The sequence below is a fragment of the Lacinutrix jangbogonensis genome (assembly GCF_000797445.1).
Taxonomy (GTDB): domain Bacteria; phylum Bacteroidota; class Bacteroidia; order Flavobacteriales; family Flavobacteriaceae; genus Lacinutrix; species Lacinutrix jangbogonensis.
On sequence record NZ_JSWF01000032.1, the window covers coordinates 1 to 212583 of the forward strand.

Below are 212583 nucleotides of genomic sequence, written 5' to 3' on the forward strand. Positions count from 1 at the left end.
ACTTTAGAAGCTGAGTATTTATTATGTATCAATACTAATGGTACAGAAATTATAAATTCGCCAGTAATAGACACAGGCTTAGATGCTACATTATATACTTTTGTATGGTCATTAGAAGGCATAGTATTACCCGGCGAAACAGGTTCAAGTATAGCGCCAACAAGCGGCGGTACTTATAGTGTTATAGCTACAGATAATGCTACAGGATGTGCAAGTATACCAGTAGACACTTTTGTAACAGTAAGCGAGCCACCAGTAATAGACGCAGAAGTAACAAGCTTAGCCTTTGCAGATCAACATGATATTGCGGTAACAGCAAGTGCAAGCGATGCTACAAACAACTCCATAGCAATATACGAGTTTAGTCTAGATGGTGGTAGTTGGGAAACCAACGAGCCAAACGATAGTATGTACACCTTTACAGATGTTGCAGCAGGACAGCACACCATAACAGTAAGAGATAGGATAGGTTGTGGAGAAAGTACAATAACTATTATGGTTATGGATTATCCACATTACTTTACGCCAAATGGTGATGGTTATAATGACACTTGGAATATATCTGCTATTGGTAACCAACCAGATGCTGTGATTTACATCTTCGATCGTTATGGAAAGCTACTAAAACAATTAAGTCCAACAGGTGCAGGATGGAATGGTACTTACAATGGCAATCCAGTACCAACAAGCGACTACTGGTTTACTTTAGAATACAGAGAACCAAGTACAGATGAAAAGAAATCAATACGTGCTCACTTTACATTAAAGAGATAGAGAAAGAAAGACAAGTAATATTATAACTAAAAACGCCTGAACTAATGTTCGGGCGTTTTTGGTTTATGATTTGTTAGTAATTTTAAATTTAATTCAAAACTGATTTTTAAGCTTACTCGAAAATGATATCTTTAGTTATCTAAAAGATAATAATCTGATGAAATGGTTTGTTAAAGATTAACCGTTGATTGCCTCAACTGTATTTACTTTACCTTTTAGCATTTCTTTTAGCATATTTTCTATACCGTTTTTTAAAGTAAATGTTGATGAAGGACAACCACTACAAGCACCTTGCAAGATAACTTTAACCGTTTTAGTCTTTTCATCATAAGAATCAAATTGAATATTTCCACCATCACTAGCAACAGCAGGCTTTATATATTCTTCAAGGATATTAATGATTTCTTTAGAGATGTCGTCTAAGGTTTCAAAATGTGCTTCAACTTTTTCTATAGATTTTTCTATTACTTCAGGTGCATTTGAAGTAATGATTTCTTTACCATTTTCAATATAAGATCTAATAAATTCACGTAGTTCATTTGTAATATCATTCCATTCGGCAACATCATACTTTGTTACAGAAACATAATTTTCATCTATAAAAACACCTTTTACAAAAGGGAAATGAAATAATTCTGTAGCTAAAGGAGACGATTTTGCTGTATCTATAGAAGTGAACTCGAAAGCGGTAGTAGCAATTTTTTTATTAACCACAAATTTAATAACTCCAGGATTTGGTGTGCTCTCGGCGTAAACGGTAACTGGAATTTTTTTAGGAGCTATATCTTGATTTATAACGATGTTACCGTCATTTAAGTAGTTTTCAATTTGTTCGGAAACTTCATTTTGCACATCTGGCCATTCTACAATACCAAAACGTTCAATAGCAATAAAATTACTTGTTATATAAACTTTTTTCACAAAAGGTAAATAGAATAATTGTTGAGCTAAAGGAGAGGCTTTAGCCTCATCGATATTATTAAATTCGAAACTTTGGTGTTGCGTTATAAATTGATTGACTTCAAATTTTAATATTGTAGGATTTGAAGTTTCTTGTGTTGTAATTTTAAAAGTATTCATTTTTCAATGTTTTTTTGCAAAAATACTAAAAGTAAGAAGAGATATCGATATATTTGATGCAGAAATTGGGCTTTAATAAGTGGGAAAATTTAGCTTTTTTGTTAAATCCTTTTTATCTTCGGAGCTTTAACTTTTTAGACTATAAATAATACAAAGTAAATTTATATATTTGGCATCTATATAATTTATTCAACAGTTGAGAGTTATAATAGCATTCGCTATACGTTTTGAACCAAAATTTACCTTGAAAAAAAAAATTATGAGATTACAAAGGTTATTAATATTGGCAATTATAGTGTTTTTTAGCACCCAAATTTCAAGTGCACAAGAAGGACTTCCAGTATATTCAGATTATTTAACAGACAACTATTATTTAATTCATCCATCGATGGCTGGAGTAGCTAATTGTTCTAAGGTTAGAATTACAGGACGTCAACAATGGTTTGGAGACGATGATGCTCCTGCGTTATTGACCGCAAGTATAAATGGTAGAATTGGTGATACTCAATCTGGAATTGGAGGGATAGTATATTCTGACAAAAATGGTTACCATTCTCAAACAGGAGCATATTTAACGTATGCACACCACCTTATGTTTTCTAGAAGCACATCAGATTTAAACATGCTTTCTTTTGGTTTAAGTCTTGGCGTAATTCAATATAAATTAGACGAAACTAGTTTTTTACAAGACGGGTTTGACCCTATTATTGCTGGAATAGAGCAATCTGCTACTAATTTTAATGTAGATTTTGGATTCTCTTACCATTTATATGATTTTTATGCGCATGCCACTGTAAAAAACCTACTAGAAAATGAAGGTGTAAATTTTAATGAGCAAGGTTTAAGTTATAACAATTTAAGAACTTATATTATTTCTCTAGGGAATACTTTTAGTAGTTATAATAACGATTGGAGTTTTGAACCTTCAGTAATGTTTATGTATAGAGATGCAACAGAAGAAGCTTCTTTCGATGTTAACCTTAAAGCATATAAAACAATGGACTTTGGTAAAGTTTGGGGAGGAATCTCTTACCGAAGAAGTTTAGATGGTGCTGATTTTGTTGATGGTACTGGAGTAAGTAGCCAAAAATTACAATATATAACGCCACTTTTAGGTGTTAACATGGATGACTTTATGTTTGCTTATACCTATAGTTACCAAGCAAATTCTGTAGTGTTTAATAATGGTGGTTTTCACCAAATAACATTAGGGTATAACTTTGGTTGTTCTAAAGAGCGTTACAGTTGTAATTGTCCAGCAATTAACTAAACACAATATATTAAACAAAAGATCATGCAAAAGTCGAATGTCGATGCGCGTCTTTTTTTTTAATTATTAAAGTTTAGAATTATTTCCAAGTATAGTTTTTAGCTTTGGCTTGAGATTTTATTGCTTTTATCATGGCATTTTCCAATCCGTTGCTGTTGTCTTTATTTGCCTTTAGAATATAATCCTTTCGTTTACTGTTTAATTCTTGGATTTTTTGCTGAATTGTATCACGTGCTTTCTTTTTAGTGGCAACATACTTTTTTATTTCTGACGCACTTTTGTTTTTAAGTTCCTGAGGTAATTCATTTTCTTGTAAGGTTTCATATTTAAACGCTTTGTCTTTTGAAGCATCTACTAAATCCCAAGACGAATTCTTATATAAGTGAGAGCTTTTACTTACTGTTCTGCTCACTGCATTAGCACTGCTGTAACCTTGAGCATTGTTATCTTGTTCGGCTTGTAATTTCATTTTTTGCCTACCTTGATTACCATATGCTACATAAGTTTTATTAAGGTTGTTGTTTTGTTTTAGAATAGCATTATCATAAGGTGTTGCAACATGAACAGTTTCTTGGTTATGGTTTATTGCCATATAATCGCCATGAGCTAAATCTGCTCCATTTTTCCAGTAACCAGAAATACCTTGATTGTAATCACCACAAAAAATAGTATTTACAGTTACGTCTTTATTATGTGCACGTTTTGAGGCGTCTTTGTAGCTTATTTTTCCTTGAGTAAAAGGTTCGTTTCCAGCAATAAAAATAAATTTCAAATCGTCGGGATTGTCTTTCCATTTTAATTGATCTAATGCCGTGTTTATTACATATCCGCAATATTCGTTACCGCCTTTTGTAGTTAATGAAAAGAGTTGTTTAGAAATTTCATCTAAATCATCACTAAATGCTAATACTTGTCTAATGTAACCTTGTTCACTATTTAAATTGTCGTTTCCATATTCGTAAATTGCAATTTCTAGATTTGGCTTATCGTTTTTATATTTTGCATAGGATAATTCGTTTACAATTTCCCAAAGTTGTGCTTTTGCTTGATCTATTAATCCATCCATACTATTACTGGTGTCTAATAGTAATGCCACTTTAATGTATTGCTTGTCTGGTTTTGGAGTTGCTGGATCAATTGTTTCAATAGCTTGGTTTAGAGCCAAACGCTCTGTTTGCTTTTTATTGTTGGCATTACAAGCCAAAAAGAAAAAGGTTATTAATGCGATTAAGCTGAATTTAAGTGTTGTTTTCATGTGTTTTTATTTAGTATTTTTTATGGTCACAAGCGTTTTACTATTAATCATGCTCTTAGTTGCCGGCCTTTTTGGCATGCACACTTCTAGTTTTCTAATTTTAGTTCCTTCACTTTAATCTCTCCGTCTTTAGACAGTATAAAATATTTGTTTTTTATTACTTCTTTTACCTTTTCTGTAGGTTTTGGTGCTTCAGGTTTCTCTTTATACTGTAGTTTTATTTCCATACCTATTTGTGTTAGAGGTTCTACAATAGACGGATTTATTACAATATCATATTCCTTAAAAGACAATGGATCGTAATAATAAGAGGTTTGCTTTTTTGCTTTAACAACACCTCTCGGCTTTTTTAGTGCTTCAAAAGAAATACTATTAAAAGCTTGATAACTTTTATAGAATTCTCTGGGAAAATGGCAGTATTTTATGTCTGCTATAGTAGGTTTGTAATGTGTTAAATCGAAACCTAAATCTAAATAAAATTGTTTTTTTTCTTTGAGAATTTTAAGTATTTCGGCTCTCAATTTTGTGTAAACAGCTTCTATATTATCAATAAAGTAATCCACTTTTACTAAGTTGTAAATTTCATTTCTTGCACAAGCAGCAAGTATTTTTTCAAACTGATTAACTTTCGTAAATTTAATATGTAGGTTTTGTTGTAGCTCGAAACCTTTTGGGACTTCAGTGTACGTTTTGCTAAAGAGTTTTTTCTCAACTACAGTTTCGTAAACTGGAACAAAGGAAATAACATCTATAATAATATCCTTTCTAAATAGGCCTTGAGCTGCTAGTGTGTTTTTTACACTGTTAACACGTTCATTCATTAATTTGTTCGTTTCTTCTGCAGTTTCACCAATTTGAACCAGATTAAAAACAGCTGTATAAGAATCTGCTACAATATTATTAAGTGCTTTTACATCTATTGTAATTATCGGATTTGGCACTAGGTTGCGCTGTCTAAAAGTATTCATGTTATTTCGATAAGTATTGGCATTACCAAGTGATTTTGCTTGAATAACATTTTGTCTAGAAATAGTTGCATTACCTCTAATTTGTGAAGATGCAAAAGAGAAGCATAATAAGAAGACTAAGTAAATCGAGTATTTCATGTGTTTTTATTTTGATGTAAACTTATAAGCAACCTTTTTTAAATAAAAACCAGAATGAGTGAACGCTACTTTATAATGAGTAACCTTGGTTTGTAAATGAGTAAACAATGTCATTTTCTCTCTGTAATGCTCCAGTTTCGAGACCACTCATTTTATTATGCCAATTAAAGTATGTAAGTTTATCTTTTAGTAAATAAAATGAAAAACATTAAATTATATATCAGTTGTATTTTACTTGTTTTGTGCACCATTACTTCGTACGCACAACAAGGTAGCCCTGTTAGTATAAACCAAAACGATAACGATTTTCACGACATTCGTGGCTTAGTGAAGCAGGAAGACTCGCGCGAAGCAATTGAAGACGTTAACGTTCAAGTAAATGGTGGTGCTTATACATCTTCTAATGGAGCTGGAGAATTTAGAGTGCTTGCAAAAATTGGAGACGAGCTTATTATTAGTCATAAAGATTTTGAGACCATATATTATACTGTAAAAAGTGACGAGCGCATTATTGTAAACGTTTTAGCAAGAACATCGCATTCCGATGTTAATTTATTTAAACGTAAACAAAACAGTTCGTTTAATAGCTTAATAGATTCCGCATTAGTCTATAGGAAGAAGTCTGCCGAAAAAAGTATTCAGTTTGTAACAGAGAGTATTAAAATTAGCACATCTGTTAAACAGAATTCCGAAGCCTTCGAAGTATTAGCCGATGTTTATATGTATTGGAAACAATACGATTTAGCAGTCTCTAATTATAGAATAAGCCTAAATAGTTTTGAGGCTAACGCAGTAGAACTGAAGTTAGGCAAAGCCTATATGATGAATAATAATTATCAGGAAAGTATTTCGGTTTTAGAGGAATTAAATCAGAAAGAACTTTCTAATTATCAATTGGTTGAGTTAAATGAAGGGCTTGGTGATGTGTATTATAGAATGAAAGACTACACAAAGTCTGTTGCTTCATATAAAGAAGCATTAAGCATTGCTCAAAAACATTTAATTGCGCCTAAGGTAACCGACTTAAATTCTAAAATAGCACAAACATTTGATGCCAGTGGTAAAACGGACAAAGCAAAACAATATTTTAGTAACTCCCTTAATTTGGCATCAAAAGAAAACAAGAAAAGAGCAATTGAAGAGAAAGTTAAAGTTGCCGATTTTAATTATTCTAATCGAAATTTTGATGATGAAATTCGTTTGAGAGAAGAAGCTATTTTAGATATAAAAGATATTGAGAGAGATTCTATAATAGATATTGAAAGCGGTTATACCACGCAAAAGCAAAACTATAAGATTGGGAATGCTTTATTTATGCAAAAAAACTATGTTGAAGCGATCCCTTATTTTGAAAAAAGTATTTTGGAAGCAGGAGAGCGCGAAGATTTAGTAGTAAAAAAGGACGCTAATAGAAAGCTGTCTGAAGTATTTGAAGAGGTTGGCGATTTTGAAAATGCAAAAAAAGCGTATAACGAGTATATTAAGTCTGTAGAAGCCCTTTTTGTAAAAAAAGAACAACAAATTACAGAGGCTGCGCGTTTCAACAAAAAAATCACAGATAAACAAAACCGTATTACGTCTCTGGAAAGTGATCGTGAACTATCCGAAAGCAGATATAATTTAAACCAGGAGCAAAATAAGAACCAGAAAATAATAATTTATTCGCTTATTGGTGGATTACTATTATTACTTTTTGCAGGTTTTTTAATGTATAAATATATTAAGCAGCAACGTTTAGCAAATAATTTGTTAGCTTTAAAATCGTTGAGAAGCCAAATGAATCCGCACTTTATATTCAACGCTCTTAACTCTGTAAATAGTTTTATTGCCACTAACGATGAGCGTACAGCAAATAAATATTTAAGTGATTTTTCTAAGTTGATGCGAGCCGTTTTAGAAAATAGTGAGCAAGATTTTATTCCATTGGAAAAAGAAGTAGAATTACTACAATTATACACCAAATTAGAGCATTTTAGATTTCAAGATAAGTTCGACTATACAGTTACAGTAGACGAAGCGATTGCTATTGAAGAGTATCAAATTCCACCAATGTTACTCCAACCTTATATAGAAAATGCGGTTTGGCATGGATTACGCTATAAAGAAGAAAAAGGACAACTTGATATTTCTATTACTAAAAAGAGTAAAGATGAAATTACCATAACCATTACAGATAATGGTATTGGTCGCGAAAAATCTAAAACACTTAAAACCGAAAACCAACTAAAACAGAATTCCAAAGGCATGGGTAATATTAAAAAGCGTGTGGCTATTTTAAATGAAATGTATAAAGATAAAGTTGATGTTTCTATAGACGAATTATATAAAGGACAAACTGAAGTTGATATAGGAACAAAGGTGGTTGTGACTTTGAAAAAGGATTAGAAATGAGAGTTATAGTTTTTTATTTAGTAGTTTTTATTTTAATATTTAGTTGCAAAGCAGCTAAAGAAAGAAAACAATGTATTGAGTTTGTTAATGGGAAAATTGCTTTAGAGATTAATTCTTTTGAAGAGTTAAAAACACATATTACAGATGTTGAAAATTATGAAGATTTACTTTGGGTTAAAGATGGCTTAATCTCATCAAAACAAGAAGTTTTAATATTAATAGAAAACAAAAATGTCCTTACTATACAAAGTATTAAAGGTGCAAACGGAAAAGAAGGGAATAGCGTTATAATAATAACCACAAATCAATGTTTAGAGGAAATTGAACAATAGCAATATGAAAATTAGAGTTTTAATATTGTTGTCATTTTTTATAATTCTCTGTTGTAAATCAGCAGATAAAGCGACAGTTGTAAACTACAATGTCAAACTATCAGATTATATAAAAATGTATTCTGAAAAAGGTTTAATTACAAATAATCCTTTAATAATTGTGAATTCAAAACCATACAAGCTGTACTCAGAATTAGATAAAGGTGATATAGAATTGATGGAACAACCAGCAAGAAATTATAGTTATTTTAAACAGAAAAATAATTATTTCATTGATAAATTAGGAAAAAGAGCATATTATGGAATAGTACATATCAAGAGTCGAATTATTTTGTACTGTGGAATTCCTTGTAAAAGAGAATATATTGTAAATGGTAAATTTACTGAAGAAGAAGAATATTTGGATAAGTATTTTTTACAAAAATTTAAATACCATAACAGCATTTCTAGATTAAAATTAAAAGATAATAATTATGTTTCAATTACTATTGTTGAAACAAAATAACGAATTGCATATGAAACTAAACTCAATAATAGTAGAAGACGAAGAAATAAGTCGAGAGATCCTTAAAAACTATCTCAAAAAATACTGTCCAAATGTAAATGTTATTGGTGAAGCTGCGAACATTAATGAAGGCTTAGAATTAATAAGGAATAACGAATTAGATTTAGTATTTCTAGATGTAGAAATGCCTTATGGTAATGCCTTCGATTTGTTAGATAAAGTTGGCGACAGAGACTTTGAAACCGTTTTTGTAACTGCATACAACAATTACGCATTAGATGCCTTAAATGCGCACGCAAGCTATTATTTAATGAAACCTATTGCTATAGACGATTTAATAAAAGCAGTAGATTACGTAGTAGAGATAAAAACCAAAGAAAATGCACTTCAAGATCAAGTTTTGGTTCCAAAAACGAGTAATAATGTAGCTGGAAAAATAACGATTCCGCAGCAAAATGGTTTTGAAGTTATAAGTACAGCAGATATTTTGTTTTGCAAAGCCGATGATAATTACACCGAAATCTACCTAAATACCAACAAGAAGACAGTAGTTAGTAAAACACTTAAATATTTTGAGCAAGCATTACAGGATTCAAACTTTGCACGTGTGCATAAAAGTTACTTGGTTAACGTTAACGAAGTTGTAAAATATGTAAAAGGAAAAGGAGGAAGTGTAATTTTAAGCAACGGTAAGCAAGTAATGGTTTCACCATCTAGAAAATCTGAATTATTATCTTATTTTAAGTAAAATTCCTGCTAATTTTGTAATATTAGTAATGAAAACAACCTCAAACAAAGCGAGAAGAAATAATAAATATTAATAAGGAGTCTCATAACTCAAAGTCATGAGATTCCTTTTTTCAAAGGAATTAGACTATGCCAATAATAAAACCAGTAAACGGAAAATCACCACAATTACCAGAAGATTGCTACATAGCAGAAAATGCAACTATTGTTGGAGATGTACAAGTAGGAAAACAATGTAGCATTTGGTTTAATGCCGTTTTGCGAGGCGATGTAAATTATATAAAACTAGGTAATAAGGTAAATGTACAAGATGGAGCAGTCGTGCATTGTACCTATCAAAAATACCCAACGACTATTGGCAATAATGTATCTATTGGTCACAACGCCATTGTACATGGTTGTACTATTCATGATAATGTGCTTATAGGTATGGGAAGTATTGTAATGGATAATTGTGTAATTGAAAGCAATAGTATTGTTGCTGCAGGAGCAGTTATTACGCAAAACACTACTGTAGAATCTGGAAGTATTTACGCAGGAGTTCCAGCAAAAAAGGTGAAAGACATTAGTAAGGAATTAATAAATGGAGAAATAAACCGCATTGCAGAAAATTATGTAAAATATTCAAGTTGGTTTAAAGAAGAATAGTTTCTATCAGTATGAAAATTGATGCTGAATCGGTGTCAAAACCTGACTAATCTATTCGGTTTTTTATCTCGCTAATTAATGCTTCACTAGAAGGGATAGCCTTAATTTTTTTAGACGAAATTAATATAGAGAGATTATCTTCAGTTTTAGACAAAATTATTGGATACTCATATTTTGAATTTGGATACAGTTTTTCAAATTCATCACTATGGAGAAAATCCATATTTACTGGAGATGATTTTCTAAAATCTTTCCAATGGTTGTTTTCAGAAAGGGTATCAAAAGTAATAGCACATAAATTACAATTATAAGTTTTTGGACTAAATATCTTATGCGCAACATCTAAAATGGTATTTCCAATTCCAGAATCAGCATTGTAAACAAAGAGCAGTTTCTTCATATTAGAACTCTAAATAATCAACTTCAGACTTTTGTCCGAGAAGTGATTGCATCACTTCTGTCGTCTTTAAATTTATATAAAACGCGTTTCTAGGTTTTACTGTTTCAATATTTAATAATTGATGTTGTTCTAAAACAGATTGTGTTTGTTTTGCTACGGCCAAGCCAGAATCTATAATTTTAACATGCTTCGGAAGCAATTTAGTAAGCATTGGAATAAGATATGGATAATGTGTGCAACCTAACACTAAGTAGTCTATGTTAGCTTCAAGCATAGGTTTTAAATAGCTTTTAAGAAGGGTTTCCATCTCTGTCGAGCCCAACTTACCACTTTCAATTAATTGTACAATACCTTCTCCTATTTGCTCTATAATGGTTATCCCATTAGAATATAAATTAGATGTATTGTGAAACAAAGCGCTAGTTAGTGTGCCTTTAGTTGCCAGAATGCCTATAGCTTTTGTTTTTGTGTTTAATGCCGCTGGTTTTATCGCTGGTTCTATACCAATAAATGGGACACTGTATTTTTTTCTTAAAAGGGTAATAGCATTTGTAGAGGCAGTGTTGCAGGCAACAGCAATAAGTTTACAGTTTTTTTCTAAAAGGAACTCGGTATTTTTAATACTAAGCGCTATAATTTTGTCTTTACCTTTTGGTCCATAAGGCGCATTAATACTATCGGCTAAGTAAATAGAATTTTCGTAAGGTAATAATGCGTGAATCTCCTTCCAAATGGAAGTGCCACCAACACCAGAATCGAATATGCCAATAGGTTGTATACTCATATTAGTTTATAAAAATACAAAAGCCGACTTAATAAGTCGGCTTTTAGTACTATTTGTTTTAGGCTTTTCTTAGAACCCTAATTCTTTCTTTACATCTAAAAGTAAGTCTTTACCTTGAGCCATAATTACGCCTCCACCTTGAGCAGAATCTAACACGTAATCAAAACCTTGAGCTTTTGCTACTTTTAAAATTGCAGCTTTAGCCTTTTCGGTAATTGGTGTTAAAAGATCTATTTCCTTTTGTTGTAATTGTTTTTGTGCATTTTGAGCATATTGTTGAATAGATTGTTGATCTGTCTGTACTTCAACATAGCGCTTCTCGTTTTCTTCTTGAGTTTTTTTAGTTGCTTCTATTTCGTATTGATCAGTTTTAGCTTTTAAGTCTTTTTTCATAGCCTCGATATCAGATTGGTAAGTTTTACCAACACTTTCCATATCTGCTTGTGCCTTTATCGTCTCAGGCATAGACTGAATTAACTCAGAGGTATTAATATGAGCAACTTTTGATTGAGCATTTGTAAAGCTAGTAGCTCCAAAAAATAATGTTGCTGCAATTAGTAATGTTTTAATTTGTTTCATTTTTAAAATAGTATTTGTCTGTTATAAATTATTAATTTTAATCGTCTTGATTCTCTTCTATTGGAGCACTTTCTTTCTCTTTCTCTTTCTCTTTTTCTTCTTTTGCTTTCTTACGATCTTCTAAAGTTTTTTTCCTTTTATCGTCAAGTATTTTTTTTCTAGCTGCTCTATCTGCCAATTTTTTTTGTTTACGTGCTTCTAGAATTTCTTCTTTTGTTTTAGGCACATCTTCAGTTTCGGCTTTTTTATCTCCAGCTTTTCCTGCTGTACTTGTTTTCTCCGCGGTACTTTCTTCTTTATTTGTTTGCTCCTGGGTAGTCCCTTCGTCACTTACTTTTTCCTCAGTACCTTCTTTTAATTTATTTCTAGCCTCTAATTTCTCTTGTTTCAGTTTTTCTCTTGCAGCAATGGCAGCTGCTCTTTTATCTGCTACTACTTTTTTTCTCGCTTCTACTAAAGCAGCTCTATCAGCTTTTTTCTTATCTAAAGCTAGTTGTCTTGCATCTTTACTTCCGTCAATCTCTACAGTTACATCTTCTTCTTTAGCTTGTTTCTTCTCTTTTTTAGACTTTAACTGTTTTCTATTAGAAGAGCGCGTTATTGTTCTTAAAACCTGTTCACTTATATCAAAACGTTCTGCTGAATATAACATAACTACATCTGCAGATTTGTCGAAAATAAAATCGTATTTTTTAGCTTTTGCTATGTCCTGAACAGCCTGAAAAATTTGATCTTGAACGGGCTGCATAAGTTGTCGCTTTTGGATCATTAAATCTCCATTAGGTCCAAATCGCTTTTGCTGATAATCTAATATCTCCTTTTCTTCAAAAAAGATATCTTCTTCGCGTTCTTCAATTAATTCTTTAGTTAAAAGCGCTTTCTCGTTATTTAAATTGGTACGCTTTTGTGCTATACCTTTTAATTGTTTTTCAATATCTTTTTTCCATTTCTGAACTTTTGTTTCTAACTGTGAAGTCGCTTCAGAATATTCAGGAACGTTTTGTAAAATATATTCAGTATCTATATATCCTATTCTTACGCCACGTCCTTGCGCATAAGATTGAAAAGATAACATTGATACTAGGGTCAATAAAAAAAGAACTTTAAATTTCATCTGGTTATATTTTAATATTTAATAACATAAATTCAAAAAAACCGACAGTTTAAATTGTAATTCTGTCTTATTTCAAATACTATAGTTTTCAAAATAACGAATTTTAATTGTAAAAATTTTAATTCTTGAATCAAATCCTCAAATTAATCATTGAAAATATCGTGCCAAAAACATATAGTTAGTAAAATTAGATCATATGTAAATGTCTTTTTTGTAATAAAAGACCTTGAATTATGTGTTAAAATTGTTGTCCGATAATAAAGTGAGTTTCCCATCCATGCTTAACGGTGTTTCCCGGAAGTGGATCGAATCCATATCCAAAATCAATACCTAATAAACCAAATGCTGGCATAAATATTCTAACCCCTAAACCTGCAGAACGTTTTACATTAAATGGGTTATAGTCTTTAAAACTATCATATGATCCTCCTGCGTCTAAAAATCCTAAAGCGTAAATTTTGGCCGATTGTTTTAATGTGATTGGGTAACGTAGCTCTAATGAAAATTTGTTATAAACTGGAGCACCATCGTTATCTGAAAGCGATTGATTTGGATAACCTCTTAATGCAATAACCTCTCTTCCGTCTAATGCAAATGCGCCTAATCCATCTCCTCCAAGGAAGAAACGTTCAAAAGGAACAATACCTCGATCTTGATTGTATGCCCCCAAGAAACCAAATTCTATATTCGATTTAAAAACAAATTTACCTATTAGTTTTGTGTACCATTCAGCTTTAAACTTAATCTTATAGAATTCTAGCCAATTAAAACGTTCTTGATCAATTTGTGATATTCTATTTGAAGCAGCAGTTCTTTGCTCTATATCGTTAGTAGGATCTCCTATTATAACTTGATTAGCTTCTCTTTCTTCTCTTAAAGCCTCATAATCTGTATCATTAAATAAAGAATAAGGTATAGATAATTTTGCTGTAGCAGAAAAACTAGAACCTCCTGTTGGGAATATAGGATCGTTGAAGGTGTTGTTTCTACTTAAACCTAATGTGTAAGATAAGTTGTTTGAATACCCATCACCAAAAGTAAATAGTCCTGTATTATAATTCTTTAAATCGTAATGCTGAAAACTTAAACCTTGAGATAATGTAAAATAATCATCTGGGATCGACAAACGCTTTGCTAAACCAAAAGTAATACCTGTAATATTAAAACGTCTGTTTTTATCTGCTCTTCTGGTTTGTTGATCAAATAAAAATTGTTGTGTCTGCGATAAAGAGGTTGAGAATTGTACTGGTTTTTTGCCTCCCATCCAAGGTTCAGAAAATTGAAAACTATAGGTTCTAAAAAATTGACTGGCTTGTAAACGTAAAGCTAATTTTTGGCCATCTCCGGAAGGAATAGGCTTATAAGCTTCTTTTTTAAAGATGTCCTTTAGAGAGAAGTTGTTAAAGGATAAACCTAGTGTACCAATAAATCCTCCTCCTCCATAACCACCTTGTAGTTCAATTTGGCTCGCTCCAGCTTCCACAACACCATATTCTATGTCTATGGTACCATCTTCTGGACTTGCATTTTTAAACCTAGGATCTATTTGCTCTGCATCGAAGAAGCCTAACTGACTTAATTCACGTACTGTACGTACTACATTTGCTTTACTATATAATTCTCCAGGACGTGTTCTTATTTCTCTGTAGATAACATGGTCATTCGTTTTTTCGTTTCCTACAACTGTAATTTTATTAAAATAGGTTGGTTTACCTTCAATAATTCTAATTTCCATGTCAATTACATTACCATCTGCATTAACTTCTACTGGATTAATTTTAGAAAACAAATAGCCATTATCTTGATAAAGGTTAGTGATATCATCTCCGTCTGGTCTTGAATTATCTGCTATTCGTTCTTCTAATAAGATACCGTTGTAAGTCTCTCCTTTTTCAATACGTAGTTTACGTTTTAAATAGTCGTCGGTATAAACGGTGTTACCTATAAATGTTATATCTCCAAAAGTGTATTTTTCACCTTCTTCAATTTTAATGTTTAAGGTTACTGTTTTAGCATTATTAATAATTAAGGTGTCAGAAATAATACGCGCATCTCTGTATCCATTTTCCTTATACTTATCTATTACACTATTTAAATCTTCTTTAAATTCTGCAGCAATATATTTTGAGCGTTTTAAAATACGAAATGCTTTTTTTTGCTTCGTGTTTTTCATTGCCTTTTTAAGTTTTTTATCACTTAAAATAGAGTTGCCTTCAAAATTTATTTTGTCAATTTTAACCTTTTCACCTCTATCTACACTTAGCACCATGTTTACTCGTGCATTTTGTAGCGAGTCTTTAACAGTAATAGTATTGATATTAACTTTGGTGTTTAAAAAACCTGCTTTTCTGTTTTTACTCTGAATATAATTTTTGGTAGTCGTAATAAGGTTTTCTGTAACCTTTACACCTTCTTGAAGTTTATTTTCTTTAATTAAAGCTTCTTTTTTACTCTTTTTAACTCCAGTAATTTTTAACTCGTTTAAAGCTGGTAAATCTGCTAGCCTAATTTCTAGATAAGCGGCATTACCTTCAACTTTGGATAAGTAAACTTCAATATCACTGAATAGGTTTGTTTTCCATAACTTCTTGATTGCTGTACTTATCTCTTCGCCAGGAATTAATATTTCATCTCCTTTTTTAAGTTTAGAAAATGTAATAATTGTTTGCTCACTAAAACTAGTATTGCCAACAACTTTTATTTCTGCGATTACATATTTCTCACTATTTTCAAAAGATAATTCTTGTGATTGAGCAAATAAACTTGATAGCACAAAAAGGAGTGCTAATGTGTATTGTGAAAATGTTTTCAATTTGAATCTCTTAACTAATTTGTTCACTTGTTTTTCCAAAGCGTCTTTCTCTATTTTGATATTCTGTGATAGCATCACAAAGGTGTTGCTGTGTAAAGTCTGGCCATAATACTTTTGTAAAATACAATTCTGCATATGCTATTTGCCAGAGCAAAAAATTACTGATTCGCTGTTCTCCACTTGTTCTAATAAGTAGATCCACGTCTGGTAAATTTTGCGTGTAAAGATGCTCATTAATAATCGATTCGTCAATATTTTCACAAGAAATTATATTATTTTTAACTTTATCGCTTATTTCTTTAATAGCATTTAACAATTCTTCTCTAGAACCATAGCTTAATGCCAAGGTTAATGTCATTCTAGTATTGTTTTTTGTATTTTCTATAACCTCATTTAACTCTTTGTAAACCTTTTTAGGTAGGTTAGAGAGTTTGCCAATAGCGTTTAGTTTAATGTTATTATCTTGAAGTGTTTTTATTTCTTTCTTTAAAGAAGAGACCAATAATCGCATTAAAGTATCTACTTCTAATTTTGGTCTGTTCCAGTTTTCGGTTGAGAATGCATATAAAGTTAGGTTCTCTATTCCTAATTGTGCACCAGCTTCTACAGTTTGACGTACAGATTTTGTTCCATTTTCGTGACCAATAGCACGAATGAACCCCTTCTGTTTGGCCCAACGACCATTACCATCCATAATAATGGCAACGTGTTTGGGTATTTTACTTGTATTTATTTTACTTGTATCCAAATTATCCTCCTGGGCAAAAACATGGGTTCCTGCCAAATGTATAAGTTAATGTAATACCTGTGAAGGTGTACCAATCATTGTTATTAACATTTCCAAATGCTTTTCTTTCAAACAGTTCTTTAGAATCTGGAACGCTTCCATCTAATTCATCTGAAAACGTATAACGCGCTCCTATTTCGAATGCTAGAATAAAATCTGTAGTGACTGCTACTTTATAGCCCAAAACTATAGGTATGCCATAGGCGTAACTTGTAGATCCTTCATCTACTATTGTTCCATCGGAATTAAAAAAGAAGTTGTCGTGCTTTGCTACGCTAATACCAGAATAGATATAAGGAGTAGATGGAGATCCTCCATTATGAAGATCGAAATCGAAAAACGTAAATTCCATTCCGGCAGAAAGTTCAATAATATTAGTATTAAATTGGAAGCCTCTTTTTTCTCTGCTGGGATCATCCGAATTGTTGTCTATACCTTCTAATTCTGTGGAGATTAATGAAATTCTGTAAGAATGTCTCTTGCTTCTGTTCCATTTGTATATGGCTCCAAAAGCTAGCTGCTTGGGTGCAATATAATCTGTTGCACCTACATCTCCAATAAAGTTACTGCCGCCAACGAAAATACCGAATTCGTTAATTTGTGCACTACTTAATTGTATGCTTATAAATGCTAATAGTAAAAGCGTTAAATACTTCATTGGTCATCAAAGTTTGCAAATATAATAAATAAGATTAGCCTGTAATACCTATTTACCTAATAAAATGACGCTAAACAAATTGTTCTTTTTAAATTTAAAAAGAACTTTTGTTTTGAAAACACATCTTATTAGATAGTTGGTAACTAACTTTCACTAATTTGGTTAGTGTTTAAAACAGTATTTACGTGAAATTATTGTAAGAATTAATGATTTGTAAGTGATATTAATAAAAAGGAGTTTTTTAATTTCTCTTGTCTTCTCCCCAAAGCAGTTTTTTTCTTAAGGTTGTAAGAAAACTTTCAGAATTTAATTCAACCATATTAATGGTGAAAGGGGCTTTTTTTATAGTAATAATAGTATCGTTAGACAAGGTTGCAATTCTTGAGTCTAAAGACACTAAGTAATTATCTTCTCGACCACTTACTTTTAATTCTATCGTTGTGGAGTCTTCGATTACTAAAGGTCTTGCGCTTAGATTATGAGGAGCAATAGGTGTTAAAACAAAACTTGTAGTATCTGGAGTAATTACTGGTCCAGCACAACTTAAAGAATAACCTGTTGATCCTGTTGGTGTAGAAATTATTAAACCATCACTCCAATACGATGTTAAAAACTCGCCATTTAATTTGGTTTCAACAGTAATCATAGATGTTGTATTTTTTCTACTCACGGCAATTTCATTTAAAGCAAAATTTAAATCTTTTATATCACTGTTTTCTGGAGCGGTTTCGATAGATAATAAAGTGCGCTTACTCAATGTGTACTCTTTATTATAAATATCTTTTATTGCTTGTTTTATGTTTTCTGGCTGAATAGTTGCTAAAAACCCAAGCCTTCCCGTATTAATTCCAATTATAGGAATATTTAAATGGTGCACAAAAGTAATGGCTCTCAAAATAGTGCCATCTCCACCAATGCTTACAAGTAGATCGAAGCTTTTATCTAAAGTTTTAAAAGTTTTATAAACTGATGGATTAGAAAGTTCAGTTTTAATATCATTAAAAAATTCGCTTTCAAGATACAATGAAGCACCTAGCGCTATAAGCTCTTTTGAAAGTGTCTTTAAAGAGTCTTTAGACTGTTTTTTTGGATATTGACTGTAAATGGCAACCTTCATAATTATATATTTAGGTATTTGTTTAAATAATCTGAGCGCTCTTTAAGGCCTATTAAATAACTGTCGTCTTCATGTCCAGATAATACATTATAGCTATAGCGTCTAAAGGTTTGCATAATCTCATTAAGGTTTGCATTACCCATTTTTAATGTGATTTGTGCTACATCATTTTCGATTTTAGAAATAAAAGCACCTAATAACTTACCACCGTTAGACTCTACAATTTGGCTAATTTCGCTAAAAGAATAGTCTGCCATTCCTTTTTCAATAATTAAAACGGCGCCAGCTTCAGAAAAGAAAGGTGTTTCATTAAAAAGACTAATCACATCATTTAATTCATAATACCCTAAGTACACATTTTTATTACTTAAAACAGGCATGATATTAGCCGAGTTTTGAGCAAAAGCTTCAAGAACATCTAACCAGTTAGTATCTTCTCTTACAAAAAAACCTTCACCAGAATAACGATAGTCTTCAATGGGCTTTTCGCTTTCAAAACAATGTGCGTCGTTTTCAGAAATACAACCTAAATAAACACCTTCAGCATTTTTAATAGGAATGTGAGAATAGGTTAACTGATTAAACAGCAGCTGGATTTCTTTAACCTTATCCGTATTTAATAATGGTTTTATGTCGTTTATAAGGTAATCTAGAAGATTCATTGTGTGTCTTTCAATTTTATGCAAATTAATTAAAAATAAGAACAATCTCGTGCATCTACTTTGTATTTTTGTACTGAATTTCTCCTGACTAATTAATACCGATTGAAAATGACAAAATTAAGCGTAAACATAAATAAAATAGCAACTTTAAGAAACTCTAGAGGAGGAGACACGCCAAATGTGGTTCAGTTTGCAAAAGATGTTCAACGTTTTGGAGCCGAAGGTGTAACTATACATCCAAGACCAGATGAAAGACATATACGCTATCAAGATGCTTATGATTTAAAACCAATTGTTCATACAGAATATAATATTGAAGGGAACCCTATCTCGAAATTTGTAGATATGGTCTTAGAGATTAAACCAACACAGGTAACCTTAGTGCCAGATAGTATAGATACTTTGACAAGTAATGCAGGTTGGGATACAATTAAAAATAAGAAGTTTTTAACTGAAGTTATTTCAGAATTTAATAGAAATAATATTCGCACTTCTATTTTTGTAGATCCAGATCATAAGCAAATTGAAGGTGCCAAAGCTACAGGAGCAGATAGAATAGAATTATATACTGAAGGTTTCGCTCATCAATATACTTTAGGTAACAAAGACGCTATAAAACCGTATTCGGAATGCGCAGACATTGCAAATAAAATAGGGTTAGGCGTTAATGCAGGACACGATTTGTCTTTAGATAATATCAAGTTTTTTAAGCAGAATATCCCAGGGTTATTAGAAGTTTCAATTGGTCATGCTTTAATTTCTGAAAGCTTATACCTAGGTATTGAAAATGTCGTCAATATGTATTTGAATAAACTGAAATAGAACTTGATTTTGAAATTGAATTGAGAATCAATTCATGTTCTGAAAAATTGAGGAAATAATTAAAAATAGTAGTCACATTAAACTTTGTGATGATTAGTGCAATTCGTGGCTATAATTATCCGAGAAAATAAAAGATAAATTCTCAGTAAATCTCAGCGTACATTCTGTGAATTTCTGAGTAATAAAAAAGCAATGCAATTACATTCAAACATAATAGGAGAAGGGCAACCATTTCTCATTCTTCATGGTTTTTTAGGCATGAGCGATAACTGGAAAACCCTAGGTAAACAATTTGCTAAAGCAGGATTTCAGGTGCATTTAGTAGACCAGCGTAATCACGGAAGAAGCTTGCATAGCAAAGATTTTAATTACGATCTTTTATCTCTAGACTTAAAAGCATATTGTGATATATATAATTTAAAAGATATCGTTTTGCTCGGGCATTCTATGGGAGGAAAAACAGCTATGCTTTTTTCATCGCAATTTCCCGATTATGTAAAGCAATTAATAGTAGCAGATATTTCTCCTCGTTTTTATCCTATTCATCACGATGCCATTTTAGAAGGGTTAAATAGTTTAGACTTTGTAACGTTAAAAAGTAGAGGAGAAGCAGATACGCAACTATCTAATTATGTAAGCGATTATGGAACGCGATTGTTTTTATTAAAAAACTTGTATTGGGTAGAAAAAGGGGTTTTAGATTTAAGAATAAACCTTGAAGCTCTAGCAGAAAACGTAAGCGAAGTTGGCGAGGCATTGCCAGTACATTCAAAATTTGATGGTGAAACACTCTTTTTAAAGGGAGACAAAAGCGAATACATTGGTGTTCAAGATGGAGCCATCATTAAATCACACTTTACAAATGCTAAAATAGAAACCATTGCAAATGCAGGTCATTGGTTGCATGCCGAAAATCCTAAAGATTTTTATAATGCAGTTATTAATTTTGTAAATTGTAAAATATAATAAAACTATGAATTTAATAATCAGACTTCTATTAAACGCTATTGCAGTATTTGTATTGGCTAATGTTTTAAATGGTGTACATGTAGATGGTTATGTGTCCGCAATAATTGTAGCAGTTGTATTATCGGTTTTAAATGTTTTAGTAAAACCACTATTAGTTATTTTAACATTACCAATAACCATAGTAACTTTAGGCTTATTTCTATTAGTAGTTAATGCGCTAATTATTTTGTTAGCAGATAAATTAATTGACGGTTTCTCGGTAGATAATATCTGGTGGGCAATTTTATTTAGTGTGTTATTATCAATATTGCAATCGTTACTGCAGTCGTTTATGAAAAAGAATAAGAAATAGTAGACTACCTTACTAAGGCTGTAATCTGTTAGAGAACGTTTGTATACAGCAAGCTTTCCAACTTTGTGACTTCCCAAGAGCAATTTTACCTTAACAGAGATCCTGAAATTCAACAAATTAAAAACTTTGATGGAGTGTAAAAAATTAGTATTTTTGCACTCCATTTTTGGTTACATAAAATAGATTTTTCAAAATGAAAATTACAAGAGAAAATAAAGACGCATTAAATGCTGTAGTAACGGTGTTAATCGAGAAAGATGATTACGCAACTAAAGTTGAAAAAATCTTATTAGATTATAGAAAAACAGCAAACATTCCTGGATTTAGAAAAGGTCATGTGCCAATGGGAATGGTTAAAAAGCAATATGCTAAACCTGTATTAATCGAAGAGGTTAATAAACTTATTCAAGAAGGATTAAATAAATATTTAGCTGAAGAAAAGTTAGATGTTTTAGGGCAACCATTACCAAAACCTCAAGATGATATCGATTGGGATTCAGATAGTTTTTCTTTTGATTTTGAATTAGGTCTTTCTCCAAAATTCGAAGTTGATTTAAAAGGGAAAAAAGACATTATACAATATAATATCGTTGCAGACGATAAAATGATTAATGGTCAAGTTGAAAACATCCAAAAGCAATACGGTAAATTAGTAGCTTTAACAGAGGTTGCTAAAGACAGCGAAATTACAGGAGTTTACAAAAATGAAGCTGAAGAAATAGAAAACACTGTAACTTTAACTTTAGATAAGTTTAAAGGTAAATCAACAGCAAAGCAATTTGTGGGTGCTAAAGCTGGAGATGTTATTGCGTTAAATACAAAAGGACTTTACGAAGACGATCACGAATTAATCCAAGCATTAAAAGTGGAGCACGATAAAGCACATGGTTTAAATATAGAGGTTAACTTTGAAATTACCGAAATAAACAAACGCGAACCTGCAGATTTAGATCAAGAGTTGTTCGATAAATTATTTGGAAAAGATGGTGTGAAAACGGTTTCAGAATTAAAAGTAAAGATTAAAGAAGATGCTGAAAAGCAATTCGTTCAGCAATCAGATCAGAAGTTTTTAAACGACGTTACAGAGCATTTAGTAGAAAATACTAAATTCGATTTACCAGCAGAATTTTTAACAAAATGGATGCAGTCTGCAGGAGAAAATCCTATGGACGCTGCTACAGCAAAAGAAGAATATATAAAATCTGAAAAAAGTTTACGTTACCAGCTTATCGAAGCGAAGCTAATGGAAGCTAACGGAATTAAAGTGGATTTTGAAGATGTAAAAGAGAGCGCAAAAGCTATGATTAAAGTGCAAATGGCACAATTTGGTCAAATGAATCCTAGTGATAAAGAGCTTGACGATATTGCAGCTAGAGTATTATCTAACCAAGAAGAAGTAAAGCGTTTAAGCGAGCAAGTGGTGAGCCAAAAACTATTGGGCCTTTATAAAGAAAAAGCAAACGTAAAAACTAAAGAATTAACCTACGATAAGTTTGTTAAAGAAGTTTACGGAGATAAATAAACCTTCTAACGCCTTGCCTTTTTAAGGAGTCATGGTCTTTAGCTTTTTTTAGCTAAAGACAGAAAGGTTGTTTTGTGAATAATCATTATATTTAGGCATTGAATTAATTACAATTCAATGCCTATTTTATGAGCGTTAAATTCAACTTAAATAGTTTGAAAACCGCCGATTTAACTATACATTTAACGCTTTCTGAATAAATTCAGAAACTAAACTAAAATATCAAATTCAAAATATAAATATGGATTACGGAAAAGAATTCGAAAAATTTGCTATAAAAGATCAAGGAATAAGCAGTACCTACTACGATAAAATTATTAGTAGTGTAACACCTCAAAACATGACGCCTTACATTATAGAAGAACGTCAATTAAATATCTCTCAACTGGATGTGTTTTCAAGATTAATGATGGATCGTATCCTTTTTTTAGGAACAGGAATAAACGATAATGTTGCTAATATTGTACAAGCACAACTTCTGTTTTTAGAAAGTGTAGACGCTAATAAAGACATTCAAATGTATATAAACTCTCCAGGTGGAAGTGTATATGCAGGATTAGGTATTTACGATACTATGCAGTTTATTAAGCCAGATGTAGCAACTATTTGTACAGGAATGGCAGCTTCAATGGGAGCAGTATTGTTATGTGCAGGTGCAAAAGGAAAACGTAGTGGTTTAACACATTCACGTGTTATGATTCATCAACCTTTAGGTGGAGCACAAGGTCAAGCAAGTGATATAGAAATTACTGCTCGCGAAATTTTAATATTAAAAGAAGAGCTTTATAAAATTATAAGTAAGCATTCAGGTCAAGATTACGACAAGGTTTACGAAGATAGTGATCGTGATTACTGGATGAAATCTGATAAAGCGAAAGAATACGGAATGATAGACGAGATTTTAGCTCGTAATTAAAAATATTTAAGCATTAGTGAGTTAAAGGTATCTTGAAAGGTTTAAGTAAAAACTTTTCATTTTTAACTTTTAACTTTTAACTTAGAAAAGATGGCAAAGGAAGAATTAGAATGTTCGTTTTGTGGTAGGAAAAAGCCAGAAACAAGTTTATTAATAGCAGGTTTAGATGCGCACATATGTGATCGTTGTATAGAACAAGCACATGGTATTGTTATTGAAGAATCTAAACAAAGTGATAGTACAGATTTGTCTGCAGAGCTTATGTTGCGTAAGCCTCAACAAATAAAAGCGTTCTTAGACGACTATATTATTGGTCAAGAACATACCAAAAGAGTTATGTCTGTTGCAGTTTATAATCACTATAAACGTTTATTGCAACCACCAACAAATGATGATATCGAGATTCAAAAATCGAATATTATTATGGTTGGAGAAACAGGAACAGGTAAAACCTTAATGGCTAAAACTATAGCAAAAATGCTTAATGTACCTTTAGCTATTGTAGATGCCACAGTCTTAACCGAAGCTGGTTATGTAGGTGAAGATGTAGAAAGTATTTTAACACGTTTACTACAAGCAGCAGATTACAGTTTAGAGAAAGCCGAAAAAGGAATTGTATTTATAGATGAAATAGATAAAATTGCGCGTAAGAGTGATAATCCTTCAATTACTAGAGATGTTTCTGGAGAAGGTGTACAACAAGCATTACTTAAATTATTAGAAGGAACAGTTGTAAACGTGCCACCAAAAGGCGGTAGAAAACATCCAGACCAAAAATTTATTGAAGTAGATACTGAGAATATCTTATTCATTGCTGGAGGTGCTTTCGACGGTATAAATCGCGTGATTTCTAAGCGTTTGAATATGCAAGCAGTTGGTTACAGCGCTTCAATGAGTGATAATGTTGTTGATAATGACAATTTATTACAATATATTATTCCTAAGGATTTAAAAGATTTTGGATTAATTCCTGAAATTATAGGTCGTTTACCGGTATTAACACATATGGATCCATTAGATGGAGAGACATTGAGAGCAATTTTAACCGAACCTAAAAATGCCATTATTAAGCAATATAAAAAACTCTTTTCTATGGATGAAATAGAGTTTGATATTACGGATGGTGCTTTAGAATATATAGTTGGTAAAGCCATTGAATATAAACTAGGAGCAAGAGGTTTGCGTTCTCTATGTGAGGAAATCTTAACAGATGCAATGTTCGAAATGCCAGGAACCGATAGTAATAAATTGACTGTTACTAGAGATTATGCAGAACAAAAATTATCTAAAACTAAACTTAAGCAACTAAAGGCAGTTTCTTAAGTTTAAAGTAATAATATAAATTGAAGCCTACTTTTTTATGAAGTAGGCTTTTTTATTTAAATAAAATGAAACTATCAAACTTTAAAAACCCAGAAACAGAAAGAATTGTATTTACCAATTCTAATATGGAAGATGTAGATTTAGTTTTTGCATTACGATCAAGCCCGATTGTTAGAAAATACATTATGCAACCGTTGTTTACAAAACAAGAGGAAGCAATAGCTCATATTAATAAACTTACTCATTTTTTAGAGGATGACAAATCTATAAGCTGGACTTTAACTGATAAGGTTTTAAATGAAAAAATAGGCAGTATTTGTTTGTGGAATTTTTCGGAAGATAGAAAAACAGCTGAGGTTGGTTACGATTTGTTGCCTGAGTATTTTAGAAAAGGTTACATGTCTGAAGCAATACAGGCCGTCATTCAATTTGGTTTTAAAGCCCTTAACTTAAATACAATTGAAGCCTTTACTCATGTGGATAATGAAAGTTCTAAGGCTCTTTTGGTTTCAAATAGATTTGTGTTGCAACAGGAAAGAGAGGATCCAGGTTTCCCAAAGAACAGGATTTATACTATACATATTTAATACCCTTTACTGTCCTCGTCGAGGGCAGTCGAGACCTAATATTTTTAAGTATTCAGTTTTATTAACTCCTCAATATAATCTCGAGTATTCGATAAGCGCGGTACTTTATGTTGCCCTCCAAGCTTGTTGTTTTGTTTCAACCAATCATAAAAAAGTTTTGTTCTCGCGATATTAATTTTTGGCTTATTTAAAGTCATGTTATTATAACGTTTCGCTTCGTAATCCGAATTTAGAGATTTTAGTGCATTGTCAAATAATTCATTAAAATAGTCGATGTCCTTTGGTGGCGTTTTAAATTCTATTAGCCACTCGTGAGCGCCTTTTTCTTTGCCTTCCATAAAAATTGGGGCAGCTGTATAATCTACAATCTCACTCTTTGTTTTCTTACAGACTTTCTTTAAGGCATCTTCTGCATTTTCAATAATGAGCTCTTCTCCAAAGGCATTAATGTGGTGCTTTGTTCTTCCTGAAACTTTTATTCTATACGGTGAAACGGAAGTGAAACGTACAGTATCACCAATTTTATAACGCCATAAACCAGCATTTGTAGTAATAATTACTGCGTAATTTTTACCTTTTACGACTTCACTTAGTGGAATAACACGTTCGTTTGGAGTGGCATGTGTTTCCATTGGAATAAACTCATAGTAAATGCCATAATCTAACATTAATAGCAATTCGCTAGAACCGTTTCTATCCTGAATAGCGAAAAAGCCTTCCGAAGCATTATAGATTTCATAATATTTAAAATCTTTCTTTGGTAAAATGTTTTTGTATTGCTGTTGGTACGGATTAAAACTTACGCCTCCATGAAAGTAAACTTCCAGATTTGGCCAGACCTCAAACAACGAAGTCTTTTCGGTTTTGTCTAAAACAGTATTAAGTAGCACAAGTATCCAAGACGGTACACCTGCTAAACTGGTAACGTTTTCATTTATAGTCTCGTTTACAATAGCAGCCATTTTGGTTTCCCAATCGCTCATTAAAGATACTTTGTTGCTTGGCGTACTACTAAATTCAGCCCAAAACGGCATATTATCTATTAAAATAGCACTTAAATCTCCAAAAGCAGTTCCGTTTTCTTTGTATAATTCTTTACTGCCTCCTAGTCGTAAGCTCTTTCCTGTAAAGAGTTGTGAATTTTCATTATTATTTAAATACATACACAGTAAATCTTTACTTGCAGCATAATGACAATCCTCTAAAGAGTCTTGACTCACTGGTATAAATTTGCTTTTTGCACTAGTTGTTCCGCTAGATTTAGCAAACCATTTTATGGGTGAAGGCCAAAAAATATTGTTTTCTCCTAATCGAGAACGTTCAAATAAATCTTGATAACCTTCATAGTTTTTTACTGGCACTCTATTGGCATATTCAGCGTAGGTTTTTATAGAAGAAAAGTCGTATTGTTTTCCAAATTCAGTGTCTTTAGCCGTTTCTATTAAACTAAAAAGTAGTTCTTCTTGTACTTCGTTTGGGTACTTTAAAAACAAATCGATTTGGTGAAACCGTTTCTTTAAAAACCAAGAAGCGATAGAATTTACTAAAGGGATTGGCATATATTTTTGGTATATTTAGAGACTAAAAATAACACTTTTTTTTATGACTTACCAAGGCGTGCTAACAAAAATGGCAACAGAGTTTTCTAGCCCTATTCAATATTATTTAGTTTTCGAAAACGATTTTATTAATATGAATCAGTTGCTTAATAAAACTTTAAAATTTCAATTTGTTAGGCATCAATGTTTAAACTGTAGTTTAAACAAGCCTATTTTTAGACAAGGTTTTTGTAAAAGTTGTTTTTTCGATATTCCTCAGGCTGCAGATTGGATTATGCGCCCAGAGTTAAGTACAGCGCATTTAGATAAAGAAGATCGCGATTTGGAATACGAAAAGAAAGTGCAACTAAAACCGCATATTGTGTATCTAGCCAATTCTAGTAATGTAAAGGTTGGTGTAACTCGAAAAACCCAAGTACCAACACGTTGGATAGATCAAGGCGCTCACGAAGCTATAGAAGTTGTAGAAGTGCCTAATCGTTATCTTGCAGGGATTACAGAAGTTGCTTTAAAAGCTTATGTGGCAGATAAAACCAATTGGCGTACCATGCTTAAAAATGAAGTAGTGGATGAGAGTTTAGTGGAATGGAAAGACAAGTTGAAACAATACATTCCCGCTGAAGCTCAAGACTATTACATTGAAAACAATAGTGAAACACAAATAGAGTTTCCAGTATTGTCTTATCCTGTAAAACCAAAAAGTTTAAATATTGAAAAAGCAGGCTCTTTTACTGGTGTCTTAAAAGGTATAAAAGGACAGTATCTTATTTTTGAAGATGATACTGTTTGTAATGTTCGCGGAAATGAAGGGAAAGTGGTTAGTATTGAGATTGTTTGATTTTTTGGAATTCAACAGTGGGTAAGAAGTTTTTCGTTAGTCAATAATACAATGTTCTGATTAATACATTTGGCTTCTCTTGCTTAAAGAATAAAGAAACCAACTCCTAATCCAATTCCAATTACACTATTTTTAAATTCTATATTTTTATTTTACTGGAATTACAATCACATTCGTCCACATTAAAATTAGAAAGACGAAAGTCATAACTCCAAGAATAAAATTTAATATATTTTGTTTTGTCTCCGAAAAGAACCAATTTGATTTATTAACTAATTTTGGATTACGCTTTTCTAATCTACTTTTAAGACAGTTATTATTACATTTTGATATTATTTTGAGAAGGAAGAAACTCAAAACAAACATTAAAGTAAATCCAATTTTAATTTTTAACTCCATTTTTAAATGTGTATCAATACATTATAAACCAAGTGCATGCTCTAAATATAAAACGTCTAATAATTTTAAAACACCACAAACCAAAAAAACCTCGCATTCAAAGAATGCGAGGTCTGTATATAATGTGGTAGAAAAAGTCTTAAACGTTTTCTGCGTCTCTTAATCCTTGGATATAAGCTGCTTTTTGAATTTGACGACGGCGTGTTACAGAAGGCTTAGTGAAGTGTTGACCTTCTCTTAAATTCTGCATTACTTTAATGTTACGGTGTTTTCTTTTGTAACGTTTTAATGCTCTTTCTATATTTTCTCCGTCTTTAATCTCTATTCTTAACATATGTATATATTATGTGTATTCTTAAAATTCAGGTTGCAAATATAAGTTTAACTTTTAATTTAAACAATAGACTTCTGCTATTTTTATAATTTATTTTAATAATGTTCAATATTAATCAATATTATAAAGTCAAAGATTAATAATTCAAAGGTTTTAAGCGTTTTCACACAACACTAGTCTCCATTTTAAAATTAGTTTTACTGTTAGTCTATATCGATACAGTCAAATCTTGGTTCTTTGTATCTATTATATTTAGTCCTTTTTCTTCTTCTTTTTGCCAAATAATCCGCCTAAAACATCTTTTACAATAGTTCCGGTTTGCTTAGTAGAATCTTTTGTTGCGTTTGGGTCTTTAGTATTTCCGCTAGAAAAAACATCGTTTATTACATCTTTTACTTGAGGAGTAGTTTGAGTGTTAGTACTATCGTTTGCCGTTTGGTTGCCACTATTAATGCCTAATAAATCTTTAATTTTATCTTCTCCATCGTTAAGTAGTTTTTGCTTTTGTATTTCTATAAGCTGCGTTGTTAAATTCTGTACACCGCTCGATAAATCAGTTTTTACATTTGGGCTAGTAAATGTTCCTGTTAAATTTGCAGTTACAGGAATGGTAATATTGTTAACAGCGTTATCGTTTATTTTTCCAATAAGTCTATTTACTTCTCCTCCTAAATATTTTGCAGGCACATTAAAAACAACATTGTAATCCATGGATGTATCGAACCCGTGAGCACCGCCAACTGTAATCCCAATATCTTTATACTTTATATCTATTGGTGCAATATTTACACGGCCATTTTCAAATTTTATTGCTGTTTTTAAATCTTTTAAATCTAGTTTTTCGAAATCTATAAAATTTATTTTACTTGTTAATGCATCAAATACTGCAGCGTTTTTGGGTTCAATTTTAGTGGTTAGCAATTCGGCTAAGGCATCACCCGAAACAGAATTAATAATAGGTGTGAAATCATCTCCTAACGTTCCGTTAACAGAAATGACACTATTCAATTTGCCTTGTAATACGCTTGCAATGGGAGCCATGTTTTTGAGTAAGTCTAAATCTTTAAAAGATTGAGAAATATCGAAATTAGTCATACCCAAATTCATGCTAAACGTTGGTGTTTTACTTTTGGTATCGACTACGCCAGTCATCTTTAGGTTTCCGCCAAATAACTCTGAAGTTACGTTTTGTAAATTCGCTTTTTCATCAGCAATTAATAACTTTCCTTTAACGTTTGTAAGCGTTAAATTATCGTAAACCACGGTTTTTGCATCTGCAGTAATGGTGCAGTCTAAAAATGCAGGAATTTTAAGGGCGTCGTTTGTTTCTGTGCTTTGGTTTACAGGTTTTTCACTGCCGCCTTCTACCATAAAATCACTAACAAGAAAATTACTTGAAGCCACATTAAAGTTTCCTTTTAACGTCTTATCAATTAATAGAAAACCTAGTAAGTTCGTCATGGTTCCAGTGGCATTTAAATCTGTTTTCCCAGTAGTTGCTTTAAAGTTCTCTAAAGCTATAATGCCAGGTTTAAAATTTATATTGGCTTGTGAAATATTTAGCGGATTAACAATGTCTACAGACGAAAAAATAAAATCATTAACGCTAACATTTCCGTTATTTTTTATGCGGTCGTAAGCATTCGTTTCAATGGCATTCATATCGAAACTAGTGTTTAATTTTGCTTTAATTATACCACTTAATTCGTTTTCGAGAGCAATAGGGTATGCTTTTGTAATGTTAGCTAAATTTAAAACACCATCAATATTGGCATTTATAAGCATGTTTTTTGTTAAGTTCTTTATCACTGCAGACGATTTAAAGGCGTCTTCGTCAATTGTAAAATTGAGTGTTTTTAAATCTAAAAAGGTGTCATCTATATTACCGGTTGTATTTTTTATAGCAGCATTAATACTAATGTTTTCAACTCGTTTTGGTAGGTCTGGATATTTAAATGAAGCATTGTTAGATAAAATATGAATATCTAGAGTTGGAATAGTTGTTTCAGAAACCAATCCTTTTACCTTCCCGCTTACTTTAAAGTTTCCGGTAGTTTCAACACCACTTATGTTTTTAGAATAGGATTTAGGTACTATGGCTAATAGGTCTTTAAAATCGGAACCCGGGTTTTCAAAAGAAAGGTCGATATTCTGACCTTTTTCGACCATTTGCACATGGCCTGAAAATTCTAAGGGTAATTCATTTATAAGGCCTTTGTTTTCTTTAAAAGTGTATTTGTTATTTTCTAAATCAAGACCAATTGATGCTTCTAATTTTATACTGTTATTACTCAAGTATTCGGTACTGTCAATACTTAATGTCACATTAGCCTCGCTTTTTGTTTCTAGTTCTGAAACACTTTCAGAAAACGTTCCATTACCAGAATGTGCTAATTCCGTAAGACTAAACTTTGTGTTGTTGCCTTCGTCTAAATAAGTTATAGCGCTTTTAGTGATTGCATAATCTTCTATACTTAGCTTAAATCCTTCACTTTTTTGAGTGTTAGAAGTTGTTTTTTCTTGCGCTTTAGCAATATTGTAATTAGCGTCTCCAAATTTGTTAATTTTTAAATTAACTAAGGCTTCATTTATGTAAATTGAATTTATGACTATTGGACCTTCATCTGCTTTTTTGAAAAGCTCTTTTATAGACATGTCAAAGGATAGCGACTTTACACTAGCAAGAGTTTCGTCTTTAAAAGGCTCAAAATTAGTTATAGTTAATGCGTCTACGGTAACATTAGCCTGTGGAAAACTACTTAAAAAACTTAAGCTAACATCGGCAAACTCAACTTTAGCATTTACATTATCATTAATAAGGTTGCGTACCATATCTTTTATCTGATTTTGAAAAATAAATGGTGCAACTAATAAAAGTGTAACTATAATTAATACGGTTATACCGGTGATTTTTAATATTTTCTTCATTGAAAAGTTTTGTTTTCATTCCCAACTAAGGTGGGAGTCTTTTTTATTTCTTGTTCCATAATTTGGGAACAGAAACTTAAATTAGTTTTGTTAAGTATAGTATTTACGTGCAATCTAAGTATTTAGATGTGTTATAAAAGTTTTTAATAAAAATTTAGCATTTGTTAAAGGATATCGAGCTCTTCATTTACTTTTAAATTGTATGTTTTTCTAAAAATAGACACTCCTAAATATAGCAGTGGAGTATCAAATAATGCTACTAAAACTTTAAAAAGGAAACCACTTATAAGCAAGCCTTTAAAACTGCCCCAATCAATAATACCAAATGAACATAATAAGAATAACACAGAAAAAGTATCTATAAATTGAGAGAACCAAGTCGAAAAATTATTACGTAACCATAAATGTTTCCCTTTAGTTACGCGTTTCCAGAAATGGTAAATTTGAATGTCTATAAATTGAGCAAACAAATAGGCTGTCATGCTCGCGAAAACAGCAATAGATGAAGCTCCAAATACATTGTGAAATGTTTCATCTTTAATAGGAGAGTTGCTAATTGCAGGAGCAAAATCTGCAACTAAAATAATTAGTAATGAAAAAAAAGAAGCAAAAACTCCAGCAATAACCACATCGTTAGCTCTCTTTTTTCCATAGATTTCACTTATTAAATCGGTAATTAAAAAAGTGATTGGATATGGTAAAATCCCAACTGATATTTCAAACAAGCTAAAACCAAAGACTTTAAGATTAAAAGGATACCAGTAAAAAAACTTCTGAAAAATTAAATTAGAAACGACCAAGGACGTGATAAATAGAGCGCCTAAAAGAAGATAAATACGTTGGGCTTTGAGTTTGTTTTGAGAGGTCATTATAATGTTAAAGTGTCATACTGAGCGCAGTCGAAGAATCTTCGAAAGGCTTTCATTAAATTCGTTAATAAGTTCTTTAAGTAAATATAAAGGAAACCATTTACTTTTAGTTATTTTGCTTTCCCGTTTAAAATGGAATTACAAAAAGTTTACATATCTATAGGAAGCAATAAAGGCGACAAATTCAATAATTTGCAAGCGGCTGTAAATGCTGTGCACTTAAAAGTTGGGACCATTAAAATAATTTCTAAAGTTTTTAAAACACCGGCTTTGGGTTTTGAAGCAGATGATTTTTATAATGCATGCTTGTTAGTTGAAAGCTGTTTAGAACCTAGTGAAATTCTTAATGAATTATTAGCAATAGAAACTAACCTTGGAAGAGTTAGAACTAAAAAAGAAGGTTACGAGTCAAGAACTATAGATTTAGATATTTTATTTATAGATGACCTATTAATCGATACAGAAACTTTAAAAGTACCACATCCAGAATTACACAATCGTAAGTTTGTTTTAGAGCCTTTGCAGCATATTGCTTCTAAGTTGAAGCACCCAGTATTAGAAAAAGTAATTTCTATTTTATTGCAAGAGTGCGAAGATAAAAGCATTTTAGAATCTATTAATATCTGGTTAAAAAACCCAAGTAAGCAGTACGATTTTTCTAAATATAATTACATAGCTATTGAAGGGAATATTGGAGCAGGGAAAACTAGTTTGGCTACAAAAATTGCTCAAGATTATAATGCAAAACTAATTTTAGAGCGTTTTGCGGATAATCCATTTTTGCCTAAGTTTTATGAAGATGCGCAACGTTATGCCTTTACGTTGGAGATGTCTTTTCTTGCAGATCGTTACCAACAAATTAGCGATGATTTATCGCAGCTCGATTTGTTTAAAGATTTTATAGTGAGTGATTACGATATTTTTAAGTCGTTAATATTCTCTAAAATTACGCTACACCAAGACGAGTTTAAATTATATAGAAAGTTATTCTATTTAATGTATAAAGATATTGCAAAGCCAGAATTGTATGTTTATCTGTATCAGAATACAGAACGCCTTCAAGAAAATATTAAGAAACGTGGAAGGGATTATGAGCAAAATATAGACGATGAGTATCTCGAGAAAATAAACTCAGGCTATTTAAGTTTTCTTAAAAACCAGACCGACCTTAATGTTAAAATAATAGATATTTCAGATCGCGATTTTGTTAAAAACCGAGAAGATTATTTATTTATCTTAGATGCTATTTGTTCTTACGATCCAAAGGCTTCTGCCAAATAGCTTCACCTTTAGTGCTAGACATTGGTGGTAAACCTTTTCTACCTCGAATATGCCATAAAATATATTCTTTTTTAAATTCTATTATTCTACCAGCTTTATGTTCTGTATTTACTAAGGCTTCAACTTCAGTAAAATATGCTTTAGGTGTATATGTAAAAACGATGTAAGCTTTAGATTTTGGAGCACCTAATCTTCTATTATTTGGAAAACCATAATCGTTGGTGAGGTCTATTAGTAATTTGGTGTTCAGGCTATCGTTAACTTCTAAAACACTCCAAATGCTATCTACAGATTTTTGGTAAATAGGGTAGGTTAAAGCGTCTAAATACTGTCTTTTAAAACCCTCAGATTTAGAAAATGTGTTTTTATTAACTCCAAATTTTTTATCAATAGTATTAAAATGAAGCCTAACGTTTTGGTCTAACTGATAAATAGAATCTACAGTTTTATTTAAAAACACTTTATCTGCTTCGGTTAGATTGTATTTGTTTTTTGTACAACCCAAAATAGTGGTTAGTAAAACGACTACTAGTAGAAATTTTAATTTCATGTGTTTGTATTTATTGTTTTTTAATGGTCACAGGCAGTTCGCAATTCATCATTTCTTTGAGAGGTAAAGACTTTGAACATGTTCGTTTCATATAAATTTAAGATTTTAAAGTATTTAATTTCGAAAATAAATCCCAGACCACTACACCACAACTCACAGAAATATTAAGAGAATGTTTAGTGCCAAATTGAGGGATTTCAATAACAGCATCACTTTTCGAAACCACATCTTGAGCAACACCTTTTACTTCGTTTCCAAAAACCAAAGCATATTTTGTGTTGTTTTCAAGAGTAAAGTCGTTTAAGAGTGTTGCGCTTTCGGCTTGTTCTATTGATATGACTTTTACACTTTCAACTTTTAACTTTTCAACCACTTCAAGTGTGTTTTTAGCATATTCCCAATCAACAGTATCAGTGCTGCCTAATGCTGTTTTGTGTATGTCTTTATGTGGTGGTTTTGCGGTAATGCCACAGAGATAAATTTTTTCAATTAAAAAGGCATCACTAGTTCTAAACACAGAGCCAATATTGTTTAAACTTCTTATATTATCTAGAATAATAATAATAGGCGTTTTGTTGGCTTTTTTAAAACCATCAACATTTAATCTTTCGAGTTCACTATTTTTTAGTTTACGCATACAAAATACCTCGTCTTTGCAAGGAGTTTAAGGCGTGGCAATGTTTTAAATTGAACCGCTTATTGTTTTGTGAATAATTAAAAATAACTAAAGTGAAATTGACTTCAAAAAAATCAATATTTAGTTACATTGCAAACTTACTTAAAAACTAAATTCTTTGGCAGCAAAAACTAAAAAAGTAACACCATTAATGAAGCAATATAATGCTATAAAAGCAAAGTACCCTGATGCTTTGTTATTGTTTCGTGTTGGCGACTTTTATGAAACTTTTGGTAGCGATGCTATAAAAGCAGCAGGGATTTTGGGTATTACTTTAACAAAAAGAGGAGCAGGAAGCGCAAGTGAAATAGAACTTGCTGGTTTTCCACACCATTCTATAAACACGTATTTGCCTAAGTTAGTAAAAGCGGGAGAGCGTGTTGCAATTTGCGATCAATTAGAAGATCCAAAACAAACCAAGAACATCGTAAAACGAGGTGTAACAGAGTTGGTTACTCCTGGAGTTGCATTTAATGATGAAGTACTGCAGTCTAAAACCAATAATTTTTTATGTTCTGTGTATTTCGGAAAAATAACTATTGGAATTTCATTTTTAGATATTTCGACAGGTGAGTTTCTAACAAGTCAAGGGAATCAAGAATATATAGACAAGTTACTCCAAAACTTTAATCCAAGTGAAGTGCTTGTGTCTAAACAAAAACGCTTGCATTTTAACGATTGTTTTGGTAGTGATTTTCACACCTTTAATTTAGAAGATTGGGTATATCAAACAGATTATGCAAACGAAACCTTACTAAAGCATTTTAATACAAAATCGTTAAAAGGCTTTGGGGTAGAGGATTTAAACGAAGGTATTATTGCTTCGGGTTCTATTCTTCATTATTTAGCCGAAACACAACATAATAAATTACAGCATATTACTTCAGTCTCTAGAATAGCTGAAGATGAATATGTTTGGATGGACCGCTTCACTATTAGAAATTTGGAGCTTTACAATTCAACCAATAATAATGCAGTAACCTTGCTGAATGTTATAGATAAAACGAGTTCTGCAATGGGAGGACGTTTATTAAAACGTTGGTTAGCGTTACCATTAAAGAATGTTGAAAAAATAAAACAACGTCACGAAGTGGTGTCTTTTTTTAAGAACAATAAAAATGTGCATCATAAAATTCAAGATCACATAAAAAGTATTGGTGATATTGAACGATTAATTTCTAAAGTAGCAACTGGAAAGGTTAGTCCTAGAGAAGTTATTCAGCTTAAAAACTCTTTAGGGGCCATAGTTCCAATTAAGTCTTTGTCATCAAGTAGTGATAATGAATCTTTAAAAATTATTGGAGATACTTTGCAAAGTTGCGATGTCCTTCGAGATAAAATTAAGCATACATTAAGCGAAGAAGCTCCAGTAAATGTTTTAAAAGGAAATACTATTACTGAAGGTTTTTCGACAGAGTTAGATGAACTTAGAGGATTATCAACTTCAGGTAAGAATTACCTGGACCAAATGCTTAAAAGGGAAAGTGAGCGAACGGGTATTACCTCTCTCAAAATCGCATCAAATAACGTTTTTGGTTATTATATAGAAGTGCGAAATACGCATAAAGACAAAGTGCCAGAAGAATGGATTAGAAAACAAACTTTGGTTAATGCAGAGCGCTATATTACAGAGGAGTTAAAAGAATACGAAGGAAAAATTTTAGGAGCTGAAGAACGTATTCTTGCTATCGAACAGCAATTGTTTTCAGAACTAGTGACTTGGTTGCATCAATATATCAAGCCTGTGCAGCAAAATGCACATTTGATTGGTCAATTAGACTGTTTGTGTGGTTTTGCGCAATTGGCAAAAGATAATAAATATGTATATCCTACAATTGACGATTCTCACGATTTAGAAATTAAAGATGGTCGACATCCAGTAATAGAAAGGCAATTACCAATTGGTGAAGCATATATTGCCAACGATTTGTTCTTAGATAGAACAGCGCAACAAATAATAATGATTACTGGCCCAAATATGTCGGGTAAATCTGCAATATTGCGACAAACAGCGCTTATCGTTTTGTTAGCCCAAATAGGAAGTTTTGTGCCAGCAAAAAGTGCACGAATTGGTTTAGTGGATAAAATTTTTACTAGAGTAGGAGCAAGTGATAATATTTCCATGGGAGAATCTACTTTCATGGTAGAAATGAATGAAACCGCCTCTATTCTTAATAATATGTCTGAGAGAAGTTTAGTGCTCTTAGATGAAATTGGAAGAGGGACAAGCACATACGATGGTATTTCTATTGCTTGGGCAATTAGTGAATATTTACATGAGCATCCAGCAAAAGCCAAAACCTTATTTGCAACACATTATCATGAGCTTAATGAAATGACAGAAACATTTAGTCGTATAAAAAACTTTAATGTTTCAGTAAAAGAGTTAAAAGACAATGTTCTTTTCTTAAGAAAATTAGTCGAAGGTGGTAGCGAGCACAGTTTTGGAATTCATGTTGCAAAATTAGCAGGAATGCCACAACAAGTATTGCATCGTGCTAATAATATTTTAAAGAAATTAGAAAAATCACATTCAAGCGAAGAACTTACAGAAAAGGTGAAATCGATAAAAGACGATATGCAATTAAGTTTCTTTAATTTAGACGATCCAATACTAATTCAAATAAAAGAAGAGATATTATTAACTGATATTGATACACTTACACCAGTCGAAGCGCTAATGAAATTAAATGAAATTAAGCGCATGTTGGTGAAGACACAAAAGGCATGAAAAATTATTTAATTATTTTTATAAAAATACTTTGGTATTTGTAAAAAAGACTTAAATTTGCAACCGCAATAGTAATATTGCTCGTTCATATAAAAGACTGCGAAAGTAGCTCAGGGGTAGAGCATCACCTTGCCAAGGTGGGGGTCGCGGGTTCAAATCCCGTCTTTCGCTCTGAGACATTTTATTTAAAATAAATTCCAACTTTGTGCTGTTAAAAGCCTTAGTATGCTGAAGTGGTGGAATTGGTAGACACGTTGGACTTAAAATCCAATGTCCCTTGGGACGTACGGGTTCAAGTCCCGTCTTCAGTACAGATGAAAAGCCGAAACGTAAGTTTCGGCTTTTTTGTTTTTTAAAAATCAAGTAATACTTGCATTCAAAGAGCTGTTTTTAAAACCAAATGCTCCACCTTTTAATCAGTTTCAATTGAATATGTTGATATGTAACTCGAAGAAGTCAACTCCTTTACAGCTGCGTAACAAGTAACTTAAAAATATAACGCATAAAAAAATCGCCTAAATTAATTTAGACGATTTTAGTAAATTAAATATTTTTAGATAAAATTTATAATTTACCTGCTCCTTTTTTAAGTGTATTAGCTGCGTCTTTAACACCACCCTTAGTAGCGTCAACTCCTTTTTCAGTACCTTCTTTCACTTTGTTTACGGCATCTTTAGCTCCATCTTTTAGGGCATTAGCTCCGTCTTTAATAGCGTCTCCAGCAGCATCAACAGCATTCTCAACAGCATCACTTGTTGCTTCTACAGCGTCTCCAGTGGCATCAACTGCATTTCCAGCAGCATCAACAGCATTCTCAACAGCATCACTTGTTGCTTCTACAGCGTCTCCAACAGCTTCACTAGTGTTTTCAACTGCATCACCTGCAGTCTCAACGACATTGTCAACAGCATCAGTAGCATTCTCTAACGCATCTCCAGTTTTTTCGGCTTCTTCTCTACATGACGTAAACGTAACGCTTAGTGCTAATAATAAGACAGCGCTTAATAATAATTTTTTCATTTGTTTAGTGTTTAAATTAATTCAGATGGTAAAAATACTATTTTGTTAACTAATTTTAACACTTTAAAATAGAGTTTTTTAACATGTTATCGCTGATGTGCTAATACTTCAGTTTAAATACACAAGAATCGTAATATTTGGTCTACTGCACCTTTGTTTTTGTTTATAAAATTAAAATTACTTAAACCGTATTCTGTCCTAACAGTTTTGTTTGTAACGAATAAATTTAAATTTTTATTGAGTTGTTCTTGATTAGAAATAGAAAGTAAACCTTTATTTTTAATCATAGCTTTAGCTTCAGGAAATTTTTCGTGGTTTTTACCAATAATAATAGGAACACCAAAAACAGCAGCTTCTAATGTATTATGTAAACCTGTAGTTCCCATTGCTCCTCCAATATAAGCAATATCTGCATAGTTGTAAACTTTAGTTAATAAACCAATAGTGTCTAATATTAGAACTTGTTTAGCTTTAAGTGATTGCTTGTCCTTCTCGGAAAATAAAACGCAAGTTTTAGAAATACTACGTTTTAAATTTTCAATTTGAGTTGTTTTAATATTATGAGGAGCGATAATAAACTTGGTAGAATTATTAGCTTTTTCGTTAATATATTTTACAATTAGTTTTTCGTCTTCAGGCCAAGAACTTCCAATTACTATACACAAGCTATCTCCTTTAAATTCTGAAACAAAATCTAAAGTGTTGTCTTGTAGTAATTGGTTTGATACTCTGTCAAACCTAGTGTCACCGGAAACTGTAACATTATTATATTCTATTTCTTCTAGAAGTATTTTTGATGCTTCATTTTGAGTAAAAATATGTTCAAAAGCAAATAAAGCAGATTTTGTTTCTTTACCATACCATTTGAAAAAAGATTGGTTTTTCCTAAATACAGCTGAAATTAAAATGGCTTTCAACTGCCTTTTTTTTAATTCATTTAAAATATTAGGCCATATTTCATACTTTACGAAAACAGTTAGTTCAGGACGTACTAGATCTAAAAAACGTTTAGCATTTACTTTAGTGTCAAGAGGAAGGTATATTACTACATCTGCAAAAGGCGCATTTTTTCTTATCTGGTAACCAGAAGGAGAAAAAAAGGAAAGAATTATTTTATGTTTTGGATACTTTTTCCGTAGTGCTGTAAAAACCGGTAAACCTTGCTCGTATTCACCTAATGAAGCACAATGAAACCATAACGTTTTATCGTTTGCTGCTATACTTGTTTGTAGTGTCTTAAATGTTTCAGTACGCCCTTTAACTCCAAGTTTTATTTTAGCGTTAAAAAGCGCAACAATTTTTAGTATAAAACTGGCAATATAAATTCCAAATAAGTACAAAAAGTTCATTTTTAAAAATGCTTTGCGCTAAAATACATAATTCATTGTTTAGCATTTACGAATTTTGTAATTTCGTTATATGAAAAAAATACAAATGGTTGACTTAAAAGGTCAATATGCAGAAATAAAGGAAGTTGTAAATAATGCTATCCAAGAAGTGATAGATACTGCTAGCTTTATAAATGGGCCACAAGTAAAAGCATTTCAAAAAAACTTAGAAACCTATTTAGATGTAAAGCATGTAATACCTTGTGCAAACGGGACGGATGCTTTGCAAATAGCTATGATGGGTTTGGGTTTAAAACCTGGTGATGAGGTTATTACTGCCGATTTTACTTTCGCTGCAACTGTAGAAGTCATTGCGCTTCTAAACTTAACACCAGTTTTAGTAGATGTAAATCCAGACGATTTTAATATAAATATAGAAGCTGTAAAAAAAGCAATTACGCCAAAAACAAAAGCCATTGTTCCTGTACATTTATTTGGGCAATGTGCTAATATGGAGGCGTTAATGGCTTTAGCAAAAGAGCATGATTTATATGTGATAGAAGATAATGCGCAAGGAATTGGTGCGAAACATACAAATAGTAAGGGTGAAAAAGCCATGTCAGGAACTATAGGCCATGTAGCCTCAACTTCTTTTTTTCCATCTAAAAATTTAGGCTGTTATGGAGATGGAGGCGCAATTTTTACTAACGATGATGATTTAGCACATATAATAAGAGGTATTGTAAACCATGGCATGTATAAGCGTTATCATCATGATGTGGTTGGTGTAAACTCTCGTTTAGATTCTATTCAGGCAGCAGTTTTAAATGCAAAATTACCACATTTAGACACCTATAACATTGCGCGTAGAAATGCAGCAAGAGCTTATAATAAGGCGTTTGCAAACCATCCAAAGATTACGACGCCAAAAACGGTTAATGGATGCGAAAGTATTTGCGATACATGCGATTGCCACGTATTTCATCAATATACTTTAAAAATACAAAATGCGGATAGAGATGCATTGGTTCAACACTTAAACGATAATAATATTCCTTGTGGTGTATACTATCCAATTCCGTTGCATAATCAAAAAGCATATTTAGATTCGCGGTATAATGAAGCCGATTTCACAGTAACAAACCAACTAGTAAAAGAAGTTATTTCGTTACCAATGCACACGGAATTAGACAAAGAGCAAATTGATTTTATTACAAAAACCGTAATAGATTTTATAGATAATAATTAAATTTTTGGCGAGTCTTTTGGCTTTTAATGGCCAAAAGTTAGGCTGTTCACTATATCTTTTTTGCAGTAAAAGCAAAAAAGGATGCCGTTTCCACCCTTCTCGTAAGATTAGAAGCAATATTAAAATTAAAGTTTAAATTATAAAAATGTCAAAGATATTAGTAACTGGAGGATTAGGATATATTGGTTCGCATACAGTTGTAGCACTCCAAGAAGCCGGGTTTAAAGTAATAATTGTAGATAATTTATCTAACTCCTCTGTAAAAGTGTTAGAAGGTATAGTTGCTATTACTGGGGAAACACCAGCGTTCGAAAATTTCGATTTAAGAGATAAGCAAAACACTACTGCCTTTTTTAAAAGGCATAAAGATATTACGGGTGTTATTCATTTTGCAGCAAGTAAAGCAGTAGGCGAGAGTGTAGAGAACCCTTTATTGTATTACGAGAATAATATAAATACCTTAATTTATTTACTTCAAGAACTAAGTAAAAAAGAAAGTTCAAATATTATTTTCAGTTCGTCTTGTACTGTATACGGTCAAGCAGATGTAATGCCAATAACAGAAGAAGCTCCAATAAAACTAGCAGAATCTCCTTACGGAAACACTAAGCAAATAGGAGAGGCTATACTAAAAGATACTTGTAAAGCAAATCAAAATTTTAATGCTATTGCTTTGCGTTATTTTAATCCTATAGGTGCACATAGATCTGCAAAAATAGGAGAGTTGCCAATTGGAGTGCCTCAAAATTTAGTGCCTTACATTACGCAAACTGGAGCAGGAGAACGTGAACAATTATCTGTGTTTGGAGATAATTATCCAACAACAGATGGAACCTGTGTTCGCGACTATATTCATGTTGTAGATATAGCAAATGCGCATGTAATAGCGCTTCAGCGATTATTAAATAAAAAGCATAAAAGTAATTTTGAAGTCTTTAATTTGGGAACAGGAACAGGAAGTACTGTTTTAGAAGTTATTAAGTCTTTTGAGCGTGTTTCTAATCAAAATTTAAATTACAAAATTGTGGATAGACGAGAAGGAGACGTTATCTCTGCTTTTGCAGATACTAAAAAAGCAAATACAGTTTTAGGCTGGAAAGCAAAATCGTCTCTAGATGACGCCATGCAATCTGCATGGAAGTGGCAACAAACAATAAAATCTAAACTCTAAAAACAGTTTTTTAAGCTTTTTTCTTTTTAAAATTTCCTAAAATAAGTAATCCCATTCCTACCATTACAGACATATCTGCAATATTAAAAATACCTGTTCTAAACACACCGCCTAAATCTATGTGCCAGAAGTCTGTTACTTGCCCATAAAGTACGCGGTCATATAAATTAGCCATTCCACCACCAATAATACAGCAGAAACCAATAAGAGAGAATCTATCTAGAGTTTTGTCTCTAAAAACATGGAAGAGCACTAATGTTAATACAACTATTGGTAAAACGTTAAGCAGTATTATTTTAAGAATAGGATTAAAATCACTTCCTAAACCTAAAAAAGCACCTTCATTCTCTACGTTGTGTAAGGTGAAATAATCACCAAAAATTTCAGTTCTACTATATGCCGCAACATTTGCTCTAACCCAAAACTTAGAGATTTGGTCTATTGCAATATTAAAAATAATAAGTAAAACAATAAATAGTGTTCTGTTGTTTTTCATGTGTTTATTTTATTGCTTTTAGGATCACATGCAGTTCGCTATAAATAATCCCTATAGGTAATACTGTTTTTAACATGTACGTTTTATAATTATGAGGCACTTTCGATTATTGCAGAAGCAGTTTGCGCTTCTCTATTTATTTTCTTTACTAAACCTTGTAATACTTTTCCTGGGCCAACTTCTGTGAAAAGAGTAGCACCATCTGTTATCATTTGCTCTACAGATTGTGTCCAACGTACAGGAGCTGTTAATTGCGAAATTAAATTCGCTTTAATTTCTGCTTCATTTATAATAGCACTTGCAATTACGTTTTGATAGATAGGACAATTTGGTTTGCTAAAAGTAGTATTCTCTATTGCTGCAGCCAATTCTTCGCGAGCAGGCTCCATCATTGGAGAATGAAATGCGCCACCAACGGGCAATACTAAAGCGCGTCTTGCTCCAGCTTCTTTCATGTTCTCACAGGCTCTATTAATAGCTTCAATTTCTCCAGAAATAACTAATTGTCCAGGACAATTATAATTTGCAGCCACCACAATACCTTCGGTATCGTTACATATTTTTTCAACGATGCTATCTTCTAAACCTAAAACAGCAGCCATCGTACTTGGTTGTATTTCACAGGCTTTTTGCATAGCTAAAGCACGTTGTGATACTAGGCGTAATCCATCTTCAAAAGTTAAAGCACCATTAGCTACAAGTGCAGAGAATTCGCCAAGAGAATGTCCTGCAACCATATCTGGTTTAAAACTTTCTCCTAAAGTTTTGGCTAGAATAACAGAATGTAAAAAGATAGCTGGTTGTGTTACTTTAGTTTCTTTTAAAGCTTCAGCTGTACCTTCAAACATAATGTCTGTTATGTTGAATCCTAGGATGTCATTGGCATCTTCAAATAAGTGTTGTGCTTCTGGTGAGTTTTCGTATAAATCTAAGCCCATTCCTGAGAATTGAGCGCCTTGACCTGGAAATATGTATGCTTTCATTGGTTTAATTTTGAATGGCAAAAATAAGAATAAATTATTAATAAGATACAAGCTTCGTTCCGAAGCTTCGGAACTGTTAGATATAAGAATCTAGAGCTAATTTTGGTGGGATCTAATTTTCTTTTTAATACAAGAGCGTTTTTCTTGTTTCTATTAGCAAAGCGGTCTTTGCTCTATATTATAACCCAACCACAGCAGCTTCAGCACAGCGTTCGCCATCCATTGCTGCACTTATAATGCCACCAGCATAACCACCACCTTCTCCACAAGGAAATAAATTTGAAATTTCTGGATGTTCTAAAGTATCAGTTCTTGGAATATTAACAGGAGAAGAAGTTCTAGATTCTACACCAATAACATTCGCTTCTTCTGTATAATAACCGTTCATTTTTCTTCCAAAAGCTTCGAATCCTTTGCGTAATCTACTACCAATTAGTTTTGGTAATAAGGAATGCAAGGGCGCGCTATTTAAACCTGGTTGGTAAGAGGTGTCGTTTAAAGAACTTGATAATTTACCTTCCACAAAATCTGTTAAACGTTGTGCTGGAGCAGCTTGTGTTCTTCCTCCTGATGTAAAAGCAATACGTTCTAAATTTTTCTGGTATTCTAAGCCTTTTAAAGCCCCAAACTGCTCGTATTTTAGAATGTCTTTATCAACATTAATTTCTACTACAATTCCAGAATTGGCAAATTTATTATTTCGTCTTGATGGGGACATGCCATTAACAACAACTTCACCACTTGCTGTTGCTGCTGGAACAATAAATCCTCCAGGACACATACAAAAAGAATACACTCCGCGGTCTTTTACTTGTTGCACCAAACTGTATGATGCTGCTGGTAACAATTCGTTTCGGTCTCCAGAACAATGGTATTGAATTGAGTCTATAATATGTTGTGGATGTTCTACACGAACTCCCATGGCAAAAGATTTTGCTTTTAGAGCAATTTCCTTTTTATCTAATAAATAGAAAATATCTCTAGCGGAATGACCGGTAGCAAGAATAACACGTTCTGTTGGTATTTCATTGCCATTTTGAAGAACTACAGATTCTATTTTTTTATTTTTAATATTAAAGTCTGTAACACGTGTTTCAAAATGAACTTCTCCGCCGTATTCTATAATGTTCTCACGAATATTCTGAATGATTTTTGGTAATTTATTTGTGCCAATATGAGGATGTGCGTCTATAAGAATCTGATCTGTAGCACCATGAAACACTAAGTTTTCGAATATTTTTCTAACATCACCTCGTTTTAAACTTCTAGTATAGAGTTTTCCATCGCTGTAAGTTCCTGCGCCTCCTTCTCCATAACAATAGTTAGAATCTTCGTTTACTATATGATCTTGGTTGATTGCTTTTATGTCACGCCTGCGATCTTGAACATTTTTACCACGCTCCAAAACAATAGGCTTGTAACCCAATTCTATACAGCGTAAAGCCGCCCACATTCCTGCTGGACCAAAACCAATGATGTGAACAGGTTTGGCTTTTGATACGTTTTTATAATCGAATTGATAGTCGGATTTTTCTGGTAATGCTTCTTTTATATAAATTGCCAATTTATAATTAAGAATAATTTTTGGCTTTCTGGCATCAATAGATTTACGCAGTACTTTTATTCCTGTAATATCTGTTTTAGGAATACTTAAATACTGAGCCGATTTTATCAGCAATATATCACTACGTTCTTCATCTTTTAATGTTAATCGAAGTTGGATGTCTTTTACCATGTTGCGAAATTAGGGAAAAATGGTGGGATTATTTGAGAAGTGAGTTTTGAGTTAGATATATTAATCTGCACGGCGTTAGTTGAATCTTTTTAATTCATCTTTTACGGTTATTACTTTTATGTGATTGGCTTCAAATTTTCCAAGATAAATATCTAATGCTTTTAAATAATACTCTTTAGCAGTCTCAAACTGGTTTTCTTTTATATAAAGATTCCCATAAGCCATATAAGTATCTGCGAAAATATCATGTTTAGGATTAAAGAATTTTTTGTTGGTGTTGATCGATTTTGTTAACATTTTCTCTGCTTCTTTTAGTCTTTTTTGGTCTAGTTTTAGGTTCCCATAATTTAAATATACAATTGCTGTAAAAGGATGTTTTTCTGTAAATATTTCTTTGTGTAATTTTAATGTTTTAGTGAATAATGAATCTGCTTTTTTATATTCTTTTTTAGATGTCATTAATAACCCTAGTCCATTTAAAGCGATAGCAGAAGAAGCACTATTTTCTAAATTAAAGGTCTTATTAATATCTATAGTTTTTCTATAAAGAGAATCGGATCTTTTATATTTCCCAATGTAATAGTTAACATATGCCGCATTATTTAATAAGTTTGTTATTGATGGACTTTCAAGGTCTACAAATTGTTTTGAGATAGACAATGAAGCGTTAGAATGTGTTTTTGCTTGATTAAACTTTGCTAGAATTAGTTCAAGGTCAGCTAGGCTAGAAAGAATTGCTGACATTTTCCAATTGTCTTCTCCTATAGCGTTAGTATAGGATTCAAGTACTTGAAAATACTTTGTTTCAGATTCCTGATATTTACCTTGAATTTTATCTAATTGCGCATCAATTTTAAGATAATTAGCAAAGCGTTCACTATTTTTTCCATAGTTTTTTATTGTAATATCTATTCCCTTGTTTAAGCTAGTTCTTGCCTTATCGTATTGAGCTAGGGCTATTTTTGCTTGTGCTAATAATAGGTTGTTTTTTGCTATATTTTGATTTGTAGGTTCAAGAAATTTGTTATAACATTCTAGGCATTCAGTATAAACGTTATTGGCTTGAGTATATTTATTTATCTTATATAGATAAATTCCATAATATAGATTTATGTTACAAAAGTTAATTGTAGACTTATTTACTAGTTTATATGTTTTATCTATATAAAGCTTAGCTTGTTTTAAGCTGTCTGTTCGAAAATTATTTTTTATCAGAGCGCGATAATTTTTAATAATACCTTTCTTATTATTTCTATTTATAGTATCCCTTTCAAGTATTCTAATAGCACTTTTAAAAAGTAAGTTTGAATATTCAATTTCTCCTTGATTAGACATTGATTTACCATAATTACTATAAAAAACAGCTGCTTCACTATCAATAGTATCTTTAATAAATTCATATTGATTTATTGCTTCGGCAAAAAGTGAATCTGCAAACTCATAATTATTGAGCTCTCTATAGCAAAGTGCAAGTGAGTTCTTGGAGTATATTTGTTGAATTTTCCAATATTCAGATTTACGTTGGTATTTATTAAGTGAGCTCTCAGATTTTAAGTAGTAATTTAAAGCTAGTTCATATTCCTCCTTATTAAAATAATCGTCAGCTTTGCATTTATAGGCATTATACAATCGGCTATACGTTCCGCTTACTTTCCAAAGCTCATTATTATCATTTAAAGAATCCTCTATTGAAATACCAAGCCAAGCCTTTCCTTCTTCATTTGCTTTTAAGCCATTTTGGATTGCTCTATCGCATTCGCCTTTATCCAGGGCATCATCACATTCTTCCACATAATCGAACATTCGTAAATTATTTTGAATATAATCATGTCCGTTATTAAGTGCGTAAAGAATGCTTCTATAGGGTTTAAAGTTAATTGAAGTGTATGTGAAAAATGAGGTTATTATTAATATAACTAAAGAACGGACAACTAGTAATTTAATATTTTGAAGGTCAGTTTTAGCTTTTCTATATAGAAATAAATACCCTAATAAAAACACAAATAATAATCCATTTGCAACGGGTAAAAAATAGTCATAGTCTACTTTATTTATCCTAATTAGAAAAGGTAAATTGAACAATGAAGACGCTAGCGCAATACCTGATATTATAGAGATAGCTTTTTTGTTTTCTTTTGCTTTAAATAGCCAATAACCGCCAATAAGATAAGAGAGACATAATAGCCAAGTAGAAAGCGCAAACAATACTCTGTCACCAGGAATCACTAATAATTGAAGCAGGAAAGAAACCCCGAAAATGAATAATAAAATTTTCTCGTATTGTTTCATTTCATTTTATAGTGTGTTGGCATCTCAATTTTACACAAAGTTAGTTTAGCTAACTCCTTTCATAAGTTATAAACGAAAATGCATGATTATGGTGCTCATCTTTATCATTTACTTTACTTGCTGTTTCTTTCCATTCCTTCATGTTGATTTTTGGAAAAAAGGTGTCCGCGTCGAAAGTTGAGTGTACACGTGTCAATTCAATTTTAGAAGCAAAAGGCATGGCTTGTTTATAAATTTCTCCTCCACCAATAATAAACGGTTGACTATCGCTGCTTGCCGCATCTATTGCGTCTTCTAAAGAGTTTACAAGTAAAACGCCAGCAGGAATTTGGTAATTTTTTTGTCTTGAAATTACAACGTGAGTTCTATTTGGTAATGGTTTTGGAAAGCTTTCAAACGTTTTACGTCCCATAATAATATGGTGTCCAGAGGTAAGGGCTTTAAAGTGTTTAAGGTCGTCTCGTAAATGCCAGATCAGGTCGTTATCTTTTCCTATCTCGTTATTTTCTCCGGCAGCAACAATCATAGTTAAATTTTTATGAGGTTTAGTCGTAGTCGTAGTTTCTAATTCAGGCATAATGATGGTGCTTTTTAAAGCAGCAATTTTATCTTGTTGCTTGGCTACTAACTTTTCTATTTGTGCTTTTTCCCAATCTTTACCCATAAATTTATTAGTTATAAATACATTGAAGGCATGATATAAAAAGAAAAACAACCATACAGAAACAGCGATAACAAACCAGTCTAATCCAAAGATTTTGAAATCTTTTCCAATGCCTAAGATTGTATTTGCTAGAATTAAAAATATGGCGCCAATTAAGAAGATAACAAAGTGTGTGTATAATACTTTTTTTTGTTTTATCCGTCGTTGGGCATTTTCTATTAATGCAAATTGCTCTTGATCTATTTGAGGTTTTTGTTTCTTTTTTCCGAACATAATTTTTTATTTTTTATACGGCTACTTTACCTTTAATATGTGGATGCGGATTGTAATCTTCCAAAGTAAAATCTTCAAATTTGAAATCGAAAATATTTGTAATGTTTGGATTTAGTTTCATTTTAGGTAATGCTCTGCAATCGCGAGACAATTGTAATTCTAATTGCTCTTTATGGTTGTTGTAAATATGTGCATCTCCAAACGTATGGATGAATTCTCCTGCTTGGTAGCCACAAACTTGAGCCATCATCATAGTAAATAATGCATAAGAAGCAATGTTGAAAGGTACGCCTAAAAAGATGTCTGCGCTGCGTTGGTATAATTGACAAGATAATTTACCATCTGCTACATAAAACTGAAAGAATGCGTGACAAGGCGGTAAAGCCGCTTTTCCATTTGCAACGTTCTCACTAAATGATTTTGAAGTATCCGGTAATACTGAAGGGTTCCATGCAGAAACCATCATACGTCTACTGTTTGGGTTGTTTTTTAGGGTTTCAACTACTTCTTCAATCTGGTCTACTTCATCACTGTTCCAATTACGCCATTGGTGACCATAAACTGGGCCTAAATCTCCGTTTTCATCTGCCCAGGAGTTCCAAATTTTAACACCATTTTCTGTAAGGTAATTAATGTTTGTATCCCCTTTTAAAAACCAAAGTAATTCGTAAACAATAGATTTTAAGTGTAATTTTTTTGTGGTAACCATTGGGAAGCCTTGGCTTAAATCAAAACGCATTTGGTGCCCGAAAACACTTTTTGTTCCTGTTCCAGTTCTGTCTCCTTTTTCGTTTCCGTTCTCTAAAACGTGTTTTACTAATTCGTGGTATTGTTTCATAGTACACATTCCTGCGAAGGCAGGAATCTTATTTATTTTAAATTCTAAAGCGCGTTCAAAAATTATGCAAATATAGTGCTTCGACTGCGCTCATCATGATAAAATTTATCAGCGATTAAAAATAGAAAATATAGGATTCATTTTAAATGAATTTACAGCTCTAAATATTAAAAGTTATTAACGTTTAATATTTAGAGCTGTAAAATAAGAAACGCTCATAGCAATAGTTTGTTACGAGCGTTTTTAAATACTAATGTATTTCTATTTATTAGAAGATTTCTGTCTTCTCGGAATTTGTTATCCTATTATCATTCCAGCAATTGTTGCCGAAATTAGAGAAGCAATAGTTCCACCAATTAATGCTTTCATTCCAAATTTTGAAAGTTGTTTACGCTGTCCTGGAGCTAAAGAGCCAATACCACCAATTTGTATTCCAATAGAGGCGAAGTTTGCAAATCCACATAACATATACGTTGCCATGATAATTGATTTCTCATACGTTAAATGCGTTGCATTTGCTACATTTTTAAGTTCTGCTAATTGTATATAACCTATAAACTCACTTGCGGCTAATTTAATACCCAAAAGTTGCCCCATTAATGCCATGTCTTCTTTAGCAACACCAATTAACCACATTAGTGGAGCAAAAACGTATCCTAAAATAAATTCTAGGGATAAACTATCGTATGGCGTATTTGCCGCAATTACATCATTTAACGACGTAAAATGCCAATTTATGCTTAATGCTTCTATCGAAAAGCCGTTAAATCCGGCAACGCCACCTAATATCCCGTTTAGCATAGCTATAAAAGCTACAAAAACCAGTAACATTGCTCCAACATTTACTGCTAGTCTTAGGCCTTCTGTTGTTCCATTTGCAATAGCTTCAAGTATATTAGATCCAATCTTTTCTTGTGATACTTTAACATCTGTATTTATTTCTTCGGTTTGAGGAAATAGTATTTTTGAGATAACAATTGCACCTGGTGCTGCCATTACAGATGCTGCCAATAGGTGCTTTGCATAAAAGAGTTGTAAGGCTTCATCTTCTCCTCCTAGAAAACCAATATATGCTGCTAATACTGCTCCTGCAACAGTTGCCATACCGCCAATCATGACGAGGAGTATTTCGGACTTATTCATTTTTTCTAAATAGGCCTTTATTAAAAGAGGAGCTTCCGTTTGTCCTAAAAATATGTTTCCTGCTACACTTAAACTTTCAGCTCCAGAAATACCTAGTATTTTCGTTAGTAATAAACCCATTAGTTTTACTACTTTTTGAATAATACCCAAATAAAATAATACTGATGTTAGAGCAGAAAAGAAAATGATAGTAGGTAACACTTGAAAAGCAAAAATAAATCCAAAAGAATTCACATCTAACATACCGCCAAATAAGAATTCGCTTCCTGCTTGTGTGTAACTTAGGATTTCAATAAAGCCTTTACCAATAAACTCGAATATTGTTTTTACAAAACCAACTTTTAAAACGCCAACTGCTATTATTAACTGTAAAATTAAACCTAAACCTACAGTTTTCCAATTGATGCCTTTACGATTACTACTAAACAAAAAGGCAACAAATAATAGCGTAATCATTCCTAAAACACCTCTCCAAAGACTTCCTATTGAAAAACCTTGACTTGGGATTATTTTATCTGCATTGGAATTTGATGTTTCAGCTATTGCTGCAGTTGTAGAAGGAACTTTCCTTAATGCATTATATTTGTAAGTTGAAATGTTGTCTTTAAAGACTAAAGTAGAATCTGTAAGTTCAGCTATTTTATAGCGTTTAATAGAATTTAGAGAGTCGTTATAATAAAAAACTAATAAATTATTTTGGTACAAATAATCACCGCTTATTTCTTGATTAGATTTATTCGCAAATGTAAATTCACTATTATCGAATTTTAAGCTGCTATATTGAATTGTATCAGTTTGAGAGACCCATTTCTTTTCTAAATCTTGACTAAAAGATGTTGTTATTCCAAAAAACACAGCTGCAATAGCTAATAGTAAACTTTTAATCATAAGGTTATCGTTTAGAAATTTCGTCTCGAATTTTAGCTGCTGTTTCATAATCTTCGTTTGCTACAGCTTCTCCAAGTAGGTTGTTTAATTCTTCTAAAGAGTGTGAGTTATAATCTTCTGAATCAACAAGTTCTAGTTCTTCGTTTATAATATCTTCAATTAATATACTATCATCTTCCTCATTTTCATCCTTATTAGGATCTGCTTTTAAATAGATTCCTGCTTTATCTAAGATGTTTTTATAAGTAAAAATTGGAGCTTGAAAACGAAGCGCTAGAGCAATAGCATCACTAGTTCTAGCATCTATTATTTCTTCAATTTTATCGCGTTCGCAAATAAGACTCGAATAGAAAACACCATCTACCAATTTATGGATGATCACTTGCTTTACAACAATATCAAATCTATCAGCAAAATTTTTAAACAAATCGTGAGTAAGTGGCCGCGGTGGGCGAATTTCTTTTTCAAGAGCGATTGCAATAGATTGCGCTTCGAAAGCGCCAATTACTATTGGTAATTTGCGTTCGCCATCTACTTCATTTAATATTAAAGCATACGCGCCATTTTGGGTTTGGCTGTACGATATTCCTTTTATTTTTAGTCTAACTAAACTCATAAATATATTAATCAAAAAAAAGCGGTTAATGTAAATTGGAATATATACCAAATAGCATTAACCGCTTTTTTACGAGCACAATTTATAAAAAATTAAGCGTTTGCGGCTTTAAATGCTTTTAATTTTTCAATAAGTGCAGGTACAACTTCAAAAGCATCACCAACAACACCATAATCTGCTGCCTTAAAGAAAGGTGCTTCTGGATCTGTATTAATAACTACTTTTACTTTAGAGGCGTTAATTCCTGCTAAATGTTGGATTGCTCCAGAAATTCCAATGGCAATATATAAATTAGACGCTACGGGTTTACCTGTTTGTCCTACATGTTCTCCGTGAGGTCTCCAACCTAAGTCTGAAACTGGCTTTGAGCAAGCAGTTGCAGCTCCAAGAACTTCTGCTAATTCTTCTATCATTCCCCAATTTTCTGGTCCTTTCATTCCACGACCTGCTGAAACTACTATTTCTGCATCTGCAATAGTTACCTTATCTGTTGCTCTGTCTATTGATTGCACCGTTACTCCAGATTCTGGAAGTGCAGGAGCGAAGTCTTCAGCTGAAGCGCTTCCACTATTTTCAACCAATCCAAATGAGTTATTAGAAACTCCAACTACTTTTATAGCTGTATTAATGGTCGTTATGTTAAATGCTTTGTTTGTAAAAGCGGTACGTTTTACTGTAAAAGGAGAAGTGCTTGACGGTGCTTCCATGACGTTTGAAGCGTATCCTGCATTTAGACCTATTGCTAAAATAGGGGCTAAATATTTACTATCTGCGCTTTGGCTAACCACAACTACTTGTGCATCTTCTTTTTCTGCAGCTTGTTTTATAACTGCTGCATAAGATTTTGCATTGAATTTTTCTAAAGCTGAATTTGAAATATTCAATACTTTATCTACGCCATAATTTCCTAATTCGCTTGTATCTGTTGCATTAACTGTAACAGCTGTTACAGTAGTTCCTAATTGGTTTGCTACTGCTTTGGCATAAGAAGCAACCTCTAAGGCTGTTTTCTTAAATTTCCCGTTTTCTGATTCTGTATATACTAAAACTGACATAATTTTTTATTTTTTTTGTCATTCCTGCGAAGGCAGAAATCTATATTATTAGCTTGTGGATTTCTGCATACGCAGGAATGACAAACTATATTACTTTAGCCTCGTTGTGTAATAGGTTCACTAACTCGTCTAAATTACCTGCATCTACCAGAGTAACTGCTCCTTTAGGTTCTGGCTTTTCAAATTTAATAGAAGACGTTTCAGTTTCCGTGACACTAGCTTCAACAACATTTAAAGGTTTTTTACGAGCCATCATAATTCCTCTCATGTTTGGAATACGTAAATCGCTTTCTTCAACTAGACCTTTTTGTCCACCAATTACTAAAGGTAAACTTGTAGCAACGGTTTCTTTACCACCATCAATTTCTCTAACAGCTATTGCGCTTGTGCCATCAATTTCTAAGCTAATACAGTTGGTAACAAAATTTGCTCCTGTTAATTCAGAAAGCATTCCTGGAACCATTGCTCCATTGTAATCAATAGATTCACGACCAGCAATTACTAAATCGTATCCACCATCTTGAACTACTTTTGCTAATTCTTTAGCCACTTGAAAACCGTCTTTAGCTTCTGTATTTACTCTAATTGCTGCGTCTGCACCAATAGCTAAAGCTTTACGCAAAGTTGGTTCTGTTTCTGCGCCACCAACATTTACAACAGTTACACTTGCACCTTGCTTTTCTTTAAACCACATAGCACGCGTTAAACCAAACTCATCATTTGGATTTATTACAAATTGAACACCATTGGTGTCGAACTTAGAATCTCCATCTGTGAAATTAATTTTCGATGTAGTGTCTGGAACGTGACTTATACATACTAAAACTTTCATATTTTTTATAATTAAATTAAGACTATTTCTTTTGTGAAGCCTAGAACTATAACGATATCGTTAATTTTTAGTTTAATGCTTCTTTTTTCAGGGTACGAAGATAATTGTTTTATTCTAAAAAAGTGCTATGCATGCATAGTAAAATTTAAATAAAAACTGCTTTATTAGTTTAGAGTTATTCTTATTTTTGTGTTTCAATTTCAAAGTAATATGAAGACAATTCAATTTAGAGAAGCTATATGTGAAGCCATGAGTGAAGAAATGCGTCGTGATGAAAGCATTTACCTAATGGGAGAAGAAGTAGCAGAATATAATGGTGCATACAAGGCATCTAAAGGGATGTTAGACGAATTTGGAGCTAAGCGTGTTATAGATACGCCCATTGCTGAGCTTGGTTTTGCTGGTATCGCCATAGGTTCTACAATGACAGGTTGCAGGCCAATTGTAGAGTATATGACCTTTAATTTCTCCTTAGTTGGTATTGATCAAATTATTAATAATGCTGCAAAAATTAGACAAATGTCTGGTGGGCAACTTAAGTGCCCAATTGTTTTTAGAGGTCCAACAGGATCTGCTGGGCAATTAGGAGCAACGCACTCCCAAGCTTTCGAGAGTTGGTTTGCGAATACTCCAGGCTTAAAAGTAGTTGTGCCATCTAATCCTTACGATGCTAAAGGACTATTAAAGGCTGCAATTCGTGATGATGATCCTGTAATTTTTATGGAAAGTGAGCAAATGTATGGAGATAAAGGTGAAGTGCCAGAAGGAGAATACACAATCCCATTAGGTGTCGCAGAAATTAAAAGAGAAGGAACAGATGTCACAATCGTTTCTTTTGGTAAAATAATAAAAGAAGCTTACAAAGCTGCAGACGAATTAGCTAAGGAAGGTATCTCTTGCGAAATAATTGATTTACGTACTGTTAGACCTTTAGATAAAGAAGCCATATTAAAGTCTGTTAAGAAAACAAACCGTTTGGTTGTTTTAGAAGAAGCTTGGCCATTTGGAAACGTCTCTACAGATATAACATATATGGTACAAGCAGAAGCTTTCGATTACTTAGATGCTCCAGTTGTAAAAATAAATACAGCAGATACTCCTGCACCATATTCACCTGTATTATTAGCAGAATGGTTACCAGATTATACAGAGGTAATTAAAGCTGTTAAAAAGGTAATGTACAAGTAGAATAAAAAAAATAGTTTTGATATTAAGCTTCATTAGCACAATTGTTGATGAAGTTTTTTGTTTATATTCGATTCTTATGAAAAAGTACTTTTTATTATTAATATGCTTCGGAAGTCTTTCCGCGTTAGCGCAAACTAAAGTTAGTGGTCATGTGTATGATGACACTAATTCGCCAGTTCCTTATGTTAATATTTATTTTGAAGGCACAAGTATAGGCACAATTACAGACGAGAATGGTACTTATTACTTAGAGGATGATGAGACACATGAAACTATTGTGTATTCATTTATAGGTTTTCAAACCCAAAAAGTAACGTTAACAAAAAAGGTGAATTACAAGTTTGATATTGCTCTTCTTGAAGATGCAGCTACGCTTCAGGAAGTCGTGCTTGTCTCTGGGAAACAGCCAAAAAAGAATAATCCTGCAATAGATATATTGCGAAAAATTTGGGAGAATAAAAGAAGGAATGGTTTAAAACAATACAAGCAATATAAATACGATAAATACGAAAAAGTAGAGTTCGATTTAAACACTATTGATAGTGCAACTATTAAAAGTAAATTATTTCGCGGAATGGAATTTGTTTTCGAGCAAGTAGATACCTCGAAAGTAACTGGTAAAACGTATTTACCAATGTTTATTAATGAATCTTCTGCCGAGGTTTATGGAGACAATATTATAAACGAAAAGCGTGAAATTTTAAAAGGAAATAAAAATTCTGGTTTTAGTAATAATCAAGTAATAATTGATTTTGTTGACGATTTATATAGCGACTACGATATCTACAATAACTATTTAAAATTCTTCGATAAGAGTTTTACGAGTCCAATTTCTAGAACAGGAATTCAAACCTATAACTATGTGCTGGCAGATAGTTCTTTTATAGACAACAAATGGTGCTACAATATTATTTATTATCCACGTCGTAAAAACGAATTAACCTTTAAAGGTGATTTTTGGGTTGCAGATACCACGTTTGCGATTAAGAATATTAATTTACAAGCTTCTAAAAGTGCTAATATAAATTGGGTTAAGGAAATATATATTGAGCAAGAATTCGATGTTTTAAACGATTCTACATTCTTGATAAAGCGTGATTATTTCATGTCTGATTTTGCTTTTAATAAAAAGGAAAAATCTCAAGGTATTTATGGTAAACGCACAACTTTGTACGATAACTATAAGTTTAATGAAAAGAAAGATGCTAAATTCTATAAAGAAAAAATTTATAGTTTTGATGAAGATCTATACAATCAAGATGAAGCTTTTTGGGATAAAAACAGAATGGAATCTTTAAGTAAAGACGAAAAAGGTGTTTATGTAATGTTGGACTCTTTAAAGAATACCAAGAAATTTAAACGACTTTATAATTTAGGAAGTATTCTAGCTTCGGGCTATGTAGAGTTCGATGAGTTGAATCTCGATTATGGACCTATTTTCTCAACTTTTGGCTTTAATGAAGTAGAAGGTGTTAGAATTAGAGGAGGCGGAAGAACCTATTTTGGACAGAACGATTTATGGCGTTTAGAAGGTTTTGTAGCTTATGGTTTTAAAGACGATAAATTTAAATATGGTATTTCTGGAAAATGGTTAATTGATAAGAAAAATCGATTGATTATTTCTGGTGGTAATAGAAGAGATGTCGAGCAAATTGGAGCAAGTTTAACCAGCTCTACAGATGTTTTAGGACGAAGTTTTGCATCTTCATCTGTTGTTAATACAGGTGTTAATGATAAATTAACCAATGTTAATTTAACGACAGCAGCAATAGAAGTAGAGCCATTACGTAACTTTATTACACGTATAAGTGGTACTTATAAAACACTAGAATCTGCATCTCCAACTTTTAGTTTAGATTATTATATTGATGCTTCTCAAACCACAACTAAATCGGAAATTAAACAGTTTGAAACAGCTTTGTCTTTATCTTACTTTCCAAAACGTGAAATGACTGGTTTTGGTGTAGAACGCAGAACTAAGAATGATGACTTTGCAAGAATTTTTGCTCAAGTTACTGTTGGAGATCCTAGTCTGTTTAATAGTGATTTCGATTATCAAAAACTACAATTTTCATATTATCAGCCTTGGGCTTTAGGTGGGTTTGGGCGTTTAACCACAAGTATAGAAGTTGGTAAAACATTTGGGAAAATCCCGTTAGGTTTAATGAGTGTGGTACCAGGAAACCAGAGTTACTTTTCAATATATAACACATTCTCAAACTTAGATTTTTATGAGTTTGTAACAGACCAATATGCAACGCTTCACGTAGAGCATAATTTTAATGGACGTTTATTTTCAAGAATCCCTTTACTTAAAAAATACAACCTTAGAGCTATTCTAGGATTTAGAGGCGTTATGGGTAATATATCACAACAAAACAGAGATATTAATGCTTCTGGTTTAGCTTATGTAGCTCCAAGTAAAGAAGCGTATTATGAATACAGTGTTGGCATTGGTAATATTTTTAAAGTGTTTAGAATAGACTTTAACTTTAGAGGAAACTATTTAGACCCAGTATTGAATCCCGAGGCTAGAAAATTTGGAATTACCGGAAGTTTTGGATTTTATTTTTAGTACAGTATAGAATACAACAAAGGCTTCCATTTGGAAGCCTTTGTTGTATTCTATTGCTTTATAATTTTAACTCTAAAATGAAGTGGCAATATTTAATGTTAACCCAGTATTTTCAGGCACAATTCTACAAACACCTCCAACACATAGAAGACCACCACGTTGTCTTCCATAATTTACAGCAATACGCGTCGCTCCTTTTGTATAACTACCACCGGCATTATAGTAATGCGCTTTTGTTTCAGTACTAAATTCGTTGTCGTTGCCATAATCATAAATGTCTGTCACGTAAAAAGCTAATCTTCTACTTGCAACGTACTCTAAAGTTCCTCCAACCCAGTTTTTTCTATCTTCTTTTGTCCATAGGTGTTGTCCTTCTATTCTAAAAGAGCGTCCGTTGCCTAATTTATGTGTAACATCTGCAATTACAATCTGAGATTTTATATTTCCATCTGTACCTAAATTACCTCCTAAAGCAACACCTTTGTCAACAATAGAATTGATGTAAGTAAAAATAGATGACCAGTTTTTAGATATTTTTTTTCTTACTTCAAAATTGAAATCTCTATTTAAGCGTTTGCCAAATTTTAAAAACTCAGCTGTATAGGTGGATTCTGCTTGGTCAAATTCTGCATCTAATAAAGCCCAATACGCAAAATTAGCAGTAAATTTTGTGCCATATTTACCACCTAAAGCAGAGCCTTTTTTAAAGTTATAGAAGATATCTAAATTGTTTCCTATTTCACCAGCTTGACCACCAAAATTTTGTAAAAACAAACCAGGTTGAACATTATAGATGTAAATATTTGCCAGAGAATAATCTTGTTGCTTCGTTAATGTTGGTAAGTAATTTACGTTTTGCATGTTAAATTGAAACTCTAGAGTAGAAATATCGGCGGCATTACGTTCTGCTGTAAAAACCATGTTTTCCATACGTCTAAAAGTAGTGCTAATCCCTAATCCTCTTTTACTATATCCTGCAGTAAAAAGAAGTGCGTTACCATCAAAATATTTACCTTCAATAACACCTGTTCCCGGCAGTGCAGGAGGAATAAAAGAAACATCTTCTCCTTTTAAAGCGTATTCTGTTTTAAAGTAAACGTTTCCAAAATCTACATCTAGTCTAGCTGAATAAGAATTAATCATTTCTGGGAAATCTGTAGTGTCAAAAATATTTGTTGGATCAACATTATCTATGGGAGCTGTGAAATCTTCTTTTTTTCCAACATAACTTAAACCTAAATTTAAACGGCTAAAGCCTTTGATTTCTAATATTTTTGTGAAATCAATATTGGTATCAATACCAAAAATATCACTTTCTGAAACATCAAATGCAATACGTTGTTGTCCATATATTGCTGTAACATCTATGTAATCTGTAGGTGTGTATTTAATGCGTCCACCTCTTAATGCAGTATTTAAACCAAGTTGTCTTTCTTCAAAAGCGCGTAGTAATAAACCACTACCAAATTGCTCGTAAAAATAGCCTGCCGTTATGTCTAACTTTTTATTTCTAAAGTTAGCATAATAGGTTGCTATTTGAGTATCGTTATATTCTGGATAGTAATTAATAAGTGGCAAAGGTTCGTAGCTTTCTGCTTGAAAACCAACTGTAAAATTATCTAAAAAACTATAATCTAAGCGCAAGTAGCTATTAACTCTAACGTGCTCATTTTTTACGTCAAATTGAGATAACGGATCTTCAAAAGGGCCTAATGTAGCATCGTTAGTGTACCATTGTGCATTGGACTCTAGATTGCCTGAAAGGTTATTTGAAAATTGATTAAATACAGAATTGTTTTCTGTGTTACTTTCTTGTGCAAAAACTAATATAGGAAGTGTTAGCAAAAATAAAATTGCGGTTTTTTTCATGTCAAAAATTGGTTGATTGTTGGAATTGTAGGTTTAAGAATGTTTTTTTATTTCTTCAAATAGATCGTCTTCAGCACCAGGAGTGTAGCCAGAATGTCTGTAAACAATTTTTCCGTTCTTAATAATTAGAGTAAGTGGTACTGTTGCTGCTCCTAATTCTCGCTTTAAATCATTATTGGTATCTAAAAGAATATCAAAATCCCATGCTTTTCCATTAACTAATGGCTTTACACGACTAACTGTTCTAGAATCGTCTACAGAAACCGCATATACTTTTACATTGGTTTCATCTTGCCAATCTGTATACACATCGTTTATGGCATCTAATTCGTTTTTGCAAGGCACACACCAAGTTGCCCATAGTGAGACAACTATTAGATCGTTGTCTTTGCTAATTTTTTGTAAAGTGGTTGCAGTGCCATCTAAAGTTTTAATTTCTGCTTTAGGTAATGTTTGTTGAGCAGAAAGATTGAGGCTCATTGCGGCAACGAATATAAAAATGAATTGTTTCATGGGGAATTGTTAAATTTTTGATAAAATTAGTGTTTTTTTTGTTGAATGTTTTAATAAATAAGTTATAAATTGCGGACTTCATTTAAAAAGTCACAATTATGTGGCTCTTTATCATTTAACAATAAAAACATCCCAACAAAAATGAGAGTTAAAAATTTTTTAAAAGAGTTAGCAGTATTGTCCTTTGTGGTTTTTGCATTTGCTTGTAGTTCTGATGATGGAAATGGTGAAGGTAGTGGAAGTGGAGGTGGATCTGCATCAGCCAGTTCTATAACGGTTGAAGGAAACGTCTCTACTATTTCTGTTGGCGAATCTGTAACATTTGGTGTTGTTAATAATCAAGGAGTAGATATTACATCTAGTTCAGTGTTTACAATTGATGGAACGGTCATTACAAACCCTTATACATTTGATACTTCTGGAACCTTTGTAGTTACGGCAACAAATGGAACTTTTACAAGCTCTACTACAATAGTAGTAGGAGTAGCAACAGTACCTACTGCTTTAATAATGACTACAAATGTAAATGATTTTTGGTTTGATGACGGTAGTGCTTCGTTTGTAGTAACTGACGATTTGGGTAATAACGTAACAGCACTTGTAGTGTATACTGCGGAGTCTGGTACATTAACTAATCCTGCTGTTTTTGCAAGTGCAGGTACTTACAATGCTATAGCAACTTATACATTGGCAGATAATACTACAATAACGTCTAATACTGTAGTTCTAAACGCTGTTGCATCTACGCATACAACTAAGGTAATGATTGAAGACTATACTGGAACATGGTGTGGATATTGCCCAAGATTAGCAACTGCTTTAGAAAACGTGGTTAACCAGAATGCTAATGTTATACCCGTTGCAGTGCATGATGATAGCCAAATGGAATTCCAATATGTTAATCAAATGGCAAACACTTTTGGTGTTACTGGTTTTCCAACAGGGAAAGTGAATAGAACTATTGAGTGGAATGAATCTACTAATCAACCTATTAGTTATTTAAGTACGAGACAACACATGGGATTAGCAATAAACTCTTCTCTTTCGGGTAATTCAATTACTGCGGAAGTGAAAGTTCATTACGATTTAAAGATAGGTTATGCTAATAGAATTGTAGTTTACTTATTAGAAAACGGGTTGGTTTATAACCAAGTAAATTACTATAATGGAGATACTTCTAGTGAATGGTACCAAACAGGTAATCCAATCGTAGGTTTTGTACACGATCATGTTGCACGTACTGTTTTTACAGATATATTTGGTGATGTAATTCCTGCTGCAGATGCAAATACAGGAAGTACTTATACAGCGAATTATAATTTAACTGTTCCCTCAAGTGTGCAAAACACAGCGAACTTAGAGTTAGTTGCATTTGTTGTAGGGACAGATAATAAAGTATTAAATGTTCAAAAAGCATCTTTAGGAGAGAATAAAGATTTCGACTAATATTTGTTTTAATGTCTATATAAAAAAGGCTTCCATTTTGGAAGCCTTTTTTTGTTGGTTTAAAAAGATTAGTACTTTAGAACTAATATTGTTACTGAATCAGAAGAAGCTATTGTTTCTTTTAACTCAATTTGTTTCAAAAGTATTTGCACTAAGCGTGTTGTTTGGTGTAACTCACTCTTTGTTAAAGTTGTGTTTTCTTAAGTTAAAGTAACGTGTGTTTCTCTGTAAACTATCCTGTGTCTAGTGTTAAAGGGAATTGTTGTTTAAAGTTTTAGACGACCTTTAAATTACATGAGAAACAAATCCGGTTTACCGTAAGGAATCCCAAGGCAGATCCAAAGTTATGTTTTTTGTTAATTTTCAGGTAATTGTTCCTGAATACTAAAGGTGCTTAAGTTTAAAAAGTTTCCGGGATGGGAAAGTGTGTTTTGTAAAATATATGGAGTATCTGGTGTTGTGCCAGTGTACTGTGTGTCCCCATTCATATTTACATCACTTAAATTGTAACCATTAACAATGTAAGTAGGTAGATTTAAAAAATTCCCTACAGCGTTTAGCGCATCAGATAGAATACTAGGCGAGTCAGGGTTTGTGCCAGAATACTGTATAACGGTATCACCATTTACATTTCCTGCCCACATTGCTACTTTATTAGTTGGTACTCCAAATGTAGTTTGAGCATTTGTGCCAAATGTAATTTGGTTATTAGCATCTGTAAAATCTACAGTAGTCGCAATTCTAGATAAAGGAATCGCTGTATTAGACATCATAGCCAGGTGATTTCTTTGTTTTACGGCTACAAAATAACTGTTTGCTGGGATGTTATTAAATGGAAGATTAGAGATGCCATCTAGATTTACAATGTCGCCATCTCTTTGTAATAATGCTGATTGACTAGCAATTATAGTTGTATTACTAGTAGCATCACGAAGTTCAACAAAAACCCAGTCTACAATAGCGTTATTTCCAGTTGCACTTAGCACAGAAGCGGGAATAGTTAAGCCATCACTATAAGGACTTGTAGTTGGTATTATTCCTGCTACACGTAAATCGTCTCTCATCATGTTATCTGTACTTCCTAATAAAGCGCCTTGTAAATAAGCTTTACTAGCCAGACTTGATCTAATAATTATTTCGTCTAAAGCAAAGTTAACATTTGCACTAGTTAATGTTACGTGGCCTTCATTGTCGTCTGGCATATACCAAGCATCAAAAGGTGTTACGTTTGTAACGGTAAGTGATGACGTTGTTAGGTTATTTGGAACGTGAAACCAATCAATTTCTCCATCATTTTCTAAAGCCATAGCACTAACTGTAGGGATAAAGTTAAAGAAATCGGTTTGTAAGCCTGCTAGAAACCCAATAATTAATGGGTCTGTTCCTAATGATCCTGTTAGTCCTCCAATATTAAATAAACCTCCGGAAGCAGCATCTACACCGTTAGAAAATGATTCTGATTGTACTGCAGCGCTGGCGCTAAAGTCACAAAAACATAAAAATGGAGCGTCTATATCTATGGAGCCTGTAGTATTTTGTAGTCCAGCAAGAGGTGTAAAACGAGCTGTAAAATCACCATCAGCAGATGTTAAGCCAGAACCAATAACTAAATTATCAACATTTAAAGCTAAGAAATCTGGAGCAATGTCCATTCCGTTTTTGTCTTGATATGGACTACCGATTCCGCTACCGTTAATCATAGATGCTTTTCTTAAGTTTTCTGGAAAACCAGAAGCAGTTAAGTTTTTTAAGCCACTCATACCGTCTAATCCATTGAAAAATATATCGTTCCATGGATGTTTTTGAGGTAACATTAAAGCTGTGTCAAAATCTGTTCCAGCAGTAATATGCGCATCAAAATGATCTACTAACATTTGTTTAGCAGCAGGAGATCTTAAAAAATCATCCACTAAAGGTCTAAGTGCTTCTAAACTTTGGTCTCCAGCGAAACCGCCTAATTGCAAGCCATAAGCCATTTTGTTAAATAAGTATTGAAATCCAATGGGCACATTAGCGCCATTGTGAGGAGAATCGAAAGATAGCCATAAACGCGTTTCATGAGCCTCATTTTGGTTTTCCATAAAGTTTAATGCATAGCGTGAAATTAACCCGCCCATACTCGGTCCAATCACAACATTTTCTTCAGTTCCTATTTTTTGGTTATTTATAATCTTTATTAACTCTACTAAAAGCATAGCATTACGCTCAATAAAATCTGCGCCGCCATCGACAATTGCGTTATCTGAAGCTCTTGTGTAAACAGGGAAATTTAAAATAACAACATCAAACCCTTCTGCTCTAACAACATCAGCAAGGTTAGATTCTGTTCCATTATCATCAAAACTCAATAAATCATATAAGCCAGTAATATCTCTTCCATCTCCAGGGTCGAAACCATCTATTAAAAAAATAGGCTTATCCAGAATATTATCTGCACTTAAAAATATTTCGTATTCACCAGTGCCTAAAAGATCAGTTTCTCCGTAAGGTGTTAAAAGTGGAGCTGTTGTATTTGTTGATTCGAATGTATTAATAACCCGATTAAAAAGCGTGTTTAAATCGGCATTAGAATAATTAACATCTATTGAAGATTTACTAGTACTTGATGTACCGTCTGAAAACGTTAATTCTGAGATCAACGTTTTAGAGCCTTTTTCAGTATAATTCACAATGCTGTTATTGTTTTCAGAAAGAGTTTTGAAGCCTTCTCCGTCTCCAAAATCAACTTTTATATTTGTGATTGTTTTAGAAGACGTGTTGAATATATTGTCTTCGGAAAGAGAGAAATTAACCTCAAGACCTTTATGTTTTATTTGAAGTGGTGCTACAATTGCCAATTCATGTTTATTGTAGATTGAAGCAGCATTTGAGGTTTTTATTAAATAGCCTTCTGCATCAATTGTTAAATCTCCATTATCAAAAGCATCTGGCTTTATAACTTCGAAAGCACTATTTAAAATACCTAAAGACACTATTTTATTTGTAAAACCTTCTTTAGCTTCTGTTTTTAAATGATCTAAGTTAGATAGGCGTTCCTTAGAATCGTTTTCAGCAATAGCTTTGTAGGCTTGGTAAAAGGAATACGTAGTATTTATACTTGTTTGATACTCCTTAATATCGATAACTGGAAAGGATGTAAATAGAATGGAAGTTTCCATTTCTGATGTGTTTAATTTGCTAAGTTTATCTTGGGAAAATAAACAGGAGCTTACTGTGAAAAACAGTATAAAGTAAATTTTTTTCATGTGGTTGTTGTTTTGCGATTTTAACGGGTACAAGTGAAACAAATATAAACTTTTTAGATTTTTTTTAAGAATGTTTTAAAGAAACTAGTAAAAAATTAGCGATAATTGATTTGAAACGATTTTTTTAATCCTTTTATCGATTAAAACAAAAAAACCTCAAGTGTCTAAACTTGAGGTTTTTATAACTTATATTAAGACTTAATTTGTTAGGTCTATTATTCTCCTAAGAAAGAATATCTATAATCTGTAGGTGTTACAAATGTTTCTTTAATCATTCTTGGTGATACCCAACGTTGTAAGTTTAAAATACTTCCAGCTTTGTCGTTTGTTCCAGAGCCTCTAGCGCCTCCAAATGGTTGTTGTCCTACAACAGCTCCTGTTGGTTTATCGTTAATGTAGAAGTTTCCGGCACAGTTTTGTAATGCTTTCGTCGCTTCAACTACTGCGTATCTGTCTTGTGCTAAAATAGCTCCTGTTAATGCGTAGTCACTAGTTTCGTCTACTAATTTTAATGTTTTAGAAAAATCATCATCTTCAAAAACATATATAGTCATCACTGGACCAAATAGCTCGTCGCACATGGTTATGTATTTTGGATCGTTTGCTACAATAACTGTAGGCTCAATAAAATAGCCTTTGCTTTTGTCGTAACCACCACCAACAATAATATCTGCGTTTTTGTCAGCTTTTGCTTGATCAATGTATTTTGCTAATTTATCAAAAGAACCTTCATGAATTACAGCAGTTACAAAGTTATCCATGTCTGCCGGAGAACCCATTTTAAAAGATTTTACATCTCTTACTACTTGATCTTTTACATCTTTCCAGATACTTTTAGAAACGTAAGCACGAGAAGCGGCACTGCATTTTTGTCCTTGAAATTCAAATGATCCACGAACAATAGCCGTTGCTACTTGCGCAGGGTTAGCTGATGCGTGTGCAACAATAAAATCTTTACCACCAGTTTCACCTACAATTTTTGGGTAGGTTTTGTAGTTGTGAATATTGTTTCCTATTTGTTTCCAAAGTTCTTTAAATATATAAGTAGAGCCAGTAAAGTGTAATCCTGAAAAATCTGGACTCGCTAATACCGTGTCTGTAATCATTACTGGATCACCAAAAACAACATTTATCACTCCTGGAGGTACTCCAGCCTCTTCAAAAACATCCATGATTACTTTAGCAGAATAGATTTGAGAATCACTTGGTTTCCAAACGACAACGTTACCCATCATGGCCATACAAGCTGGTAAATTTCCAGCAATAGCAGTAAAGTTAAAAGGCGTTACGGCATATACAAAACCTTCAAGAGGTCTGTATTCAACACGATTCCAAGCACCACTTGTACTTTCTGGTTGTTCGTGGTACATGTCTGTCATGAACTGAACATTAAAGCGTAAGAAATCTATAAACTCACAAGAAGCATCAATTTCTGCTTGATGTATTGTTTTAGATTGTGCCATCATTGTGGCTGCATTAATTCTAGATCTGTAGGGTCCAGCAATTAATTCGGCAGCTTTTAAAAATATTCCGGCTCTATGTTCCCAAGGCATTTCTGCCCAATTTGTTCTTGCTTCTAAAGCAGTAGAAATAGCCTCGTCTACATGAGATTTTTCAGCTAAATGGTAATGTCCAACAACATGTTTGTGGTCGTGTGGTGGAGACATTGGCTTCGTGTTTCCTGTTGTTACATCTTTTCCATTAATATACATTGGTACGTCTAAAGTGCCGTTATACATTTCTTTGTAAGCTTTAGAAATAGCCTCACGATGTTCGCATCCAGGAGCATAAGCTCTTACAGGTTCGTTTACTGCAATTGGTACATTAAAAAATCCTTTTCCCATTTTATGTTTTGTTTTAGTTGTCTAAATTTAGAGGTACAAACTTACAAAATTTTTAAGTATTTCTTTCTGATGGAAATGCCAAAGAATTCTTATTTTTTTGTAAGTTGCCATTCCGTTTTCTGTCTATAAAGAGCGAAAACCTATTTGTTGTGAGTATATGTGTACAGTAAGTATTTTTTATAAAGGAAATAAAGATTTTGTGTTAACCTCGAATAGGGATGAAGCGCCGAATAGAAATGCGTTATCTCCAGCTTTTTATATTCTTGACAATACTGAATTACTAATGCCTAAAGACGAGCAGTCTGGTGGTAGTTGGATTGGTGCAAGTGATGAAAATAGAATAGTTTGTCTTTTAAATGGAGGATTTAAAGGTCATAAAAGAAAACCAAAGTACAGACAAAGTCGAGGCGTTGTGGTTACCGATTTATTAACTACGGAAGATATTGAAGCGACAATAGCATCTTATAACTTTGAAGATATAGAACCATTTACCATTGTAATTGCGGACTGGAATACAGATTTGAAATTCTATGAATTAGTTTGGGATGAAAAGCAAAAGCATTTTCAACAATTACCATTGGAAGCAAAAATATGGTCTTCTTCTACCTTATATTCTGAAGACAAAAAAGAAGCAAGACGCGATTGGTTTGAAGATTTTATATCTAATAACGAATGGTCTTCTAAGGCATTGTTGGACTTCCATAAAACTGCGGGAAGCGGTAATAATGATTATGGAGTTGTAATGGACCGTGGTTTTGTAAAAACGACAAGTATTACCCAAATTGAAAAAACGGACGCTTTAATAGAAATGCAGTTTTATAATTTGAATACTTCAGAAAAAACTTCCAAAATTATTAATCTTGCCGAAACTATAGATGAGTAATTCTGAAGAAAATACAGGTATAATAATTTCACTGGCGTATCCAGATACCATTGTCTCTCATACTCAAGAGTGGTATTCTCCTTTTTTAAAATACGTTGGTGTAGGAAACAAAACGAGTGTTCGCGCTGGACATGCAGCTTTGGTTTTAATAGATAAAAAGACTGGTGTTTTGGAATATCATGATTTTGGTCGTTATATTACTACCATACCTTATGGTCGGGCTCGTGGAATTCATACAGATAACGAATTGCACATTCCGCTTATTGCAGAAATCAAAGAAGGTAGAATTTTAAATCTTGGCGTTATTTTAAAATTCTTGGCAACCAATCCAAAATTAACACATGGAGAAGGAAGGTTAGTGGCTTCAGTTTGTAATACTATAGACTATCAACAAGCAAGAATATATATAACTAAAATACAAAATCGTGGATTTATTCACTATGCAGCTTTTACAAAGGAAGCTTCTAATTGTGCTCGGTTTGTAACAGATAGTTTGATTGCTTCGTTAACAGATGGCAAAAGGAAAAAAGCAATAGAAAACTCGAAATGGTTTACACCAAGTACTGTTGGTAATGTTTTGCGCGCTAATACTGGAGATTATCCTTTTGAGGTTTCAGATCAAGGTGATATTTCAGAATTTAAAGGCTCACAGAAAAGTGAGAATTTAAAATGTTTTTTAGATAGATTGAGAGATCATACACCTAATCATGAAGGAAAACTTAAGCCTAAAATTGTTGAAGGTCTTCATGAAAAAGCCCAATGGTTATCTGGAATTGGAACCGGCGCTTGGTATGAGATTTTTAAAACAGAAGCACTAATAGAATATCGCTACAGACGTATTTCTCCGTATGGAAATATAGATTGTGATGCTATTTATATTAGTGAAGATTCAAGTTTTGATTATAATAAGTCTTACCAAATTGTACACTATTCAAATTGCTCTTTTTTTCATTTAAAACAGAATGAGAAAGTTTTTAGATTTAATAGAAAAGAACTCTAATTTATAGCAAAAGGCGCACTCAATTTAAAAGAAGGAATAGTTACATCAAACTTTTTTGTAGTCGTAAAGTTAACCATGCTGTAGTGGCCTTGCATTGCACCAAAAGGAGATCTAAGTAAGCATCCAGAAGAGTAAGTATGGGACTCTCCAGGCTTAAGTACAGGTTTTTTTCCTATTACGCCTTCTCCGGAAACAGTTTCAATAGTATTTAGTGCATCAAGAATTATCCAATGTCTTGCATTGAGCTGCACAGCGTCTTTACTCTGGTTTTTAATAGTAACCTTATATCCAAAAGCGTAGTGTATTTTATAGTTTTTATAAAATGTACCTTCAAAATTGGTCTCTACCGAAATTTTTATGCCTTTTGTTACTTGTTGTACCATTTCTCTTTTTGAATATGCTGAGCTAAAGTACTAATATTAAATTAATTGTCACTATGGTAGCACTCAATTAAGTTTGTTTTAACTTTTACTGCGGTTTAATTTGTGATATTAACAGAGTTGCCTTCTCCAAGACCAATTATCCTATCGTACCTAGCGCCTAAATCTGTATAATACACTAGAACTTTATAGCTGTTTTCTGTTTGATAAAAATTACCACTAATAGCATTTTCATTAATACTACCATCTTTGTTTTTTACAATGTATTTATAACTATAAAAGCCTTGTTTTAAAAGCAGTTTACCTTCGTAGGTGCCTTCATCTTTATAATAAGTTAATTGGGTGCTTTCTTCTACTGCGTAATTATTAAAATTACCATAGACATGTAAAGTTTGTCCATTACTTAGTTTATTTAATTCCAATGTAAAATGTACTTGCGCATAGTCTGCACCAATAGTTGGGTTGTCTGTGTCTAAAGCTGTAATTAAAAAATTTCCGTTAATATCTGGATTGTACGTGTATGCTCGGTTTACGCGCGATACATCTTTATACAAGTAACTGTTGTAGAGGTCTTTTAATTCAATAAATTGAACACCAATATTTGCGCCTCTTAAATTTTTGTTTTCAAAATACTTGTATTCATTTCCAGCATAAAAACTAGTTTCTTTTACATATCGATATTGTAATTGGTTTCCTAAAATGTATTGCGGTTTAACGTTCTTGATAGCCGTATTTAAATTATTATTCTGAATAATAACTGTTCTTACCGTTTCTAATGGGTTATTAAACCTTAAAACAGAAGAGCTAATAGCGATATCCACAGAATGTTTTTCTTTTATATCTAAAACCTCTCGCGAACGCTTAATTGCAACACCAACATTTGCAATATCTTCGTAAATCATAAATTTTCTAGTAAACTCAATATCGTCATCTTCATTATAAATAGTAATAAGATAATTTCCAGACTTTGTTATCGCACGCGTTTGCTCGTTTGGGATTGATAAGGTGAAATGTGAATAGATTTGATAGGTGTTAATTGAATTATCCCATCTTCTAATACGTTGTTCGTTAAAACCTTGTAAGTATTCTGATTGCATTAAAACAGAAGGTGTCCAATCGTAATTATAATGAGATATCTCATAATAGTAATCGTCTTCGTTTCCATTTAAAACATCAAACTCTAAAACAAGAGGTTCTCCAAGTTTTAAAATGGGCAACTGACTTTCGGGTGTGTCTCCTTTAAAAGTGATGGTTTTTATTTCTTCGTTAGGGTTTATTTCTTCAACTTGAGCAAAAGCTGATAACGAAAGGAAAAAGGGTATTAAAGCAAATACTCGCATAAATTACAGTTTTATAATATTGCTGTTTAGTTTGTTATGCTTGTTGATGAGATCTCACTAAAACCTACAACTCTATCATATCGTGCGCCCAAATCTCTATAGTAAACAATAACTTTATAGTTGTTTTCTGTTTGCCAAAAATCGCCACTAACGCTTCCATGATCTAAAGACCCGTCTTTTTTTAGAATAACATATTGATAGTTATAAAACCCTTGTTTAAGTTTTAGAGTGGTAATATAATTGGCACTTTCTTCATCAAATATCAATTCATTGTTATCCTCTAAAGCATAATTATTATAGTTCCCATAAACAAATATGCGTTCGCCTTTATCTAGTTCTGAAATATTTAGAGAAAAATGAACGTTTATATAATCGGCTTCAACGGTAACATCATCTGCATCAACAGCAGTTATTTTAAAGCGCCCATTAATATCTGGATTGTACGTGTAGTCTAAATTTGCACGACTTGTATCTGTTCTAAGATAGCTATTGTTAATGTCTTTAAGTCTGGTTGATGCTACGCCATTAAGAGCAGCTCTAGGGCTTCTGGTTTCGAAAAACAGAAATTCATTGCCACCAAGAAACGCTGTTTCATCTGTATATCTATATATTAATTTATCACCAACAATATATTGCGGCTTTAGGTTTTTAATAGCTGTATTGTAATTTCTGTTTTGAATAATTGTTGTGTTTACTGTTTGAGAAGGATTATTGAATTTTAGAGCTCCTGAAATTTCCATATCCACAGTTTGCATTTTATCAATTTTAGAGACATTTCTAGAACGTTTAATATCAAGATTAACAGTTACCAAATCTTCATAAATAATAAATTTTCTGGTAAAAGCGATGTTGTCATCTTCATCTCTAACAGTAATTAAATAATTACCAGTCAGCTTTATTTTTTGAGTTTGTTTATTTGGAAGATCTAATCTGTAATGAGAATATAATTGAAAGGTGTTAAAAGAATTTCGGTAGTTAATAATTCTTAAATTATCTAAACCTAAAAGAAACTCAGCCTTTGCTAAAATAGATTTTGTCCAATCGTAATTATAGTGCTCAATGGTGTAATAAAAATCGGGTTCATTTTCTACTATCGCATCAAATTCTAGATAGAACGGCTCATTTAATTTTATTATTGGTAACTCTGCCTGGGAGCTGCTTTGGCTTTTAAACGTGATTGTTTTTATATAATCTGGAGGATTTATTTCTTCAACTTGAGCAAAAACTGAAGTTGTAATGAATAAGGAAAGTAAAATTTGTTTAATGCTAATTGCCATTTGGTGCGGTTTTCTGTTTGTAAAGATAAACAAAATCCATGCCTATTTTTTAACTTTAAAGTAAGTCTCCAAAAATCTCATAAATTATTATGAAATCTTTATTATTAATTCGTATTTTTGCACCGATTTTTAGACAGCCTATTTAGGTGTTTAAATTGAATTACTAAACTATTAACAAATAGATTTATACCTATGTCAAACGACATTAAGATTAAAAAAGGTCTAGATATAAAACTGAAAGGTGCAGCAGAAAAGGCAGTAGAAAAGGCCATAATAAGCAACACTTGTACAGTTAGACCAGAAGATTTTCACAGTGTAATTCCAAAATTGGCCGTTAAAGTTGGTGAAAAAGTAAAAGCTGGACAGGCTTTGTTTTTCAATAAAACCAACGAAAGCGTAAAATTTACTTCACCAGTTTCTGGAGAAGTTATTGAAATTGCTCGTGGTGAAAAACGTAAAATTCTTTCAATAAAAATTCAAGCAGACAAAGAGCAATCTTTTGAGGATTTTGGAGCTTTAAAAGTAGATTCAGCTAAAGCCGAAGATATTAAAGCAAGATTATTAGCTTCAGGTTGTTGGGCATTTGTAAAGCAGCGTCCTTACGATGTGATAGCAAATCCAGAAGTTGCTCCAAAAGCAATTTTTATCTCTGGTTATTCTAGTGCGCCTTTAGCTGCAGATTTGGATTATACTTTAGAGGGTAAAGCAGCAGAGTTACAAGCAGCAGTTTCAGCACTAGCTAAATTAACCGAAGGTAAAGTGCACGTTAGTGTGGGTAAAAACGGAAATTCGCCATTGGCAGGATTATCTAATATTACTTTACATAATGTGTCTGGACCGCACCCATCAGGAAACGTTGGTACATTAATAAATAAAACAGATCCTGTTAATAAAGGAGAAACAGTTTGGACTGTTGCTGCTCAAGATTTGGTTATTATTGGTGAACTATTATTAACTGGAAAGTTTAATGCAGAGCGTTTAGTTGCTTTAGCAGGATCATCAGTTAAAAAGCCACGTTATTTTAAAACCAAGATTGGAAGTGAAATAGCAACTATGGTTTATGATAATGGTGTGGATAAAGATGGAAACGACAGAATCATTTCTGGGAACGTTTTGTCAGGAAAACAAGTGAAGCCAGATGGTAATTTAGATTATTACAGTAATGTGATTTCTGTAATTCCAGAAGGAGATGATTATGAATTTTTTGGATGGAACAAACCAATTTTTAATAAAGTATCGACTTCAAGAGCGTTAACTTTTTCTTGGTTAACACCAAATAAAAAATTCGAGTTAAATACCAATACAAACGGAGAACATAGAAATTTTGTAATAACAGGATCATACGAAGAGGTTTTTCCTTTAGATATTTTTCCAATGCAAATATTAAAATCTTGCTTGTATCAGGATTTAGACGAAATGGAAGCTTTAGGAATGTACGAGGTTGCACCGGAAGATTTCGCCTTAACAGAATTTGTTTGTGTGTCTAAACAACCACACCAAGATATTATTAGAAAAGGTTTAGACTTAATGCTAAAAGAGATAGGATAATGGGTTTAAAAAGTAATTTACATAACTTAAAAGAAAAGTATAAAGGTACAAAAATGGCTCCTGCATTTAATGCAATCCATACCTTTTTATACTTGCCGAATGAGACCACACATAATGGAACTCATATCAAGGCAGCCGACGATTTAAAGCGTACCATGAACATCGTTATTATGGCGATGGTTCCATGTTTAATCTTCGGAATATTTAACGCAGGATACCAACATTATTCGGCAATTGATGCCGCTGCTGGTGTTGTAAGAGAAGTTTCTTTATTAGGGAACTTTATAACATGGGATAACTTTGTTATTGGAGCTTGGACGGTTTTACCGTTAGTAATCGTTTCTTATGGTGTTGGTTTATTAGTCGAATTTATCTTCGCAGTAATTAAAGGACACGAAGTAGAAGAAGGGTACTTAGTAACAGGAATGTTAGTGCCACTAATTGTACCAGTAGATATTCCATTATGGATGTTATCTGTTGCAGTAATTTTTGGTGTAGTAATAGGGAAAGAAGTGTTTGGAGGAACAGGAATGAACATTCTTAATCCAGCATTAACAATACGTGCGTTTTTATTCTTCGCTTATCCTACTTGGATGTCTGGAGATAAAGTTTGGGTACATGGAGCTACTGAATTAGCAGGAACTCCGGATGCCATTTCAGGAGAGACACTACTTGGCGCTTACGCTCAGGGCAATACATTACCTAATATCGATTTAATGGATATGTTCTTCGGGTTTATTCCAGGTTCGGTTGGTGAAACATCAAAACTTTTGATTTTAGTTGGAGCAGCCATACTTATATTTTCTAAGGTTGGAAGTTGGAGAATTATCTTTTCAACTTTAGTTGGGGCTTTAACAATGGGCTTAATTTTTAATGGTGTCGTATCGGCAGAATGGATTGGAGAATCTAGTAAATTTTACGGATTAATGAATATCCCATTTTGGCAACATTTAATTATAGGTAGTATTTTATTTGGAGCTGTTTATATGGCTACAGATCCTGTTACAGCATCTCAAACCAATAAAGGGAAATGGATATATGGATTTTTAATCGGTTTCATTTCAATAATGATTCGTGTCTTTAATCCAGCCTATCCAGAAGGTGTATTCTTAGCAATTTTGTTAATGAATGTATTTGCGCCAACAATTGATCACTACGTGATTCAAGGAAATGTGAAACGCAGAATGAAACGTTTAAAAGTTAAAACAGCATAATTATGGCAGTTAATACAGATAAAAATTCATATACAATACTATTTGCAATCGCAATGGTATTAGTAGTAGGTTCATTATTAGCGTTTACAGCGTCTTCTTTAAAGCCTGCAATTACGAAGAATAAAGAGATTGAAAAGCAACAGAACATTCTGTATGCTATGGGAGTTAATGGTAATGAAGGTACTGGAGATATTACTTTTGTTTCTAAAGATAAAGCAGTAGATGCTTTTGCAACTAACGTTTCAGAACAAATTGTTTTGGAAGTAAAAGGCGGAAAGATTTTAAAAGAAATGACCCGTGAAGAGTTTATGAAATCTAAAGCTCAAGGCGCAGGAAAAGAGCCTTATTTAATAGATATTAAAAAAGAGCAAACGAAAGCGAAAAATGGCGAATCTAGATTTTTACCATTATTTAAAGGACAACAAAACGGTAAAACAGTTTATGTTACTGCAGTAAGAGGAAAAGGACTTTGGGATGCTATTTGGGGTTTTATTGCTTTAGATAAAGACATGGTTGTTCGAGGAGCGTTTTTCGATCACGCAGGAGAAACACCTGGTTTAGGAGCTAACATTAAGCAGCGTTACTTTATGGATGATTTCGAAGGTGAAAAATTGTTTGCAGATTCTGGAGTATTCAAAGGTATTGCTGTTGCAAAAGGAAATAACGATCCTAAAAATCTCACAAAAGATGATAATGAAGTTGATGCCTTAGCTGGTGCAACTATTACAGGAGATGGCGTATCTGCAATGATAAAGAAAGATTTAAAATTGTATTTACCTTACTTTAAAAACTTAAAATAATATGGGACTACTTTCAAAAAAAGACGCAAAGTTAATCACAGATCCATTAGCAGATAATAATCCAATTACGATTCAAGTATTAGGGATATGTTCTGCATTAGCAATTACGGCGGAGCTTAAAGCTTCATTAGTAATGGGAGTCGCTGTATTGTTTGTATTAGGAATTGGTAATGTAGTAATCTCTTTAATGAGAAACATTATTCCTTCAAAAATTAGAATTATTGTACAACTTATTGTGGTTGCTGCTTTAGTAATTATTGTGGATCAAGTGCTAAAAGCTTTTGCTTACGATTTAAGTAAAACACTTTCAGTATTTATTGGATTAATTATTACCAACTGCATTATTATGGGACGTTTTGAAGCTTTTGCTTTAGCAAATAAACCATGGCAATCGTTTTTAGATGGTATTGGTAATGCCTTAGGCTACGCCGTTATTTTAATAATTGTTGGATTCTTTAGAGAACTTTTGGGTTCTGGAACACTTTTCGGAATTCCTGTTTTAGGGGATCCAATTGATAAAACAGGAGTCTATTCATTAGGTTATGAAAACAATGGTTTTATGTTAATGCCACCAATGGCCTTAATTATTGTAGGACTAATTATTTGGGTACAACGTAGTAGAAATAAAGCTTTAATTGAAGATTAACACAACGTGTTATCCTGAATTTTAAAAAAATATAAAAATGATAGAACATTTAGAATTATTTTTCAAGTCAATATTTATTGACAATATGGTGTTTGCGGTTTTCTTAGGTATGTGTTCATACTTAGCCGTTTCTAAAAAAGTAGCAACAGCAGTTGGGCTTGGAGCAGCAGTAATATTTGTATTAGCCATTACGGTGCCATTAAACTGGCTATTAGACCAATACTTATTACAACCAGGCGCATTAGCTTGGGCAGATGGAAGTTCAAATGGAGAAGGTTTCTCTGGAATGGATTTAGGATTCCTTTCTTTCATCATGTTTATTGCAACTATTGCAACAATGGTACAATTAGTAGAAATAGTGGTAGAGAAATTCTCACCTTCATTATATAATTCACTTGGAATTTTCTTACCATTAATTGCAGTAAACTGTGCAATCTTAGGTGGTTCATTATTTATGCAATCTCGTGAAATTGAAACGTTTGGTTTAGCAGTAAATTATGGTGTGTCGTCTGGAATAGGTTGGTTTTTGGCAATATTAGCTATTGCTGCTATTCGTGAAAAAATTAGATATTCTAATGTACCGGCACCTTTAAGAGGATTAGGAATTACATTTATCATTACAGGTTTAATGGGCATAGGCTTTTTAAGTTTTGGTGGTATGCTAACAGGAGGAGATGAAGAAGAGGTGTCTCCAGAGCCAACAGCACAAGTTGAAGAAGTAAAAACTGAAGATGCTAAAAAATTAGCAGATAACACTAAAATAGTAGAGTAGTATGATTTTAGCAGCAGGAACAGGAGCAACAGTATTAACAACAGTAGTGGCGTTTTTAATTATAGCGTTAGCACTAATAAGTTTGTTATTATTTGTGAAACAAAAATTATCACCATCAGGTCCAGTAAAGATCTTAATTAATGGTGAACGCGAAATAGAAGTCGCTTCAGGTAGCACATTATTGGCTACGTTAGGAGGTAATAAAATATTTTTACCATCTGCATGTGGTGGTGGTGGAACGTGTGTTCAATGCGAATGTCACGTATTATCTGGTGGTGGTGAAGCGCTACCAACGGAAACACCACACTTTTCAAGAAAAGAATTGGCACATGGTGTACGTTTATCTTGTCAAGTAAAAGTGAAGCAGGATATGGAAATTACAATTCCAGAAGAAGTTTTTGGTATTAAAAAATGGGAAGCAACCGTAGTTTCAAATTATAATGTCGCCACTTTTATTAAAGAATTTGTTGTCGAAATCCCTCAAGATATGGGATATAAGGCTGGTGGATATATCCAGATTGAAATTCCGGAATGTACAATAAACTTCCAAGATATGGATGTTTCTGCACATCCTGAAGATCATCCAGGAGAACCAGATAAGTTTAAAGCAGATTGGGAAAAGTTTGGTTTATGGCCTTTAGTTATGAAAAATAACGAGCTTGTTGAACGTGCATATTCTATGGCTTCTTATCCTGCTGAAGGCAGAAAAATAATGCTTAATGTGCGTGTGGCAACACCACCGTTTGATCGCGCTAAAGGCGGTTGGATGGATGTTAATCCTGGTGTAGCTTCGTCGTATATTTTTAATCAAAAAGTAGGAGATAAAGTAACAATCTCTGGACCTTATGGTGAATTTTTTATAAATGAATCGGATTCTGAAATGTTATATGTTGGTGGTGGTGCAGGTATGGCGCCAATGCGATCTCATTTATACGAGTTGTTTAGAACCTTAAGTACAGGAAGAAAAGTAACCTATTGGTATGGAGGGCGTTCTAAAGCAGAATTATTTTACATACATTATTTTAGAGCATTAGAAAAGGATTTCCCAAATTTCAAATTCTATTTGGCACTATCTGAGCCTATGGAACAAGATAATTGGAAGGTGAAAGAAGATATAGATTCTCCTGGCGATGGTTTTACAGGGTTTATTCATCAAGTAGTAATCGATCAATATTTATCTAAACATGAGACACCAGAAGATATAGAATTATACTTCTGTGGACCACCATTAATGAATCAAGCGGTTCAGAAAATGGGCGAAGATTTTGGTATTGACGACGAGAATATACGTTTTGATGATTTTGGAGGATAATCTATAACATCATATTTTTAAAAAAAAGCCAGAACATTTTGTTTTGGCTTTTTTGTTTTGTTATTAGATGTTAATATATATCAAGGTGGTTGTCGACCTTTTTACATCTTTTTCTCGTTAATAAACCCGATTAAATGCACTGTTTTTACGATAAAAGACTATTTTTGGAATTATATGTTTAACAAATTCTTCTGTTTTTATGAGTAAAACTACCTTAAAAGGTTTTTTAAACCTAATATTACTATTTAGTTTGTTGTTTTTTGTTTCTCAAAGTTTTTCTCAGAATAGAACTGCAGATTCAAAAAATTTATGGCTTAAGGCTATTAAAAAAAACGCTTCAACAATAGGCTCACTTTATGAAATTGATATTAAAGAGCTACAGAATATATTAAAAGCTGCACCAAATAGAAGTTCTTTTAAAGGCAGATCGGATATTATTATCCAGTTGCCTAATCTAAATGGTGAAATGGAAAAGTATAGGGTGAAAGAAGCATCTGTAATGGCTCCAGGATTACAAGCTAAATATCCAGAAATAAGATCTTATGTTGGATATGGTATTGATTCTCCAACATCTCGTTTGCGTTTTAGTTTATCTCCATATAAAGGATTATCTGGAATTGTAATTTCTGGAGAGGAAAATAAAACAATAATAATTGAACCTAAAAAAGGAGATGTTTCTCAAATCGAAATTTTTAAAAGATCAGATAGAAAAAAAGGGGACAATGCATTTTTATGCAATACAACGGGTGAATTAGAGAGTACTATAAAATCATCAACTTCTTTAGGTCAATTTAGTTCAGCAAATGGAACTTTACATACATTTGATTTGGCTTTATCAGTTACTGGAGAATATACTGCCTATCATGGAGGTACAAAAGCGTCTGCTAATGCAGCTATGGTGGCAACAATAACTAGGGTTAATGGTGTGTTTGAAAGTGATTTTAATGTTACTCTAGTTCTTATTCCTGGCAACGATGCAATCGTCTATACTAGTGCAAATACAGACCCATACTCACCAGTGTCTACTGGTCAAAATTACCATTCGTCATATGGAGGCTCACCATGGTTTGCTGTTAATTGGCAGGTAGAATTGCAGGATGATGTATTAACGACAGTAATTGGTGAAGCAAATTACGATATAGGTCATTTATTTGGTCATGCTGGCGGCGGTGGTAATGCAGGTTGTATTGGTTGTGTGTGTGATTCTGCAGCGCATAATGGTGGTAAAGGTAGTGGTTATACTTCTCCAGCCGATGGTATCCCAGAAGGAGATACTTTTGACATAGATTATGTTGCTCACGAATTAGGTCATCAGTTTGGAGCTAACCATACTTTCTCTCATCAATCAGAAGGAAGTGGTATTGCTCAAATTGAGCCTGGAAGCGGAAGTACTATAATGGGTTATGCCGGTATTACAGGAGCTACTAATGTACAACAAAATTCAGATCCTTATTTTCATGCAATATCTATTCAACAAGTAACAGCTCATGTGGCATCAAGAACTTGTGATGATGAAACAGCTACTGGAAATAATGTGCCTGTCGCAAATGCCGGTTCTAATTATACATTACCTATTGGAACTCCTTTTATATTATCTGGATCTGCAACTGATTTGGATGGAGGAGATGTTTTAACCTATTGCTGGGAGCAATATGATGAAAGAAATGGACAAGGAGGAGGTTTTCCTAGTGCAACAGGAACCAATAATAATAACCCTTTATTTAGATCATATAGCCCAAGTAGTTCATCCGAAAGAACTTTTCCGAAAATGTCAGATTTGATAGCAAGTGGTGTAAATGGTACGTTATGGGAAAAAATACCTACAGTAGCTAGAAGTGCGGATTTTAGATTAACGGTTAGAGATAATAGAAATTTAGGAGGAGCTAGTGATTTTGCAGATATGTCTGTGAATTGGGTTACTGCTGCCGGACCATTTACTGTAAGTTCTCAAAACACAAATTCAGTTTGGCAACAAGGAAGTATACAGACCATTACTTGGGATGTTGCAAGTACTAACGCAGCACCAGTAAATGCTGCTAATGTAGATATATTATTATCTACAGATGGCGGTTTAACTTATCCAACAGTATTAGCTACAGCTGTAACTAATGATGGTTCACATAATATTCTAGTGCCTAATGGAGAATCTGCGAACTGTCGTATAATGGTAAAAGGAAGTGGGAACATTTTCTTTAATATAAATACAGCAGTAATTAATATTTCGGGTTCAGTAGCACCAACAATATCTTATGCAACAACTTTTGGAAATATTATTGAAGGATCAGATTGTGATTATACAGATATTCTAGTACCTTTAACAATAGGTCAAGGACCTAGTGAAAGTGCTTTAGTTACTTTTGCGATACCTGCTGGAGACGCTTCAATTGGAGTGGATTATGATATTTTGACTCCAACTGTTACTTTTGATCAAGGTATCACCGATTCTCAAGATTTAAGGCTTAGAATTTATAATGATTCTTTTGCTGAAACTGATGAAACAATAACAATAGATTTTTCTGTTAGTCCAAATGGAGGAAATGCAGTAGTTGGGTCCAACTCGTATACGTTTATTATAACTAATGATGATTTTGATCCTTTATCATCTGGGGCAATAAGTACAATATTCTCAGATGATTTTGAATCTGGATTATCAAATTGGACAGTTTCAGGTAATGGAACCTCAAATTTTGCTATTACTAATAATGCAGGATTTCCTGATGCTGGTTTCTTCAATTCGAACCAATCTAATACAACTAACTATGCTTTTGTTAATGATGATAGTTGTAACTGTAATATGGATGCTGAACGTATCGCCTCAATTGGTATTGCCTTAACTGGTGGCAAAGAATACACTATTTCTTTCGATTATGCTTTTGATAATCAATATGTGGGTGATACTGCAAGATTGGAACTTTCATCAGATGGAGGAGCGACATGGTTAATTGCATCAAATCTCCCAATAACGGCTACAGGAACTGGTTCAACAGCTGCTAGTACGGTGCCGTTTACAACTACAAGTTTTAGCTATACACCAGGAGCAAATGAAACAACAAATTTCTCATTTCTATACGGAGATGAAGGTGGTTGGGCGCAAGGATTAATAATTGATAATTTTGTTATTACTAGTGAAGTAGGCTATTTAGCTGTTCAGACGGCCGAAAACACAATGACTCCAAACTCAATAAATTTACAAGCTATTGGCTCTGCTTATGCTTTTGATGCAATAAGTGGTGATCTCATCTTAAACTATAATAATATTAATGGTTTCGATTATGGTTGTATCGATGCCAATGTAGTTAGAGAAGGTCTTGGAGCGCAAGAATACAATGGCAGTATTTCTCCAGCTTTTGTAACAGAGAAGTCTTTTACAATTACACCAACTAATACGACAACAAATACGGTAACGGAATTAACCTTTTATTTCACTGAAGCAGAAATTTCAGGTTGGGAAGGCACTACTCTATTATCCAGAAATAATTTATTTGCAAAGAGAGAAGGTAGTAATGATATTGTACCGGTAACAGTTTCAGCATACGGTTCAGATGTAGCTTTAACAGGATTATTTACAGGTGTTTCTGGTGTCTATTATTTTGGTCCAGAAGATGCCTTTAGAACAGCAGTTGCTCCTAAAGTATATTTACAAGGCGCTTTATTAAATAGCACTGGAGGATTAATGCGTGATGATATACGTACAATGATTTCCACTACGAGTCCTTATGATGCTACAATATGTAATGCTTCGGTATTTACTGTAACTGGAAACGATGCTATTGTGGATTGGGTTCAAGTAGAGCTAAGAGATGCTAATAATAACACAACTGTTGTTGTTTCACAATCTGCTTTATTACAAAGAGATGGAGATGTAGTAAATACAAACGGTATTTCATCTTTAATTTTTAATGTGCCATCGGCTAATTATTATGTAGCCATTAAACATCGAAATCACTTAGGGATTATGACAGCTAATCCCATTTTATTAAGAAATTCAAATGTAGCTACGGTAGATTTTACAGATGTTACAAACCAAATTACTTTTGGAAGTAATGCACAAACAGCCTCTGGTATGCCTGTAAATATAGTGGCAATGTGGGCAGGAAATGTAAATGGAGATGATATTGTACAGTATTCTGGAACCACTCCAGACTCTCCAAGCATTTTATCTGAAGTTATAAATGATTTAGGAAACTTTCTTGGTTTACCAACGTACATAGTGAATGGATACAATGTGCATGATATAAATATGGACGGAAAGACTCAGTATACAGGAACCGAACCTGATACGCCTTTTGTACTTCAGAATGTTATAGATCATCCAGAGAATTTTTTGAACTTTTATACGTATCAAATAGAAGAACAATTACCAGAAAATTAATTTATCTGGATTGTTTTTTTAAATTCATTATTCTGAAAATTCAAATAAAAATATTTATGATTAATAAGAATTGAGATTGTTATAAATATAAAATAATAGAAGCCAATACGAAAGTATTGGCTTTTTACGTTTGTATTAATATGAAAAAGATTGTATTCGTTTTTATTTTAGGCCTCTCAGTAGTTGCATTAGCATTTCAATTTAAACCTGTAAAAGAAACTGTAGAATATGTTTCTAAAGCTGTGGTTTTAAAAGAAACCCTAATACATAAAGACGGTCTAACCATAAGCTCAAGAGTTAAAATGCCTAAAGGTTATAAGCGTGTTGAGTATCCAAAAGGATCATTTCAGGAATATTTACGCAATTATAAACTAAAACCGTTTGGGAGTAAAATTATTAATTACGACGCTAGTGAATATTACTGGCAACAAGGTCACATAGGAATTCTAGAAATACCAGTTCCTAAAAATGGTTTGCAACAGTGTGCAGACGCTTTAATAAGAATAAGAAGCGAATACCTTTGGGATAACAATAGAAAGCGTGAAATAGGTTTTAATTTTACCTCAGGCCATTATTGTTCATGGAAAAAATATGCCGAAGGTTATAGACCTCAAATTAATGGTAGTAAAGTGACGTTTAGCAAGACCGCTTCAGCAAACCAAACAAAAGAGAATTTCTACAAATACCTTAATCTAATCTATATGTATTCTGGCACTTTATCGTTGTCTCTGGAGTTAAAAGCGATTACTACGGTTAAAGATTTAAAAACAGGAGACATGCTTATTAGAGGTGGAAGTCCTGGACATATTGTAATTCTTGCAGATGAGGTTGTAAACAAAAAAGGAAAAAAATTATTTCTACTTTTTCAAGGTAATACACCAGCACAAAGCGTGCATTTGGTAAAGAATCTTGAAGATAGCTCTATTTCGCCTTGGTACAATTTAAAAATGAATGCTGAAATCCCAGTATCGAACTACACGTTTTACGATTCTAAATTTGCACGCTTTAAATAGTAGCGGTTTACAGTAATTTTATTGCTTTATTTCAAAACTCTAGAGCATTTAATCCTTATCCTTTATCTCGTTTTCTAATATTTTATCAACAGTTTCTAAGGTGCGATATAATCTATCTACCTGCCATTTTAGAGATACTGTACTTTCAATTTTGAAGGTTAGTAAGTTCCAAAGCTTTAAATTATTATAAAATTGGTTATAATTAGTAGTTGGTCCTACTGTTTTTAATCCACTAGCATGGGCTCCACCATGCACCACATTGGCATAATTTATAGTGTTATAAAAGTAGGGTTCTATAGCAGTTGTATATTGATTAAATACATAATCGTCCGAACTATTTAAATCTTCAAATAGTATGCTAAACATCTGGAGTCCGTTTTTTAGAGAGTCGTTTTTAACCTTCGATAAATAGCCTTCATTTAAAAACTCATTGATTATTGGATAGGAAAAGTTAGCCCTGTAAGCGGTCCCTAATGCGCCTAAAGTTTCTTTTAAAAGATATAATGAGTCTTTGTTTTTTAAATTTATAATGTCAAGACTTCTATTGTTATGTTGATTTAGAGTGTCCAGTTTTGCACTAAACCATTTCGCTCTTCGTTGCGTGATGGTTATCTCTGCATGTATTTTAACGAAGTAATTTTCTAATACGGCCTTTTCTTTATTAGTGTTACTCCAATCATTAATTTGAAGCGCAAAGAGAATTCCAATAACTACTAGTACTATTTCGCCAATCGCGTATTTAAAATATTTACCCGTTTTGTTTTCTAAAAGAAGCGACTTTCTTATATGTCTAAAGAACTTTATCATCGTTTTAATCGTTTTTTAAATCATCTTCTATTAATTGATTCAGTTTTTGAAGCTGATTTGTCATTTCGCTATGCGTATATTTTATTCCTATATTGTTAGTTACCGCAAGTTTTAACCCATTTCTAAATTCACTTATATTAAGCAATCTGTTATAATCCGGAATTACCGTTGATATAGGAATTTGTGATGGATCTTTAGGAGACAAGAGTCCAGTATCAGCTGTTTTTTGAATGTCTAATGAATTAAATATTACGATGTTTTTTATAGAAACGTTATAAAGATATTCTTCATACTCACGATACATATGATGCTCCATATTATTAATTTGTTTATACATTTTATCTAGCTCTAATAGATGATTTTTAATCGAATCATTAGTAATATAATTTAGATTACCAGAGCTCACTAGCTCTTTATAGGTGTTATTTGTTGGTATAAAATTAAGTCTAGGAAAAACGCTGTTAATAAGCTGTTCTAGAGAGATAACATCTAAAACGGTTTCAAGTGGCTTAAAAGCTAGCAAACGTGCAGCCGATTTTGCTGTCGCAGCTCTGTAATTAATAAGGCTGTCGTTGTTTTTAAATTCTAGTGTGATATCTGTTTGCAAGTTTTTTAAGTAGTTTACTTCTTGTTTTCTAGCCTTTCTATCTTCATTTCTATTATTTATGGCAAGCGCAATCAAAATACCTATAACCACTAGTACTATTTCTCCAATGGCGTAAAGTAAATACTTAGAGGTTTTGTTTTCTTTAATCATGTTTTGGCGAATTTTTCTAAAGATTTTAATCATGGTATTATGCTTCTATATTTTTAATTTCTGTGTCAATAGACATTATGAGCGTTTTTACCAGTTTTAGTAATTTTTGCCGGTAATGATAATTTAAAAATAGATTAAGTCTGTTTCGATAAGATTTCACAAAGTACAAAAACTCTTGATCGGTTTTTAGTACTTCATAATTTAAAGGTTTAAGTCGCGGTTTAGAGTTAGATGCATTCAAATCATATACGTAAGATTCCTCAAATCGTGTAGAAAACAAGTCTCTAATGGCACGTTCATTTTCATCTAAAATAATAGAAGACTCATTTCTCAAAAAATAACTGTATTCAGAACCATAAACTCTTATAATTTCATCTCTTAAGGTCTCATTTTTAATCAAATTTATACTTTTAGATTTAAGCGTCTCAAAAGCGCTAGTAGAATGCTCAAAAATTACAGGAAACATCATATCACCAATATAATCTGGTATGGAATCGTTGTATGGTAAATTATTTTCTAAGGAATGGATAACGACATCGGCTGAAGCGATACTAGATATTATACGTTTTTCGTTCCATTTTAAATCCGTAAAATCTGCTTCCAAACCAATTTCTATAGCCTTGAGCATGTGCAGCTCTTCCTTGGATGCTCTGCGGTCTTCATTCCAATTATTAATAGATAATGCTATTAAAATCCCAATAACTACTAGTACTATTTCGCCAATAGCATAAAGCAAATACTTTTTTGTTTTTCCTTCGGAAATGTAACGTTGACGAATATGTCTAAAAATTTTAATCATATTTATTTCTAGTGTAAATAGGAGCTTATTTAATTATTATTTATGCTCATTATCTATTAAAACAATAAGCTGTTCGCACATGGTTTTCATTTGTTTTAACTGTTCGTTCATGACGCTAAATTCATAAACCGCCATTACAAAACCATTTTTTTGTTTGGTGTCTTTTAGCATGGCATCAAATTGGTCAACGGATAAATCTCTATTTTCACCAGCTGCACCTTTACTCATGTAGTACATATAATTTTGAACAATTGGATTCATGTCCATCATATCAAAAGAGGGCTCATATAGCATAACTTCCGCATCATATCTAAAATGAGCTTCCTCGTCTTTTAAGGACTTATAAAGTGATTCCATATTAAGTAGCGTGTTTTTAATAGAATCATTTGAAATTAATGCCAAATTACCAGAATTCAATAACTCTTGGAAGGTGTTGTTAATTTGAGAAAATTTCTGCCATGTATAAATATTTACCGTATGTATACTAAAAACTTTGAGGTCTGTTATGGGCTCTCCTTCGTAATGATTAATGACTGTATTTGCAGAATTAATAGCCGTTGTTCTTGTGGCTATATAAGTGTCTAAATGTGCGATATTCAGTTTTAAATCTGTTTTAATATTTTTTAAATAATGTAATTCTTTCTTACGCTGTTGATTTGATGTGTTGTAATTATTGATGTTGAGCGCAATAAGAATTCCAATAACCACAAGTACGATTTCGCCAATGGCATAAAGTAGATACTTACTAGCTTTATTTTCATTAATCATGTTTTGGCGTATTTTTCTAAAAAACTTAATCATTATTTGTGGGTTTAGAGAGTTCAATTATTTTAGTCATGTTATAACTTCGTGTTTCACTTATACAATTATTGCGAACAAAGCGTTCTTCTTCCTGATAATCTATAAGGATAGCGTTACAAATTATTATTAATTGACGCAATTCATGATTTAAAATAAGAGCTATGGATAAACAATAAATTATAGAGTTAGTAGCAACGTCTAAAGAGTTAAACGTGCCCAAAAACCCGCCATGATAACCAAGTGAATTTATGTTTTTAGATTGCAGTTGTTGCCGGATTTGGGGAAAATTTTTAACCATCTATTTAAAATTTTAAACAGATGAGGTTGATGTTTCGTGTTTGGTTGTGCAAAATGTAGTGCTTAAATTAATAAAAATGATCTAATAGCGTTTTTAAAGATACAGCTTTTTCGTTTTAGTTGTCGATTGTGTTTTTATCTTTCTTTACTTGATACCTAATCCTCTTTTTATTAATGAAAGGCTTTCGTATTTTTGCATAATGAGTAAACCGTTAACACCACAAGAACTTCACAACCTTGCCATGAACCATGTTGGTAAAGATTTAGAAAAAAGAGGTTTTGAGTTTATAGCTATAAATAGCAAACTAAAAAAACATCCACAATTTGTTTGTATGGATGCCAAAAAGCAATATTATTTCGTTGTTGTAAAAGCTGTGGTTTTACCTGATAATGCTAATAATTACGATGTAGTTTGGATGGAGTCTTTTAAAGAACATGCAAGAACAAACGATGCAAAAGTACTTTTTGCTGGAGTAGGTTTAGGAAACCCTGAAAGTGAAAACCTGCCTATTTATTTAAACGAAGAATATTTAATTGAGTATAATGGCATACAAGTGCTAGACACCAATTTTAACTAAAATATTTATGAAAAATTCAATTTTTGTTTTACTAGTTTTATTGGTTACGTCTTGTAAAAAAGAGCCACAATTAATTAAAGTTTCTGGACCTGTTTTTGGCACAGGGTACACTATTCAATATTACCATAATGATACTTCGGGTTTTCAAAAAGAGTTTGATAGTTTGTTCTTTATTATTAATAAATCGATGTCAAATTATCAAGCTAATTCAGATATTTCTAAAGTAAATAGAAATGAACGTATTAATGTAGACAAGCATTTTGAAACTGTTTTTGGAGCAGCAAAGCAAATATACAGAGAGACCGAAGGTGTTTTCGATCCAACCATTGGTAAATTAGTAAATGCCTGGAACTTTGGTTCTGAAAAAAACAATACTGTTTTGGATAGTGTTAAAGTCGATAGTTTAATGCGTTTTGTTGGTTTCAATAGAGTTGGCTTGGTAAATCGAATCATTAAAAAACCAGAACACACTTTTATAGATTTTAATGCTATAGCAAAAGGGTATGGCGTAGATGTTATTGCTGATTTTTTGGAATCAAGAAATGTGTCGCATTATATTGTAGATATTGGTGGCGAATTGCGTGCCAAAGGCTCTAATATAAGGAAAGAAAAAGGCTGGACTGTTGGTATAGAAAACCCAAATTTTGATGGTACACAAACTACAAATGCTATTTTAGAATTTCGTGATAACGCAATGGCAACATCTGGAACTTACAGAAAGTTTAAACTAGACAATAGCGGTAACAAATACACCCATATAATAAATTCTAAAACTGGTTATTCTACAAAAACGAACATTTTAAGTGTTTCAGTAATTGCAAATAGCTGTATGTTAGCCGATGGTTATGCAACTGCATTTCAAGCCATGGGAATAGAAAAAGTAAAGTATTTTACAAAAAAACATCCAGAGCTAAAAGTCTATTTAATTTTTGAGAATTCTAAAAATGAAATTGAAACACTTGCTTTAAATGGTTTTTTAGATTAATTAGTTTTTTTGCTTAGAAGTTCAAAAGCACCTTTTAGAAATTTATTACATTAATTAAAAATGTATTAAACGATATTTACATCTAACTGATTATTGCTCATGAAATTTAAGATTATTACTATACTCTTATTAATTACTTTCCATTTTGGGTTTCCTCAAGAACAAGACCTTGATAGTATAAAACAACAAATAGAGACTTATAAGAAAAGAGATACTATAAGAGTAAACCTTTTAAATCAGTTAACTAGATATTATGCAACTCGCGAAATATCAAAAAATGAAGCCATATTAAATGAAGCTATAATAATTAGTAAAGAAATAAATTACACTCAAGGTTTGTCTGACTCTTATACAAACCTAACTTCATTTCATGTGCAATCTGGTAATTATGGCAAAGCTTTAGAGCTTGCTTTGAAAACCAAAAAAATACAAGAAGAGATAAGTGATTTTGCAGGATTAATCTACACAAATAGTAGTATTGCTAGAATATATAATCATTTAGAAGAATCTAATAAGGCAATAGAAATACAATTAGAAAATTTAGAATTAATAAAAAAGAACCCAAATAAAAACATTGAAGCACAAGTTCATTTTTATTTAGGAACGGCTTACACGGAAGTAGAAAAATATGATGATGCAGAATTTCATTACAAAGCTGCCAAGCAAATTGCAGAATCTGTTAGTTTTGAAACAGGAATAGCTATTGCAAATTCGTCGTTAGGAGTTATAGAAAATAAGAGGCGTAATTATAAAGCCGCAATAACGTATTTAAACCAATCTTTAACTTTCTTTAAGAAGAATAATCAGAATGCAAACGTAGCACATTCTAATCTTGAATTAGCTGTTTCATTTGCTAATACAGGAAGAATAGGCGATGCTCTTGACGTCAATGAAGAAGCTATTAAAATTTATAAAGATCAAAATAATTTTAAAAGCTTAAGTCGTGCTTATCTTGAACAAAGTGATTATTTTAAGCGAAAGAATGATTACTTAAATGCAAACAAATACCTTGAAGAACATTATAAAGTAAAAGATAGCATTTTTTCGAAAGAGAAAGTTTCAGTAATAGAAGAGATGCAAATCAAATACGAAACAGAAAAAGTTCAAAAAGAAAAAGAACTTGCAGAAAAACAAGTAGCAATTACGCAATTAGAAAGTGATAAAAATAGAAACCTGTTTTTAGGCTCTTTACTTATAGCTGGTTTAATTCTGCTATCTTCATTGTTTTATTTTAGTCGTTTAAAAGCTAAAAAGAAAGCCGATTTAATAAAGATAGAACTGCAAGAAACACAAAAACGTTTAGCCATTGAAAAGCAATATAGAGATTCCGAACTAAAAGCGTTGAAAGCTCAAATGAATCCACATTTTATTTTTAATGCATTAAATTCTATTCAGGACTATATTGTTTTAAATCAGAAAAATTTGGCAAGCGATTATTTAGGAAAGTTTGCAGATTTAATTAGAAATTACCTTCATTTTAGTGATACAGGTTTTATTTCTATTCCAGAAGAAGTTCATAATTTAAATCTCTATTTAGAATTAGAGAAACTACGTTTCGAGGAACAATTAGAATATACGTTTCAAGTAGAGGAAGCTGCAAATTCCGATGCTTTAACGATTCCAACAATGCTTATTCAGCCTTATGTGGAAAATGCGTTAAAACATGGTTTGTTACATAAAAAGGATAATAGAAAACTAAATATTTCAATATCTAAAACCTCAGATAAAATTATAGAATGTAGTATTGTAGATAATGGTATTGGAAGAGAAAGGTCTCGAGAAATTAATAAAAAAAGAGCACACCATCACAAATCTTTCGCTTTAAAAGCCACAACAGAACGTTTAGATTTGTTAAACTATGGTCGTGAAAAGAAAATAGGAGTAACCATTATTGACTTACAAGAAAATAATGAAGCAACTGGAACCAAAGTAGTTTTAAAAATCCCAATTATAAAAAAGTAAAATGAAAGCACTTATAATAGACGACGAGAAAAAAGCAAGACAAGTTCTACATATTTTAGTGGATGAAAACTGCCCGAAAATCACAGAAATTTTTGAAGCTTCAGATCTCCTTTCAGGAGTGGAACTTATTAAAAAAGAGAAGCCTAGTATTGTGTTTTTAGATATAGAAATGCCAGAACATTCTGGTTTAGAGATTTTAAATTTTATTGAAAAAGAAGTTCATAATTTCGAAATCATTTTTACAACTGCGTATAGCGAATATGCAATTCAAGCCTTTCAACTGTCTGCTATAGATTATTTGTTAAAACCTGTAAGACCAAGTCAAGTAAAAGAAGCTGTAGATAAAGCAATCGCTTTTTTAGGTAATTCGCAAATAAATCAACGTCTTGTAGAACTAAAATCTAGCTTGCAAGATTCTAATTTTAAAAAAATAGGGTTGCCAAATGCAGATGGTATTAAGTTTGTAAATATTCAGGATATAATCATGCTAGAAGCAGATGGAATGTATACCAATGTATCTACTATTAAAGATGGAAATATTTTAGTAAGTAAACCTTTAAAATTCTTTGTAGAAATTCTTCAAAAAACAAAAACCTTTTATCGTCCACACCGTTCTCACTTAATAAATCTCTCTTATATAAAAGAGTATATAAAAAAAGATGGCGGTTATATTGTTATGGAAAACGACAAAACAATTTCAGTTTCTAATGATAAAAAGGAAGAGTTTTTAACCATTGTAAGTAACATTGGCTAAATTGGTTTTATCAATGTTGTATATTTACTAGATAATTCTATTTATTGAAAACACCTTTTTTATACCTGTTGTTTTTTTTATTGAGCTTACAATTACTGTTTGCTCAACAACCAGTTTCCATACATCTAACAGAAAAAGATGGGCTTCCAGACAACGAGTTTTACAATGTTCTTGAAGACAGTAAAGGCTATATATGGTTAGCAGCAGACAAAGGTTTGTTTCGGTTTGATGGCGTTAATTATAAAAAATTTCAACATCCAGAGCAAATTGGGCTTTCGGTTTTTCAATTAAAAGAAGATGAAAATGGTGCTGTTTGGTTTATTAATTTATCTGGCCAAGTTTTTTATATACAAGACGAAAAAATAACACTTTTTAATAACTATAGCACAGGGTATAAAGGAAGTTTGCCTGGTTTAAAGCTTGTGAATAATCTATTGATTTTATCAAACCAATTAAAAATAATAATAGTAAATATTAAAAGCAAAAAAGTTGTTTTTAAAGATGAAGTAAATGGAGCTTTATATATTGAACCAGCTGTTTACAACAAAACATTGTACTATGGGTTGAATAATAATTTAATAAAATTAAACCTAGTAAGTTTTGAAAAAAGTAGCATTCTTCTTAAACCCAATAGTAAAGTTGTAACACAACACTCTCATTCTTCAATATTTGGTGAAAATTTATTGTTTTATGTAAACGATAAAAAAGGATTGTCTTTCTTTAGTACTAATAGTAAGTTTCATTCTAAAATTAACAAGCTACAGCATAGTTTTCCTAATACCAGAATAATATCTGTTAAAGTAATTGATAATAAAATATGGTATTGCACTAAAAACGGCGTTTTTGTTTGTGAAGTCCAAAAGGACAATCTATTAATAAAAAGACATTTATTCCCAAATCAATTTATAACAGATATTGTTAAAGATAAGCATGCCAATTATTGGTTTACAACGGTTAATAATGGAGTGTTTGTTGTGCCTAATATTGAAATAAATCAAGTTTCTATACCATTAATCAACAATAAGATAAAGAACACCTTCAAAGGAGATGAAAATGAATTACTTATAAGTACAACTAACGCTCACTTACATAAATACACTTTTCCAACAGAAAAAATAGAATCCTATAAATTTGTAAATAATATCAATATTCATTTGTCAAGGCACATTAATAATAATTACTTGGTGCATACTAATAGTGGTACGTTTGAATTTAACAAAGTATTAAAAAATACAAATGTGTTTGCTACTGATGCTACTGCTAAGGACATAAAACAAATAAACTCTAATTATATTATAGGCGCCTATTCAAATCAGATTAGAATAAAAAACACTATTAATAATAAAAATATTTACGAAAAAGACATAAGAGGTTATACTGTATATTATGATGTCAAAAATGATTTAAGATATTTTGCAACTATAAAAGGATTATTAGTATTAAATAAAGACTTAAAAGAAGTAGAAATAAAATATAAAAATAATTCTATTTACATAAATGCAATTACTCAAACCAATGATGGTGTTATATGGTGTAGCTCTTTTAAAAGTGGACTGTTTGGAATTAATGACAATAAAGTAATTTATCATTATACAGAATCTAATGGGTTATTATCTAACACCAATCGATTAATAAAAGCTAAAAATAATAATATATGGATTGCGGGAGATAAAGGGATTCAATACTTTAATACAAAAGAAAACACTTTTAAAAACTTAACAAAAAACGAAGGTATTGTTTCTTATAATTACAACGGCCTAGAAATTATTGACGATAATGTATTTGTTAGTAGTCCAGAGCATCTTATTTATTATAACGAAAAAGAGGTGTTTAAGCCCTACAACACACCAGAAGTTTTTTTTACTTCAGTAAATATCGATAATATAAAACAAGATTTAAAATCTAATTATACGTTTAAAGAAGAAGCGAGAAATATAAGTATAGATTATAGCGCCATTGGTTTTAAAACAAATACAAGCGGACAATTTGAATATAGATTATTGGGCTTGAATAATAATTGGATAGAAACAAAAAATGGTGAAACTAATGTGCAATATAATAGTCTTTCAGTAGGCGATTACACTTTTCAAATAAGAAATGTTACAGCTAACAAAACAGAATCTAAAACCAAGCAAATTTCACTTTTAGTAACCAAACCTTTTTGGGAGAAATTATGGTTTTACATACTTCTAGGTTTCTTTTTTATAGCAATTGTTTCTGTGTTTTATAGACGCCAAATGCGTTTAAAAGAAGCAGAAAAAAACAAGTTATTAAAACAATTAGAAGTCGATAAAGAACTTACAAATTTAAAGTTAGAAAACTTACGCTCACAAATGAATCCGCATTTTGTGTTTAATGCATTAAATTCTATTCAAGAGTATATTTTGAGTAATCAAAAAGGGTTAGCAGCAGATTATTTAGGCAAATTTGCCGATTTAATTAGAACCTATCTAGAACATAGTAGTAAAGGTCAAATATCTTTAGAGGAAGAAGTGCATACTCTAAATATGTATTTAGAATTAGAAAAACTGCGTTTTGAAGACTCTTTAAACTATACTATAGAAATTAGCAATACTATAGATCCAGAAACTATAAACATACCAACAATGCTTATTCAACCGTATGCAGAGAATGCCCTAAAACATGGTTTGTTTCATAAAAAAGAGAATCGAAAACTTACTATTTTAATTTCTAGAATCTCTAACAACGCTATACAATGTATTGTAGAAGATAATGGTGTAGGAAGAAAAAGGTCTAATGAAATAAATAAAAAAAGAGCAGCAAACCACAAGTCCTTCGCATTAAAAGCGACTACAGAGCGCTTAGATTTATTAAACTATGGAAACGAAAAGAAAATTGGTGTTAGCATAATAGATTTGTTAGACACTAATAATCAACCTACAGGAACACGTATAGTTTTAAAAATCCCAATACTAAAAGCTTAAAACAAATTTTTTTATCCAATATTCTAAACCAATTGTTTGGTTTAGAAACTGAAACGCTAGTTTCAGAAATTGACTTCATAAAACAGCTTACTTCAATTGCATCTTTGTTTCATAATTAATAACTAAACTTTTTTATTATGAAAACACGAATACTTTTAATACTACTTATGGTAAGTAGTTTCGCTTTTGCTCAAACATGGAATCAAGTGGGAGCAACACAGTTTACTAATTTTGCAGATTCAGCAGAAATAGCTTTTAATACTACAACAGGTCAGCCTTACGTAGTGTCTCACAATCCTATTAATGATGAAGTTGTTGTAGAAACATTTGATGGAACAAATTGGGTTGCTGTAGGTGCTGTTATTTCAACTCAAGGTCATAATAATTTAGCAATTAAAGTAAATCCAGTAACTCAAGAACCTTGGGTAGCACTTAAAAGAAATGGTTCTGGTTCAGGAAGCACTATAGATATCTTTAGGTATGATGGTGCTTCTTGGGTTGGTGAAGGTTCAAACATTTTATTATTAAGTGGATTGTATTCTTATGGAATTCAATTACAGTTTAATGCTTCAGGAAACGCTAGAATTGCAGGTGTAAGAGGTTCTGGTTCAAATAGAAAAGCTGTTTTTGCAACGTATAATACAGCTGCTACATGGAATGTAATTGATGGAAGAGTAGAACCAAATTTACGATTAGATCTTTGTGATTACGATAATTATTTCTATTCTGAACATTATGGGAGATTTGCAAGTTTCCAAGGATATATACGCAAGCACACAGTAATTAATAATTCTAATGCAGACGAATTTGTTTTAGGTTATTATCCTTCAAGAACTTTAGATATTTCAGGAATTGCAGGCACAAATTATTTTGTTAGTAATGATATAGTTGCATATAATGGTTCAGTTAGTGGTACAAATCCAGATATTATTTTTGGAGATGGAGATACAAGTGATGTCCAACCACAACCATTAAACACTTTAGATAATACCAATAATATTTTAAAATTTAGAAAAAGTAACTCAGATAATAATTTGTATTTAATGTTTTCTGATGCTAGTGAAAATCTAGTATTTCAAAAATATAGTGTAGGTGGTCAAACATGGTCTGTTTTACCATCAATAGGTTTAGTAACATCTACAGCAAATTTCTTTACATCTATGGCAATGAATCCCGTTAATGGAGATATGTATGTTACCTATTTAGATGGAGGTAGAGTTTCTGTTAAACGTTTTTCAATAGAACCTCCATTAACTAAATACTATGTAAATGCAAATGTTTCTGGCGGTGATGCTAGTGGAGATTCATGGGTAAATGCAATGCCTAGTTTAGCAGATGCATTAAATGTTGCAGGATCTGTTACAACAGATGTTTGGGTTACTGCAGGAACTTATAAGCCTTCTGCTTCAGTAAGATCAGCTTCTTTTAATTTAGGTGTTGATAATTTACAAGTAATAGGTGGGTTTAATGGAACGGAAACTACTTTAGCACAAAGAAATATAGGTAATAATCCAACTATTTTATCTGGTGATTTAAATGGAGATGATGCAGGAATTGATTTTGCAACAGCAACTAGAGCAGATAACTCGTATCATGTTGTAGAAATTAATGGCAATGATATTGTTTTAGATGGTTTTATAATTCAAGATGGTCATGCAAATGGAGGTAATGGAAATAATGCAGCTTCTGCCATAAGTAAATTAGAAACAGCAAATGCTTTAAATTTAAAGAACTGCACGATTAAAAATAATGTGAGTTTAGTGGCAGGAAGCATACAAGCTTGGTTTGATACTAATGGAACAATTAATATGGAGAATTGTATTTTTGATGGTAATATATCAACTTATGCTTCTGGTGTGTATGGAGGAACAAGAAACAATAGAACGCTTACAGTAAACATAACCAATAGCTTGTTTGCAAATAATGTGTCTAAAAATAATGGAGGTACATTAGGTTTTACTGGAAGCTCTGTCTGGTTAAGAGCAAATGGATCAGGTTCTACAATTACAACAACTATTGTAAACTCTACTTTTGTAAATAATATAGATATTGGTACGCAAAGTGCGCTAGTAAATAAAGGGACTTTAAGTTTAGCTAGAGCAAGCGGAACACATAATGCAACCATTTCTAACTCTATATTTTATGATAATGAGAATGCTTCTGGAGTAACAAGTTTAGCAGTAACTCAAGGTCATACAACAGCCGTTAATTTAGTAGCTGTCAATAACTCTATAGATGAAGCTAATTTTTCAAACTTAACTTATTTAACAAACACGAGTAATGCAAATCCAATGTTTACAAGTACAACCGATTTTACTTTAATTACAGGTTCGCCAGCAATAGACACAGGAGACAACTCTAAAATTCCTGCAGGAATTAATGTAGACTTATTTGGAAACGATAGAATTTTCAACACAACAGTAGATATGGGAGCTTACGAGTTTGGTTCTACATTAGATGTAGATAATTTTGAAGCTGAAATTAACGAATTTAAAATCTATCCAAATCCAGTTTCAAATACCCTAAATATTAAAATGTCTCAAGACTTTAATAAAGCCCAAGTATATAATATACAAGGACAAAAAGTGTTAGAGAGTAATACTAAAACAATAAACGTGTCTAACCTTGCAGCAGGACTATATTTAATACAAATTGAAGATACTAACGGAGCAACACAAACAAAACGATTTATAAAGAATTAAAGAAGCTAGTTATCAATTATTTAAAAAAAGGAAGTCCATTTTGGACTTCCTTTTTTCTGTTTATAGATCTCAGCAATATTTTCTATTTGGTTTAGAAGTTGAAACGCTAGTTTCAGAAATTGACTACAAAAAACAACTTACTTCTATTGCATCTTTGTTTTATAATTAAACTAAAACTATTTTATTATGAAAACACGAATACTTTTAATACTGCTTTTAGTAAGTAGTTTCACTTTTGCTCAAATTTCAACAACTAATTTGCAAGGTGTTTACAAGTTTACTGGCGGAACTCTGTCGGGATCAAATTCTACTCCTGCTTTAACACTAAACTCCGGTAGTAAGGTTAATGTCGATGATAGATTTCTAAGTGCTAGTGATGCAATTAGAGTTAATAATGCTAAGATGTCTAGAGGTAATATTAATATTAGTAACCAATTTGCATTAAGTTTTTGGGTAAAAACTTCTAATAATTCTTTTACAAGTATAAGAAAAAATATTTTTTACAAAAAAGATGGTTTTGGTTATGAAGTGTATGTGAGGTTTGGAAGAGTGTATATTACTGGTGAAATTAAAATAAATTATTTAAATGGAACATCAGCAATTCGTAGTTATACCTATGCAACACCTGTAATAAATGATGATGACTGGCATCATATAGTTATCAACACAAATATGACATCCACACCAACTACAGGCATAACTAATCAATATGTTGATATTTTTACAGACTTAAATAAGGAAAGTTTCTTATATCAAGACAACGCTGGTGGACCTTATCCTGGAGCTCAGTCTGCTAACCAGGCGACTCAAACTTTAGAAATTAGTAAATATTTAGGTAATGGTAGTGCTAACGATCCTTTTGCTAGTAGATGGTTATATACAGATATTATTGACGATATTTATCTCTATAATACATATCTTAGTGATGCTGATGTAGAAGCATTAGCCTTAGACGGTGGATATTGTTTTGCTCCCTTAATTGATGATTTTACAGCAACAGCAACCGAGAACTCATTAGCAATGTCCTGGGTAGATGCAGGAACATACGATATTGCTTATGTTATAAAAGATCAACCTTTTGCTAATGCAACACAAGTTAATGATATAGTTGCTACAACTTACACTATTCCTGGTTTGATAGCAAGTACTGAATATGATGTTTATATTAGAAAAGAATGTAGTATGACTTTAGATTCTAATTGGTTAAAAAGTACATTTAGTACACTAGCACCACAACGTTTATTAACAATAAATGCTGTAAATGGATCTATTTCTACAAATCCTACTGCTAATGGAGGTATGTTTGATGATGCTACTTCTGTCGAATTAACTGCAACTCCAGATTTAGGATATCAATTTGATGGTTGGAGTGGAGATGCGAGTGGAACAACAAATCCATTTACCATTTTAATGGATGCAGATAAAACAGTTACAGCCAATTTTAGTTTAATACAACATGTGTTAACTATTTCTGCACCAAATGGATCTGTAAATGTAAGTCCTGGAAATATTGGGTATATTTATAATTACGGAACAAATCTTACAATAACTGCAATACCAAATGCTGGATATCAATTTGTTGGTTGGAGTGGTGATGCTTCGGGTTCTGCTAATCCATTAAGTCTTGTTATGGATGCAGATAAGTCTATTACAGCAATTTTTAATACTACATTGAGTGTAGAAGGTTTTGAAACTCTTAAAAGTGAATTTAAAATCTATCCAAATCCAGTTTCAAATATTCTAAATATTAAAATGTCTCAAGACTTTAATAAAGCAGAGGTATTTAATATACAAGGTCAAAAAGTGTTAGAGAGTAATACTAAAACAATAAACGTGTCTAACCTTGCAGCAGGACTATATTTAATACAAATTGAAGATACTAACGGAGCAACACAAACAAAACGATTTATAAAGAATTAAAGAAGCTATTAACCAAACTAAAAAGCTGAGGTAATAGAACTATTATTTCGGCTTTTTTTAAACTTATTAACATGAAAGATGATAAACTAGAACTTGTTGTTGTATTTTTTTGGATAGTTACAGTAGGACTATTAGTTTTTGGGATATAAAGTTATTATCGCTTATACCGAAAGACTAGTATTGCTATTTAAAACTTCTGCATTTTATTTGTAAGACATATACAAATAGAAAACACTTGTATTAATAAACATTGAGTATTAATAGTAACCAACCAATGACTAAAAGTAAACCACCAATTGGAGTAATAGGACCTAAAAAGCGAAGTTTTTTTCCTTTAGATTGAGATAAAATTAGGCCGTAAATACTAAAAGAAAATAATATAATACCTAAAGTAAAACACCAATATATTAAAGATGTCATAGAATTAGAATTAAAACCTAAAATCAATAGCACAATGGCATGATACATTTGGTATTTTACGCCAACCTCAAAACTATGTAACTGTTCGTTAGTTAATATTTTTTTTAAGGCGTGAGCTCCAAAGGCTCCAAAAATTACTGAAAGCATTCCAAAAAAGGCACCCGTAATAATTATAATTTGTTGTGTCATTATATATAAATAGTTAGCCTGCTTTATTTATAAACTACAGGGATAATTTCATCCTTACCAAGGCAGTATTTTTCTATTTCTTCTTCGGACAGATTTGCTTTATAATCAACTTCTTCAACTTTAAAACCAATAGCACGTAACTTGTCAAAATAATCACGTCCATAAACACGCACATGATCGTATTGTCCAAATATTTTTGCGCGTTCTTTTTTGTCGGTTATCGTATTGTCTTCAAAAGTAACTTCACGACTTAAGTCTTGCGGAATTTGAAAAACACCAAAACCGCCAGGTTTCATAACACGAAATAATTCTTGCATGGCTTTAGTATCATCTGGAATATGTTCTAAAACATGATTACAAAAAATAATATCATAGCTATTATCTTCAAAGGGAAGATCGCAAATATCTGCTTTTACATCTGCAATTGGCGATAATAGATCTGTAGTAGTATAATCAAGATTTTTAAGCTGCCTGAAGCGTTTTATGAAACACTGTTCTGGAGCAAAATGTAAAACCTTTAATTTTGAAGCACCTGAAACTGGTTCAGGTTGAAAGAAATTGGTTTCGTTTTTTAAATACAACCAGAATAGTCTATGACGCTCTAGACTTAGTGTTGAAGGCGATAAAACATTATTGCGTTGTGTACCGTAGCCATAAGGTAAAAAGCTACTAAAACTTTTACCATCTATGGGATCTGTGTATGTGTTTCCTTTAAAAAAAAAAGACAGAATAGGTCGCACAATATAGCTTAGCCTTATAAGTAAAGGTCTAGGGACTATATTTAGTATTATTTTAAAGAGTTTTTTCAAATTAATCTACCAATTTAAAAATTCCTTAAATTTATCCGTAGTAAGTATCTTCCATATTAAAAGTAATCCGAAAAGCACTTTTATTAGTGTGCCAATTGTTAACATTTCACTGGCATATGGCCAATGTTGAACTTTAAATAGTGTACCAATAATAGTAAAAATGAAACCCAAAATAATAAATGCTAATAGATGTTTTATTTTCATAATTAATTATAGCACTAAAGCCTTTTGTCTAAATTCATCTTCCTCATTAGAAATAATTCCTAAAGCTTCATAAACATAAGCAAAAGTCGATAAAATTTCAGGTTTGCCATCTAATATCGCTACATCATGTTCAAAATGCGCACTAGGTTTGCCATCTTGAGTAGTAATAGTCCAACCGTCTCTATGTTGCTTTATACGTTGTGTTCCTAAATTAATCATCGGTTCTATAGCTACAACCATGCCTTCAATAAATTTTTTGCCACGACCACGTTTGCCATAATTTGGCATTTCTGGATCTTCGTGCATTACGCGCCCTAAACCATGTCCAACTAGTTCTCTAACAACGCCATAACCACGATCTTCGCAATATTTTTGTATCGCATAACCAACGTCGCCAACACGATTACCAATTTTTAATTCTTTTATTCCAGCGTATAAAGATTCTTTTGTGACTTGTAATAATTTTTCGGTTTCAGGATCTATTTCCCCAACAGCAAAAGTATAAGCATGATCGCCGTAGAATCCATTTTTAATAGATCCGCAATCTATAGAAATAATATCGCCTTCTACCAATGGTGTATTATTTGGTATGCCATGAACCACTTGCGAGTTTGGACTCATACATAAGGTGTTTGGGAAATCGTACAGTCCTAAAAATCCAGGTATTGCACCTTGGTCTCTAATACAAGTTTCAGCAATTTTATCTAATTCAAGTGTTGTTACACCAGGTTTTACGGCTTTTGCAACTTCTCCTAAGGTTTTAGAAACCACAAGTGCAGCTTCTCGCATTAATTCTATTTCTTCTCTTGTTTTTACTATAATCATAACTCAAAATTATTGCCGCAAAGATACTTAAAATAAAATGTATTTTTCTTCAGAAAACATGACTTTTGATAGTTTTTAAGAGTATTAACCATCGTATTTTTGTAGTCTAAAATTATAATTATGTATTCTCCAATCACAGCAGAAGAAGCAGTAAAAGTAATAAAATCTAATAATCGTATTTATATTCAAGCTGCAGCTGCTGCTCCTCAGTCTTTAATACAAGCTGTTTCAGCTAGACATGAGGAATTGAGAAATGTAGAAATTTGTCACCTACATACTGAAGGTCCTGCTCCTTATGCTAATCCAGAACTAACCGATAGTTTTCATGTTAATTCTTTTTTTATTGGTAAAAATGTTAGGCATACTTTAAAAGCTGGAAATGGGTCTTATACACCTGTGTTTTTAAGCGAATTACCTTCATTATTTAAACGTAATATAGTTGATTTAGATGTCGCTTTTATACAAGTTTCTGTTCCAGACCGACATGGTTATTGCTCTTTAGGTGTGTCTGTAGAAGCAACGTTAGCAGCTATTGATAATGCAACAACTGTTATTGCACAGGTTAATAAATTTATGCCAAGAACGCATGGTGCTGGAATTATTCATGTTTCTGAAATTGATACGTTTGTAGAACATCACGCGCCGCTTCCTGGTCATGAAGTTGTTGCTCCAAATACTGTTGAAGCTAAGATAGGTGAATATGTTGCTAATTTAATTGAAGATAGAAGCACGCTTCAAATGGGAATAGGAAGTATTCCAAATGCTGTACTTACAAGATTGACCAATCATAAAGATTTGGGGTTGCATACCGAAATGTTTTCGGATGGTGTTATAGATTTAATTCTTAATGATGTTATTAACGGAAATTATAAAGCTATAAATCGTGGTCGTGCATTATCAACATTTTTAATGGGTTCACAGCGTTTGTATGATTATGTAGATGATAATCCTTTTGTAGAAATGCGAGCATCAAATTACACAAACGATGTATCTATAATTAGACAAAATCCCAAAATGGTTGCAATAAATTCTGCAATAGAGGTCGATGTTACAGGACAAGTTTGTGCAGATTCTATTGGTCCCAATATATATTCGGGAGTAGGCGGTCAAATGGATTTTATAAGAGGTGCTTCATTAAGCGAAGGAGGGAAAGCTATTATTGCTTTACCATCAATTACTAAAAAGGGAATTAGTAGAATTGTACCAGCATTAAAACCTGGAGCAGGAGTAGTAACAACACGTTCTCATTTGCATTATGTAGTAACGGAATATGGTGTGGCAAACCTTTACGGAAAAACAATAAAACAGCGTGTAAAAGAATTAGTTAATATTGCACATCCAGATCATAGAGAAGCAATAGATAGGTCTTATTTTGAAATGATTGGAAGTTAAAAATTAAACCACCCTTTTTTCTTTGGTTTCGATTGGTTTGGAGATTCATTTGTTAGCATTTGGTAAATTTCTCCCCAACCAAGGATGCCGCCAATATTTCTATCGTCTATAAATAAATCTGCATGAATTTTTCGGCTTACTTCTTCGATTGAATCTTCTTCAGCAAAACTTCTATTCACAGCATAAAACTCAACACCGTTGGCTTTACAATAGTCTACAGCTTCGTCTAATTTTTTGCCGTGTCTGTAAGTCCATAAAATTAAACGATGACCATCTGCTTGCAAACGTTTTAAGGTTTCAAAAGCAAATAAGCGTTCGTTTCCAATGCCAGGATAGCCATCTTCTACAATAGTACCATCAAAATCTACAGCAATAATAAGTCCTTTAGAAATATTCATTTAAATAAAAATAGGGTGTAAAAGTACAATTTTTATATGCAAAAGAGTAAACAGATTAATGCTATTCTTAAGCCCATAAAGGATGAAGTGCTTAAGTCTGCTAATTAGTCAATAAGTATTACAGCAATCACTTTGTTTTCATTTTCGTGAAAATTCACATCCAAATGATACGGAGCCATATATCCAAAGTCAATAAGATAATGAAAGTTAATGTTACTGCTGTCTTTAGGTTTACCAATAATATCTAATACTTCAGCTTTGCTTTTGCCAATTAAAATTTTGCTATCTACTAAATTTGGAGCCATAAGACCTTTTTCTCTATTGCTGGCATTTTTCCATTTTGTAGTTTCAAACTTTTTAGGGTTGTAGTTTTCGCAATTAGTGAAACTAAAGAATAAGAAAACTATAATTATTTTTTTTTCATTTTTAAATTAAACTTTCTTGTGTCATAACCATTGGTTTTTCAATACCAATAAGTTTTAAAATAGTCGGCGCTAAATCACTTAGAACACCATCTTTAATCTCTTTTAATTGGTTATCTATTAAAATAATTGGTACTGGGTTAATAGTGTGTGCTGTGTTTGGTGAACCATCTGGATTCATCATGGTTTCACAGTTTCCATGATCTGCAATAAGTAAAGTTGTATAACCATTCTCTAAGGCAGTTGTAACCACTTTTTCTACGCAAGTATCTACAGCTTCGCATGCTTTTATAGCTGCTAACATTGAGCCTGTGTGGCCTACCATGTCTCCATTTGCAAAGTTTAGGCATACAAAATCTACTTCACTTTTTTGTAATTCTGGAACTAGAGCATCAGTTAATTCAAAAGCACTCATTTCTGGTTTTAAATCGTAAGTCGCAACTTTTGGAGAGTTTTTAAGAATTCTAGATTCTCTTTTAAAAGGTGCTTCTCTTCCTCCAGAAAAGAAAAAAGTAACATGAGGATATTTTTCTGTTTCGGCAATTCTAATTTGCGTTTTGTTGTTTCTCTCTAAAACTTCACCTAAAGTTTCAGTGATATTATCTTTATCAAAAATAATATGAATGCCTTCAAAAGCATCACCATAATTTGTCATTGTAACGTAATACAAATTCAATTTATGCATGTTTTGTTCGTGATGATCGTTTTGGTGTAAAGCGTCAGTTAACTCGCGACCTCTATCTGTTCTAAAATTAAAAAATAGAACTACATCGTCTTCTTTTATAGTGGCAAGCGGAAGTCCTTCAGTATTTGTTTTTATAATGGGTTTTATAAATTCATCTGTAATATCTGTATCGTAGTTTTTTTGAATACTTTCAGATAAGTTATTCGATAATTCACCCGTACCATTAACCAATGCATCGTAAGCAATTTTAACACGTTCCCAACGATTATCGCGATCCATTGCATAATAACGACCTGTAATACTTGCAATTTGAGTACTCTTATGCTTTGTATAGTTTTCTAAATCTTCAATAAAACTTTTTCCAGATTTTGGATCCACATCACGCCCATCTGTAAATGCATGAATGTATGTGTTTTTAACACCAGCATTTTCTGATGCATCTACTAATGCTTTGATATGATTAATGTGAGAATGTACACCGCCATTACTCACTAAGCCTAATAAATGAATGTTTTTACCTTTCGTTTTAGCATAATTAAGGGCGTCAACTAATACTTTTTCTTGTTCTAAAGTATTGTTTTCGATGGCTAAATTAATCTTCGCTAAGTCTTGATAAACAATTCGTCCAGCACCTAAATTCATGTGTCCAACTTCGCTGTTTCCCATTTGTCCTTCTGGCAAACCAACATGTAAACCATCTGTTCTTAATTGCGCATGCCCATATTTTGTATATAAACTATCTATAAAAGGTGTGTTGGCATTATCTATGGCAGAGACTTTTGGATCTGGGCTTTTTCCCCAACCATCAAGTATCATAAGGATGACTTTTTTGTTCATTTTATTTGTGCTTTATGTAACAAATATAAAAACTAAAGTTTCTAAATGATAACATAATACGATATAAAACAACGAAATCGTTTTAGTGTTTTTGTTAATATAATTGATTTATAATCAAAGAATTAAACACAGTTAAAAGATTATTGAAAACAATTAGGTGTTAAATATGTTTAATTTTTTTTATAGAATATTATAAAATATTGTTTTTCAGTGAGTTAATAGTATTTGGGTGTTTGTTTATTAAAAAGTTAAAGAAATGTTATTATTAAATTATTATGTAACAATAATTTTTATTGGACGTCTTTATAGTATAACAACAATAATAATAATCAATTAAAACAATCATCATGAAAAAAACAATCATTATTTCAGCAATTGCATTAAGTTTCTCTTTAGCAAGTTTAAATGCAACAACAGTCACATCTAATTACAACAGTTGTGAAATCGAATCAGTTTATTCTGTAAACTCTTTTTGTCTTGCAATTGTAAAAGGCCAAACAGAAGTAGTGTCAGAATTAATTAAGCTTGGCGAGAATATTAATGAAATGTCAAATGGGTTAACACCACTAATGTATGCTGCGAAGTTTAATCGCGTAGAAATTTTAGAAATTCTAATTGCTAATGGCGCAAATTTAAGTGCTAAATCTTATGACGGTAAAACTGCAAAGTATTATGCGAAAATCTCTAAAGCAGATGATACTTATGCTATTATTGAAGAAGCCTTGAGTAAAAAGTAGAAGTTAAAATAAAAAAGGTCAATTTGCTAATGCTTTTTTTATTAACGTCTGATTCTTTTTATCGCTTTTTTAATATTTTCTATTCTATTTTCTGGATCTGAATGAGAACTTGCAAATCCTGGATAAAATTTAGTTCCAGCAACATCTTTTAATAGTTGCATAGCACTAATCATCTCTTCGGTATCATATTTAGAACGCATCATAAAACGCATGCCAAGTCCGCCTCTTTTTTTAGTGTTGAACTATATTAATTGGTTTAGACAGTTACAAGAGGTCAATATTAATATCTAAAATATTTTCTAATGTGTACTTAGTAATAAAATTTTCTGAGAAGTTTTCACTTCCTAAAAGTTTATCAGTTTTAAGTATTTTTGCAATATTTAATTTTTTGTAGGCTTTTAAATACTTTGACGATAGCGGTTTGTAGCTATAATGCCAGGGCTCGTATTTGAAACCTTTTCGCTTCGGCAAATCGTTATAAACTAAATAGAAACCGTACGTTTTTGCATGTAAATCCATCCATTCTTTAAGTTTGCAATACGCTCCAATGTTATGAAAATTATTTTCTAATAAAACGCTTTTTGGTTGCTTTACATTAGTTTGGTAAATATCGATATCTGTTCCCCAATGATGACGAGAAGTTCCTGGGATAGTGGAGTATTCTATGATTTTTTTAATATTTTCTGTAGGCGTAAGTCCACTGTCGTGGTTACTTTTATACTTGCGTTCCCAGATACGTTTTTGGTGAGCAAAACTTCTATAGCTGGAAACGGCTCCAATTCTAATACCGCTTTTTAAAGCTTCATCTTGCATTTTTTTGAAAGATAAGAAAGCGGCTTCTCTTAATTTGTAACCTTCTCCAAATAGAGTAGGATTACCTTTGCCAATAAGTTCTTCTTCAGAGATAGAGGTTTGATTAAAAGCAAATTGTGGTAAAGTAACTATTGCAATAATTGCTAAACCTAAGAGTTTTCTATAAAGTCTTTTAATCATAATTTTTTGTGCATTAGGTAGTGGTCTCCTACGTTTGGTATATCAAAAACATCACCAATGGTTTCAAAACCATTGTTTTTATAAAATTTGACAGCAATAATACGTGCATTAAACCATAGGCGTTCAATATTTTTTGATTTTAAAAAGTGTACTCCATGAGATAATAAATGTTTCCCAAAATGGAAACCTTGGTGTTCTTCTAAAACACCCATAGCACGCAATCTGTATTGAGTTGTGTCTTTAAAATAAGGCGATTGCTCGGTTACAAAAGTGCAAACGCCAACCAGTTTGTCTTTATTGAATAAACCAAAATGGTAAGTGCTATCTAAATCATCTTGAGGGATTGAACAAGCTTCAATTGGTTTCCCTTTGCGCAGTACAGCATGTCTTATAGGAATGGTTTCTAAGCCGCTAATTTGTTTAATTTCAATTTCTGGGGTATTAGTTGTTTTAAACTTTGAAGGCATGAAGCGTAGTTTTGGTTTTATATTTTCAAATTTACTAATAAAGAATTCCTTTAGACTCGTAAAAAGGAATCTAAAATACAGATTTTCTCATGAGATAAAAAGTTTAAAATAAAGTGGTATGAGATCTCTATAAATCTGTAATGCGAATAAGTTGGTTTCAATTAAATCTTTATTTAAATTTACTAAAAACTATTATGATGCCTTTCATCTTTAAAATTATTAATAAAAAAGAAATTAATACTGTTATTCCTTTAATTCAAAAATTAACGGATAATGCAATTTCTGATGCTATTTTAAAAGCGCGCTTTGCTAGAATGGTAGAAGAAAATTATGAGTGCGCAGGTATTTATGATTCTGAAGCTTCACAAGAAAAATTAATTGGCATTTGTGGTCTATGGTTTCAAACCAGGCATTATGCTGGAAAATCTATGGAAGTGGATCATGTTTATATAGAAGACGCTTATCAAGGAAAAGGTTTAGGAAAAGAATTTTTTAAATGGTTGTACGCTTATGGCAAATCTAAAGGCTGTAATACTTCAGAATTAAACACTTACGTTCAAAATTATCCTTCTCATAAATTTTATTATAATGAAGGATATGAAATTTATGGCTATCATTTTTATAAAACCTTATAATTTACTTGTATTACCCATAATAGTTTATATATTTGCCACCGGAAATGCGAGAGTAGCTCAGTTGGTAGAGCGTCAGCCTTCCAAGCTGAATGTCGCCAGTTCGAACCTGGTCTCTCGCTCTAAAGCTTCATCTAATCGATGAAGCTTTTTTATTTTATTAAGTTCAAAGATGTATTTGTCACAACCTCGTAAGCTTCTTTTTCGTATTCAAAAATCCTAGCTCTTAAGCTTCCTTTTAATACAATATCATTGCCTTTCACTTCTATAAAACTTCCTTCTCGTAAACCAATAACAGGTTGCGTATTAAATTTATGGAACTCTTTAATTCTTGTTTCTCGTGTTTCTCCCATGTGTTTACTTCCAGAAACAGGGTCTAAATAATGCGGATTAATATTAAAAGGCACAAAACCTAGAGTTTTAAAACTTGAAGGATAAACTATGGGCATATCGTTTGTTGTGCTCATACTTAAACCGCAAATATTACTTCCCGCACTTGTCCCTAAGTATGGCGTGCCATTATTTATAGCTTCTTTTATTGCATTCATACAATTATGCTTATACAGCATATTTACTAATACGAAAGTATTTCCGCCGCCAACATAGATGCCTTTTGCTTGTTGTATCGCTTCGGTTGGATTTTCAAATTCGTGAATACCTTGTACCGTTTTACCTATAGCTTTAAAAGATTTTTGAATTTTTTGGGTGTAGTCGTCATGAGAAATTCCACCAGGTCTCGCGTATGGAATAAATAGAATAGCGTTTGTGTCTTTAAAGTGAGTTTTTAATTTCTCGTAAAGGTAATCTAAAGGTGCGCCTCCAAAAACAGTAGATGTGCTAGCAATAATAATACTTCTCATTATAATTTATTTATTGTAAATTTATATAATACCAATTTAGCAATAAATGTATAGAGTATGCTTTTAACAAAAGTTTAAAACTCTTTTAAATATTAATTAAGAAATGAAAACCGTTATTTACAATTATAAATCTAACCAAATGAAGCAAATTCTATTCACATTAATTTTTTCATTAGCAACATTTTCTGTTTTCGCGCAAGATAATTCTCGTATAGAGGTTCAAGGAAAAATAATTGTTGATGTAGATGATTTAGAGAATATTACCATTTATAATACGTCTTCTAATAAAGGTACAGTTACAGATTCCATTGGGGATTTTAAACTTAAAGTGGCATTAAACGATGAAATTCGTATTTCTTCAATTCAGCTTATTCCCTTCACAACAAAAATCACAGAAGCAGTTGTAGATACGAAAGTTCTAAAAGTATATTTGAAAGAATACATAAACACGCTTGATGAAGTCGTTTTATTACCTTATGATTTAACAGGGGATCTTGAAACGGACGCATTAGATGCTAAACTATCTGAACCAGTAGTTTTTGAGTACGGTAGCTTCGAAGATTTTGAAATGCCAGACGATTACCATTCTAAAGTGGATAATATTGCTGTTGGTTCGCAAAACGATCGACAACAATTTCAGGCAGATGGTATTGCAATAATAGGATTATTAACAAATTGGATTTTTAAGAATAAAAAAAAGAATAAAAAGTTAAAAAAAGATAAAAGTTTAGAAACACCTATTTCAAGAATTTCTGATGCTTTTGAACCTTCATACTTTGTAGATAATTATAATATTCCAGAAGATAAAGTGCAACCTTTTATTGGCTATCTTGAAGACTCGAAATTTAATTTCACACTCTTAGAACCTAATAACGAATTAAAGTTAATTGAATATTTATATGCGAAAAGTAGAGCATTCTTAGTCCTAAATAATGAAAACAAAGACTAAAATATTCTTTATTTTCTTTCTAGTTTCGAGTCTTAGTTTTTCTCAAAACGCGCTTCTAGAAGGCTCGGTTAAAGGTCAAGAAAGTATAGAAAACATTCACGTAATAAATAGGTCGCAAAAGTTGTATGCAACCACCAACGACAAAGGTTTTTTTAAAATTGAAGCAAAAAAAAAGGACACCATTGTTTTTACTTCTGTGCAATACAAAATATTTACATACATAATAAGTGCAGATGATATTAAAAATAAAACACTCGATATTAATCTTGAGGTTCATGTAAACGAATTACCAGAAGCAGTAATAGGTTTCACCTTAACAGGCGATTTAACCAAAGATATTTTAAATTCTGATGCTAAACGCCCAATAGACTTTTACGATTTTGGTATTCCTGGTTATACAGGAAAGCGGAAAACAAAAAATGAAAGACGATTACAAGAAGCTTCAGATTTTGCTCCAAAAGCAGGTGGTTCACTTGGTGGAGCAGGAGGGTCAATAGGATTAACACCTTTAATAAACGCACTATCTGGAAGAACTAAAGAACTAAAAAAAATAGTTGCTTTAGAAGCAAACACTAAACTAATGAATGCTTTAAAAAATAGGTTGTCTGAAGCCTTTTTTAAAGAAAACGAGCTAGAAGAAGATTTAAGAGCAGACTTTTTCTACTTCTGTGCTGAGGACAAAACGTTTGAAAAACGTTGTGCTTCTAGCGATTTAGAGGCTTTAACGTTTATGAAAGAAAAACACATCCAGTACAAAGAAAACCTGGCAATAAAAGAATAATGATTTTTTGGAATCCTTTTTGTCTGCTTTAAGTAAGTTTGTAATCTAAAGTCAATACTATAAAACGCGCATGTTAAAAATGTTATCACTTAAGAAAATGACTAATAACCAACAGCATGTAACCTTTAAAAAAAAATAGACATGAAAATTTTTAAATCAGTTTTAGTTTTAGTCGTTATTGCATCATTATCCTTTGAAAGTGTTCATAAATACTATGTAAGTATTACTAAAATTGAATATGTGAAAGGCCAACAATCTGTTCAAATAATCACACGTATTTTTATAGATGATTTCGAAGAGCTCCTTAAGGAACGTTACAACGATAAAATAGTTTTAGCGTCAAATACAGATGAAACTGAAATTGATAACTACATAAAAAAGTATTTGCTTTCAAGACTAAAAATCAATATTAACGGAAAATCATCTATTATAAAGTTTATTGGTAAAGAGTATGACGAAGATGTAATACAATGCTATTTAGAAATCGAGAACGTAGAAAGTATTAAATCTTTTAGTGTTGAAAACAGTGTGCTTTACGACATGTTTAGCGATCAAAAAAACATAGTGCGAACACATATAAATGGAAAGCACAAATCCTTTATTTTAATTCCTGAGAACGATAAAGGAATGTTAAACTTCTAACAAAAAGAATGTTTAAATCTTAAAATGTGTTAAATTCAGCCTCTATTCTGAAAAATAACAAATAAATGAACAACTTAAAGTACTTCGTGCTATCTGCACTTTTTGTAACTGTTGGTGTTTTTGCACAACAAGATCAAGAAAAAAAAGAGCCTCAACAAGGGCATGTTAACCAAAACAAATTCAAGCAACTTTACGACGAGTTTTCAACTCCAAACATGTATCGTGCGGCTTCTGGAGCACCTGGTGCTGCTTATTATCAGCAACAAGCTGATTATGTGATGGATTTAGAATTGGACGATGTTAATGCTAAGTTGTCTGGATTCGAAACTATTACTTATACAAATAATTCGCCAGACGTGCTAAAATATCTTTGGGTACAATTAGACCAAAACATGCGTGCTAAAGATTCTCAAACACCTTTAATTGAAGGTAGTGGCGTTAGTCCTGTAGCTCAGATTTCTTCTTATGCAAATAATTACATGGGAGAAGGTTTCGATGGTGGTTTTAATATCCAAGAAGTAAAAGATACTAATGGAAAGCCTTTACAGCATATGATTAATCGTACAATGATGCGTGTCGATATGCCAAAACCTTTAGCTTCTGGAGCACAATTTTCATTTTCTATTAAATGGTGGTACAATATTAACGACCATGTTAATGGTAGAGGGCGTTCTGGTTACGAGTACTTTAAAGAAGACGATAATAGAGCTTACGTAATGGCACAATTTTATCCTAGAATGGCTGTATATAATGATGTAGAAGGATGGCAAAACTCTCAGTTTTGGGGACGCGATGAATTTGCATTACCATTTGGAAACTTTGAGGTTAATATTACAGTTCCTGCAGATCATATCTTAGATGGTACAGGGAAATTAACCAATAGAAAAGAAGTGTTTTCTAAAGACATGATGAAGCGCTACGAAAAAGCTAAAAAATCATATACCGAACCTGTCGTTATTGTGACACAGGATGAGGCTATTGAAAAAATTAAAACAAAGTCTTCTAAAAAGAATACTTGGAAACTATATGCAGAGAATGTTCGTGATTTTGGTTTTGCAACATCAAGACGTTACATATGGGATATGATGGCTGTAAAAATTGGAAGCAAAGATGTTATGGCTGTTTCTATGTATGGAAAAGAAGGAAACCCTTTATGGGAACAATGGTCTACTAAAGCTGTGGCAAGTACATTGAAATCTTACTCGCGTATGACGTTCGATTATCCTTATCATAAAGCCATTTCTATACACGCAAAACAACAAGGTATGGAATACCCAATGATTTGCTGGAACTATGGTCGTCCAGATAAAGAAGGTAACTATAGTGATCGAACTAAATTTGGAATGATGTCTGTAATTATCCACGAGGTTGGACATAACTTTTTTCCAATGATTGTGAATAGTGATGAGCGTCAATGGACTTGGATGGACGAAGGTTTAAATACTTTTGTACAATACGTTGCAGAACAAGATTTCGGAAAATGGTATCCAGCAGCCTTATCAGAAGGACAATCTGCTTATCCATCACGTCGTGGTCCAGCTAAAAATATTACGCGTTACATGGGAGGAGATCAAGATTTTATTGCTCCAATTATGACTAAAGGATTAAATACTTACCAGTTTGGTAACAACGCTTATGGTAAGCCAGGAACGGCATTAAATATTCTGCGTGAAACTGTAATGGGACCAGAATTATTCGATTATGCGTTTAGAGAATATGCTCAGCGTTGGATGTTTAAACACCCAACACCAGAAGACTTTTTTCGTACTATGGAAGACGCTTCAGCTTTCGATTTAGATTGGTACTGGAGAGGATGGTTTTATACAACAGATTATGTTGATATAGGAGTTAAAGAAGTTAAAAAATTCTACGTAACTACTACAGCAAATAAAGTTGGAAAAAACATGGCTAAACGTTATGGAATAGATGAAAAAGATTTAGTGTATTTTGTTGAAGATGGAAGTGATGAGCATACTCCGGGAATGCAAAGTGAAAGTGTTTTTGAAAAATCTACATCTTTAAAAGAGTATTTAATGGATAATTTTACTGCAGAAGAGCGTGCAAAAATGGAAGAGCCTAAGTTTTTCTATAATGTGACTTTTAATAAGCCAGGAGGATTAGTTATGCCAATAATAGTTGAGTACACTTACGCTGATGGTACAAGTAAAACTGAAACATATCCAGCGCAAATTTGGAGACTTAATGACAATGAAGTAAGTAAAGCAATTTCTTCTGATAAAGAGATTGTGGCTATTACAGTCGATCCAAAATTAGAAACGGCAGATGTTGATACTTCTAATAATGCTTGGCCAAGAGAGATTAAGCAAGGAGATTTCGATAAGTTTAAAAATAAAGTTAAAAACTAAATTTTAGTTTTTAGAGACTAGAGAGAGCCTGTTCGTAAAGAGCAGGCTTTTTTATTGCCTATTCCAAAAGGTATAGAAATTAAAACATTTTTTTCTTATCACCGATTTTATTACTTTAGCGTTCACTAAAAACTAATCAAAAAAAAACGATATGGAATCAATGATGATTTATATGCCAATTGCTATGGCAATTTTAGGCTTAATTTACATGGTAATTAAAAAAGGCTGGGTAATGAAACAAGATGCGGGTGATGGTAAGATGAAAGAAATTTCAGACCACATCTACGAAGGTGCTTTAGCTTTCTTAAAGGCGGAATACCGATTATTAGCGTTTTTCGTGGTTGGAGCAAGTATTGTTTTAGCTGGTATTGCTTTTTTTATGGATAGTACTTATTTAATTGTAGTTGCATTTATTATTGGCGCTATTTTTTCTGCTTTTGCAGGGAATATGGGAATGAAAATAGCAACAAAAACTAATGTTAGAACAACACAAGCAGCAAAAACGAGTTTGCCAAACGCATTAAAAGTGTCTTTTGGTGGTGGTACTGTTATGGGACTTGGAGTAGCTGGTTTAGCTGTGCTAGGTTTAACCCTTTTCTTTATTATATTTTTCCAATTGTTTATGGGAGGTGAATGGACTAATACGGGAGATATGACTGTCGTTTTAGAAGCACTAGCTGGTTTCTCTTTGGGAGCTGAATCTATTGCATTATTTGCAAGAGTAGGTGGTGGTATTTATACGAAGGCTGCCGATGTTGGAGCTGATTTAGCAGGTAAAGTACAAGCCGATATTCCTGAAGATGATCCAAGAAACCCAGCAACAATTGCTGATAATGTTGGAGATAATGTTGGTGATGTTGCAGGTATGGGAGCCGATTTATTTGGATCTTATGTAGCAACAGTTTTAGCTGCAATGGTATTAGGTAACTATGTGATTAAAGATATGGGAGGATCAATTCAAGATGCTTTTGGCGGTATTGGACCAATTTTATTACCAATGTCTATTGCAGGTGTAGGAATTATCATTTCTCTTATCGGAACGCTATTAGTTAAAATCTCATCTAACGATGCAAAAGAAAAAGACGTACAAAGAGCATTAAATATAGGAAACTGGGCATCAATCTTAATGGTTGCTGCAGCCTGTTTCGGGTTAGTAACTTGGATGTTACCAGAAACAATGCAAATGGATTTCTTTGGTGAAGGTCTTCAAGATATTTCTTCAATGCGTGTATTCTATGCGTGTTTAGTTGGTTTAGTTGTTGGTGCGGGAATCTCTGCATTTACTGAATACTATACAGGATTAGGTTCTAAGCCAATTTTAAAAATAGTACAACAATCAAGTACTGGAGCAGGAACAAACATTATTGCTGGTTTAGCTACTGGTATGATTTCTACGTTCTCTTCTGTATTATTATTTGCTGCTGCAATATGGTCATCATATGCTTTAGCAGGATTTTATGGCGTTGCTTTAGCTGCTTCTGCAATGATGGCAACAACAGCTATGCAATTAGCGATTGATGCTTTTGGTCCAATTGCAGATAATGCTGGTGGTATTGCCGAAATGAGTAAACAAGATCCTATCGTTAGAGAAAGAACAGACATTTTAGATGCTGTTGGTAATACAACCGCTGCAACTGGTAAAGGTTTTGCTATTGCATCTGCGGCATTAACGTCTTTAGCTTTATTTGCTGCTTATGTAACATTTACTGGTATTGATGGGATTAATATCTTTAAAGCTCCGGTTTTAGCAATGTTATTTGTTGGTGGTATGGTTCCCGTAGTTTTTTCTGCATTAGCAATGAATGCTGTTGGTAAAGCTGCAATGGAAATGGTAAATGAAGTGGTAAGACAGTTTAAAGAAATTCCAGGAATTATGGAAGGCACTGGTAAGCCAGAATATGATAAATGTGTTGAAATTTCTACAAACGCATCATTAAAAGAAATGATGTTACCAGGAATCTTAACTATCGGTTTTCCAATAGCTGTAGTATTAGTAGGTAAACTATTTTACATGGACAACAACATGTTAGTTGCTGAAATGTTAGGTGGCTATATGGCTGGTGTTACTGTAAGTGGTGTGCTTTGGGCAATCTTCCAAAACAACGCTGGTGGTGCATGGGATAATGCTAAAAAATCTTTTGAAGCTGGTGTTGAAATTAATGGAGTAATGACTTATAAAGGTTCTGATGCACATAAAGCTGCAGTAACAGGTGATACAGTTGGAGATCCATTTAAAGATACTTCTGGACCATCAATGAACATATTAATTAAATTGACTTGTTTAATTGGTTTAGTAATTGCGCCTATTTTAGGAGGACATGCTGAAGAAGGAATGGCTATGAATATTTCTAATGTTGAAGTGACTAGAGAGGTTTCAATTGAAACTGACGAGAATGGGAATAATATCGATGATGCAGCAAAAGCTAAAGTAACAACTAAGGTTGTTAAAGATGGTAAAACTGAAATAACTGAAAAAACTTTTGAAGGAACTTTAGATGAAGTAGCTAAAGAAGCTAGTGAATATGCTAAAGTTGAAAAAGAAAAGGAAAGAAAATAATCAAGTATTTAACTTTTAGATAAAAAAACCACGCTTTTAGCGTGGTTTTTTTGTTATTTTAAAATCGACCAAATGTCTATGGCATTACTAAAAATAGATCCATTACAAATTATAGCTTTCCAAAGTTATGGAACAGACATGCATTTCAATTTAATGCCTCGTGAGCTTGTTCTAAGTTTCTTTACTAGGTGATAGTGGAGAACAAAATCCAGGGATTTACATTGAAATAGCAGCGCAATTTCCAGGTCGTATTAAAGCTGTTTACTTACGTAGCGTAAAACGAAAAAAGAAAATATCTCGAGTAAAAGGGTTACTTGAACAGTATAAAACAACACCTGCATTATTGGTAGAAAGTAGTGAGCAAGCCATTGCTCATGCTCGTGAGAATGGTTTTATTGCTTAAGAATAAATTTTATCGCAATATGTTCCTTCCTTTAGTTAAAGGAAGGCGTGTTTTATTTTAATAAAACTCAGATGGTTTGAGATAAAGCGAAGCGCTTTTAATTTATAAGAGTAATGCGTTAAGGATTGAACGGTATGTTTGAGCTCTCCAGACGTTTCAGTCTGGAAACGAGTAGTGAAAGCCTGACTTTTTTAAGATCCTGCAAGGCATATACCAAATTTGTTTTGGTGTCTAGTCTTGTAGGTATGAGTAAAAAGAAACGCCCAAATTAATCTAAAATAAACCGTTTATTTCAGCATCAATTTTATTAAGTATAAGGCCTAAGTCTTCTGGGTTAGCTACAAAATCAAGATCATCGACATCAATAATTAGTAATTTACCTTTGTCGTAACCCGATATCCAAGCTTCGTAACGTTCGTTTAGTCTGCTTAAGTAATCGATACTAATAGAGTTTTCGTAATCGCGACCGCGTTTATGGATTTGTCCTACTAAATTTGGGATAGAACTACGCAAGTAAATTAATAAATCTGGACCTTGCACAAAACTTTCCATAAGTTCGAAAAGTGATGAGTAATTTTCGAAATCACGATTAGTCATCAATCCCATAGCGTGCAAGTTTGGTGCAAAAATATGCGCATCTTCATAAATAGTACGATCTTGAATGATGTCTTTTCCGCTTTCGCGAATTTTACCTACTTGGCGAAAACGACTGTTTAAAAAGTATACTTGTAAATTAAAACTCCAGCGTTCCATCTGGTTGTAGAAATCGTCTAAATATGGATTGTCTACTACGTCTTCTAATTGGGCTTCCCATTTGTAATGTTTAGCAAGTAATTTAGTGAGCGTAGTTTTTCCAGCTCCAATGTTTCCGGCAATGGCAACGTGCATATTATTTCAATTTTAGTTGGTATTGATGAAGCAATCCATCGGTGTAAATATACACGAATTGATTGGTTACCAAAAACTGACTTATTAACAAATTTGTAATGTTGATAGGTTTAATTGTTTCGGTGTCTTTTGCGAGGTAAAAAAGCGTGTTGTCTTTTTTTAATACAATATTTTCGTTATTTTCTTTAATATTAGTGTAACCGACATTGTCTGTTTTAGATATTAGACTTCCAAAATAATTGTATTTATAAATAAATTTTTTGGTTAATAGCCAGCAAGAATTATAGTTGCTGGTCATATCTAAAACATTACTTTCTATAGGTAGAGTTTTGGCGCGAATAGTATTGGTTTTGTATTTGTACAACTCTAATTGCATTAAATCTTGATTAAACACCCAAATAGTGCTATCACTTCCTGTAGAAACATGAGAGACATTTTTGTAAGGCTTGGTCTGGTTGAAGTCTATTTTGTATATTTCTGCTAAACGATTGTCTAAAATAGTAACCGTGTTAAAGGCTTTGTAAAAGACGTTTATTTTTAGAGGATTAAAACTATTTGCAGATGTTATTGTACCCAATTGTAAATTACTATACTTAAGCAATTTATTATCTTGTTTTTTTATTAATGAATTATTTAAAGTGTAAAAAATGGCTTCAAAATTATCGATACCAAAAATAGAATCGACTTTCATATCGATTTTATTTTTAAGTTCTGCTTTTATATTCTCTTGAGCAAAGACAGAAAAGGTAAGTAATAAAAGGATGTAGTGCAGATGTTTCATTAAGGAGTGGAAAGTACAAAAATTGAATCACTTTTTATATAGAATTTAGCTAAGATATAAAATCGTGAACTTGTTCCTTAGCAAATTAACTTATAACCAAAACCACGAACATTAATAATTTGTACAGTTTTATCAAGGTTTAGTTTTTTACGTAATTTGGTAATAAAAACATCCATACTTCTGCCGCTAAAGAAATCGTCGTTTCCCCAAAGTTTCGTTAGAATAAGTGATCGGTCTAAAACTTGGTTTCTGTTTTTTGCTAAATGAAATAATAAGTGAGCTTCGCGATGGGTTAACTGTTTCTGCTCGTCTTGTTTATATTGAAGCATTTGTTTTGGAAAATCGAAAGTGTAATCTGAAATTGTAATAATTTCTGAAGTTTTTTGCGTTTCTGTTCTCTGCAAAAGGTTATGAATCCTTACAATAAGCTCTTCTATACTAAAAGGTTTTTTTAAATAATCGTTACCACCAATGTGAAACCCTTCTACAACATCTTGTGTTTGCGATTTAGCAGTTAAAAATATTATAGGGATGCTTTCGTCTGTTTCTCTAATTTCTTTAGCAAGTGTAAAACCATCTTTTTTTGGCATCATAACATCGAGTACCAATAGTTTTGGATTCTGCTCTTGATATGTTTTTAGAGCGATCTCACCATTTTCACACAATAGAACTTTAAAGTTTCTGGTTTCGAGACTTTCTTGAATTATTTGTCCTAAAGCAGGTTCGTCTTCGGCTAAAAGTATAGTTATTTTATCGCTCATTTGGAATCGTGATTTTAAAAGTAGTACCATTACTTATAGATACACTAATGTTTCCGTTGTGTTTCTCTATAATTTTTTTAGTGTAATATAATCCAATACCAAAGCCTTTTACATCGTGAGTGTTTCCTTTTGGAACACGATAAAATTTATCGAAAATTTGTGCTGCTTCTTGCTTTGTGAGCGTTTTCCCGTTATCGGAAATTAGTATTTCAGTAGTTTTATTTTTCTTATTAATCGAAATCGAAATGTCATCACCTCCATATTTAATAGCATTATCCACAATGTTATTAATGGCGTTTTCAAAATGAAAGACATCAATGTAAATTCGTGTTTCTGCCGCGGAAGTGTTGAAAGTTAACGTTTTGCTATTGGTTTGCATTTGATGCTTTTCTACTAAAAGAGAAACTAAAGCAACTAAGTCGATAGTGTCTCTATTTAAATCTAAATTACCGCTGTCTAATGTTGCTGTTTCTAAGAGCTTTTCAACCATTGTGTTAAGTTTACCTAATTGAGAGCTCGAAAGGTTTAAATACTTTTTAGTTTTCTCCTTGTCATCAATAATATTAAAATCTTTTATGCTTTCTAATGCAACACCTATGGTAGCGATTGGCGTTTTAAATTCGTGTGTAATATTGTTTATAAGGTCGTTTTTAACTTCGGCTATTTTTTTTGTTGGTTTATTATTTTTAGCAGATAAAATAAACAAGAAATTACGGCTAAAACCAGTAAAGTTGAAATTAAAATACCTCCAAGAATACGCTTTAAAATGAACTTCGTATCGTTTTTAAAATGGACTTTTAATTGGCTATGCTGAGGTAAAAAAGTAGATTTCGAAGTAGTTAATAAGACCATGTTTTTTTCAGGTAATGCGTTAAAAGACTGAATGTTCTTTTCTGGGCGTTTAAATGTTAAGCTATAATTTACTACTAATGCTTTTCTAATTAGCTCTACTTTTAATAGTGAGTCTATGTCTCGAAGTTTAATAGAATCGTTATTAATTGAGATAATTACTTTTGAGGCTAAAGATTTAAAGTTTTTAAGCTTAGAACTGTCTTTAAGTTCATTCCGGAGATTGTTGCTTTTTGTATCGTTAATGTTGAATTCATGATTATGCTCATTCAAAGATTTTAAAAGGGAATCACTATTTGAGCCATGTATTATTGTAACACCTTGATTGCTTTTAGCTCGCATGGAGTCAGTATTTTTAAAGCTATTAATATCAATTTCTTTAATTAGCGTTTTAAATTCGGCGTCAACTTTAAAAAAATCACTTTGACTGAGATCATCAATTATAAAATTTAAAGTGGTTTTTTTTGCTAAATTCTCATAGTATGTATTAACAGCATTGTCTAAACTTACTTGTACATCGTTGACCAATTGTTGCTTATTGGTTTGATAATTTTTATAGTTCCAATACACTTGTATCGCAATCGTACTGATCACAATCAATATAATAAAGTATAAAATAGACCTAAGTTTATTTGTGTTCATATGTCAAAAGTAGTAGTAATATGTATATAAAACCAATCGCTTAACACTAGTTAACACTTGTTAATGCTTGTTAACTATAAATACTCGTAAACAGTTTCATATTTGTACTGTAGTTAAAAAGGACTATTCACTTAAAATATAAATATGATACGATTAACATTATTACTTACCTTATTAATAACAGGTACTTTATTTGCACAAGATTTTCAAGGTGTTGCCACTTATAAATCACACAGGAAAATGGATTTTGAAATGGATGGTATAGATAAGAATTCTGCGATGCACAAAGAAATTCAAGCTCAGATGGCTAAACAGTTTCAAAAGGAGTATACTTTAGTGTTTACCAAATCTGAATCTTTATATAAAGAAATGGAAAGCTTGTCTGCTCCAGCAGCTGGTGGTTCTAATTTTTCATTTCAGATGATTGGAGGAGGAGGAGGTAACGACAAACGGTATAATAACATAAAAGAAAAACGCTACACAAATGCAACCGAAATTATGGGTAAGGAATTTTTAGTAAAAGATTCTTTACAAAGTAAAGCGTGGGTAATTACAGATGAGACCAAGAAAATTGGAAATTATACGTGTAGAAAGGCAGTTTTTAAAGATACAATTAAAACACAAGCCATTGGGGAATTTGGTAATATGGAAACCATAGAAAAAGAAAGAGAAACTATCGCTTGGTTTACATTGCAGATTCCAGTAAGCCATGGGCCTGCTAATCATTTTGGGTTACCTGGTTTAATATTAGAGATAAATGATGGAGATTTAACTTTAGTTTGTTCTAAAATTGTGATTAACCCAGAAGATAAAGTTGAAATTAAAGAACCAAAGAATGGAAAAGTGGTCAAATCTAAAAAGTTTGAAGAAATTAGGAAAAAAAAGAATGAAGAAATGATGGATAAGCATAGAGGAAGAGGGAATAAGAATCAAATGATAACTATTGGAAGGTAATTTTTTTGTGAAATATTTAACATATTAATGTTAAACATTTCTTCATTTAGTTAGTCTTACAGTTATTAACTGTAGTTTTACAAAAAATTTAAGAGAAATTATTATGAAATTAAAAGCACTATTAATCTGTATTACTTTAAGTCTAACATCTTTAACCTTTGCACAAGACGATTTTCAAGGTGTAGCTACTTATATGTCTAAAACAACCGTTGATATGGATGGTTGGGGAGGAAAAGAAATGAGTCCTGAGCGTAAAAAAAAGATGATGGATAGAATGAAAAGTATGTTTGAAAAAACATATATTTTAACATTCAACAAGTCAGAATCTATGTATAAGGAAGATGCACAACTTGATGCTCCTGGTTCTGGAGGAGGTATGATGAGAAGTATGGGAATGAGTGGTGGTACACAATATAAAAACCTTAAAGAGGGCGTTTTACTTGAAGACAAAGACTTTATGGGTAAACAATTTCTTATAAATGATAACCTAGAAATGTTAGAATGGAAAATGACAGGTGAAACCAAGCAGATTGGTAAATACATGTGCATGAAAGCTGTTGCAATGAAAACCGTAGATAAAACGGATTGGACTAAAATGCGAAGAAGAGGAAAAGACAAGGATAAAAAGGAAGAAGAAGCCAAAACAAAAAAAGAAGAAGCAAAAGGAGATAGAACAGTTAGTGCATTTGGAGAAGGCGAAGCTAAAGAAGGGGAAGTTGAAAAAGCAGGAAAATCTAAAGAAGGAGAAATGGCTAAAAGTTCTTCTGAAGTAGCATCAACAGATAAAAAAACGAACACTATTACAATTTCCGATGAAATTGAAATGCCAAAAGAAGAAGAAGTTGTCGCTTGGTATACTATGCAAATTGCAGTAAATAATGGTCCTGCAGATTTTTGGGGATTACCAGGTTTAATTTTAGAGATCAATTCTGGTAGAACAACTATCTTATGTTCGAAAATAGTAATGAATCCATCTGAAAAACAAGACATTAAAAAGCCAACAAAAGGAGATACAGTAACAAGGGCAGAATACACAGAAATTGTTACTAAGAAAATGGAAGAAATGAGAGAAATGTATGGTGGAAGAAATCGTGGAGGACGCGGTAGAAAATAGCCCATATTTATAAAATAAAAACACAATCAATCACACTTTTATTAAACATGCATGTTAATAATTTTGTCAACTAAGACAATGATTAATAACTAACAACAGCTTATCGTTTAAAAAAACACTATAAAAAACACACATGAAACATATTTTTACCCTGCTACTTTTAATAGTAGCAAGTACAACTTTTGCCCAAGTTAAATTTGAAGGTGTCGTAAAAGACACAGAAGGAGCGCCTTTAGAGTTTGCTAATGTTATTGCAATAAATCAAGAATCTAAAGTATTAGAATCTTATGCTGTAACAAACGAAACAGGACGTTATAAGCTTAGTTTAGGTAAGAATACAAGCTATAAAATACAAGTGAGTTACATAGGGTATACCACTAACGAAATGGTTATTACTACTAAAGAACAGGTAATAAATCAAGATTTTAGTTTGGTAATAGACAACACGCTTGATGAAGTCGAGTTGGTTTACGAAATGCCTGTAACTATTAGTGGAGATACAATTACCTATAATGCCGATTCTTTTAAAAGCGGAACAGAACGTAAACTAGGCGATATTTTAAAAAAATTACCTGGAGTAGAAGTTAATGCAGATGGCCAAATTGAAGTAGAAGGAAAAGCAGTGGGTAAAGTAATGGTCGATGGAAAAGATTTTTTCGATGGCGATACTAAACTTGCGACACAAAATATTCCAGCAAATGCCATTGATAAAGTTCAAGTTCTAAAAAACTATTCTAACAATAGTCAATTAAGCGGTGTAACTAACAATCAAGATAACATAGCTATTAATATAAAACTTAAAGAAGGAAAGAAAAATTTCTGGTTTGGTACACTTACAGGTGGCGTTGGTGATTCTCCAGATGGAGAGTTATATTTAGCACAACCGAAATTGTTTTATTACAGTCCTAAAAAAAGCATCAACTTTATTGGAGATATAAATAACATAGGTGAACTAGCATTATCGAGACGAGACATCCGTAATTTTGGTGGTGGTTTTCAGCAACCGAGCCAACAAAGCGGAACCAATATAAACTTAGGGACTAACGACTTAGGTTTTAGACAACTACAAAACAATCAAGCTAAAGATATAAACACAAAATTTGGAGCTGCTAACTTTAGTTATGCACCAAAAAGCACTCTAGATTTTGCAGGTTTTGCCATTTTCGCAAGTAGTAGAATCGAGTTACAAGAGAACAGTTCAGTATTATATACAGATAGTGATCTTGGTATTCCTGATGAAACCACCCAAAGTAATACCAAACAAAAAAGTGACTTAGGTTTGTTGAAATTTAGTGCAAAGTATAAGCCAAATGCGAGTAATCAATTAGATTATGATATTATTGGTCGCATGTCTAAAGATTCTCAAATAAATGGGACATTGTCTAATGTTGTTGGACCTGTAAATCAACTGGAAGATGCTAATCCATATAGAATAAATCAAAATTTTAATTATTACTATACACTAGACGAGACTAATATTTTTGCATTATCTATTCAACATTTATTACAAGATGAAGATCCTTTTTATAATGCATTGTTAGAAAACGATCCAACTAGTGATGATGATCCTTATGATGATACTGCAGACGGTCTTGGTTTAGACAGAACACAACTTAACTATAATATTAATCAAGAAAAATTTGTAAAAACAAACCAGTTAGATGCAAAACTAGACTATTGGAATATTCTAAATAAAAAGAGTGATATAAACTTTACATTGGGTACAATATATAGTAATCAACAATTCGATTCTAATATATTTCAGACATTAGATGATGGTAGTGAGTTAGATACCGATTCAAGTATTCCTGGAATATCAGATGTTAATGATGTAAGATACACGTTTAGCGATGTTTATTTAGGGTTACATTATCGTTATAAAACAGGTAAATTTACTATAAGTCCGGGTGTATCTGGTCATGCTTACAGTGTAACAAACGACCAATTAAATATTGAAACTAAAGACAACTTCTTTAGATTATTACCAGATTTAAATGTGAGAGTGCAATTAAAAACGTCTGAAAACTTAAACTTTTCTTACCGTATGCAAACGCAATTTACAGATGTTAATCAATTTGCAAGAGGTGTAGTTTTAAATAATTACAATTCAACATTTGTAGGTAATCCAGGCTTAGAGAATTCATTATCTCACAACTTGAACTTGAGATATTTTAGTTTTAATATGTTTAATTATACAAATGTTTTTGCGTTTTTAAATTATAGTAAAAATATTGATAATATAAGAACACAATCTGTTTTTCAACCAGGTTCTGTTATTAGAACTAGTACACCTTTTAATTCTGGATTAGCAGATGAAACGTTTACAGCAAGCGGTCGTTTTCAAAGACGTTTTGGAAAGTTGCAAGCGAGTATAAGAGGTAGCTTTAATTATTCTAAATTTAACCAATTCATTAATGATCGATTATCTGTAAACGAAAATTTCTCTCAAACATATACACCAACTTTACGTTCTAATTTTAGAGACGCACCTAATTTCGAGTTAAGTTACAGGTATAGCGTTAGTAAAAATAATCAAGGTGATAGAAGTACCGATATTTTAACCAATAGCCCATCTGTAGAGTTTGATGCATTAATCTTTAAAAAGTTTACTTTTAAAACAGATTATGGTTACACAAGACAAACGGTTGGAGACAATACCAACAGCTTTGGACTTTTAAACGCCAATTTAATTTACAGAAAAGAAAACGATAGTAAATGGGAGTACGAAATAAAAGCAACAAACATATTAGATGTAGACTCAAATCTAACCAATAATGTTGGTGGATTCTCAGTAAGTACTAGTGAGTACTTTATACAACCAAGATTTTTAACGTTTAGAGCTATCTATAATTTATAATTGGGCGTTACCAAAACATGCTAAAAAGCATGATTCGGCCAGGCTCTCGGCAGTCGCTCTCTTCGAGGAGCTTCAACAATGCCTCCATCCTTAACGTAAACAAAAAAGCGAGCATAAAGCTCGCTTTTTTTATACTTTAAAGTATACGTCTTCAAAAGGAACTCTAAATCTTGTGCCATAAATACCTTCAGGTTTTCTAATACCGCAACTAATAATCATATTTATTTCTGCGCCTTTTGGTAATCCTAATATTTTTTTTACTCTCAAGGTATCACTGCCTTCCATTGGGCAAGTGTCGTAATTAATTTCAGACATGCTAAGCATGAAATTCTCAGCAGCTAATCCAGCGCTTTTGTGGGCAACAATTCTCATATCGCTAGTCCTAGCTTGTCTGTAAATAGGCTTGAAAAGTCCAATAATTTGAAAAGCCCAATATTTTAGATACCCCAAAAGACCAAAAAAATCAATATAAATAGTTGGTATTATTTTGTTGTAATAATCCGTTGCCATTTTTTTGCGTTTGTGCTCTCTTTCTGTTAAATCAGGCTTGTTATAAACGCTATTTAAAAAACTAATATTTGCTTTAGCACGCTGTCTCCATAAATCTTTTCTTGTAACTATAACGACGAGTTGTTTTGCTGTTTTTGCAGCATTTTGGTTAAAACAAGCTTTTGATAATTTGTTTAGTATGTCTTTATCGGTAACATGATAAAACTCCCATAGTTGTAAATTACTACTTGTAGGCGCCAAAGAGGCATTGTAAAGACACTGTTTTACTTTTTTAGTATCAATTTCCGTGTCTTGGTATACTCTAGTTGAGCGTCTATATTCAATTGCTTCTGTAACGGTTTTCTTCATGCCTAAATATAGATTAAAAATTAATACATTTATAATAACCAACACGACGTTCCTGATGTTGGACCTCAGGATAGAATTTTTCGTATTATATAAAAATAAAAAAGTCTATACTCTCGTATAGACTTTTAGATTAAAATGTGGGGAGAGCAGGATTCGAACCTGCGAAGACGTAGTCAGCAGATTTACAGTCTGCCCTCGTTGGCCGCTTGAGTATCTCCCCAATAATCGATTGCAAATATATTATTTAAATGATACTTTTAAACAGTTTAGCGCAAAAAAAAGCCTCTTTTTTCAGAGGCTTTAGTATCTGTTTTAGTATCAGTTTATTACAGTTTAAATTCAGCTTTTACCTTATCAATATAATCTAGTTTTTCCCAAGTAAATAGTTCAACATCCATAGTAATGTCTCCACCATTAGGTCGAGAGAACGTTTTAGTGACCGTTTCGTTTACTCTTCCCATATGTCCATAAGCAGCAGTTTCGCTGTACATTGGATTACGCAATTTTAAACGCGCTTCTATAGCAGCCGGTCTCATATCAAATATCTTAGAAACTTTCTCTGCTATTTCCCCGTCTGTCATGTTAAATGGGCAAGTACCATAAGTGTCAACAAAAATCCCCATAGGTTCTACAACACCAATCGCGTAAGAAACCTGAACGAGTAGTTCATCGCAAACACCAGCAGCAACTAAATTTTTAGCGATATGTCTTGTCGCATAAGCAGCGCTTCTATCTACTTTACTAGGATCTTTTCCTGAAAAAGCACCACCACCATGAGCTCCTTTTCCACCATATGTATCAACAATAATCTTACGTCCGGTTAATCCTGTGTCTCCATGTGGTCCACCAATAACAAATTTCCCTGTCGGATTAATATGATATTTTATTTTGTCATTAAACAATGCTTGGATTGATTCTGGTTGTTTTGCAATAACTCTTGGTATTAATATGTCAACAATATCTTTTCTGATTTTAGCTAGCATAACTTCATCATTACTATCAAAATCGTCATGTTGTGTAGAAACAACAATAGAGTCAATACGTTGTGGTACGTTGTCATCACTATACTCAATTGTTACCTGACTTTTAGAATCTGGTCTTATGTAGGTAATGTCTTTGTTCTCGCGACGTAACTCTGCTAATTCAATTAGAATTATATGAGATAAATCTAAAGCCAAAGGCATATAGTTTTCAGTTTCACGGGTTGCGTAACCAAACATCATGCCTTGATCTCCAGCACCTTGTTCTTCTTTTGTGTCACGATCTACACCACGATTAATATCGTCACTCTGTTCGTGAATAGCGCTAAAAACGCCACAAGAATTACCATCAAACATATATTCGCTTTTTGTATAGCCAATTTTGTTTATAGTATCTCTTGCAATTTTCTGTACATCTAAATAGGTGTTAGATTTTACTTCACCTGCAAGTACAACTTGACCGGTAGTAACAAGCGTTTCGCAAGCGACCTTAGATTCGCTGTCGAAAGCTAAAAAATTATCAATTAATGCGTCACTAATTTGATCTGCAACTTTGTCTGGATGTCCTTCAGAAACACTTTCTGATGTAAATAAGTATGCCATAATTTTATTTTATAATATTTATGGATTTGACGAGAGCGTCGAAGGAAGTTTACACTGCCTTTAGCATTTTTTAATGAGGTTGCAATCAGTCAAATCCGTCCTCGAAATTAATATTAGCAAAAATATAAAAATAATGTGGAAAGAAATTTGTTTTTACGTTTTTTGTGAAAATTTTGTTTTGTAACACGAAGTAATTAGATTTTTTTTCTAAAAAGTTCTTATATTATAAAGTATTAATGAAAATTAATCTAAATTATTAGGTTGTGTAAAATATTTTTCACAATATTTGCATTCACAAAGTTCAAAACTTTATTTAAATGTTATCAAGAAAGGTGGAGGGATTAGACCCTTTGAAGCCTTAGCAACCCTTAGATTTACTAAGAAGGTGCTAATTTCTACCTGAAATCGCGAGTCATTTTTCGCAAATTCGGATAGATAACCAAACGTAATCACCCATCTGTGATTGCTGTTTTTCTTATAACATTTTTCTATTAGATGCTTTTTAGCACAATTATTAATTAGAGCTTTTTTACCTGTTCCTTTAGAGAGGTCAAAACTGTTTTTTAACAGTTTTGGGAGAGGCTCAAAAAACTTAGAAAAATGAGTGCACAAAAATTTGCAACCCAAGCGCTGCACGCCGGGCACGACACAACAAAAACAGGAGGAACCAGAGCGGTTCCTATTTATCAATCTACAGCATATGTTTTCGACGATTCAGACGATGCGGCTGGTAGATTTAATCTTTCCGTTCCCGGATTTATTTATACACGACTAAATAATCCAACAAACGACATTTTAGAGCAACGTATTGCAGCGCTCGAAGGCGGTGTTGGCGCAGTAGCAACTGCTTCAGGTACAGCAGCAATTTCTACAACATTATTAACCTTATTAAAAGCAGGAGATCATATTGTGGCATCAAGTAGTCTGTACGGTGGGACTTATAATTTATTAAGTGTGACTTTGCCAAGACATGGAATTACAACAACATTTGTAGATCCTTCAAATCCAGAAAATTTTAGTAAAGCAGCACAGCAAAATACACGAACTATTTTTGTTGAATCTCTAGGTAACCCAAAACTAGATGTTTTAGATTTAGAGGCTATTTCTAGGGAAGCTAAAGCAAAAAAAATCCCATTAATTGTAGATAATACAGTAGCTACACCATATTTGTTAAATCCTATTGCGCATGGCGCAAATATTGTTATTCATTCATTAACCAAATATATTAACGGTAATGGAACCTCTCTAGGAGGTATTATTGTAGATGCCGGAACATTTGATTGGACAAACGGAAAATTTCCAGAATTTACAGAGCCTTCCGATGGTTACCATGGTTTAGTCTATAGTGAAGTTATTGGAGCAGCCGCATTTATTGCAAAAATTAGAATTGAAGGATTAAGAGATTATGGTGCTGCATTAAGTCCGTTTAATGCTTTTCAAATCATACAGGGATTAGAAACATTAGAATTACGAATTCTTAAACATAGTAAAAATGCATTAGAATTAGCGAGATGGTTACAAGAACAACCAGAAGTGACTTGGGTAAATTATCCCGGTTTACGAACTAGTAAATATCATAATCTGGCTCAAAGATACTTGCCGAAAGGACAAAGTGGTATTGTTACTTTTGGGGTTGTAGGTGGTTACGAGTCTGCAAAAGCGATAGCAGATACAACAAAACTATTCTCACTGTTAGCGAATATTGGAGATACAAAATCGTTAATTATTCATCCAGCAAGCACAACACATCAGCAATTAAGTGACGCTGCGCAAGAAACTACAGGTGTTACAAAAGACTTGATTAGATTATCCGTCGGCATTGAGCATATTGACGATTTAAAATCGGATTTAAAAGAAGCGCTTACACTAGTTAATAAAACGGTTCTAGCTTAAAAAAATTTAATTTTAATTATTTAATAGAAATAGCTTCACATTCTATTTGTTATTTAAAATGTGAAGCCTATTTCAAATTCAAAAAACATGAGTGATTTAAAATTTACAGTCACAGGGAAAAGTACTTCTGCTACACAATTTATAGGAGAAGCAAGGCAATTTAAATTAATAGTTGATGAGCCGGAAGCTTTAAATGGGACCGACGAGGATGCTAATCCCGTAGAATATATTCTTGCAGGCTTTGCTGGCTGTGTTAATGTTGTTGGCCATTTAGTAGCAAAAGAGCTAGGCTTTAAAATAGATAAATTAAATATAGAGGTTTCAGGATATATTAATCCAAACAAATTTTTAGGTGCTTCAAATAACGAAAGAGCAGGTTTTAAAAGCATAGAATTGAATCTGGTGCCGGAGACTGAAGCGAGTATAGAAATATTAGTTAAATGGTTGGAAATTGTTGAAGCGCGTTGTCCAGTGAGAGATAATTTATCTAATAAAACACCAATAAAAATCTCAGTAGAAAAAGAATACAATCTTAAATAGAAAATGAAAGGTTTACAATACATAAACATACCAGATTTTATAAACCAAAAAGGTGAAACCGTTAATATAAAATTGTCATACCAATTATTTGGACTCGCCTTACATACTGCACCAATTATATTGGTGAACCATGCTTTAACAGGGAATTCTATGGTGACAGGAGATCAAGGTTGGTGGAACAATTTAATAGGAGATAATAAATGTATTGATACATTGAATTATACTGTTTTGGCTTTTAATATCCCAGGAAATGGGTTTGATAATTTAAAGGAAAACCAAATCTTTAATTACAAAGATTTTACTGCTCGTAATATTGCCGAAATTTTTTTGGAAGGACTTAAAAATTTAAAAATAGAGACTCTTTTTGCTGTAATTGGCGGTTCTGTTGGTGGCGGAATAGCTTGGGAATTGGCAGTGTTAAGACCAGATTTAATTCAACATTTAATTACGATTGCAACAGATTGGAAAGTAACAGATTGGCTCATTGCAAATTGTCATATTCAAGATGCAATTTTAAATAATTCTAGTGCGCCTTTATCAGATGCTAGAATGCATGCGATGACGTTGTACAGAACACCAGAATCTTTAACTCATAAGTTTAAAAGTAGTGAGAATTACGATGCGTCACATAATGTAGAAAATTGGTTGAATCACCATGGCAAAACCTTAAATGAACGTTTCAGTGTGTCTGCCTATAAACTAATGAATCAAATACTAAGAACTATAGATATTACTAGAGACCGTTCTTCTTTTAAAGAAGTTGCTTGTGAGATTAGTGCAACAATTCATATTATAACAATAAATAGTGATTTGTTTTTTAAACCTGAAGAAAACTGGGAAACCTATATCGACTTGAAATCGGTAAAACCAAATGTAACTATTGGAGAAATAAAATCTATTCATGGCCACGATGCTTTTTTAATTGAATTTGAACAACTTTCAAAATTATTAAAACCAATTTTTGAAGTCAAAACTATCGATAAACAAACCGAATATAACAGTAGACTTAAAAAGTGTATATGAATACAATAAACGAAGCCATTCAAAAAAGAATTTTAGTTTTAGATGGAGCTATGGGAACCATGTTACAACGCTATAAATTTACGGAAGCCGATTTTCGTGGTGAACGTTTTAATAACTATCCATCACCTTTGCAAGGTAATAACGATTTGTTATCCCTAACCCAGCCGAAAGCAATTGCAGATATTCATAGAAAATATTTTGAAGCTGGGGCAGATATAGTTGAGACCAATACCTTTTCAGGCACTACAATCGCGATGGCAGATTACGGTATGGAAGACTTGGTTTACGAGTTAAATTATGAATCGGCTAAAATAGCAAAACAAGTTGCAGACGAGTTTACAAAGCAAAATCCGGATAGGCCGCGCTTTGTAGCCGGAAGTATTGGTCCAACCAATAGAACGGCAAGTTTATCTCCAGATGTTAATAGACCAGAGTATCGCGCGATAACTTTCAAAGAATTAAGAATAGCATATAAGCAACAAGTAGAGGCTTTATTAGATGGTGGAGTAGATGTTTTGTTAGTAGAAACGATATTCGATACGTTAAACGCAAAAGCAGCACTATTCGCTATTGAAGAAGTAAAAGAAGAACGCAATATTACTATTCCAATTATGGTGTCTGGTACCATTACAGATGCCTCTGGTCGCACATTATCTGGACAAACAGTAGAAGCTTTTCTTGCTTCAGTTTCACACATTCCTTTACTAAGTGTTGGTTTTAATTGTGCTTTAGGAGCAGAACAATTACAACCTTATTTAAAACGCTTAGCACATGAAACAGAATTTTATACGTCTGCACATCCAAATGCTGGATTACCAAATGCGTTTGGGGAATACGAAGAATCTGCAGAAGAAATGCAAGGTTATATCGAGTCGTATTTAAAAGACAATTTAATAAATATTATAGGTGGTTGTTGTGGTACAAACCCAGATCACATTAAAGCCATTGCAGAAGTAGCTGCAAAATACAAACCACGCCAAATTCCTGTGCAGGCAGGAACCTCATAAATACGAGTTCTATGTCTAAAGAAAATAAATATTTAACCTTATCAGGTCTAGAACCTTTAATAGTCACTCCAGAAACAAATTTCATTAATATTGGAGAACGTACTAACGTTACAGGCTCACGTAAGTTTTTGCGTCTAATAAAAGAAGAGAAATTTGAGGAAGCATTAGAAGTTGCCAGACACCAAGTAGAAGGTGGCGCGCAAATTATAGATGTTAATATGGACGAAGGCATGTTAGATGGTTTAGAAGCTATGACTATCTTTTTAAACCTTATTGCATCAGAGCCAGACATTGCGCGTGTGCCATTAATGATTGATAGTTCTAAGTGGGAAATTATAGAAGCTGGTTTACAAGTTGCTCAAGGAAAATGTATTGTAAATTCTATCAGTTTAAAAGAAGGCGAAACCGAATTTAAACGACAAGCGAAATTAGTAAAACGTTATGGAGCAGCAGTAGTTGTTATGGCTTTTGATGAGGTTGGGCAGGCAGATAACTACCAAAAAAGAATAGATATTTGCAAACGCTCGTATGATATTTTGGTTAATGACGTTGGTTTTGCACCTCAAGATATTATTTTCGATCCTAATATTTTTCCGGTAGCAACAGGAATGGACGAGCATAGAAAAAACGCATTAGATTTCTTTAATGCAACGAAATGGATTCGAGAAAATTTACCCTATGCAAATGTCTCTGGAGGTGTAAGTAATGTGTCTTTTAGTTTTCGAGGTAATAATACGGTTCGAGAAGCTATGCACTCTTCGTTTTTATATCATGCCATAAAAAATGGAATGAATTTAGGTATCGTTAACCCAGCACTTTTAGAAATTTACGATGAAATTAATCCAGACTTATTAAAATGTGTTGAAGATGTATTATTCGATAAAAGGGATGATGCAACAGATCGTTTACTAGAGTACGCAGAAACTGTAAAAGATAATAAAAAGGAGCAAATAGAAACCGTTCAAGAATGGCGTAGTGAGCCATTGCAAAGTAGAATAACACATGCTTTAGTAAAAGGGATTGATGCGTTTATTTTGGAGGATGTTGAGGAAGCAAGACTAGCAGCTTCAAGACCAATAGAAGTCATTGAGATTAACTTAATGATTGGTATGAACGTGGTTGGTGATCTTTTTGGTAGCGGAAAAATGTTTTTACCACAAGTGGTGAAATCTGCTAGAGTAATGAAAAAAGCTGTAGCGTATTTACAACCATTTATTGAAGCCGAAAAAGATGGGAAACAAGCGTTTTCTGGTAAAATTTTAATGGCAACAGTAAAAGGAGATGTGCACGATATTGGTAAAAATATTGTGAGTGTAGTTTTGGGTTGTAATAATTATGAAATTATCGATTTAGGTGTTATGGTTCCGCCAGAAAAAATAATTGAAATCGCAAAAAAAGAACAGGTAGATATTATTGGATTGAGTGGTTTAATAACACCATCATTAGACGAAATGGTTTATGTTTCTAAAGAAATGGAGAAGCAGAATTTTAAAATCCCATTAATTATTGGTGGCGCAACAACATCAAAAGCACATACCTCTGTTAAAATTGCTCCACATTATAATGATACTGTTGTGCATATTAATGATGCCTCTAGAGCAGTAACTGTCGTCGGTAATTTACTTAAAAAGGATAGTCAGGTTTTTAAAGGTGAGATAAGAGCAGAATACAACAAATTTCGTGAGCAGTTTTTAAACCGAACAAAGCAAAAAGAATTCAGAACACTTGAGGATGCAAGAGCTCGTAAATTTCAAATAGATTGGACGACTTCAGAGATTGTAAAGCCAAGGCAATTAGGCATTCAAGCCATTCAAGATTTTGATATCACAAAGTTAGAGTCGTTTATAGATTGGTCTCCATTTTTTAGAAGTTGGGATTTACATGGGAAATATCCAGAGATTCTAAAAGATAAAATAGTAGGTGAACAAGCCACAGAATTATTTGCAGATGCTAAAGAATTACTCAAAAAAGTAATCGACCAAAAATTATTAAAAGCAAAAGCAATCTTTGGGATATTTCCAGCAAATACTATAAATCATGATGATATTGAGGTTTCTTCTGTCAGGCTGAGTGCAGTAGAAGATAATGAAGAAACGTATAAATTTTTAACTCTACGTCAACAACTAAAAAAACGAGACGGTATTCCAAATCACGCATTAGCAGATTTTATAGCACCAAAAGAAACTGGGATTCAAGATTATATTGGGGCTTTTTGTGTGTCTACAGGTTTTGGAACTGCTGCTTTAGCAAAACAATTTGAAGCAGATAACGACGATTATAATTCTATTATGATTAAAGCATTAGCCGATAGATTAGCTGAAGCTTTTGCAGAATATTTACATAAAGAAGTTAGAACAAAGCATTGGGCTTATGCTGCAAGTGAAACGTTAACCAATCAAGATTTAATAAAAGAAGAATATAAAGGTATTCGTCCGGCACCAGGATATCCTGCGTGTCCAGATCATTTAGAGAAAATCACGATTTGGAAGCTTTTAGATGTTGAAAAAGAAATAGGAGTAACGCTAACAGAAAGTTTGGCTATGTGGCCAGCAGCTAGTGTAAGTGGTTATTATTTTGGAAATAAAGAAGCAAGGTATTTTGGACTTGGTAAAATAAAAGAAGACCAATTATTGGATTACGCCAAGCGCAGACGGATTAATAAAGAAGAAGCTGAGAAATGGTTGAGCCCAAACTTGGTAAGTTCGTTAGGTTTCAATACTTAGACCTTAAAGGATTTTGTTCGAGTAAGCTGCGTTAGGGATTGAGGCTTTGTTGAAGCACCTCGCAGAGTGCGACTGCTGAAAGCCCGACCTTTAGGTAATGCCAAAAATGTTGATATTAAAAGAGAATTCCACTTGTGCTAAGGAGCATTAAGGAAACAGTTGGAAACGAAAAACTAAAATTTATGAAAGTAACAGATCACATAAAAAACGCAAAAGGAAGCACGCAGTTTTCTTTCGAAATTTTACCACCTTTAAAAGGGCAGCATATACAGTCTGTTTTCGATAATATAGATCCGTTAATGGAATTTAAACCACCGTTTATAGATGTTACTTATCATCGGGAAGAATATACTTTTAAAGCGGTTGGAAACGGATTACTAAAAAAACAAGTGGTTAAAAAACGTCCAGGAACTGTTGGTATCTGTGCGGCAATACAAAATAAATATAATGTAGATGCGATACCACATATTTTGTGTGGCGGTTTTACAAAAGAGGATACCGAGAATTTTTTAATCGATTTAGATTTTTTAGGTATTGATAATGTTGTGGCTCTTCGTGGAGATGCTGTAAAAACAGAGACTTATTTTACACCCGAAAAGGAAGGGCATCATTACGCGAGTGAACTGGTGTCTCAAATTTCGGATTTAAATAAAGGTTTGTATTTAGATGAAGCGTTACAAAATTGTTCTACAACTAATTTTTGTATTGGTGTTGGTGCTTATCCCGAAAAACACATGGAAGCACCAAGCTTAGATAGCGATATTCATTTTCTAAAAAAGAAAATTACAAATGGGGCAGAATATATTGTAACGCAGATGTTTTTTGATAACGGAAAGTATTTCGATTTTGTAAAAAAATGCAGAGCAGAAGGTATTACTGTGCCTATAATCCCAGGATTGAAGCCTATTTCTACTCGAAAGCAATTAAATATTATTCCGCATCGGTTTCATGTAGATTTACCTGAAGCCTTAATTATGGAAATTATTAAATGTAAAGATAACAAGCGGGTTCGCCAAGTTGGTATTGAGTGGTGTGTGCAGCAATCTAAAGCATTGGAAAAGGCAGGGGTTCCAGTATTGCATTACTATTCTATGGGAAAAAGCGATAACATAAAAGCAATCGCTCAGGCGGTATTCTAATTTGTTGCGATTAAAAACCTTCAAAGCATTTTGCGTAATAATAAATTACATACTTTTGCCAACTAATTAATTCGTTAGATGAGGTATTTATTATACGCTTATATTTTATTTTTTTCTATTTGTATTTCGGCTCAAGAAAGCAAAAATGCATTTACACTAGATGTTAATTATTTTTATGGAAATATTACAGAGCACAATAGTGATATTTCGCATTTAATAACTGGTCATCCATCTGGTGTTATTTTAAGTTATAACCAAAAAACTTTTGGAAAAAAGGCTTGGCAAAGCAGATATAATTACCCAGATTATGGAACTTCATTTATTTATCAAAAATTTAATAATGAATTTTTAAGTGAAAATTATGGAGTATATGCGCATTATAATTTTTACTTTCTTAAACGAAATCTAATGCTTCGCATTGGGCAAGGACTTGCGTATAATACTTCGCCTTACGATAAGGTTGAGAACTTTAGAAATAATGCATTTGGTACACAATTTTTAAGTTCATCTTATTTAATGTTAAACTATAAAAAAGAAAACCTTTTTAAAGGTTTTGGTTTTCAAACAGGTTTGTCTATCATTCATTATTCTAACGCTAATATAAAAGCACCAAATAGTTCTATAAATAGTGTCGTTTTTAATGTTGGAGTAAATTACGTGTTTGATGCAGAACGGCAAACAGAATATATTCCTGCTAAAGAAGACAAGTATTTTAAAGAAAAAATAAAATATAATATTGCTTTTAGAACCGGAGTTAACGAAAGCGATATTATTAATTCTGGGCAATATGCTTTTTATGTGGTGTCTGCTTATGCCGATAAACGATTAAATAGAAAAAGTGCTATTCAATTTGGAGCAGACGTGTTTTTTTCAAATTTTCTAAAGAAACATATTCAATATAAAGCGGTTGCATTTCCAGAAGATAATGTAAGTGGAGATGAAGATTATAAACGTGTAGGGCTATTTGTTGGGCACGAACTGTTTATTAGTAAAACGTCTATTGGATTTCAATTGGGTTATTACGTTTACTATCCATTTGATTTTGAAGGTCGCGTGTATAATAGAATAATATTAAAACGTTATTTTGGAGATAAATTGTATGGTGCATTATCTTTGAAGTCTCATGGAGCCAAAGCGGAAGCTGTGGAAATAGGAATTGGAATACGACTGTAAATGAAAAAAATAGTATACATACTTACACTACTAATTTTGGCTAGTTGCGATAGCGAAAATGCGCCAGATTGTTTTAAAAATGCTGGTGATTTAATTGAAAAAGAATTTGCCGTGGCACCATTTACCAAAGTAACGGTCTTTAAAAATATAGAATTAATTGTTACCGACGCTTTAAATTATAGTGTAAAAGTAGAAACAGGAGAAAACTTAATGGACGCTATTGCTGTTACTGTAGAAAATGGCAGATTACTTTTAAACGATAATAACGGTTGTAATCTTTTTCGAGATTATGGCTTAACCAAAGTATATATAAATGCTCCAAATTTAACCGAAATTAGAAACAGTAGCCAGTTTACAGCGCGCAGTAATGGAGTTTTAAACTATCCAGAACTAAAATTATTGAGTGAAGATTATTTTAGTGATTTTTATAATAACGGTATTTTTAATGTAGAAGTTAATGCCACAGATATTTCTGTAGTCATTAACAATTTTACAACTACTTATATTTCTGGAATAACAACTAACTTAAAAATTAATCACGCCTCTGGAGATGGACGTTTTGAAGGTAGAAATCTTATAGCACAAGAGGTTACTATTTATCATCGTGGAACTAACGATATCATTGTAAATCCGCAACAAAAGTTAACAGCTAATTTGGTAAGCACAGGTAATGTTATTTCGGTAACAACACCTCCAGTTTTGGATATTCAAGAGCAGTTTGATGGACGTGTAATTTTTGAATGATATAATATCATCATTTCCATTACTTGTGCTGAATTTAGCTCTTTAGGGCGTTCCCTTTTTAAGCTGAAAGGCTTAAAAACGTCAGGCTGTACATTATATCTTTTTTTTTATATAGAACACGTTGTAGTATCTCTGTAACTCATTAAATTTTATTTCACTTTTAGAACTTTAATCCATTACAAAAAAAGGATGCTATTTCCATCCTTAACGCGCTTACTCGATTGTCTTACTCAAAATCTAAATTCTTAAAGTGTAGTTCCTCGATTTCTATTTGTTATATGCGCATGTTAGCTACTGCCTTTTATTCCATTCATCAATGCTCATAATTTTAGTCAGTTCAAGAGTTTCCTTTTTTCCGTTTGAATATTCCTTTTCCATTTTCGCTAAACCAACACCTTTTATATAATAACTATATTGAGTGTATTCAAACTTTTCTGTTGAATTCACAACAACAGTTTTGTAAACCCCTTTTAGTTTAATTGCTTCGTATTCTTTTCCGAGAATATTGATTTTAGATTTTCCGACAAACACTCTTTCTTTTGAAAATATCGTTTTATATGTTCCATCATAATCAGTTTCTGTGGAATATTTATAAGGTTCTTTAGTTTTCTATTTGAAAACATCAATATCTTGGGGAATGTTATAAACAAGAAGTAAAAGACCTTTTTGGTTTTTGAGATAACTTGTGAATTCGATTACTTCTGTTCCTTTGTGAGTAACCTTTTCTTTAAACAACTCATATTGTCTGAAGTCACTTTCAAACGCTTCTGTGGTTAGAATTTGATTCTTTAAGTCGGAAGTTAGTTTTCAATATTGGGTTTTAGTTGGTTCTAATTTGCATTCATATTTATAAACTTTTCCATTAGTTAATTCAGACATTGGAAAATAATATTCCTTAACTGAACATCCTGGTAAAGTCATAATTATAATAAATATAGAAATCAGTTTTGCGTATTTCATTTTTTAGGTTGTAGCTAACTCGTTATAAAGTAAGTTTTATTGTCGTTATCCCGTATAGTTACTTTTCTTACACGATCAAAAAGACTTCTTATTTGCTAAAAACACATCATGTTACAGTAACTCTAGTAATAAATAAATTTAGGTAGTCAATGCCCTAAACATACTTTCCAAACTAGCATTCTTTTGATTGAGCTGAAGAATTTTTAGGTCACTATCATGAGCAAAATCAAAAACATGAGAACGCATGTCTTCTTTTGTAGAAAATATTATTTCGTAAATAAAATCGTGTGTGTTCTTAACACTTTTCGCATTGGGTAATTTTAGTAGAAATGCATCTTCAACTCGATAATCAAATTCAACAATAACTGTTTGCTCTTGGCCATCGCGAAGCTCGCTTAGCTTTTTATTAGCAACAATTTCACCTTTATTAATAATAATCACGCGATCACACATGGCTTCAACCTCTTGCATTATGTGTGTAGAAAGAAAAACGGTTTTTTCTTTACCAATAGATTTAATAAGATTTCTAATTTCTACTAATTGATTTGGGTCTAATCCAGTAGTAGGCTCGTCGAGAATGAGAACATCTGGATTGTGCAATAAAGCATTTGCTAAGCCAACACGTTGTCTGTAACCTTTAGACAGTTGACTTATTTTTTTATGAGCTTCAGATGCTAAACCAGTAAGTGAGATTACCTCCTCGATTCTGTTTTTGCTTACGTTGTAAACATCAGCATTAAACCCTAAATATTCACGAACGTACTGCTCTAAATATAATGGATTGTGTTCGGGTAAGTAGCCAACACTTTGTTGTACTTGTTTAGCATGGGTTAGAATTGGATGTCCGTTTACTGATGCTTTACCTTCAGTTGGATTAATAAAAGTGGTTAATATTTTCATCATTGTAGATTTTCCAGCACCATTTGGACCAAGAAATCCTACAATCTCTGGCTTCTTTATCTCAAAAGACACATTGTTAAGTGCTTTTTGCTCGCCATAAATCTTTGTTATATTTTCAACCTTTATTGACATCTTATAATCTTTCTTCAAAAATAAACATTCTGTAATTTAAACAAGACTTTGTATAGAAATCTTTAAATCTTATGCTAAAACCCTAAAATACATGCTTTAGTATTTTGATTTGTGAATTATTTATTTAATTTAGCATCATAATTATTATGAAAACATTTCAAATTACATATTATAGCTGGTTCTATTTCTTTTTTAGCAAAAAGAACGAGACTGCGTATATGTAATTGTAACATACATATATTTAAAACTAAGTCTCGATAATATTTATCGGGACTTTTTTTATTGAATAATATCAACAAAAGTTGAATCCCATTTAAAAAGAAATATAATTTGATTAAAACAGTAGCCATACAAGGAATAAAAGGATCGTTTCACCACATCGTGTCGCAAGACTACTTTGGTGAGCATACTGCTGTAAACGAGTGTCTGTCTTTCGATGATACTGTAGATGTTTTACTCTCTGGAAAAACAGAAGCAGCAATTATGGCTTTAGAAAACTCTATTGCAGGTTCAATTATACCAAACTATGCTTTGATAGATGCAAATAATCTTCATATTGTTGGAGAACATTATTTAGATATCCAGCATAATTTAATGGCATTACCAAATCAAAATATTCAAGATATTAAAGAAGTGTATTCGCACCCAATGGCATTATTGCAATGCAAAGCATATTTTAAAAATTATCCACATATAAAATTAATTGAAGATAAAGATACAGCAGATGTTGCAAAGCGAATTCAAGATCAAAAACTTAAAGGTGTTGCTGCAATAGCGAGCCAATTGGCAGCTTTAATTTTCGAGCTTAATATTTTGGAGGAAAGCATACAGACCATTAAACACAACGAAACACGTTTTGCTATTGTGAAGCAAAATAATTCTGAAATTAATAAAACTGAAATAAGCAAAGCTTCAATTAAATTTGAGCTTGATCACAAGCGCGGAAGCTTAGCAGCAATCCTTAATGTTATGAGTGATTGTAAGCTTAATTTAACCAAAATACAATCCTTGCCTATAATTAAAACACCTTGGCTTTATGCCTTTTTTGTTGATGTTACTTTCCATGATTATAAAGATTATGAAAAGGCAAAGGCAATAATAGAAATTATGGCAACACATTTTAAGGTTTTAGGAGAATATAAAAACGCAAAAAAATAATGGAAGTCGCAAAAAGATTACATAGCGTTGAAGAGTACTACTTTTCTAAGAAGTTAAAGGAAGTTAATGTCCTTAAATCTCAAGGCAAGCCTATTATTAATTTAGGTATTGGAAGCCCAGATTTACAACCACCTGGAAAAGTAATTTCTGCAATTACAGATAGCCTTACATCAGGTAATGCTCATAAATACCAAAGCTATCAAGGTTTGCCAGAACTACGTGAAGCAATCGCAGGTTTTTATAAAACGCATTTTCAAGTGAATATTAATGCAGCAAACGAAGTGTTGCCGCTTATGGGAAGCAAGGAGGGTATCATGCATATTTCTATGGCTTTTTTAAACGAAGGCGATGCGGTTTTAATTCCAAATCCAGGGTATCCAACATATACTTCTGTTACTAAATTATTACAGGCTGAGCCTATATTTTACAATTTAGCTGAAGCTAATAACTGGTGTCCTAATTTTGAAGAACTTGAAAAACAAGATTTATCTAAAGTGAAGATTATGTGGTTAAATTATCCACACATGCCAACTGGAGCCAAAGCGACTAAAGCAATGTTTAAAACAGTAATAGCTTTTGCTAAAAAGCATAATATTTTAGTGATAAATGATAATCCGTATAGTTTTATTTTAAATAAAGAGCCGCTAAGTATTTTAAGTGTTAAAGGTTCAAAAGAAGTGTGTTTAGAATTAAACTCACTAAGCAAAACATTTAATATGGCGGGCTGGAGAGTTGGAATGTTACTAGGTAATCAAGAGTTGCTAAATGCGGTTTTAAAAGTGAAAAGTAACATGGATTCTGGTATGTTTTATGGCATTCAAAAAGGAGCTATTGAAGCATTAAATTCTTCAGAAATGTGGTTTGTAAGTTTGAATAGTATTTATGAGCGAAGACGTAAACTAGTTTGGGAATTAGCTGCTAAATTAAATTGTTCTTTCGATGAAAATGCAAGCGGATTATTTGTTTGGGCAAAGTTACCTCCGTTTTTTAAATCTGAAGAATTTATAGATAAATTATTAATAGAGAATAATATTTTTATAACACCAGGGACTGTTTTTGGTAGTCAAGGTGAAGGTTATGTCCGTTTTTCATTATGTGCAACAACCGATGAAATACAAGAAGCAATTGCAAGAGTATGATAAATAATATTTACATAATAGGCGTAGGTTTAATAGGAGGGAGTTTAGCTTTAGATATAAAGAAAAAGCGACCGCATGCTACTGTTTATGGTATAGATAATAGTGCACAGCACCTAGCAGAAGCTTTAGAATTAAATGTTATCGATGCAAAAGCAACCTTGGGCGATTTAGACAAAGCAGATTTGGTAATATTATCTATTCCTGTAGATTCTGCTGTGGCATTATTGCCAAAAGTATTGGATAAAGTTTCAGATTTTGGATTGGTTGTAGATGTTGGTTCTACCAAACAAGCTATTTGTAATGTGGTAGAAACTCATTCAAAACGAAGAAATTTCTTAGCTATGCATCCCATTGCCGGAACAGAATTTTCTGGACCTAAAGCAGCCATTTTTGATTTATTTCAGCATAAAACAAATATTGTTTGCGAAGTTGAAAAAACAGCTTTCAAACTTCAAGAAAAAGCATTGGGTTTATTTTCAGAAATAGGCATGAGAATGCGTTACATGAATCCGGAAGCGCACGACAAACATATTGCTTATGTGTCTCATTTATCGCATATTAGCGCTTTTATGTTGGGTAAAACGGTTATAGAAAAAGAAAAAAACGAACGCGATATTTTCGATATGGCAGGTTCTGGTTTCGAAAGCACAGTACGATTGGCAAAAAGTTCACCTGCGATGTGGACACCAATTTTTAAACAGAATAAAGATAATGTTGTTGAGACTTTGGAAGATTACATCACGAATTTAACACAGTTTAAAAACATGATGGAGAACGATGATTTTGAAGGTGTTTTTAATGAAATGAAAGACACCAATTATATAAAACAGATATTAAACGGAATACAGTAATAACAAAACTTAAAAACTAAATAGCAATAACTTTAGGGCTTTTGGAATTTAGAATTTTTTAGTTGGAATTTTAGAATTATGGAAAATAAAAAAGAAATGAGAAACTGGTTGGATGCTATGAAATTAGACCATCCATTAGTAATCGCGGGACCATGTAGTGCAGAGACGGAAGAGCAAGTTTTAAAAATCGCTCACGAGCTTAAAGATACTGACGTTAGCTATTTTAGAGCGGGTATATGGAAACCACGTACACGTCCAGGAATGTTTGAAGGTGTTGGAGCTTTGGGTTTAAATTGGCTTAAAAAAGTAAAGGAAGAAACGGGAATGAAAACCTGTACAGAAGTTGCCAATGCAGCGCATGTAAAGTTGGCGATTGAAAATGATGTCGATTTACTTTGGATTGGAGCACGCTCGACTGTGAGTCCATTTATAATGCAAGAATTGGCAGACGCTCTAGCTGGAACAGATAAAATTGTTTTAGTAAAAAATCCAGTAAATCCAGATTTAGCCTTATGGTTAGGTGGTATTGAAAGATTATACTCTGCAGGAATTAAAAATTTAGGAGCAATCCATAGGGGTTTTTCTACTTACGAAAAAACCAAATATAGAAACATTCCAGAATGGCAAATTGCTATCGAATTTCAAAATAAATTTCCAGATTTGCCATTAATTAACGATCCATCTCATATTACAGGAAAACGTGATATGGTTTTTGATGTCTCTCAAACAGCTTTAGATCTTAATTTTGATGGTTTAATGATTGAAACACATACAGATCCAGATAATGCATGGAGTGATGCTGCACAGCAGGTTACGCCTGAAACATTGGTGAATATGATGCAGGATTTGAAAATTAGAAAAGTGAGCGATCCTGAAGCAGAATACAATAAAGATCTAGCTAATTTAAGAGCGCAGATAGATGTTGTAGATAATCAACTAATAGATTTAATGGGTAAACGTATGCAGGTTGCAGATGGCATTGGTGTATTAAAAAAACAAAAGAATGTTGCTGTTTTACAAAGCAAACGTTGGAATGAGATTCTAGGTAAAATGGTATTACAAGGCGATGAAAAAGGCTTAAGCGAAGAATTTATTTTAAAGCTTTTTAAAGCAGTACACCAAGAATCTATTAATCATCAAGAGAAGGTAATAAACGGGTAGAATATTTCTATAAATTATTTTTAATGCCATTATTAGTTAATCATTTTTAAATATTAATTAATAATGGCATCTTTGTATTAATGACAGGACTAGTATATAAATCTACAGGAAGTTGGTACACAGTTAAAACAAAACTTGGTATCACGTACGAATGCCGCATAAAAGGTAAATTTCGTTTACAAGGCATTAAAAGCACTAATCCTATTGCAGTAGGTGATTACGTGGATTTCGAATTGGATACCAAAAGTGATCAGGAAACAGGTGTTATTGATAAGATTCATGATCGTGAAAATTATATTGTTAGAAAGTCTGTTAACCTGTCCAAGCAAACACATATTATAGCATCAAATATCGATCAGGTTTTTTTGTTAATAACGATAGATAATCCGCCAACATTTACAAGTTTTATAGATCGTTTTCTAGTAACGGCAGAGGCGTATTCTATTAAAACGGTATTGGTTTTTAATAAAATAGATACGTATAACGAAGATACTATTCTTGAAGTTAAATACTTAGAACATATCTATACGAATATTGGTTATGAATGTGTTAGTGTTTCAGCTAAAACAGGAGAGAATATAGATAAAATTAAAACGTTGATGGAAGGCAAAGTGAGTGTGTTTACAGGTCACTCAGGAGTGGGTAAATCTACTTTAGTAAACACTATCGAGCCAAGTTTAGACTTGAAAACAAAGACTATTTCCACACAGCATTCACAAGGGCAACATACTACAACATTTGCAGAAATGTTTGATTTAAGTTTCGATGCAAAAATAATAGATACACCTGGAATTAAAGGTTTTGGAGTTGTAGATATGGAAAAGGAAGAAATAAGTGATTATTTTCCAGAATTTTTTAAGTTGAGTCAGGATTGTAAATTTAACAACTGCATGCATATAGAAGAACCTAAATGCGCCGTTAAAGAAGCATTAGAGAAAGATGAAATTGCTGCTTCACGTTACCGAAGTTATGTCCAAATAATAGAAGGAGACGATCAGCATTACAGAACCGATATTTGGGATAAAGATTAAAAAATAATACCGTTTTCACAGAATGCAAACATGAAAGTAGTTATTCAAAGGGTTTCAAAAGCAAGCGTTACAATTGAAGGCAACAGTGTAGCTTCTATAGAAAACGGACTTTTAGTCCTATTAGGAATCGTTTCAGAAGATACTCAAGAAGACATCATTTGGCTAACCAATAAAGTTGCAAACCTACGCATCTTTGAAGATACAGACGGTGTAATGAATAAATCTTTATTAGATACCAATGGAGAAGCTATTGTTGTAAGTCAATTTACGCTTCAAGCCAGTACAAAAAAAGGTAACAGACCAAGTTATACAAAAGCAGCGCGTCCAGAAGTTGCCATTCCATTATACGAAGCTTTTAATTCAACATTAGAATCTATAGTAAACAAGCCTATTCAAACAGGTGTTTTTGCTGCAAATATGAAAGTAGAATTACTCAATGATGGTCCTGTAACAATTATTATAGATTCTAAAAATAAAGTATAATTTTTTTTTATATTTATTCTTCAAAGTATTAATTGTTAGTATATTTCTAATCTAAAATAAATCAATGTTTAAAAATATTTCGTTGAGCATAATGTTTATGTTTTTTGCGCTTATTTGTGCATCGCAATCAAGCAAAACTGATGCTTTAACAATAAGTCCAGAACTAAAGAATAATGCTAATGCAGTGATTAGGTTTAAGTCTTTAGAGATTGAAATTAAGGCCTATAATAAGATGATTATAAAAGAGCATCGCATTGTTACCGTTTTAAATGAATACGGAATTCGAAATATTGGTGCCTATTTGGGTTATGACGATACTGTCAACATTAAGGAAATGAATGCTGTTATTTACGATGCATTTGGAACAGAAATTAAAAAAGTTAAAGAAAGAGATTTTAAAGATGTTAGTGACGTATCTGGAAGTACATTGTTTTCAGATAATAGACAGAAATACTTAAGTTACACACCATCTAGCTATCCCTACACAGTTGAGTTTACTAGCGAATATGTGACGTCTACAACTTCATTTATGCCAAGATGGGCTCCTTTAGAAAACTATTATGTAAGTACAGAATTTTCTAGTTTTAAAGTTGTGAATAATTCAAGTATTGTGCTAGAAAAAAAGGCATCACATTTTGAAAATTATAATATAACTGAATTATCCGATTTCCATTTTGAGGCGAACACAATCAAAGCGATTAAAAAAGAAGCTTATGCGCCAAATTTTTATTCTTTTGCACCACGCTTAAAACTAGCCTTGCAAGAATTTGATATGAAAGGTGTTAAAGGGACTAATTCTGGATGGCAGTCTTTTGGAAAGTGGGTCGATACAGATTTAAATAAAGGCACAGAAGCATTACCAGAAAGTGTAATAAACGAAGTTAAAAACCTAACGCAAGCAGCAAATTCTAACATAGAAAAAGCTAAAATTGTTTATAAATACATGCAAGACAAAACGCGCTATATAAGTGTTCAGGTTGGTATTGGAGGCTGGAAACCAATGTTGGCTAGCGATGTCGATAGATTAAGTTATGGCGATTGTAAAGCTTTATCTAATTACACAAAAGCATTACTTAAGGCCGTTGGTATAGCGTCTTATTATACCTTAATTTATGGTAATAGTAATATCCAAAATATAGACAAGAATTTCTCTTCTCAGCAAGGAAATCATGCTATTTTAGCAATGCCATACCAAGACGATTATGTGTTTTTAGAATGTACAAGTCAAACAAATCCATTTGGTTATATCGCAAATTTTACAGATGATAGAGATGCTTTAATAATTACTCCAGAAGGCGGTAAAATTATTCATACTACAATATATAATACACAAAGCAACACCCAAAATACTAAAGCGACTATAACATTAGATGTACTTGGAACGTTAAATGCATCACTTGATGTCACGTCTCAAGGGACTCAGTATGATAGATATTCGCAGTTAGAAACAAAAGAAGAAAAAGATAGAATCCTTTATTATAAAAATAGATTCGATAATATTAATAATCTCGAAATTTTATCCATGACTATTAATAACGATAAAGAAAATATCGTTTTGACTGAGAATTTAGAAGTAAAAGCCACTAAATATGGCTCAAGAGCGGGAAATAGAATACTATTAATACCAAACGCTTTTAATAAAAACACTTATATACCACCAAGATATAAAAATAGAACCCTGCCTTTTGAAGTCGATAGAGGGTATGTAGATGTAGATGAATATGTTTTTAATCTTAGCGAAACACTATCAATAGAAGCGGTATTCGATCCAATAGCAATAAGTAATAAGTTTGGCGAGTACAGTGCGAAAATTGAAAAAATAAGCGATAAAAAATTTAAATATACGCGAAAACTGACATTCAATAAAGGCAAATATAGCAAAGAAGATTATCAAGATTTTAGAAAGTTCTATAGCGATATTGTCAAAAATGATAAATCTAAAATAGCATTAAAAAAGTAAAAGAATGAATTTTAAAAACACAGCAGTAATAGTATTTCTATTAACCATAAGTGTAGTGTCAGCTCAAGATTATAGATTTGGTAAAGTAAGTAAAGAGGAGCTTAAGGAGACCATTTATAGAAATGATTCTACTGTTGATGCAGCGGTGTTGTATCGGGAATTAAAGGTTCATTACCCATACAGACAAGGAGAAGGTTTTAATCAATTTGTTGAAGTTTTTGAACGTATAAAGATTTATAATCCTGAAGGCTATAGATTTGCGACCATTAAAAATAAACTGTATGATGAGAGTTCTGAAAAAGAGGAACAGATTGAAGGTCTAAAAGCATATACGTACAGTCTTGAAAGTGGGAAAGTTAAAGACGTAAAATTAAAGAAAGACGGAATTTTTGAAGAAAAAATAAATCAATTTTGGAAGTCACACAAATTCACGATGCCAAATTTAAAAGAAGGCTCAATAATTGAATATACGTATAGAATAGAATCGCCATTTATGTCTATAGATGACGTGAATTTGCAATATGATATTCCAATTAAAAAATCTAAAGTCGAGATCTTTGTGCCAGAATATTTTATTTTTAATAAAACGATAAACCCTAAAGCGGCTTACCACCCAGAAATTGTTGAGAGCTCTATGAATAGAACAGAAGTACTTACTAAAAGTCAAGTGACCCTAACTAATGGTTCGGGTTATCAAACGGGTACAAATAGTAAAAATCCTCAATTAAAGTTTACACAAAATAAAATTGAAATAATTGGTTCTAATATTCCTGCATTAAAACGAGAAATGTTTGTCGATAATATTAATAATTACCGTTCAAAATTATTAATGGAATATGTTGCTTATAAAAATTCAGATGGTAACACAAGATATTTTTCTAAAACATGGGAAGATGTCTCTAAAACAATTTATAATAGCTCAGATTTTGGTGCTCAGCTTTCCAAAGAAGGCTATTTTAAAGATGATGTAGATGTTATTGTAAGTAATTCTAACGCTGAAAAAGAAATAATAGCAAAAATATATAGCCTCGTAAAAAAGAAAGTAAAATGGAATGGTTTTACTGGTTATAAGTCCAATGAGAATTTAAGGAAAGTGTATAAAGAAGGCTCAGGAAACGTAGGAGACATTAACCTAATGCTTGTAGCAATGTTGCGTTATGCTGGAATAGCTGCAAATCCTGTATTGTTAAGTACAAGAGCTAATGGTATTCCACTCGCCCCTACTTTAGATGGTTTTAATTATGTAATCTGTCGTGTTAAATTAGAAGAGGGTTATGTGCTTTTAGATGGGACAAGCAACTACAGTACCGCAAATATTCTTCCAGAAAGAGCCATAAACTGGCAAGGAAGAGTAATCGACGATAGAGGTTTTTCAGATTGGATAAGTTTAAAACCAGAAACAGTTTCAGATAAGATCTATCAAATGAATATTAATATTCAAGAGGATTTATCTATTGATGGAAAATTAAGAGAAAAACTAACTAACTACTTAGCCCTAGATTTTAGAGAGGACTATGCTAAAGTAAAACCAGAGAGTATTATTGCGGAATTAGAAAAAGAAAAAGGATACATAGTCATTGAAAATCTAGACATAAAAAATAAAACAGACTTAAGTAAACCAATTCTTATATCTTACGATTTTAAACTAGATAATGCTGTAGACGAAATAGGAGGAAAGCTTTACTTCTCTCCACTGTTATTTTTTGGTAATAATACGAATGCATTTGTGCAAGACACTCGTGTTTATCCCATAGATTTAATATATCCTCAAAACGCTAAATATAGAATAAGTATTAATTTACCAGAAGGATACGAAGTAGAATCACTACCGGGAAACGCAAAGTTTGTACTCAATACAACCGAAGGTGAGTTTTCTTATGTTATTGTCCCTAACGGAAAATCTATTCAGTTAGTTATTAGTTCAAACCTTAAAAACACTTTAATACTCCCAAAAGGATATCCGGAATTTAAAAAATTCGTACAATTATCTTCAGAGAAAAAAGCAGAAAAAATAGTGCTTAAAAAAGTGTAATAAAAAAAATATGGCATCACTCTTTGGTCATGGATTAGTTGGTTTTACATTAACTAAAATCGCTAGTGCAAAGACAAGTAAATTACTACTATTCTTAGCAATTGGCTCTGCAATATTTCCAGATTTAGATGTTGTTACATTTGGTAAAATACCTTATTCGCATCCTTTTGGGCATCGTGGATTTACACATTCCATTGTGTTTGCTGTTATTTGGGCTGCGATCTTAGCTTTTATATTTACAAAAACGAAGCGTAAGCTGTTTTTTATTGTCCTTTTTCTGTCTACAATATCGCATGGTATTCTAGATGCTTTAACAACAGGAGGAAAAGGCGTTGGTTTTTTAATTCCGTTTAATAATGATCGCTTTTTCTTTCCCTGGAAAGTAATAAAAGTGTCACCTATTGGAATAAGTAAATTCTTTTCAAGTTGGGGAATGGAAGTGATTTTGAGCGAATTAAAATATATTGGTATTCCATGCCTAATAGTTTTATTATTTTTACATTTTAAAAGAAAGACCAATGAACATTAAAAACGCACAGCAAGAAGTCGATACCTGGATTAAAAACCATGGTGTTCGTTATTTTAATGAGCTTACCAATATGGCCCAGCTTACTGAAGAAGTAGGCGAGGTAGCCAGAATTATCGCGAGACGTTATGGAGAGCAAAGCGAGAAAGAAAGCGATAAAAACAAAGATTTAGGCGAAGAATTAGCAGATGTTATGTTTGTGGTTTTATGTTTAGCAAACCAAACAGGAATAAATTTACAAGATGCTTTCGATAAAAAATTAGATCTAAAAACCAAACGCGACCACGATCGCCATCATAATAACGAAAAGCTGAAATAACAGCTTTGTTATTTCTGCTTAAGTATGAATTTACTTTTTTCTATGAATATAAAACTCCAAAAATCATCAATTAATAAAACGACTTCAATACAAATAACAGGCTCAAAAAGTGAGACTAATAGATTGTTACTACTGCAAGCCTTGTATCCAGAAATTAATATTGAGAATGTTTCTAATAGTGACGATTCTCAATTAATGACAAAAGCTTTGGCCGCGACAGGGCAAGTAATAGATATTCATCATGCAGGAACTGCTATGCGTTTTCTAACGGCTTATTTTGCTGTTCAAAATAACCGAGAAACACTAATTACGGGCTCTAAACGCATGAAAGAAAGACCAATTAAAATTTTGGTCGATGCATTAAATCAACTAGGAGCAGACATTTCATATCAAGAAAATGAAGGCTTTCCGCCACTTTTAATAAAAGGGAAACAACTTACAAAAAATAAAGTATCTCTAGACGCTAATGTCAGTAGTCAATATATTTCGGCATTATTACTAATAGCTTCAAAATTAGAAAACGGATTAGAACTCACCTTAAAAGGTAAGATAACTTCTGTGCCTTATATAAATATGACTTTGAGTTTATTAAGTCAATTAGATATAGAAACGCAGTTTATAGATCATGTGATCACAGTAAGGCCGCAACAAGAAAAAGTAAAATCTAGAACATTAACAGTAGAGTCAGACTGGTCTTCGGCTTCTTATTTTTATAGTATTGCGGCTTTAGCACCAGTTGGAACTTCAATTATAATTTCATCTTATAAAAAAGACAGTTTACAAGGCGATTCTGCATTAGCAGAAATTTATAAAAGCTTTGGTGTTGCAACCACTTTTCATGAAAATACTGTGCGTATTGAAAAAATAGCTAAAGTAGATGCTCTAAATTCAATAGATTTCAATTTAGAAAATGCACCAGATATAGCGCAAACAATCTCGGTAACAGCTTTTGCTTTAGGTCTAGAGTCTAATTTAACAGGATTACACACGCTTAAAATAAAAGAAACAGATCGATTAGAAGCTCTAAAAACTGAAATCGAAAAATTAGGTGGAGCAGTTAAAATCACTAACGAAAGCCTTCATGTTAAAGCGTCAAATAAAATTAAAGAAAATGGTGTTATAGCCACATATAGTGATCATAGAATGGCAATGGCTTTTGCGCCTTTAGCTTTAAAAGTACCTATTGAAATTGAAGATTATATGGTGGTTTCAAAATCGTATCCAACCTATTGGGACGATTTAAAACAACTTGGTTTTAAATTTAATGCTAAATAAAAAATAATAATCACTCATTTACTTGACAACGCCTATGTTGAGATTGTATATTTGCCACTTTCTAACCTTAAATTTTTATCGACGTGAAAATGAAACTATCACACTTTAACTTCGAGTTACCCGAGGAGTTATTGGCAGAATATCCAGCAGAAAACAGAGACGAATCTCGTTTAATGGTTTTAAACCGCAAAGAGCAAACCATAGAGCACAAGCAGTTTAAAGATATTATTGATTATTTTGATGAAGATGATGTCATGATTCTTAATAATACAAAAGTTTTTCCAGCACGTTTATTTGGAAACAAAGAGAAAACTGGAGCCAGAATTGAAGTTTTTTTATTACGTGAGTTAAACGAAGAGCAACGCCTTTGGGATGTATTAGTAGATCCAGCACGTAAAATAAGAATAGGAAATAAATTATATTTTGGTGATGACGAAACATTAGTTGCCGAAGTAATAGATAATACAACATCAAGAGGAAGAACATTACGTTTTCTTTACGACGGGTCTTATACAGAATTCCGTAAGAAATTAACCTCGTTAGGCGAAACACCTTTGCCTAAATACATCAAACGAGATGTAGAACCAGAAGACGAACACCGTTACCAAACCATTTTCGCAAAAAAGGAGGGTGCTGTTGCAGCTCCAACCGCAGGAATGCATTTTTCTAAGCATTTATTAAAGCGTTTAGAAATAAAAGGTATCGATTTTGCTGAGGTCACTTTACATGTTGGTTTAGGTACTTTTAATTCTGTAGAAGTAGAAGATTTATCTAAGCATAAAATGGATAGCGAAGAAGTAACTATAGGTCCAGAAACGGTAGAGAGAATAAACAAAGCGTTAAAAAAGCGACGTCGTATTTGTGCTGTAGGTACAACTGCAATGCGAGCTGTAGAAAGTGCTGTATCTTCTAATCATACCTTAAATGAAATTGACGGTTGGACAAATAAGTTTATTTTTCCTCCTTACGACTTTAGTATTGCTAACGCAATGATTACTAATTTTCATACGCCAAAATCTACATTAATGATGATGACCTCTGCATTTGCAGGACACGATTTTGTTAAACGTGCGTATGACGAAGCCGTTAAAGAAAAATATAAATTCTATAGTTATGGAGATGCGATGTTAATTATTTAATCCTGAAATATTTGCTGAACTTGTTTCAGTACCTCAGGAAATTATTATCACGATTTTCAATACACAATTTAGCCTTGTCACTTTAGACAAGGCTTTTTTTTTGCTAATTTTATTTGGGCGTTACTCACTTTTGCTCTTATAGGCAAAAGTAAGTCGGGCTTTCGGCAGTCGCTCTCTGCGAGGAGCTTCAACAAATGCCTCCATCCCTAACGCAGACTTATCTGTTAAGTTTTGCGTTTTACAAAAGTACAAGCAAACAACAATATTTAATTACCTTTGCATTACAATATGGAAATAAAGAAAAAAGACATACGCGCATTAACCAAAGAACAGCTTAGAGATTTCTTTGTAAAAGAAGGAGACAAAGCCTTTCGAGGAAACCAAGTGTACGAATGGTTGTGGAGTAAAGGCGCTCATACTTTTGAGGATATGACTAATATATCTCTAGAAACGCGCCAAATGATGGAAGATAGCTTTGTTATCAATCATATTGAAGTTGATACCATGCAACGTAGTAGTGATGGTACAGTTAAAAACGCTGTTAAGTTACACGATGGGTTAATTGTGGAATCTGTACTTATTCCAACAGAAACGCGCACTACAGCTTGTGTTTCTAGTCAAGTTGGTTGTAGTTTAGATTGTAAATTCTGTGCAACTTCGCGTTTAAAACGCATGCGGAATCTAAATCCAGATGAGATTTATGATCAAGTTATTGCTATAGATAGAGAAAGCAAATTGTATTTTAATAGACCGTTAAGTAATATTGTGTTTATGGGTATGGGAGAACCACTCATGAATTATAATAACGTTATTAAATCCATAGAGAAAATTACCTCTCCAGAAGGCTTAGGGATGTCTCCAAAACGCATTGTGGTCTCAACGTCTGGTGTGCCAAAGATTATTAAAAAAATGGCAGACGATCAAGTCAAGTTTAATCTTGCTGTATCGCTGCATTCTGCAATAGATGAGGTAAGAACACAGATTATGCCTTTTAACGAAACCTTTCCGCTTAAAGACTTAAAAGAAGCATTAGAATACTGGTACGAGAAAACAGAACGTAAAATAACCTACGAATACATTGTTTGGGATGGTATTAACGATAGAACTGAAGATATTGATGCCTTAGTTAAGTTCTGTAAATATGTGCCCTGTAAGGTTAATATTATAGAATACAATCCTATCGACGATGGGCAGTTTCAGCAAGCCTCAAGTGCTGCGATAGATAATTACATTCAAGAATTAGAACGCAATCGCATTGTTGTAAATGTGCGTAGAAGTAGAGGTAAAGATATTGATGCTGCATGTGGGCAGTTAGCAAATAAAGCATAAAAAAAATGCCTTACAATTAAGTAAGGCATTTTTTTCTAAAAGAAATTTTAGATTACTTCTTAATAATCTTTATTGTTTCAGTTTTATTGTCTGAAGTAATATTTATTATATAAATACCACTATTTAAATCACCAATATTTATAGTGTTATTTGTTATTGAGTTTTTCTTAAAATTAAGAACTTCTTGTCCTAATTGATTGTAAACTTTAACATTTTCTATTTCTAATTCTGTTTTTATTGTCAACTCATTTATTACAGGATTTGGAAAAACAGAGAAAGAAGAATTTTCAAACTCAGTTACGCTTAAAGAAGGATCCATTTCTGTTCTAAAACTCCAAACTGGAGAGTTTACAGCTAAACCACCAACGTTTTTTGCTACTACTTGCCAAAAATACTCAGTATCGTATGTATTACCAGTAATATTAACAGAAGTAGAACCTAATGAACCTAACAAAGTTAATGTAGTAGCTGAGTCTCCAAAATAAATATCATATGCTGTTGCTGCATCTCCAGTTGCTGCTGCTACCCATGCAAGTGCTACAGCATTAGTGTTGGCAGCATCAAGAGGTACATCTATTGCCATATCTGCTGGAGTAGGAGTTGAAACAGGATCAGGCGCACTAGCATTCGCGATCATATCAATATTATCAAGAATCCAACGGTCTCCGTTATTTTGTTCTAATACAAAGGCTACATAAATAGGTTGTCCAATATAAGCTGTTAAATCTACTGTATGTTGAGATAAAGGTCCTCCAGACCAAACATCGGTTTCTGTTTGAGTGTCCACAGTAGTGAAATCTGCGTGAGTTGTTTGTGATGCAGTAGAAACTCTAATAGTGTAAGTACTGCCGTAATCTGCAGCAAAACTATCAGATTGATCAAATGATAAAATGAAATTCGTTGCACTTACAGTAAATTGTGGCGAAACTAACCAGTCTTCTGCTGAAGTTGTTACAGCTTCCCAAGTAACAAAAGCTAAATTATTTGTAGTCCCGTCATTAACTTGCCAATTTTGAACAGCACCTTCTCCATTAGTTCCAATGAATGATGTCCAACCAGTTGGTATAGTAATACTTCCTTCAAAGTCTTCGGTTAATTGAGCTTGTACTTGAAGTACAAGTAAAAAAGATAATAATAAAGTAATTTTTTTCATAGTAATAAGATTTTAGTATTAATTGTGTACAAAGATAAGAAATTAACCTAACATTATATGTTAAAGTATTTAAGGGTAAGGTTATCAAAATTATAGATAATTACTTTCAAGAAGTAGAGCGTAATCGCATTGTTGTAAATGTACGTAGAAGTCGAGGTTAAAATATAGCTGTTGCTAGTTGACAACTAGCAATAAATCTTAGTATCTATTTTTTATTCAACTCTAGTTTTTCAGCAAAATAATCACAAAAATCTTTCATTGTAGCTGTCATTTTATCATCCTGTGTTGCACGATTAAAAGTACTACTCATAGCTACTAAAGTCTGGTGGAAGAATATTTTCATCTCATCTACAGGCATATCTTTAGTCCATAAATCTATACGTAAAGATTCTTGAGCAGTACTATCCCAAACCGAAAGCATCATCGCTTTAGCTTCGGCATTTGTAATACCTCCATCTTGAGCGGTCCAGTTTATTTTTTCTGGAACACGATTCTCGTCTAATTCTACGTTTAATGTGATTTTAGATTTTAAGTTAGCCATTATTTTCTTGGTTTGTAATTTGCGTTATCGAATATTTCTTTAGTGCTTTTTGTAAGCATTTGCTTAAAAGAGATGGTATTGTTTTCCATATAAGCACGTACTATTTGCCAGCCAATATATTTACCAAGTTCTCCAGGCGAATCACTATCTATTTGTTCTAGATAGAACTTGGAGAATGGCGAAGGATTAATAAACCGACTTGCAAGTTTTGGGTCTGTATTGTAAAGTAATTCCTTATCTACAAAATAACGCCAAATATATTCCTCATTAGCTTGAGCCCATTTATACTCAGTATCTGTGTAGCTTAATTTTTGCGAATTGCTTTTAAACGGAATGACTTTATCTTTAAAATATAACAGTTTGCCTTCGTAAATTAAATCGTCTAAAAATGTTTTTCTGCGTTGCTCAAAAGTATAATGCTTAGCATATTTGTTAGCCAAATCAACAACCATTAATTCAGGTTCCAAATCTTGGGCTATATACGCTTGAAGCCCTTGATAGAAAAAGTGGCCCTGACCTAAGTAATTGGCTAATGGTAATACAACAATAGTATCCGTAACAATAACTTTATTTATATAGTCCACGTCTGAAGCTACAGTAACTACTCTTGGTGTTTTAAATTGCGGGAAGTAAAATTTTAAATGCTGAAATAAAGATTCTATTTCTAAAGCTTCAGTTTTTAAATCTTTATATTTTTTTATGGTTTCGTTTTGTAATTCTATTTGTAGTGTGTCTTTTTGTCGGTCTAACCAAAAAGAATCATCATATTGTTTTGCAAACATAAACGGAAATGTGCCCTTCAGTTTAGGTAGGTCTTTGGGTGTGACTTCAGCGAAAGCTTTATCAAAGCGTTCTACGGTAAGATTAATACTTATTTTAGCAATTTCACTTTCAGTTTTATCTTCCTTTTCACAAGAAAAAATGCTTAAAAAAGTGAGTAAAAGAAAATAAATAGGTTTCAAAAGGCTTTTCATTTTTATTAATAAAGTGTTTGCTTTATTTTTGTTTGGCAAAGGTACTATTCTTTGTTTTAAATACTTCAAAAAATGCAAACAGAAAAAGTAGTAAATCATATCGTTAATTGGTTAAAAGACTATGCTTATAACGCAAAAGTTAATGGGTTTGTTGTGGGTATTTCTGGCGGAATTGATTCTGCAGTAACATCAATTTTATGCGCAAAAACAGGATTAGACGTCTTGTGTATAGAAATGCCAATTCATCAAGCAGCTAGTCACGTCTCTCGAGCACAAGAACATATTAAACAATTAAAAGCACGTTTTCCAAACGTAAGTGAAACGCAAACAGACTTAACTCCAGTTTTTGAGGAATTTAAAACTGAAGTGTCTCTTAAAGGAAAACAAGCTGTTGTAGATATGGCTTTAGCGAATACGCGTGCGCGGTTAAGGATGACAACTTTATATTATCATGCCGGATTATTAGGCTTGTTAGTGGCAGGGACAGGAAACAAAGTGGAAGACTTTGGTGTTGGGTTTTATACTAAATATGGAGATGGTGGTGTGGATTTGAGTCCGATTGCCGATTTACTAAAAAGTGAAGTTTATGCCCTTGGAGATTCTCTGGAGGTTCCACATTCTATAATGAAAGCTGCACCAAGCGATGGTCTTTTTGGTGATACTAGAAGCGATGAAGACCAAATAGGTGCTTCGTATCCAGAATTAGAGTGGGCTATGCAAAAAAGTGAAGATGGTAATACTGAAGCAGATTTTAATGGAAGAGAAAAAGAAGTATTTATTATCTATAACAAATACAATAGGTTAAACAAACATAAGATGTTGTCGATTCCTATTTGTGAAATTCCTAAAGAATTAAACTAAACGTTATATATAATATAATATTCGTTACCTTTGAGCGGTTATTATTTTAGCCTATTGTTAATTTTGTTTAACCTTTAATTGGTTAAACATAACAAATGAAATTTATAAAATTATGGTCAAGTTACTAGTTGTTGATCAGCATCCTATTGTTTGTAAAGGTCTAGAGCTTATATTTAGCGCAATGCGTGATATAAAATTTATGGGCAGCGTAAATAATGGTGAAGCGATCTTTGATTTTTTAAAAACGACTCCTGTTGATGTTATATTGACCGAAATCGATTTACCTAAACTTAACGGTATTACTGCTATAAGACGTATAAAAACAGATTTCCCTAATGTAAAAATTATTATGTTTAGTGCACAATCTGAAGAGGTCTATGCTGTAAGTTCTATTAAAGCTGGAGCTAATGGGTTTATACCAAAATCTGCCAGTTTAGAAACTATTAAAGAGGCTATTTTAAAAGTTAATAGTGATGGGTTGCATTTAAGTGATGCACTTATGCTTCGATTAAATAAAAACGCTAAAGGTTTAAAAGGGAGCTCCTATTATAAAAAATTATCTACAAGAGAGGTCGAGGTTTTAAAATTACTAGCTTCTGGAAAGCGTAATAAAGATATTGCTAAAGAGCTTGTTATTAACGAAAAAACGGTAAGTACTTATCGCGCACGTTTAATGAAGAAATTAAATGTAGATAATTTGGTGGATCTTGTTAATATCTCTAATACAATGGATTTATAGAACCCGATTTAGTTTTCTTGACAATAGCATTTTTAAACCTGAATAATCTTTCACCTCTTCTAAAACACTTCTGTTCACCTCATTTTTATTCTCCAAAGTTTGTTGCTGAAAACCAATTACTTTTCTATCAATTAAATGGCAGCGTAAACTTAAAATAGTCTCACTTACTAATTGCGGAATACTTTCTGTTTTTAACTTTGGAAAAATATCTTTACGATTCCAATCTGATAAAAAATAGCGTTCATCTTCCATTAAAATGGTAGTGATTTCATTGCCAACCTGAGCATCTACACTATTAATTAAATGCTGTGATGAAAATTCAGGGTTCTGATTTAAAGTTTCTATTATTTTGTAATACAAACTTTTAAACTGCTCGTTAGAAAATTCCATTTCATCATCTTGTAAGTCTAAAAACACTTTTTCGAACACTTTCGCTTGATGAATAATAGGTTCTAAAATTAAAACACCGTTTTCATTTTCTTTTAAAACAAGGTCTTCGAAATCTTGGGTTTTATTACCATAAAGGAGGAGTATTTCTATAATTTTTCGTTCTAAAACAAATTGCACATCAACCTTTTTTAGGGGTTGTTGGTGCTTAATAACTTCAAATGCTTGCTGTGGTTTTTGTTGTTGTTTAGATTGATCGTTTGCCTCTTTTTGTGTGAGTTGTGCAAGTGTGCTAAACAATACGCCTTCACTTATATCCATTATTCTAGAACATTCCTGGATATAAACTTCCCGTTTAATACGGTCTGGTATTTTAGCAATACTATTAATAATATCTCTAATAGTTTCTGCCTTTTTTATAGGATCGTTTTTAGAGTCTTCAAATAAAATGGAAGCTTTAAACTGAATGAAATCTTTAGCATTTTCTTCTAGATAATGCTTTAATTCTACTAGTGTATTCGTTTTTGCAAAACTGTCTGGGTCTTCGCCTTCAGGAAAAGTACACACCCTAACATTCATGCCTTGCTCTAAAATAAGATCAATACCACGAAGCGAGGCACGCATTCCTGCCGCATCACCATCAAAAAGTACAGTAATGTTTTTTGTAAGTCTGTTTATTAATCGAATTTGGTCGCTAGTTAGGGCCGTTCCAGAAGAGGATACTACATTAGTAATACCCGTTTGATGAAACTGTATAACATCTGTATAGCCTTCTACCAAATAACAATTATCTTCTTTGGCAATACTCTGTTTTGCATGGTAAATACCGTACAACACTTTACTTTTATGGTAAAGATCGCTCTCTGGTGAATTTAAATATTTAGCAGCTTTTTTGTCGTTGGTTAAAATACGCCCACCAAAACCCAAAACACGACCACTCATGCTTTGTATTGGAAACATCACACGACCTTTAAACCTATCGAATTGTTTAGTGCCTTTATCTATAGTTAACCCAGTTGCTGCTAAAAATTCTAACTTGTAACCTTTCTTGATGGCTTCGTCTGTAAAAGCACTCCACGCGTCTGTACAATAGCCTAAATCGAATTTTTTAATAGTTTCATCTGTAAAGCCACGCTCTTTAAAGTAGCTTAAACCTATAGCTTTGCCTTTGTCTGTTTTATGTAAAATATGCTTAAAATAGGTGTTGGCATATTCGCTAACTAAATAAAGACTTTCGCGTTGATCTTGTGCTTCTTTTTGCTCGTTAGACTGTTCGGTTTCTTCAATTTCGATATTGTATTTTTTAGCGAGATATTTTATAGCTTCTGGATAGGTAAAGTGTTCGTGTTCCATTAAAAAGGCAACAACATTTCCACCTTTACCACTTGAGAAATCTTTCCATATTTGCTTTACTGGAGATACCATAAAGCTTGGTGAGCGTTCTTCGCTAAACGGACTTAAACCTTTAAAATTACTTCCCGCTTTTTTTAATTGTACAAAATCGCCAATAACCTCCTCTAATCGAGCAGTTTCATATACTAGGTCTATGGATGATTTTGATATCAATTTTGAAATTTTTATCGCTTCCGCGGAATTACTCCGTAAATGTAATATAATTTGTGGATTCTTCATCAAATGCTGAATGACAAAAACCTGAATTTATTCCAAACTTCTACACACTTATTTAACTTTAGATCTGAATTATTTTTACAGTTTTAAAACACGATGTTTAGAGAAGTGAAAAAAAGTACCTTCAATCAATAGGAGAATTTATTCTCCAACAAAAAAATAAAGCTTTATATTTATGCATCGTTAATTAATAAATATCCACATTATGAAAAAAATTACATTATCTTTTTTGCTATCAATATTTAGCTTTGCTATAATTTTTGCTCAAGGCATTTTTGATGATGCTATTCACACAGCTGTTAATTTTGGGAGCGTTAATTCTCCAGGTGCAGAAGGTGTTCAGAATATTATCGATCAAAATTCTGCTACAAAATTCTTAGATTTCAATGCTGGAGATGGTATTGGATTTGATGTCGACTTATTAGGTGTTTCTCACATTGCAATTGCAATGGAAATAGTTACAGCAAATGATGCTCCGGAACGCGATCCGACTGCCTACGAAATCCTTGGTTCTAACGATGGTAATGCATATACTAGTGTTGCTACTGGAACAATTCCATGTGTTTCAACCCGTTTATTCAATAGAACCTACTCTTTTGCTAGCACTACAGCTTATACTTTTTATAGAGTTAATTTTACTGGTACGTGTGGCACAAGTACTATAAATCAAATTGCAGATGTGCAATTGTATAGTGCTATTGGAGATACACCTGTTTTTACCTGTCCGGGAGATATTACAGTAGATAATACTGCTGGACAATGTGATGGTGTTGCTACTTATACTATTACAGTAAGCGATACAGAAGATGGTAGTTTAACACCTACTTTAATTACAGGGCAGCCTTCTGCAGGTAGTTTCCCTATAGGAACTACAATTGTTTCTTACACAGTTACAGATAGTGATAACAATACTGTGAGTTGCAGCTTTAATGTCACTGTAAATGATACTGAAAATCCAGTAGTAAATTGTCCTGCAAATATAATGGCAGATACTAATCCTGGAGATCCTACAACTGTTGTAACTTATGCCGTTATCGGGTCAGACAATTGCTCCGCTATTAATCCTTTAGCAGGTTTTTCTCCATTAGGGACAATAAATGGACAGGCCTATTATTTATCAGATGCCTCTCTTTCTCCTGCCGGTGCTTTTACAGAAGCTGGAAATCAAGGTGGTTTTATAGGAACCATTAGAAACGCAGCAGATGGTACATACCTTTTAGATGCCATAAAAAAAGCAGGCTTTCTTGGAGATATTCTTCTTGGATATAACGATACCGCTTCTGAAGGTTCTTTTGTTTGGCATACTAGCGATCCAGCAACTTATAATAACTGGAATCCTGGAGAACCAAATAATTCTGGAAACGAAGATTATACAGTTATGCAATCTAGTGGAGGATGGAACGATGTTAATGATATTGCTTCTTACAGATATCTTTTAGAAATCCCTTATTCGCCTGAGCAAACTGCTGGATTGGCAAGCGGTAGTGATTTCCCTATTGGTGTAACTACAAATACTTTTGTTGTAACAGATGTTACAGGTAATTCTGAAACTTGTTCTTTTACGGTTACTGTAAATGAAGTATTAAGTGTCGATTCTTTTAGTTTAGAAACTAGTATTTCTATGTTGCCTAACCCTGTAAAGAATAATTTATTTATAAGCAATTCATCAAATATTAAACTAGAGACTGCTTTAGTTTTTGATATTAATGGAAGACTGGTTAAATCATTTAATCTTAATGAAGTAAATGAAACGGTAAGGCTAGAGATTTCAGCTCTTAAAAGTGGTTTGTATTTAATTAATATTACTAACCAACAAGGACATTCAATAATTAAGAAATTTATAAAAGAATAACCATAAAATTAAGTTTTAAAAAAGTCCGCTTCAAAATTATTTTGAAGCGGTTTTTTATTTCTAACTAATTCAAATGAAAATTATTCTATATTTAGCCTAAGGCCTAAAGAAATATTATTTTGTTTTATAGAGTTGTTTTTAAAGGTGTTAGATAAATCGTATTTAAAAAACAAACTAACATCATCTAAGCCAATATAAGCACCAACACCATAAACAAAAGGATTTACATTATAATCTTGTTTAATTTTCTGCTTTGTTCTTTCTCCATTTTCTTTATACCATAGTTTTTGTTTCGCTCCAATATTTAAGCCTGCATAACCGCCAAATCCAATTTTAAAACCTCTGTTATAATATCTTACGCGATCTTTCTTTTCGGTTTTAGTATACTGTCCAAACTCGAAATATAATGGTACAACTAAATTTGTGGTTCTAAATTTTGCTTGTTTTAAATCTACAGGAAATGTTTCTATTGTTGTTAAATTACCATCTTGAACAAAATACTTATTGTCTTTTAAATCATACTTATTCCATTGTAGAGATAAACCATATCTCAGTCTTATAGCGTTAGAATTTTTTAAAATTCGTGTTCTCCACTGGAAACCTAATTCAAAAAAACCAGAACCACCAATTTTGTAAGGCGAATCGCTAAGACTTTGTCCATCTATTAAAGCGTTATTAATTCCTGCAGCAACTACTAATCCACTAAGTGTTCTGTAATCGTATTTAACTGGTTTTTTTTTACCACCTAAAATTGTAACACCTGTAAAGTTATTAATATCATTTAAAGAATTAAATGAAATATCAAATTCTCTTTTCTTAACATTACCATCTTCATCTAATGGAGTTCTAAGGTTGTTTCTTTCGTAGAACGCTAGTTTATTTTTAAATATAGAAATACGATTTTCAATATTTAAGGCTCTTTTTTTAGCAACTTCTTGTTTTAAATCTTCGCCTTCTTCATAAGTAATTTCCTTTTTTGTAACACGATCATTGATTTGTTCTACTTCAAATTTTAAAGCACTCTTTTCGTGAGTTCTAATTTCTTCTATTAAAAGCTCTAATTGCTTTTCTTTTTCTGGATTATTTGATGACTCCTCAATGTCTTGCGCACTAGCATAAATTGTAAATAAACCTAATATTAAAATGATAATGTACTTTGTAATGGTTTGCATAAGTGTTCGTTTTTTGATGCTGATAAGTCTATCAGCGATTGTTGATATTGATTGTAAATTGATGAGTTGTTCTTGTTAATCGTTGCGTTCTGCAACAGATTCCCTTATGGTTTCGTAGCCTTTTCTTACTGCGTTAAACATTTTGTCTCTAAAGGTTTTATCGAGATCGTCTTCGACAGCGATGAGTAAACCGTTGTAATCTATTGGTATTGATTTACTTTTAGGTTCTTGCATTGCAATATCTTCTGTCGCTTTGGCAAGTAAAGAATTTATCTCGTTGTCTAGAGTAATGTTATTTTTGGTTTCTATGTTGTTTTTTTTGTCAGGTATATTTTCAACGATAGCAACAAGAGGTTCATTTTGGATTGTGCTTTTGTCGACAAGTAAGGGTTCTTCAACTTGAGTTTTGTTTACTATTGTCTTTACCTTATTTTTAGAATTTACATTAGCATAATATTTAGTGCTTTCAATTGGTTTCTTTTCTGTTTTCTTCCTGCTCTTTTTTATTGTTTGCTCTTCTATTTTAACTATTACTTCTTGTTTTGGAGTACTAATTATTTGTTTTGGAACTTCAATTTTTAAAGTGTCGGTAGTTGTGTTTTCTTTAGCTATACTACTGTCTGTACTATTTGTTATTTTAGTATTTATAAAGAAATTCGAAACCAACAAAACACCAATAATGCTTGCCGCCATACCTAGCCACCAAAAGCCCGTTTTGTTACTCTTTTTTTCTTCGTGATCTAAACGTTTCGATAGAGTATCCCAAGATTTAGATGCAGGCGTAATAGTTCTTTTTTCGAGCCTATCTTTCATGTCTTCTTCAAATTTAATTGGTGCCATAACTCGATGTGTTTAATTTTTTAATCTCTTGCTGAAGCATTTTTCTTGCTTTAAATAATTGCGATTTGGAAGTCCCTTCATTTATATTTAGAAGAGAAGCAATTTCTTGGTGTTTATAGCCTTCAATTGCATACATAACAAAAACCATTTTATAACCTTCTGGTAGTTTATCTATTAATTTCTGGATGTGTTCTACTTCAATCTCACTATTAATAGTGTTTGAATAATCATGCTTAACCTGTATGTCTTCGATAGAAAACTCTATTTTTTTTGTTGTCTTAAAAACGAAATAGACTCTCTAACCATAATACGTCTTATCCAACCTTCAAAACTGCCTTCACTTTTAAAATGCTTTAAGTTTTTAAATACTTTAAAAAACCCATTGAGCATGGCTTCTTCAGCATGTTGTAAATCTTTAATATAATACCTGCAAACACTTAACATTTTTGGCGCATGCAACTCATACAATACGTGTTGTGCTTCACGATTGTTTGTTTGAGCTCTTTTAATTAGCTTCGTTTCATTTTTATAGAGTTGAATAACTTTCAAAAAAGGATTAGTTTTGTGGTTCTATTTATAAAGACGTGATTTTTGTATAAAAGGTTGCCTCATGGTTATACTATTTTTATAATTTTAAAAAAAAATAATTAAAAATGAACTCAATTAATTTAACTTTAACAAAATACAAAGTTAAGCTATACTTCAAATAGTTACTAATTTTGCATTAGTGTTTGTAAAATACAAAACTTTAAAAATATGATTCGTTTTTTTGCTTTTAGCCTATTTTTTTGCCTTATTTCTTGTAAAAAAGAAGAAGTAGGGTCTGCAAACAGAGAGCTAAACTTGCCATTATTCTCTCTCTTAGAAATGAATAAAACAAATGTTTTATTTTCAAACGATATTATCGAAAATGAAGCTTTTAATACTTTTAAATATGAATACTTCTATAATGGAGCTGGTGTTTCTATTGGAGATATTAACAACGATGGTTTGTCTGATATTTATTTTACAGGAAACATGGTTGATGATAAATTATATTTAAATAAAGGGAATTTAGAATTCGAAGATATAACCCAAAACGCAATTGGTAAACAAGCTAAAGGCTGGCACACAGGAACAACGTTTGTAGATGTAAATGGGGATGGTTTTTTAGATGTTTATGTATGTAGGGGAGGAGATATTAGAAATTTTAAAGACCAATCTAATTTATTATACATAAACAATGGTGATTTAACTTTTACCGAACAAGCGCATGTTTTTGGAATTGATGATGGTTCTAATTCTACCCAAGCCGCATTTTTTGATTACGATTTAGATGGCGATTTGGATGCTTATGTAATGAATGTTCCCAATGAATTATTTCAATATTCTATGCAAGAGTATCGCGATATGTTTAAAAGTGGTAAAAATAAATCTGATCACTTTTATAAAAATGATAACGGAAAATTTATAGAAATATCTAAAAGCTTGGGCATTAATAATCATGCTTTTGGATTAGGGCTATGCGTTTCTGATATCGATAATAATGGCTATCTAGATATTTATGTTAGTAATGATTATGAAGACCGCGATTACCTGTTTATGAATAATAAAGGTGTTTTTACAGAAGAATTAAAACAACGTACAAGGCATATTTCAAACTTTGGAATGGGAATAGATATCGCAGATTTTAATAACGATGCTCATCAAGATATCATGGAATTAGACATGGCTTACTCTTCTCATATTCGCTCTAAAAGAAACATGGCATCCATGTCTATCGATAAATTTTGGAACACAGTAGCCACAGGGAATTATTATCAATATATGAGTAACTCATTGCAACTAAACAATGGGAATGGCACGTTTAGCGACATCGCTCATTTGGCCACAGTGGCCAAGACAGATTGGAGCTGGGCAGCTCTATTTGCAGATTTCGACAATGATGGTCTAAAAGATTTGGTAATTACTAATGGACAGTATCGAGATTTTAAAGATAGGGATTTTCAAGAAAATCTAAATAAGCAGATTGCTGAAAAAGGAAAATTGTCGCTAGATGAGGTCTATTCGTTTACACCATCAAGTGTGCAAAGTAACTTTGTGTTTAAAAATAAAGGCGATCTATCTTTTGAGAACAATACCAAAAGTTGGGGATTCAATAAAAAGATAAATTCAAACGGCATTGCGTATGCAGATTTAGATAATGATGGAGACTTGGATTTGGTTGTAAATAATCTTGATAAACCAGCTTCTATTTATGAGAATAACCTAAATGGACAGGTAAACTATGTAGCTTTTCAATTAAAAGGGAATAGAAAAAACGTGTTTGCTTTTGGAGCAAAAGTTAAAGTTTATACAGAATATGGAGTTCAAACCCAAGAGATTTCTCCAACAAGAGGTTATTTGTCATCAGTTGATACCAAACTACATTTTGGCTTAGGGGAGGCTTCTTTAATTAAAAAAGTAGAAATAATTTGGCCAGATAACAAGACTACAATACTTCACAATTTAAATAGTAATCGAACACATTATCTAAGCTATAATAAATCAGCTTTTAAAGAATTAACTAAAGAAAAAGTGACACCTATTTTTAAAGATATTTCGCAATCTCAACCTTTACAATATAAGCATACAGAAAATAAATTTAATGATTGGGACAGAGAAATCTTATTGCCTTATGCACTTTCAAGTCAAGGTCCAGTTATAGCCGTTGCAGATGTTAATAAAAACCAATTAGAAGATGTGTTTATTGGAGGCTCTAGCGGCAATTTGTCTCAAATTAGATGCCAAAAATTAAATGGAACATTTATATCTCCTATTAACAGTCCATTTATAGAAGATATAAAAAGCGAAGATATTGGTGCTTTGTTTTTTGATGCAGATAACGATGGCGATAATGATTTATACGTTTGTAGTGGTGGTAACGAATTTGTAAAAAACTCAAAACATTTGCAAGACAGATTATATATAAATGATGGTAATGGTAATTTTATAAAAAGCAGAAATGCTTTGCCAAAAATGATCTCAAGCACCAAAGTTATCGTCTCTGGTGATATAGACAGCGATGGTGATTTAGATTTGTTTGTTGGAGGAAGGTTAACACCAGGAGAATACCCTAAAGCCTCAAGAAGCTATGTTTTAAGAAACGATAATGGGAATTTCACAGACATTACCAGTCAATGGTCTAAAGCACTTTTGTTTCCGGGAATGATAACTGGTGCCGAATTTACGGATGTCAATAATGATGGGAAATTAGATTTAACATTAGTTGGTGAATGGATGGGTTTTACGCAGTTTATTAATGACGGAGAAAAATTTGCAAAAAAAGAGACAGACCTTTCTACAGAAGGTTTATGGTTTAGTTTAGCATCGGGCGATATTGATAATGATGGAGACATAGACTTTGTTGCTGGAAATCTTGGTGCTAACTCAAAATTTAAAGCCTCTTTAAAAAAACCATTTAATATCTATGGAAGTGATTTTGATAAAAATGGTAGTTACGATTTGGTTTTAAGTGCATATGAAGGAGATAAAAATTATCCTGTTCGTGGAAAAGAATGTTCGTCTCAACAAATGCCTTCGCTTTTAGAAAAATTCCCTACATATAAATCTTTTGCTGAGTCAGATATGAAACAACTTTATGGTAGTAATCTAGATGAAGCACACCATTTAACAGCAAGGCATTTAAAATCTTCAATTTTTATTAATGATGGAAACGGCAATTTTATAATGAAGGACTTACCTAATGAAGCTCAATTTTCACCAATTATGGGTATAGAGCTTGAGGATATAAATGGAGATAATAAAATAGACATTGTCGCTGCAGGAAATTTGTATGAAGCAGAAGTTGAAACGGTGCGCTATGATGCTGGAAGAGGAGTTTGTTTAATTGGAGATGGTGAAAATAATTTTAAGCCTTTAACTCCAGAAGTATCTGGGTTTTTTGCTTGGAATAATGTGAAATCAATAACCAAAATAACTTTAGATAATAAAAAATGTTTCATTTTGGGTGTAAATAATAATTTCCCTCAAATTTTTGAATTAAAATAATATATGATACCCACTATAAAAACAAACCAAAAAAACATGAAGTATAATAGATATTTTATTTGCCTCATTGGTCTTTTACTATTAAATAGTTGTAAAGATGACGACGACGTTGTCACGCAAGAACCCATGCAAGAAGAAGTTGTTTTAACAGATAATGTTGAAGTTTATAATGCAGCCTTAGTAGATAATAGTCTCGTTTTGGCAGTTGTAAACGGAGGTGATAAATCTTATCTTGTAGATAAGTCTGGAAAAAAAGTAAAAGAATGGAACTTTTCTTCAAATCTTGGAAATGATTTAGAGATTATGCCAGATGGTAAATTGTTAGGGATGTTTAAAACACTAACTCCAAGTGTGAACTTTGGAGGATTTGGTGGTGTCATAAAAATTATAAATTTAGATGGATCTATAGATTGGGAATATGAATATGCCTCTTCAGAATACCTAGCACATCATGATGTAGAAATGCTTCCAAATGGCAATATTTTATTTTTGGCTTGGGAAAAAGTAGATATGTTAGAGGCGCAACAGCAAGGTGTAAATACGGCATCGCACCTATATCCAGAAACGCTTATAGAAGTAAATCCAAATACAAATCAAATAGTATGGAAATGGAATAGTTATAACCATAAAATACAAGATCAATTTCCTAGTCTACCAAATTTTGGATCTGTTAGCAGTAACCCACAATTAATAGATTTAAACTATTTTTCTTTAGATAATGGAGACATCATGCACGCTAATGGTATAGATTACGATGCCCAAAAAGATGTTATATACATGAGTGTAAATAATTATAGTGAAGTTTGGGTTATCGATCACAGTACAACAATACTTGAAGCAGAGACGAGTAATGGTGGTGCATACAATAAGGGAGGAGATTTAATTTATAGATTTGGAAACCCAGAAGCTTACAAAAACTTATTTGGTAACCGTTTGTTTTATAATAATCACTTTCCCAACCTATTAGAAGATAATGTCCCGGGAGAAGGAAATGTTTTAGTCTTTGTAAACGGAAGTAATACAACTCAATCTACAGTATACGAGTTGGATATGCCGGACGTTCTTAATTTAATTCCAAATAGCAATAATGAGCCACAGCTAATTTGGGATTTTACAGATCCAACACTCCAGTATGGAAGAGTATCTGGAGCGGTAAGGTTACAAAATGGTAACACGCTAATTTGCGAAGGCGATTATGGTTTTTGGGAAGTGACCCAAACAGGTGAAATAGCATGGAAATATTCAGGTTTAAATACAAGTCAATTTTGGAGATGTTATGCCTATAAATTTGATGATTCAGAAATTTTAAACCAAAACATTGAATTTGAGTAGTTTAAATGTTGCATTCTAAAAAAATGAATTAAATTTACAGTTAAGTTATTAATTAAATTTTACACACATGAAAAAAATTACCTTATTATTATTATGTTTCTCTTTAAACTTTACTTTCTCGCAAGTAATATTTGAAGATGATTTTGACGGCTCTGGCCCTGGATTTGCAGCTTGGTCTGTTTATGATGTAGACGGTAATACCGTAAACGCCAATGTCGCTCAGTTTACTTCTGCATGGATAGAAGAACAAGCTACTCTTGTTACAGCACCACCAGATGATTTAGTTGCAAAAAGCACCTCTTGGTATTCACCAGCTGGTACTTCAGACGATTGGTTGGTAACACCAGCGATGAATTTAACAGGTTTTACAGGAGATCCAATACTTACATGGGAAGAAAACGCACCAGATGCTGCTTATGCTGATGGTTACGAGGTTAGAGTTTCTACAACAGGTAATACTCCAGCAGATTTTACAGATGCACCTATATTTACAATTGCCAACGCTTCTGGTGGAACTGGAGTTTGGGCTTCTCAATCTGTAAATTTAAATGCTTATGTTGGTAATGCAGTTGTTTATATTGCATGGCGAAACACTTCTACAGACAAGTTTGTTTTACAAATAAACAATGTAAAAGTAGAAGTGCCTCCAGCTTTTGATGCTGGAATCACAACGAATGGTGAGACTCAAGATCAATACACACAAATTCCTCTTGAACAAATTGTAGCTATGGGTACCAATGCTATTATTAATAATATAGGTGATGCCGTTACAAACGCTATAGCAACAGTAACTGTTGCAGATGGCGGAGGAACTGTTTACACAGAGTCTAGTACTCCAATTGCTATTGCAGCAGGAGCAGTTCAAGCAGTTACATTTACTGGGTACATACCAACTGCAGTAGGCACATTCACTACTACATATTCAGTTGCTATTGCAGAAGTAGATGGAGACCCTGCTAACGATACTACAACTAGTAATGATACAGAAGTTACAACTAATACGTATGCTAGAGATAATGGTATTGTAACAGGTTCTTTGGGTATTGGAACTGGAACTACTAGTGGTCAATTGGGACAACAATTTGATATTATTGAAACTGAAGCTATTTTGTCGGTTACTTTTCAATTAGAAAATGGAAGCGATTTATTAACAGGATCAACAACATTTGTTAAGGTTTGGAGTATGGCAGGTGGGATTCCTGATGCTATTATTGCACAAACCGATGTAGTGACAATACTTACAGGATCTAATCTATATACTGCAAATATTGTAGGAGGTGCTTTTAACCTGAACCCTGGTGTTTATGTAATAACTGTAGAAGAAGGTGTAGAAAGTATTTCGCTTGCTCATACTGACGAGATACATACGCCTGGAACAACTTGGATAAATTGGCCAACTAATCCTAATGGAACTTGGTCTAACAATGAAGACTTTAATGTTGATGTTTCATATATTCTACGTCCAAACTTCCAAGATAATACTTTAGGTGTTGATAATTTTGATGTTGAAAACATTACAATTGGTTTATACCCTAATCCAGCTACTGATTTTGTTACTATAAGTAATCCAAATGGAGTAAGTTTACAAGAGGCTATTATAGTTGATATTGCAGGTCGCGTTGTAAAAACTTATAATTTAGGGAGTACAATAGATAGTGAAAAAACTATTGATGTTTCTTCTCTAAATGCCGCTGCTTACTTTGTAACTATAAAAAGTAGTCATGGAGCAATAACTAAAAAATTAATTATTAACTAATAGTCCATATATTTTAGATAGTTTAGATTTAAAAGCCAGTAACTATTGTAGTTACTGGCTTTTTTTATGGGATTAAAATAGCGTTTCTAAATTACTTCTTTCGCTCAATTACATAATTCACCATGAGTTCTAAAGAAGTTTTATACTCAGAATCTGGGAATTGTTGTAGTATTTGTAGTGCTTCAGATTGAAAGGCTTTCATTTTTGTTACAGCATAGTCTAAACCACCATTATTTTTAACAAAAGCAATCACTTCATTAACGCGTTGTTTGTCTTTATTATGGTTTTTAATAGAATTGATTATCCATTTCTTATCCTTTTTACTCACGATGTTAAGCACATGAATAAGAGGTAATGTCATTTTTTGTTCTTTAATATCGATACCTACAGGTTTCCCAATGCTTTTGGTGCCATAATCGAACAAATCATCTTTAATTTGAAATGCCATACCTATAAGTTCTCCAAATTTTCGCATGGTTTCAACCTCAGGAGACTCTGGTTTAACAGAAGCTGCGCCAAGGCTGCAACAAGCTGCAATTAAAGTGGCCGTTTTTTGTCTTATTATTTCGTAATACACGTCTTCTGTAATATCTAAACGTCTGGCTTTTTCAATTTGAAGCAGTTCACCTTCACTCATTTCTCTTACTGCAACCGAAATAATTTTAAGCAAGTCGAAATCATTATTGTCAATAGACAATAACAAACCTTTAGAGAGTAAATAATCGCCTATAAGCACAGCAATTTTGTTTTTCCAAAGCGCATTAATGCTAAAGAAACCACGACGTTTATTGCTGTCATCCACAACATCGTCGTGCAATAAAGTAGCAGTATGTATTAATTCTATAACTGATGCGCCTCTATAAGTTCTGTCTTTAACTTCTCCATTAGACACCATTTTTGCTACAAGAAACACAAACATTGGTCGCATTTGCTTTCCCTTTCTGTTAACAATGTAATGTGTGATTCTATTTAATAAAGCAACTTTAGAAGCCATAGCTAAACGGAACTTTTGTTCAAAAAGATCCATTTCGTAAGCGATGGGTTGTTTTATTTGTTCAGTTATTTTCAAAAGAAAAATTTCAGTTTTATAAAGTTACTAATAAAGTTTATTTTAAAAATTTATATAGGCAAATATTAACATAATCTTTACTACCACTCATTAATTCTATTAGAATCTAGTTTAACAAAAATAAAGATAAGAATAGTAAATCCCCAAAGTCCTGAGCCTCCATAACTAAACATTGGGAGAGGAATGCCAATGGTAGGGATTAAGCCCATTACCATACCAATATTGATTAAGAAGTGTATAAATAGTATCGAAGCAACCGAATAACCATACACACGACTAAACTGCGATTTTTGGAGTTCGGCTAAATGTAATATACGTAATATTAGAAGTATCATCCCGAGCACAACTGCAAAACTGCCTATAAAACCCCATTCTTCACCTACTGTTGTGAAAATATAATCGGTATGTTGCTCAGGTACAAATTTACCTGTAGTACGCGTGCCTTGCATAAAACCTTTACCAGTAAAACCACCAGAACTAATGGCTTTTTCACTTTCTAAAAGATTGTAGGCGGCCTCTTTTTTCATTTTTGCCAGCTTACCTGCATCCTTTTCAAGACTTAGCCAAATAGTAATTCGGTCTTTTTGATGGAAAGGTAGCAATGTGTCGTAAGTGTAACGCACACCAAAAGTAATTAATAAGGCAATTAATAATGTTAGAGCCGGTTGGAGGAATGAGGGCTTTTTTTTAAGAGAAAAATAATAACCAAACACTATTACAGTTGCTATAATCATGGTTATTAGCAACCCGAACTTTAAAGCGAGTACCGCTAAAACTATTAAAAGAGATCCAAGAATTAAATAAACTTTAGGAAGTCCTTCACGATATAATACAAAGAAAAATGCGCCATATACTAGCGTACTTCCTGCATCTTTTTGTAATAAAATTAGAAAGGCAGGAGCTATAATAATTGCGAAAATTCGAATTTGATGTTTAAATTGTTTAATATCGGTTTGTAAATCACTCACATATTTTGCTACAGCTAAAGCAGTAGCAGCTTTCGCAAACTCACTAGGTTGTAGAGTCATACCTCCTAAATCGTACCAAGACGTGGCGCCATTTATGCTTTTTCCAAAGATGAATAAACCAATTAAGGAGAGTAGGGACGCAAAGTAGATGATGCTAGAAAAGCGTTCGTAAAACTTAGCGTCAATAGATAAAATAAGTGTAATTAGTACTACCGATAGAATTAAGAAAATAAGCTGTTTGCCATAAAATTCTGTAAAACTAAAATAGTCTATTATTTCGCCTGTATGTGAAGCCGATAATATATTTAGCCAACCAAAACTTGCTAGCATAAAAAATAGCACGATAGTAATCCAGTCAAATTTAAAATGTCTATCAGTTTTTCTCATTAAATTTATAACTTGAGATCAGGTTTATTTGGTAATTCAATGATGGCTTCCATTGGAATAACTTGATATTGCGATTCACGATTTATTTTAAAAGGTTTACCAGAATAAGGTTTCGCATATTCGTTTTCCAAACTATGAGTTAATAACCACTCCTCTAAATCTTTTCTAGTAATAGTTCTATTAATGTATTTCTCTATCATTAAGCTGGCAATTCTTCCAGCAAACCTGCTTCCAAAATAGCCGTTCTCAACAAATACTGCAATTGCTATTTTTGGGTTGTCTTTGGGTGCAAAAGCTACAAATATGGAATGATCCGTAAGTTGAGTTCTTACACTATCTATTATCGCATAATTTTCTACAGTGCCTGTTTTTCCACATATTTCTAGGCCTTTAACCTGAAGACTACTTGCTGTGCCTTTATTATAAACTTGAAACATACCTTCAATAACAGGTGTAAAATGTTCTTTGTCTATAGTTGTGTATTTAGGTTTGGTGAAATTTTCAGGTAGTGTTTTACCCTGTATAGATTTTATAATATGTGGTGTATAATAATAACCACGATTAGCTATTGCGGCTGTCATATTAGCTAATTGTATTGGAGTAGTAGAAACTTCTCCTTGACCAATGGCATTAGAAATGGTATAAGTAGAATAAAATTCTCTTGGGTAGGCATATTTATAGTATTTTCTATCTGGAATTCTTCCTTTTTGACCAACAACTAAATCGTTGTTTAAATAATTTCCAAGCCCAAAACTTTTTACATGTTTACTCCAATTATCTATGCCTTTTGAAGCATTATTGTCTTTATCTAAAATGCGTCTATAGACAGTTGCAAAATAGGCATTACAAGATTTTTGAATACCTAAAACCATGTTTCTTGAACCACCACCACAATGGCATCCCATAAAACTATTTCCGTATTTGTAACCATCATAGCACGATATGCTTTCCCTTGTTGATATTACGTCTTCTTGCAAAGCTACAAGCGCATTCATTAGCTTAAATGGAGAGCCAGGATTATAAACACCTTGCAAGCTTCTATTAAATAAAGGTTTTGCAATAGAGTCTCTTATTAATGTATTGAAGTTTTTAGAGCGCTTTCTGCCAACTAAATCGTTAGGGTTGTATGTTGGTGCAGCAATCATGGCTAAAATTTCGCCAGTACTTGGTTCTATAGCAATTATTCCTCCACGTTTATTCTGCATTAGCCATTCTCCATAAGCTTGTAATTCAGAATCTATTGTGATTGTAATATCTTTTCCTTGTTCTGGAATAATGTTTTCTTTACCATTTTTATAGGGTCCTATATTTCTATTAAATCTGTCTTTTTGAATAAGTTTTAGACCTTTTTCACCACGTAAAATATCTTCATAAGACTTCTCAACACCTTGCTTACCAATAAGGTCACCCATTTTATAATAGTCATCTTTCGCGATGTCTCTATTGTTTACTTCGCCAATATCGCCTAATACATTAGCTCCAATGGTTGTTTCGTATTGTCTTAAAGAACGCTTCTGAATATGAAAACCTTTAAATTTCCTCATTTTTTCTTGAAGCACAGCATAGTCTTCCTTCGATAAATGCGAAACTAAAGGTGATGGTATTCGCCAAGAATATTTTTTTGCTTTTTTAAACTGACTAATAAAACGAGCCTTATCAATTTTTAGTAATTTACAAAATTCTAACGTATCTAATGCAACTACTTCTCTGGGGATAACCATAACATCGTAAGAGGGTTGGTTGGCTACTAAAAGTTTGCCGTTTCTATCGTAAACAAAACCTCTTTTTGGGTAGTCGTACACTTTTCTAATAGCATTGTCGTCAAAAACACTATCGTTGTTAGAGGTGTGAATTTGTAAGTAGTAAAGCCTCGCAGTAAAAATAACACCAACGAGAATAACAGAAAGGAAGAGTAAAAATTGTCTCATTTTTTATTTGAACCACTAAAAATTATAGTTATTAAAAGACATAATAAAATAGTGAATATACTAGAGAATAACGTATTTTTGAGTACTAAAAGTATTTTCGAAAAGTTAAAAATTTCAAACGAAAATAAAACAAAGTGATGGATAACAGTTAGTATAGAAATGTAGGTAATACGTTGTCCAAAATCTGAAGTGCTAAATTTTATTGTTTGATGCTCATAAACAGCACCAAAACTAAATTTTAAAGCTGCTGGTCTAATAAAAGCGATTGTTAATGCTGCAGCTGCATGTATGCCTCCAGAATCTAAAAATAAATCTATAGAGAAGCCTAACAGAAAGCTTAATAGAATAAACGCCATTCTATTATTTTTTATTGGAAAAAGGATAATGAATAATATATATGGATACGGATTTATATACCCCATAAAATTTACATGACTTAACAATAGCACCTGTACTAAAATAAGTACAATAAAACGGATGGTATGTATAGATAAAAGATTAGTCATTGTTGTCTAATAATTTTTCTATTAGTTTCTTATCCTCATTTTCAATAATATAAACGTGCTCGATATTTGTCATGTCGTTAAAAAGAGCGACTTCAATTTCATAATAATTTTCTGCTATGTCCAATTTAAAATTAGATATAGTACCGATAGGAATCCCTTTTGGGAAAATGGTAGAACGACCAGAAGTAATAATTGTATCTCCAGTTGCAACAGAAGCTATTTTTGGAATCTCTGTAAGCTGTATAAATTCTGGCGAGTTACCATCCCATTTTAGATCTCCAAAATGGTTGCTTTTTTTAACTAATGCACTAATGCTGCTTGTTGTATTTAATATAGAAAGAACAGTTGCGAAATTCGAATCTGTTTTTTCAATAATACCAATAATACCTTTGCTTGAAACAACGCCAAAATCTTGTTTAATATTATCGTTTTTTCCTTTGTTTAAAAGTAGAATATTGTTAGTAGAAGCATAACTATTTCTAATCACTTGAGCAGCTGTGAATTTATAATGATTCGTAAAATTCACACTATCAGTATAAGTAGAATCAGCATTTTTATTAGTGTTAAAAAGAATAGCTTTTAATTGGCTATTCTCTTCTTGAAGTAATTTATTTTGTTCTCTTAATCCAAAATAATCGCTTATGTTATTTGAAGTGTTATAAACACCACCACTTAAAAAGTTAGCCGAATTAATAAATCTACTTCTATGATAACTGTTCGATTGTATCGTTAACATCACAGAAATAAACAGCAATAGCACAAACAGAAGAAACGTTTTGTTTCTTAGTATAAAGTTTACTATTTGTTGCATCTATTTGGGCTGGTTTTATTTAATCAATACGCTTTTGTATTTCGCTAGATTTTTAAGCGTAATTCCTGTACCACGAACAACAGCACGTAATGGGTCTTCGGCAATATAAACTGGTAAATCTGTTTTTTGAGATAAACGCTTGTCTAAACCGCGAAGCATAGAACCACCACCAGCTAAATAAATACCAGTATTATAAATATCTGCAGCTAATTCTGGAGGTGTTTGCGATAGTGTTTCCATTACAGCATCCTCGATTCTAAGAATAGATTTATCTAAAGCCCTGGCAATCTCTCTATAAGAAATTTGAACCTGTTTAGGTTTTCCAGTTAATAAATCACGTCCTTGAACGCTCATGTCTTCTGGTGGTATGTCTAAATCTTCGGTTGCAGCACCAATTTGAATTTTTATTTTCTCTGCGGTGCGCTCACCAACATATAGATTATGTTGGGTACGCATGTAATAAATAATATCGTTCGTAAAAACATCACCTGCAATTTTAACAGATTTGTCACAAACAATTCCTCCTAAGGCAATTACAGCAATTTCGGTTGTTCCACCTCCAATATCAACAATCATGTTCCCTTTAGGTTGCATAATATCAACACCAATACCAATAGCAGCAGCCATTGGCTCATGGATTAAATAGACTTCTTTGCCGTTTACACGTTCGCAAGATTCTTTTACTGCTCGCATTTCTACTTCCGTAATTCCAGAAGGAATACAAACCACCATACGTAAAGATGGAGTAAATAACTTTTTTTTAAGCGCAGGAATATTTTTAATAAACATGCTTATCATTTGCTCTGAAGCATCAAAATCTGCAATTACACCATCCTTTAAGGGTCTAATAGTTTTTATGTTTTCGTGTGTTTTTCCTTGCATTAAATTAGCTTCTTGGCCAACTGCAATTATTTTTCCCGAAATTCGATCTCTTGCAACAATAGAAGGCGCATCCACAACAACCTTGTCATTATGAATGATTAATGTATTTGCAGTTCCTAAATCTATTGCAATTTCTTCTGTTAGGAAGTCGAAAAATCCCATGCGTTAAGTAGTAATTTATGAAGTTATTATTGTGATGTTGTAAAAGTAATAAAACTAACGAAAAAAACAGCCTTTATTGTACATTGTTCTTGTATAAATTTTTAATGCTGAATGATTTAGAATTAACACAAAATAGTAGATACGTTTTTGTATCGCTTTTAGATGTTTTTTGTTTTTATTTTTTGCGCTCCCGCAGAAATATTAAGTGGTGAATATAAAATAATATTTTCTGTTAGAAATCACCGATTTGTTCAATTTTTATTTATAATAGCGTGCTTCGATGGATTCCGAAATAAATAAAAAACCTGATAAGCTTTGACACTTATCAGGTTTAAAAATATTAATATGAGATTCCTTTTTTCTAAAGAATTTATCTAATGTTTAAAATGACGTGTTCCTGTAAATACCATAGCGACTTCATTGTCATTACAATAATCAATGCTTAATTGGTCTTTTATAGAACCTCCTGGTTGGATTACAGCCGAAACTCCTGCGTTTTTTGCAATTTCTACGCAGTCTGGAAACGGAAAAAAAGCATCACTCGCCATAACACTTCCTTTTAAATTGAATTTAAAAGATTGTGCTTTGTGTATCGCTTGGTTTAAAGCATCTACACGACTTGTTTGTCCTGTGCCACTTGCACATAATTGTCTGCCTTTTACAAGTACAATAGTGTTAGACTTTGTATGCTTACAAATTTTAGAAGCAAAAATTAAATCGTCTAATTCTTCTGTTGTTGGTGCTTTTGTTGTTGCGTTTTTAAGGTCTTCTAATGTGTCTGTTATATTATTTCTGTCTTGCACTAAAATACCGTTTAAACAAGTTCTTGCAGTAGTTTGCGCAAATTCAGCATTTTTTAAAATTAAAAGCACTCTATTTTTCTTGCCTTTTAAAATGGTTTCAGCTTCAGTAGAAAAACTTGGAGCAATTACCACCTCGCAAAATAACTTATGGATTTCTTCCGCAGTTGCAGCATCAATTTCAGTATTAGAAATTAGTACGCCTCCAAAAGCAGAAACAGGGTCGCCAGCTAAAGCATCGGTATAAGCTTGGTGTAAAGTGTTACGTTGTGCTAAACCACAAGCGTTATTATGTTTTAAGATTGCAAAGGTTGGCGCATCGTTTTTAAACTCTGCCATTAAATTTACTGCTGCATCAACATCTAAAAGGTTGTTGTAGCTTAATTCTTTACCATGTAGTTTGGTGAACATCTCGTCAAAATTTCCGAAGAAAAAACCACGTTGATGTGGGTTTTCTCCATAACGCAATACTTTTCCGTTAGTTTCAGAAATTTTTAAAGCTGCTATTTCATGATCGGCATTAAAGTAATTGAATATTGCAGAATCATAATGAGAAGATACATTGAATGCTTTTGCAGCGAAACTTCTTCTATCTTCTTCAGATAAATCACCTTTCTTGTCTGTAATCAATTCTAAAAACTCAGCATAATCATCTACCGAAGAAACGCAAATAACATCAGCATAATTTTTTGCTGCTGCGCGAATAAGAGAAATACCTCCAATATCAATTTTCTCAATAATATCTTGATTAGCAGCACCCGAAGCTACAGTTTTTTCAAAAGGATACAAATCGACAATTACTATATCAATTTGTGGAATATCGAATGCCTTCATTTCAGCAACATCACCATCATGATTTTGGCGATTTAAAATACCTCCAAATACTTTTGGGTGAAGTGTTTTTACGCGACCTCCAAGAATTGAAGGATACGATGTTACGTCTTCCACAGGAACGACTTTAATACCTAAGTCGCTAATAAATTTTTCTGTTCCACCAGTAGAATAAATAGTAACGCCTTGTTTATCCAGTGCTTTAACAATTGGCTCTAAGCCATCTTTGCTAAATACCGAAATTAATGCAGATTTAATTGTTTTGTTATTGCTCATTAGTAGTTGTGTTAATAAGCGAGCAAATTTACAAAAAAAGGAAATGTAATTAACTCAAAAAGTCTATTGGGTTTTTAACTAAAAATAGATGTTGTTAACATTTTATAGTTAAAGATACAGAACCAAATTATAAAAACTGTATCTTAAGAATGGTTTAAACATTAAAACGCAAACTGATGAAAGTAAAACTACTAGTTATATTAATTTCAGTTTTATTTATAAGTTGTCAAAATGATGATGAACAAAATGATACTGAACAAAATAATGATGTTCAAACTGAGGCCATAGAGGGTTCTTGGAATTTAAAACATGTTTATGGCGGATTTTCACCAGTTAATATAGATTATACTTTTGGCGATGTAAAATGGACTTTTAATGAAAGTAATAGAAATGTTGTTATAGAAAATAATGTTCTAACCACTGGTCCAGAAGATATTCATGCTGGATTAGATAGTGGAATCTATAGTTTTGAAATCCAACTCGAAAATGATTTACAAACATTGTATATCGATAGTGTAGAAATAGGAACTATACTTATTTCAGGAGATAATTTGGATATTGATAATGGTCTAGCTCTTGATGGTTTTGTTAATAAAGGTAAATGACTTTTTTTATTCTAGTGTTTTAGCAACTTCACTGCAAACAAACTCTAAAAAACGTTCATCTTCTTCTGTAAAAGGATTTGGAGTATTAGAATCTATATCTATTTGTCCAATATTTTCACCATTTACAAAAATAGGAATTACAATTTCAGCCTTTACAGTAATACTACAAGCGATATAATTATCTTGAGCAGCAACGTCTGGTACTACAAAGTTTTCATTACTAACTGCTACTTGACCGCAGATGCCTTTTCCAAAAGGAATAATAGTATGGTCTGTGGGCTCACCAACATAAGGTCCAAGCTTTAATTCGTTCTTGTTGCCATTTTTAAAATAAAAGCCAACCCAATTATAATGGTTAATATTTGCTTCTAATAACTCACAAATTGACATTAAGCGCTCATCTATAGCGATTTTAGAATTAGAAAGTATAGCTTCAGTTTTTTGTTTTAAAGTGTCAAAAATCATTAGGATAAAAATTTTAGTAAAAGTATTTAAAAAGGCGTAGTTTTAAACTCTCAAAATCTAATTATTTTTACAAAAAAAAAATTGAAAACTCTTTTTATAAAGTATAAGTCTGTAATAAAATTTATTCTTACATTTTTGTTAGTGTATATTGGTTTATCTATAGTATATAACTTATATCTTAATACTTCTATTGGTTCAAAGTATCATCCAGATTATATAACGAATGCAGTAGCATACCAAACGGAAGCTTTGCTAAGTATGGTTGGTTATGAGGCTCAGGTTATTAAACATCCTGAGGAGCCTTCGATGAAGATGATAGTAAGAGGTAAGTATATTGCCAGAATAGTAGAAGGTTGTAATGCTATTAGTGTTATTGTTTTATTTATTTCTTTTGTTGTTGCTTTTTCGGGAAAATTAAAAACAACAATTTTATTTTTATTATCTGGAAGTGTTATTATTTATACTGTAAATCTTATTCGAATCGTTATTCTATCCATTGGATTGTACCATTATCCATGGAGAAATGCTATTTTACATTCAGTAATCTTTCCTGCAATAATTTATGGAATGGTGTTTTTATTATGGATGCTTTGGGTGAATAGATTCTCTAATATTGGTAAAAATAATGGATAAGTATAAAAAATATATCTGGCTATTTTTTCTTTTTGTTTTATTAGCGATGGTCCGTGGTTTTGAAAACGAGCTTTTTTATGATCCGTATCTAAAATTCTTTAAAGGCGATTATTTGTATATAGATTCTCCTAGACGTGAAGTTTTACATTTAGCACTATCAACATCACTACGCTATTTAATTAACTCCATCGTTTCTTTAGCTATTTTATATGGTTTTTTTAAGGATATAAGTATTGTGAAATTTTCGGTTTTAGTCTACGGTTTTTCTTATGTTGTTCTGCTTATATTGTTTTTGTTCTTTGTATTAAATCCACAACAAGAAGATTATTATATGTTTTTTAATATTCGAAGGTTTTTAATTCAGCCAGTAATACTGTTATTATTGCTTCCGGCGTTTTATTACCATAGAAAAAGAACATAAATTAGTGTTAAAGCTAATAATAATATGCATTGTTTATGTTATTTTATTAACTTTGTAATGTGAAAATCAGTTTATTAAATAAAAGTTTATCTTTTTTAATGGCATTTATTGTGTTGTTTTCAACGCTATCATTTACCATTGAGTCTCACTATTGTGGGAATAATTTAATTGATACTGCTGTTTTTTCTAAAGTGAAGAACTGCGGAATGGAATCTTCAGCAACAACACTAATTAAGAAAAGTTGTTGTAAAGATGAGGTTGTAGTAGTTCAAGGTCAAGACCAACTTAAACTTAACACCTTTGACGACCTTAATGTTAACCAACAGATACTTTTTACTTCTTACGTTTATAGTTATATATCTTTATTCATAAGCTTACCAAAGCAAGTTATTCCTAATGAAGGATATGCGCCTCCAAACCTTTTCTGCGACATACAAGTATTAGATGAGACTTTCCTTATTTGATAGATGGTTTCTTTTTCATTTCTGCGTAGGCGGAAATCTCAAATAGAAATAAGTTATTAAATAAAACATAATGAAACATACATATACAGTTGCAGGCATGACCTGCAATGGCTGTAGTGCTTCGGTTGAAAAAAGCCTGAATGCGCTACCAAAAGTGATAAGTGCCTCTGTTGATCTTGAAGAAGCAGAAGCGACCGTTGAGATGTCTCAGTACATTTCAATAGAAACTTTAAAAGCGGCTTTACCCGAAAAATTTTCAATTTTAGAAAAAGAACAAAAAAATGTCTTTTCATCTGCAAAGCGTGAAGAACAAAAAAGTGACCTTCAGCAATTAAAACCATTATTTATAATCTTTGGTTATATAACAATGGCTTCAATATTATTGCATTATAAAAATTGGGATTGGAGCGACTTTATGCTCGATTTTATGGGCTTATTCTATGTGGTTTTTAGCTTTTTTAAAATATTAGATTTAAAGGGCTTTCCGGAATCTTTTAAAATGTACGACCCATTGGCGAAAGCCTTTCCTTTTTATGGAAAAATCTATCCTTTTCTTGAGTTGACATTGGGCTTACTGTTTTTAATGCGTATACAAATACCTTTAGCTTTAGCTGTTACTATTATTATTTTAGGAGTGACCACAATAGGCGTAACGAAAACACTTTTAGATAAAAAAGCAATACAATGTGCTTGTTTAGGTACAGCTCTAAAATTGCCAATGACGAAAGCAACATTTATTGAAAATACCATCATGATTATTATGGCAATTATTATGTTAATCAATATCTATTTGTAATGAAAAATATATTAAACTTATTGATATTATTGCCAATATTTGCAATATCTCAAACGCAATTGAAAGGTGTTATTTTTGAAGAGAACTCTAATAAAACACCGCTTCCTGGAGCTAATGTGTTTTGGCTTGGAACTAAAGTTGGAGATGTGACTGATTTTGATGGAAAGTTCTCTTTACCTTATAAGAAGGAGTACAGTAAATTAGTAGTTAGTTTTGTAGGTTATAAAACAGATACATTAACAATACTAGAACCAAAAGCTATTAAACATAGTTTAAAACCTACAAGTGAGCTTGACGAAATTAACATTACTGCGAGAAAAAAGGCCTCTTCGAGTTCTTATTTATCAGCACAAAATATTATTACTGTAAGTAGCGATGAGTTATTAAAGGCTGCTTGCTGCAACCTTTCTGAAAGTTTTGAAACAAATCCATCCATCGACGTTAATTTTGCAGATGCTGTAACTGGTACGCGACAAATTAAAATGTTGGGCTTAACGAGCCCATATATCTTAATTGCTACCGAAAACATCCCATCTATTCGTGGAGCATCTCAAGCTTTTGGACTTAGTTTTATTCCAGGAACTTGGGTAGAGAGTATTCAAATTACAAAAGGAGCTGGTAGTGTTGTTAATGGTTACGAGAGTATTGCGGGCCAAATAAATGCAGAGCTTGTAAAGCCGTCAAGCGATGATAAATTGTTTGTAAACCTTTATGCAGCTAGTAATGCGCGTTTGGAATTAAATACACACCTTAATACTAAGGTTAGCGACAAATGGGATACAGGAATCTATTTACATGGAAGTACTCAAAATACAAAGCATGATGTAAATAATGATGGGTTTCTAGATATGCCATTGTATAGCCAAGTTAATATCATGAATCGTTGGCAATATACCAATCTAGAAAAAGGCTTCGTGAGTTTTATTAATTTGAAGTATTTAAACGACCAGAAACAATCTGGACAATTAGATTTTAATCCCGAAACAGATAAGCTTACAACTAATAATTGGGGAAACGAAATAGACACCGAACGCTATGAGGTTTCTGCAAAATTAGGTTACGTTAATCCAGAGTTACCATGGCAAAGTCTTGGTTTACAAGCTGCATTTAGTGGTCACCAACAAGACTCTTATTTTGGTTTGAATATTTACGATATAGAGCATAATAGTTTGTATGCAAATTTAATATACAATACAATTATAAGCGACTCTAGGCATAAAATTAAAACAGGTGTAAGTTATACTTACGACCACTATAATGAACTTGTAAATACTACAGATTTTAAAAGAACGGAAAATTCAATTGGTGCTTTTGTGGAGTATAATTATTTTAATTTAGATAAATTAAATGTTACTGCAGGATTAAGAATTGATAAACATAATCTATTAGGCACATTTATTACGCCTCGTCTTCACATGCGTTATACAACATGGGAAAAAGGTGTGTTTAGAGCTTCTATAGGCAGAGGGAAACGTAGCGCAAATATTTTTGCAGAAAACCAGAAACTATTCTCAACCTCTCGTGCAATAAATATATTAAACACAACAGGAGAAATTTATGGATTAGACCCAGAAATAGCATGGAATTATGGTGTGTCTTTTTTACAGGGATTTAGAGCGCTTGGTAGAAAAGGAGAAGTAACAGCAGATTTTTATAGAACTAATTTTAAAAATCAAGTTGTGGTAGATTATGAAAACCCACAAGAGGTAAATTTCTATAATTTAAATGGAGAGAGTTATGCTAATAGTTTTCAAGTGGAGTTGCATTATGAAGCTTTCGATAATTTCGATATGCGTTTAGCTTATAAAAATTATGATGTAAAAACACAATTTAATTCTGGTAAATTAGAAAGACCACTAACACCAAAGCATCGTTTTTTTGCTAATGCTTCTTATAAAACACAAATGCAAGACGGCAAAACGGGACAATGGAAATTTGATGCAACTTATAATTGGTTGGGAGCGCAGCGTTTCTCTTCTACACAAAATAATCCTGTGCAATATCAGTTGGCAGATTATTCTCCTACGGTTGCAACATTTAACGCTCAAGTAACTAAGGTGTTTTCTCCAAAATTTGAAGTATATTTAGGAGGTGAAAATATATTTAATACCAAACAAAATAACCCAATAGTATCGGCAGATAATCCTTTTGGTTCAAGTTTTGATACAACGTTTGTCTATGGACCAATTTTTGGTGCTAATTATTTTGCAGGATTGAGATATAAAATAAAGTAATAAATTCCTGCGCAAGTTAGGAATCTCATAATTATAAACTTAAACAATATGAAATCAATGAAACTAATAAAAAACACAGTAATAGTTTTAGTACTATTAATAACATCTGTAACATTCGCACAGAATAAAAATGAACGCGCCTCTTTAGAAGTAGATGGCGTTTGTTTAATGTGTAAAAAGAGAATTGAAAAAGCAAGTTTAAACACCAAAGGCGTTAAGTCTGCTATTTGGAATGTTGAAACACACGAATTAAAACTAATTTTCGACGAACGTAAAACAAATTTAGAAACTATTTCTAAAAGTATTGCAGAAGTTGGACACGACACTAAAGAATTAAAAGCAACAGAAGAAGCTTATAATACTGTCCATCCATGTTGTAAGTATCGTGATGAAGAGGTACAAGAAGATCACAAAGATTAGTAATAGATTAAGTAATAAAGCCTGAATTTCTATTCAGGCTTTTTATTTTCAATTTATGCCATACAGAATTTACGTTATAGAACTATCCAAACGAGTGTTTACCGAAAACGCAAAGTTTAGAACTGCTAATCCACAGTTTAATGGTGTTTTGGAATGCTTGTATGTTGGTATGACGAGTAAAACACCAAAGGAACGCTTCATCCAACACAAAACAGGTTATAGAAATAAGAAAGGACATAAACTGTCATCTAATAGTGTAGAAAAGTATGGTTCTTATTTAATATCAAGTTTATACAATCATATAGATCCAATTGTAACTAGAGCAGAAGCGCTTAAAATGGAATAAGCTTTGGCTTTGGAATTAAGGCGAAAACGTTATGCGGTTTGGTTTAATTAAGATTGCTTGACTTTGTTAAAAAAATAAAGCTCAATTTCGTATCATACTAATACACCTTTGCTGGGCTTGTCTCAGTATTGGAATAATTTATTTTACAGAAGTACTACCTTCAATATGGCAAAAAAACACAGAATTAAAATCATAAAACGCTTTTTATTTATCTTTCTAATTCTAGGATTATTATTAACTCACTTTTTTATTCCACGTCTTATTTCTGAAATAAGAAACCCAATTGTAGGTTTAATTAAACGAAATCGCAATGTCAGTCATAAACTAATAACTAATGAAGACTCAGAAATAAAAAGAAAGACAATAGTAATAAAATCATTTGATAATATTAAGCTCTCAGCTAGTTTAACGTATTCAGATGTAGACCCTATTAAAGGTACTGTGATTTTACTACATGGCATAAGATCTAACAAAGATCATTTTAAAGGTTTAAGTTCTTTGTTGTCTAAAAATGGATATAATTCAGTTGCTCTGGATTTAAGAGCACACGGAGAAAGCGAAGGTCAGTTTTGTTCCTTTGGAGTAAACGAAAAAAAAGATGTTACGAAGTTAATTGACTATTTATATGAAAAAGAAGACTTAAATTATATTGGGATTTGGGGGCAATCTTTAGGTGGAGCAATTAGTTTACAGGCCATGGGATTTGATGCGCGATTGAAATTTGGAATTGTAGAAAGTGCATTCTCTGATTTCAAAACGATTGTGAATGATTACTTTCATCGCTATGCTGGATTTAGCTTTGCACCTTTTTCAAATTATTTAGTTAATAGAACTGGAAATATTGCAGCGTTTAATCCAAATGAAGCCAAACCAATTAAATACTGCGAAAATATAACCCAACCAGTTTTAATTGTACATGGTAATGATGATAAGCGTATTAATATAAAATATGGAAAGGATAATTTTTTTAAAATAAAAAGTACTGATAAGGAGTTTTTAGTAGTTGATACAGCAAACCATACTAATGTTTGGAATGTTGGCGGTGAAAAGTATTTTAATAAAGTGATCTCATTTTTAGATAAGCATGCAGCGGCTAATAGTAGTTTAAGTCTAGTAAAAAAGTAGTGCTGATTTTTAATTCGTTAAACACTCAACCGTTAAATAATCATATAAACAAAAAAAATGCTCCTAGAGATTTATCTAGAAGCATTTTTTATAATTTATCTATAGTGATTCACCATTACATCATACCTGGCATACCTCCACCCATTGGCATTCCGCCAGCAGGAGCATCTTCTTTAATGTCAATTAAAGCACACTCAGTAGTTAATATCATTCCAGCAACAGAAGCAGCATTTTCTAATGCAATACGTGTTACTTTTTTAGGATCGATAATACCAGCTTTAAGCATATCTACATACGTTTCAGATTTAGCATCATAACCAAAGTCTTTTTTACCTTCAGATACTTTGTTTACCACAACGCTACCTTCGCCACCTGCATTCTCTACAATCGTTCTTAAAGGAGCTTCAATAGCACGAGCAACGATTTGAATACCTGTAGTTTCGTCTAAGTTTTCAGTAGTAATTTTACTTAAAACATTTTTAGCTCTCACTAAAGCAACACCACCACCTGCAACAATACCTTCTTCAACAGCAGCTCTTGTAGCATTTAAAGCATCATCGACGCGATCTTTCTTTTCTTTCATTTCTACTTCACTAGCAGCTCCAACATATAAAACGGCAACACCACCTGCTAATTTAGCAAGACGTTCTTGTAGCTTTTCTTTATCGTAATCACTAGTTGTAGATTCTATTTGAGACTTGATTTGGTTAACTCTATTCTTTATTAAATCTTTGTCACCAGCACCATTTACAACTGTAGAATTGTCTTTATCTATAGAAATACGTTCTGCAGTACCAAGCATTTCGATTGAAGTATTTTCAAGCGTAAATCCGCGTTCTTCAGAAATCACTGTTCCTCCAGTTAATATTGCAATATCTTCTAGCATTGCTTTACGTCTGTCTCCAAAACCTGGTGCTTTTACAGCAGCGATTTTTAAAGAACCACGTAATTTATTAACAACTAAAGTTGCTAGAGCTTCTCCATCAACATCTTCAGCAATAATTAATAATGGCTTTCCTGTTTGTGCAACAGGTTCTAGTACAGGAAGTAAATCCTTCATTGTAGATACCTTTTTGTCGTATAATAATACGTAAGGATTCTCTAAATCGGCAATCATTTTTTCGCTATCCGTAACAAAGTAGGGAGATAAATATCCTCTATCAAACTGCATACCTTCTACAACATCTACATAAGTATCTGTTCCTTTTGCTTCTTCAACAGTAATAACACCTTCTTTACCTACTTTACTAAAAGCATTAGAGATTAAATCGCCAATATGTTCATCGTTATTTGCAGAGATTGAAGCGACTTGCTTAATCATTTCTGAAGAGTTTTTAACCTCTTTAGCTTGCTTACCTAAATCTTTAACAATTGCTTTAACCGCTTTGTCGATACCGCGTTTTAAATCCATAGGATTTGCGCCGGCAGCAACATTTTTTAAACCTTCTTTTACAATTGCTTGAGCTAATACAGTTGCAGTTGTAGTTCCGTCACCAGCTAAATCGTTGGTTTTAGAAGCTACTTCTTTTACCATTTGAGCACCCATATTTTCTAATGGGTTGTCTAACTCAATTTCTTTTGCAACACTAACACCATCTTTAGTTACTATTGGTGCTCCAAAAGAGCGACTAATAATTACGTTTCTTCCTTTAGGTCCTAAAGTTACTTTTACTGCATTTGCTAATGCGTCTACACCACGTTTTAAACCGTCGCGAGCTTCTACATCAAATTTTATATCTTTTGCCATGTTTTAAATCTTTTGTTTTTAGTTTGAAAATCTAGTTAAAATTAGTGAGATTCCTACCTACGCAGGAATGACAGATTATATAATAGCCATTATATCTTCCTCACGCATCATTAAATAGTCTGTGCCATCTAACTTAATTTCAGACCCAGAGTACTTTCCATAAAGTACAGTATCTCCAACTTTAACAGTTAGTGGTTCGTCTTTTTTTCCATTTCCAACAGCAACTACAGTACCTTTATGTTGTTTCTCTTGTGCGCTATCTGGAATATATAGTCCAGAAGCAGTTTGTGTTTCAGCAGGAAGTGCTTCAACAAGAACACGGTCTGCTAGTGGTTTAATGTTTATTTTGCTCATTGTTATTTTTGTTATGTCCTAAGTTATAAAGATAAGACGGTTATGTATATTTTAGAATTTATAGTAAGCTAAAAATGTGCCATTTATAAGTAACTGACAAACTTACAGACTATTTTTAGTAACGTTTAAAAACAAAAAATGCCAACTGTAAAGTTGGCATTTTTATAATATTATATTAATCTCTTGTTATTCATTATCTATAACTTTAGTTGCATCATCTACAGCTGGTGTTGTTGCAGGTGCAACAGGAACACTAATTGCATTTGGATCTAAAGCTTTTGAGTCTGCTTGAACTCCAGAACGTGGAATAGATAAGCTAGACGCTAAAATTAATGCTACTAAAATAGCACCTAATGCCCAAGTACTTTTATCTAAAAAGTCTGTTGTTTTCTTTACTCCTCCTAATTGTTGAGTTCCACCGCCTCCAAAAGAAGATGATAAGCCGCCACCTTTAGGGTTTTGTACCATTATTACTACGATTAGTAAAAATGCAACCACTACCATTAGTACTAAAAATATTATAAATTGTCCCATTATTCCTTATTGTTTTGTTCTTGTAATTCGTTTATTGCCTTAATTTGGTCTGCAAAGAAACCACTTTTTTCTGGATATTTCAAACTTAATATTTTATAAGATTGAATTGCCTTTTTATAGTTCTTCTGTTCAAGATAAATACGCGCCAAAGTCTCTGTCATTAAGGCTTCTGGTTGTATCATTTGTGCTTTCGCAATGTTATGTTTTGATGCTGGTGTTCTTTTTGCGACTAGCTTTGGACTTTTTTCTATAAATTTTTCAATAAGATCAAACTTTTTAGCTCTTGCCGAGTTGCTAATACTATTTTTAGGTTTTTTGTCTTCGGAAATAGGCTCATTAGTTTTTAACTCACGATTAATAGGAGTAAAGCGCGGTAAACTTAACCACGCGTTAAAAGAATGTGTTTCGTTTTTATTAAACTGAAGCGGTTTTCCAATATTTAAAATGTCTTCTGGTGCTATTGTGTTTTTGGTTTCAGCTTCCGAAGTTTGCGTTTTTGGTTCGATTTCCGTTTCAACTTCAAAATTAGCGACTTGCTCTTTGTCAATTTTAGGCTGAAATAACTCAGGGTCTAAAGTCTCTCTTGTATCTTCAATTTGTTGCTTTAAAATAGCGTCTATTGCTACGCTTTTTTGTATTGAAATGTCCTCCATAGTAACATCTATATCTTGTATATGTGCTGTGTTTTGTTTAATGAATTGAGAAATTTCATTTTGCGCAAATGTTTCAGAAGTTATAAAATCAAACAAAATACTTCTGTCTGTAGTATAAGCAGCAGTTGCTTTTAGAGCATTATTATATTTAAAGCTCTCAGCATTTTTTAAACCTTTAAGATGCAGTGCTCTCGCAGATTGAAAATAAGGAAAAGCATCTACAACACTCTTTAGGCCATCGGTTTGCGACGTGCTAATGTGCTGAGGTGCTTTAATTATATTTAAAAATTCTGACTGATTCATATTTTTTACTTGACCTTAATTCATTTTAAGAAAAAAACAATCTGTAATTTATATTTTGTTTCCTCTATTTTTGAAAGCGCTATTCGCAGTGCACAACGGGATTACCACTTAGCCAAAGATGCGTTAAAAATATCTTGAGTAATACGCTCGAAAATTTCATCTAAAGCACTGTCTTTTACACTACCTGTTAGTAAAGAGCTTCCTTCATAATCATAGAAAAATGAAAAGGTTTGCTCGAAATCATCATCTTCCGCTTTTTTATTGTAAAAACGTACACGAATAGCAACAGTTATTCTGTTTTGTGCTGCTGTATTGTTTGCTGTTGCTGTGGTTGGAGAAATACGATATTTTGTAATTTCACCTTCGTAAACCAAGTCGCCATTAGAATTAACGAGCTCTAAGTTGGTTTGGTTTTGTATTAAGTCTTGCAATGCAATAGTGAAATCTCTATCGACTCCAGGCTCTATTTGTGCTGCAGTATTTTGAAAATAATTAACCTGAAATGATTTTACATCATCTTTAATGTTTGTCCCAGATAAAGAATAAAAGCCACAACTAAAAAGGGTTGCAGTTACTATTAATATTAGAATGTGTTTTATATATCTCATTAATAACATTTTTGTCATTTTTGCGTGGGCAGAATGCTTTTTATAATAACGAAAAATTAAAGGTCAAATTGTTTAATTTTTCTATAAAGTGTACGTTCACTAATCCCTAATTCTTCGGCCGCTAATTTACGTTTGCCGCTGTGTCGTTCTAAAGATTTTTTTATTAATTCTAGTTCTTTATCGTGTAAAGATAGCGTTTCTTCTTCCTCAATTTCTTCAGCAAAATGATACTTATCATTAGATTCTGTTGGATAAGCTTGAGTTGTTTCCGTTTTCTCTGGTATCGCTAATACTTGTAAATCTTCTAATGTGCCTTCGTTTTCATTATCACCATAGATTTTTTCAATTAATCCTTCATTGTCCTTTTCTACCTCTTTAACGTTGCCGTTTTTCATTAGTTCCATGGTAAGCTTCTTTAAATCATTTAAATCGGCTTTCATATCAAACAAGACTTTGTAGAGAATTTCTCGTTCGCTACTAAAATCGCTTTCAGATTTTGTAGTCTTAATTACCGCAGGTAAATTACTGCTTCCTGTTGGTAAATAACCTCTTAAAGTATCTGTAGAAATAACTCTAGTACGTTCCAAAACAGAAACTTGTTCAGCCACATTTCTTAACTGTCTAATGTTTCCGCTCCAACGGTATTTAATTAAGTTCTGGACGGCATCATCAGATAATTTTATGGTTGGCATTTTATATTTCAATGCAAAATCACTGGCGAATTTTCTAAATAGTAAATGGATGTCTTCTTGACGTTCACGCAAAGGAGGAAGGTTAATTTCTACAGTACTTAATCGGTAATATAAATCTTCACGAAACTTCTCTTTTTTAATAGCTTCAAACATGTTCACGTTTGTTGCTGCAACAATGCGAACATTGGTTTTTTGTACTTTACTAGATCCTACTTTTATAAATTCTCCATTTTCTAATACACGCAATAAACGCACTTGCGTGGTTAATGGTAATTCTCCAACTTCATCTAAAAAAATGGTCCCGCCATCTGCAACTTCAAAATAGCCAGATCTAGTTCCTGTTGCTCCTGTAAAGGCTCCTTTTTCATGTCCAAAAAGTTCACTGTCTATTGTGCCTTCCGGTATTGCACCACAGTTTACGGCTATATACTTATTGTGTTTTCTATGTGAAAGTTGGTGTATTATTTTTGGAATACTTTCCTTACCAACACCACTTTCTCCTGTTACCAAAACAGAAATATCTGTTGGTGACACTTGGATCGCTTTTTCGATAGCGCGATTTAGAGTTGCACTATTTCCTATGATCCCGAAACGTTGTTTTGTTGCTTGTATTGATTCCATATTATTTCCTGCGTTAGTAGAAATTTTGTTTGTTATCTAGTTTACGTAATTAAAACGCTCGTTAATAATAAATGATAGCGCACCTTCAAAATTGTAAGCTATATCTCTTGAAGAAATTCTATTTACTGTATTGTAATTTAAAGTAAAATTAAAAGTATCACCATTTATTGTAACACCAGTCCAGTTTTTTGAAGCATGAAAATGCGCAATTACAGAGCCTATTTCGTCTTCGTATTCGTCGCTTAAAAAGTTTAATAAATAGTGTTCATCATAAACGGTCTTTAATGGGTTTTCTAAAGCATCATAATTATAGCTTTGTTCACCTTCGCTTTCACCAGTTGTTATACTATTAGAGATATTACCATCACTATTATAGGTTAATTCTTCTGCTAAAATACTTACTGAATTATCAAAAGATTCTTTTTTTACTAATTTATTTGAGGTGTTCAAAGAAAATAATGTTTCTATTGAAGACCCAACTTTAGTTCTTGTAATGGTATTGCCACTGTAAGTAAAATTGTAAGTATAATTCTCGTCAAAAGAAGGATCCTCTTGATCGTAATAATTGTAAGTTATTTCGGTAATATTACCACTCGTATAGGTAATAAAATATTCGTTTGTAACGGCGCCAGAAAGTGTTGTACTAACGTCACTAATAACTTGGCCAGAACCATTTCTAGTAATCGTTTGGTTTTCTAAAACGGGTGTGCTTCCTTGAACAGATAACTCGATATTGCTAGAAGTAATCACGTTATTTGTGATATTAATGTCGCTGTTGGTTACCGTTTGAATTGGTGTACCAAAAAGTGAAAAACTAATATCTGTGTCTAACTCGTAAAGCGATAATGTAAGATCTGAACTTTCACTACCTGGGTTTGTAGGATTAGTTGGGTTTGTTGGATTACTTGGGTTTGTTATTACTGTAAGACTGCTATCTATCGGTTCGTTTTCACATCCTGTGAACAATGCGATTGTAAATAATATTAATAATGCTTTTTTCATAATTTTATTTAATTGTTTTTTGTTGAAAGTCCAACAGCTTCACCTATTAGTGTCGCTTTTGTACAATCCGTTACTTTTACATTTACAAAATCACCAATGTTATAGTTCTCCTTTGGAAACACTGCAACAATGGTATGCTGACTTCTTCCAGACCACTGGTCTTTAGATTTTTTAGATTCCTTCTCTACTAATATTTCAATAGTTTGTCCTAAAAACTGTCGTGTTCTAAATTCGCTATGTTCTAATTGAAGTGCTATAATTTCACTTAGTCTTCGTTTTTTTGTAGCCTCAGGAATATCATCTTCTAATTTACGTTCAGCCAATGTTCCAGGTCTTTCAGAATATGTAAACATATAACCAAAGTTATATTTTACATATTCCAATAGGCTTAAAGTGTCTTGGTGATCTTCTTCTGTTTCTGTTGGAAAACCAGCAATCATATCCTGACTTATAGCACAATTAGGGATAATTTTACGAATATTATCTATTAACGTAAAATACTCTTCGCGCGTATGTAAGCGATTCATTTCTTTTAAAATACGGTTGCTTCCGCTTTGCACCGGTAGATGAATGTGATTACAAATGTTATCAAATTTCGCCATCATTTTTATAACATCTAAACTCATGTCTTGAGGATTAGAAGTCGAAAAACGTATACGCATTTTTGGTTGTGCTTCTGCACATATTTGCAGCAGTTTCGAGAAATCTACAGCTGTAGCCTTTTGCATTTCTGAAGCTTTTACAAAATCTTTTTTCAGGCCTCCACCATACCAAAGGAAGCTGTCTACGTTTTGACCAAGTAAAGTAATTTCTTTATAGCCTTTACTCCAAAGATCATTAATTTCTTCTATTATACTTTGTGGATCACGACTGCGTTCTCGACCACGCGTAAAAGGAACAACACAAAAGGTACACATATTATCGCAACCACGCGTAATAGAAACTAAAGCAGTTACACCATTAGTATTTAAACGCACAGGAGAAATATCGCCATAAGTTTCGTCTTTAGATAGTACAACGTTGATAGCATCATGTCCATCTTCAACTTCAGCTAAAAGATTTGGTAAATCTTTATAAGCATCTGGTCCAACAACAAGATCAACAATTTTCTCTTCGTCTAAGAACTTACTTTTTAAGCGTTCTGCCATACAACCCAAAACACCAACTTTCATTTTAGGATTAATACGTTTTACAGCATTATATTTTTCTAAACGTTTTCTTACGGTTTGTTCAGCTTTATCTCGAATAGAGCAGGTGTTTACTAAAACTAAATCTGCATCTTCAAGTTTGTTTGTGGTGTTATAACCTTGTTTGTCTAGTATGGAAGCCACAATTTCACTGTCACTAAAATTCATAGCACAGCCATAGCTTTCTATAAAAAGTTTCTTCGAATTGTTTTCTTTTTGCTCTAAAATTAAAGCATCTCCTTGTTTATTTTCGTCTATTATTTTTTCCATAAATCTACTGAAAACAGTACAGGTCAAGTTTTAGGCCTCTTTATTATAGGCAGATGCAAATATATGTTATTCTGTAGATTATGACAATCTGACAGTGTGTTAAATTTTATATAAGAATTGTTGTTTTTAGATTTGATATATAATAAGGAGAGGTTAAAATGATTGATTTTAAGGAAACACTTTGCTTAAAAATTATTAAAATGAATGGCTTTTTGAGGGCTGGTTTAAAGGATTTTATAATTTTATATTTGATTGATTTGAATATAAATTAGGTTAATATATTTTTTTTGATATACATTTGTAACCTCTAAAAACCGAAGAATGGCGAAGAATTTAGTTATAGTTGAGTCACCTGCGAAAGCAAAAACAATCGAAAAATTTCTTGGAAAAGACTTTAAAGTAGAATCGAGTTATGGACACATTTCCGATTTGCCTTCCAAAGAATTAGGTGTTGATGTCGAAGGTGATTTCGATCCAAAATACGAAGTATCCTCTGATAAAAAAGCTATTGTAAAAAAGCTTAAAGATTTAGCGAAAAAAGCAGAAATGGTTTGGTTGGCTAGTGATGAGGATCGCGAAGGAGAAGCTATTGCTTGGCACTTAGCAGAGTCTCTAAATTTAGATAAAGAGAAAACGAAACGTATTGTTTTTCATGAGATTACTAAATCTGCAATCCAGAAAGCAGTAAAGAATCCTCGACAAATAGATTACGATTTGGTAGATGCACAACAAGCCCGTCGTGTGTTAGATAGAATTGTAGGTTACGAATTATCTCCAGTGTTATGGAGAAAAGTTAAAGGAGGTTTATCTGCTGGACGTGTGCAATCCGTTTCTGTGAGACTTATTGTCGAGAGAGAACGAGAAATTAATGAGTTTAATGCAGAAGCGTCATATAGAGTTGATGCAGAATTTTCAAATGAAGATGGACAATCTTTTAAAGCAAAATTACCAAAAGCAATTAAAACAAAAGAAGAGGCTTTTAAATTTTTAAAGGAGAATGCTAATACAACGTTTAAGGTTTCAGATTTAGAGAAAAAGCCAGCTAAGAAATCACCTTCAGCACCATTTACAACTTCAACATTACAACAAGAAGCCTCTAGGAAATTATATTTTTCAGTAAGTAAAACAATGACTATGGCGCAACGTCTATACGAAGCGGGTTTAATTACTTATATGAGAACAGATAGTGTAAACTTATCTAACGATGCAAAGCAAGGCGCGGCAAAAGAAATTGTCGATGCTTACGGAGAAGAATATGCAAAAGAACGTAATTATAAAGGAAAGTCTAAAGGTGCTCAAGAAGCCCACGAAGCAATAAGACCTACTAATTTTGCTGTACATACTGCCGGTTTGGATTACGATCAAACAAGATTATACGAGTTAATTTGGAAACGTGCCATTGCATCGCAAATGAGCGAAGCGCAATTAGAGCGTACCAATGTAAAAATAAATGCAGCTTCGCATAAACAGACGTTTACTGCTAATGGAGAGGTTATTACTTTTGATGGATTCTTGAAAGTGTATTTAGAAGGTACAGATGATGAGGATTTAGAACAACAAGAAGGTATGTTGCCCGCTATGAGAGTTGGTGAAGCTTTATTGAATAATACTATTACAGCAACAGAACGCTACTCTAGAGCGCCTTATAGATTTACTGAAGCTTCGCTTGTAAAGAAATTAGAAGAGCTTGGTATTGGTAGACCATCTACTTATGCACCTACAATTTCTACAATCCAAAATAGAAATTACGTAGAGAAAGGTACTATTGATGGTACAGAGCGTGACTACACGCAATTAGTTTTGAAAAATGGAGTTGTAAAAGATAATTTGCTTATTGAAAAAGTAGGCTCGGATAAAGGAAAGTTAGTGCCTACAGATATTGGTATTATTGTAACCAATTTCTTAGTTAATCATTTCGAAAGTATTTTAGATTATAGTTTTACTGCTAATGTAGAAAGCCAGTTTGATGATATTGCAGATGGTAAGGCAGACTGGAAAGATGTGATGAAGACTTTTTATAAAGATTTTCATCCTAAAGTAGTAGATGTACAGGAAAATGCAGAAAGAGAATCGGGAGAACGTATTTTAGGAGAAGATCCTAAATCGGGAAAACGTATAAGTGTGCGTTTAGGAAAATTTGGACCAATGGTACAAATGGGAACTGTAGACGATGAAGATAAACCAACATTTGCAAGTTTAAGTCCAGACCAACAACTAGGAAGCATTACGTTTGAAGAGGCTATGGATTTATTCAAGCTTCCAAAAAACTTAGGTGAATATAAAGGAGAGCCAGTAGAAGTTAATAATGGTCGTTTTGGACCTTATGTAAAATTTGGAGCTGCTTTTGTTTCTTTACCAAAAGGGAGTGATCCTTTAAAAGTGGAATTAGAAGAAGCAATTGAGCTAATCAAGGAAAAAGAAGAAGCAGACGCTCCTATATATATATACAAGGATTTACCTGTGCAAAAAGGAAAAGGACGTTTTGGGCCATTTATAAAGTGGAACAGCATGTTTATAAATGTCAATAAAAAGTACGATTGGGATAATTTATCTGACACTGATATTGTTGAGTTAATAGAAGTAAAGATTCAAAAAGAAATCGATAAAGTCATCCATAATTGGGAAGATGAAGGTATACGTGTAGAAAAAGCACGTTGGGGAAGATTCAATGTTTTACAAGGAAAAGTAAAGATTGAATTACCTAAAACGGTAGATGCAGCAGCTTTAACTTTGGATGAAGTAAAAGGTATTATCGAGAAAAACGCTCCAAAAAAGAAAGCAGCTAAAAAGAAGCCTGCGGCAAAAAAGAAAACTACAGCAAAGAAAACTACAGCAAAGAAAAAAACCACAGCTAAAAAGTAATAATGCTATTCATTTTTTAAATTCATTGTAAAAGAAAATGATTTTTTTCTTTACAAGAAATGGAAAAATAGAGAATAGCTTTAGTTATGGTTTCATGTTATATTGAATTATAAAGGAACGTTTTATTGCAGTTAATTTAAATGATAAAAGGATAGTATATGAATTTTAATTTTTTGTCTCCAGTTTCAGATGCGGTTTTAGCTCACGTAGAGTTATTATCAATACAAGCACTAGGGCGCAAATTGAAGATTCACTCTGCCCAGCAAGGTGTTCCAGATTTAGAAGGAGTATCAGTTGCTATTATAGGTGTTTTAGAAAACAGGAACGATGTTAATTATATAGGTGAAGAATTTCAGCTTAATGAAGTTAGAAAATCATTTTATGCTTTGTTCCCAGGAAGCTGGAACACAACTATTGCAGATTTAGGTGATATTAACAAAGGAGAGTCTGTGGAAGATACTTATTTCGCTCTAAAGACTACCGTATCTATATTAATTCAGAAAAAAATCATTCCTATTATTTTAGGAGGAAGTCAAGACTTAACCTATGCTGTTTATCGTGCATACGATAATTTAATGCCTATGGTTAATATAGTTAATGTTGACTCTTGCTTCGATTTAGGGGATTCTGCTAAGCCAATAAAAAATAATAGCTTTGTTGGTAAGGTGATTTTAGATGAGCCTTATAATTTGTTTAATTATGCAACTCTAGGTTCTCAAACCTATTTTAATTCGCAAGAAGAAATAGATTTAATGGAACGTTTGTATTTTGAAGCCTATCGTTTAGGAGAAGTGTCAAACGATATAACTATTGCAGAGCCAGTTATGCGAGATGCTAACGTGGTAAGTATAGATTTGGGTGTTGTAAAAGCATCTGAAGTAAGTTTAAAGCAAAGGCTGTCTCCAAATGGGTTAGATGGAAAAGAAATTTGTGCTATTGCACGTTATGCAGGTATTAGTAATAAAGTTTCAGCATTCGGAATATTTGAGTATAAACCATCTTATGACGATGAAGTAACAGCGATGTTAATATCGCAAATGATATGGTATTTTATAGAAGGTGTTAATTGTAGGGTTAAAGATGACGACTTTTTAGATGATAATAATCACCAAAAATTTACTACTTTAGCAGACGCTGAAGAATTAGTTTTCTATAAAAGTACGAAAACGGGTAGATGGTGGATAGAAATACCTTTTTTAGCAAATGTTAATAATAAATTAAAAAAGCACACGTTATTACCTTGCACGCACCAAGACTATTTAGACGCTTGTAACGGCAAAACACCCGATAGATGGTATAAAGCCTATCAGAAGAATAGTATATAATTATTAGGAATAACCCAGTTTTAACATTTTATTTGTCGTTTAAGAGTAATTTTAACACGATAAAATGTTTTTTTTATTCCTTTAAAAAGTTGTTTTTTAAAAAATATATAAATAAGTTTACGCTCTTAAAATTTAGGAGTATACAATTAACCTCGAGCTTTCAATGATTATGAAGAAGTTTTTATTAATAACAGTAGTTTTAACACTTTTAGCAAGTTGTGGTTCTAAAGATAGAGGACAACTGGTTGGCGTTAAAGGAAAGAAATGGCATCCAGAAAAACCTTACGGTATGACCTTGGTTCCTGGAGGAGCATTTATTATGGGTAAAGCCGATGATGATTTAGCTGGTATTCAAGATGCACCTTCTAAAACCGTAACCGTTAGAGCTTTCTACATGGACGAAACAGAAATCACTAATAGTGAGTATCGATCATTCGTAGAATGGGTAAGAGATTCTACCATTAGAACTAAATTAGCAATCTTAGCCGATGAAGTTGGAGAAACTGGAGGAGATGGTGGAGAGCCAGGTATTGGACAATTTGCCTTTAAAGATGCAAATGAGGAAGAAATGACACCTTACGACCAATACATGCTAGATAACTATAGTGGTCTTGGTGAAACAGGTTACGAAGGAAGAAAATTAAACCACGATGTTGATTTAGTTTTTGATACTGCAGAATATCCAGACGAATTCTATGTAGAAGTTATGGACACTATGTATCTTCCTATAGAAGAGTCTTACAATGGACAACGTACTTGGGATGTTACTAAATTCAAGTTTCAATATACTTATATGGATATTGAAAAAGCAGCAAAAAACAAAAATCTACGTCGTAAAGATGTTATTATAAAAGAAGAAGTAACAATATACCCAGATACTACAGCTTGGATTAGAGATTTTGCTTATTCTTATAACGAGCCAATGCACAACGATTATTTCTGGCATGACGCTTATGGCGATTATCCTGTAGTAGGTGTGTCTTGGAAACAAGCGAAAGCATTTTGCCAATGGAGAACATTAGTTCACAATACGTATAGAAAAGAAAAGAAAATACATTATGTAAACTCTTACCGTTTACCTTCTGAAGCAGAATGGGAATACGCAGCAAGAGGAGGTTTGCAAGCAGCAACTTATCCTTGGGGAGGACCATATGCTAAAAACGATCGCGGTTGTTTTATGGCGAATTTTAAACCATTGCGTGGAGATTACGCGGCAGATCAATCATTATATACAGTAGAGGCAAATGCTTTCGAACAAAACGATTTTGGCCTATATAATATGGCAGGAAACGTTTCGGAATGGGTAAATGCTTCATACGATCCAGCTTCATATGAGTATATGTCTACAATTAATCCAAGTGTAAACGTCGCAAGTAACCAACGTAAAGTAGTTAGAGGTGGTTCTTGGAAAGATGTTGCATACTTCTTACAAGTAAGTTCAAGAGATTACGAATACGCAGATTCTGCAAGAAGTTACATTGGCTTTAGAACAGTTCAAGATTACATGGGAACTGAAGTTACTGCAAACTCATCAAAATAATAAATCAACCCAAATAAACAATAATCAAAACTTAAAACTTAGAAATTATGGCACAAAAAGGTAAAATCACAATAACTAACATGATTTATGGATTAGGAGCAGCAATTGTAATTGTTGGAGCCCTATTTAAAATTCAACACTGGCCATTGGCTTCAGAAATTTTAACTGTAGGTATGATTGTGGAGGCTTTAGTATTTACATATTCTGCGTTCGAGAGACAATCTTCAGATTTAGATTGGTCTTTAGTATATCCAGAATTAGCAGGCGGGATGACGACAACTAAAAACGGAAAATTAGAAGAACCTAAAGATGCTGAAGGTCTATTATCAAAAAAATTAGACAACTTATTAAAGGATGCTAAAATTGATGGTGAATTAATGGCAAGTTTAGGAAATAGTATTAAAAATTTCGAAGGTGCTGCAAAAGGAATCGCTCCTTCGGTAGAAGCAATGACTGCAACAAAAAAGTATGGAGAAGAAATGTCTCTTGCTGCTGCACAAATGGAATCTTTAAATAGCTTATACAAAGTACAAATGGAATCTGCTAGCCGTCAAGCGACTATTAACGAGGAGTCTGTTGTAAATGCAAACAAGTTAAAAGAGCAAATGCAATCATTAGCATCTAACTTATCTTCTTTAAACGGAGTTTATGGAGGTATGTTATCGGCAATGAACAAAAACTAATTAGTAATTAGTATCACTAATATTAATAATTAAAAAAACTAATTAGACATGGCAGGAGGAAAAGCATCTGCAAGGCAGAAAATGATTAACTTGATGTATTTAGTATTCATCGCAATGATGGCTATGAATATGTCAAAAGAAGTGCTATCAGCATTTGGACTTATGGAAGCGAAGTTTGCGACTTCAAATGAGGACACTACTGAAAGAAACGCTGCTTTATTAGCAGATTTAGAGAAAAAAGGAGAGGAAAAACCAGAAGAATTTTTAGCTTCATCGGCAAAAGCTCAACGTGTAAATTCTATCTCAGAAGGTTTTTATAACTACATAGAAACTTTAAAGGTAGACTTATTAAAAAAAGGAAAGTATGCTATTAATCCGGAGACAGGTAAACTGCCTTTCGAGGAAATGGATAAGACAGATATTTTGGATGCTACTTGGTTTACAGGAGATCGTTTAACAAAGAAGGGTGAAGAAGTAATGAGTAAGATTGCTGCTTACAAAACTGACGTTAAGGCGGTTCTTGGTGATGATATTAAATATGGTCCGGCTTTAAAAAGTTTCGAGGATTTATTTTCAACTGCTCAAGAAGAGGATAGAGATGGAAAGAAAATTGACTGGTTAGATTATAACTTTAAAGGTTTTCCAGCAATTGCTTCTTATACTAAACTTACAGCAATGCAGAACGATGTTAAAGTAACAGAGGCTAATATGATGAACCTTTTTCTAGGTAACGTATTAACTAGTGCTGTATCACTTAACAAATACCAAGCAATTATTTTGGCTGATAAATCTGCGTTTTTTGCAGGAGAAAAATTTCAAGGTAAAGTAGTTATTGGTAAATATGCAAAAGTACCTCCAACTAAATTAGTTGTTCAAGGTAAAGAAATTAACTTAGAAGAAGCTATTGATTCTACTGGTGCTGCAACTTTAGATTTTAATGTTGGTAGCGTTGGAGAGCATGATATTGAGGGTAAATTTACCTTCTTAGAAGACGGCAAGCCTTTAGAGATAAATATTAAGGGTAACTATGTAGTAGTACCAAGACCAAATTCGGCGACTATATCTGCAGACAAAATGAATGTTGTTTATAGAGGTGTAGTAAACCCGATGACTATTTCTTTTGCTGGTGTTCCAGATAATAAAGTAACTGCTGCAGCTACTGGTTTAACTAAAGGAAGTGGAATTGGCAAATATAACATGGTACCTACTTCTGGTAGAGAAGTTACTATTAGTGTAAGTGCAACTTTAGATGATGGCTCAAGAGCATCAGATAAAGCAGTATTTAGAATTAAAGATATTCCATCGCCAACAGGTAAAATGGCTGGTTTCTCTTCAGGTAAATTACCTAGAAAAAATGTTGAAATAGGTAAAGTAGTAGCAGTGCTAGAAGACTTTGATTTTAATTTACCTTTAACGGTAACAGGATTTAAATTTAAAGTACCGGGGCAACCTAGTGTAACCGTCTCTGGTAACAGATTAAATGGTCAGGCTAAAGGTGCTTTGCTTAAGGCAAAAAGAGGAGCAACGGTTACTATATTTGATATAAAATCTAAGTCAAGTGCTGGACCAAGAATTAAAACTTCGTCTCCAATAGTTATAGAGTTATCTAACTAATCAACTTTGTAATTAATTAATATTAAAAGAGTAAACAAATGAATTTTAAATCTTTATTAGCAGTATTATGTGGAGTATTGATCTCTTCTAATGTATGTGCTCAGGCTAACCTTTTAAATGCTAAATCTCCTACGGAGATTGGTGTTAAAACTGAAGAACAAAAAGCTTTAGACAACGATAAACCATTGGAATATGGTTATGTTGACGATAGAGATATTATGTTCGCTAAAATGACTTGGGAAAAAGTGATTTTGGATGAGCGTGTTAATTTCCCATTATATTATCCTATAGATACAAATAATATTGGAAATAACAGACGTTCATTGTTTGATGTATTTACAAAAGCTATAGCAGATGGTGAAATTGAAAGCGTTTATAACGATTCTTATTTTACAGGCAAGCGAACAGCTAAAGAAATGGAAGATATATCTACTAAAATTGATACTTTGCCTATTGGTATTGATCAATTTAATGCTGAAGGTATTATTGATCCAGAATATATTACAGAAGTTCATATTGGTTCAGCCGATATTAAAGCCTATTTTATTAAAGGATTGTGGTATTTTGATAAACGTCAAGGAGAATTGAAATATCGTTTATTAGGTATTGCACCTGCAGGACCGGATATAAACTTTACAGATCAAGATGATTTAATTCCATACTTTTGGATATTCTTCCCAGATGCTAGAGAAGTATTACATGAAGCAAAATCATTCAATGATAAAAATAGTGCAGTACCGTTTTCTTTCGATCACATTTTAAACGCACGTCGTTTTAATGGACATATTATAAAGGAAGAAAATGTTTTTGGTGACCGTACAGTTGAAGAGTATATTCCTGAAAATGCATTAATGCAACTCTTAGAATCTAAAAGAATTAAAGAAAAAATTAGAAACTTCGAGTTAGATATGTGGTCATACTAATTTTAAACAAAATAAGTTCTAAAAACGCTCACTTGAAAAAGTGAGCGTTTTTTTATTATATACAGTCAATTCTGTTATTCTGTATTTGATTTAGAATTGACATTAATCTTTATCTTTGTAGAATGAAAGTAGATTACATAATAGTAGGTTGTGGTTTAGCAGGTATTGCCTTTTGTGAGCAATTATTAGCCAATAATAAGACGTTTGTAGTATTCGATAATAATTCTCAACAGTCTTCAACAGTTGCGGGAGGATTATATAATCCTGTTACGTTAAAACGTTTTACACCCGTTTGGCTAAGTAAAATACAATTAGATTTGGCTTTACCAATGTATTCTAAAATTGAAAAAAGGTTGAATGTTAAGTTAGATTACAAAATTCCTGTTAGAAGGCGCTTCATGTCTTTAGTAGAACAAAACAACTGGTTTTCGAGATCTGATCGCGTAGGGCTTTCAGATTATATGTCTTTAGATATTCATAAGAATACAAATCAATATATTAATTCAGAATTCGGTTTTGGTGAGGTGTTAAAAACGGGTAGGATAGATACTAAATTGTTAGTTTCAGAATATAGGAAGGACTTATCAAAAGAAAATTTGTTGTTTCGAGAGTCCATAGATTATAATGAAATTCAATTTCAAGAAAACGCAATAGCATATAAAGAGATTGTCGCAAACTATATTGTGTTTGCTGAAGGTTTTGGAATTAAAGATAATCCCTTTTTTAATACTTTGCCGTTAGAGGGTAGTAAAGGTGAATTGGTAACTATTATAGCTCCTAATTTAAAGTTGGACTACGTTTTAAAATCTAGTGTATTTATTATACCGTTAGGTCATGATATTTACAGAATTGGCTCTACTAACGAACGAATAGTTAAGGATAATGTTATTACTACTAAAGCTAAAGAAGAACTTGTAAACAAGCTAAAAGCAATCATTACTTGTGATTTTGAAGTGGTAGATCAAGTTGCAGGAATAAGACCAACAGTGCGCGATAGAAGACCTTTGGTTGGTAAACATTCAAAACATAAAAATATTGCTGTTTTAAATGGCTTGGGAAATAGAGGTGTTATGATTGGACCATACGTAGCACAACAACTTTTTAACCATATCGAAAATAATTCGCCTTTAGATAATGAATTGGATATTGCTAGATTTGATAATTAATTTTTTTAATTCTGCATTTTACTAAGTGTAAACTATAGCCCTAGAGGCTATTATATTTATAGCTTTTAGATAAAATATCTATTTATAATGTAGTTAGCTTATTTTTTTGCCTTTGTATTATCGTAATTCATAAAGAGGTTTATCCATATGTTTCTAGACAATCTAACAATAATAGGGTAGAATATAACTTGCGAAGCTATAATGGCAATAATAGATTGATTAAGCGTGCTTTCAAATAATAAGTAACTAAGTACAAAAGCAATGACAGCAAAAGCAATGCCTACACCATAACTTACATACATCGAGCCATAGAAAAATGAAGGTTCCATTTTATATTTTGTACTGCAATGACTACATTTCTCATGCATACTAAAAAGTGCTGTGATAGCATAAGGGTTTTTATTTGTGTACATTGACTCTTCGTGACATTTTGGGCAAACACCTGTAAATATTCCGTAGAGTTTAGATCCTTTATTAAACATATAATTTATGTACTTTTGCAGACGTTAATTAATAATGCGAAGTTAAGCTATAGTGTTTAATTTTGTGTAACATAAGTCACATATCAATGCTAAACATCCATAATCTATCTATTTCATTTCAAGGCGAATACTTGTTTGAAGACCTCACGTTTAAACTAGGGAATGGAGACCGCGTAGGACTTATAGGTAAAAACGGTGCAGGAAAGTCTACCATGCTAAAAATACTTGCAAAAGAATTAGAGCCAGATTCTGGACAAATTGCAGGAGATAAAGATTTAAAAATTGGCTTCTTAAAACAGGATATCGATTTTGTGTTAGGTAGAACTGTTTTAGAAGAATCGTATCAAGCTTTTGTAGAAATAAAAGCGATTGAAGCTCAAATGGATGTTATAAACAACCAATTTGCAGAACGTACAGATTATGAAAGTGAAGGTTACAATCAATTAATGATAGATCTAAACGAAATCCAACACCAATACGAAATTCTTGGAGGTTATAACTATCAAGGTGAAACAGAAAAAATTCTTCAAGGTTTAGGTTTTAAAAGGGAAGATTTTGAAAAACTTACGGATACGTTTTCTGGAGGTTGGAGAATGCGAATAGAATTAGCAAAATTATTACTTCAAAATAATGATGTTTTGCTACTCGATGAGCCAACAAATCACTTGGATATTGAATCTATAATTTGGTTAGAAGGCTTTTTGAGAAATTATGCTGGAGCCGTTGCAATAGTATCTCACGATAAAATGTTTTTAGATAATGTAACGAATAGAACGATTGAAATTTCTTTAGGGCGTATTTACGATTATCCAAAACCATACTCTAAATACCTTGTGTTACGTGAGGAGTTAAGAACGCAGCAGTTAGCTTCACAAAAAAATCAGCAAAAACAAATTGAGCAAACCGAAAAGCTAATAGAAAAATTTAGAGCTAAAGCGTCTAAAGCCACTATGGCACAATCGCTTATTAAAAAACTGGATAAAATAGACAGAATCGAGGTCGATGAAGATGATAATAGTGTCATGACATTAAACTTTCCAGTCTCTATAACACCAGGGAAAGTAGTAGTCGAAACTGAAGCTATTTCTAAAAATTATGGTGACAATCAAGTCTTATCTAATATCGATTTATTAATTGAACGCGATGCTAAAACAGCATTTGTTGGACAAAACGGTCAAGGTAAATCTACTTTAGCAAAAATTCTTGTTGGAGATATTAAGCATCATGGTTTATTAAAATTAGGACATAATGTGCAGATAGGATACTTTGCTCAAAATCAAGCAGAATATTTAGATGGAACTAAAACGGTTTTAGATATCATGATTGATGCTGCAAACGAAACCAATAGAAGTAAGGTACGTGATATTTTAGGTTCGTTTTTGTTTCGTGGCGATGAAGTAGAAAAATTTGTGAGAGTATTATCCGGTGGAGAGCGAAACCGTCTGGCACTAGCCAAGCTAATGTTGCAACCATTTAATGTGCTTATAATGGATGAACCTACTAATCACTTGGATATAAAATCTAAAAATGTTTTAAAAGATGCTTTAAAACGATTTGAAGGCACATTAATATTAGTATCTCATGATAGAGATTTTTTACAAGGTTTAACATCTACGGTTTACGAGTTTAAAGATGAAAAAATAAAGAAATATTTAGGCGATATCGATTATTATCTAGAGAAGCGTCAAGTTGATAATTTGCGTGAAGTAGAAAAACGTACAGTTACAAAAACGGCTCCCAAAGAAAAAAACAAACAATCTTACGAAGACCAAAAGAAAGTAAAATCACTTAATAATAAGTTAAGTAATACGGAGTCTAAAATCAGTCAACTAGAAAAAGAAATTAAAGAGATTGATGTCGAGTTAGCTATTAATTATGATGAGACCGTAGCGCTACCTAATTTCTTTGCAAGTTATCAAGCAAAAAAAGACAAACTAGACAAGCTCATGGAAAATTGGGAAGGTATAACACTTCAATTGGAGGATTTTAGCTAATTCTTTTTAAGTTTTCTTTAACGCTTATCGACTAAACTAAAGCCTAATTTTGCGGTCTTATTTATTAAAACCAAATTAATGCGTAAAATTATACTATCCATACTAGGTGTTTTGTTTATTGCGGTGTCTTTTTTGCTTGCGAAAAAAATGACGGCAGATAAAAATAAGCCAAAACCAGTAGCTGCAAAAGTGATTAAAACTGTATTTATAGATACGGTTCAAAATACTACAATACCTATAGTAATTCCAGCAAATGGAAATTTAAAAGCAAAGCAGCGCGTTGAGATATATTCAGAAGTTCAAGGTGTATTTCGCTCGGGAAGCTATTTGTTTAGACCAGGACAAAACTACAGAAAAGGACAAACGCTAATACGTGTTGATGCTTCCGAGTACTATGCTACCGTGCAATCTTCAAAAAGTAATTTATACAATTCTATTGCTGCAATAATGCCTGATTTACGCTTAGATTTCCCAGAAGTATTTCAAAAATGGCAAACCTATTTAAATGGTTTTGATTTAGATAAAACAACGCCAAAGTTGCCAGAGATGACTTCAGAAAAAGAGAATTATTTTATTATTGGCCGTGGTATTGTAACCAATTATTTTAACGTAAAAAATCAAGAGCAACGTTTAGCTAAATATTCGATTAAAGCGCCTTTTTCAGGAATTTTAACCGAAGCTTTGGCAACAGAAGGTTCTTTGATTAGAAGCGGACAAAAATTAGGCGAATTTATTAATCCTTCGGTTTACGAAATGGAAGTGGCATTAAGTAAAACGTATGCAAGTCTTTTAAAAGTTGGAGAAGAAGTTGTCTTAAATAATATCGAACGTACCGAAACTTATTTGGGTCGTATTTCACGTGTAAATGGAAATATTGACGCCACAACGCAAACCATAACTGCATTTATTGAAGTGAAAAATGAAAGTCTTAAGGAAGGGATGTATCTCGAGGCAAACGTAAATGCAAAAGAAGAAAATAATGCTATTGAGATTAATAGAAATTTATTTTTAGATACAGAACAAATATTTGTAGTCAGAGATAGTATTCTTGATATTATAGATGTTAAGGCTGTTTATTTTTCGGATTCTAAAGTGGTATTAAAAAATATTCCAGATGGTACAGTTATATTATCAAAGCCGCTTCCCGGAGCTTACGCAGGGATGTTGGTTAAACCATACAGTACTAAAGTGGTTAAGACTCTAGAGGTTTCTAAATCTAATAAAGCAAAATAAGTCATGAGAAAACTGATTGCTTATTTTATAAAACACAGTGTTGCAGTAAATATTGTGATGTGGACCTTCCTCATTTTCGGTGCTGTTGGAGCATATAACTTAAAATCGTCTTTCTTCCCATTAATTGATTCTAAGAACATCAATATTAATGTAACCTATCCTGGTGCCTCACCTCAAGAAGTTGAAGAAGGTATTGTTCTTAAAATTGAAGACAATCTTAAAGGTTTAAACGGCATTGAACGTGTTACTTCTACGTCGAGGGAAAATAGTGGAAACATAAATATTGAAATTCAAAAAGGAAAAGACATTGATTTTATGCTTCTTGAAATTAAGAATGCTGTAGATCGTGTACCATCATTTCCAATAGGGATGGAGCCTTTAATTGTTGCAAAACAAGAAGCTTTAAGACCAACAATTTCATTCGCTATTAGTGGCTCTAATATTCCTTTAGCAACATTAAAGCAGATTGGACGACAAGTCGAGAACGATTTGCGAGGTATTGATGGGATTTCACAAATACAAATTTCTGGGTATCCAGCAGAAGAAATTGAAATTGCTATTAACGAAACTAATTTATTAGCTTATAATTTATCCTTTTCCGAGGTTTCAAGTGCCATTAATCAATCTAGTTTAATTACTACTGGAGGTACTATTAAAACAGATGCCGAAGAATACCTTATTAGAGCTAATTCTCGGTCTTACTATGCAGATGAGCTATCAAACTTAGTTGTAAAATCTGAGGCTTCAGGACTAATTATTAGGTTAAAAGATATTGCTGTTGTACGAGATCAGTTTTCAGAAACTTCAAATGCTAATTTTTTTAATGGAAACTTGTCCATTAATATAACCATTACGAGTACAAACACTGAAGATTTAATTTCTTCAGCAGAAAAAGCAAAAGAATACATTGAAGAATTCAATCAAAAATATGATAATGTTCAATTAAGTGTAGTGAGGGATTTATCTGTAACACTAACACAGCGTAAAGATTTATTATCTGAGAATGCTGTTATTGGGATGATATTGGTATTAATGTTTTTATCGTTATTTCTGAATACGCGATTAGCGTTTTGGGTAGCAGTTGGTTTACCTGTTGCTTTTGCAGGGATGTTTATGTTTGCGGCTTACTTTAACGTAACCATAAATGTGTTATCGCTTTTTGGGATGATTATTGTAATTGGTATATTGGTAGATGATGGTATTGTAATTGCCGAAAATATTTATCAGCATTATGAAAAAGGAAAAACACCGGAGCAAGCAGCGATTGATGGTGTTATGGAAGTGTTGCCTGCTATTGTCTCTGCAATTCTTACAACAATTTTGGCCTTTTCTATTTTCTTGTTTTTAGATGGAAGAATAGGAGAGTTTTTTGGGGAGGTTTCTGTGGTCGTAATTTTAACTTTAGTTGTTTCTCTTGTAGAGGCTTTAATTATTTTACCAGCGCATTTAGCACATTCTAAAGCTTTAAGGAAACAAAGTAATACACCAAAAGAAGGTATAGCTGGCGTGTTTCAAAGGGTGTTTTCTAAATTGCGTTACATTAATATGTTTGGAGATAAAGTCATGACTTGGCTTCGTGATAAATTGTATAGTCCTACGTTAAGATTCGCTTTAAAGTATAAGTTTTTAACTTTTTCATTTTTTATTGTCTTCTTAATTTTAACCAAAGCTAGTTTTGATAGCGGTATCATTAGAGGTGCTTTTTTCCCAACAATAGCCAGTGATAGGATTAGTATATCACTAAATATGCCTAATGGTACAACAGAGAAAGTAACAGACAGTATTATTTCATTTATTGAAACTAAAGCGATTGAAGTTACCAAAGAAATAAATGATGAATATATTGGTGAAGATTCTGAAAAGTATTTGGTAGAAAATATGATTAAGAATATTGGGCCAGGTTCATCAACAGCATCTTTAGCAATAAACTTGTTGCCAGGAGAAGAACGACCTAATGAAATTACGTCTGCTTTAGTGTCCAATAGAATTCAAGAACGTGTTGGAGCAATATTTGGTGCCGAAAGTTTAGTTTTTGGAAGTGGCGGGAATTTTGGAGGAAGTCCTGTTTCAATATCATTATTAGGAAATGATATTATTGAATTAAAAGCAGCCAAGCTTTTTAGGTAAACTTAGTAAAGCAGTAGCAGGAAAATCTAAAGTAGATGAAGACGTTTTAGATAACCTTGAAGAGGTTTTAGTATCCAGTGATGTTGGTGTAAATACAACGCTTAAAGTAATTACACGTATTGAAGAGCGCGTAGCAAAAGATAAATATTTAGGAACAGACGAACTTAATAAAATCCTTCGCGAAGAAATAGCAGGCTTATTAAGTGAAACCAATTCTGGTGAAGATACAGAATACACGATCCCAAAATTAGCACCACAAGCAGACGGAACAAAAACACCCTATGTATTAATGGTTGTTGGCGTAAATGGCGTTGGCAAAACAACAACTATTGGTAAGTTGGCTTACCAATTTAAAAAGCAAGGGTTAACTGTTGTTTTAGGTGCTGCAGACACGTTTAGAGCAGCGGCAATAGAACAATTACAAGTTTGGGGCAGATAGAGTAGATGTGCCAATGGTACGTCAAAATATGGGATCTGATCCAGCAAGTGTTGCTTTCGATGCTTTAGAATCTGGAGTGACCCAAAATGCAGATGTTATTATTATTGACACAGCAGGACGTTTACACAATAAGGGTTAACTTAATGAATGAGTTAACTAAAGTAAAACGTGTTATGCAAAAAGTAATTGGAGATGCGCCACACGACGTTTTATTGGTTTTAGATGGTTCTACGGGACAAAATGCATTCGAACAAGCAAAACAGTTTACAGCCGCCACAGAAGTAACTTCACTTGCAGTAACCAAATTAGATGGAACAGCAAAAGGTGGAGTTGTTATTGGTATTAGTGACCAATTTTAAAATCCCTGTTAAAAAATATTGGTGTTGGTGAAGGTCTTGAAGTTACAAGTCTTTAATAAGCATGAGTTTGTGGATAGCTTCTTTAAGTAATAAATTCAAGGGAGTTCTGAAGTCTTATTAATTGATTTAAGACTAAAAAAAGCGAATAAATTATGTTTACACCTGCTATAAGAGTATT

The 212583-nt window shown here is 32.5% G+C and carries 179 protein-coding genes, 4 tRNA genes, 4 pseudogenes and 1 riboswitch; of the genes and pseudogenes, 101 read left to right on the forward strand and 86 right to left on the reverse strand.

Annotated features, from left to right (window positions below; genetic code table 11):
* The coding region (locus tag RH82_RS12545; protein ID WP_241148063.1) for a T9SS type B sorting domain-containing protein at nucleotides 1-774 on the forward strand (774 nt) is incomplete at its 5' end.
* 177 nt (nucleotides 775-951) lie between these two features.
* Here RH82_RS12545 and RH82_RS12550 read toward each other — a convergent pair.
* A complete protein-coding gene (locus RH82_RS12550) occupies nucleotides 952-1854 on the reverse strand; it encodes a NifU family protein (protein ID WP_034061218.1) in 903 nt (300 codons plus the stop codon).
* A gap of 259 nt (nucleotides 1855-2113) precedes the next feature.
* Between RH82_RS12550 and RH82_RS12555 the strand changes: the two genes are divergently transcribed.
* Nucleotides 2114-3124 (forward strand): PorP/SprF family type IX secretion system membrane protein, encoded by a 1011-nt coding sequence (locus RH82_RS12555; RefSeq protein ID WP_034061220.1) that lies wholly within the window; start codon nucleotides 2114-2116, stop codon nucleotides 3122-3124.
* 79 nt (nucleotides 3125-3203) lie between these two features.
* On the opposite strand, the gene RH82_RS12560 is transcribed toward RH82_RS12555, so the two are convergent.
* Together RH82_RS12560 and RH82_RS12565 are read right to left on the reverse strand one after the other, a co-directional pair.
* Entirely contained in the window at nucleotides 3204-4379 is a 1176-nt protein-coding gene (locus RH82_RS12560; RefSeq protein WP_034061221.1) for a vWA domain-containing protein, read from the reverse strand.
* Nucleotides 4380-4465: 86 nt separating this feature from the next.
* Nucleotides 4466-5485: an SIMPL domain-containing protein gene (locus RH82_RS12565; protein WP_034061222.1), complete on the reverse strand. Its 1020-nt coding sequence runs from the start codon at nucleotides 5483-5485 to the stop codon at nucleotides 4466-4468.
* Between the two features lie 198 nt (nucleotides 5486-5683).
* Here RH82_RS12565 and RH82_RS12570 point away from each other — a divergent pair, with 198 nt between their 5' ends.
* From RH82_RS12570 to RH82_RS12590, 5 genes are all read left to right on the forward strand, one after another.
* Entirely contained in the window at nucleotides 5684-7870 is a 2187-nt protein-coding gene (locus RH82_RS12570; RefSeq protein WP_034061223.1) for a histidine kinase, read from the forward strand.
* Nucleotides 7871-7872: 2 nt separating this feature from the next.
* Nucleotides 7873-8208 (forward strand): hypothetical protein, encoded by a 336-nt coding sequence (locus RH82_RS12575; RefSeq protein WP_034061224.1) that lies wholly within the window; start codon nucleotides 7873-7875, stop codon nucleotides 8206-8208.
* 4 nt (nucleotides 8209-8212) lie between these two features.
* Nucleotides 8213-8713 (forward strand): hypothetical protein, encoded by a 501-nt coding sequence (locus RH82_RS12580; RefSeq protein ID WP_156112474.1) that lies wholly within the window; start codon nucleotides 8213-8215, stop codon nucleotides 8711-8713.
* Nucleotides 8714-8723: 10 nt separating this feature from the next.
* Complete coding sequence (locus RH82_RS12585) at nucleotides 8724-9461, forward strand: LytR/AlgR family response regulator transcription factor (protein WP_034061454.1); 738 nt, start codon at nucleotides 8724-8726, stop codon at nucleotides 9459-9461.
* Nucleotides 9462-9589: 128 nt separating this feature from the next.
* Nucleotides 9590-10108, forward strand: coding sequence for a gamma carbonic anhydrase family protein (locus RH82_RS12590; RefSeq protein WP_034061227.1), 519 nt, complete (start codon nucleotides 9590-9592; stop codon nucleotides 10106-10108).
* Nucleotides 10109-10154: 46 nt separating this feature from the next.
* Here RH82_RS12590 and RH82_RS12595 read toward each other — a convergent pair whose 3' ends face one another.
* The 9 genes from RH82_RS12595 to RH82_RS12635 all read right to left on the reverse strand — a co-directional run bounded on the left by RH82_RS12595 (nucleotide 10155) and on the right by RH82_RS12635 (nucleotide 19021).
* Nucleotides 10155-10508, reverse strand: coding sequence for a hypothetical protein (locus tag RH82_RS12595; protein WP_034061229.1), 354 nt, complete (start codon nucleotides 10506-10508; stop codon nucleotides 10155-10157).
* 1 nt (nucleotide 10509) lies between these two features.
* The gene (gene murI / locus RH82_RS12600) at nucleotides 10510-11292 is read right to left on the reverse strand and encodes a glutamate racemase (RefSeq protein ID WP_034061231.1); all 783 of its coding nucleotides are present in this window, start codon (nucleotides 11290-11292) and stop codon (nucleotides 10510-10512) included.
* Between the two features lie 69 nt (nucleotides 11293-11361).
* Complete coding sequence (locus tag RH82_RS12605) at nucleotides 11362-11871, reverse strand: OmpH family outer membrane protein (RefSeq protein WP_034061232.1); 510 nt, start codon at nucleotides 11869-11871, stop codon at nucleotides 11362-11364.
* Between the two features lie 37 nt (nucleotides 11872-11908).
* A complete protein-coding gene (locus RH82_RS12610; protein ID WP_034061233.1) occupies nucleotides 11909-12985 on the reverse strand; it encodes an OmpH family outer membrane protein in 1077 nt (358 codons plus the stop codon).
* Nucleotides 12986-13223: 238 nt separating this feature from the next.
* Nucleotides 13224-15872 (reverse strand): BamA/OMP85 family outer membrane protein, encoded by a 2649-nt coding sequence (locus RH82_RS12615; RefSeq protein WP_156112475.1) that lies wholly within the window; start codon nucleotides 15870-15872, stop codon nucleotides 13224-13226.
* A complete protein-coding gene (locus RH82_RS12620) occupies nucleotides 15808-16545 on the reverse strand; it encodes an isoprenyl transferase (RefSeq protein WP_034061235.1) in 738 nt (245 codons plus the stop codon). The genes RH82_RS12615 and RH82_RS12620 overlap by 65 nt, the downstream gene beginning before the upstream one ends.
* A 1-nt stretch (nucleotide 16546) precedes the next feature.
* Nucleotides 16547-17242, reverse strand: coding sequence for a type IX secretion system protein PorG (porG, locus tag RH82_RS12625; protein WP_034061237.1), 696 nt, complete (start codon nucleotides 17240-17242; stop codon nucleotides 16547-16549).
* A 241-nt stretch (nucleotides 17243-17483) separates the two neighbouring features.
* Entirely contained in the window at nucleotides 17484-18359 is an 876-nt protein-coding gene (locus RH82_RS12630; protein WP_034061238.1) for an NAD kinase, read from the reverse strand.
* A 2-nt stretch (nucleotides 18360-18361) separates the two neighbouring features.
* The gene (locus RH82_RS12635) at nucleotides 18362-19021 is read right to left on the reverse strand and encodes a CBS domain-containing protein (protein WP_034061240.1); all 660 of its coding nucleotides are present in this window, start codon (nucleotides 19019-19021) and stop codon (nucleotides 18362-18364) included.
* 108 nt (nucleotides 19022-19129) lie between these two features.
* Between RH82_RS12635 and RH82_RS12640 the strand changes: the two genes are divergently transcribed.
* The 7 genes from RH82_RS12640 (at nucleotide 19130) to RH82_RS12670 (ending at nucleotide 25512) form a co-directional block, all read left to right on the forward strand.
* On the forward strand, nucleotides 19130-19843 hold the full coding sequence (locus tag RH82_RS12640; protein ID WP_034061242.1) for a pyridoxine 5'-phosphate synthase: 714 nt from the start codon (nucleotides 19130-19132) through the stop codon (nucleotides 19841-19843).
* 192 nt (nucleotides 19844-20035) lie between these two features.
* Nucleotides 20036-20809 carry an alpha/beta fold hydrolase gene (locus tag RH82_RS12645; protein ID WP_034061243.1) on the forward strand — a complete coding sequence of 258 codons (774 nt, stop codon included), beginning with the start codon at nucleotides 20036-20038 and terminating at the stop codon, nucleotides 20807-20809.
* 7 nt (nucleotides 20810-20816) lie between these two features.
* Nucleotides 20817-21164 carry a phage holin family protein gene (locus tag RH82_RS12650; protein WP_034061244.1) on the forward strand — a complete coding sequence of 116 codons (348 nt, stop codon included), beginning with the start codon at nucleotides 20817-20819 and terminating at the stop codon, nucleotides 21162-21164.
* Between the two features lie 193 nt (nucleotides 21165-21357).
* A complete protein-coding gene (tig, locus tag RH82_RS12655; protein ID WP_034061246.1) occupies nucleotides 21358-22686 on the forward strand; it encodes a trigger factor in 1329 nt (442 codons plus the stop codon).
* A gap of 241 nt (nucleotides 22687-22927) precedes the next feature.
* Complete coding sequence (gene clpP, locus RH82_RS12660; protein WP_034061248.1) at nucleotides 22928-23602, forward strand: ATP-dependent Clp endopeptidase proteolytic subunit ClpP; 675 nt, start codon at nucleotides 22928-22930, stop codon at nucleotides 23600-23602.
* 90 nt (nucleotides 23603-23692) lie between these two features.
* Nucleotides 23693-24925: an ATP-dependent Clp protease ATP-binding subunit ClpX gene (gene clpX / locus RH82_RS12665; RefSeq protein WP_034061250.1), complete on the forward strand. Its 1233-nt coding sequence runs from the start codon at nucleotides 23693-23695 to the stop codon at nucleotides 24923-24925.
* A 65-nt stretch (nucleotides 24926-24990) separates the two neighbouring features.
* Nucleotides 24991-25512, forward strand: a complete 522-nt coding sequence (locus tag RH82_RS12670) for a GNAT family N-acetyltransferase (RefSeq protein WP_034061251.1) — start codon at nucleotides 24991-24993, stop codon at nucleotides 25510-25512.
* Nucleotides 25513-25556: 44 nt separating this feature from the next.
* On the opposite strand, the gene RH82_RS12675 is transcribed toward RH82_RS12670, so the two are convergent.
* Entirely contained in the window at nucleotides 25557-27071 is a 1515-nt protein-coding gene (locus RH82_RS12675; RefSeq protein ID WP_034061253.1) for a GH3 auxin-responsive promoter family protein, read from the reverse strand.
* A gap of 43 nt (nucleotides 27072-27114) precedes the next feature.
* Here RH82_RS12675 and RH82_RS12680 point away from each other — a divergent pair, with 43 nt between their 5' ends.
* Nucleotides 27115-27909 carry a DUF2797 domain-containing protein gene (locus tag RH82_RS12680; protein WP_034061254.1) on the forward strand — a complete coding sequence of 265 codons (795 nt, stop codon included), beginning with the start codon at nucleotides 27115-27117 and terminating at the stop codon, nucleotides 27907-27909.
* A 538-nt stretch (nucleotides 27910-28447) separates the two neighbouring features.
* Here RH82_RS12680 and rpsU read toward each other — a convergent pair.
* The 3 genes from rpsU to RH82_RS12700 all read right to left on the reverse strand — a co-directional run bounded on the left by rpsU (nucleotide 28448) and on the right by RH82_RS12700 (nucleotide 32439).
* Nucleotides 28448-28642 (reverse strand): 30S ribosomal protein S21, encoded by a 195-nt coding sequence (gene rpsU / locus RH82_RS12690; RefSeq protein WP_034061258.1) that lies wholly within the window; start codon nucleotides 28640-28642, stop codon nucleotides 28448-28450.
* A gap of 252 nt (nucleotides 28643-28894) precedes the next feature.
* A complete protein-coding gene (locus RH82_RS12695) occupies nucleotides 28895-31570 on the reverse strand; it encodes an AsmA-like C-terminal region-containing protein (protein WP_034061259.1) in 2676 nt (891 codons plus the stop codon).
* A 164-nt stretch (nucleotides 31571-31734) separates the two neighbouring features.
* Nucleotides 31735-32439, reverse strand: coding sequence for a queuosine precursor transporter (locus tag RH82_RS12700; RefSeq protein ID WP_034061261.1), 705 nt, complete (start codon nucleotides 32437-32439; stop codon nucleotides 31735-31737).
* A 132-nt stretch (nucleotides 32440-32571) separates the two neighbouring features.
* Here RH82_RS12700 and folK point away from each other — a divergent pair, with 132 nt between their 5' ends.
* Nucleotides 32572-33720, forward strand: coding sequence for a 2-amino-4-hydroxy-6-hydroxymethyldihydropteridine diphosphokinase (gene folK / locus RH82_RS12705; protein ID WP_034061262.1), 1149 nt, complete (start codon nucleotides 32572-32574; stop codon nucleotides 33718-33720).
* Here folK and RH82_RS12710 read toward each other — a convergent pair.
* Together RH82_RS12710 and RH82_RS12715 are read right to left on the reverse strand one after the other, a co-directional pair.
* Nucleotides 33683-34270 (reverse strand): hypothetical protein, encoded by a 588-nt coding sequence (locus RH82_RS12710; protein WP_034061264.1) that lies wholly within the window; start codon nucleotides 34268-34270, stop codon nucleotides 33683-33685. The genes folK and RH82_RS12710 overlap by 38 nt on opposite strands.
* Nucleotides 34271-34367: 97 nt before the next feature.
* Nucleotides 34368-34907, reverse strand: coding sequence for an RNA methyltransferase (locus RH82_RS12715; protein ID WP_034061267.1), 540 nt, complete (start codon nucleotides 34905-34907; stop codon nucleotides 34368-34370).
* A gap of 157 nt (nucleotides 34908-35064) precedes the next feature.
* On the opposite strand from RH82_RS12715, the gene mutS reads away from it, so the two are divergent.
* The 3 genes from mutS to RH82_RS12730 all read left to right on the forward strand — a co-directional run bounded on the left by mutS (nucleotide 35065) and on the right by RH82_RS12730 (nucleotide 37988).
* The gene (gene mutS, locus RH82_RS12720) at nucleotides 35065-37677 is read left to right on the forward strand and encodes a DNA mismatch repair protein MutS (protein WP_034061270.1); all 2613 of its coding nucleotides are present in this window, start codon (nucleotides 35065-35067) and stop codon (nucleotides 37675-37677) included.
* Between the two features lie 99 nt (nucleotides 37678-37776).
* Nucleotides 37777-37848, forward strand: a tRNA-Gly gene (locus tag RH82_RS12725).
* 56 nt (nucleotides 37849-37904) lie between these two features.
* Nucleotides 37905-37988 (forward strand) — tRNA-Leu (locus tag RH82_RS12730).
* A gap of 253 nt (nucleotides 37989-38241) precedes the next feature.
* On the opposite strand, the gene RH82_RS12735 is transcribed toward RH82_RS12730, so the two are convergent.
* The gene (locus RH82_RS12735) at nucleotides 38242-38697 is read right to left on the reverse strand and encodes a hypothetical protein (RefSeq protein WP_034061273.1); all 456 of its coding nucleotides are present in this window, start codon (nucleotides 38695-38697) and stop codon (nucleotides 38242-38244) included.
* Between the two features lie 113 nt (nucleotides 38698-38810).
* Nucleotides 38811-40046, reverse strand: coding sequence for a 3-deoxy-D-manno-octulosonic acid transferase (locus tag RH82_RS12740; RefSeq protein WP_034061276.1), 1236 nt, complete (start codon nucleotides 40044-40046; stop codon nucleotides 38811-38813).
* A 70-nt stretch (nucleotides 40047-40116) separates the two neighbouring features.
* Between RH82_RS12740 and RH82_RS12745 the strand changes: the two genes are divergently transcribed.
* Both RH82_RS12745 and galE read left to right on the forward strand, forming a co-directional pair.
* Nucleotides 40117-41274: a DegT/DnrJ/EryC1/StrS family aminotransferase gene (locus RH82_RS12745; protein ID WP_034061277.1), complete on the forward strand. Its 1158-nt coding sequence runs from the start codon at nucleotides 40117-40119 to the stop codon at nucleotides 41272-41274.
* A 145-nt stretch (nucleotides 41275-41419) separates the two neighbouring features.
* Nucleotides 41420-42445 carry a UDP-glucose 4-epimerase GalE gene (galE, locus tag RH82_RS12750; RefSeq protein ID WP_034061279.1) on the forward strand — a complete coding sequence of 342 codons (1026 nt, stop codon included), beginning with the start codon at nucleotides 41420-41422 and terminating at the stop codon, nucleotides 42443-42445.
* Nucleotides 42446-42455: 10 nt separating this feature from the next.
* Here the strand turns inward: galE and lspA are convergent, their stop codons facing one another.
* The 10 genes from lspA to RH82_RS12800 all read right to left on the reverse strand — a co-directional run bounded on the left by lspA (nucleotide 42456) and on the right by RH82_RS12800 (nucleotide 54257).
* The gene (lspA, locus tag RH82_RS12755; RefSeq protein ID WP_034061280.1) at nucleotides 42456-42941 is read right to left on the reverse strand and encodes a signal peptidase II; all 486 of its coding nucleotides are present in this window, start codon (nucleotides 42939-42941) and stop codon (nucleotides 42456-42458) included.
* An 89-nt stretch (nucleotides 42942-43030) separates the two neighbouring features.
* Complete coding sequence (gene fabD, locus RH82_RS12760) at nucleotides 43031-43924, reverse strand: ACP S-malonyltransferase (protein WP_034061283.1); 894 nt, start codon at nucleotides 43922-43924, stop codon at nucleotides 43031-43033.
* Nucleotides 43925-44102: 178 nt separating this feature from the next.
* Nucleotides 44103-45659, reverse strand: a complete 1557-nt coding sequence (locus tag RH82_RS12765) for an NAD(P)/FAD-dependent oxidoreductase (protein ID WP_034061284.1) — start codon at nucleotides 45657-45659, stop codon at nucleotides 44103-44105.
* A gap of 75 nt (nucleotides 45660-45734) precedes the next feature.
* Complete coding sequence (locus RH82_RS12770) at nucleotides 45735-47948, reverse strand: tetratricopeptide repeat protein (RefSeq protein WP_034061287.1); 2214 nt, start codon at nucleotides 47946-47948, stop codon at nucleotides 45735-45737.
* A gap of 49 nt (nucleotides 47949-47997) precedes the next feature.
* Nucleotides 47998-48885, reverse strand: coding sequence for a dihydrofolate reductase (locus tag RH82_RS12775; protein ID WP_034061288.1), 888 nt, complete (start codon nucleotides 48883-48885; stop codon nucleotides 47998-48000).
* A 13-nt stretch (nucleotides 48886-48898) separates the two neighbouring features.
* Nucleotides 48899-49723 carry a thymidylate synthase gene (locus RH82_RS12780; protein WP_034061289.1) on the reverse strand — a complete coding sequence of 275 codons (825 nt, stop codon included), beginning with the start codon at nucleotides 49721-49723 and terminating at the stop codon, nucleotides 48899-48901.
* A gap of 297 nt (nucleotides 49724-50020) precedes the next feature.
* Nucleotides 50021-51754 carry a NupC/NupG family nucleoside CNT transporter gene (locus RH82_RS12785; RefSeq protein WP_034061292.1) on the reverse strand — a complete coding sequence of 578 codons (1734 nt, stop codon included), beginning with the start codon at nucleotides 51752-51754 and terminating at the stop codon, nucleotides 50021-50023.
* Between the two features lie 4 nt (nucleotides 51755-51758).
* A complete protein-coding gene (locus RH82_RS12790) occupies nucleotides 51759-52370 on the reverse strand; it encodes a bifunctional nuclease family protein (RefSeq protein ID WP_034061294.1) in 612 nt (203 codons plus the stop codon).
* Between the two features lie 92 nt (nucleotides 52371-52462).
* Nucleotides 52463-53425 carry an electron transfer flavoprotein subunit alpha/FixB family protein gene (locus RH82_RS12795; protein ID WP_034061295.1) on the reverse strand — a complete coding sequence of 321 codons (963 nt, stop codon included), beginning with the start codon at nucleotides 53423-53425 and terminating at the stop codon, nucleotides 52463-52465.
* A gap of 85 nt (nucleotides 53426-53510) precedes the next feature.
* Entirely contained in the window at nucleotides 53511-54257 is a 747-nt protein-coding gene (locus RH82_RS12800; protein WP_034061296.1) for an electron transfer flavoprotein subunit beta/FixA family protein, read from the reverse strand.
* A 210-nt stretch (nucleotides 54258-54467) separates the two neighbouring features.
* Between RH82_RS12800 and RH82_RS12805 the strand changes: the two genes are divergently transcribed.
* Nucleotides 54468-55445 (forward strand): pyruvate dehydrogenase complex E1 component subunit beta, encoded by a 978-nt coding sequence (locus tag RH82_RS12805; protein ID WP_034061297.1) that lies wholly within the window; start codon nucleotides 54468-54470, stop codon nucleotides 55443-55445.
* A gap of 76 nt (nucleotides 55446-55521) precedes the next feature.
* Nucleotides 55522-58020: a DUF5686 and carboxypeptidase-like regulatory domain-containing protein gene (locus RH82_RS12810; protein WP_034061298.1), complete on the forward strand. Its 2499-nt coding sequence runs from the start codon at nucleotides 55522-55524 to the stop codon at nucleotides 58018-58020.
* Nucleotides 58021-58092: 72 nt separating this feature from the next.
* Here the strand turns inward: RH82_RS12810 and RH82_RS12815 are convergent, their stop codons facing one another.
* Both RH82_RS12815 and RH82_RS12820 read right to left on the reverse strand, forming a co-directional pair.
* Nucleotides 58093-59889: a DUF6029 family protein gene (locus tag RH82_RS12815; protein WP_034061300.1), complete on the reverse strand. Its 1797-nt coding sequence runs from the start codon at nucleotides 59887-59889 to the stop codon at nucleotides 58093-58095.
* A gap of 33 nt (nucleotides 59890-59922) precedes the next feature.
* Entirely contained in the window at nucleotides 59923-60402 is a 480-nt protein-coding gene (locus RH82_RS12820) for a TlpA family protein disulfide reductase (RefSeq protein ID WP_034061301.1), read from the reverse strand.
* Nucleotides 60403-60543: 141 nt separating this feature from the next.
* Here RH82_RS12820 and RH82_RS12825 point away from each other — a divergent pair, with 141 nt between their 5' ends.
* Complete coding sequence (locus RH82_RS12825) at nucleotides 60544-61848, forward strand: Omp28-related outer membrane protein (protein ID WP_052158331.1); 1305 nt, start codon at nucleotides 60544-60546, stop codon at nucleotides 61846-61848.
* 356 nt (nucleotides 61849-62204) lie between these two features.
* Here RH82_RS12825 and RH82_RS17890 read toward each other — a convergent pair whose 3' ends face one another.
* Both RH82_RS17890 and pruA read right to left on the reverse strand, forming a co-directional pair.
* Complete coding sequence (locus tag RH82_RS17890; protein ID WP_156112476.1) at nucleotides 62205-65093, reverse strand: lipase family protein; 2889 nt, start codon at nucleotides 65091-65093, stop codon at nucleotides 62205-62207.
* Between the two features lie 215 nt (nucleotides 65094-65308).
* Entirely contained in the window at nucleotides 65309-66937 is a 1629-nt protein-coding gene (pruA, locus tag RH82_RS12835; protein ID WP_034061302.1) for an L-glutamate gamma-semialdehyde dehydrogenase, read from the reverse strand.
* 157 nt (nucleotides 66938-67094) lie between these two features.
* Here pruA and RH82_RS12840 point away from each other — a divergent pair, with 157 nt between their 5' ends.
* On the forward strand, nucleotides 67095-67820 hold the full coding sequence (locus tag RH82_RS12840; RefSeq protein ID WP_034061304.1) for an NRDE family protein: 726 nt from the start codon (nucleotides 67095-67097) through the stop codon (nucleotides 67818-67820).
* On the forward strand, nucleotides 67813-68820 hold the full coding sequence (locus RH82_RS12845) for a DUF6695 family protein (RefSeq protein WP_034061306.1): 1008 nt from the start codon (nucleotides 67813-67815) through the stop codon (nucleotides 68818-68820). Before RH82_RS12840 ends, RH82_RS12845 begins: the two co-directional genes overlap by 8 nt.
* Here RH82_RS12845 and apaG read toward each other — a convergent pair.
* The 3 genes from apaG to RH82_RS12860 form a co-directional block, all read right to left on the reverse strand.
* Nucleotides 68817-69203 carry a Co2+/Mg2+ efflux protein ApaG gene (gene apaG, locus RH82_RS12850; protein ID WP_034061309.1) on the reverse strand — a complete coding sequence of 129 codons (387 nt, stop codon included), beginning with the start codon at nucleotides 69201-69203 and terminating at the stop codon, nucleotides 68817-68819. The genes RH82_RS12845 and apaG overlap by 4 nt on opposite strands.
* A 95-nt stretch (nucleotides 69204-69298) precedes the next feature.
* Nucleotides 69299-70540, reverse strand: coding sequence for a type IX secretion system plug protein (locus RH82_RS12855; protein WP_034061312.1), 1242 nt, complete (start codon nucleotides 70538-70540; stop codon nucleotides 69299-69301).
* A 26-nt stretch (nucleotides 70541-70566) separates the two neighbouring features.
* On the reverse strand, nucleotides 70567-71817 hold the full coding sequence (locus RH82_RS12860; protein WP_034061315.1) for a type IX secretion system plug protein: 1251 nt from the start codon (nucleotides 71815-71817) through the stop codon (nucleotides 70567-70569).
* Between the two features lie 192 nt (nucleotides 71818-72009).
* Between RH82_RS12860 and RH82_RS12865 the strand changes: the two genes are divergently transcribed.
* The 8 genes from RH82_RS12865 to RH82_RS12900 all read left to right on the forward strand — a co-directional run bounded on the left by RH82_RS12865 (nucleotide 72010) and on the right by RH82_RS12900 (nucleotide 83494).
* Nucleotides 72010-73365, forward strand: a complete 1356-nt coding sequence (locus RH82_RS12865; protein WP_034061317.1) for a Na(+)-translocating NADH-quinone reductase subunit A — start codon at nucleotides 72010-72012, stop codon at nucleotides 73363-73365.
* Nucleotides 73365-74579 carry an NADH:ubiquinone reductase (Na(+)-transporting) subunit B gene (locus tag RH82_RS12870; RefSeq protein ID WP_034061320.1) on the forward strand — a complete coding sequence of 405 codons (1215 nt, stop codon included), beginning with the start codon at nucleotides 73365-73367 and terminating at the stop codon, nucleotides 74577-74579. Before RH82_RS12865 ends, RH82_RS12870 begins: the two co-directional genes overlap by 1 nt.
* A gap of 2 nt (nucleotides 74580-74581) precedes the next feature.
* Nucleotides 74582-75379 carry a Na(+)-translocating NADH-quinone reductase subunit C gene (locus tag RH82_RS12875; RefSeq protein WP_034061322.1) on the forward strand — a complete coding sequence of 266 codons (798 nt, stop codon included), beginning with the start codon at nucleotides 74582-74584 and terminating at the stop codon, nucleotides 75377-75379.
* A gap of 1 nt (nucleotide 75380) precedes the next feature.
* The gene (locus tag RH82_RS12880) at nucleotides 75381-76025 is read left to right on the forward strand and encodes an NADH:ubiquinone reductase (Na(+)-transporting) subunit D (RefSeq protein ID WP_034061325.1); all 645 of its coding nucleotides are present in this window, start codon (nucleotides 75381-75383) and stop codon (nucleotides 76023-76025) included.
* 37 nt (nucleotides 76026-76062) lie between these two features.
* Complete coding sequence (gene nqrE, locus RH82_RS12885) at nucleotides 76063-76797, forward strand: NADH:ubiquinone reductase (Na(+)-transporting) subunit E (protein ID WP_081979257.1); 735 nt, start codon at nucleotides 76063-76065, stop codon at nucleotides 76795-76797.
* 1 nt (nucleotide 76798) lies between these two features.
* Entirely contained in the window at nucleotides 76799-78109 is a 1311-nt protein-coding gene (nqrF, locus tag RH82_RS12890) for an NADH:ubiquinone reductase (Na(+)-transporting) subunit F (protein ID WP_034061329.1), read from the forward strand.
* A 199-nt stretch (nucleotides 78110-78308) separates the two neighbouring features.
* On the forward strand, nucleotides 78309-82481 hold the full coding sequence (locus RH82_RS17895; RefSeq protein ID WP_052158333.1) for a reprolysin-like metallopeptidase: 4173 nt from the start codon (nucleotides 78309-78311) through the stop codon (nucleotides 82479-82481).
* Nucleotides 82482-82621: 140 nt separating this feature from the next.
* Nucleotides 82622-83494 (forward strand): DUF4846 domain-containing protein, encoded by an 873-nt coding sequence (locus RH82_RS12900; protein ID WP_034061332.1) that lies wholly within the window; start codon nucleotides 82622-82624, stop codon nucleotides 83492-83494.
* 48 nt (nucleotides 83495-83542) lie between these two features.
* Here RH82_RS12900 and RH82_RS17900 read toward each other — a convergent pair whose 3' ends face one another.
* The 4 genes from RH82_RS17900 to RH82_RS17910 are packed head-to-tail and all read right to left on the reverse strand — an operon-like array spanning nucleotide 83543 to nucleotide 86658.
* The gene (locus RH82_RS17900; RefSeq protein ID WP_052158334.1) at nucleotides 83543-84301 is read right to left on the reverse strand and encodes a DUF6090 family protein; all 759 of its coding nucleotides are present in this window, start codon (nucleotides 84299-84301) and stop codon (nucleotides 83543-83545) included.
* Between the two features lie 4 nt (nucleotides 84302-84305).
* Nucleotides 84306-85058, reverse strand: coding sequence for a DUF6090 family protein (locus RH82_RS12910; RefSeq protein WP_034061335.1), 753 nt, complete (start codon nucleotides 85056-85058; stop codon nucleotides 84306-84308).
* A 37-nt stretch (nucleotides 85059-85095) separates the two neighbouring features.
* On the reverse strand, nucleotides 85096-85857 hold the full coding sequence (locus tag RH82_RS17905) for a DUF6090 family protein (RefSeq protein ID WP_052158335.1): 762 nt from the start codon (nucleotides 85855-85857) through the stop codon (nucleotides 85096-85098).
* 36 nt (nucleotides 85858-85893) lie between these two features.
* Nucleotides 85894-86658 (reverse strand): DUF6090 family protein, encoded by a 765-nt coding sequence (locus RH82_RS17910; RefSeq protein WP_052158336.1) that lies wholly within the window; start codon nucleotides 86656-86658, stop codon nucleotides 85894-85896.
* Nucleotides 86659-87155: 497 nt separating this feature from the next.
* Here RH82_RS17910 and RH82_RS12930 point away from each other — a divergent pair, with 497 nt between their 5' ends.
* From RH82_RS12930 to RH82_RS12960, 7 genes are all read left to right on the forward strand, one after another.
* Complete coding sequence (locus RH82_RS12930) at nucleotides 87156-87533, forward strand: hypothetical protein (protein ID WP_034061338.1); 378 nt, start codon at nucleotides 87156-87158, stop codon at nucleotides 87531-87533.
* Between the two features lie 7 nt (nucleotides 87534-87540).
* Complete coding sequence (locus tag RH82_RS12935; RefSeq protein ID WP_034061340.1) at nucleotides 87541-88518, forward strand: FAD:protein FMN transferase; 978 nt, start codon at nucleotides 87541-87543, stop codon at nucleotides 88516-88518.
* 99 nt (nucleotides 88519-88617) lie between these two features.
* Nucleotides 88618-90480, forward strand: a complete 1863-nt coding sequence (locus RH82_RS12940) for a tetratricopeptide repeat-containing sensor histidine kinase (protein WP_034061341.1) — start codon at nucleotides 88618-88620, stop codon at nucleotides 90478-90480.
* 1 nt (nucleotide 90481) lies between these two features.
* Nucleotides 90482-91234 (forward strand): LytR/AlgR family response regulator transcription factor, encoded by a 753-nt coding sequence (locus RH82_RS12945; RefSeq protein ID WP_034061343.1) that lies wholly within the window; start codon nucleotides 90482-90484, stop codon nucleotides 91232-91234.
* A gap of 80 nt (nucleotides 91235-91314) precedes the next feature.
* A complete protein-coding gene (locus RH82_RS12950; protein WP_034061346.1) occupies nucleotides 91315-94179 on the forward strand; it encodes a sensor histidine kinase in 2865 nt (954 codons plus the stop codon).
* Between the two features lie 137 nt (nucleotides 94180-94316).
* Complete coding sequence (locus RH82_RS12955; protein ID WP_034061348.1) at nucleotides 94317-96881, forward strand: T9SS type A sorting domain-containing protein; 2565 nt, start codon at nucleotides 94317-94319, stop codon at nucleotides 96879-96881.
* A 186-nt stretch (nucleotides 96882-97067) separates the two neighbouring features.
* Complete coding sequence (locus RH82_RS12960) at nucleotides 97068-98801, forward strand: InlB B-repeat-containing protein (protein ID WP_034061350.1); 1734 nt, start codon at nucleotides 97068-97070, stop codon at nucleotides 98799-98801.
* A 240-nt stretch (nucleotides 98802-99041) separates the two neighbouring features.
* On the opposite strand, the gene RH82_RS12965 is transcribed toward RH82_RS12960, so the two are convergent.
* Genes RH82_RS12965 through map form a run of 4 tightly spaced genes read right to left on the reverse strand, consistent with a single transcriptional unit; the run spans nucleotide 99042 to nucleotide 101248 of the window.
* The gene (locus RH82_RS12965) at nucleotides 99042-99410 is read right to left on the reverse strand and encodes a DUF423 domain-containing protein (protein ID WP_034061353.1); all 369 of its coding nucleotides are present in this window, start codon (nucleotides 99408-99410) and stop codon (nucleotides 99042-99044) included.
* A gap of 23 nt (nucleotides 99411-99433) precedes the next feature.
* Nucleotides 99434-100219 carry a class I SAM-dependent methyltransferase gene (locus tag RH82_RS12970; protein WP_034061354.1) on the reverse strand — a complete coding sequence of 262 codons (786 nt, stop codon included), beginning with the start codon at nucleotides 100217-100219 and terminating at the stop codon, nucleotides 99434-99436.
* Between the two features lie 6 nt (nucleotides 100220-100225).
* A complete protein-coding gene (locus RH82_RS19270) occupies nucleotides 100226-100423 on the reverse strand; it encodes a GldL-related protein (protein ID WP_034061356.1) in 198 nt (65 codons plus the stop codon).
* A gap of 6 nt (nucleotides 100424-100429) precedes the next feature.
* A complete protein-coding gene (map, locus tag RH82_RS12980; RefSeq protein WP_034061358.1) occupies nucleotides 100430-101248 on the reverse strand; it encodes a type I methionyl aminopeptidase in 819 nt (272 codons plus the stop codon).
* A gap of 120 nt (nucleotides 101249-101368) precedes the next feature.
* Between map and RH82_RS12985 the strand changes: the two genes are divergently transcribed.
* Nucleotides 101369-102640, forward strand: coding sequence for an acetyl-CoA hydrolase/transferase family protein (locus tag RH82_RS12985; protein ID WP_034061359.1), 1272 nt, complete (start codon nucleotides 101369-101371; stop codon nucleotides 102638-102640).
* On the opposite strand, the gene RH82_RS12990 is transcribed toward RH82_RS12985, so the two are convergent.
* From RH82_RS12990 to gpmI, 3 genes are all read right to left on the reverse strand, one after another.
* Nucleotides 102637-103038 (reverse strand): BT0820 family HAD-type phosphatase, encoded by a 402-nt coding sequence (locus tag RH82_RS12990; RefSeq protein WP_034061361.1) that lies wholly within the window; start codon nucleotides 103036-103038, stop codon nucleotides 102637-102639. The genes RH82_RS12985 and RH82_RS12990 overlap by 4 nt on opposite strands.
* 104 nt (nucleotides 103039-103142) lie before the next feature.
* The gene (locus tag RH82_RS12995; protein ID WP_034061362.1) at nucleotides 103143-103343 is read right to left on the reverse strand and encodes a hypothetical protein; all 201 of its coding nucleotides are present in this window, start codon (nucleotides 103341-103343) and stop codon (nucleotides 103143-103145) included.
* A 121-nt stretch (nucleotides 103344-103464) separates the two neighbouring features.
* Nucleotides 103465-104982, reverse strand: coding sequence for a 2,3-bisphosphoglycerate-independent phosphoglycerate mutase (gene gpmI, locus RH82_RS13000; RefSeq protein WP_034061364.1), 1518 nt, complete (start codon nucleotides 104980-104982; stop codon nucleotides 103465-103467).
* Between the two features lie 347 nt (nucleotides 104983-105329).
* On the opposite strand from gpmI, the gene RH82_RS13005 reads away from it, so the two are divergent.
* Complete coding sequence (locus RH82_RS13005) at nucleotides 105330-105719, forward strand: ankyrin repeat domain-containing protein (RefSeq protein ID WP_034061365.1); 390 nt, start codon at nucleotides 105330-105332, stop codon at nucleotides 105717-105719.
* A gap of 41 nt (nucleotides 105720-105760) precedes the next feature.
* On the opposite strand, the gene RH82_RS18440 is transcribed toward RH82_RS13005, so the two are convergent.
* From RH82_RS18440 to RH82_RS13015, 3 genes are all read right to left on the reverse strand, one after another.
* Nucleotides 105761-105922 carry a M48 family metalloprotease gene (locus RH82_RS18440; RefSeq protein ID WP_156112477.1) on the reverse strand — a complete coding sequence of 54 codons (162 nt, stop codon included), beginning with the start codon at nucleotides 105920-105922 and terminating at the stop codon, nucleotides 105761-105763.
* A gap of 61 nt (nucleotides 105923-105983) precedes the next feature.
* On the reverse strand, nucleotides 105984-106712 hold the full coding sequence (locus RH82_RS13010) for a M15 family metallopeptidase (protein WP_034061366.1): 729 nt from the start codon (nucleotides 106710-106712) through the stop codon (nucleotides 105984-105986).
* The gene (locus RH82_RS13015) at nucleotides 106709-107179 is read right to left on the reverse strand and encodes a GNAT family N-acetyltransferase (RefSeq protein ID WP_052158337.1); all 471 of its coding nucleotides are present in this window, start codon (nucleotides 107177-107179) and stop codon (nucleotides 106709-106711) included. The genes RH82_RS13010 and RH82_RS13015 overlap by 4 nt, the downstream gene beginning before the upstream one ends.
* Nucleotides 107180-107373: 194 nt before the next feature.
* Here RH82_RS13015 and RH82_RS13020 point away from each other — a divergent pair, with 194 nt between their 5' ends.
* Nucleotides 107374-107814 (forward strand): GNAT family N-acetyltransferase, encoded by a 441-nt coding sequence (locus tag RH82_RS13020; protein ID WP_316930936.1) that lies wholly within the window; start codon nucleotides 107374-107376, stop codon nucleotides 107812-107814.
* A gap of 46 nt (nucleotides 107815-107860) precedes the next feature.
* Nucleotides 107861-107933, forward strand: a tRNA-Gly gene (locus RH82_RS13025).
* A gap of 30 nt (nucleotides 107934-107963) precedes the next feature.
* On the opposite strand, the gene pepE is transcribed toward RH82_RS13025, so the two are convergent.
* Nucleotides 107964-108671, reverse strand: coding sequence for a dipeptidase PepE (gene pepE / locus RH82_RS13030; RefSeq protein WP_034061367.1), 708 nt, complete (start codon nucleotides 108669-108671; stop codon nucleotides 107964-107966).
* A 139-nt stretch (nucleotides 108672-108810) separates the two neighbouring features.
* On the opposite strand from pepE, the gene RH82_RS13035 reads away from it, so the two are divergent.
* The 6 genes and pseudogenes from RH82_RS13035 to RH82_RS18220 form a co-directional block, all read left to right on the forward strand.
* Nucleotides 108811-109620 carry a peptidase associated/transthyretin-like domain-containing protein gene (locus RH82_RS13035; protein WP_156112478.1) on the forward strand — a complete coding sequence of 270 codons (810 nt, stop codon included), beginning with the start codon at nucleotides 108811-108813 and terminating at the stop codon, nucleotides 109618-109620.
* Nucleotides 109604-110401 carry a hypothetical protein gene (locus RH82_RS13040; RefSeq protein WP_034061369.1) on the forward strand — a complete coding sequence of 266 codons (798 nt, stop codon included), beginning with the start codon at nucleotides 109604-109606 and terminating at the stop codon, nucleotides 110399-110401. The genes RH82_RS13035 and RH82_RS13040 overlap by 17 nt, the downstream gene beginning before the upstream one ends.
* 141 nt (nucleotides 110402-110542) lie before the next feature.
* Nucleotides 110543-111043, forward strand: coding sequence for a DUF6702 family protein (locus RH82_RS13045; RefSeq protein ID WP_034061370.1), 501 nt, complete (start codon nucleotides 110543-110545; stop codon nucleotides 111041-111043).
* A gap of 65 nt (nucleotides 111044-111108) precedes the next feature.
* Nucleotides 111109-113409, forward strand: a complete 2301-nt coding sequence (locus RH82_RS13050; RefSeq protein WP_034061371.1) for a M1 family metallopeptidase — start codon at nucleotides 111109-111111, stop codon at nucleotides 113407-113409.
* A gap of 151 nt (nucleotides 113410-113560) precedes the next feature.
* Nucleotides 113561-115966: a sodium-translocating pyrophosphatase gene (locus RH82_RS13055; RefSeq protein ID WP_034061372.1), complete on the forward strand. Its 2406-nt coding sequence runs from the start codon at nucleotides 113561-113563 to the stop codon at nucleotides 115964-115966.
* A gap of 193 nt (nucleotides 115967-116159) precedes the next feature.
* Nucleotides 116160-116369 (forward strand): annotated as a pseudogene (locus RH82_RS18220) (App1 family protein); the annotation flags it as partial.
* A gap of 273 nt (nucleotides 116370-116642) precedes the next feature.
* Here the strand turns inward: RH82_RS18220 and RH82_RS13060 are convergent.
* From RH82_RS13060 to RH82_RS18875, 5 genes are all read right to left on the reverse strand, one after another.
* The gene (locus RH82_RS13060; protein ID WP_034061373.1) at nucleotides 116643-117257 is read right to left on the reverse strand and encodes a deoxynucleoside kinase; all 615 of its coding nucleotides are present in this window, start codon (nucleotides 117255-117257) and stop codon (nucleotides 116643-116645) included.
* Between the two features lies 1 nt (nucleotide 117258).
* Nucleotides 117259-118038: a hypothetical protein gene (locus tag RH82_RS13065; protein WP_034061374.1), complete on the reverse strand. Its 780-nt coding sequence runs from the start codon at nucleotides 118036-118038 to the stop codon at nucleotides 117259-117261.
* 77 nt (nucleotides 118039-118115) lie between these two features.
* Nucleotides 118116-118799 (reverse strand): response regulator transcription factor, encoded by a 684-nt coding sequence (locus tag RH82_RS13070; protein ID WP_034061375.1) that lies wholly within the window; start codon nucleotides 118797-118799, stop codon nucleotides 118116-118118.
* Nucleotides 118789-119505 (reverse strand): sensor histidine kinase, encoded by a 717-nt coding sequence (locus RH82_RS18870; RefSeq protein WP_241148064.1) that lies wholly within the window; start codon nucleotides 119503-119505, stop codon nucleotides 118789-118791. The genes RH82_RS13070 and RH82_RS18870 overlap by 11 nt, the downstream gene beginning before the upstream one ends.
* A complete protein-coding gene (locus RH82_RS18875) occupies nucleotides 119460-120290 on the reverse strand; it encodes a hypothetical protein (protein ID WP_241148065.1) in 831 nt (276 codons plus the stop codon). Before RH82_RS18875 ends, RH82_RS18870 begins: the two co-directional genes overlap by 46 nt.
* Before the next feature lie 144 nt (nucleotides 120291-120434).
* On the opposite strand from RH82_RS18875, the gene RH82_RS13080 reads away from it, so the two are divergent.
* The 3 genes from RH82_RS13080 (at nucleotide 120435) to RH82_RS13090 (ending at nucleotide 125215) form a co-directional block, all read left to right on the forward strand.
* The gene (locus tag RH82_RS13080; RefSeq protein WP_034061376.1) at nucleotides 120435-121244 is read left to right on the forward strand and encodes a GLPGLI family protein; all 810 of its coding nucleotides are present in this window, start codon (nucleotides 120435-120437) and stop codon (nucleotides 121242-121244) included.
* Nucleotides 121245-121347: 103 nt separating this feature from the next.
* Nucleotides 121348-122358, forward strand: a complete 1011-nt coding sequence (locus RH82_RS13085) for a GLPGLI family protein (protein WP_034061377.1) — start codon at nucleotides 121348-121350, stop codon at nucleotides 122356-122358.
* A gap of 133 nt (nucleotides 122359-122491) precedes the next feature.
* Nucleotides 122492-125215 (forward strand): TonB-dependent receptor, encoded by a 2724-nt coding sequence (locus RH82_RS13090; RefSeq protein ID WP_034061378.1) that lies wholly within the window; start codon nucleotides 122492-122494, stop codon nucleotides 125213-125215.
* A 129-nt stretch (nucleotides 125216-125344) separates the two neighbouring features.
* Here the strand turns inward: RH82_RS13090 and RH82_RS13095 are convergent, their stop codons facing one another.
* The 3 genes from RH82_RS13095 to metK all read right to left on the reverse strand — a co-directional run bounded on the left by RH82_RS13095 (nucleotide 125345) and on the right by metK (nucleotide 127656).
* A complete protein-coding gene (locus RH82_RS13095; protein WP_034061379.1) occupies nucleotides 125345-126073 on the reverse strand; it encodes a nitroreductase family protein in 729 nt (242 codons plus the stop codon).
* Between the two features lie 138 nt (nucleotides 126074-126211).
* A tRNA-Tyr gene (locus tag RH82_RS13100) sits at nucleotides 126212-126293 on the reverse strand.
* 106 nt (nucleotides 126294-126399) lie between these two features.
* Nucleotides 126400-127656, reverse strand: a complete 1257-nt coding sequence (metK, locus tag RH82_RS13105; protein WP_034061381.1) for a methionine adenosyltransferase — start codon at nucleotides 127654-127656, stop codon at nucleotides 126400-126402.
* Nucleotides 127657-127973: 317 nt separating this feature from the next.
* Nucleotides 127974-128098: riboswitch (SAM riboswitch) on the forward strand.
* A gap of 158 nt (nucleotides 128099-128256) precedes the next feature.
* Between metK and RH82_RS13115 the strand changes: the two genes are divergently transcribed.
* The 8 genes from RH82_RS13115 to RH82_RS13150 all read left to right on the forward strand — a co-directional run bounded on the left by RH82_RS13115 (nucleotide 128257) and on the right by RH82_RS13150 (nucleotide 137898).
* Nucleotides 128257-129549: an O-acetylhomoserine aminocarboxypropyltransferase/cysteine synthase family protein gene (locus tag RH82_RS13115; protein WP_034061384.1), complete on the forward strand. Its 1293-nt coding sequence runs from the start codon at nucleotides 128257-128259 to the stop codon at nucleotides 129547-129549.
* An 87-nt stretch (nucleotides 129550-129636) separates the two neighbouring features.
* The gene (locus RH82_RS13120; protein ID WP_034061385.1) at nucleotides 129637-130089 is read left to right on the forward strand and encodes an OsmC family protein; all 453 of its coding nucleotides are present in this window, start codon (nucleotides 129637-129639) and stop codon (nucleotides 130087-130089) included.
* Between the two features lie 3 nt (nucleotides 130090-130092).
* Entirely contained in the window at nucleotides 130093-131112 is a 1020-nt protein-coding gene (locus tag RH82_RS13125; RefSeq protein WP_034061386.1) for an alpha/beta fold hydrolase, read from the forward strand.
* The gene (locus tag RH82_RS13130; RefSeq protein WP_034061387.1) at nucleotides 131109-132119 is read left to right on the forward strand and encodes a homocysteine S-methyltransferase family protein; all 1011 of its coding nucleotides are present in this window, start codon (nucleotides 131109-131111) and stop codon (nucleotides 132117-132119) included. The genes RH82_RS13125 and RH82_RS13130 overlap by 4 nt, the downstream gene beginning before the upstream one ends.
* 11 nt (nucleotides 132120-132130) lie before the next feature.
* Entirely contained in the window at nucleotides 132131-134842 is a 2712-nt protein-coding gene (gene metH, locus RH82_RS13135; protein WP_034061388.1) for a methionine synthase, read from the forward strand.
* A 182-nt stretch (nucleotides 134843-135024) separates the two neighbouring features.
* A complete protein-coding gene (gene metF, locus RH82_RS13140; RefSeq protein WP_034061390.1) occupies nucleotides 135025-135981 on the forward strand; it encodes a methylenetetrahydrofolate reductase [NAD(P)H] in 957 nt (318 codons plus the stop codon).
* 78 nt (nucleotides 135982-136059) lie between these two features.
* Nucleotides 136060-137154: an acyloxyacyl hydrolase gene (locus RH82_RS13145; protein WP_034061391.1), complete on the forward strand. Its 1095-nt coding sequence runs from the start codon at nucleotides 136060-136062 to the stop codon at nucleotides 137152-137154.
* Nucleotides 137155-137898, forward strand: coding sequence for a head GIN domain-containing protein (locus RH82_RS13150; RefSeq protein ID WP_034061392.1), 744 nt, complete (start codon nucleotides 137155-137157; stop codon nucleotides 137896-137898).
* A 291-nt stretch (nucleotides 137899-138189) separates the two neighbouring features.
* On the opposite strand, the gene RH82_RS13155 is transcribed toward RH82_RS13150, so the two are convergent.
* Both RH82_RS13155 and gldA read right to left on the reverse strand, forming a co-directional pair.
* Nucleotides 138190-138429, reverse strand: a complete 240-nt coding sequence (locus RH82_RS13155; protein ID WP_034061393.1) for a hypothetical protein — start codon at nucleotides 138427-138429, stop codon at nucleotides 138190-138192.
* 567 nt (nucleotides 138430-138996) lie between these two features.
* Nucleotides 138997-139890 (reverse strand): gliding motility-associated ABC transporter ATP-binding subunit GldA, encoded by an 894-nt coding sequence (gene gldA / locus RH82_RS13160; protein WP_034061394.1) that lies wholly within the window; start codon nucleotides 139888-139890, stop codon nucleotides 138997-138999.
* A 330-nt stretch (nucleotides 139891-140220) separates the two neighbouring features.
* Between gldA and RH82_RS13165 the strand changes: the two genes are divergently transcribed.
* From RH82_RS13165 to rlmN, 13 genes are all read left to right on the forward strand, one after another.
* Nucleotides 140221-141048, forward strand: coding sequence for a prephenate dehydratase (locus RH82_RS13165; protein WP_034061395.1), 828 nt, complete (start codon nucleotides 140221-140223; stop codon nucleotides 141046-141048).
* Nucleotides 141045-142187: a pyridoxal phosphate-dependent aminotransferase gene (locus tag RH82_RS13170; RefSeq protein WP_206420435.1), complete on the forward strand. Its 1143-nt coding sequence runs from the start codon at nucleotides 141045-141047 to the stop codon at nucleotides 142185-142187. Before RH82_RS13165 ends, RH82_RS13170 begins: the two co-directional genes overlap by 4 nt.
* The gene (locus tag RH82_RS13175; RefSeq protein ID WP_034061397.1) at nucleotides 142184-143038 is read left to right on the forward strand and encodes a prephenate dehydrogenase; all 855 of its coding nucleotides are present in this window, start codon (nucleotides 142184-142186) and stop codon (nucleotides 143036-143038) included. The genes RH82_RS13170 and RH82_RS13175 overlap by 4 nt, the downstream gene beginning before the upstream one ends.
* A gap of 78 nt (nucleotides 143039-143116) precedes the next feature.
* Nucleotides 143117-144199 (forward strand): bifunctional 3-deoxy-7-phosphoheptulonate synthase/chorismate mutase type II, encoded by a 1083-nt coding sequence (locus tag RH82_RS13180; protein ID WP_034061399.1) that lies wholly within the window; start codon nucleotides 143117-143119, stop codon nucleotides 144197-144199.
* Nucleotides 144200-144279: 80 nt separating this feature from the next.
* Entirely contained in the window at nucleotides 144280-145230 is a 951-nt protein-coding gene (gene rsgA / locus RH82_RS13185) for a ribosome small subunit-dependent GTPase A (RefSeq protein ID WP_034061400.1), read from the forward strand.
* A 30-nt stretch (nucleotides 145231-145260) separates the two neighbouring features.
* The gene (gene dtd / locus RH82_RS13190) at nucleotides 145261-145713 is read left to right on the forward strand and encodes a D-aminoacyl-tRNA deacylase (protein ID WP_034061401.1); all 453 of its coding nucleotides are present in this window, start codon (nucleotides 145261-145263) and stop codon (nucleotides 145711-145713) included.
* A 64-nt stretch (nucleotides 145714-145777) separates the two neighbouring features.
* On the forward strand, nucleotides 145778-147673 hold the full coding sequence (locus RH82_RS13195; RefSeq protein ID WP_034061402.1) for a DUF3857 domain-containing protein: 1896 nt from the start codon (nucleotides 145778-145780) through the stop codon (nucleotides 147671-147673).
* 4 nt (nucleotides 147674-147677) lie between these two features.
* A complete protein-coding gene (locus tag RH82_RS13200) occupies nucleotides 147678-149705 on the forward strand; it encodes a transglutaminase-like domain-containing protein (protein ID WP_034061403.1) in 2028 nt (675 codons plus the stop codon).
* 10 nt (nucleotides 149706-149715) lie between these two features.
* A complete protein-coding gene (locus RH82_RS13205; RefSeq protein WP_034061404.1) occupies nucleotides 149716-150234 on the forward strand; it encodes a metal-dependent hydrolase in 519 nt (172 codons plus the stop codon).
* Complete coding sequence (locus RH82_RS13210; RefSeq protein WP_034061405.1) at nucleotides 150224-150550, forward strand: nucleotide pyrophosphohydrolase; 327 nt, start codon at nucleotides 150224-150226, stop codon at nucleotides 150548-150550. The genes RH82_RS13205 and RH82_RS13210 overlap by 11 nt, the downstream gene beginning before the upstream one ends.
* 42 nt (nucleotides 150551-150592) lie before the next feature.
* Nucleotides 150593-151825 (forward strand): 3-phosphoshikimate 1-carboxyvinyltransferase, encoded by a 1233-nt coding sequence (aroA, locus tag RH82_RS13215; protein ID WP_034061469.1) that lies wholly within the window; start codon nucleotides 150593-150595, stop codon nucleotides 151823-151825.
* Between the two features lie 89 nt (nucleotides 151826-151914).
* Nucleotides 151915-152964 (forward strand): tRNA preQ1(34) S-adenosylmethionine ribosyltransferase-isomerase QueA, encoded by a 1050-nt coding sequence (queA, locus tag RH82_RS13220; protein WP_034061406.1) that lies wholly within the window; start codon nucleotides 151915-151917, stop codon nucleotides 152962-152964.
* Between the two features lie 288 nt (nucleotides 152965-153252).
* On the forward strand, nucleotides 153253-154293 hold the full coding sequence (rlmN, locus tag RH82_RS13225) for a 23S rRNA (adenine(2503)-C(2))-methyltransferase RlmN (protein WP_034061407.1): 1041 nt from the start codon (nucleotides 153253-153255) through the stop codon (nucleotides 154291-154293).
* A 52-nt stretch (nucleotides 154294-154345) separates the two neighbouring features.
* On the opposite strand, the gene RH82_RS13230 is transcribed toward rlmN, so the two are convergent.
* From RH82_RS13230 to gldB, 3 genes are all read right to left on the reverse strand, one after another.
* Nucleotides 154346-155446 (reverse strand): T9SS-dependent choice-of-anchor J family protein, encoded by a 1101-nt coding sequence (locus tag RH82_RS13230; RefSeq protein ID WP_034061409.1) that lies wholly within the window; start codon nucleotides 155444-155446, stop codon nucleotides 154346-154348.
* Nucleotides 155447-155651: 205 nt separating this feature from the next.
* Nucleotides 155652-155987, reverse strand: a complete 336-nt coding sequence (gene gldC / locus RH82_RS13235) for a gliding motility protein GldC (protein WP_034061410.1) — start codon at nucleotides 155985-155987, stop codon at nucleotides 155652-155654.
* Entirely contained in the window at nucleotides 155987-156949 is a 963-nt protein-coding gene (gene gldB, locus RH82_RS13240) for a gliding motility lipoprotein GldB (protein ID WP_156112480.1), read from the reverse strand. The genes gldC and gldB overlap by 1 nt, the downstream gene beginning before the upstream one ends.
* Nucleotides 156950-157033: 84 nt before the next feature.
* Here gldB and nadE point away from each other — a divergent pair, with 84 nt between their 5' ends.
* Both nadE and RH82_RS13250 read left to right on the forward strand, forming a co-directional pair.
* A complete protein-coding gene (gene nadE / locus RH82_RS13245) occupies nucleotides 157034-157822 on the forward strand; it encodes an NAD(+) synthase (protein ID WP_034061411.1) in 789 nt (262 codons plus the stop codon).
* A 112-nt stretch (nucleotides 157823-157934) separates the two neighbouring features.
* Nucleotides 157935-158561, forward strand: a complete 627-nt coding sequence (locus RH82_RS13250) for a response regulator (RefSeq protein WP_034061412.1) — start codon at nucleotides 157935-157937, stop codon at nucleotides 158559-158561.
* Here RH82_RS13250 and dnaG read toward each other — a convergent pair.
* The gene (dnaG, locus tag RH82_RS13255; RefSeq protein WP_034061471.1) at nucleotides 158556-160514 is read right to left on the reverse strand and encodes a DNA primase; all 1959 of its coding nucleotides are present in this window, start codon (nucleotides 160512-160514) and stop codon (nucleotides 158556-158558) included. The genes RH82_RS13250 and dnaG overlap by 6 nt on opposite strands.
* Nucleotides 160515-160782: 268 nt before the next feature.
* Between dnaG and RH82_RS13260 the strand changes: the two genes are divergently transcribed.
* Nucleotides 160783-162429: an HYR domain-containing protein gene (locus tag RH82_RS13260; protein WP_034061413.1), complete on the forward strand. Its 1647-nt coding sequence runs from the start codon at nucleotides 160783-160785 to the stop codon at nucleotides 162427-162429.
* 80 nt (nucleotides 162430-162509) lie between these two features.
* Here RH82_RS13260 and RH82_RS13265 read toward each other — a convergent pair whose 3' ends face one another.
* The 3 genes and pseudogenes from RH82_RS13265 to RH82_RS13275 form a co-directional block, all read right to left on the reverse strand.
* Complete coding sequence (locus RH82_RS13265) at nucleotides 162510-163601, reverse strand: hypothetical protein (RefSeq protein ID WP_034061414.1); 1092 nt, start codon at nucleotides 163599-163601, stop codon at nucleotides 162510-162512.
* Nucleotides 163602-163676: 75 nt separating this feature from the next.
* On the reverse strand, nucleotides 163677-164441 hold the full coding sequence (locus RH82_RS13270; RefSeq protein WP_034061415.1) for a hypothetical protein: 765 nt from the start codon (nucleotides 164439-164441) through the stop codon (nucleotides 163677-163679).
* A pseudogene (locus RH82_RS13275) lies at nucleotides 164428-164990 on the reverse strand (RNA polymerase sigma factor). The gene RH82_RS13270 and the pseudogene RH82_RS13275 overlap by 14 nt, the downstream one beginning before the upstream one ends.
* A 207-nt stretch (nucleotides 164991-165197) precedes the next feature.
* Here RH82_RS13275 and RH82_RS13280 point away from each other — a divergent pair.
* The 3 genes from RH82_RS13280 to RH82_RS13290 all read left to right on the forward strand — a co-directional run bounded on the left by RH82_RS13280 (nucleotide 165198) and on the right by RH82_RS13290 (nucleotide 171558).
* Nucleotides 165198-168470 carry a VCBS repeat-containing protein gene (locus tag RH82_RS13280; RefSeq protein WP_034061417.1) on the forward strand — a complete coding sequence of 1091 codons (3273 nt, stop codon included), beginning with the start codon at nucleotides 165198-165200 and terminating at the stop codon, nucleotides 168468-168470.
* 36 nt (nucleotides 168471-168506) lie between these two features.
* Nucleotides 168507-169802: an aryl-sulfate sulfotransferase gene (locus RH82_RS13285; RefSeq protein WP_034061472.1), complete on the forward strand. Its 1296-nt coding sequence runs from the start codon at nucleotides 168507-168509 to the stop codon at nucleotides 169800-169802.
* Nucleotides 169803-169869: 67 nt separating this feature from the next.
* Nucleotides 169870-171558 (forward strand): T9SS-dependent choice-of-anchor J family protein, encoded by a 1689-nt coding sequence (locus tag RH82_RS13290; RefSeq protein ID WP_034061418.1) that lies wholly within the window; start codon nucleotides 169870-169872, stop codon nucleotides 171556-171558.
* 91 nt (nucleotides 171559-171649) lie between these two features.
* On the opposite strand, the gene RH82_RS13295 is transcribed toward RH82_RS13290, so the two are convergent.
* From RH82_RS13295 to purH, 7 genes are all read right to left on the reverse strand, one after another.
* Nucleotides 171650-172627 carry a polyprenyl synthetase family protein gene (locus RH82_RS13295; protein WP_034061419.1) on the reverse strand — a complete coding sequence of 326 codons (978 nt, stop codon included), beginning with the start codon at nucleotides 172625-172627 and terminating at the stop codon, nucleotides 171650-171652.
* 80 nt (nucleotides 172628-172707) lie between these two features.
* Nucleotides 172708-173982 carry a rod shape-determining protein RodA gene (rodA, locus tag RH82_RS13300; RefSeq protein ID WP_034061420.1) on the reverse strand — a complete coding sequence of 425 codons (1275 nt, stop codon included), beginning with the start codon at nucleotides 173980-173982 and terminating at the stop codon, nucleotides 172708-172710.
* A 5-nt stretch (nucleotides 173983-173987) separates the two neighbouring features.
* Nucleotides 173988-175910, reverse strand: a complete 1923-nt coding sequence (mrdA, locus tag RH82_RS13305; RefSeq protein WP_034061421.1) for a penicillin-binding protein 2 — start codon at nucleotides 175908-175910, stop codon at nucleotides 173988-173990.
* Nucleotides 175907-176416 (reverse strand): hypothetical protein, encoded by a 510-nt coding sequence (locus RH82_RS13310; RefSeq protein WP_034061422.1) that lies wholly within the window; start codon nucleotides 176414-176416, stop codon nucleotides 175907-175909. The genes mrdA and RH82_RS13310 overlap by 4 nt, the downstream gene beginning before the upstream one ends.
* On the reverse strand, nucleotides 176409-177227 hold the full coding sequence (mreC, locus tag RH82_RS13315; RefSeq protein ID WP_034061423.1) for a rod shape-determining protein MreC: 819 nt from the start codon (nucleotides 177225-177227) through the stop codon (nucleotides 176409-176411). The genes RH82_RS13310 and mreC overlap by 8 nt, the downstream gene beginning before the upstream one ends.
* 15 nt (nucleotides 177228-177242) lie before the next feature.
* Nucleotides 177243-178271 (reverse strand): rod shape-determining protein, encoded by a 1029-nt coding sequence (locus tag RH82_RS13320; RefSeq protein ID WP_034061424.1) that lies wholly within the window; start codon nucleotides 178269-178271, stop codon nucleotides 177243-177245.
* 374 nt (nucleotides 178272-178645) lie between these two features.
* Entirely contained in the window at nucleotides 178646-180178 is a 1533-nt protein-coding gene (gene purH / locus RH82_RS13325) for a bifunctional phosphoribosylaminoimidazolecarboxamide formyltransferase/IMP cyclohydrolase (protein ID WP_034061425.1), read from the reverse strand.
* Between the two features lie 176 nt (nucleotides 180179-180354).
* Between purH and RH82_RS13330 the strand changes: the two genes are divergently transcribed.
* Nucleotides 180355-180783 (forward strand): hypothetical protein, encoded by a 429-nt coding sequence (locus tag RH82_RS13330; protein WP_034061426.1) that lies wholly within the window; start codon nucleotides 180355-180357, stop codon nucleotides 180781-180783.
* Nucleotides 180784-180789: 6 nt separating this feature from the next.
* On the opposite strand, the gene RH82_RS13335 is transcribed toward RH82_RS13330, so the two are convergent.
* On the reverse strand, nucleotides 180790-181248 hold the full coding sequence (locus tag RH82_RS13335; RefSeq protein WP_034061427.1) for a GAF domain-containing protein: 459 nt from the start codon (nucleotides 181246-181248) through the stop codon (nucleotides 180790-180792).
* An 81-nt stretch (nucleotides 181249-181329) separates the two neighbouring features.
* On the opposite strand from RH82_RS13335, the gene xrtF reads away from it, so the two are divergent.
* The 8 genes from xrtF (at nucleotide 181330) to RH82_RS17915 (ending at nucleotide 187687) form a co-directional block, all read left to right on the forward strand.
* Complete coding sequence (gene xrtF, locus RH82_RS13340; RefSeq protein ID WP_052158338.1) at nucleotides 181330-181881, forward strand: exosortase family protein XrtF; 552 nt, start codon at nucleotides 181330-181332, stop codon at nucleotides 181879-181881.
* Nucleotides 181874-182302: an exosortase F system-associated membrane protein gene (locus RH82_RS13345; RefSeq protein ID WP_034061428.1), complete on the forward strand. Its 429-nt coding sequence runs from the start codon at nucleotides 181874-181876 to the stop codon at nucleotides 182300-182302. Before xrtF ends, RH82_RS13345 begins: the two co-directional genes overlap by 8 nt.
* Nucleotides 182303-182361: 59 nt before the next feature.
* Nucleotides 182362-182766, forward strand: a complete 405-nt coding sequence (locus RH82_RS13350) for an HYC_CC_PP family protein (protein WP_241148066.1) — start codon at nucleotides 182362-182364, stop codon at nucleotides 182764-182766.
* 70 nt (nucleotides 182767-182836) lie between these two features.
* Nucleotides 182837-183562, forward strand: a complete 726-nt coding sequence (locus RH82_RS13355; RefSeq protein ID WP_034061429.1) for a heavy-metal-associated domain-containing protein — start codon at nucleotides 182837-182839, stop codon at nucleotides 183560-183562.
* Nucleotides 183562-185796 (forward strand): TonB-dependent receptor plug domain-containing protein, encoded by a 2235-nt coding sequence (locus RH82_RS13360; RefSeq protein WP_034061430.1) that lies wholly within the window; start codon nucleotides 183562-183564, stop codon nucleotides 185794-185796. The genes RH82_RS13355 and RH82_RS13360 overlap by 1 nt, the downstream gene beginning before the upstream one ends.
* A gap of 57 nt (nucleotides 185797-185853) precedes the next feature.
* Entirely contained in the window at nucleotides 185854-186216 is a 363-nt protein-coding gene (locus RH82_RS13365) for a heavy-metal-associated domain-containing protein (protein WP_081979263.1), read from the forward strand.
* Between the two features lie 55 nt (nucleotides 186217-186271).
* Nucleotides 186272-186562, forward strand: coding sequence for a ribose-5-phosphate isomerase (locus tag RH82_RS13370; RefSeq protein WP_052158339.1), 291 nt, complete (start codon nucleotides 186272-186274; stop codon nucleotides 186560-186562).
* A gap of 165 nt (nucleotides 186563-186727) precedes the next feature.
* Complete coding sequence (locus tag RH82_RS17915) at nucleotides 186728-187687, forward strand: alpha/beta hydrolase (protein ID WP_052158340.1); 960 nt, start codon at nucleotides 186728-186730, stop codon at nucleotides 187685-187687.
* A gap of 115 nt (nucleotides 187688-187802) precedes the next feature.
* Here RH82_RS17915 and groL read toward each other — a convergent pair whose 3' ends face one another.
* The 8 genes from groL to miaB all read right to left on the reverse strand — a co-directional run bounded on the left by groL (nucleotide 187803) and on the right by miaB (nucleotide 195658).
* Entirely contained in the window at nucleotides 187803-189434 is a 1632-nt protein-coding gene (groL, locus tag RH82_RS13380) for a chaperonin GroEL (RefSeq protein ID WP_034061432.1), read from the reverse strand.
* A gap of 75 nt (nucleotides 189435-189509) precedes the next feature.
* Nucleotides 189510-189788: a co-chaperone GroES gene (locus tag RH82_RS13385; protein WP_034061433.1), complete on the reverse strand. Its 279-nt coding sequence runs from the start codon at nucleotides 189786-189788 to the stop codon at nucleotides 189510-189512.
* 186 nt (nucleotides 189789-189974) lie between these two features.
* Complete coding sequence (secG, locus tag RH82_RS13390) at nucleotides 189975-190322, reverse strand: preprotein translocase subunit SecG (RefSeq protein ID WP_034061434.1); 348 nt, start codon at nucleotides 190320-190322, stop codon at nucleotides 189975-189977.
* Entirely contained in the window at nucleotides 190322-191278 is a 957-nt protein-coding gene (locus RH82_RS13395) for a hypothetical protein (RefSeq protein ID WP_034061435.1), read from the reverse strand. Before RH82_RS13395 ends, secG begins: the two co-directional genes overlap by 1 nt.
* Before the next feature lie 101 nt (nucleotides 191279-191379).
* Nucleotides 191380-191886: an LPS assembly lipoprotein LptE gene (gene lptE / locus RH82_RS13400; RefSeq protein WP_034061478.1), complete on the reverse strand. Its 507-nt coding sequence runs from the start codon at nucleotides 191884-191886 to the stop codon at nucleotides 191380-191382.
* Between the two features lie 56 nt (nucleotides 191887-191942).
* Nucleotides 191943-193199: a sigma-54 interaction domain-containing protein gene (locus RH82_RS13405; protein ID WP_034061436.1), complete on the reverse strand. Its 1257-nt coding sequence runs from the start codon at nucleotides 193197-193199 to the stop codon at nucleotides 191943-191945.
* A gap of 36 nt (nucleotides 193200-193235) precedes the next feature.
* The gene (locus RH82_RS13410) at nucleotides 193236-194201 is read right to left on the reverse strand and encodes a hypothetical protein (protein WP_034061437.1); all 966 of its coding nucleotides are present in this window, start codon (nucleotides 194199-194201) and stop codon (nucleotides 193236-193238) included.
* 8 nt (nucleotides 194202-194209) lie between these two features.
* Nucleotides 194210-195658 carry a tRNA (N6-isopentenyl adenosine(37)-C2)-methylthiotransferase MiaB gene (gene miaB / locus RH82_RS13415; protein ID WP_034061438.1) on the reverse strand — a complete coding sequence of 483 codons (1449 nt, stop codon included), beginning with the start codon at nucleotides 195656-195658 and terminating at the stop codon, nucleotides 194210-194212.
* Nucleotides 195659-195979: 321 nt separating this feature from the next.
* Here miaB and topA point away from each other — a divergent pair, with 321 nt between their 5' ends.
* The 7 genes from topA to RH82_RS13450 all read left to right on the forward strand — a co-directional run bounded on the left by topA (nucleotide 195980) and on the right by RH82_RS13450 (nucleotide 205771).
* Nucleotides 195980-198520: a type I DNA topoisomerase gene (gene topA, locus RH82_RS13420; protein WP_034061439.1), complete on the forward strand. Its 2541-nt coding sequence runs from the start codon at nucleotides 195980-195982 to the stop codon at nucleotides 198518-198520.
* A gap of 158 nt (nucleotides 198521-198678) precedes the next feature.
* A complete protein-coding gene (locus RH82_RS13425) occupies nucleotides 198679-199845 on the forward strand; it encodes a formimidoylglutamase (protein WP_034061440.1) in 1167 nt (388 codons plus the stop codon).
* Between the two features lie 169 nt (nucleotides 199846-200014).
* Nucleotides 200015-201385: a T9SS ring complex lipoprotein PorK/GldK gene (gene porK, locus RH82_RS13430; RefSeq protein WP_034061441.1), complete on the forward strand. Its 1371-nt coding sequence runs from the start codon at nucleotides 200015-200017 to the stop codon at nucleotides 201383-201385.
* Nucleotides 201386-201432: 47 nt separating this feature from the next.
* Nucleotides 201433-202068 (forward strand): type IX secretion system motor protein PorL/GldL, encoded by a 636-nt coding sequence (porL, locus tag RH82_RS13435; protein ID WP_034061442.1) that lies wholly within the window; start codon nucleotides 201433-201435, stop codon nucleotides 202066-202068.
* A gap of 48 nt (nucleotides 202069-202116) precedes the next feature.
* Complete coding sequence (gene porM, locus RH82_RS13440; protein ID WP_034061443.1) at nucleotides 202117-203682, forward strand: type IX secretion system motor protein PorM/GldM; 1566 nt, start codon at nucleotides 202117-202119, stop codon at nucleotides 203680-203682.
* Nucleotides 203683-203720: 38 nt separating this feature from the next.
* Complete coding sequence (gene porN, locus RH82_RS13445; RefSeq protein ID WP_034061445.1) at nucleotides 203721-204605, forward strand: type IX secretion system ring subunit PorN/GldN; 885 nt, start codon at nucleotides 203721-203723, stop codon at nucleotides 204603-204605.
* Between the two features lie 122 nt (nucleotides 204606-204727).
* Entirely contained in the window at nucleotides 204728-205771 is a 1044-nt protein-coding gene (locus RH82_RS13450; RefSeq protein WP_034061447.1) for an NAD(P)/FAD-dependent oxidoreductase, read from the forward strand.
* Between the two features lie 98 nt (nucleotides 205772-205869).
* Here the strand turns inward: RH82_RS13450 and RH82_RS13455 are convergent, their stop codons facing one another.
* Nucleotides 205870-206253, reverse strand: a complete 384-nt coding sequence (locus tag RH82_RS13455) for a DUF983 domain-containing protein (protein ID WP_034061448.1) — start codon at nucleotides 206251-206253, stop codon at nucleotides 205870-205872.
* Between the two features lie 86 nt (nucleotides 206254-206339).
* Between RH82_RS13455 and RH82_RS13460 the strand changes: the two genes are divergently transcribed.
* The 4 genes and pseudogenes from RH82_RS13460 to ftsY form a co-directional block, all read left to right on the forward strand.
* The gene (locus RH82_RS13460) at nucleotides 206340-208247 is read left to right on the forward strand and encodes an ABC-F family ATP-binding cassette domain-containing protein (protein WP_034061449.1); all 1908 of its coding nucleotides are present in this window, start codon (nucleotides 206340-206342) and stop codon (nucleotides 208245-208247) included.
* A 78-nt stretch (nucleotides 208248-208325) separates the two neighbouring features.
* Nucleotides 208326-209480 (forward strand): efflux RND transporter periplasmic adaptor subunit, encoded by a 1155-nt coding sequence (locus RH82_RS13465; RefSeq protein WP_034061451.1) that lies wholly within the window; start codon nucleotides 208326-208328, stop codon nucleotides 209478-209480.
* 3 nt (nucleotides 209481-209483) lie between these two features.
* Nucleotides 209484-211595, forward strand: a pseudogene (locus RH82_RS13470) (efflux RND transporter permease subunit); the annotation flags it as partial.
* Nucleotides 211594-212495: pseudogene (gene ftsY / locus RH82_RS13475) on the forward strand (signal recognition particle-docking protein FtsY); the annotation flags it as partial. The pseudogenes RH82_RS13470 and ftsY, both read left to right, overlap by 2 nt.
* Nucleotides 212496-212583: the final 88 nt, after the last annotated feature.

What these genes read in the sequence shown, in the direction of transcription:
- RH82_RS12550 (WP_034061218.1), bottom strand. Translation starts at nt 1,854, where the DNA reads ATGAATACTTTTAAAATTACAACACAAGAAACTTCAAATCCTACAATA.
- RH82_RS12555 (WP_034061220.1), top strand. Translation starts at nt 2,114, where the DNA reads ATGAGATTACAAAGGTTATTAATATTGGCAATTATAGTGTTTTTTAGC.
- RH82_RS12560 (WP_034061221.1), bottom strand. Translation starts at nt 4,379, where the DNA reads ATGAAAACAACACTTAAATTCAGCTTAATCGCATTAATAACCTTTTTC.
- RH82_RS12565 (WP_034061222.1), bottom strand. Translation starts at nt 5,485, where the DNA reads ATGAAATACTCGATTTACTTAGTCTTCTTATTATGCTTCTCTTTTGCA.
- RH82_RS12570 (WP_034061223.1), top strand. Translation starts at nt 5,684, where the DNA reads ATGAAAAACATTAAATTATATATCAGTTGTATTTTACTTGTTTTGTGC.
- RH82_RS12575 (WP_034061224.1), top strand. Translation starts at nt 7,873, where the DNA reads ATGAGAGTTATAGTTTTTTATTTAGTAGTTTTTATTTTAATATTTAGT.
- RH82_RS12580 (WP_156112474.1), top strand. Translation starts at nt 8,213, where the DNA reads ATGAAAATTAGAGTTTTAATATTGTTGTCATTTTTTATAATTCTCTGT.
- RH82_RS12585 (WP_034061454.1), top strand. Translation starts at nt 8,724, where the DNA reads ATGAAACTAAACTCAATAATAGTAGAAGACGAAGAAATAAGTCGAGAG.
- RH82_RS12590 (WP_034061227.1), top strand. Translation starts at nt 9,590, where the DNA reads ATGCCAATAATAAAACCAGTAAACGGAAAATCACCACAATTACCAGAA.
- RH82_RS12595 (WP_034061229.1), bottom strand. Translation starts at nt 10,508, where the DNA reads ATGAAGAAACTGCTCTTTGTTTACAATGCTGATTCTGGAATTGGAAAT.
- murI (WP_034061231.1), bottom strand. Translation starts at nt 11,292, where the DNA reads ATGAGTATACAACCTATTGGCATATTCGATTCTGGTGTTGGTGGCACT.
- RH82_RS12605 (WP_034061232.1), bottom strand. Translation starts at nt 11,871, where the DNA reads ATGAAACAAATTAAAACATTACTAATTGCAGCAACATTATTTTTTGGA.
- RH82_RS12610 (WP_034061233.1), bottom strand. Translation starts at nt 12,985, where the DNA reads ATGAAATTTAAAGTTCTTTTTTTATTGACCCTAGTATCAATGTTATCT.
- RH82_RS12615 (WP_156112475.1), bottom strand. Translation starts at nt 15,872, where the DNA reads ATGCTATCACAGAATATCAAAATAGAGAAAGACGCTTTGGAAAAACAA.
- porG (WP_034061237.1), bottom strand. Translation starts at nt 17,242, where the DNA reads ATGAAGTATTTAACGCTTTTACTATTAGCATTTATAAGCATACAATTA.
- RH82_RS12630 (WP_034061238.1), bottom strand. Translation starts at nt 18,359, where the DNA reads ATGAAGGTTGCCATTTACAGTCAATATCCAAAAAAACAGTCTAAAGAC.
- RH82_RS12635 (WP_034061240.1), bottom strand. Translation starts at nt 19,021, where the DNA reads ATGAATCTTCTAGATTACCTTATAAACGACATAAAACCATTATTAAAT.
- RH82_RS12640 (WP_034061242.1), top strand. Translation starts at nt 19,130, where the DNA reads ATGACAAAATTAAGCGTAAACATAAATAAAATAGCAACTTTAAGAAAC.
- RH82_RS12645 (WP_034061243.1), top strand. Translation starts at nt 20,036, where the DNA reads ATGCAATTACATTCAAACATAATAGGAGAAGGGCAACCATTTCTCATT.
- RH82_RS12650 (WP_034061244.1), top strand. Translation starts at nt 20,817, where the DNA reads ATGAATTTAATAATCAGACTTCTATTAAACGCTATTGCAGTATTTGTA.
- tig (WP_034061246.1), top strand. Translation starts at nt 21,358, where the DNA reads ATGAAAATTACAAGAGAAAATAAAGACGCATTAAATGCTGTAGTAACG.
- clpP (WP_034061248.1), top strand. Translation starts at nt 22,928, where the DNA reads ATGGATTACGGAAAAGAATTCGAAAAATTTGCTATAAAAGATCAAGGA.
- clpX (WP_034061250.1), top strand. Translation starts at nt 23,693, where the DNA reads ATGGCAAAGGAAGAATTAGAATGTTCGTTTTGTGGTAGGAAAAAGCCA.
- RH82_RS12670 (WP_034061251.1), top strand. Translation starts at nt 24,991, where the DNA reads ATGAAACTATCAAACTTTAAAAACCCAGAAACAGAAAGAATTGTATTT.
- RH82_RS12675 (WP_034061253.1), bottom strand. Translation starts at nt 27,071, where the DNA reads ATGCCAATCCCTTTAGTAAATTCTATCGCTTCTTGGTTTTTAAAGAAA.
- RH82_RS12680 (WP_034061254.1), top strand. Translation starts at nt 27,115, where the DNA reads ATGACTTACCAAGGCGTGCTAACAAAAATGGCAACAGAGTTTTCTAGC.
- rpsU (WP_034061258.1), bottom strand. Translation starts at nt 28,642, where the DNA reads ATGTTAAGAATAGAGATTAAAGACGGAGAAAATATAGAAAGAGCATTA.
- RH82_RS12695 (WP_034061259.1), bottom strand. Translation starts at nt 31,570, where the DNA reads ATGAAGAAAATATTAAAAATCACCGGTATAACCGTATTAATTATAGTT.
- RH82_RS12700 (WP_034061261.1), bottom strand. Translation starts at nt 32,439, where the DNA reads ATGACCTCTCAAAACAAACTCAAAGCCCAACGTATTTATCTTCTTTTA.
- folK (WP_034061262.1), top strand. Translation starts at nt 32,572, where the DNA reads ATGGAATTACAAAAAGTTTACATATCTATAGGAAGCAATAAAGGCGAC.
- RH82_RS12710 (WP_034061264.1), bottom strand. Translation starts at nt 34,270, where the DNA reads ATGAAATTAAAATTTCTACTAGTAGTCGTTTTACTAACCACTATTTTG.
- RH82_RS12715 (WP_034061267.1), bottom strand. Translation starts at nt 34,907, where the DNA reads ATGCGTAAACTAAAAAATAGTGAACTCGAAAGATTAAATGTTGATGGT.
- RH82_RS12735 (WP_034061273.1), bottom strand. Translation starts at nt 38,697, where the DNA reads ATGAAAAAATTATTATTAAGCGCTGTCTTATTATTAGCACTAAGCGTT.
- RH82_RS12740 (WP_034061276.1), bottom strand. Translation starts at nt 40,046, where the DNA reads ATGAACTTTTTGTACTTATTTGGAATTTATATTGCCAGTTTTATACTA.
- RH82_RS12745 (WP_034061277.1), top strand. Translation starts at nt 40,117, where the DNA reads ATGAAAAAAATACAAATGGTTGACTTAAAAGGTCAATATGCAGAAATA.
- galE (WP_034061279.1), top strand. Translation starts at nt 41,420, where the DNA reads ATGTCAAAGATATTAGTAACTGGAGGATTAGGATATATTGGTTCGCAT.
- lspA (WP_034061280.1), bottom strand. Translation starts at nt 42,941, where the DNA reads ATGAAAAACAACAGAACACTATTTATTGTTTTACTTATTATTTTTAAT.
- fabD (WP_034061283.1), bottom strand. Translation starts at nt 43,924, where the DNA reads ATGAAAGCATACATATTTCCAGGTCAAGGCGCTCAATTCTCAGGAATG.
- RH82_RS12765 (WP_034061284.1), bottom strand. Translation starts at nt 45,659, where the DNA reads ATGGTAAAAGACATCCAACTTCGATTAACATTAAAAGATGAAGAACGT.
- RH82_RS12770 (WP_034061287.1), bottom strand. Translation starts at nt 47,948, where the DNA reads ATGAAACAATACGAGAAAATTTTATTATTCATTTTCGGGGTTTCTTTC.
- RH82_RS12775 (WP_034061288.1), bottom strand. Translation starts at nt 48,885, where the DNA reads ATGTTCGGAAAAAAGAAACAAAAACCTCAAATAGATCAAGAGCAATTT.
- RH82_RS12780 (WP_034061289.1), bottom strand. Translation starts at nt 49,723, where the DNA reads ATGAAACAATACCACGAATTAGTAAAACACGTTTTAGAGAACGGAAAC.
- RH82_RS12785 (WP_034061292.1), bottom strand. Translation starts at nt 51,754, where the DNA reads ATGATTAAAAGTTTACTATTAGCTATTGCAGCTGTGTTTTTTGGAATA.
- RH82_RS12790 (WP_034061294.1), bottom strand. Translation starts at nt 52,370, where the DNA reads ATGAGTTTAGTTAGACTAAAAATAAAAGGAATATCGTACAGCCAAACC.
- RH82_RS12795 (WP_034061295.1), bottom strand. Translation starts at nt 53,425, where the DNA reads ATGTCAGTTTTAGTATATACAGAATCAGAAAACGGGAAATTTAAGAAA.
- RH82_RS12800 (WP_034061296.1), bottom strand. Translation starts at nt 54,257, where the DNA reads ATGAAAGTTTTAGTATGTATAAGTCACGTTCCAGACACTACATCGAAA.
- RH82_RS12805 (WP_034061297.1), top strand. Translation starts at nt 54,468, where the DNA reads ATGAAGACAATTCAATTTAGAGAAGCTATATGTGAAGCCATGAGTGAA.
- RH82_RS12810 (WP_034061298.1), top strand. Translation starts at nt 55,522, where the DNA reads ATGAAAAAGTACTTTTTATTATTAATATGCTTCGGAAGTCTTTCCGCG.
- RH82_RS12815 (WP_034061300.1), bottom strand. Translation starts at nt 59,889, where the DNA reads ATGAAAAAAACCGCAATTTTATTTTTGCTAACACTTCCTATATTAGTT.
- RH82_RS12820 (WP_034061301.1), bottom strand. Translation starts at nt 60,402, where the DNA reads ATGAAACAATTCATTTTTATATTCGTTGCCGCAATGAGCCTCAATCTT.
- RH82_RS12825 (WP_052158331.1), top strand. Translation starts at nt 60,544, where the DNA reads ATGAGAGTTAAAAATTTTTTAAAAGAGTTAGCAGTATTGTCCTTTGTG.
- RH82_RS17890 (WP_156112476.1), bottom strand. Translation starts at nt 65,093, where the DNA reads ATGAAAAAAATTTACTTTATACTGTTTTTCACAGTAAGCTCCTGTTTA.
- pruA (WP_034061302.1), bottom strand. Translation starts at nt 66,937, where the DNA reads ATGGGAAAAGGATTTTTTAATGTACCAATTGCAGTAAACGAACCTGTA.
- RH82_RS12840 (WP_034061304.1), top strand. Translation starts at nt 67,095, where the DNA reads ATGTGTACAGTAAGTATTTTTTATAAAGGAAATAAAGATTTTGTGTTA.
- RH82_RS12845 (WP_034061306.1), top strand. Translation starts at nt 67,813, where the DNA reads ATGAGTAATTCTGAAGAAAATACAGGTATAATAATTTCACTGGCGTAT.
- apaG (WP_034061309.1), bottom strand. Translation starts at nt 69,203, where the DNA reads ATGGTACAACAAGTAACAAAAGGCATAAAAATTTCGGTAGAGACCAAT.
- RH82_RS12855 (WP_034061312.1), bottom strand. Translation starts at nt 70,540, where the DNA reads ATGCGAGTATTTGCTTTAATACCCTTTTTCCTTTCGTTATCAGCTTTT.
- RH82_RS12860 (WP_034061315.1), bottom strand. Translation starts at nt 71,817, where the DNA reads ATGGCAATTAGCATTAAACAAATTTTACTTTCCTTATTCATTACAACT.
- RH82_RS12865 (WP_034061317.1), top strand. Translation starts at nt 72,010, where the DNA reads ATGTCAAACGACATTAAGATTAAAAAAGGTCTAGATATAAAACTGAAA.
- RH82_RS12870 (WP_034061320.1), top strand. Translation starts at nt 73,365, where the DNA reads ATGGGTTTAAAAAGTAATTTACATAACTTAAAAGAAAAGTATAAAGGT.
- RH82_RS12875 (WP_034061322.1), top strand. Translation starts at nt 74,582, where the DNA reads ATGGCAGTTAATACAGATAAAAATTCATATACAATACTATTTGCAATC.
- RH82_RS12880 (WP_034061325.1), top strand. Translation starts at nt 75,381, where the DNA reads ATGGGACTACTTTCAAAAAAAGACGCAAAGTTAATCACAGATCCATTA.
- nqrE (WP_081979257.1), top strand. Translation starts at nt 76,063, where the DNA reads ATGATAGAACATTTAGAATTATTTTTCAAGTCAATATTTATTGACAAT.
- nqrF (WP_034061329.1), top strand. Translation starts at nt 76,799, where the DNA reads ATGATTTTAGCAGCAGGAACAGGAGCAACAGTATTAACAACAGTAGTG.
- RH82_RS17895 (WP_052158333.1), top strand. Translation starts at nt 78,309, where the DNA reads ATGAGTAAAACTACCTTAAAAGGTTTTTTAAACCTAATATTACTATTT.
- RH82_RS12900 (WP_034061332.1), top strand. Translation starts at nt 82,622, where the DNA reads ATGAAAAAGATTGTATTCGTTTTTATTTTAGGCCTCTCAGTAGTTGCA.
- RH82_RS17900 (WP_052158334.1), bottom strand. Translation starts at nt 84,301, where the DNA reads ATGATAAAGTTCTTTAGACATATAAGAAAGTCGCTTCTTTTAGAAAAC.
- RH82_RS12910 (WP_034061335.1), bottom strand. Translation starts at nt 85,058, where the DNA reads ATGATTAAAGAAAACAAAACCTCTAAGTATTTACTTTACGCCATTGGA.
- RH82_RS17905 (WP_052158335.1), bottom strand. Translation starts at nt 85,857, where the DNA reads ATGATTAAAATTTTTAGACATATTCGTCAACGTTACATTTCCGAAGGA.
- RH82_RS17910 (WP_052158336.1), bottom strand. Translation starts at nt 86,658, where the DNA reads ATGATTAAGTTTTTTAGAAAAATACGCCAAAACATGATTAATGAAAAT.
- RH82_RS12930 (WP_034061338.1), top strand. Translation starts at nt 87,156, where the DNA reads ATGAGTAAACCGTTAACACCACAAGAACTTCACAACCTTGCCATGAAC.
- RH82_RS12935 (WP_034061340.1), top strand. Translation starts at nt 87,541, where the DNA reads ATGAAAAATTCAATTTTTGTTTTACTAGTTTTATTGGTTACGTCTTGT.
- RH82_RS12940 (WP_034061341.1), top strand. Translation starts at nt 88,618, where the DNA reads ATGAAATTTAAGATTATTACTATACTCTTATTAATTACTTTCCATTTT.
- RH82_RS12945 (WP_034061343.1), top strand. Translation starts at nt 90,482, where the DNA reads ATGAAAGCACTTATAATAGACGACGAGAAAAAAGCAAGACAAGTTCTA.
- RH82_RS12955 (WP_034061348.1), top strand. Translation starts at nt 94,317, where the DNA reads ATGAAAACACGAATACTTTTAATACTACTTATGGTAAGTAGTTTCGCT.
- RH82_RS12960 (WP_034061350.1), top strand. Translation starts at nt 97,068, where the DNA reads ATGAAAACACGAATACTTTTAATACTGCTTTTAGTAAGTAGTTTCACT.
- RH82_RS12965 (WP_034061353.1), bottom strand. Translation starts at nt 99,410, where the DNA reads ATGACACAACAAATTATAATTATTACGGGTGCCTTTTTTGGAATGCTT.
- RH82_RS19270 (WP_034061356.1), bottom strand. Translation starts at nt 100,423, where the DNA reads ATGAAAATAAAACATCTATTAGCATTTATTATTTTGGGTTTCATTTTT.
- map (WP_034061358.1), bottom strand. Translation starts at nt 101,248, where the DNA reads ATGATTATAGTAAAAACAAGAGAAGAAATAGAATTAATGCGAGAAGCT.
- RH82_RS12985 (WP_034061359.1), top strand. Translation starts at nt 101,369, where the DNA reads ATGTATTCTCCAATCACAGCAGAAGAAGCAGTAAAAGTAATAAAATCT.
- RH82_RS12990 (WP_034061361.1), bottom strand. Translation starts at nt 103,038, where the DNA reads ATGAATATTTCTAAAGGACTTATTATTGCTGTAGATTTTGATGGTACT.
- RH82_RS12995 (WP_034061362.1), bottom strand. Translation starts at nt 103,343, where the DNA reads ATGGCTCCAAATTTAGTAGATAGCAAAATTTTAATTGGCAAAAGCAAA.
- gpmI (WP_034061364.1), bottom strand. Translation starts at nt 104,982, where the DNA reads ATGAACAAAAAAGTCATCCTTATGATACTTGATGGTTGGGGAAAAAGC.
- RH82_RS13005 (WP_034061365.1), top strand. Translation starts at nt 105,330, where the DNA reads ATGAAAAAAACAATCATTATTTCAGCAATTGCATTAAGTTTCTCTTTA.
- RH82_RS18440 (WP_156112477.1), bottom strand. Translation starts at nt 105,922, where the DNA reads ATGATGCGTTCTAAATATGATACCGAAGAGATGATTAGTGCTATGCAA.
- RH82_RS13010 (WP_034061366.1), bottom strand. Translation starts at nt 106,712, where the DNA reads ATGATTAAAAGACTTTATAGAAAACTCTTAGGTTTAGCAATTATTGCA.
- RH82_RS13015 (WP_052158337.1), bottom strand. Translation starts at nt 107,179, where the DNA reads ATGCCTTCAAAGTTTAAAACAACTAATACCCCAGAAATTGAAATTAAA.
- RH82_RS13020 (WP_316930936.1), top strand. Translation starts at nt 107,374, where the DNA reads ATGATGCCTTTCATCTTTAAAATTATTAATAAAAAAGAAATTAATACT.
- pepE (WP_034061367.1), bottom strand. Translation starts at nt 108,671, where the DNA reads ATGAGAAGTATTATTATTGCTAGCACATCTACTGTTTTTGGAGGCGCA.
- RH82_RS13035 (WP_156112478.1), top strand. Translation starts at nt 108,811, where the DNA reads ATGAAGCAAATTCTATTCACATTAATTTTTTCATTAGCAACATTTTCT.
- RH82_RS13040 (WP_034061369.1), top strand. Translation starts at nt 109,604, where the DNA reads ATGAAAACAAAGACTAAAATATTCTTTATTTTCTTTCTAGTTTCGAGT.
- RH82_RS13045 (WP_034061370.1), top strand. Translation starts at nt 110,543, where the DNA reads ATGAAAATTTTTAAATCAGTTTTAGTTTTAGTCGTTATTGCATCATTA.
- RH82_RS13050 (WP_034061371.1), top strand. Translation starts at nt 111,109, where the DNA reads ATGAACAACTTAAAGTACTTCGTGCTATCTGCACTTTTTGTAACTGTT.
- RH82_RS13055 (WP_034061372.1), top strand. Translation starts at nt 113,561, where the DNA reads ATGGAATCAATGATGATTTATATGCCAATTGCTATGGCAATTTTAGGC.
- RH82_RS13060 (WP_034061373.1), bottom strand. Translation starts at nt 117,257, where the DNA reads ATGCACGTTGCCATTGCCGGAAACATTGGAGCTGGAAAAACTACGCTC.
- RH82_RS13065 (WP_034061374.1), bottom strand. Translation starts at nt 118,038, where the DNA reads ATGAAACATCTGCACTACATCCTTTTATTACTTACCTTTTCTGTCTTT.
- RH82_RS13070 (WP_034061375.1), bottom strand. Translation starts at nt 118,799, where the DNA reads ATGAGCGATAAAATAACTATACTTTTAGCCGAAGACGAACCTGCTTTA.
- RH82_RS18875 (WP_241148065.1), bottom strand. Translation starts at nt 120,290, where the DNA reads ATGAACACAAATAAACTTAGGTCTATTTTATACTTTATTATATTGATT.
- RH82_RS13080 (WP_034061376.1), top strand. Translation starts at nt 120,435, where the DNA reads ATGATACGATTAACATTATTACTTACCTTATTAATAACAGGTACTTTA.
- RH82_RS13085 (WP_034061377.1), top strand. Translation starts at nt 121,348, where the DNA reads ATGAAATTAAAAGCACTATTAATCTGTATTACTTTAAGTCTAACATCT.
- RH82_RS13090 (WP_034061378.1), top strand. Translation starts at nt 122,492, where the DNA reads ATGAAACATATTTTTACCCTGCTACTTTTAATAGTAGCAAGTACAACT.
- RH82_RS13095 (WP_034061379.1), bottom strand. Translation starts at nt 126,073, where the DNA reads ATGAAGAAAACCGTTACAGAAGCAATTGAATATAGACGCTCAACTAGA.
- metK (WP_034061381.1), bottom strand. Translation starts at nt 127,656, where the DNA reads ATGGCATACTTATTTACATCAGAAAGTGTTTCTGAAGGACATCCAGAC.
- RH82_RS13115 (WP_034061384.1), top strand. Translation starts at nt 128,257, where the DNA reads ATGAGTGCACAAAAATTTGCAACCCAAGCGCTGCACGCCGGGCACGAC.
- RH82_RS13120 (WP_034061385.1), top strand. Translation starts at nt 129,637, where the DNA reads ATGAGTGATTTAAAATTTACAGTCACAGGGAAAAGTACTTCTGCTACA.
- RH82_RS13125 (WP_034061386.1), top strand. Translation starts at nt 130,093, where the DNA reads ATGAAAGGTTTACAATACATAAACATACCAGATTTTATAAACCAAAAA.
- RH82_RS13130 (WP_034061387.1), top strand. Translation starts at nt 131,109, where the DNA reads ATGAATACAATAAACGAAGCCATTCAAAAAAGAATTTTAGTTTTAGAT.
- metH (WP_034061388.1), top strand. Translation starts at nt 132,131, where the DNA reads ATGTCTAAAGAAAATAAATATTTAACCTTATCAGGTCTAGAACCTTTA.
- metF (WP_034061390.1), top strand. Translation starts at nt 135,025, where the DNA reads ATGAAAGTAACAGATCACATAAAAAACGCAAAAGGAAGCACGCAGTTT.
- RH82_RS13145 (WP_034061391.1), top strand. Translation starts at nt 136,060, where the DNA reads ATGAGGTATTTATTATACGCTTATATTTTATTTTTTTCTATTTGTATT.
- RH82_RS13150 (WP_034061392.1), top strand. Translation starts at nt 137,155, where the DNA reads ATGAAAAAAATAGTATACATACTTACACTACTAATTTTGGCTAGTTGC.
- gldA (WP_034061394.1), bottom strand. Translation starts at nt 139,890, where the DNA reads ATGTCAATAAAGGTTGAAAATATAACAAAGATTTATGGCGAGCAAAAA.
- RH82_RS13175 (WP_034061397.1), top strand. Translation starts at nt 142,184, where the DNA reads ATGATAAATAATATTTACATAATAGGCGTAGGTTTAATAGGAGGGAGT.
- RH82_RS13180 (WP_034061399.1), top strand. Translation starts at nt 143,117, where the DNA reads ATGGAAAATAAAAAAGAAATGAGAAACTGGTTGGATGCTATGAAATTA.
- rsgA (WP_034061400.1), top strand. Translation starts at nt 144,280, where the DNA reads ATGACAGGACTAGTATATAAATCTACAGGAAGTTGGTACACAGTTAAA.
- dtd (WP_034061401.1), top strand. Translation starts at nt 145,261, where the DNA reads ATGAAAGTAGTTATTCAAAGGGTTTCAAAAGCAAGCGTTACAATTGAA.
- RH82_RS13195 (WP_034061402.1), top strand. Translation starts at nt 145,778, where the DNA reads ATGTTTAAAAATATTTCGTTGAGCATAATGTTTATGTTTTTTGCGCTT.
- RH82_RS13200 (WP_034061403.1), top strand. Translation starts at nt 147,678, where the DNA reads ATGAATTTTAAAAACACAGCAGTAATAGTATTTCTATTAACCATAAGT.
- RH82_RS13205 (WP_034061404.1), top strand. Translation starts at nt 149,716, where the DNA reads ATGGCATCACTCTTTGGTCATGGATTAGTTGGTTTTACATTAACTAAA.
- RH82_RS13210 (WP_034061405.1), top strand. Translation starts at nt 150,224, where the DNA reads ATGAACATTAAAAACGCACAGCAAGAAGTCGATACCTGGATTAAAAAC.
- aroA (WP_034061469.1), top strand. Translation starts at nt 150,593, where the DNA reads ATGAATATAAAACTCCAAAAATCATCAATTAATAAAACGACTTCAATA.
- queA (WP_034061406.1), top strand. Translation starts at nt 151,915, where the DNA reads ATGAAACTATCACACTTTAACTTCGAGTTACCCGAGGAGTTATTGGCA.
- rlmN (WP_034061407.1), top strand. Translation starts at nt 153,253, where the DNA reads ATGGAAATAAAGAAAAAAGACATACGCGCATTAACCAAAGAACAGCTT.
- RH82_RS13230 (WP_034061409.1), bottom strand. Translation starts at nt 155,446, where the DNA reads ATGAAAAAAATTACTTTATTATTATCTTTTTTACTTGTACTTCAAGTA.
- gldC (WP_034061410.1), bottom strand. Translation starts at nt 155,987, where the DNA reads ATGGCTAACTTAAAATCTAAAATCACATTAAACGTAGAATTAGACGAG.
- nadE (WP_034061411.1), top strand. Translation starts at nt 157,034, where the DNA reads ATGCAAACAGAAAAAGTAGTAAATCATATCGTTAATTGGTTAAAAGAC.
- RH82_RS13250 (WP_034061412.1), top strand. Translation starts at nt 157,935, where the DNA reads ATGGTCAAGTTACTAGTTGTTGATCAGCATCCTATTGTTTGTAAAGGT.
- RH82_RS13260 (WP_034061413.1), top strand. Translation starts at nt 160,783, where the DNA reads ATGAAAAAAATTACATTATCTTTTTTGCTATCAATATTTAGCTTTGCT.
- RH82_RS13265 (WP_034061414.1), bottom strand. Translation starts at nt 163,601, where the DNA reads ATGCAAACCATTACAAAGTACATTATCATTTTAATATTAGGTTTATTT.
- RH82_RS13270 (WP_034061415.1), bottom strand. Translation starts at nt 164,441, where the DNA reads ATGGCACCAATTAAATTTGAAGAAGACATGAAAGATAGGCTCGAAAAA.
- RH82_RS13280 (WP_034061417.1), top strand. Translation starts at nt 165,198, where the DNA reads ATGATTCGTTTTTTTGCTTTTAGCCTATTTTTTTGCCTTATTTCTTGT.
- RH82_RS13285 (WP_034061472.1), top strand. Translation starts at nt 168,507, where the DNA reads ATGAAGTATAATAGATATTTTATTTGCCTCATTGGTCTTTTACTATTA.
- RH82_RS13290 (WP_034061418.1), top strand. Translation starts at nt 169,870, where the DNA reads ATGAAAAAAATTACCTTATTATTATTATGTTTCTCTTTAAACTTTACT.
- rodA (WP_034061420.1), bottom strand. Translation starts at nt 173,982, where the DNA reads ATGAGAAAAACTGATAGACATTTTAAATTTGACTGGATTACTATCGTG.
- mrdA (WP_034061421.1), bottom strand. Translation starts at nt 175,910, where the DNA reads ATGAGACAATTTTTACTCTTCCTTTCTGTTATTCTCGTTGGTGTTATT.
- RH82_RS13310 (WP_034061422.1), bottom strand. Translation starts at nt 176,416, where the DNA reads ATGACTAATCTTTTATCTATACATACCATCCGTTTTATTGTACTTATT.
- mreC (WP_034061423.1), bottom strand. Translation starts at nt 177,227, where the DNA reads ATGCAACAAATAGTAAACTTTATACTAAGAAACAAAACGTTTCTTCTG.
- RH82_RS13320 (WP_034061424.1), bottom strand. Translation starts at nt 178,271, where the DNA reads ATGGGATTTTTCGACTTCCTAACAGAAGAAATTGCAATAGATTTAGGA.
- purH (WP_034061425.1), bottom strand. Translation starts at nt 180,178, where the DNA reads ATGAGCAATAACAAAACAATTAAATCTGCATTAATTTCGGTATTTAGC.
- RH82_RS13330 (WP_034061426.1), top strand. Translation starts at nt 180,355, where the DNA reads ATGAAAGTAAAACTACTAGTTATATTAATTTCAGTTTTATTTATAAGT.
- RH82_RS13335 (WP_034061427.1), bottom strand. Translation starts at nt 181,248, where the DNA reads ATGATTTTTGACACTTTAAAACAAAAAACTGAAGCTATACTTTCTAAT.
- RH82_RS13345 (WP_034061428.1), top strand. Translation starts at nt 181,874, where the DNA reads ATGGATAAGTATAAAAAATATATCTGGCTATTTTTTCTTTTTGTTTTA.
- RH82_RS13355 (WP_034061429.1), top strand. Translation starts at nt 182,837, where the DNA reads ATGAAACATACATATACAGTTGCAGGCATGACCTGCAATGGCTGTAGT.
- RH82_RS13360 (WP_034061430.1), top strand. Translation starts at nt 183,562, where the DNA reads ATGAAAAATATATTAAACTTATTGATATTATTGCCAATATTTGCAATA.
- RH82_RS13365 (WP_081979263.1), top strand. Translation starts at nt 185,854, where the DNA reads ATGAAACTAATAAAAAACACAGTAATAGTTTTAGTACTATTAATAACA.
- RH82_RS13370 (WP_052158339.1), top strand. Translation starts at nt 186,272, where the DNA reads ATGCCATACAGAATTTACGTTATAGAACTATCCAAACGAGTGTTTACC.
- RH82_RS17915 (WP_052158340.1), top strand. Translation starts at nt 186,728, where the DNA reads ATGGCAAAAAAACACAGAATTAAAATCATAAAACGCTTTTTATTTATC.
- groL (WP_034061432.1), bottom strand. Translation starts at nt 189,434, where the DNA reads ATGGCAAAAGATATAAAATTTGATGTAGAAGCTCGCGACGGTTTAAAA.
- RH82_RS13385 (WP_034061433.1), bottom strand. Translation starts at nt 189,788, where the DNA reads ATGAGCAAAATAAACATTAAACCACTAGCAGACCGTGTTCTTGTTGAA.
- secG (WP_034061434.1), bottom strand. Translation starts at nt 190,322, where the DNA reads ATGGGACAATTTATAATATTTTTAGTACTAATGGTAGTGGTTGCATTT.
- RH82_RS13395 (WP_034061435.1), bottom strand. Translation starts at nt 191,278, where the DNA reads ATGAATCAGTCAGAATTTTTAAATATAATTAAAGCACCTCAGCACATT.
- lptE (WP_034061478.1), bottom strand. Translation starts at nt 191,886, where the DNA reads ATGAGATATATAAAACACATTCTAATATTAATAGTAACTGCAACCCTT.
- RH82_RS13405 (WP_034061436.1), bottom strand. Translation starts at nt 193,199, where the DNA reads ATGGAATCAATACAAGCAACAAAACAACGTTTCGGGATCATAGGAAAT.
- RH82_RS13410 (WP_034061437.1), bottom strand. Translation starts at nt 194,201, where the DNA reads ATGAAAAAAGCATTATTAATATTATTTACAATCGCATTGTTCACAGGA.
- miaB (WP_034061438.1), bottom strand. Translation starts at nt 195,658, where the DNA reads ATGGAAAAAATAATAGACGAAAATAAACAAGGAGATGCTTTAATTTTA.
- topA (WP_034061439.1), top strand. Translation starts at nt 195,980, where the DNA reads ATGGCGAAGAATTTAGTTATAGTTGAGTCACCTGCGAAAGCAAAAACA.
- RH82_RS13425 (WP_034061440.1), top strand. Translation starts at nt 198,679, where the DNA reads ATGAATTTTAATTTTTTGTCTCCAGTTTCAGATGCGGTTTTAGCTCAC.
- porK (WP_034061441.1), top strand. Translation starts at nt 200,015, where the DNA reads ATGAAGAAGTTTTTATTAATAACAGTAGTTTTAACACTTTTAGCAAGT.
- porL (WP_034061442.1), top strand. Translation starts at nt 201,433, where the DNA reads ATGGCACAAAAAGGTAAAATCACAATAACTAACATGATTTATGGATTA.
- porM (WP_034061443.1), top strand. Translation starts at nt 202,117, where the DNA reads ATGGCAGGAGGAAAAGCATCTGCAAGGCAGAAAATGATTAACTTGATG.
- porN (WP_034061445.1), top strand. Translation starts at nt 203,721, where the DNA reads ATGAATTTTAAATCTTTATTAGCAGTATTATGTGGAGTATTGATCTCT.
- RH82_RS13450 (WP_034061447.1), top strand. Translation starts at nt 204,728, where the DNA reads ATGAAAGTAGATTACATAATAGTAGGTTGTGGTTTAGCAGGTATTGCC.
- RH82_RS13455 (WP_034061448.1), bottom strand. Translation starts at nt 206,253, where the DNA reads ATGTTTAATAAAGGATCTAAACTCTACGGAATATTTACAGGTGTTTGC.
- RH82_RS13460 (WP_034061449.1), top strand. Translation starts at nt 206,340, where the DNA reads ATGCTAAACATCCATAATCTATCTATTTCATTTCAAGGCGAATACTTG.
- RH82_RS13465 (WP_034061451.1), top strand. Translation starts at nt 208,326, where the DNA reads ATGCGTAAAATTATACTATCCATACTAGGTGTTTTGTTTATTGCGGTG.